Source organism: Ideonella benzenivorans, from assembly GCF_020387415.1.
Taxonomy (GTDB): domain Bacteria; phylum Pseudomonadota; class Gammaproteobacteria; order Burkholderiales; family Burkholderiaceae_C; genus Ideonella; species Ideonella benzenivorans.
On record NZ_JAGWCB010000012.1, the window covers coordinates 281,929 to 508,043 of the forward strand.

The window sequence follows — 226,115 nt, forward strand, 5'->3', positions numbered from 1 at the left end:
GCGCGCCGCCACCGCAACGTTGTTGAAGAAGCAAAAGCCCATCGACTGCGAGCGCGTGGCGTGGTGACCGGGCGGCCGGATGGCGCAGAAGGCGTTCTCGGCCCGGCCATCGATGACGGCATCGGTTGCGGCCACCGCCGCGCCGGCGGAGCGCAGGGCCGCCTGCCAGGTGTGCGGGCCGACCAGGGTGTCCGGGTCCAGGGCGCGGTGCTCGCCGGTGTCGATGGCCTGCTGGATGAACTCCTTCAGCTCGGTCAGATAGCCTTCGCTGTGCGCCAGCAGCAGGTCGCTGTGCGCGACCAGCGGCACATCGAACCGGGTCAGCGCCACATCGACCCCCGAGGACAGCAACTGGTCCTCGATCGCATCCAGGCGCTGAGGGCACTCCGGATGCCCGGCCCCCATCTCATGCAGTCGGCAATCCGGGTGGGTGAAATAGGCAGTGGTCATCGGGATCTAGGGCTGGTGCGATCGCACCCTCACAGCATGCCAGGAAAACCCGCATGGGTAGGCTATCGTAGACCCTCATGATCAGCGCAAGCCTCCAATCCCGACTGACGCAACTCAAGGGCCAGATCAACGGCGTGATCGCCGGCAAGGCGGCCCAGGTCGAGGACAGCCTGGCCTGCCTGCTGGCCGGCGGGCACCTGCTGATCGAAGACGTGCCCGGTGTCGGCAAGACCACGCTGGCCCAGACCCTGGCCGTGTCGCTGGGCCTGACGTTCTCGCGTGTCCAGTTCACCTCGGACCTGCTGCCCAGCGACCTGGTGGGGGTGACCGTGTTCGAGCGCCAGCGAGAGGACTTCGTGTTCCACCCCGGCCCGATCTTCACCCAGGTGCTGCTGGCCGACGAGATCAACCGCGCCGGCCCGCGCACCCAGAGCGCGCTGCTGGAGGCCATGGAAGAGCACCAGGTCAGCGTGGACGGCCAGACCCGCGCCCTGCCGCAGCCCTTCTTCGTCATCGCGACCCAGAACCCGGTCGAGCAGCTGGGCACCTACCCGCTGCCGGAAAGCCAGCTCGACCGCTTTCTGATGTGCATCAGCCTGGGCTACCCGGACCGGGCCGCCGAGCGGTCCCTGCTGGCCGGCGAGGACCGGCGTGCCGCCGTCGGCCGACTCACCCCGGTGATGCAGCCCGGCGAGCTGCTGGCCGTGATGGCCGCGGTGCGCGAGGTGCACGCCTCCGAGGCCTTGCTGGACTACCTGCAGGCGTTGATCGACGCCACCCGCAGCGGACGCTGGTTCATCCAGGGCCTGTCCCCGCGGGCGGGCATCGGCATCCTGCGGCTGGCCCGGGCCCGGGCCCTGCTGCAGGGGCGCGACCACGTCGTGCCCGACGACCTGCAGGCGCTGCTGCCCCAGGCGCTGGGCCACCGGCTGCTGCCGCTGGCCGGCGCGGGCCGCGGCGCCCGTGAGCAGGCGCGGGCCATGCTCGACGCCGTGCCTCTGCCCTGAGCCCGCCCACGGCATGGCCTTTTCGCTGCCCGCCTGGCCCGATCCGCTGGCCCCCGTGCGCCGCCGCTGGCGCCAGTGGTGGCTGGGCCGGCTGCGCGCCACGCCCCAGTGCACGCTGCAGCAGCGCAACCTCTACATCGTGCCCACCCGGGCCGGGCTGCTGTTCGGCCTCACGCTGATGGTGCTGCTGGTCGCCTCGATCAACTACCAGCTCAACCTGGGCTATGCCCTCACCTTCCTGCTGGCCGGCAGCGCGCTGGTTTCGATGCACCTGACCCATGCGACGCTGCGCGGGCTGCAGCTGCACCTGGGGCCGCTGCTGCCCGCGTTCGCCGGGCAGCCCGTGACCCTGGACCTGCGGGTGGACAACCCGGGGGACACCCGCCACGGCATCGGCCTGTCGGTGCAGCCCGACACCGGCGCGCCGCAGCCCGTCTGGTTCGACGCCGCGGCGCAGGGCCAGACCCCGGTGACCCTGGCCTGGCTGGCGCCGGGGCGCGGCCACTGGCCCGTGCCACTGCTGCGCATCGAGACCCGCTTTCCCTTCGGCCTGTTCCGGGCCTGGGGCCTGTGGCGCCCCGAAGCCCGTGTCTGGGTCTATCCAGCGCCCGAGCGCCCGGCGCCGCCCCTGCCCCCCAGCCAGTCGGAGCCCGGCCACGGCGGTCTGCCCAGCCCCAGCCCCGCGGCCGAGTTCGACGGCATTCGCCCCTGGCGGCGCGGTGACAGCCTGCACCAGGTCGTCTGGAAGAAGGTGGCGCACAGCGGTGAACTGGTGAGCCGGGAGGCGGCCGGCGCCGTGCGACCGCCGCACCTCTGGCTGGACTGGCAGCAGGCCGGCCCTGGCACCGCGGAACCACGCCTGGCCCGCCTGACGGCCTGGGTGCTGACCGCGGAGGCCCGGCAGCAGCCCTTCAGCCTGCGCCTGCCCGGTCAGACCTGCCCCTGGCGCGAGAGCCCCACCCACCGCGACACCGTGCTGCAACAGCTGGCGCTGTGGCCCGCGGCCGGAGCGGGCCGATGACGGCGGCCCGCCTGGGTGGCGGCGCCCTGCCACGCGAGGCGCGCGACACCTTTTTCCTGCTGGGCCTGATCGCCTGGACCGTTGCGCCACACCTGGCCCGGCTGCCGCTGGGCGTGGGTGGGCTGTGCCTGGGCCTGCTGGCCTGGCGCGGCTGGCTGGCCTGGCGCGACGGCCCCCTGCCCGGTCGCGGCCCCCTGCTGGCGGTGCTGCTGGCCGCGGCCGGGCTGACCTGGTGGGACCAGCACACGCTGGTGGGCAAGGAGGCTGGCATCACGCTGCTGGTGATGCTGATGGCGCTCAAGACCCTGGAGCTGCGCGCCCGGCGGGACGCAATGGTGGTCTTCTACCTGGGCTTCTTCCTGGTGCTGACCCAGTTCCTCTACTCGCAGTCGCTGCTGTCGGCGCTGGGCATGCTGCTGTCGGTCTGGGGCTGGCTGACGGCGCTCACCCTGGCTCACATGCCCGCCGGCCGGCCCCCGTTGCGGGAAGCCGCGGGCACGGCCGCCCGTGCGGCGTTGCTGGGCCTGCCGGTGATGCTGGCCCTGTTCCTGCTGTTTCCACGCATCCCGCCGCTGTGGGGCATGCCGGGCGACAGCGCCCGCACCGGCCTGTCGGACCAACTGCGACTGGGCGACGTGGCCGAGCTGGCCCAGGACGACAGCGTGGCGCTGCGCCTGCGCTTTGACGGCCCGCCGCCGCCGCTGGCCTCGCTCTACCTGCGCGGCCCGGTGCTGACCCGCTACGACGGCCGCACCTGGCTGGCGGACCCGTTGCCGCGCGGCAACCTGGCCGAGCTCCCGCCCCCCGCGCCGGCGGTGCCCCCGAGCGGCCGGCACTACGAACTCACGCTGGAGCCCCTGCGCATCGGCTGGTTGCCGCTGCTGGACTATGCCGTCATGCCCCCGCAGGCCGACCCACCGCTGGCCGGTCTGGTGGCGCCGCGCGACGACAGCCTGCAGTGGCGGCTGCGCAGCCCGCTGGGCGAACGGGCCCGCCTGAGCGCCTGGGCGGCAGACACCGCGCCGGCGGCCCACCTCGGCCGCTGGCAGCGGCTGCAACTGACCCAGCTGCCCGAGGGAGCGCACCCGCGCACCCGGGCCTGGGCCCGCGCACTGCGCCAGCAGCCCGGCCTGGCCCAGGCCGATGCCCGCACCCTGGCCGGCGCGGTGCTGCGCCACCTGCGTGAAGGCGGCTATGGCTACACCCTCAGCCCCGGCCGCTATGAAGGGGACGCGGTGGACGAATTCTGGCTGGACCGCAAGCTGGGGTTCTGCGAGCACTACGCCAGCGCATTCGTGGTCGTGCTGCGCAGCCTGGGGGTGCCGGCCCGCATCGTCACCGGCTACCAGGGCGCCGACCCGCAGCCCCAGGATGGCTACTGGGTGGTGCGCCAGAGCCACGCCCACGCCTGGGCCGAGTACTGGGAGGACGGCGCGGGCTGGGTGCGGGCCGACCCCACCGCCGCCGTCGCCCCCGACCGCATCTTCCGCAGCACCGCGCTGCAGGCCCCCCCTGGCCTGATGGCCGGCACACTGGACAACGTCAGCCCCGGGCTGCGCCAGCAGCTGCGCCGCTGGGTGGAGGCCTGGGACAACCGCTGGAACCAATGGGTGCTGGGCTACGGGCGTCAGCAGCAGTTCCGGCTGCTGCGGGACTGGGGCTGGCCCGACGTGGATGCCGCGGCGCTGGCGCGGCTGCTGGTGCTGTGTCTGGCCGGCCTGGGCCTGGCCGGTGCGGCCTGGGCCTGGTGGGACGGCCACCGGCTCGCCCCCTGGCCACGGTTGCAGCGTCGCCTGCGGTCCACCCTGGCCCGCTGGCAGGTGCGCGTCTCGGACCACGACAGCCCGGGCGCCCTGGCCCAGCGACTGCAGGCCGGCCACGGCAGCCCGGCCGCCCCGCTGGTTGAAGCCCTGCACGCCCTGCAGGCGCTGCGCTACGCCCCCCAGGCCACGCCGCCCGATCTGGGCCGCTGGTGGCGCCAGTTCCGAACCCGCGAGCGGGCCTGCTGGCGTCAACGACAGGCCTCGGCCGGCCGCTCATAATCGCCCCATGAACCTGCTGCCCTCTGCCTTTCGCCTCTGCCCGACCGCCGCGCTGCTGCTGGGCCTGACCGGTCTCTGCGGCTCGGCCGCGCTGGCGGCGCCCGCAACGTCGACCGCGGCGACCGACACCACGCCCGTGCTCAGCGACGACGCCCCGGACGTGGTGATCTATGGCCAGCGCAATGACGTGGTGGCCTTCGGCCGACAACTGGCCATCGACAACCAGCTCGACCCCGACTGGGTGGTGGCCCAGCTGGCCCAGGCCCGCTACCAGCCGCGCGTGGCCAAGCTGGTGATGCCGCCGCCCGCCGGCACCGCGAAGAACTGGGCCGCCTACCGCGCCCGCTTCGTCGAACCCCAGCGCATCGGCGCCGGTCTGCGCTGGTGGCAGGACAACGCCGCCGCCCTGGACCGGGCCCAGGCCCGCTATGGCGTGCCGCCAGAGATCGTCACCGCCATCGTCGGCGTCGAAACCTTCTACGGCCGCGTGACCGGCAACTTCAAGGTCATCGACGCGCTGGCCACCCTCTCCTTCGATTTCCCCAGCGGCCGCAGCGACCGCTCCACGTTCTACCGCGGTGAGCTGACGGCCTTCCTGCGCTGGTGCGCCGCCGAGAAGCGCGACCCGCAATCGGTGCTGGGCTCGTACGCCGGCGCCATCGGCCTGCCGCAGTTCATGCCCAGCAGCCTCCTAAAGTACGCGGTGGACTTCGACGGCGATGGCCGCATCGACCTGAACACCCACGGCGACGACGTGGTGGGCAGCGTGGCCCACTACCTGGCCGAATTCGGCTGGCAGCGCGATTTGGTGCCCACGGTCGCGGTCACGCCGCCACTCGAAGTGCGCGAGAAGGCGCTGATGCTGGTCAACGACATCACCCCCAGCTACACCGCCAGCCAGATGCGCGAGCGCGGCGCGATGCTGGAGCCCAGCGTGACCGATGCCCTGGGCCCGCTGGCCCTGATCGAATTGCAGAACGGCGACAACGCGCCCAGCTACGTGGCCGGCACGCGCAACTTCTACGTGCTCACCCGCTACAACTGGTCGGCCTACTACGCGATGGCGGTCGTGGATCTGGCGCGCGCCATCCGCACCATGCGGCCCGACGCCCCCAGCGCAGCCCCGTCTGCGCCGGCCCCCTGACGCCCATGCCTACAATGGCGGCTTCCCTGCTCGTTTACCGCACTGGCCCATGACCCGTCTGTCGGATCTTGCCGAGCGCATCGACCGCCTCGTGCTGCGGCATGAGGAACTTGCACGTACCAATGCCCTGCTGAATCAGCAGGTGCAGGCCCTGCAGGCCGAACGCGACAGCCTCAAGTCCCGCCTCGCCGCGGCCCGCACCCGGGTGGAAGCCCTGCTCGACCGCCTCCCGCCCGACCCCGCGTCCGATGAAGGGGAGACGGCATGAAGCAAATGGAAGTGACCATCCTGGGCCAGAGCTACCTGCTGGCCTGCCCCGAGGGTGGCGAAGAGCTGCTGCGCACCGCGGTGGCCCGGGTGGACCAGGAGATGAGCGCCATCCGCGATGCCGGCAAGGTCAAGGCCCGCGAACGCATGGCCGTGCTGGCGGCGCTGAACCTGGCCTACCAGCTGGCCGAGCAGCGCCCGAGCCAGGGTGCCGCCGCGCCGCGCGGCCCCGATCCCGAGGAAGAAGCGCTGATGGAGCGCCTGCTGGCCCGGCTGGATGCCACGCTGGGCGACGATGGCCGTTTGCTCTAGCACAAGGCTGCCCGGGTGGGTGGCCGGATTCCGCACGCCCACCGAGGCCTTTGCCGCCCCAGGACGGCGGCGCTGGCCCTAGAATGGCGTCGTCCGTCGCATCCGCGTGGGTTTTATATTTCCTTGAACCGATGCTCTCGCGAGCCCGGGCTTGGAACATTGCCGGGCGGGCGTGATCGTCTCGCGTCAGACGAACCCGAAGCCCTGCTGACCTCGCCCACCTGAATCCCCTGGGTTCAGGAATGCGGCCCACGGTTTGCGATGGACACCCTCTTCCCCCTGCACGCCCATGCCCCAGTACTGGCTGATGAAGATCGAGCCGTCGGAGTGTTCGATCGACGATCTGGCGCGCCGGCCGCACCAGACCGTGCCCTGGACCGGGGTGCGCAACCACCAGGCCCGCAACTTCATGCGTGACGCGATGCGGGTGGGGGACGGCGTGCTGTACTACCACTCGTCCTGCGCCGAACCGGGCGTGGCCGGTCTGGCTGAGGTGGCCAGCACCGCCTATCCGGATGCCACCCAGTTCGATCCGGCCAGCCCCTACCACGACCCCCGATCCTCACCGGACGCGCCGCGTTGGTTGAATGTGGATGTGCGCCTGGTGCGCAAGACCCGGCTGCTGCCACTGCGTGAGCTGCGCCGCCAACCGGCGCTGGCCGACATGCTGCTGCTGCGCCCCGGCAGCCGGCTGTCCATCACCCCCGTGACACCGGCCGAATGGCAGGCGGTGCAGGCGTTGCTGGAGACACCGGCCCCATGACCCCGGGACTGGTCCTCGAACTGCTGTGCCTGGGCACCTTTGGCGGCTTTCTGGCCGGCCTGCTGGGCATTGGCGGCGGCATGGTGCTGGTGCCCTTCATGACCATCATCCTGTCCCAGCGCGGTGTGAGCGGCGGCATGGCGGTCAAGATGGCGATTGCCACCTCGATGGCGACCATCCTGTTCACCTCGCTGTCGAGCATGCGGGCCCACCACAAGCGAGGCGCGGTGCGCTGGCAAGTGGTGGCCGGCATCGCGCCGGGCATCCTGATCGGTGGTCTGCTGGCCGGCGCCGGTGCGTTCTCGCTGCTCAAGGGACAGGCGCTGGCGACCATCTTCGCGCTGTTCGTCGGCTTTTCGGCCACCCAGATGCTGCGCAACCGCCAGCCCCGCCCGGGACGCGAGCTGCCCGGGCCCGTCGGCCAGGCGGCTGCCGGTACCGGCATCGGCTTCGTCTCGGGCCTGGTGGGCGCGGGCGGCGGCTTCATGAGCGTGCCCTTCATGACCTGGTGCAACGTGCCGATCCACAACGCGGTGGCCACCAGCGCCGCGCTGGGTTTTCCGATCGCGCTGTCCAGCACCCTGGGCTATCTGGTCGGCGGCTGGAACCTGCCGGCCGCCTTGCCCGGCGCAGTGGGCTACCTGTACCTCCCCGCCTTGGGGGTGATCGCACTGGCCAGTGTCAGCACCGCGCCGCTGGGTGCGCGGGCCGCCCACGCGATGAACGTGGCCCAACTCAAGCGGGTGTTCGCGCTGGTGCTGTACGGGCTGGCCGGCTACATGCTGTGGAAAGCCTTCCACACTTGACGCCGCGCCATTTTTGCATTTGCGCGGCAAGCAAGCTAGAATCTCCTGCTTTGCTAGCAACCAACCGCGTGTCGATCCGGTGGACGGGACTTCCGGAGCCAGCCTGCACCCAGGTGCCAGGCGACGTCCATGACGGACACCGAGCGCAACTCACCGAAGGATTCTTCGCTCATGACCACCATCCGAGTCAAGGAAAACGAGCCGTTCGACGTGGCCCTGCGCCGCTTCAAGCGCACCATTGAAAAGCTGGGGCTGCTGACCGAACTGCGCGCCCGCGAGTTCTACGAGAAGCCGACTGCCGAGCGCAAGCGCAAGAAGGCCGCCGCCGTGAAGCGCCACTACAAGCGTGTGCGCAGCATGCAGCTGCCCAAGAAGCTGTACTGATCGAACGACCGTCCTCGGACGTCGCACAAAAAGCCCGCGCGGGACGCCGCTGCGGGCTTTTTTGTTTGGGGCCCTCGCCCTCAGGCCTCGTCCCCCCCGGCCGGCAAGCGCTGGCGCAATGCGTCCACCGCCGCCTGCAGCGCCCGGGTGAAATCCTCCCGCAGCGGATGCGCCGCCCGCCATTGCGGCCGCACCAGGGCCAGGTGGAACGGAATGGCCGCCGTGAACGGCCGCACCAGCAGCTCGCCCTGCCCCGCCATCTCCAGCGCACTGAGCGGGTTGACGATGGCCACGCCCAGGCCCTGACGCACCAGGGCACAGACCGAGATCGCGCTGGGCGTCTCCAGCCGCAGCTGGCGCGTGACACCCGCCCGCGCGAACACCGCATCGACCTGCTGGCGGTAGGGATCGGTCGGCGCCAGGCTGATGAAGGCCTCGCCGGCCAGGTCCTGCGGTGACACCTGATGGCGCGCCGCCAGGGCATGGCCAGCCGGCAGCACACAGACTTCATCGGCCACCAGCAAGGTCTCCAGCAGGCACCCTGGCGGCGCCTCGCGTTGCTCGGTCAGGCCCAGGTCATGGCGCTGTTCCGTCAGGGCGGTCTCCAGCTGGGGCGATTCCAGCGGCACCAGGCTCACCGCCGCCTCCGGATGCCGCCGCAGATACCCCGCGACGGCCTGGGGCAGCAGCGCATGGGCCAGCGCGGGCAGGCAGGCCACCTGCAGGCGGCCCAGCCCGTCGCCGCGCAGGGCCTCGGCGGTGGCCGCCACCCGCTGCAACCCCTCGTAGGAACGCTCCACCTCCTCCATCAGCGCCTGCGCGCGCGCGGTGGGGCGCAGCCGGCCGCGCACCCGCTCGAACAGGGCATAGCCCAGCAGCTGCTCCAGCCGTGCCAGCTCCCGGCTGACGGTGGGCTGCGAGGTGTGCAGCCATTCGGCCGCCCGGGTGACATGCCCGGTGTGCATCACGGCCCGGAACACCTCGATCAGTCGATGGGTCAGTTCCATATCACCAGCAAATCAATCTGAGAAAAATAAGTATTTTCCAATATGGATTGTGGCGTGCATCATGCGCGGCATGAACCCGTTTGCCCCCGACCTGCTCCGCACTCTGGCCCAGACGCATGGCACCCCGCTGTGGGTCTATGACGCGGCCACCATCCGTCAGCGCATTGCCGAGCTGCGTGAATTCGACACCATCCGCTATGCGCAGAAGGCCAACTCCAACACCCATCTGCTGCGCCTGATGCGCGACGCCGGGGTGGTGGTGGATGCGGTGTCGCGCGGCGAGATCGAGCGCGCGCTGGCCGCCGGTTTCAGCCCGGAACCCGACGCGCAGGGCGCCGCCGGCCTGGTCTTCACCGCCGACGTGCTGGACCGCGCGACGCTGGACACGGTGGTGTGGCACGGCGTGCCGGTCAATGCCGGCTCGATCGACATGCTCGACCAGTTGGGGGCGGCCTCGCCGGGGCACCGGGTGTGGCTGCGCATCAACCCCGGCTTCGGCCATGGCCACAGCAACAAGACCAACACCGGCGGCGAGCACAGCAAGCACGGCATCTGGCATGCCGACCTGCCGCAGGCCCTGGCCACGGTGGCCCGCCACCGGCTGCACCTGGTCGGCCTGCACATGCACATCGGCTCGGGCGTGGACTACGACCACCTGCGCGAGGTCTGCTCGGCCATGGTGGACCTGGTCAAGCGCGCCGGCGTGTCGGTGGAGGCCATCTCGGCCGGCGGCGGCCTGTCCGTGCCCTATCGGGCCGGTGAACCGCGCCTGGACACCCGGCACTACTTCGCGCTGTGGGACGCCGCACGGCGCGAGATCGCCAGCCACCTGGGCCATGCGGTGCACCTGGAACTGGAGCCCGGCCGCTACCTGGTGGCCGAATCGGGCGTGCTGCTGGCCGAGGTGCGGGCCACCAAGTCGATGGGCCGCAACCACTTCACGCTGGTCGATGCCGGCTTCTCGGACCTGATGCGGCCGGCCATGTACGGCGCCTACCACGGCATGAGCCTGCTGCCCTCGGACGACACGCCGCGGGCCGAGCACGAGACGGTGGTCGCCGGCCCGCTGTGCGAATCGGGCGATGTGTTCACCCAGGCCGAAGGCGGCGTGGTGCTGACCCGCATGCTGCCGCAGGCCCGGGTGGGAGACCTGCTGGTGCTGCACGACGCCGGCGCCTACGGCGCCTCGATGTCGAGCAACTACAACACCCGGCCGCTGGCGCCCGAGGTGCTGGTCGAGGGTGACCACCACCGCCTGATCCGCCGCCGCCAGACGGTGGCGGAATTGCTCGCACTGGAAGCGGTCTGAGCACGGCGGGAGGAGAATGCACACTTTGCTTCGTTGCACACCCCCATGAGCACGCTGAAAGAACGCATCACCGAAGACATGAAGGCCGCCATGCGGGCCAAGGACATGGACCGCCTGGGCACCATCCGCCTGCTGCTGGCCGCCTGCAAGCAGAAGGAGGTGGATGAGCGCATCACGCTGGACGATGCGGCCGTGATCGCGCTGGTCGACAAGCTGATCAAGCAGCGCAAGGACTCGGTGAGCGCATACAGCCAGGCCGGTCGCACCGACCTGGCCGACAAGGAAAGCGCCGAGATCACCGTGCTGCAGGCCTACCTGCCGCAGCGCCTCTCGGAAGCCGAGATCGCCGATGCCGTGGCCGCCATCGTGGCTGAAGTGGGCGCCACCGGCCCGTCCGACATGGGCAAGGTCATGGGCGCGGTGAAGACCCGCCTGGCCGGCAAGGCCGACATGGGCCTGGTGTCCGCCGCGGTGAAGAAGGCCCTCAGCCACTGACTCTCCCACTGACTCTCCCCCTGCCCACAGGAGCCCTCATGCACACCGAGCTGCCCCTCCAGTCGATCGCCCCCGACGTCCACGTCGCCCCCCAGTTGACGCCCGAGGCGATGGCCGAGCTGGCCCGGCTGGGCTTCAAGGCGGTGATCAACAACCGGCCGGACTTCGAGGGCGGCCCGGAACAGCCGACCAGCGCGGCAGTGGAGGCGGCGGCCACGGCCGCCGGCCTGCTCTACCGCCATCTGCCGGTGCAGGGGGCCTACCAGTCACCCGAGCAGATCGCCGCCTTCGGCGCCCTGCTGGCCGAACTGCCGCGCCCGCTGCTGGCCTTCTGCCGCTCCGGCGCCCGCTCCACCAAGTTGTTCGTCGCCAGCACCACCCGCTGAGCCCCGCGCCGCACCGCCCCGGTGCGGCCACCTCCTAGGACTTTCCCGCAATTGGCCTCTGCCTTTGCTGCAGAGCGTCATGACGCCCGTACAGTGCGGCGTTCACCGGCCCTGGCCGGTGTTGCTTTACCTAGGAGACACCGTGTCCGCACTGTTAGCCCTCTCTCGATGGATCGACCGACTCAATGAATGGGTCGGCCGCAGCGCCGCCTGGCTGGTCCTGGCCGCGGTGCTGATCAGCGCCCTCAATGCCATCGCCCGCAAGGCCTTCGATGTCGGGTCCAACGCCTTTCTGGAGATCCAGTGGTACCTGTTCGCCGGCGTGTTCCTGCTGGCCTCGGGCTACACCCTGCTGCGCCAGGAGCATGTGAAGATCGACGTGGTGCTGAGCCGCTTCTCCAAGCGCACCCAGATCATCATCGAATCGGTCTGTATCGTCATCTTCCTGCTGCCCTTCTGCTTGGTGGTGATCGATCTGGTCATGCCCCTGGTCAGGCAGGCCTATGAGACGGGCGAGACCTCCAGCAATGCCGGCGGCCTGATCCGCTGGCCCGTCTATGCCCTGGTGCCCGTGGGCTTCAGCCTGCTGGCCCTGCAAGGTGTCTCCGAGCTGATCAAGCGCATCGCCTTCCTGATGGGCCTGATCGACGACCCGACCGAGAAGAAGCAGGAGAAGACTGCCGAGGAGGAACTGGCCGAAGCCATCCTGCGCGCCCGCAAGAGCCAGGAGGCCGCGCCATGACCGAGTTCCTGCACGCCAACATGGCCCCGGTGATGTTCGGGGGCCTGATCGTCTTTCTGCTGATCGGCTTCCCCGTCGCCTTCTCGCTGGCCGCGGCCGGCCTGATGTTCAGCTTCGTCGGCATCGAGTTCGGCATCCTGCCGTCCTCGCTGATGCAGGCGCTGCCGCTGCGCATCTTCGGCATCATGCAGAACGACACGCTGCTCGCGATCCCGTTCTTCACCTTCATGGGCCTGATCCTGGAGCGATCCGGGATGGCCGAGGACCTGCTCGACACCATCGGCCAGCTCTTCGGCCCGATCCGAGGTGGCCTGGCCTTCGCGGTGATCCTGGTGGGCGCCATGCTCGCCGCCACCACGGGCGTGGTGGCCGCGTCGGTGATCTCGATGGGCCTGATCTCGCTGCCCATCATGCTGCGCTACGGCTATGACCGCCGCATCGCCTCGGGCGTCATCGCCGCCTCCGGCACGCTCGCGCAGATCATCCCGCCCTCGCTGGTGCTGATCATCATGGCCGACCAACTCGGCCGCAGCGTGGGTGAGCTCTACAAGGGCGCGTTCATCCCGGGCTTTGTGCTGACGGCGATGTACACCGGCTTCATCATCCTGATCGCCATCTTCCGCAAGCACTGGGTGCCCGCCCTGCCGCCGGAAGCCCGCACCATCCGCGAAGACAACGGATCCTCCGGCCTGCCCTCGCTGGGCCTGCTGGCCCTGCTCTCGGTGGGTGCTGCCGTGGCCTTCGCCAAGAGCCGCCCGGCCGAGACCCCGACCGACGAGCTGATCGTGGTGTCGATGTGCGTGGGGGTGGGTGTGGCCTTCGTGCTGTCGGTGATCAACAAGGTGTTCAAGCTGGGCCTGCTCTCGCGCATGGCCGAGCGGGTCACCTTCGTGCTGATCCCGCCGCTGGGCCTGATCTTCCTGGTGCTGGGCACCATCTTCCTGGGGGTGGCCACGCCCACCGAGGGTGGCGCCATGGGCGCGGTGGGCGCACTGATCATGGCCTTGCTGCGCAAGCGCATCGACATGAAGCTGCTGCGCCAGGCCATGGACTCCACGATGAAGCTGTCCTGCTTCGTGCTGTTCATCCTGATGGGCTCGACGGTCTTCAGCCTGACCTTCCAGGGCGTGGACGGCCCGAAGTGGGTGGAGCACCTGCTGACCAGCCTGCCCGGCGGTCAGGTGGGCTTCCTCATCGTCGTGAACATCCTGGTCTTCGTGCTGGCCTTCTTCCTGGACTTCTTCGAGCTGTCCTTCATCATCGTGCCGCTGCTCGGCCCCGTGGCCGAGAAGCTGGGCATCGATCTGGTCTGGTTCGGTGTGCTGCTGGCAGTCAACATGCAGACCTCCTTCATGCACCCGCCTTTTGGCTTCGCGCTGTTCTTCCTGCGCAGCGTGGCCCCCAACAAGGAGTACAAGGACCGTGTGACCGGCAAGCCGATCGCACCGGTGACCACCGGCCAGATCTACTGGGGCTCGGTGCCCTTCGTGCTCATCCAGATCATCATGGTGGGTCTGATCATCGCCTTCCCGGGCCTGGTATCGGGCGGGCTGGGGCCGAAGGAGAAGATCGACCTCGACAAGGTCCAGATCCAGATCCAGCCCGAGAACGACTACGGTGGCGACAGCAACCAGGACATGAACGCCCTGTTCGGGTTGCCGCCTGCGGCCAGCGAGGCCGCCTCCGGCACGGCGCCCTGAGACGCCAGTCCGGTCCTCAAGCCCAGGCCTCCCTCGCGGAGGCCTTTTTTCTGGCCACGTGTGAGACCCGTGCAGACATGAAAAAGGCGCCCCGCGGGGCGCCTCGTCCTCTGCAGCAGCAGAGCGGGCTCAGAGCTTCTGGGCTTGCATGAAGTCGTCGAAGCTGGCTTCGGCGAAGCGGAACCACAGGTTCTCCTCGCGGCGGAAGTTGGCCATGTCGGTGTAGACCTTCTTCCAGCGCGGGTTCTTCGCGCTCAGTTCGCTGTAGAGCGCCATCGACTCCTTGAAGGCCAGTTCCATCACGTCCTTCGGGAAGCGGGCCAGCTTGGTGCCCGAGCCCACCAGCTGCTTGAGCGCCCCCGGGTTGCGGGCATCGTACTTGGCCTGCATGTCGATGTGCGCCACCGCGGCCGCAGCCTCGACCATGGCCTTGTACTCGGCCGACAGCCCGGCATAGGCCTTCTGGTTGATGAACAGGTCGATCTGCGGGCCGCCTTCCCACCAGCCGGGGTAGTAGTAGTGCGGCGCCACCTTGTTGAAGCCCAGCTTCAGGTCATCGTACGGGCCGATCCATTCGGCCGCGTCGATGGTGCCCTTCTCCAGCGCCTGGTAGATCTCGCCGCCCGGGATGTTCTGCGGCACCCCGCCCATGCGCTCGATCACCTTGCCGGCGAAGCCGCCCACGCGGAACTTCAGGCCCTTGATGTCGGCCGTGGACTTGATCTCCTTGCGGTACCAGCCGGCCATCTGCGCACCGGTGTTGCCGCACGGGAAGTTGATCATGTTGTAGCCGGCATAGAACTCGCGCATCAGCTTCAGACCATTGCCCTCGAACATCCAGGCGGTCATCTGGCGCGAATTCAGGCCAAAGGGCACGGCCGCGCCCAGCGCGAAGGTCTCGTCCTTGCCAAAGAAGTAGTAGGGCACAGTGTGGCAGGCCTCGACGGTGCCGTTTTGCACCCCATCGACCACGCCGAACGCAGGCATCAGTTCACCCGCCGCGTGCACGGTGACCTGGAACTTGCCACCGGACAGTTCGCCCACTTTCTTGGCGAAGACCTCGGCAGCCCCATAGATGGTGTCCAGCGACTTCGGAAAGCTGGACGCGATGCGCCAGCGCACAGCCGCCTGCGCATGCACGATGGCCGGTGCCGCACCAGCCGCCAGCACGCCGGCGAGGCCAGCGCTTCTCACAAACGAACGACGTTCCATCAGCGTTGTCTCCTGTTGAGTGTTGCCCATTGAGGCAGACCATTCTCAAGGAGACCTCTCGCATGCGGCAGCCGGGGTATTACCACCCTCGGGGCCGTCTCCGCGTCAGCCTGTCGTCAGCCTGGAATCAGCTGCCGGCCAGCTTCATGCGGTCGATCAGCATCGAGCCGACCGTCTTCGCGCCCAGCGTGTAGGCATCCGCCCCCACGGCCACGACCCCGCCCAGCATCTCGCGCAGGTGGCCGGCGATGGTGATCTCGTGCACAGGGAAGGCGATGCGGCCATCCTCCACCCAGTAGCCCGCCGCGCCGCGCGAGTAATCGCCGGTCACGTAATTGACGCCCTGCCCCATCAGCTCGGTGACGAACAGGCCGCGGTGCAGCTTGCGCAGCATCTCTTCCAGATGGTCGCCCGGCCGGGTCAGGCGGCTGGTCAGGCGCAGGTTCTGCGACCCCCCGGCGTGCCCGGTGGTCTGCATGCCCAGCTTGCGGGCCGAGTAGCTGGACAGGAAATAGCCCTGCACCACGCCCGCATCCACCACGCGGCGTGCCCGGGTGCGCACGCCCTCGTCATCGAAGGGCGCGCTGCCCTTGCCGCCGATGATGTGCGGATCCTCCAGCACGTCGATGTGCTCGGCCCAGACCGGCTGCCCCAGGCTGTCCTGCAGGAAGCTGGCCTTGCGGTAGAGCGCGCCGCCGCTGGTGCCCTGCACATAGGCGCCCAGCAGGCCGGCCGCCACGGAGGACTCGAACAACACCGGCACCTCGCAGGTGGGCACCTTGCGTGATTTCAGGCGCGACAGCGCGCGCTCGGCCGCATAGCGGCCCACCGCCTCGGGCGAGGCCAGGTCCATCGCATTGCGCATGGAGCTGTACCAGTAGTCACGCTGCATGTCGCGGCCCTTGCCGGCGATCGGCGACACGGACAGCGAATGGCGGGAACTGGCGTAGCCGCCCCGGAAGCCGCGGCTGTTGCCGGCCCAGAAGTGCGACTGCTGGGCCGATACCGAGCCGCCCTCGGAATTGGTGATGCGCTTGTCAACGGCGAACGCAGCGGCCTCGGCGCGCCGCGCCAGCTCGGCCGCCTCCTCGGCGGTCACGTCCCAGGGGTGGAAGAGATCCAGCGGCTGGGCCGCCTCCTCGGGCGTGGCCAGATCTTCGACCTCCGGCAGGCCGGCCGCCGGGTCCTCGGCGGTGAAGCGGGCGATGTCGAAGGCCGCGCGCACCGTCTGTTCCAGGGCCGTCGGAGAAAAGTCGGAGGTGCTGGCGTTGCCGCGGCGCTGCCCCAGGTAGACCGAGACGCCCACCGACTTGTCGCGGTTGCGCTCGACGTTCTCCACCTCGCCCTTGCGCACCGAGACGCTCAGGCCACTGCCTTCCGACACCTCGACCCCCGCATCGGAGGCCCCCAGGGTCTGGGCCATGGACAGCACGTCCTCGACGATCTGCTGGAACTGCTCACGGGAATGGCTGAAACCTTGGCTGGCGGATGAGGTCATGGAAGCATGGTTGGGGAGAGGATGCGGGACAATCATAGCGACCCCCCGATCTCCGCCGATTCAAGTCTCCTTCCATGCGCGCTGCACCGTCCCGTTCTGAACCCACCGAATCCGCCGACGCCTTTGACGCCGACGGCCGGCCCAGCAAGTCCGCCCTCAAGCGCCAGATGCATGAATTGCAGGCGTTGGGCTTGGCGCTGGCCGAGCTGCCGACCTCCCGCAGCGGCAAGCTCGACCTGCCCGAGGTGCTGCGCGATGCGCTGGCCGAATACCACCGCACCCGCTCGCACGAGGGCCGGCGGCGCCAGCTGCAGTACCTGGGCAAGCTGATGCGCCAGGTCGACCCAGAGCCCATCCGCGAGGCCGTGGCCGCGTTCAAGCTGGGCAGCGCGAGCGACACGCTGGCCCTGCACGAAGCCGAGCGCTGGCGCGAGGAGTTGCTGGCCAGCGACGATGCGGTGACCCGCTGGATGCAAGCCCACCCGGATACCGATGCCCAGCAGCTGCGCAGCTTGGTGCGCGCCGCCCGCAAGGACGCCGGCAAGGCCACGCCCGCCGATGGCCTGGGCCAGCGTCACGGCCGGGCCTACCGCGACCTGTTCCAGCTGGTGAAGTCGACGCTGACGCCGGGAGCGTCTTCGCCCGCCGACGCGGCGGATGCCGCGGAGGCTGACGATGTCTGAACCATTGGAGCCGGTGCGCATCGGCGTGGTGTCCATCAGCGACCGCGCCTCCAGTGGCGTCTACGAGGACAAGGGCATCCCGGCGCTGCAGGACTGGCTGGGGCGCGCGCTGCGCAACCCCATCACCTGGGAGACCCGGCTGATCCCCGACGAGCAGGACGGCATCAGCGCCACGCTGCGCGTGCTGGTGGACGAGGCGGGCTGCCATCTGGTGCTCACCACCGGTGGCACCGGCCCGGCGCGACGCGACGTGACCCCCGAGGCCACGTTGGCCGTGGCCGACAAGGTGATGCCGGGCTTTGGCGAGCAGATGCGCGCGATCAGCCTGAACTTCGTGCCCACCGCGATCCTGTCCCGCCAGGTGGCCGTGATCCGCGGCCAGGCGCTGATCATCAACCTGCCCGGCCAGCCCAAGTCGATTGCCGAAACCCTGCAGGGCTTGCCGCAGGCGACGCCGCCGGTGCACGGCATCTTTGCCGCCGTGCCTTACTGCATCGACCTGATCGGCGGGCCCTACCTGGAAACCGACCCGGCCCTGTGCCAGGCCTTCCGCCCCAAGTCGGCCCAGCGCCCGCCCCGAGGCTGAACCCACCATGCGCCTGTTCCTCCTGCCCGCCCTGCTCGCCGGCCTGATCCCCTCGCTGGCGATGGCCGCCTCCGAGCCGATGGTGTCCTACACCGTGCAAGCCGACGACACGCTGTGGCAGCTCAGCGGACAGTGGTTCCGCCGGCCGGCCAGCTGGCCCGAAGTGGCCCGGCTGAACCACCTGGCGAACCCGAACCGCCTCACCCCCGGCCAGACGCTGAAGCTGCCGCTGCGCCTGCTCAAGCCGGAGAACGTGCCGGCCACGCTGAGCCTGGTCGAAGGCCAGGTCCTGCTGGACGGCCAACCCGCCGTGGCCGGCACGCCCGTCCGTGCCGGGCAGAAGGTCCAGGCCGAAGCGAACAGCTCCGCCGTGGTCCGGCTGGGCGATGGCTCGCGTGCCAGCCTGCCCCCCGACAGCACGCTGGAGCTGGCCCAGCACCAGCGCTACCAGTTGCGCGCGGCCCAGCCGGCCGACGACGGGAACAGCCTCTACGCCGCCACGCTGCGCCTGCTGCGCGGCACGCTGGAGGTGCTGGCCACCAAGGTGCAGCGCGCCAAGCCGCTGGAGGTGACCACCCCCACCGCAGTGATCGGCGTGCGCGGCACGCGCTACCGCGTGCATGCGGATGCCACCCAGCCCCGCACCCAGACGGAAGTGCTGGAGGGCCGGGTGTGGGCCCAGACCCAGGCCCAACCGCCTGCACAGGCCGAGTTGGCCGCCGGCCAGGGGGCCGTGCTGCGCAACGGCAGCCCCGTCCAGCCCCGCCCGCTGGCACCTGCCCCCGATCTGTCCACGGTGCCGGCACGCTTCGAGCGGCCGCTGCTGCGGTTCACGGTGCCCGACACCGGCGCACCGCTGCGCGTGCAGATCGCCGCCGATGGCGACTTCCTGCGCATCGTGCGCGATGTCACGGTGCCGGCCGGCACCGAGGCCCGCATCGCCGGTCTGGACGATGGCGCCTGGTTCCTGCGTGCCCGCCAAGTGGCCGAAGACGGGCTGGAAGGCCTGGACGCCACCCACCCCTTCCAGCTGAAGGCCCGGCCGGAGCCGCCGCCCAGCACCACGCCGCGCCCGGCCGCCCGGCTGAGCGTGGGCACGGTCGCCCTGGCCTGGCTGCGCAACCCGGACGCCGCCCGCTACCACGTGCAGCTGGCCCGCGACAATGGCTTCACGCAGATCATGGCCCAGCAGGACACGCTGACCGACACCGGGCTGACGCTGGCCCTGGACACCCCGGGCCGCTACCACTGGCGCCTGGCCAGCGAGCGTGCCGATGGCGACCGCGGCCCCTGGGGCGATGCCCAGAGCTTCGAGCTGCGTCCACTGCCCGAACCGCCCAGCGTGCTCACCGGCGAGGACGGCCAGATCCACCTGAGCTGGAGCGCCCGCCCGGACGAGCGGCAAGAGGTGCAACTGGCGCGGGATGCGCAGTTCGGCTCGCTGGTCACCAGCGCCGAGCTGCAGGGGGGTGAATGGACGCTGCCGGCCCTGCCGGTGCCGGGCACCTACTACTTCCGCTACCGCTATGTGGACGACCAGGGCTTCGTTTCGCCCTGGACGGCCCCGCTGGGTGTGGACGTGCCGGTGGACTGGCACATGCTGCTGCTGGGCGTGCCGCTGCTGCTGACGCTCTGAGCAGTGCCCGGGGCCGGAAGGCGGCCCCGGCGCGGCCTCACTTCACCAGGCGGTTGAGACGCTCGGCGTCGAACTGCTCGGTGGTCCGGGCCTCCTGCGGCACGCAGGGGGCGGCAGGCAGCTCCCGCGACTGCACGGCCAGCTTCTCGATGGCCTGCCACAGCAGCGCGATCTGGTGCTCGTGCGAGGACGCGTTGTCGATCAGGCCCTTCATCGCCTGGGCCACCGGGTCGTCGCCACTGGTCAGGCCATAGGCCGAGAAGCCCATGCGCGCGGCCGCGGCCTCGCGCTTGGCATCCGCCTCGGCCTGGATGATGCGGGCGGGGTTGCCCACCGCCGTCGCACCGGCCGGCACCGGCTTGGTCACCACTGCGCCGGAACCGACGCGCGCCCCGGCCCCGACGGTGAAGCCGCCCAGCACCGCCGCGTTGGCGCCAACGATCACGCCCGCTTCCAGCGTCGGGTGGCGCTTGGCCCCCTTGACCAGCGAGGTGCCGCCCAGGGTCACGCCCTGGTAGATCGTGCAGTCGTCGCCGATCTCGGCCATCTCGCCGATCACGACGCCCATGCCGTGGTCAATGAAGACCCGGCGGCCGATGGTGGCGCCGGGGTGGATCTCAATGCCGGTCAGCCAGCGGGTGGTGTGCGAGATGAAGCGGCCGGCCCAGCGCAGGCCGTGGGTCCAGCACCAGTGGGCGCCGCGGTGCAGCGTCAAGGCGTGCAGGCCGGGGTAACAGGTCAGCACCTCCCAGCGGGTTCGCGCGGCCGGGTCGCGCTCCAATATGCAGGCAATGTCTTCGCGCAGGCGGGAGAACATGGCGGCTCCGTGGGTCGATGGATTCGGAAAACGAAAAAGCAAAGTCAGTGTAGCCGTCCGGCCCGGAACCCGACTCGGATCAGGGCTCTTTGCCCTGCTGCGAGGCGAGCTTCTGCATCGCCCGCGCGATGCCGCGCAGGATGTGCACCTCTTCCTGGGTCAGCAGCGCGCGGTTGGCCAATTGGTTCAAGCGCGGCACCAGCTTCTTGGGCGCGGCCGGGTCCAGAAAGCCCACGTCCACCAGCGCCTGCTGCCAGTGCGTCAGCAGACCCTGCACCGCCGCACCATCCGCCCAGTGCACGGGCGGTGTGCGTGGCTGCACGCCAAAGCCCCCCAGCGCCTGGCGCCAGTCGTAGGCCAGCACCTGCACCGCCTGGGCCAGGTTGAGCGAGCCGTAGGACGGATCGGTGGGAATGGACAGGCAGGCATGGCAGCGGTAGACATCCTCGTTGCCCAGGCCGAAGCGCTCGCTGCCGAACACGAAGGCCACGCGGTGCCCCTGCGGCGCCAGCTCGGCGAAGTGGGCCCGTGGCGCGAAGGTCGGCGGGCCGAAATCACGCGGGGTCATGGCCGTGGCACAGGCCCAGGTGATGCCATCCAGCGCCTCTGCCAGCGTCGGCACGATGCGGGCCTGCGCCAGCACATCGGTCGCCCCGCTGGCCAGCGCCAGCGTGTCCTCGTGCTGCAGCACGTCGGCGTAGCGTGGGGCCACCAGCACCAAGTCGGAGAAGCCCATCACCTTCATCGCCCGGGCAGTGGCCCCGACGTTGCCGGGATGGCTGGTGCGCACCAGCACGAAGCGGGTGCGATTGGCGCCGGGCGCCGGGGGCGTGTGAACTTGTGCCGGGGCGGCTTGAGAGACATCGGAGGTAGAGGACATTGCCAACACTGCGCTGCGCGCTAGAATTGCGGGTTTTCCGCAGTGGGCACCATTGTCGCTGCGTTGCTCTTTGTCCATCGCCAAGATCCTCCCTGCCCGCGCTGCTCTATCCTTGCAGATTGGCATGCCCTCGCCCCGACCCACGGTCGCGCAGGCTGCCCGCAGTCTCATCCCTTCACAGGTTGAACCATGACCCAGACCCTCCATCCCATGCTCAACATCGCCGTGAAGGCCGCCCGTGCCGCAGGGGCGATCATCAACCGGGGATCGATGGACCTGGATCTGCTGAAGATCAACACCAAGAGCCCCAACGACTTCGTCACCGAAGTCGACCAGCTGGCCGAAGAGGCCATCATCGACACCCTGCTGCAGGCCTACCCGAGCCATGGCATCCTGGCCGAGGAATCGGGCCGCGAGCGCGGCAACAAGAACAGTGACTTCGTCTGGATCATCGATCCGCTGGACGGCACGACCAACTTCATCCACGGCTTTCCGGTCTACTGCGTCTCGATCGCCCTGACCTTCCGGGGCAAGGTGGAACAGGCGGTGGTCTACGACCCCTGCCGCAACGACCTCTTCGTGGCCTCGCGCGGCCGCGGCGCCTACCTGAACGACAAGCGGCTGCGCGTCTCGCGCCGCACCCGCCTGCAGGACTGCCTGATCGGCACCGGCTTCCCCTTCCGCCGCGGCGACAACTTCCAGCGCTACATGAAGATGTTCGAGACGCTGATGCCGCTGTGCGCCGGCCTGCGCCGCCCTGGTTCGGCCGCGCTGGACCTGTGCTACGTGGCCGCCGGCTACTACGACGCCTTCTTCGAGACCGGCCTGAGCCCCTGGGACATCGCCGCGGGCTCGCTGATCATCACCGAGGCCGGTGGCCTGGTGGGCAACTTCACCGGTGAACCCGACTTCCTGAACCAGCGCGAGATCCTGGCCGGTTCACCCCGGATCTACGGCCAACTGGTGCCGCTGCTGAGCCCCTTCACCCGTGTGATCCAGGAAGAAACGGCCCCTGCCGAGACTGCGCCGGCCGACCCGGCGGCCGCTGACGCCACCGCCGAAGCTGCCCCCAAGGTCCGCAAGCCGCTGCGCCTGCGCAAGAAGGATGTCGAGGGTGACGGCGCCGCACCGGCGGCCGGCCCGGCCGAAGACGCCCCGTTCTGATCGGGCCTCAGCCCGCGGGCGTGTAGCGCACGGCCCGCGGTGGGCGGCACAGCCCCCACAGACACAGGCCGGCGGCCTGCGCGGCCCGCACCCCCAGCGCCGTCGGGGCCGACACCGTGGCCAATGCGGCCAGCCCGACCCGGGCGCACTTGGCCACCAGTTCGTGGCTGGCCCGGCTGGACATCAGCACCACGCCGGGCGCCCCCAGCTGGCCCTGCCGTGCCAGCACGCCAATGAGCTTGTCCAGCGCGTTGTGGCGCCCGACATCTTCACGCGCCCAGTGCAGCTGGCCCGCCAGGTCGGCCCAGGCGGCCACATGGAGGGCACCGGCCTGGGCATTGAGCGGCTGCGCCGAGCGCAATTGCGGCATCACCCGGGCCAGCAGCGCGGCATCCACCTGGCCCAGCCAGTCGGGGGCCGGCCGTGGAGCCGGCAGCAGTTCCAGGGCCTGCAGGCTCTCGATGCCGCAGACGCCACAGCCGGTGCGCCCGGCCAACGTGCGGCGGCGCTGCTTGAGCCCCTCCAGCCGGCGCGGTGAAATCTCCAGCTGCACCTCCCAGGCAGCCGGCGCGCCCGGCGCCTGACAGGCGGCGGGTCGCACCTCCAGGTCGCGCACCTCGTCGACCGAGGCCACGATGCCTTCGCTGAGGGCGAAGCCCAGCGCGAAGTCCTCCAGGTCCAGCGGCGAGGCCATCATCACGGCGTGCGAGATGCCGTTGAAGACCATGGCCACCGGCACCTCGTCGGCCAGCCAGTCCTCCACCGCCTCGGTGACGCCCGCCACCGCCCGCAGCACCGGCAGGCGCACCAGGCCGGCCGGCGCGTTGTCAGACGAGGAAGGGGCGAGAGCATCAGGCTGCCGGGGCATGGTGGCGGCCATTATCGGCGGCCCACCCGGCCCCTGCCGCCTCACATGAAATTGCGCGTGTGCAGCGCCGCCAGGCGCTCGGCCTGCTCGGCCGTGAACCCCAGCCGGACCAGCTTGGTGTAGCGGCCATCGGCCATGTCGCGCATGAGCTGCTGGACCTGCGCATACCCCTGGGCCACCTGGGCTGGTGCCAAGCCGCCGGCGGCGATCAGGATCAGCGCGTCGAACACCTCCTCGTTCAGCCCCGAGGTGCCGGCCAAGGCGTCAAAGCGCTGCTCGACGGCCGAGGCCAGCCGGTACCGGAAGTCTGGCTCCCGCTGCAAGCGGTACAGCAGATGCGACATGCCCAGCGCCACGTGCCGGGCCTCGTCCCGCGCCGCCAGCCGGGCGATCTGGCGCGTCAACGGGTCGGGCGCCTGGGTCTGCAGAAACTGCAGCAGGTTGACGAAGGTGCCTTCGCCCAGCACGGACAGCAGAAAGCTCGCGACCGAAAAATCCGGCTCGTCCAGCAGGCTTTTGAGGGAGGCCTGCCCGCCGGCGGTGGACAGGGCCGGCGCCGAGCCGCCGTGGCGGATGCGGCGGGTGAACACCTCGATGTGGCGGGCTTCGTCGCAGACCTGCATGGCCAGCGCGGCCTGCATCTCGCGGAAATGCGGATGCAGCTGCCCGAGAAAGCGCGCCGGCACCAGCAGGGCCGCGTTCTCGTTCTCGATCATGTAGGTCATGACCTGGACAATGGCCTGTTCGACCGGTGCGGGCAGGTCCACCGGCTGCGACCAGTCGATGGCCTGGTCCGGGTTCCACTGGGCCGCCACCGCCTGGGCATACAGGTCGGCCGCACTGTCGCTCCAGGCCTCGTCCTTGTGCGTCAACCGGAAGTGGTACACGGGCGCCCCCGCCTCCACCGTGGCGCCCCGCGCAGCCAGGCCCCAGTGCGGCCGGGCCTCCTCGGCCACCGCGCCCGTTTCGGCGGGGTCGATCGCGCCAGTGGACTCGGCGCCACGCCAGCGGCCGCTCTGCAAGCCCCCCCGCGTGACCCGCGCCTCACCGGAGGCATCCCCGGGCGCCTCAAAGCCGTGACCCTGGCTGCGGCACCAGTCCGCCAGCTGGATGGCCCAGGCCGGCGAGGCGCCCCGCACCCCGAGCACCCCGCCCACCGGCAGCGACGCCAGGGCGTGCTTGACCAGCAGATGCGCGCCGGCGTCGAAGCCCAGGGCCTCAATAGCGATATGCCGGCTCGGTGATGTGGCCTTGATCGTCATAGAAGTGCTCATCGCTCACCGCCCGTTCGAGCAGGGCGTAGCCGCTGGTGCGGCCCGGGTGCCAGGCCTTCAGACCTTCGAGCTCCAGCAGCGGCCGCACGGCCGGGTCGTTCCAGTCCATGCCCAGCAGGATCTCGCCGAAGCGCCGAGCGACGTCGGCCGGCACGCCCGGGCTGACGGTCATGTTGCAGTGGTCGAACAGCCCGGTGCTGGCCACGATGCGGCTGCCGCCGGCGGGCAGCGTCCCCTCGTGCGCAAAGGCCCGCTGGTTGCCCGCGATCATCCAGGCCGCGTCGATCTCGCCCTTCATCAGCGCCAGCGCCGCGTCGCGCTCGCCGCCGATGTGGTCGCCATGCTTGCCGCCCAGCACATCGAAGCGACGGGCGCTGTAATCGCGCCCGGCCACCAAGTCGGCCTGGTGGCGCAGGTGGTCCAGCGGGATCAGCGTGGCCTGGGGCGAGTCGATCGCGCCGAAGCCGATGGTCTTGCCGCGCAGATCGGCCAGGTCTTGCACCGGGCTTTCGCTGCGCACCACCAGCACGGAGGCCAGGTCCATGTCGCTGTCGCGCATGGCCAGGGCCTGCACCTGCTGGCCACGCGCGCGCGCCATGCGCTCGGCCCGCACCCAGGCCAGCGGCGAGTTCCAGGCAAAGGCGACGTCGCCCTTGAACTGGGCCTCGACCTGGGTCTCGTAGTTGGAATAGAGCAGGTAGTCGAAGGCGAAGCCGCGCTCGGCGAAGTAGGCCTTGAAGCCTTCCCAGATGGTGACCACCTTGGGCGCATAGGCCACGGCCCCCAGCATCCACGGTTGTGCTTGCGTCATGTCGGGTGTCCTCCGTTCAGGCCAGCGGCAGGCCACACAGGGCCCGACCGATGAAGTCGTAGAGCACGTCCGAGGTCGGCGCCATCACCGAGGCCGCGCGGGCATCCCGGAACAGGCGCTCGATCCCCACGTCCTTGCGGAAGGCGGCGCCGCCCCCGATGCGCATCGCGGTGTCGGTCACTTCCAGTGCGGCCTCGGCGGCCGAGGCCTTGACCTCCAGCACACGCAGCATCGCATCCGGCCGCCCCGCCGCCAGGGCCGCGACGGTGTCATCGCGCAGCAGCCGGGCCTGGTCCACGCGGATGCGTGCACGGGCCAGATAGGCGCGGATGGTGGGCAGATCGGCCAGCGAGCTGTTGCTCTCGGCAAAGCGGGTGCGCGTCAGATGGGTGGTCACACGCGCCAGCGCGCCCTCCATCAGGCCGATGGAGGCCGAGGCGATCAGGGTGGCAAACACCGGCAACTCCTCGCCATTCATGATGTCGGCACCGGCGCCGTCCGGCCCCAGCATGGCGTCCGCCGCGACCACCACGCCCTGCGCCGTCACCGGTGCCGAAGCATTGCCGCGCAGGCCCAGGCCGTCGTAACGGGCCGGGATGCTCAGGCCCTCGGCCCGGCTGCTGACCAGCCACAGCGTGCTGGCGCCTTCGGCGGCCGCCGGCTGCGAAGACCAGACATAGGAGTCGGCCTCACCCGCCGAGGTGACCATGCTCTTTTGTCCGTCAAGCTGGTAGCCATCGGCCAGGCGCTTGGCCATCCCCACCGGGGCCCAGAAATGGCTGCGCGAGCCCACTTCGGACCAGGCCAGCGTCGTCACGTGACGACCCGCCGCAATCTCACGGCGCACGGCTTGCGTGCCGTGCTTTTCGATCAGGACGGTGCCCGCATAGTGCATGCACACCACCATCGCGGTGGACGGACAGTCCTGCGCAATGCGCTCCACCACCGCTGCGGCTTCACGGAGACCACCGCCCAGGCCACCCACGGACCGGTCGCTGACCAGGCCCAGCAGCCCTGCCTGCCCCAGGGCCTGCAACGCGGCGCGGGGGAAGCGCCCCTCTCGGTCCGTCTCCAGCGCGGCGGGCGCAATGGTGTTCTGGACGATGGGTTCCAACAGGGCAAGGTGGCTCATGTGATGCGACTCCGGGGGTGGGCCGCCGGCGGGCCATGCATCGGCATGCCCTCTCCCGTGGCGTTGGGCCCAGGCCCTGAAGCGACGTCGGGTGCAGACCTGCAACACGCCCTGCCTGGCGGCAGATGAAGGGTCAAGACGACAAGGTCATGGCCCCATGCAAATCATTATTGCACCGGGTGTCGGTGAAGAACGCATGACGGCGCCAAGGGGGCGGAAGGCAGCCGGAGTCGAACCGACCAGGGAGCGGCTGACGCCCCCTACCGGGTTTGAAGCCCGGGCGCACCACCGGATGCGTTTGCCTTCCGAAAGCGCCCCTGTCACGGGGCCGGCGCGGATTGTAGGGGGGGCTCTTCCACCTGTTGGGGATGGGGCCAACCCGGCTCGGCCCGCAGCACATGGGCGTCCCGCACCCGCCGGGTGTAACCCACCCGGTCGAAGAACTCCAGCACCTGGATGGCCCGCTTGCGGCCCAGACCGGTGTGGTCGCGAAACTGCCGGGCCTCCACCTCGCCCCGCTCGGCGTGCGTGGACAACCATCCCAGCAGCCCGGACAGCAGCTGCACCTGCGATGCGGTGTAGAACAAGTCCTTGACCACCTGGAACAGCTGCCCCTGACGGGCCAGCTTGCGCATCAGCTGGCGCACCACCTCCTCGGGCGCGCCAGCCCGTCCGGCCAGGTCGCGCACCCAGGGTGGGTCGAAGCCGCCTTCCTCCACCCAAGGCAGCAGGCGTTCGGCCAGCGCGCGTTCGCTGTCGCTGAGGCTGACCTCGTGGTCCGGCAGGTGCAGCCAGGCGCCGCTGGCGGCGATGGCGCCGTCACGCAGCAGGACGTCCAGCAGCGCCCGCCACAGGGCATCGTGCTGCGGCTGGGCCTGGCCCGGCAGGGCCATGCGGCGCAGGCGGGCGGCATTGACGCCGGGCTCGTCGGGCGTGCGCTCGTGGAAGCGCGCCAGCGCCGCCAGCACCTGTTCGCGCCAGCGCTGCCAGACGGCCTCGGTCAGCAGCAGGGCATCGTCCGGCCCGCTGGGCAGTGGCACCAGCCCGGTATCGGCCAGCGCCAGTGCCTCGGGCGGCCGCCCCATCAGCAGGGCCAGGCGGCTGCGCAGCAGGCCGGTGGGCGACTGGGCCACCAGGTCGGCCAGCCGACCACCGGCCAGCGCCGCTTCCAGCGCGTCCAGATAGGCTTGGCGCTCCGGGCTGCGGCGCTTGCGTTCGGGCGCGAAGGGGTCGATCACTGCCCCGCCGCCGATGGTGCAACTGGCCTGGGCGTTGCGCAGGATGAAGCGGTCGCCCGGCAGCACGAAGACCGGCTGCGCGAAGACCAGTTGCACCCGGGCCTCGCGGCCGGGCGCCAGCGCCACGTCATCCAGCAGGGCCACATGGGCCGTCTGGTGGGTGGTGCCCGCATGCACATGCACCGGCGCCCACTGGGCCAGGGCCGGTGCGTCCGGCAGCAACTGCAGGCGCACATCCATGCGGGTGCTGGCCTGCAGGGCGCGGGGGTCGGCGATCCAGTCGCCGCGGCGGATGGCCTCGCGTTCGATGCCCACCAGGTTCAGCGCGCAACGCTGCCCGGCCACGCCGCGGGGCGCTGCCTGGTTCTGGGCATGGATGGAGCGCACCCGCACCCGCTGGCCGCTGGCGGAATGGGCCACGGTGTCGCCCACCGCCACCTGGCCGCCGAACACCGTGCCGGTGACCACCGTGCCCTGCCCGGCCAGCGTGAAGACGCGGTCCACCGCCAGGCGGAACAGGCCATCCTGGCGGCGCTGGGCATGGTGCTCGGCCAGAGCCCACAGATGGGCCCGCAGCGCCGCCACGCCAGGATCGCCTTCGGCCGTGGCGGCCGTTGCGAACACAGGGGCTTGGGCCAGCGGCGTGCCGGCCAGCAGCGCGGCCAGCTCGGCCCGCACCTCGGCCACCCGGGCCGCTTCGGTGCGGTCCACCTTGGTCAGGGCCACCGTGCCTTCGCGCACGCCCAGCAGGCCGAGGATGGCCAGGTGCTCGCGGGTCTGCGGCATCACGCCGTCATCGGCGGCCACCACCAGCAGGGCATGGTCCACCCCCACGGCCCCGGCGGCCATGGTGTGGACGAACTTCTCGTGGCCGGGCACGTCGATGAAGCCCAGCACCTCACCGCTGGCCAGCGGCGCATAGGCGTAGCCCAGCTCGATGGAGATGCCGCGGGCCTTCTCTTCCTTCAGGCGATCGGTGTCCACGCCGGTGAGCGCGCGCACCAGCGTGGTCTTGCCGTGGTCGATGTGGCCGGCGGTGCCGATGATCATCGCGCGCGGTCCTCCGCCAGCGCCTGCTGCAAGGCGCCGAACTGGGCCGCGAAAGCGGCTTCGTCGCGCTCGTCCAGGCAGCGCAGGTCCAGCCACAGCGCGTTGTCGCCGATGCGGCCGATCACCGGCCTCGCCAGGCCACGCCAGGCGGCTTCCAGCCGCGACAGGGCCCGGCCGGCCCGTTTCGCCTCGGTCGGCTCGATGCGCAGGCCCGCGCTGGGCAGGGTGTTGACCGGCAGCGCGCCGCTGCCGATCTGGCTGAACATGGGTGCCAGGGACACCTGGTAGGCGCTGCCCAGCGCGGCCTGCAGCGGCGCCAGCAGGCGCTGGGCCTGAGCCTGCATGGCCGCCTGCGGGCGGGTGAACAGGCGCAGCGCCGGCAGGCGCTCGGCCAGGAATTCCGGCGCCTGGTACAGACGCAGCACCGGCTCCAGCGCGGCCAGGGTGAGCTTGCCCACCCGCAGCGCGCGCTTGAGCGGGTTCTTCTTGATCTTGGCGATCAGGTCCTTGCGGCCGACGATCAAGCCGGCCTGCGGGCCGCCCAGCAGCTTGTCGCCGCTGAAGCTCACCACGTCGACCCCGGCGGTCACCACGTCGCGCACGGTGGGCTCGTGCGGCAGGCCCCAGTCGGCCAGGTCGATCAGGGTGCCGCTGCCCAGGTCCACCGCCAGCGGCAGGTCCTGGGCGTGGGCGATGCGGGCGACCTCGCTCTCGGCCACGCTGGCAGTGAAGCCGGTGACCGCGTAGTTGCTGCAGTGCACCTTCATCAGCAGCCCGGTCTTGGGCGTGATGGCGCCTTCGTAGTCGCGGGCATGGGTGCGGTTGGTGGTGCCCACCTCCACCAGCCGGGCGCCGGCGCGGGCCATGATGTCCGGGATGCGGAAGGCCCCGCCGATCTCCACCAGCTCGCCACGGGAGACGATGACCTCCTTGCGCGCGGCCAGGGCGTTGAGCATCAGCAGCACCGCCGCGGCGTTGTTGTTGACCACGGTGGCGGCTTCGGCCCCGGTCAGCTCGCACAGCAGGTCGCTGACCAGGTCGTCACGGTCCCCCCGGCCGCCGGTGGCCAGGTCGTATTCCAGGTTGGCCGGGCTCGTCAGGGCCTGGACCACGGCCTGCACCGCCTCGTCGGGCAGCAGGGCCCGGCCCAGGTTGGTGTGCAGCACGGTGCCGGTGAGGTTGAACACCGCCCGCAGACGAGGCGCCCGCTGGCGCTGCAGATCGGCCTCGACGGCCTGGGCCAGGGCGGCGGGCGAGCCGGCCTCGGTCGCCAGCACCTCGCCCGCGCGCAGGCGGCTGCGCAGCGCCTCCAGCTGCCGCCGCACGGCCGCGGTGACCAGGCTGAGCCCATGCTCCCTCAGTGCGGGCTGGAGTGCGGCACTGGCCAGCAGCTTGTCCACGGCCGGCAGCTGGGCCGGGGAGCTCAGCGCCGCAGCGGCGTCCAGGGAGGGGTTGCCGCTCATGCGTCCTGCATCTCCAGGTCTTGGTCCGAGGATTCACCGGAGGCCAGCGCCAGCAACGGGTTGCCGCTGGCCCGGCCGTAGGCGGTGTCCGCCATCAGCAGGTCCAGGGTCAGGCTGGCCAGGTCGTCGGCCAGCGGCTCCACCAACGGGTCCTTCTCCTGGTTCACCTGCTTGCGGTAGGTGTGGCAGACGTCGCAGGTTTCGGCCAGCACGGCCGGGTCGCCGCCCTCGATGCCCTGGTAACGCACGCCCTTCGTGGATTCGCAATGGCTGCACTTGACCCGCACCATGTGCCATTCGGTGGCGCACAGGCCGCAGTGCAGGTAGCGATGACCGCCCGCCTCGCCACCGATGCGCAGCACGCTGACCACCGGCGCGCTGCCGCACACCGGACAGATCGAGGCCGGGTCCACATAGGCGATGCGCTGGGTGTCCAGGCGGCTGGCGATGTCGGCATAGACGACCTGCAGCGCCGCCATCACCAGCGGCTGGGCCGCCAGCTCCGCGGGCGTGGCCTGCTCGGTCAGGAAGGCCTGGGCCAGCGCCTCCAGCGCGGCGTCGTCGCGCGCCGCCAGGCCGTGGGCGTTCTGGCGCAGGGCCTCAGGCAGGTCCTGCAGGGCGAGCACGCCGGCCAGCAGCTGCCGCAGCACGCCCAGCCAGGCCGGGTCGGGCCGCCACGGTGCAGGCAACACGGGCATGCCGTGGGCCAGGGACTGCTCGATGACCGCATCAGGCACCGGCTGCGTGGCCACGGTGGCCGCTGCACGGCCCTGCAGATCGACCAGATGCGCCAGGAAACGCAGGTAGTCGCCGATGGGATGACCCTCGGCCTTCTGGCGCAGGCGCGCCGCCCGCTCGGTGAACAGCGTGGCTGGCTGCGGCAGGCGCACCCGAGGGAACTCGATGCGGTCCAGCGATTCGATCTCGCCGGGTTGAAGAATGCGTTGCACGCCCAACTCCAATCAGAAAGAAACAGGCCGCCGGTGCTGGACAGCAACCGGCGGCCGGCACGGGAGAAAACCGGTCAGCTCTTGTCGCCGGTCATCTGGCGGTACCAGCCACGGTGGTGCTGCTTGGCCCAGGCGCGGGTGACCGTGCCGTAGAGCATGGCCCGGATGGTGCCACGGGTCCAGATGGCCGCGTAGACGTGCATGATGATCAGGCCGATCATCCACACCGCCCCGACCGCATGCAGCAGCGAGGCCAGGCGCACCGCCGTCACCGGCGGCGTCCACCAGGCGCGCCACATCAGCAGGCCGGAGACGAACAGGATGACCATGCCGATCACCAGGCCCCAGAACAGAACCTTCTGACCGCCGTTGTACTTGCCCTGCTCGGGCATGTCGTGGTCATTGCCGTCCACCATCTTGCGCACATTGCGCAGCCACTCCTTGTCGCGCGGCTCGATGACGTTGAGCTTCCAGAAGCGCCCGGCCATCACCACGAAGAACAGCATCATCACCACCCCGATGTAGGGGTGGAGGATGCGGGTCCAGGGGCCGCCACCGAAGAGCTGGGTGAGCGGGAAGAAGGCCGGGTGGAAGAAGGCCAGGCCCGACAGCGCCAGCAGGATGAAGCAGATGCCCACCACCCAGTGGTTGGCCCGTTCCGAGGCGTTGTAGCGCTGCAGGTCACGAGGATTGCGTCTCATCGCTGCGACTCCTTCTCCAGGGCTTCCTGGTCCTTGCGCTCCATTTCATCCTCCAGTTCCTTGGACACCTCGTTGGGGCCCTTGGTGATGAAGTGGAACAAACCGCCCAGTGCGGCCGCGCCCAGGGCCACCATCGCCAGCGGCTTGGTGATGCCCTTCCAGACGCTGACCATGGGGCTGATCTTGGGCTCGTCGGGCAGGCCGTGGTAGAGCGAAGGCGTGTCCGCGTGGTGCAGCACGTACATGACGTGCGTGCCACCCACACCAGCCGGGTCGTACAGACCCGCCTTCTCGAAGCCACGCTCCTTGAGGTCGGCGATGCGCTCCTCGGCCTGGTCCTTCATGGCCTGCTTGGTGCCGAACATGATGGCCCCGGTCGGGCAGGTCTTCACGCAGGCCGGCTCCTGACCCACCGCCACGCGGTCCGAGCAGAGCGTGCACTTGTACGCCTTCTTGTCCTTTTGCGAGATGCGCGGGACGTTGAAGGGGCAGCCGGTGACGCAGTAGCCGCAGCCGATGCAGTTTTCCTCGTGAAAGTCGACGATGCCGTTGGTGTACTGGATGATGGCGCCCGGCGAAGGGCAGGCCTTCAGACAGCCCGGATCGGCGCAATGCATGCAGCCATCCTTGCGGATCAGCCACTCGAAATTGCCGGTGCTCGGGTTGTCGTACTCGGTGAAGCGCATCACCGTCCAGGCGTTGGCGGTGAGGTCAGCGGGGTTGTCATAGACCCCCACGTTCTCACCCGGCTCCTGGCGCAGGTCGTTCCACTCCATGCAGGCGGTCTGGCAGGCCTTGCAGCCGATGCACTTGGACACGTCGATGAGCTTGGCGACCTCGCCCGAGGCCGGGGCGCGTGCACTGGGCGACGGCGTGGTCGTGGCCGAGCGCTGCTGGATGTCGAGAGATTGCAGTGACATGGCGCGCTACCTCAGACTTTCTCGACCTTGACCAGGAAGGTCTTGAACTCGGGGGTGTTGGTGTTGCCATCCCCCACGAACGGCGTCAGCGTGTTGGCCAGAAAGCCCGGCTTGGTCACGCCCTTGAAGCCCCAGTGGATGGGGATGCCGACGTGGTGCACCGGCTTGCCCTCGATGGTCATCGGCTTGATCCGCTTGGTCACCACCGCGCGGGCCTTGATGTAGCCCCGCTTGGACGAGACCTTCACCATGTCCCCGGCGGCAATGCCCAGGCTCTGCGCCAGCACCTCGCCGATCTCGACGAACTGCTCGGGCTGGGTGATCGCGTTGAGCAGTGCGTGCTTGGTCCAATAGTGGAAGTGCTCGGTCAGGCGGTAGGTCGTGCCCACGTGCGGGAACTCCTCGGCCTTGCCGAAGGTGTCCCAGATCGGCTTGAACACCCGCGCCGCCGGCGAGTTGGTCGCCTTCGGGTTCTTCGGGTGCATCGGGTTGTAGCCCAGCGGGGTGTCGAAGGGCTCGTAGTGCTCGGGGAACGGCCCTTCGGCCAAGCCCTTCTTGGAGAAGAAGCGGGCCACCCCCTCGGGGTTCATGATGAACGGCCCGGCCCCGGTCTCCGGCGCCAGCGTGGGCGCCATGTCGGGCACATCCGCGCCACCCCAGGCCGTGCCATTCCAGCCGATCAGCTTGCGCTGCGGATTGAAGGGCTTGCCGTTGACGTCGCAGGAGGCACGGTTGTAGAGCACGCGCCGGTTGGCCGGCCAGGCCCAGGCCCAGTTCAGCGTGTTGCCGATGCCCGTCGGGTCGGCATTGTCCCGCCGCGCCATCATGTTGCCCGCGGTGGTCCAGGCCCCGGCAAAGATCCAGCAGCCCCCCACGGTGGAGCCATCATCGCGCAGCTCACCGAAGCCTGCCAACTGCTCGCCCGCCTTGCGGATCACCTTGGTCGGGTCCTTGGGATCCATCAGGTCGGCCAGGGCGCGACCGTTGTACTCCTTGGCCACCTCTTCCGGCGTGGGCTCCTCGGCTTGCGCGTAGGGCCACCACAGCTTGGTGATCGGGTCGGGGAACTTGCCGCCGTCCTTGGCGTACATCTCGCGCAAGCGCAGGTGCAGGTCCGACATGATCCGGATGTCGGTGCGCGCCTCGCCCGGGGGCTCGGCGGCCTTCCAGTGCCACTGCAGCACACGCGAGGAACTCACCACCGAACCCTCTTCTTCGGCGAAGCAGGTGGTGGGCAGCCGGAACACCGTCGTCTGGATCTTGTCGGTCTCGACGTCGTTGTACTCGCCGTGGTTCTTCCAGAACTCCGAGGTCTCGGTCGCCAGCGGATCCATCACCACCAGGAACTTCAGCTTGGCCAGGCCGGCGCGCACGCGGTCCTTGTTGGACAGCGCGGCCAGCGGGTTGAAGCCCTGGGCGATGTAGCCGTTGACCTTGCCCTGGTTCATCAGCTCGAAGATCTGCAGCATGTCGTACTGCTTGTCGAACTTGGGCAGGAAGTCATAGGCCCAGTTGTTCTCGGCCGTGGCGGCCGGACCGTACCAGGCCTTCATCAGGCTGACGTGGAACTTCGGGTAGTTCTGCCAGTAGCTCATCTGGCCCGGGCGCAGCGGCTTCTGCGTGCGGGTGTCGATGTACTTCTGGTACTCCTGCTCGGCCTGGCTGGGCAGCGACAGGTAGCCCGGCAGGCTGGTGGACAGCAGCCCCAGGTCGGTCAGGCCCTGGATGTTGGAGTGACCGCGCAGCGCGTTCATGCCGCCACCGGCCACACCGATGTTGCCCAGCAGCAGCTGCACCATCGCCCCGGTGCGCAGGATCTGCGCGCCGATCGAGTGCTGCGTCCAGCCCAGCGCGTACATGATGGTCATGGCGCGGCCCGGCACCGCCGTGCTGGCCATCTTCTCGCACACATGCAGGAACTTGTCCTTGGGTGTGCCGCAGATGCTCTCGACCTTCTCGGGCGTGTAGCGGCTGTAGTGCTTCTTCAGCAGCTGGTAGACGCAGCGCGGGTGCTCCAGCGCCGGGTCGGTCTTGACGTAACCGTCCTCGCCCAGCTCGTAGTCCCAGCTGGTCTTGTCGTAGCTGCGCTTTTCCTCGTTGTAGCCCGAGTAGATGCCGTCTTCGAACGCGAAGTCCTCGCGCACGATGAAGCTCATGTCGGTGTAGTTGACGACGTACTCGCGGTGGATCTTGTCGTTCGTCAGCAGGTAGTTGATCACCCCGCCCAGGAAAGCGATGTCGCTGCCCGACCGGATGGGGGCATAGAAATCAGCGACCGAGGCCGAGCGGTTGAAGCGCGGATCGACCACCATGAAGTACGCCTTGTTGCGCGCCTTCGCCTCGGTGACCCACTTGAAACCGCAGGGGTGGGCTTCGGCGGCATTGCCGCCCATGACCAGGATGACGTCCGCATTCTTGATGTCGACCCAATGGTTCGTCATCGCTCCACGGCCAAACGTCGGGGCAAGACCTGCCACCGTCGGGCCGTGTCAGACACGGGCTTGGTTGTCGAATGCGAGCAGACCCCAGGAACGGGCCACTTTGTGGGTGATGTAGCCGGCCTCGTTGCTGGAGGCCGAGGCCGCCAGCATGCCGGTGGTGAGCCAGCGGTTGACCGTCAGCCCGTCGTCGGTCTTCTCGACGAAGTTGGCGTCGCGGTCTTCCTTCATGAGCTTGGCGATGCGGCTGGACGCCTCGTCCCAGGAGATGCGCTTCCACTCGTTGGAGCCCGCCTCACGGACTTCCGGGTACAGCAGCCGGTTCGGGCTGTTGACGATGTCCAGCAGGCTGGCGCCCTTGGGGCACAGCGTGCCGCGGTTCACCGGATGGTCCGGATCGCCTTCGACGTGGATGACCGAGCGCTTGGCGTTCTTCGCGCCATCGCCCAGCGAATACATGAGGATGCCGCAACCGACCGAGCAGTATGTGCAGGTCTGGCGGGTGACCGTGGTCGCGGCGAGTTTGTACTGGCGGACTTCGGCCAAGGCGGTGGTGGGCGAAAAGCCCATCAATGCCAGGCTGGAGCCGGCCAGGCTTGAGCCAGTCACTTTCATGAACTGGCGCCTGGAGAGTTGCACCATGGGGCCCTCGTGAGAAACATCAAGAATGGTGCGGTCGATTCTAGGATTCGGGTGGAGCCTGGGAAGGCACCGCCCCTACGTGGTAATACGTAGAACGTCACGATCCTGGCCGCGCGGGCCTGCCCGGTGGCCCCCTCTGCCTGCGCGAGCGCGTGTGCGAAGATGGCGGGCTGCCCTCGCGGAAGTGCCCGCTTCTCGTCATGACCCAGCCCCTCCCACCGTCCGACAGTCCCGAACTCGCCGCGGCGCTCGAAGGCCACACGCCCATGATGGCGCAGTACCTTCGGCTCAAGGCCGCCCATCCCGACACGTTGCTGTTCTACCGGATGGGGGATTTTTACGAGCTGTTCTACGACGATGCCCGCAAGGCCCACCGTCTGCTCGACATCACCCTGACCACCCGCGGCCAGAGTGCCGGCGAGCCGGTGGTGATGGCCGGCGTGCCGGTGCACGCGGTGGAGAACTACCTGGCCCGGCTGATCAAGCTGGGCGAATCGGTGGCGGTGGCCGAGCAGATCGGCGACCCGGCGACCGCCAAGGGGCCGGTGGAACGCAAGGTCGTTCGGGTCGTCACACCCGGCACCGTGACGGACAGCGAGCTGCTGAACGACCGTGCCGACACCCTGCTGCTGGCTGTGGCCCGCCAGCGCAGCACCTGGGGCCTGGCCTGGCTGGGTGTGGCCAGCGGACAGCTGGGTCTGGCCGAATGCAGCGAGAAAGAGCTGGGCAGTTGGCTGGCGCGTTTGAGCCCGGCCGAGCTGCTGCTGGACCGCGATGAACTGCCGGCCGCCCTGCTGCAGTGCCGCGCCGCCCGCACCAAGCGGCCGGCCTGGCAGTTCGACAGCGGCCTGGGGCTGCGCAAACTCTGCGAACAGCTCAAGGTGGCCACCCTGGCCGGCTACAGCGCCCAGGAGCTGACCACCGCCCACGCCGCCGCCGCCGCGCTGCTGACCTATGCCGAGCACACCCAGGGCCGCGCGCTGGCCCATGTGAACACCTTGACGGTGGAGCGCAGCAGCGAGCTGATCGAGCTGCCCCCCACCACCCACCGCAACCTGGAGCTGACCGAGACGCTGCGCGGTGAAACCTCGCCCACCCTGCTCTCGCTGCTCGACACCTGCCGCACCGGCATGGGCAGCCGCGCCCTGCGCCACTGGCTGACCCACCCGCTGCGCGACCGCGGCCAGGCCCTGGCCCGGCACGGCGCGATCGCCCAGATGCTGACCGACGGGGTCGAGCCGCTGCGCGAGCTGCTGCGCGGCGTCAGCGATGTGGAGCGCATCTCGGCCCGCATCGCGCTGCGCCAGGTGCGGCCGCGGGAGCTGTCCGGCCTGCGCCAGACGCTGGCCGAGCTGCCGCGGCTGCGCGCGGTGGCGCCGCGCGGCAGCGCCCTGCTGGACAGCCTGCACGCCGACCTCGTCCCGCCGCCCGCGGTGGGCGAGCTGCTGAGCCGCGCCATCGCCGCCGAGCCGGCCGTGCTGCTGCGCGACGGCGGCGTGATCGCCACCGGCTTCGACGCCGAACTGGATGAGCTGCGTGCCATCGGTCAGAACTGCGACGACTTCCTGCTGGCCCTGGAGGCCCGCGAGCGCGAGCGCACCGGCATCACCAACCTGCGGGTGCAGTTCAACAAGGTGCACGGCTTCTACATTGAGGTCACCAGCTCGGGCCGGGACAAGGTGCCCGCCGACTACCAGCGCCGCCAGACCCTGAAGAACGCCGAGCGCTTCATCACCCCCGAGCTGAAGGCCTTCGAGGACAAAGCCCTGTCGGCCCAGGACCGGGCCCTGGCCCGCGAAAAGTGGCTGTTCGAGCTGCTGCTCGACGAGCTGCAGGGGTTTCTGGGACCGCTGACCGCGCTGGGCCGGGCCCTCTCGGCCCTGGACGCCCTGGCCGCGCTGACCGAGCGCGCAGCCACACTGGACTGGTGCGCGCCCGAGTTCGTCAACCACCCCTGCATCGAGATCCAGGCCGGCCGCCACCCGGTGGTGCAGGCCCGCCTGGCCGAAACCGGCACGGGCGACTTCATCGCCAACGACTGCCGGCTGGATGCCCGCACCCGGCTGCAGATCATCACCGGCCCCAACATGGGCGGCAAGAGCACCTACATGCGCCAGGTGGCGCTGATCGTGCTGCTGGCCTCGATGGGGTCCTACGTGCCGGCGCGCTTCTGCCGCCTGGGGCCGATCGACGCCATCCACACCCGCATCGGCGCGGCCGACGACCTGGCCAACGCCCAGTCCACCTTCATGATGGAGATGACCGAGGCCGCTGCCATCCTGCACAGCGCCACCGAGCACTCGCTGGTGCTGATGGACGAGATCGGCCGCGGTACCTCCACCTTCGACGGCCTGGCCCTGGCCTCGGCCATCGCCGGCCAGCTGCACGACCGCAACAAGGCCTTCACCCTGTTCGCCACCCACTACTTCGAGCTGACCGAGTTCCCTCGCCGCCACGAGCGGGCGGTGAACCTGCACGTGAGCGCCGCCGAGAGCGGCGACGACATCGTGTTCCTGCACGCCATCGAGCCCGGCCCGGCCAGCCGCAGCTACGGTGTGCAGGTGGCCCGCCTGGCCGGCATGCCGCCAGCGCTGATCCGCCAAGCCCGCGCCACGCTGGAGGCGCTGGAAACCCAGGCCCAGGCCCGGGAAGCCCAGGTGGACCTGTTCGCCCCGCCGCCGGCCCCCACGGCCCCGGTGCCTTCGGAACTGGAAGAAGCCCTGGGCGCGATCGATCCGGACACATTGACCCCCCGCGAGGCCCTGGACGCGCTCTACCATCTCAAGAAACTGCAGAAAGCCCACCCATGACCTACTGCGTCGGCATCCGGCTCAATGCCGGTCTGGTGTTCCTGTCCGACTCCCGCACCAACGCGGGGGTGGATTCGATCAGCACCTTTCGCAAGATGATCGTCTACGAGAAGCCGGGCGACCGCTTCATGGTGCTGATGTCGGCGGGCAACCTGAGCATCTCGCAATCGGTGCGGGAGATCCTGCAGGTGGAGAAGCTGCCCAACGGCGACGACGAGCCCATCACCATCTGGAACGCCCAGAGCATGTTCGACGCCACCCGGGTGCTGGGCGCGGCCGTGCGGCGGGTCTATGAGCAGGATGGTCCCTCGCTGAAGGCCGCCGGCATCGACTTCAACTGCAGCATGATCTTCGGCGGCCAGATCGGGGGCGAGGCCATGCGCCTGTTCCTGGTCTACTCGGCCGGCAACTTCATTGAGGCCACCCGCGAAACCTGCTTCTTCCAGATCGGCGAGAGCAAGTACGGCAAGCCCATCCTGGACCGGGTGCTGACCCCCCACACCCCGCTGGACGAGGCCGCCAAGTGCGCGCTGGTGTCGATGGATTCCACGCTCAAGTCCAACCTGTCGGTGGGCCTGCCGCTGGACCTGCTGGTCTACGAGGCCGGCCAGCTCCGGAGCGACCGCATCGCGGTGCTGGACGAGCACAACCCTTATTTCCAGATGATCCACACCACCTGGGGCCAGCGCCTGCGCGAGGTGTTCGAGGGCATCGACGACCCGCAATGGGATGGCACCGACGCCACCCACCCGTTGCTGGCGGCCAGCGAGCGCTTCGAGCCGATGCGCAAGATCACCCACTCCGAAGAGAAGATCGTCTGAGGCGGACATGGACGGCACGCTGGTCTTCTCCCACGGCAACAGCTTTCCGGCCGGCACCTACCGGCAATTGTTCCGGGCCTGGGAAGCGGCCGGCTTGACGGTGCGGGCGGTGCCCATGTTCGGCCACGATGCGGCCTATCCTGTGGCCAGCAACTGGCGCGCGCTGCGGGACCAGCTGATCGACTTCATCGACGCCCTGGGGCAAGACAGGCCGGTCTGGCTGGTGGGGCATTCCATGGGCGGGCTGCTGAGCCTGATGGCGGCCTGCCGCCGGCCGGACCTGGCCCGCGGGCTGGTGATGCTCGATTCACCGCTGATCACCGGTTGGCGGGCCCAGAGCGTGGCAGTGTTCAAGCGCAGCGGCCTGATCCGAAAAGTCTCGCCCGGCAAGGTGTCCCAGCAGCGCCGCTACCAGTGGCCCGACCGCGACAGCGTCCACGCTCACTTCGCGGCCAAGCCGATCTTTGCCCGCTGGGCCCCGCAGGTGCTGGACGATTACGTGGAAGCCGGCTTCGTCGCGGCCCCCGAGGGCGGGCTGCAGCTGCGCTTTCACCGCGAGGTGGAGACCCGCATTTACAACACGCTGCCCGACCACCTGGGCCGGCTGGTCCGGCGCCACCCACCGCGCTGCCCGGTCGGCTTCATCGCCGGCACCCGATCGGTGGAGATGCGCCAGGGCGGCGTGGCCGGCGCCCGCACCCTGGCGCAGGAACGCTTCCGCTGGCTCGAGGGCACGCACCTCTACCCGATGGAGCGGCCGGACGACACCGCCCGCGAGGTGCTGGACCTGCTGTCCGACATGCGGTGAACCCCGCCCCTTCGGCCGCCCCGGGCGGGCCGATATAATGCCGATTTACCACCACAGCGCACATGCATGTCCGCCAGGGGGTCGGTTGAAGCAACCGGCAGTCCGGGCGGGGGTGAAGGCGTGCGCTGCACGACATGACCAAGTTCGTCTTCGTCACCGGCGGTGTGGTGTCCTCCCTCGGCAAGGGCATCGCGTCGGCCTCCCTCGCTGCGGTCCTGGAATCGCGCGGTCTCAAGGTCACCCTCATCAAGCTGGATCCCTACCTCAACGTGGATCCGGGCACGATGTCCCCGTTCCAGCACGGTGAGGTGTTCGTCACCGACGACGGCGCCGAGACCGACCTGGACCTGGGCCACTACGAACGCTTCATCACCACGCGGATGAAGAAGTCCAACAACTTCACCAGCGGCCAGATCTACAAGACGGTGCTGGAGAAGGAACGCCGCGGCGACTACCTGGGCAAGACGGTGCAGGTCATCCCGCACGTCACCAACGAGATCCAGGAACACATCCAGCGCGGGGCCGGCGTCGGCACCCCGGACGCCGTGGATGTGGCCATCGTCGAGATCGGCGGCACGGTGGGTGACATCGAGTCCCTGCCCTTCCTGGAGGCCGTTCGCCAGCTCAGCCTGAAGATGGGGCCGGCCCACACCGCCTTCGTCCACCTCACCTACGTGCCCTACATCAAGGCCGCCGGCGAGCTCAAGACCAAGCCGACCCAGCACACGGTGCAGAAGCTGCGCGAGATCGGCATCCAGCCCGACGTGCTGCTGTGCCGCGCCGACCGCGAGGTGCCGGCCGACGAGCGCGAGAAGATCTCGCTGTTCACCAACGTGCCGCTGCATGGCGTGATCTCCATGTGGGACGTGGACACCATCTACAAGGTGCCGCGCATGCTGCATGAGCAGGGCCTGGACGAGCAGATCTGCATGAAGCTGCAGCTGCTGACCAAGCCAGCCGACCTGAAGATCTGGGACGACCTGGTCCACGAGGTGGAGCATCCGCAGGGCGAGGTCACCATTGCCATGTGCGGCAAGTACACCGACCTGTCGGACTCGTACAAGTCGCTCAACGAGGCGCTGCGCCATGCCGGCATGAAGAACCATGTGCGGGTGAAGATCGAGTACGTCGACGCCGAGACGATCACGCCCGACAACGAAGTGCAGGTGCTGGGCGGCTATGACGCCGTGCTGGTGCCCGGCGGCTTCGGCAAGCGGGGCGTGGAAGGCAAGATCTGCGCGGCCCAGTTCGCCCGCGAGTCCAAGGTGCCCTACCTGGGCATCTGCCTGGGCATGCAGGTCGCCACGATCGAATACGCCCGCCACAAGGCTGGCCTGGAAGGCGCCAACTCCACCGAGTTCGAGCCCGAAGCGCCGAACAAGGTGATCGCGCTGATCGACGAATGGCAGGATGCCGACGGCACGATCCAGAAGCGCGACGCCAGCTCCGACCTGGGCGGCACGATGCGCCTGGGCGCGCAGAGCTCCGACGTCAAGCCGGGCACGCTGGCCTATGACATCTACGGCCCGGTCGTGACCGAGCGCCACCGCCACCGCTACGAAGCCAACGAACATTACCTGGACGCCCTGCAAAAGGCCGGCCTGGTGATCTCGGCCATCACCCAGCGCGAGAAGCTCACCGAGATCGTCGAGCTGCCGCGTGACGTGCACCCCTGGTTCGTCGGCGTGCAGTTCCACCCCGAGTTCAAGTCGACCCCGTGGGACGGACACCCGCTGTTCAACAGCTACATCAAGGCCGCGCTGGACCACCAGGCCGCGCGAGCCAAGGCCTGAAGGAGACCGGCATGCAGCTCTGCGGATTTGAGGTGGGCCTGGACAAGCCCTTCTTCCTGATCGCCGGCCCCTGCGTGATCGAAAGCGAGCAGTTGCAGATGGATGTGGCCGGTCAGCTCAAGGAAATCACCGCCACGCTGGGCATCCCGTTCATCTTCAAGAGCAGCTACGACAAGGCCAACCGCTCCTCGGGCAGCTCGCCGCGCGGGCCGGGCATGGAAAAGGGACTTAAGATCCTGGCCAAGGTCCGCAAGGAGCTGGGCGTGCCGGTGCTGACCGATGTGCACACCGAGGCCGAGGTGCCGGCCGTGGCCGCCGTGGTCGACGTGCTGCAGACACCGGCCTTCCTGTGCCGCCAAACCGATTTCATCCGCGCCGTCGCCCAGTGCGGCAAGCCGGTGAACATCAAGAAGGGCCAGTTCCTCGCGCCGCACGACATGAAGAACGTGATCCAGAAGGCCCGGGACGCGGCCCGCGAGGCCGGCCTGTCCGAGGACCGCTTCATGGCCTGCGAGCGTGGCGCCAGCTTCGGCTACAACAACCTCGTCTCCGACATGCGTAGCCTGGCGATCATGCGCGAGACGAACGCCCCGGTCGTTTTTGACGTGACCCACTCGGTGCAACTGCCCGGCGGTCAGGGCACCAGCTCGGGCGGCCAGCGCGAGTTCGTGCCGGTGCTGGCCCGCGCTGGCGTGGCGGTGGGCGTGGCCGGGCTGTTCATGGAGACCCACCCCGATCCTGCGCATGCCATGTCGGACGGCCCGAACGCCGTGCCCCTCAAGCACATGAAGGCTTTGCTGGAGCAGCTGGTGGCCCTGGACCGCGTGGTCAAGACCCAGCCCCTGCTCGAGAACGATTTCAGCTGCTGAGGCGCTTTGCGCCCCGGCAAGCACAGAACCCAGTTTCAACATCCTTGGAGTGAAGATGAGCGCCATCGTTGACATCGTCGGCCGCGAAGTGCTGGACAGCCGCGGCAACCCCACCGTCGAATGCGACGTGCTGCTGGAAAGCGGCACCATGGGCCGCGCGGCCGTGCCCTCGGGCGCGTCCACCGGCTCGCGTGAAGCGATCGAACTGCGTGACGGCGACAAGAGCCGCTACCTGGGCAAGGGCGTGCTGAAAGCCGTCAACAACATCAACACCGAGATCAGCGAAGCCGTGCTGGGTCTGGACGCCTCCGAGCAGGCCTTCCTGGACAAGACCCTGATCGACCTGGACGGCACCGAGAACAAGAGCCGCCTGGGCGCCAACGCCATGCTGGCCGTCTCGATGGCGGTGGCCCGCGCCGCCGCCGAGGAATCCGGCCTGCCCCTGTACCGCTACTTCGGCGGCATGGGCGGCGTGCAGCTGCCGGTGCCGATGATGAACGTCATCAACGGCGGCGCCCATGCCAACAACACCCTGGACATCCAGGAATTCATGATCATCCCGGTGGGCGCCCCCAGCTTCCGCGAAGCCATCCGCTACGGCGCCGAGGTGTTCCACGCCCTGAAGAAGCTGATCGACAGCAAGGGCATGAGCACCGCGGTGGGCGACGAGGGCGGCTTCGCCCCCAGCGTGGCCAGCCACGAGGCCGCCATCCAGCTGATCCTGGAAGCCATCGAGAACGCCGGCTACACCGCCGGCAGCCAGATCGCCATCGGCCTGGACTGCGCCTCCAGCGAGTTCTACAAGGACGGCAAGTACCAGCTGGCCGGTGAAGGCCTGACGCTGACCGCCGCCGAATGGACCGACATCCTGGCCACCTGGGTCGACAAGTACCCGATCATCTCGATCGAAGACGGCATGGCCGAAGGCGACTGGGAAGGCTGGAAGCACCTGACCGAGCGCCTGGGCCAGAAGGTGCAACTGGTGGGTGACGACCTGTTCGTGACCAACACCAAGATCCTGAAGGAAGGCATCGACAAGGGCATCGCCAACTCGATCCTCATCAAGATCAACCAGATCGGCACCCTGACCGAGACCTTCGCCGCCATCGAAATGGCCAAGCGCGCCGGCTACACCGCCGTGATCAGCCACCGCTCGGGCGAAACCGAGGACTCCACCATCGCCGACATCGCGGTGGGCTTGAACGCCGGCCAGATCAAGACCGGCTCGATGAGCCGCAGTGACCGCATGGCCAAGTACAACCAGCTGCTGCGCATCGAGGAAGACCTGGGCGACGTGGCGGTGTACCCGGGCCGCAGCGCCTTCTACAACCTGCGCTGACGGCCGCCTGCCGCAGCCTTGTCTCCTGTTGGCTGCGGCATACTCCCGCCATGCGCGCCCTGCCCATCATCCTGGCAGCCCTGCTGCTGATCGTGCAGGCCGAACTCTGGTTCGGCCGCGGCGGGGTTTCGCATGTGATGGAACTCCAGCGGGAGGTGGTGGCCCAGCGGTCCGCCAATGACCAGGCCCGGGCCCGCAACGACCGCCTGCAGGCGGAGGTCACCGACCTGCGCGAAGGCCTGGAAATGGTCGAGGAAAAGGCCCGGCTGGAGCTGGGCATGATCCGCCCCGACGAGATGCTGGTCGTGGTGTCCCCGGCCCCCTCGCACTGAACGCTCGCCCCCTGCCTGGGCCAGGCCCTTTCCCGATGGACGCACTGACCCACCTTGCCGGCCTGTGGCTGCTGCCCGCCTTCACGCTCTGGGGCAGCCCCATCACCTGGACCGAGGTGCTGGCCTGCGTCCTTTCGCTGTGGATGGTGGGTTGCAACATGCGGGTGCATCCGCTGGGCTGGCCGCTCGCCATCGTCAGCTCGCTGCTGTACGCCGCGCTCTTCCTACATTACCGGCTCTATGGCGAGGCCAGCCTGCAGCTGGTCTTCGTCGCCCTGGCGGGCTGGGGCTGGTGGGAGTGGTTGCGCGGCCATGGCGAGGACGGCGGGCGACTGACCGTGCACCGACTGACCCAGGCCCAGCGTCAACGCGCCCTGCTGCTCACCCTCTGCACCTGGCCGCTGCTCGGCTGGCTGCTGCACCGCGTGACGGACAGCGACGTGCCTTATCTGGACGCCCTGCCCACCGTGGGCAGCATCACCGGCCAGATCCTGCTCGGCCGCAAGCTGATTGAGAACTGGCCGGTCTGGATCGCCGTCAACGTGACCAGCGTCGGCCTGTTTGCATACAAGGGGCTTTGGCTCACCGTCCTGCTCTACGCCCTGTTTGCCGGCCTGGCCGCCTGGGGCTGGCAGCGCTGGCGCGCCCTGGAGGGCCGGGTGCATGGCTGACACCGGCCGCATCGTGGCCATCGTCGGTGCCGAAAGCACCGGCAAGAGCACCTTGGCCCAGGCGCTGGCCACCACCTTGCCTGGACTGACCGGCTGGCGCTGCGCCTGGGTCCCCGAGGTGCTGCGTGAGTGGTCCGAGGCGGCTGGCCGCACCCCCCGGGTGGAGGAGCAGGCCGAGATTGCCACCGAGCAGGCCCGCCGCATCGAGGCCGCCGCCCGGACCCACGACCTGGTGCTGGCCGACACCACCCCGTTGATGACGGCGGTCTACCACCACCAGGTCTTTGGTGAGACCTCGCTGGATGCAATGGCACTGGCCTGGCAGCGCCGCCACTGCGAGACCACGCTGCTGACCGCCCTGGACCTGCCCTGGCAGGCCGATGGGCTGCAACGCGACGGCCCGCAGGTGCGGGCCCCGGTGGATGCCCGCTTGCGGCAATTGCTGGTGTCGGCAGACCTGCCCTTCGCGGTCGTCAGTGGACAAGGCCAGCGCCGAACGGAAGCCGCCCTGGATGCCCTGACCCTGCTCTGGCGAGCCTCATTCGCCAAGCGCCAGCCCTGGTCCACAGGCTTGTTCAGCCGGCTGGCGGCGCGGGAGACCGAACAGCCGGCCTGGCGCGGGACCTGCACCGACTGCGACCAGCCGGACTGCGAGCACCGCGCCTTCCAGCGCCGCTGATGCGGCGCCTCAATGCACCGCGTCCGAACCCGGCGGCTGGTTCTGCCCGGGGGTGAAGAGCTCGCCCACATCCACCGCATCGAAGTGGTACTGCCGTCCGCAGAAGTCGCAGCCGACCTCCACGTCGCCGCGTTCGGCGAGGATGCTCTCCACCTCTTCCTGCCCCAGGCCCGCCAACATGTTGCGCACGCGCTCGCTGGAACAACTGCAGGCGAAGTGCGGGGCCAGCGGCTCGAAGCGCTGCAGCGGCTCCTCCCAGAACAGGCGGTGCAGGATGGTGTCCGCGTCCAGGGTCAGCAACTCGTCGGCGGTCAGCGTGCCCGCCAGATGGGCAATGCGGTTGAAGGCCTCGGACAGGCCGATCTCGTCCTCGTTGCGGCGACCGGCCAGGTTGCCCTCACCCTCCACCGGCAGGCGCTGGATCAGCAGGCCGGCCGCCACCTCGTCGTTGGCGGCCAGCACCAGCCGGGTGTCCAGCTGCTCGGACTGCAGCATGTAGTGCTCCAGCACCTGCGAGAGTTGCTGCAGCGGTTCACGCTGGTCACCGTGCAGCGGCACCACACCCTGGTAGGGCTGTTGACCAGGCAGGCGGTCCTGCGGGTCCAGGGTGATCGCGCAGCGGCCCTGTCCATGGACATTGAGCATCGCCTCCAGCTGGGCATCGACGGGCACCTCGCCCACCACCTTGGCGGTCGCGCGAAAGCCCAGGTCCGAGCGGGATTCGGCCACCGCCAGCTTCACCGGACCGTCGCCAAAGACCTGCAGGATCAGGGCGCCGTTGAACTTGATGTTGGCCTGCATCAGCGTGGAGGCTGCCGCCATCTCGCCCAGCAGCGCGCGCACGGGCGCCGGAAAGGCGCCAGCCTCCTCGCGCCGGGCCAGGACTTCGCGCCAACTGTCGGTCAGACGCACCAGCATGCCGCGCACCGGCAGGCCTTCGAACAGAAATTTGTGGAGTTCGCTCATGAAGCAGGAAATCGGGTGATCGATAATTTTACGAATGGAACTGCGCATGGAAGCGCTCAAGGTCTTGTGCGAACCGGACCCGACGCGCAAGGCTGAACAGGCACGCACCCTCTATCTGGCGCCGCCACCGGTGGATCCGCAACCGGAACTCCACCCGACGACAGCCCTGCCGGGCCGGCCGACCGCCCCCCGGCTGGTGCCAGCCGATCAGGTGCCGGGCCGTTCGCCCTTCACGCGGGAAGGCCGTGCGGCACTGCTGCATGCCATCTGCCACATCGAGTTCAACGCCATCAACCTGGCCCTGGATGCGATCTGGCGCTTCCCCGGCCTGCCCGAGTCCTTCTACCGCGACTGGCTGCAGGTCGCCGGCGAGGAAGCCCTGCATTTCACCCTGCTGCGCAGTCACCTGCGCACGCTGGGGCACGACTATGGCGACTACGAGGCCCACGATGGCCTCTGGCAGATGGCCGAACGCACCCGGGCCGATGTGCTGGCGCGGATGGCCCTGGTGCCCCGCACGCTGGAAGCCCGCGGCCTGGACGCCACGCCACCGATCCAGGCCAAGCTGCGCAAGGCGGGCGATCTGGACGCCGTGCGCATCCTCGACATCATCCTGCGCGACGAAATCGGTCATGTGGCCATCGGCAACCGCTGGTACCGCTGGCTGTGTGAACGCCAGGGCGAGGATCCCGTGGCACTCTACCCAGCGCTCGTCGCCCGCTATGAAGCGCCCCGCCTGCGCCGCCCCTTCAACCTGGCGGCGCGCCAGGCGGCTGGCTTCAGTGAGGCCGAATTGGCTTGGCTGGAGCAGGCCGACCTCCCCCTGATGGTGCAAAAAGCACCTTGACAGTGCGGGAACCTCCCACCCTGCCGTGGCGTGGAATTTGCACCCTTGCGCCGTACACTGCGCGGTATTTCACCGCTTCATCTGGTTTCAACCCGAGGAAATCCATGTCTCAACTGAGCACCCGTCAATTTCTGAAGCTGGCCGGCACCCTGGCCGCCGGCCTTGTCCTGGCCGCCTGCAGCAAGCAGGAACCCGCCGCTCCGGTCGAGGCCGCTTCCGCGCCCGCCTCCGAGCCCGCGCCGGTCAAGGTCTACACCGTGGGCACCGACGCCGCTTACGCGCCGTTTGAGTACCAGAACGAGAAGGGTGAAATCGTCGGCTTCTCGGTGGACCTGCTGAATGCGGTGGCCGAGAAGGGTGGCTTCCAGGTGAAGTTCATCAACACCCCGTGGGAAGGCATCTTCAACGCGCTGACCCAGGGCGACCGCGACCTGCTGATCTCGTCGATCACCATCACCGACGAGCGCAAGCAGACGATGGACTTCTCCGACCCGTACTTCGACGCCATCCAGCTGATCGCTGTGAAAGCCAATTCCAAGGTCGCCAAGTTCGACGACCTGAAGAAGCTGAAGGTCGGCGTCCAGACCGGCACCACCGGTGATGAAGTCGTGACCAAGCTGCAGGGCAAGACCTCGACGCTGATCAAGCGCTTCGAATCCACCCCGCTGGCCCTGAAGGAACTGGAAGCGGGCGGCGTGGATGCCGTGGTGGCCGACAACGGCGTGGTGATCCACTACGTGGCCAACAACCCGGATGCCAAGTTCAAGACCGTGGCCGACACCAAGTCCTTCGCGCCGGAGCAATACGGCATCGCCGTCAAGAAGGGCAACGCCGAGCTGCTGGCGCTGATCAACAAGGGTCTGGCCGCCGTGAAGGCCGATGGCAGCTACGCCGCCATCTACAAGAAGACCTTCGGCACCGAGCCGGAAGGCGCGGCTGCACCGGCTTCCGCCGCCTCGAACTGATCGGTCGCTGCACAGAGAGAACATCCCGTGGATTTGCGTTGGGACATCCTGGCGGGTTACGGCCCGCTGTTTCTGGACGGTCTGTGGACCACCATCGAGATCACCCTGGTGGCCATCAGCTGCGGCCTGGCCTTGGGGGTCTTGCTGGGATTGATCAACACATCACGGGATGCCCCTCAGCCCAAATCGCTGGGGCTGTGCTGGCTGATGAAGTTCGTGCGGGGCGCGGCCACGGCCTACATCACCTTCTTCCGCGGCACGCCGCTGTTCGTGCAGATCCTGCTGGTGCACTTCGCGGTGATGCCGGCCTTGATCCAGCCGGACCACGGCCTGCTGCTGTCGGGCGAGGCCGCACGCCAGTTCCGGCAGGATCACGGCGCCTTCTTCTCGGGCGCGGTGGCGCTGAGCCTGAATGCGGGCGCCTACATCTCGGAGATCTTCCGAGCCGGCATCCAGAGCATCCACCAGGGCCAAACCCAGGCTGCCTGGAGCCTGGGCCTGACCCACTCGCAGGCGATGCGCCATGTCATCCTGCCGCAGGCCTTTCGCCGCATGGTGCCGGCCCTGGTCAACGAAGGCATTGCGCTGATCAAGGACTCCTCCCTGGTGTCGGCCATCGGTCTGACCGAGCTGGCCTTGGCCGCCCGGACGGTGGCGGGCGCCTATTCCCGTTACTGGGAGCCGTACCTGGCCATCTCGGCCCTGTACCTGATGCTGACCTTGCTGCTGTCGGTCGCGGCCAAGAAACTGGAAGCACCCAGCTACCTGCGCGGTCGTTGACCGGGGTTTCCCACCTGGCAGAGAAACGCGCCCCAAGGGGCGCGTTTTGTTTTGGGGCCAGCCGGCCCCTCAAGACGGATCGAAGAAGTAGCGCTTCAAGCCCGCCAACACCATCTCGGTCGCGATCGCCGTCAACACCAACCCCATCAGCTTCTCGATCGCGTTCACCATCTGGGTGCCGATCCAGCGGCGGATGTGCTCGGCCAGCAGCATCACCGCACCGCACACCAGCATCGCCAGCGTCAGTGCGCCCACCCATTCCATGACCCGCTCCGGCTGTCGGGACGCCAACAGCAACACCGTGACCATGGCCGAAGGGCCGGCCAGCAAGGGGACGGCCAAGGGGAAGATCAAAGGCTCCTTGGCCTCATCTGATGCATAGATGTCGCCGCCGGTCGCGAAGATCATCCGAATGGCAATGATCATCAGGATCACCCCCCCCGCCACCTCCAGCGAGCGCTCGGACAGGTGCATCACGCGCAGAAACCCCTCCCCCATGAACATGAACGCCAGCAGCACCCCGAAGGCGATCAGGACCTCCCGGATCGCCACGCGCGTGCGACGCTCAGGGGCCACCCCCTTGAACACGGAGATGAAAATGGGCAAGCTGCCGAAGGGGTCGAGCACCAACAGCAGCAGCACGAACGCGGAAACAAAGGTGTGGTCCATGACGCCATTCTCGCCCGGCCGCCCGTCCCGCCTGTCACTCTGCTGCGCCGACGGCAAGTTGCGCCCACGCAACAAAAAGGACGCCCGCCAGGGCGAAAGCCTTTGGCGCATGGGGCAAACCCGCGGCCGGCGGCTAAACTTCATTTCACAGTGCTGTCATACGGCACTTCCGAGTTTCGGCGTCCTGCGCTGCGTAGCACAAGCACAGACGTGAGACTCCTTTGTTTCACTGACCAAGGGTCCTTCAACATGAAGAAATCTCTCGTCCTGACCGCGATCGCGGCCACCCTGGCGGCTCCGGCCTTTGCCCAAAGCTCCGTGACCATCTACGGTCGCCTGAACCTGTCGGTCGAAAGCACCAAGGTTGACGGCGCCGGCAAGCGCGACTGGCAAGAAGTCGACAACTCGTCGCGCATCGGCTTCGCCGGTGAAGAAGATCTGGGCGGCGGCAACAAGGCCATCTTCAAGATCGAACACGGCTTTGACGCTTCCACCGGCACCGCCGGCAGCCGTTTCTGGGGCCGTGAGTCGACCGTGGGTCTGGCCACCCGCTACGGTACCGTGAAGCTGGGCAACCTCGACAACAACGAGGCCTACCACGCCACCGCCGACTATGTGTCCTGGATCAACCACGACACCGGCACCACCTCCGACTTCCTGTATGGCGGCGGTCTGAACTCCAACCTGAACTACTGGAACAGCCTGCAGAACGCCGTGTCGTACAACACGCCGGACATCTACGGCTTCGTGGGTTGGGTGCAAACGGCTGAAGCCTACGGCGGCGAAAAGAGCAAGCCTCTGGCTGTGGCCGGTTACTACGACCGTGGTCCCCTGCACCTGGGCTTCGGCTTCGACAAGCATGGCGATGCCAAGTCGACCGCCATCCGTGCCAACTACGACCTGGGCGCCTTCGCCGTGGGTGGTTACTTCAACGTCGTGCGCGACGCCACCCTGTCTGACGGCACCGTCAGCGTGACCGGCGTGAAGTACAACACCTGGCGTCTGGTGGGTTCCTACACCCTGGGTGCCAACGAGTTCCACCTGAACTACGGTGGCACGAACGACGTCAAGGCTGACGCTGGCCTGTCTGCCAAGAAGGCTTGGCAAGTGACCGGTGGCTACAACTACAACCTGAGCAAGCGCACCAAGGTCTACGCCTTCGCCACCAAGATGAAGGACGAAGACGGCGTGTTCTCGCCCAAGGGTGGCACGTTCAACACCTTCGGCGCTGGTATCCGCCACAACTTCTGATGATCGGCCTTCGGGCCTTTCTCGAAGTACAAAACCGGCCTTCGGGCCGGTTTTTTTATGCCCGCGGATGATGACGTGCGTGCAAGGCCTTCAGGCGTTCGCGGGCCACGTGGGTGTAGATCGTCGTCGTCGAGATGTCGGCATGGCCGAGCAGCATCTGCACCACCCGCAGGTCGGCCCCATGGTTGAGCAGGTGGGTGGCAAAGGCGTGCCGCAGCGTGTGCGGTGAGAGCGGTACGTTCACCCCGGCCTGGGCCGCATAGCGTTTGACGAGCGTCCAGAACATCTGCCGGGTCATGCCGGCGCCGCGTGCCGTGACGAACAGCGTCGCGCTCTGCTGCGCTTTCAGGATCGCGCCGCGCGCGTCCGCCAGGTATCGCCGCAGCCAGCCTTCCGCCTCGGCCCCAAAGGGCACCAGCCGTTCCTTGCGGCCCTTGCCGGTCACCCGCAATACCCCTTCGGCCAGCCCCACCTCCACGGACGCCAGGTTGACCAGTTCGGACACCCGCAGCCCGCTGGCGTACATCAGCTCCAGCATGCAGCGGTCCCGCAGCCCCAGCGGCGTACCCACGTCGGGGGCGGCCAGTAGCGCCTCGACCTGGGCTTCGGTGAGCGTCTTGGGTAGCCGCATGGGCTGGCGGGCCGCCTGCAGCTGCAGGGTCGGGTCCGCCGCCAGATGGTGCTCCCGCACCGCCCAGCGGTAGAAGCGCCGGAACACCGCCAGCCGCCGATTGGCGGTGGTGCTGCGCGTGGCAGCATGCCGCTCGGCGGCGTAGGCCAGCAGATCCTCCAGCCCCACACCGGTCAGCCCCCCTCGACGGTGTTCAGCCAGCCAGCGGGCCAGGGCACTCAGGTCGCGCCGGTAGGCAGACAAGGTGTTGGCCGACAGGCCGTCCTCGATCCACAACGCTGAACAAAAGGTGTCGATCAGGGCCGCGTCGCCTGGGGCCAGGGATGGGGTCGATGAAGGGAGGGAGACGGAGAGCTTGGACGACATGCGGAAACCATAACGACGGGACGCGGGCACCTGCCGCCAGCACGGCCCTGCCCGCAGAGGACGGCAAGGCCATGGGCTTGCTGGCACACTCGGCATGCCATGAACCAAGTGTTGCTGTTGCTGCCCGACTTTCTCCTCATTCTGCTGGGTTGGGCGCTGTGCCGCTACACCGTGCTGGATCGCCCGGTCTGGGACGGCGTCGAGAAGCTGGTCTACCACCTGCTGTTTCCGGTGCTGCTGTTCGTGGCCATCCTGCGCCAGCCCTTGCAGCCCGGTGCGCTGATGACCCTGGCCGGCTGCGGGCTGACCGTGGTCGCCGTCGGCATCGCCCTCTCCTATGCCTTGGGCCATTGGCCCGGCGTGGACCCACGCACCCATGCCTCCGGGGCCCAGACAGCGTTCCGCTTCAACTCCTATGTGGCCCTGGCCCTGGCGGAACGGCTGGGCGGTGTGCAATCGGTGGCCTGGATCGCCCTGCTGATCGCGCTGTGCGTGCCGGTGTGCAACGTCGCGGCCGTCTGGCCGCTGGCCCGGCATGCCGGCCAGAACTTTCTGAAGGAGTTGGCCCGCAACCCGCTGATCGTCGGCACGGTGGCGGGCCTGCTGGCCAATCTGCTGGGCCTGCGGCTGCCCAGTCTGTTGGACATCACGCTGACCCGCATCGGGGGCGCCGCCCTGCCGCTCGGGTTGATGGCGGTGGGCGCCGGTCTGCGCATGGGTGCCCTGCGGGACGCGCCCGGCCTGGCCGCCGCGCTGCTGGGCATCCGGCATGTGGTGCTGCCGCTGGTCGCCATCGTGCTGGTGCAGGTCGTCGGCCTGCCGCCGGCGCAGCAGACGGTGGTGGTGGCCTTCGCCGCGCTGCCCACGGCCTCCAGCGCCTACGTGCTGGCGGTGCGCATGGGTGGCCACGGCAGCTATGTGGCCGGGCTGATCAGCGTGTCCACGGTGATCGGCATGGCCGGCTTGCCGCTGGCCCTCTCCGCGCTGGACGCGGTGCGCTGAGCGTCGCTCAGCCCTGGGCCAACGCCCAGTCGATGTGCTCGGCCACCAGGGGGGTGGCCGCAGCGCGGGCCTGGGTCAGCGCGCCCCGCAACGCAGGACTTTCGGCATCCCCTCGGGCCAGGGCATTGCCCGAGGCCACCGCCAGATTGCGCTGCCAGCGCTCGAAACCAATGCGCCGGATCGGACTGCCCTCGGTGCGGGACAGGAAGCCAGCCTCGTCCCAGGCCCACAGGGCCAGCAGCGACGGCGCCACCCAGTCTGAGCGCGGCACGAAATCCGGCAGGGGGCTGCGCCGGGCGAACTTGTTCCAGGGACAGGCCAGTTGGCAGTCGTCGCAGCCGTAGAGGCGGTTGCCGATCGCTGCCCGCAGTGGCTCGGGAATCGGCCCGGCATGCTCGATCGTCAGATAGGAGATGCAGCGCCGTGCGTCCAGCCGGTAAGGCGCGACGATGGCCCCGGTCGGACAGACGGTGATGCAGGCCTGGCAACGGCCGCAATGCCCCTCCACCGGCGGCGTGCAGGCCAGTGGGGCATCGACGTAGATCTCCCCCAGGAAGAACAGCGAACCACCTTCGCGCGACAGCGTCAGCGTGTGCTTGCCGCGCCAGCCCAGACCGCTGCGCTGGGCCAGTTCCACCTCCAGCACCGGCGCCGAATCACAGAACACCCGGTGGCCGAGCGGCCCCAGCAGCGCGGCCAGCTGGTCGGCCAGCCGTTGCAGGCGGGCCCGCAGCACCTTGTGATAGTCCCGCCCGCGGGCATACAGCGAGACCTGGCCTTGCATCGGCTGGGCCAGGCGCTGCCATTCCAGCGCCTGCCAGCCTTCGGGGGTTCCTCGCGGCAGATAGTCCATGCGGGCCGTGATGACCCGCACCGTGCCCGGCACCAGCTCCGCCGGACGGGCCCGTTTGAGGCCATGACGGGCCATGTAGTCCATCTGGCCATGGAACCCGGCCTGCAACCAGGCGATCAAACCCGCTTCGGCCGCTGACAGATCGACATCGGCCACGCCAATCTGGGAAAATCCCAATGCCTGTGCCATGTCCTGCAATGTCTGCGTGAGGTCGACCTCGCCTGTGACGCTTTGAGTCATCTGCCGATTCTAGAAACCCGCCGCCTGCACTGGCCCAATGAAGAGGCCTGTGGGGCTTTTGCGACCTCGCTGGCCGCACACCCGGGCATCGCCGACGCCTGCATCGAGCTGGACGGCCCGCTGGGCGCCGGCAAGACCACGCTGGTGCGGCACCTGCTGCGTGCGCTGGGGGTGCAGGGGCGCATCAAGAGCCCAACCTATGCCGTGGTCGAACCCTACGAGGTTCCGCACGGCGGCCAGCCGCTGGCGATCTCGCATTTCGATTTCTACCGCTTCAGCGATCCACGCGAGTGGGAAGATGCCGGCTTTCGCGACATCTTTGCCCGTCCGGGGCTGAAACTGTGCGAATGGGCCCAGAACGCGGGGCCCGAGCGTCCGAAGGCCGATCTGAGACTGGAGATCCTTCCCCAGCCCGACGACAGCCGGGAGGTGCTCGCTCATGCCATGAGCCCGCGCGGAAAGGAGTTGCTCGCATGAAACGACGTGATGTCCTGACCCATGCCCGCCGCCTCGGTCAAGCGGTGCTGTTGCTGGGGCCGGCCCAACTGGTCTGGGGCGCCAGCATCGTCTCAGTGCGGGTCTGGCCTTCGGCGGAATACACCCGGCTGACCATCGAGTCGGACCAGCCCCTGTCGGCCCACCACTTCGTCGCCGACGACCCACAGCGCTTGGTCGTGGACATCGACGGGCTGGAGCTGAGCCCGGCCTTGCGCGACCTGGTGGGCAAGGTCAAGCCGGACGACCCCTTCATCGCCGGCGTGCGGGTGGGCCAGAACCAGCCGCGGGTGGTGCGTCTGGTGATCGACCTGAAGCAGGCCGTGAAGCCCCAGCAATTTGCGCTGACGCCGGTGGCCGCCTACCAGAACCGGCTGGTCTTCGACCTCTACCCCACCCAGGCCCCCGACCCGCTGCTGTCCCTGGTCAACGACAAGCTGCAGGCCGAACGCCAGGCAGCCCGCAGCGTAGACGATGCCCTGGGCGAGTTCATGAACCGGGTGGATCGGCCGCTGGCCGCCACCGAGGCCACCCAGCCCAGCAAGGAGCCGCTGGTGGCCAAGCCCAAGCCCAAGCCGGGCCTCACCCCGGCGCCGGCCCCGGCCCCCAGGCCAACCCTGGCCCAGCGCGACCGCATCAACCGCCTGATCGTGGTGGCCATCGACCCGGGCCACGGCGGTGAGGATCCGGGCGCCATCGGCCCGTCGGGCCTGCGCGAGAAGGACGTGGTGCTGCAGATCGCCACCCAGCTGCGCGACCGGCTCAACGAGCGGCCCAACATGCGCGCCATGCTGACCCGCGATGCCGACTTCTTCGTGCCGCTGCAGGAGCGCGTGGCCAAGGCCCGCCGCGTGCAGGCCGATCTGTTCGTGTCGGTGCATGCCGACGCCTTCTTCACGCCCGAGGCACGTGGCGCCAGCGTGTTTGCACTGAGCGACCACGGCGCCAGCAGCGCCGCCGCCCGCTGGATGGCCCAGCGCGAGAACGCGGCCGACGTGGTGGGCGGCGTGAATGCCGCCACCAAGGATGCCCAGGTGCTGCGCGCGCTGCTGGACATGAGCACCACCGCCCAGATCAAGGACAGCCTGCGGGTGGGCAAGGAAGTGCTCTCGCGCATTGGCAACGTGGGCAAGCTGCACAAGGGCGAGGTGGAACAGGCCGGCTTCGCGGTGCTGAAGGCGCCCGACATCCCGTCCATCCTGGTCGAGACGGCCTTCATCTCGAACCCGGAAGAGGAGCGCAAGCTCAAGGACGCCGACTACCAGCTGCAGCTGGTGCAGGCGCTCTACACCGGCATCGACCGTTACTTCGCGAAGAACCCGCCGCTGGCGCGCAACCGTCAGGTCTGAGGTGGCAGCAACTGCGCGGCCAGCACGCCGCGCAGCGCATTGCAGACACGCCATTCGCGCACGGCGCCCAATTCATCGCGGTGGATGGAACGCTCCCGCAGCGCCCAGGCGGGATCGGCCAGCAATTGGGCGCGCATGACGCCCGGCAGCAGGCCATCGGCCACCGGCGGTGTGACCCAGCCGGCGTCCAGCCGCAGCAGGATGTTGCTGCGCCCGCCCTCCAGCAGCCAGCCGTCCGTGCTGAACAGCAACGCATCGAAGGCCCCCTGGGCCTCAGCCTCGGCCACCAGGCCGTCGTAGAGCGCCCGGTCGGTGGTCTTCAGGCCAGCCAGCGCCCGCCCCCGGGGCACCGTGGTCTGCCCCCAGGCCAGACGCACCGGCCCCGGCGGCAGCGGCGCCAAGGGTGCATGGCGAACGCGCAAGGTCCCATCGGCGGCCAGATCCAGCCGCACCCGGTGCGGCCCCGGGCCGGGCAGCTGCTGCGCCACGCGCTGCAGTGTCTCGACCGCCTGCGCGGGGGCGAACGGAAACCCCAACCGGGCGGCACTGCGGGCCAGACGGTCCAGATGGACCGCCAACAGCGGGTAGTCCCCCTGCTCCAGTCGCAGGGTCTCGAACAGCCCCAGCCCCGGATCCAGGGCGGTCAGAAAACGGGCCTTCAACGCGCACTCGGCCCGCTCCTGGGCCGCGTCGCTGTCCAGCACGATGCCGGCCCCCACCCCCAGCACCAGCGACCGGGTATCGACCTCGGCCGGCCCCAGCGTCAGGGTCCGGATCGCCACCGACAGGGTCGCCTGGCCCAGGCCCTCCCCGGCCTCGATCCAGCCGATGGCGCCACAGTACAGGCCGCGCGGCGAGGCCTCCAGGCGCTGGATGTGCTGCATCGTCCGGTACTTGGGCGCCCCGGTGATGGACCCGCAGGGAAAGGTGGCGCGCCACAGCGCGGGCCAGTCCACCTCCGGCCGCAGCCGGGCCTCGATGGTCGAGGTCATCTGCCACACCGTGGGGTAGGGCTCGACATCGAACAGGGCCGGCACGCGCACCGACCCGGTCTCGGCCAGCCGACCCAGGTCATTGCGCAGCAGGTCCACGATCATCAGGTTCTCGGCCCGGTTCTTCACGTCCTGGCGCAAGGCCTGGGCCTGGCGGGCATCCTCCTGCGGGTCGAGCGCCCGCGCGGCCGTGCCCTTCATCGGCCGCGCCGTGACCTGCCGGCCTGCCACCTGCAGGAACAGCTCGGGTGACAGCGACAGCACCCAGCGGTCCTCGGGCAGCGCCAGCAAGGCGCCGTAAGCCACCGGTTGGCGCGCCCGCAGCCGGCGGTACAGGGCCCAGGGCGAGCCATGCGCGCGCCCGTGCAATCGGTAGGTGTAATTGACCTGGTACGTCTCACCCGCGCGGATGGCGGCATGGATGGCGTCGATGGCGGCCGTGAATCGGGCCGCTTCGACCTCGGGAGCCAGGTCCAAGGGCCCAGCCACGCCCGGCGTGGCCTGCCCTTCCTGCGCCGCCAGCCAGGCCTGGACCTGCTCCGCATCCAACCGGTCCAGGCGTCGGAACATGCACACCCGCAAGCGCCCCGGCACCAGGGGCGCCAGGCCTTGCAAGGCCACACCCCATTCATAGTCCGCCAGCACCACCGCGTGCAGGCCGGCCTGCAAATCACGGGTCACCCGGGCCCAGCAAGCGGTCAGGTCGTCAGGGCCGGTGCTTTCGTGCACGGCCACCAGGTCGGTGCACAGCCGGCTGCGCCCCGGTCCGGACGACAAGGCATCGTCCAACAGCGCAAAGGGCTGCCCGGCCTCCACCTGCGGGCAGCGGGTGCCCGCCGCCATCAAGCCGTCGCCGTGCCGCGGCGCGCCCGCCAGGCGCCGACCACGGCCAGCGCCGAGGGCACGAGCACCAGCGCCCAGATGATCTTCTCGAGGTTGGCCTTGACCCAGGCGATGTTGCCGAACCAGTAGCCCGCCAGCATCACCCCCACCACCCACAAGGCACCGCCGGCCAGGTTGTAGGCGGTGAAGCGCACCCGAGACATCGCCGCCACCCCGGCCACGAAGGGGGCAAAGGTGCGGATGAACGGCATGAAGCGCGCCAGCACGATGGTCAGGCCGCCGTAGCGGTCGTAGAAGCCGTGCGCCTGCTCGAAGGCGGCCTTGTTGAAGAAGCGCGAGTTCTCCCACTGGAACACGCGCGGCCCCAGGCGCCGGCCGATGCTGTAGTTGAGCTGGTCCCCCAGCACCGCAGCGGCCAGCAGCACGCCCATCGACAGCGGCAGGTGCATCAGGTCCGCTCCGGCCAGCGCGCCGACCACGAACAACAGGGAGTCACCTGGCAGAAAGGGCATCACCACCAGGCCAGTCTCGACGAAGACGATCAGAAACAGCAGCGCATACACCCACACGCCGTACTGGGCGACGAACTGGGCCAGGTACTGGTCCACGTGCAGGATGAAATCGATCAGGGTCGCAATCAGGTCCATGGGACGTGATTATCGGCGCCGCGGGCGGCCGGGCTCCCTACAATCCCGGGATGAATTCGCCCGCCACCGAGCCGCTGCGCCGGCCCATCCGAGAACTGCCCGATGAACTGGTCAGCCAGATCGCGGCGGGCGAGGTGGTGGAACGCCCCGCCTCGGTGGTGCGCGAGCTGGTGGACAACGCGCTGGACGCCGGCGCCGACCAGGTGACCGTGCGGCTGGTGGCCGGCGGCATCCGCGCCATCGTGGTGGAAGACGACGGCTGCGGCATCCCGCCCGAGGAGCTGCCGCTGGCGCTCAAACGCCATGCCACCAGCAAGATCGGCTCGCTGGCCGAACTCGAAGGTGTGACCACGATGGGCTTTCGCGGCGAGGCCCTGGCCGCCATCGCTTCCGTCTCCGAGACGGCCATCGTCAGCCGCCCGGTCAGTGCCGCCCAGGCACGTCGGCTGGATGCCCGCAGCGGCGAACTGCAGCCCGCCGCCCGCGGCCAGGGCACCAGCATCGAGGTGCGCGAGCTGTTTTTCAGCACCCCGGCCCGGCGCAAGTTCCTGAAGTCCGAGGCGACCGAGCTGTCGCATGCGGTGGAGGCGGTGCGCCGCCACGCCTTGGCCCGGCCGGACGTGGGCTTTGCGGTCTGGCACGAAGGCAAGCTGGTGGAGCAATGGCGACGCGCCACCCATGAGCAGCGCATGGCCGATGTGCTGGGCGCGGATTTCGTCACACAGAGCCGGACGGTGGAGTTCCAGGCCGGGCCGATGCGCATCCTGGGCCGGGCCGGCCTGCCCGAAGCCGCCCGCAACCGCAGCGACCACCAGTACGTCTACGTCAACGGCCGCTTCGTGCGTGACAAGCTCATCACGCACGCCCTGCGCAGCGCCTACGAGGACGTGCTGCACGGCCAACGCCAGCCGGCCTATGTGCTGTTCATCGACATCGATCCGACCCGGGTGGATGTGAACGTGCACCCGACCAAGATCGAGGTGCGCTTTCGCGATTCCGGCGAGGTCTACAGTGCGGTGCGGCGGGCGGTGGAACGCACGCTGGCCCTGCCCGCCGGTGCCGCGCTGCCGCCGGTGGCGGGCGCTCTCACGCCCCCGCCGGCCGGCGACACGGCGCCGCCGCCTTCCAGTTCAGTTGCCCCGGCAACCCCACCTGCGACCGACAGCGCATCGGCCGCCTACCCGTCGGCGGGGCTGCCCTTCACGGCCCAGCAGCAGCGCCTGAGCCTGGCCGACCTCTCGCTGCTCTATGCCCGCGAGGAGCCCCGCACACCCTGGTCTCCAGCGGCCCCGGCCGCCCCGGTGGCGCCCCAGGCCAGCATGCCCCTGCCGGGGGATCCGCCGATGAACCGGGCCGCGGTGCTGGATGGCGACTGGCCCCTGGGCCGGGCCCTGGCCCAGGTCGCTGGCGTCTATGTGCTGGCGGAGAATGCCCACGGCCTGGTCGTGGTGGACATGCACGCCGCGCACGAGCGCATCGTCTACGAACGGCTCAAGAGCGAGGCCCGCGCCACCGGCATCGCCGCCCAGCCGCTGCTGATCCCGGCCAGCTTTGCCGCCACCGGGCTGGAGATCGCCACGGCCGAAGCGCGCCACGCCGACCTGCATGCGCTGGGCCTGGACCTGAGCCCGCTGGGCCCCAGCACGCTGGCCGTGCGCTCCCGCCCGGCCGCGCTGGCCGATGCCGATCCGGTCGAACTGGCCCGCTCGGTACTGAGCGAGCTGGCCGAACTGGCCGAAGCCGATGCGGGGCACCTGATCGAGCGGGCCCGTGACGACCTGCTGGCCACCATGGCCTGCCATGGCGCCGTGCGCGCCAACCGGCGCCTGACACTGGAAGAAATGAACGCCCTGCTGCGGCAGATGGAAGCCACCGAGCGTTCCGAACAATGCAACCACGGCCGCCCGACCTGGCGCCAGCTGACGATGAAGGAACTCGACGCCCTGTTCCTTCGGGGTCGCTGAGCACCGGCCGCCGGCCTCACCTCCTTTCGCCATGCGCTCCGACCGCAACATCCAACGCCCGCCCCGTCGCGCCACCCAGCCGCGCGACGCCGCCCCCACGCCAGCCCCGGCCCATCCCGGGGTGAAGATCAGCTACGCCGCGCCCTCCCAGGCGCCGACCGGACCGGCCTGGTCCGACCGGCCCCGCCGGGAAGAGCCGCCACGGCACGCCGACCGCCCCCCACGCCGTGACGAACCCCAGGGTGCCCGTGGCCACGGTGGCGCGCCGGCAGACCGGCCAGGCCAACGTCCGCCGCGCCCGGGCGAGCGCCCCCCACGCCCCGCCCCGCAGGGCCCGGCGGCCCGGCCTGCGCGGGGGTCCGCCCCCGCCGTGCGTCCCCCGGCGCCACCGCTGCCCGCGCCACCCCGCCCCCACACGCCCCCGCCCGCGCGCTTGGCCCCGGCCGATGCCGGCCTGCGCCTGTCCAAGCTGATGACCGAACGCGGCCTGGCCTCACGGCGAGAGGCCGACGAGTGGATCGAAGCCGGCTGGGTGAAGGTCAATGGTCAGATGGCCACGCTGGGCCAGCGGGTCACGCCGGAGGTGCAGATCGACATCGATCCGGCCGCCCACCAACAGCAGGCCCGGCGGGTGACCATCCTGCTGCACAAGCCCATCGGCTATGTCTCCGGCCAGGCCGAGGACGGCTACGAGCCGGCCAGCGTGCTGGTCACGCCAGAGCACCACTGGGCTGAAGACCCCTCGCGCAAGCCCTACCACCCGGGCCATGCCCGCGGTCTGGCGCCCGCCGGCCGGCTGGACATCGACTCCACCGGGCTGCTGGTGCTGACCCAGGACGGTCGCATCGCCAAGCACCTGATCGGCCACGAATCCGAGGTCGAGAAGGAATACCTGGTGCGGGTGCAGTACACCCGGCCCGGACAGCTGCCCGAAGCCGATCTCCAACTGCTGAACCACGGCCTGGAGCTCGATGGCGTGACGCTGCAGCCGGCCAAGGTCAGCTGGGCCAATGAAGACCAGCTGCGCTTCGTGCTGCGCGAAGGGCGCAAACGCCAGATCCGCCGCATGTGCGAACTGGTCGGCCTGAAGGTCGTGGGCCTGAAGCGGGTGCGCATCGGCAGCGTGGTGCTGGGCAAGCTGCCCGCCGGCCAGTGGCGCTACCTGCGCGACGATGAGCGCTTCTGAGGCCGCCTGGCCCCCCGGGGGGGTGCGCTGGCTGGGTCTGGCCGGGCCGACCGCCTCGGGCAAGACGGCTGCGGCGCTGGCCGTGGCTGCGCGCTGGCCGGTCGAGATCATCAGCGTCGACTCGGCCCTGGTCTACCGCGGCATGGACATCGGCACCGCCAAGCCCAGCGCCGAGGAGCAGGCCCGTGTGCCGCACCACCTGATCGACATCCTGGACCCGGCCGACCGCTATTCGGCCGCCCAGTTCGTGCGCGATGCCGAGCGGCTGATCGGCGAAATCCGGGCCCGCGGCCGCCTGCCGCTGCTGGTCGGCGGCACCATGCTGTACTTCAAGGCCCTGATCGAGGGGCTGGACACCTTGCCGCCGGCCGATCCCGCGCTGCGCGCCACCCTCGACGCCGAGGCGGCGGCGCGTGGCTGGCCCGCCCTGCACGCCGAACTGGCGGCGGTGGACCCGGGCACCGCCGCCCGGCTGGCGCCCCAGGACGCCCAGCGCATCCAGCGGGCCCTGGAGGTCTGGCGCCTGACGGGGCAGCCACTGTCCAGCTTCCACACCCGGCCCCGCAGCGAGGCCGCCGCCCCCTCGACCGCCCGGAGCGATCACGTGCTGCTGTCGCTGGAGCCGGTGGAGCGGCGCTGGCTGCATGAGCGCATCGCCCAGCGCTTTGCGCAGATGCTGGACCAGGGCCTGGTGGACGAGGTGCGCGCCCTGCGCGCGCGTGGCGACCTGCACCCGCAACTGCCTTCGATCCGCTGCGTGGGCTACCGCCAGGTCTGGGAGGCGCTGGACGCCGGCCTGTCCGGCCCGGCCCTGCACGCCCGGCTGATGGAGACCGGCGTGGCCGCCAGCCGGCAACTGGCCAAAAGGCAGATCACCTGGTTGCGCAGCATGGACCGCCAGGCCCTGCCCGCCGATGCCCCGGATGCCCTGTCCCGGGTGTTGCGTGCCCTCTCGGACCTGCTTGCGAATTAATCCAGATCAAGTCAAAGACCCTCATCGACTCTAGGATGGCGCATGCCTGTCACCCTCTATAACCAGCAAGGGCACGAGTGCCTGATGTTCACCGATCTGGCCGACGAACATGCCGGTGAGGCGGTTCAGTCCAACCAGTTCCTGATCATCGACGATGGGACGGGCGCCATCATCGACCCGGGTGGCAACCTGGCCTACAGCGAGCTGTATCTGACGATGACGCGGCACTTCTCGCCGCAGAAGCTCTCGGCCATCATCGCCTCGCACGCCGACCCGGACATCATCGCCTCGCTGGACCGCTGGACCACCACGGCCACCCAGGCCCAGATCTACGTGTCCAAGCTGTGGGAGCGCTTCATTCCCCACTTCTGCAAGCCGGGCAAGACGGCCGGCCGTGTGACCGGCATTCCCGACCCGGGCATGCGCATCCGCATCGGCCGCAACGACCTGATCGCCCTGCCGGCGCACTTCATGCACGCTGAGGGCAATTTCCAGTTCTACGACCCGGTCAGCAAGATCCTCTTCTCCGGCGATCTGGCGGTGTCGATGGTGGGCGGAGAGGTTGCCAAGACCCCGGTGCGCTCGCTGGCCACGGTGATGCCGGCGATGGAGGCCTTCCACCGCCGCTACATGGTCTCGAACAAGGTGCTGCGGCTGTGGGCCGACATGGTCAGCACGCTGGAGATCTCGATGATCGTGCCGCAACACGGTGCCCCGCTGGCCGGCCCGGCCGTGCAGGAATTCATCGCCTGGGTGCGGGACCTGAACTGCGGCATCGACCTGATCAGCGGCGCCAACTACCGGGTGCCGAACTGAAACGCTGAGACGCCCCGGTCAGCCCGGGGTGACCGACTTGGACGGGTCGCTTTGCCGAGGTTGGATCGGCGCGGCCCGCACGCAGTTGCGGCCCGCATCCTTGGCCGCGTGCAGGGCCGCTTCCACTTCCTGGATCAGCCCTTCCAGGGCCAGCTGGCCGGCGTGCACATGGGCCACCCCCACGCTGACCGTGACCACCAGATGGGCCTTGTCCCAGCGGAACGGCGTAGAGGCCACCTGCTGCCGGATGCGCTCGGCCGCATCCAGCGCCCCCAGCGGATCGGTGTGGGGCAGGAACACCGCCAGCACGGCACCGCCAAAGCGCGCCAGCACATCGGACTGGCGCAGCGTGGCGCTGACGCGCCGGGTCACTTCCAGCAGCACCGCATCACCGCAGCGCTGGCCCATCGTCTCGTTGATGCGGCGCAGGTAATCGATGTCAATCAACAGCATCGCACCGTCATCACCATAGCGGCGGCAGCGGGCCCAGTCGCGCTCGGCCAGACGCAGGAACTGGCGGCGGTTGCCCACCCCGGCCAGTTCGTCATCCAGGCTCAACAGCTCACGCTGCTCGCTGGACTGGGCCAGCGCCCGGGCCAGGTTCAGGGCGACATGCCCGGTCAGCAGAGCCGGCACGGCCGCCACCACCCCACCCAACACCGCCGCCGTCCAGGACACATGGTCCAGTGTCAGCAGCACGCCAGCCACAATGGCGCCGACCACCAAGGCCAAGCCCAGCTGGAAGCCCCGGGCCGAAGGCCAACCCAGGTGCTCCAGTGCCCGTGACAGACGAAGGGGCCAGTGGCCCGGGTGATTGCGCATACCCATCCGTGCGTTCTCGCAAGCCGAGACCTCATTCGACCACATTTCGTCACGTCCGTGGTCGCGCTGAAGGGCTGCCCGCGTGCTTAGTGCGCACCGCCGGCATCCACCGGCGTCGCGCCACCGTGCGGAGCCGGCCGCCGGGTCAGCCAGATGGCCCCCAACAGCGCGAGGAACATCAGCGATGACACCAGAAACACATCGTCCGCCGCCAGGGTGAAGGCCTGCTGGTCGATCAGCCGGTTGATCAGACCCAGCGCCTGGCCAGCGTCCGCCCCGGTCTGGCCCAGACCGACCTGGGCCCCCTGCAGCACCTGCGAGCCCACCGGCAGCTGCTCGGTCAGGCGGGCATGGTGCAGGGTGGCCCGGTTTTCCCACACCGTGGTGGCGATGGAGGTGCCCATCGCCCCGGCCGTGATCCGCACGAAATTGGACAGCCCCGCCGCCGCCGCGATGCGCTCGGGCTTCAACCCGGCCAGGGTGATCGTGGTCAGCGGGATGAAGAAGAACGCCATTGCAGCGCCCTGCAGCACCGTCGGCAACAGAATGTGGACGAAGTCCGTGTCGGTGGTGAAGTTCGAGCGCATCCACAGCACGGTCGCGAACACGATGAAGGCCCCGGTGGCCATGGCCCGCGGATCCCACTCCCCCACCTTGCGCCCGACCAGCGGCGTCAGCAGGATGGCCAGCACGCCCACCGGTGCCAGCGCCATGCCGGCATCCGTCGCGGTGTAGCCCATCCATTGCTGCAGCCACAACGGCATCAGCACCACGTTGCCAAAGAACAGGCCATAGGCCACCGACAGCGTGATGGTGCCGAAGGCGAAATTGCGCCCGCCAAACAGCTTCAGGTCCACCACCGGGTGCTCGTCGGTCAGCTCCCAGACCACGAAGGCCGCAAACGACACCACGGCCACCAGCGCCAGCGTGACGATGGTGCTGGACTGGAACCAGTCCAGTTCCTTGCCCTTGTCCAGCATCAGCTGCAGCGAGCCCACCCACAGCACCAGCAGCGCCAGCCCCACCGTGTCGATGGGCAGCTTGCGGGTGGCGGTCTCGCGGTGGCGGTAGATGCCCCAGGTGAGCGCGGCAGCCAGCAGGCCCACCGGCACGTTGATGTAGAAGATCCAGGGCCAGGACATGTTGTCGGTGATCCAGCCGCCCAGCAGCGGCCCGACCACCGGCGCCACCAGCGTCGTCATGCCCCACAGGGCCAGCGCCATGCCGGCTTTGGTCCGCGGGTAGCTGGCCAGCAGCAGGGTCTGCGACAGCGGAATCATCGGCCCGGCCACCAGGCCCTGCAGCACGCGGAAGGCGACCAGCGTCTCCAGCGACATCGCAAAACCGCACAGCCAGCTGCTGATCACGAACAGCAGCACGCTCCAGGTGAACAGCTTGACGGCCCCGAAGCGCTGGACCAGCCAGCCGGTGAGCGGCACCGAGATGGCGTTGGCCACACCGAAGCTGGTGATGACCCAGGTGCCCTGGTTGGGGCTCACGCCCAGATCCCCCGCGATGGCGGGAATGGACACGTTCGCGATGGACGAATCCAGCACGTTCATGAAGGTGGCCAGCGACAGCGAGATGGTGCCCAGCAGCAGGGGCATGCCATGCAGCGGGGCCGGCTCGTTGACCGCCGAAGTAGCCTGGCTCATGAAGAGAGTCTTCCTTGAAGAGGCCGGCGCGTCAGCGCACCGTCTTGGTCAGCAGCGCGGCAGGCTTGTCCACGCCGTGCCCCAGGTTGGCCGCGATCAGCTTCTTGACCAGTGCATCGGCGTCCCGGTCCTGGGCGTCGTAGACGCTGGTGGCGGCTGCGGGCCGGGTGGACGGTTGGTCGGACAGCAGCTTGCCGGACTGGTCGGTGGTGTCCACCGTCACGTTCATCGACAGGCCGACCCGCAGCGGGTGCGCCTTCAGATCCTGCGGGTCCAGTGCGATGCGCACCGGCACGCGCTGCACCACCTTGATCCAGTTGCCAGTGGCGTTCTGCGCCGGCAGCAGTGCGAAGGCTGCGCCGGTCCCGGCGCCCAGGCCCACCACCTTGCCGTGGTAGACGATCTTGCCGCCGTAGACATCGGCCTCCAGCTCAGCCGGCTGGCCGATGCGCAGGCCCTTCAGCTGGCTTTCCTTGAAGTTGGCATCGACCCACAGGTCGTTGAGCGCCACCAAGGTCATCAGCGGGGAACCCGCCTGCACACGCTGGCCCAGTTGCACGCTGCGCTTGGCCACCTGACCATCCGTCGGCGCCAGCAGCGACACCCGCTGCAGGGCCAGGTAGGACTCGCGCACCTTGGCAGCGGCACGCTGCACGGCCGGGTGTTCGGCCACGCTGGTGCCCTCGATCATGGCCTGGCTGGCATTCAGCTGTTCGCGGGCGGCGGCCACCGCAGCCTGGGCGGCCGACGCGGCGTTGCGCGCGGCCACCAGCTGGGCATTGGCGTGCTGGAACTCTTCCTTGCCCACGGCCCCGCTGCCAACCAGCGCACTGCGGCGGCCCACGTCATCCTGGGCCCGACCGAGCTCGGCCTGGGCGCGGGCGAAGTCAGCCTCGCGCAAGGCCAACTGGGCCTGCAGTGCCCCGCTGTTGGCGAACAGGCCGCGCGTTTCGCGCACGGTCTGCGCCAGCTGGGCCTCGGCCTGGTCCAGCGCGACCCGCGCATCGGCCGGATCGAGCTGGACCAGCGGCTGCCCCGCCTTGACGAAGTCGGTCTCGTTGGCCTGGATGGACACCACGGTGCCCCCCACCTGCGGCGTGATCTGCGCCACGTTGCCGGCCACGTAGGCGTTGTCGGTGTCCTCCAGGTGGCGGCCCAGCACCCAGTGCCAGGTGCCCCAGCCGGCACCGGCCAGCAGCACGGCCACAGCGATCAGGGTCAGGCCACGGCGCCGGGCCGTGGCATTGCTTGCGATGGAATCGTTCATGTTGTCAGGAAGTCGGTTGAGAGCTCAGAGGGCCTGCGGGGCCGAGGCGGCCGCGCTCGACGAGGACGGGGCCTGCCAGCCGCCGCCCAGCGCGGTGGACAAATCCACCACGGCGGTCGCCCGGCGGGCCTGCAAATCCACGCTGGTGCGGCGCTGCGCCAGCCACTGGCTCTCGGCATTCAGCACACTGAGGTAATTGGTCAGGCCGGCACGGTAGCGGTCCTGGGCGATGCGCCAGGCCTTCTCGGCGCTGGCCAGGGCGGCCGACTGCTCCGTCTGCTGCCGGGCCAGGGACTGCAGCGAACCGAGCGCATCGGCCGCCTCGCGCACCGCGCCCAGCACGGTGGCGTTGTACTGGGCCACGGCCGCGTCCCGTTCGGCCTCGCGGCTGCCCAGCTGGGCGCTCAGGCGCCCACCTTCGAAGATGGGCAGGTGCAACGCCGGACCGGCACTCCACTCGCGGCTGCCGGACTCGAACAGGTTGTTCAGGCCCAGGGCCGACAGGCCGACCAGGGCGCTGATCTCCACGTCGGGGTAGAACTCGGCCCGGGCGCTGCGCACCGCGGCGCCGGCGGCATCGACGCGCCAGCGCGCCGCTGCCACATCCGGCCGGCGGGCCAGCAGGTCGGCCCCCAGGCGATGCCCCGTGGGGCTCAGGCCGGCCTGCGGCAATGACGGGGTCAGGCTGTCCAGCGCCTGGATGGGCTGGGCGGTCAGCGCGGCCAGGGCGTGACGGGCCAGCATGACCTGCTCGTCCAGGGCCTCGATCTGCACGCGGGCATCCGGCAAGGCCCCTTCGCTCTGGGTCTGTTCCAGTGCCGTGTCCAGCCCGGCCACCACCCGCTGATGGGTGAGCTTCAGCAATTGCTCGCGCTGCGCCAGCGTGCGCTCGGCCACGCGCTTCTGTGCCAGCAGCCGGCCCAGTTGCAGGTAGACGCGGCTGACCTGCCCGGCCAGCGTCAACCGGGCGGCCGCGGCATCGGCCTCGGCGGCATGGGCCTGGTCCACCCGGGCGGCCCACTGGGCATCCAGGCGGCCAAAGAAGTCGGGCGACCAGCTCAGCACACCATCCAGGGCGCCGCTGTTGTAGGTGCCGCCACCATAAGGCGGCGGATACAGGCTGTTGGCGCTGAAGCGCTGACGGATCACGCTGGTGCTCAGCGTCACCTGCGGCGCGGTGGCCGAATGCGCCATGTCCGCCTGGGCGCGGGCCTGGGCCACGCGCGCCTCGGCCTGGGCCAGCGTCGGGTGGGCCGCCAGCGCCTGGCCGATCAGCCGGGCCAGCTGCGGGTCCTCGAAGGTCTGCCACCAGTCGCTGCCCAGGGCCATGCCATCCGCCGGGCCGGCCAGGCCCACGCGCTCGGCGCCGTACATCGGCGCCCCGGTGGATTCCGGCCCCGGCAGGGCGCAGGCGCCCAACAAGGCCAGCGTGGCCGCCCCGGCCAGCCCACCCAACCGGCGGCCGGCTTGGTTTTGTGTCACAAGATGCAAGAACCTGTTCATCGGAAAGCCCCGTCAGGGGATCAAGAAGAGGAAGCCGCCCCGCCCTCCGGCGCGGAGGGGTCCCGGGAGGCGGCGCTCAGCGCCGCGCTGTTGCTCAGGATGCGTTCGAGCATCTGGCGCAGCAGCAACCATTCGTCGGCCGTGAAGCCGCTCAGGTGCTGGTTGAGCACCTTGCACAGCACCTCCGGCACCTGGCGCGCGATGGCCTCGCCCGCCGGTGTCAGCACCAGATTCACCACCCGCCGATCGGTGGTGGAGCGCTCACGCCGCAACAAGCCCTTGCGCTCCAGCCGGTCCAGCAGCCGGGTGGTGGCGCCGGGGTCCAGTTGCATGTCGCGCGCCAGCCCCGCCACCGTGAACTGGCCGCAGGTGAACAGCTTGAACAGCGGCATCCACTGCGCATGCGTGACATCCCAGGCCGCCAGTTCCTGGTCGGCCGCCGTCAGGACGCTGCTGAGCACCCGCCGCATCAGGTAACCCACGCTGATCTCCGGCCGGAACTCGGACGGCCGGTAGAAGTCTGCTGGAGGGAGCGACGAATTCATGAGCTAGATGATATTTGCCCAAGCAAACAATTCCGCCGGCGAAGGCAAAGACCAGCAGCCGGACTGGGTCTTTGGGCTGTCCAAGTTCGCCTGACTGGCGTGAAATGGCGTTCCGCTCGTTCCTTGTCCACCCGTTTTCCAGGAGAAAACACATGAACACTCCCCTGACTTCGCTCGTCCGCACACCGGCCCTGCTGCGCGGCACCGGTGCCGCCCTGGCCGTGGCGCTGGCGTGCAGCGGCTGCGCCGACATGGGTCCACGTGAACGAGGCACGGCCCAAGGGGCCGCGATCGGTGCGGTCGGCGGCGCGGTGATCAGCGCCGCCACCGGCGGCAAGGCCGGCACCGGCGCGCTCATCGGCGGCGCCGTGGGAGCCGTGGCCGGCAACATCTGGTCCAAGCACATGGAAGACAAGCGCCGCCAGATGGAGGCTGCCACGAAAGGCACCGGCATCGAGGTGAACCGCACGGCCGACAACCGGCTGCAGGTCAACGTGCCCAGCGACATCAGCTTCGACGTCGGCCGCTCCGCGCTGCGGCCGGAACTGCACCCGGTGCTCGACAAGTTTGCCGCCGGCCTGGACGGCAACATGCGGGTGCTGGTCGTCGGCCACACCGACAGCACCGGCAACGACGCGATCAACAACCCGCTGTCGGTGGACCGCGCTGCCAGCGTGCGGGACTATCTGGTGATGCGCGGCGTCTCGCCCACCCGCATCTCCATTGACGGCAAGGGCTCCAAGCAGCCGATCGCCGACAACGCAACCACCGAGGGCCGCGCCCGCAACCGCCGGGTGGAGATCTTCCTGAGCGAGACCCAGCCGCAGGGCTGAGCGCGGGTGGGCGGTCGACGGCCTAAAATCGCGCCCTCTCCGGCGGGGCGCCCACGAACGCGCCCCGCCGCCGTTGCCCTCCCCCGCCTGCCCGCCCATGACCCGCCCGACTGACCTGCCCACTCCGCGCCCGGTGCGCCACCAGTACGAGGACTTCATGCGCCATGTCTTCGAGCATGGCGTGGCCAAGGGCGACCGCACCGGCACCGGCACGCGCAGCGTGTTCGGCCACCAGATGCGCTTCGACCTGAACGAAGGCTTCCCGCTGGTCACGACCAAGAAGGTCTTCCTGCGGGCCGTGATCGTCGAGCTGCTGTGGTTCCTGCGCGGCGACAGCAACGTGAAGTGGCTGCAGGAGCGCGGCTGCACCATCTGGGACGAATGGGCCCGCGACGATGGCGACCTGGGCCCGGTCTATGGCGTGCAGTGGCGCAACTGGCCCGCCCCCGATGGCCGTCACATCGACCAGATCAGCGAGGTGGTGCGCACCCTCCGGGCCAACCCGGACTCGCGCCGCATCATCGTCAGCGCCTGGAACGTGGCCGATCTGGACCAGATGGCGCTGATGCCCTGCCACGCCTTCTTCCAGTTCTACGTCTCGCCCGAGCTGGGCCCCAACGGCAGGCGCAAGCTGAGCTGCCAGCTCTACCAGCGCAGCGCGGACATCTTCCTGGGCGTGCCCTTCAACATCGCCAGCTACGCGCTGCTGACCCACATGCTGGCTCAGCAATGCGATCTGGACGTGGGCGAGTTCATCTGGACCGGCGGCGACTGCCACATCTACGACAACCACGTCGAGCAGGTGCAGACCCAGCTGGCCCGGACGCCCTACCCCTACCCGCGGCTGAACATCAGGCGCCAGCCCGCGTCCATCTTCGACTACGCCCCCGAGGACTTCGAGGTGCTGGACTACCAGCACCATCCGTTGATCAAGGCCCCGGTGGCCGTCTGAGGCGCACCCGATGATCCGCCCGACCGTGCTGGTTCTGATTGCCGCCGTGGCCCGCAACGGCGTGATCGGCCGCGACAACCAGCTGCTGTGGCAGCTGCCCGAGGACATGGCGCACTTCCGCGAAACCACCCGCGGCGCCCCGGTGCTGATGGGCCGCAAGACCTGGGAGTCGCTGCCGCCGCGCTTTCGCCCGCTGCCAGGCCGGCGCAATGTGGTGCTGAGCCGCCAACCTGGTTTCGTGGCCGAGGGGGCGGAGGTGGTGGCCTCGCTGGATGAAGCGCTGCTGCGGCTGCAGGCGGCACCGCAGGCCTTCGTGATCGGCGGCGAGCAGCTCTACCGCCAGGCCCTGCCACGCGCGGACCAGCTGGTGTTGACCGAGCTGGACCGCGACTACGACGGCGATGCCCATTTCCCGCATTGGGATCACGAGGCCTTCGTCGAAATCGAGCGCCGCCCCGCCCAGGCCGCCCCGGCGGGCGGGCCCGGCTATGCCTTTGTCACCTATGCACGCCGGCCGGTCCGGCCTTGATTCCCAACGCTCACCATGTCAGGCAACAGCTTTCACGTCCACGGCCCCCACGAACACGAACTGGAGCACGCGGCCCACGCCAACCCGAGCGGCATGGCCGGCCAGCTGGCGGTGGTGACCGCCGTGCTGGCCACGGTCGGCGCCCTGTTCTCCTACATGGGCGGCGCAGCCCAGGCCAATGCGGTGCTGGACAAGAACAGCGCCGCCATCAAGAAGACCGAGGCGAACGACCAGTGGAACTACTACCAGGCCAAGGGCAGCAAGCAGAATCTGGCCGAACTGGCGGTGGTGCTGGTGCCGGCCGACAAACGCGACGAGTACGCGCAACAGGTGCAGCGCTACAAGGCCGAGAAGGAAGAGATCAAGGCCAAGGCCGAAGCGCTGGAGAAGGAATCCCTGGCATGGGACCAGCGCTCTGAAGAGCAGCTGCACCTGCATCACCGCTGGGCCCAGGCCACCACGGTGCTGCAGGTGGCCATTGCCCTGGCGGCGATCGCCTTGCTGACCCGCAAACGCTGGCTGGAGTGGCTGACCATTGGTGGCGGTGTGCTGGGCCTGTTGATCGGCGTGGCGGCGGCCCTGCACCTCTGAGCCGCCCGCTGGCTCACGCCGGTGGGGCGCTCTCCCGGGCCTGCATCCAGCGCGCCAGCTCGGCGGCCGGCATGGGCCGGCCATACAGATAGCCCTGCAGCTCGTCGCAATGGGCCTCGCGCAACGCGCTCGCCTGGTCCTCCCGCTCGACCCCTTCGGCCACCACGCTCAGGCCCAGGGTGTGGCCCAGGCCGATCACCGCGTGGATCACCGCCAGGTGGGTGCTGTCTTCCAGCATGCCCAGCACGAAGGAGCGGTCGATCTTCAGCCGGTCGATCGGGAAGCGGTTGAGGTAGTTCAGGCTGGAATAGCCGGTGCCGAAGTCGTCGATGACGATGCCCACGCCCAGGGCCCGGATCTCGTGCAGCACGACCAGGTTGGCCTCGGCACCGTCCATCAGCATGGACTCGGTCAGCTCCAGCTCCAGCACGCCTGGCGGCACCTGGCAGCGCTGCAGGCAGGCCCGCAGGTGGTCCAGCAGGCCCGGGTGGCGCAGCTGCACGGCCGAGATGTTGACCGACACCTCGCGCGGCATCCGCCCCTCGGTCTGCCAGCACTGGATCTGCCGGCAGGCCTCCTCGATCACCCAGGCGCCGATCGGCACGATCAGGCCGGATTCCTCGGCCACCGGAATGAACTGCACCGGGGGCACCGACCCCAGTTCCGGATGCTGCCAGCGCAGCAGGCCCTCCACGCCGACCAGTGCGCCGCTGCCGGCGGCCACCCGCGGCTGCCAGTACAGCATCAGGCCCTCGCCATCGGCGGCTTCGCGCAGCGCGGCCTCCATGCTCAGGCGCTGCTGCGCGCGCTCGGTCATTTCCTGGCTGTAGAACTGCGCGCTGTCGCGGCCCTCGGCCTTGGCCTGGTACATCGCGGTGTCGGCATGCCGCATCAGCAGGTCCAGTTCGTCCGCGTCGTCCGGGTACATCGCGATGCCGACGCTGCAGGACACGTGCAGTTGCTGGCCATTGACCTCGTGCGGCGCGCGGATCAGCGGGATCAGCCGCTGTTCCACCACCTGGCTCACCTCCTCGGCACCATGCACGCCGCTGAGCACGATGATGAATTCGTCACCGCCCAGGCGGCTCACGGTATCGCCCCCGCGCACCGCGTCCGACAGCCGCTTGGCCACCGAGCGCAGCACCCCGTCGCCCACATGGTGGCCCAGCGTGTCGTTGATGTCCTTGAAGCGGTCCAGGTCCACGAACAGCAGGGCCACGTGCTCACCCGTGCGCTGCGCCTGCTGCAAGGCCATGCGCAGGCGCTCGATGCACAGCGTGCGGTTGGGCAGGCCGGTCAGGGTGTCGTGGTGGGCCAGGTACTGGATGCGCTCCTCGCTCTTCTTGCGGTCGCTGATGTCGATCGAGGTGAAGATGTAGTGCGACCAGGCACCCTGCGGCTCGCGCACACCACTCACCATCAGCCAGGCTGGAAAGTCGGTGCCATTGCGCCGCTTCAGCCGCAACTCGCCCTGCCAGGTGCCGCGCTTCTGCACCGTGGCCCACAGGGTCTCCAGCATGGCCGCCGGCACCTGGAACAGGGCCTCCGGGGCCGCCCCCACCACCTCGCCCAGGTCCCGCCCGGTCGAGCGGTAGAAGGCCTGGTTGGCAGACAGCACGCGCCGGTCGGCATCGGCGATCAGGATGCCTTCGGAAGAGGCCTCATAGACCTTGGCCCACAGCTCCAGCCGACGCTCCATCAGCTTCAGGTGGTTGATGGGCGTGAACAGCGTCAGCAGCGCGTCCTGGCCCTGGTATTCCACCCGGCGACCGGAGAGCACCGCCCAGGAGGTCTCGTTGCCGGCATGCCAGCGCACCTCGAACTCGTCCACCGCACCACGGTCGGCCAGCTGCTGGAAGAAGCGGATCCGCACCGCCGGCTCCAGGCCGGTGGCCCAGGGATCGCGCCGCCGCCCGGCCAGCCAGGTTTCGGCGGGGGCATTGGCATGCAGCACCTCGTGGCCCGGAATGGCGGTCACGACGATGGCGATCGGCGTGGCTTCCAGCAGAGCCTGCTGGGCATGGGCCGCCCGGGCGCGCGCGGTCAACTCCTGCTGTTCCTGGCGGGCACGGTCGAGCTCTTCCAGCATGCCGTTGAAACCCGTCACCAGCCGGCCGATCTCGTCGTGGCTGGTCCATTCGGCGCGCAGGCTGTGGTCGCCGGTGCGGCCCACGGTGTCCACCACATGGGAGAGGCGACGCAGCGGCAGGCGGATCTGCTGGGCCACCATGTAGACCATGCCCAGGATGCAGCTCAGCAGGAACAGCGCCGTGCCCAGGTGCATCCACATGCGGGTGTAGAGGCTGGAGACACGCTGCTCCAGCATCATGTTGAGGGCATCCCCCGCGCCACGCCAGGTCTCGCGCAGCTGCGTCAGCAGGGCCTGCTGGGCCGTGCTCAGGGCCACCTGGGCGGCCGGGTCGTCCGGAGCCTCCACCCAGCGGCGCGCCGCCCCCCGGAAACCTTCCAGCGTGCTGACCAGCGCCGCCTCCCGCACCCCCTGGATCTGCTGCAGCGCCGGCCGCGCCGCCACGGCCTCCGACCAATCCGACTGGATGCCGTGCAGCGTGGCGTCCAGCTGCCCTTCCAGCACCAGGTACTGCGTGGCCCGGGCCCCCCCCTGCCGATCGGCCAGATGCGAGGCGATGCGATGCTGCGTCTCCAGCAACTCCGGGTAGCGCAACAGGATCAGCGACATCATGTAGTAGCTGTCCAGGTCCGGGTCGAGGATCAGGTTGGATTGGTTGCCCAGGCGCGTCAGCAGGTCACGCCCCTCCCCGATGACCGCCGACGCGCTGGGGGCCGGCGCCAGCGCCGCCACCAGACGCTGGTTGAGGTCGGTGCTCTGCATGCCGGCGCCGTGTTCAGCCTCCTGCGCCTGCAGGCGCTGGATGTGCTGCGACCAGCTGAGCTCCGGCGGCGCATGGGCCCCGAGGCGGGCCCCGTCGATCAGGGTGTCGCGCAGCGTGCTGATGTAGACGTTGCCGGCAATCTCCTTGCGGGCAAAGTCGATGAAGATGAACTTCTCGTTGACGAGAATGCTGGTGACATAGATGACGGCGCACAGATCCAGCAGGTAGATCAGCAGCAGCTTGCGCCCCACGCTCAGCCTGGCGAGCAAGCGGGCAAAGGGGTTTCCTGGTGTAACAGACATAAGGCACAGGTTTAGCAAAGGGCATGCCGCTGTGCCCGGAGAAAAGAGGCATCTTTCGCTAGGATGCCGCCATGCAACTCGCCACCTGGAACGTGAATTCCCTGGCCGTGCGCCTGCCCCAGCTGCTGGACTGGCTCGCCGCCCACCCTGTCGACGCCCTGGTCCTGCAGGAGACCAAGCTCACCGACGACAAATTCCCCCATGCCGAGATCGAGGCGGCCGGCTACGCGGTGGCCTTCCATGGCCAGCGCACCTACAACGGCGTGGCCCTGCTGACCCGCCAGCCGGCCAGCGCGGTGGTCAAGAACATTCCCGGTTTTGCCGACGAGCAGGCCCGTGTGATCGCCGGCACCACCGCCGGCGGGCTGCGGGTGGTGGGCGCCTACTTTCCGAACGGCCAAGCCCCGGGCAGCGAGAAGTTCGCCTACAAGATGCAGTGGCTGGACGCGCTGCGCCAGTGGCTGGCCGAGGAACTGGCCCAGCATCCCCGGCTGGTGCTGATGGGCGACTTCAACATCGCGCCGGAAGACCGCGACGTCTACGACCCGGTGGCCTGGGCCGGGCAGATCCACTGCACGCCGGAAGAGCGGGCCCACTTCCAGCAGTTGCTGGCCCTGGGCCTGGCCGATGCCTTCCGGCTGTTCGAGCAACCGCCCAAGAGCTGGAGCTGGTGGGACTACCGCAACCTGGCCTTCCGCAAGAACCAGGGCCTGCGCATCGACCACATCCTGGTCAGCGCCGCCCTCCAGCCCGAGGTGACGGCCTGCGAGATCGACAAGGCCCCACGCAAGAACGAGCGCCCGAGCGACCACGCACCGGTGATCGTCACGCTGAAGGACTGAGGCCGCGCCTCAGTCGTCCAGCGACAGCTCCTGGATCTTGCGGGTGATGGTGTTGCGGCCGATACCCAGCTTCTGCGCCGCCTCGATGCGTCGCCCGCGCGTGATGTGCAGGGCGGTGCGGATCAGACGGGCCTCGAACTGACGGGTCAGCAGATCCCACACCTCGGGCGAGCCCGATTCCAGCAGGCGGCGGGCCTCGACTTCCAGATCACTCAGCCAGCGCGGATCGCCCGTTGCCGCGGCCGCCTCTCCGGTCGGGGCCGCCGCCAGCGCCACCGCGCCGCTCGGCGACGACTCGCTCGCCACGGCGGCCGGACTGGGCAAGGCCCCGCCGGCCGGAGCCGCTGTCGCCCCGTCCTGTGCCGCCATCACCGAGGGGGCGTTCAGGATTTCGGGCGGCAGGTCCTTGCTTTCAATGACCTGGGCGGGCGCCATCACCGTCAGCCAGTGGCAGACGTTCTCCAGCTGCCGCACGTTGCCCGGAAAGCTGAAGGTCTTGAGCCGCTCCAGCGCCTCATCGGTGATGCGCTTGGGCTCCACGCCCAGCTCCTTGGCGCTCTTCTGCAGGAAGAAGCGGGCCAGTGCCGGGACGTCCTCTGCCCGCTCGCGCAGCGGTGGCAGGCGCAGACGGATCACGTTCAGGCGGTGGAACAAGTCCTCGCGGAACACGCCATCGCGCACCCGCTGTTCCAGGTTCTGGTGGGTCGCCGCGATGACGCGCACATTCGCCTTGAGCGGCTGGTGCCCGCCGACGCGGTAGAACTGCCCGTCCGACAGGACCCGCAGCAGGCGGGTCTGCAGGTCGAAGGGCATGTCGCCGATTTCGTCCAGGAACAGCGTGCCGCCATCGGCCTGCTCGAAGCGGCCGCGGCGCATGGTCTGCGCACCGGTGAAAGCCCCCCGCTCGTGGCCGAACAGCTCGGACTCCAGCAGGTCCTTGGGGATCGCGGCCGTGTTGATCGCGATGAACGGGCCGTTGGTGCCCTGCTCGCCGCGCGGGCTGTGTCGGTGCAAGGCGCGGGCCACCAGTTCCTTGCCGGAGCCCGATTCACCGGTGATCAGCACCGTGACATTGCTCTGCGACAGCCGGCCGATGGCGCGAAAGACATCCTGCATCGCCGGCGCCTGGCCGAGGATCTCGGGCACCGGCAGGTTGCGCTCGTCATTGACCTCCTCGCGCAGGCTCTCCTCGACCGCGCGGCGGATCAGCTCCACCGCCTTGGTCAGGTCGAAGGGCTTGGGCAGGTACTCGAACGCCCCGCGCTGGAACGCCGACACCGCGCTGTCCAGGTCGGAGTAGGCGGTCATGATGATGACCGGCAGGTTGGGCAACTGCTCCTTGATCTTGCCCAGCAGGTCCAGGCCCGAGCCCCCCGGCATGCGGATGTCGCTCACCAGCACCTGGGGTTCGTCGTCGGCCAGCGCGGCCAGCACTTCGCGAGGGTTGGAGAAACTGCGCACCGGCAGCTGCTCGCGCGTCAGCGCCTTCTCCAGCACAAAGCGAATGGATTGATCGTCGTCGACGATCCAGATGGGTTTCATGGGCTCGATCTTTGCGTCAGGGCAGCGGAATCAGGATCTTGAAGACCGTGCGTCCCGGCTCACTGTCGCATTCGATCGTGCCCTGGTGTTGCTGGACGAACGTCTGCGCCAGCGTGAGCCCGAGTCCCGAGCCACCTTCACGCCCTGACACCAGGGGATAGAAGATGCGCTCCTTGAGACTGTCAGGGACGCCTGGTCCGTTGTCCTCGATATGCAATTCCAATGCCAGTCGATAGCGCTGCTTACCAATCGTCACCTGGCGCGCCACGCGCGTGCGCAGCACGATGCGGGCATCGCCCTGCTCAATGCGATCGCCCAGAGCCTGGCAGGCGTTGTGCACGATGTTGAGCAGCGCCTGGATCAGCTGTTCGCGGTCGCCGCGGAACTCCGGCAGCGAGGCGTCGTAGTCGCGTTCGACCTCCAGCCCCCGGGAATGCTCGGCCAGCACCAGCGCCCGCACCCGCTCGCAGACCTCGTGGATGTTCACGTCGCCGATCACATGCGGCTTGCGGTGCGGCGCCAGCAGGCGGTCCACCAGGGTCTGCAGCCGGTCGGCCTCGTGGATGATGACCTGGGTGTACTCCGTCAGCTCGGGCGAGGGCAGATCCATCGCCAGCAACTGGGCCGCGCCGCGGATGCCGCCCAGCGGGTTCTTGATCTCGTGGGCCAGGTTGCGGATCAGCTCCTTGGTGATCTGCGCCTGCCCCAGGGCCCGTTCCTCGCGGTCCTGCCGGGTCTGCTGCTCGATCTCGAGCATCTCGACCAGGATGTGCTGGTGCGAGGCCTCGGTCTGGCTGACGATCACATGGACCGGCAGGGGTTCGGTGTAACCCACCAGGCTGCGCCGCAGCGCGCCCTCGAAGCGGCGGGTGGCGAATTCGTTGCGCGAGACAGCCTGGATGGCCTCGTGCAGCGTGGCGGGCTCCCGGAACCAGTCGAGCAGAGAGCTTTTGACCAGCGAGCGGCGGGATTGACCGATCATGGTCTCCAGGCCCGCGTTGGCGTAGAGGCAGGTGCCGTCGGGTTGGACCACCGCCACCATCGTGGCCAGCAGGTCGAAGCTTTCCCAGGCCCGGGCCTCGGAGGATTCAAGCGAACGCAGCAATTTCACCTTCAGGATGCCGGCTTGCCCTGATCCGTCTTGCCCAACTCTCGCTTGATGGCGGCAATGTCCGCCTCCTTGCGGGTGATGGCGGCCTTCAATTCGGCCGTGCGGTCCAGGTATTTCTGATAGTTGCGCTCATCACCCCGGCGCTCGGGAGCGCCGTTGTTGTATTCCTTCTTGAGCGCCTCGAGTTCGCCCTCCGCCTTGCGCAGCTCGTCCTGCAGGATGCGCTTGGCATCGCTGTCACGCGCCTTCTGTTCGCTGCGGTCCACCTTGGCGTCGCTGGCGGCGGCGCCCCCCGAGGAGGCACTGGGCGTGCTGCGCGGACGGGGACCGGCAATGGTCGTCGGCTCACGCGCCTCCTTGGCCTTGCAGCCCTTCTGGGCCGCCTCCTTGGGCGAGAGCGTGTTCGTGAACACATTGCCCGGACAGATGTAGTAGACCGACCCGCTCTGGGCCCAGCCCGACGCGGCCGTCATCACCAGACAGGCTGCCGCCATCGTCCGGAACCGGGGGAGAGAGTGCACGAAACGCGGCTTCATGAGGGCATTGTCACCCGAAAAAAAAGGGGACGGCAACGCCGCCCCCTTCCGGTTGTTCATGTCTCACGCACCCATCACAGGGCGTAGTACATGTCGAACTCGATCGGGTGGGTGGTCATGCGGAAGCGGGTGACTTCCTGCATCTTCAGGTCGATGTAGGCATCGATGAAGGCGTCGGTGAACACGCCACCCTTGGTCAGGAACGCGCGGTCCTTGTCCAGGTAGTCCAGCGCCTGATCCAGGCTGTGGCACACGGTCGGGATCAGCTTGTCCTCTTCCGGCGGCAGGTGGTACAGGTCCTTCGTGGCGGCTTCGCCCGGATGGATCTTGTTTTCCACGCCGTCCAGACCGGCCATCAGCAGCGCGGCGAAGGCCAGGTACGGGTTGGCCGAGGGATCCGGGAAGCGCGCTTCGATGCGGCGGCCCTTCGGGTTGGCCACGTACGGGATGCGGATCGAGGCCGAGCGGTTCTTGGCCGAGTAGGCCAGCTTCACCGGGGCTTCGAAGCCAGGCACCAGACGCTTGTAGCTGTTGGTGCCGGGGTTGGTGATGGCGTTCAGGGCGCGGGCGTGCTTGATGATGCCGCCGATGTAGTACAGCGCGAACTCGCTCAGGCCGGCATAGCCGTCGCCAGCGAACAGGTTCTTGCCGTCCTTCCACACGGACTGGTGCACGTGCATGCCGGAACCGTTGTCACCGACGATCGGCTTGGGCATGAAGGTGGCGGTCTTGCCATAGGCATGGGCCACGTTCACGATGATGTACTTCTGCAGTTGCAGCCAGTCGGCGCGCTGGACCAGCGTGCTGAACTTGGTGCCGATTTCCATCTGGCCGGCGTTGGCCACTTCGTGGTGGTGCACCTCGACCGGAATGCCCAGCTGTTCCAGCAGCAGGCACATTTCCGAACGCATGTCCTGGCCACCATCGACCGGGGGCACCGGGAAGTAGCCGCCCTTGACGGTGGGACGGTAGCCGGTGTTGCCGTGCTCGTATTCCTTGCCGGAGTTCCAGGCGCCTTCTTCCGATTCGATCTTGACGAACGAGCCGGACATGTTGGCTTCCCAGCGGACGCTGTCGAACACGAAGAATTCGGGTTCCGGACCGAAGTAGGCGGCGTCGCCCAGGCCGGCGGCCTTCATGTAGGCTTCAGCGCGCTTGGCCAGCGAACGCGGATCGCGCTCGTAGGGCTTGCCATCGGTCGGGTCGATGACGTCGCAGGTCAGGATCAGGGTCGGCTCTTCGAAGAAGGGATCGATGTTGGCCGTGTTCGGATCCGGCATCAGCAGCATGTCGGAGGCTTCGATGCCCTTCCAGCCGGCGATCGACGAACCATCGAACGCGTGGCCCGAAGTGAACTTGTCTTCGTCAAAGGCGGACACAGGCACAGACACGTGCTGCTCCTTGCCACGGGTATCGGTGAAGCGGAAGTCAACGAACTTGACTTCGTTGTCCTTCACCAGCTTCATCACATCGGCGACGGTCTTGGCCATCAAAAAGGCTCCTGGCGGATGAGTTGTCAACAAATGCTCGGAGGATGTCGGACTGGAGCGCACGCCGATTCAACGGCGTCCAGGGCATCACGGCGGGGAAAAATGTAGCAGAAACCATGCCCACAAATGGTGATCCCGCTCAGCCCACTCGGTCGATCTGCGCCGCAGCGTTGCGAAATCCGGCGTCATGATGCACCGCCGCCGATCGGCGTGCGCCGGATGAGGGGTCGACAAATCCGATTTGGGGCGCAAACATCCCAACTTGGTGCAACGAAAGCGCACCAAATTGGACTTATTCGGCCGGCTGGGTCCGGACGCCGGGACGCCGCGCCAATTCGGCCTGCAGGTGGGCAAAGGCCGCGGCCACGGCTTCGGGCTCGCCCTTGACCCCCAGTTCGATGTGCAGCCCCCGCTCCGGATGATCGACGCTGGGCAGGCTGAACACCTTCACGCCCGCGTAAGTTGCCTCGATCGACTCCATCAAGGGCGTCAGCGAGGCCTCATTGACCCCGAAGACGTAGAGCGACACCTCCCGGTGGGCCTGCGGCTTCAGGTCCGCATAGCAGTGGTCCAGCACCCATTCGATCATCGGGTGGGCCATCACCGGAAAGCCGGGCACGAAGTGCACCCGCCCGAGCGAGAAGCCCGGGATCTTGTTGTAGGGGTTGGGGATCAGCGTGGCCCCGGCCGGGAACACCCCCATGTTGAGGCGATGCAGGTTGTCCGCCCGCTCCGGCTCATAGGCCACGCCCTGCTCGCGCGCCACGTCCTGCATGCGCTCCTGGATGAGGGCCTTGGCCCCCGGATGCAGCTGCAGTGACTGGCCACTGGCCAGCGCGGCGCACTGGCGGGTGTGGTCATCGGGCGTGGCGCCGATGCCGCCGCAGGAGAACACCACATCCCCGCTGGCCAGGGCCTCCTTCAAGGCCGTCGTGATCTGGCCACGGTCATCGCCGATGTAGCGCGCCCAGGACAGGCTCTGCCCCCGCGCGCCCAGCAGCTCGATGACGCGGGGCAAGTGCTTGTCCTGGCGGCGTCCGGACAGGATCTCGTCGCCGATGATGATGAGGCCGAAATGCATGAAGATCTCGCAGCAATGCGCCCCCAGGACGGGGGCATGGTTCAAGCGGCAGGCGCGCCGGGGTCCGCCGGCGGCAGCTCCTCCACCACCGCCACCGGGGCCGGCACCGGAGCAGCCGACTCCCGCAGACGGGACAGGGCCGCCAGCAGGTAGTGGACGAACCACAGGCAGGAGAAGGCGAACACCAGCGTGTACAGCCACACGGAGACCACCATCAGCAGCGGGGCCAGCACCAGCGCCATCGCGCTGACCGCCCAGATCAGCGACGGCGCCGCGCCGAGAAAACCGGACACCAGCCCGATCAGCAGCAGCGGCCAGTGGTGCTGCTCCGCCAGCTGCTTGAACTCCTCCGCGCTGGCGTGCTCGGCCAGCGCGTCGTAGGTCATCACCTTGGCGGTCAGCCAGCCCCAGATCAGCGGCGGAACCACCAGCGCCAGTGGCGGAATCAGCCACAGCGGCACCGTGAGCACCAGCGCCACCAGCGCCACCAGCGTGTAGAGCCCGGAACGGGCAGCGCTGCCCCACAGGGTGCCGCCGCGACGACGCTCCAGCCGGGGGAAGCGCCGCTCGGCCACCAGACTGACCAGCGCCGGCATCATCAGCAAGGCCACCAGCAACAGCGACAACACCACCGCCACCGGCACCGCCAAGGCGACGATGATCATCGGCGCCATCACCGCGCGGAAGCTGGGCCCGGTGTAGGTGTCCATCCAGCGCAACACGGCCTCGGTGAGGGCCCAGTGCTCCAGCTGAAGGCGCACCGTCGAGACAGCCGGCTCCCAGAAGAAATACCCCAGAGCCAGGAACAGCCCGCCCGCGATCAGCAGCGGCAGCAGCGTGAGGCCGATGACGCGCGGCCGCATCAGGTAGGCGGCCGCGCGCCAGAACGAATCCAACAGGAGCTTCATGTCGCGCAGCATACGTCGGGCGCCAGCGGCTTGCCGGCGCCCAGGGGCCTCACTCGTCGTCGCCGCCCAGCACCGAGCCCAGCAGACCACCAGCGCCGAAGCCGCCCAGCACCGAGCCTTCTTCGCGCGAGCCGCCCATCTGCGGCGCAGCCGCGAAGATGCGGCTGGCCAGGCGCGAGAACGGCAGGCTCTGCAGCCAGACCGTGCCCGGGCCGGTCAGCTTGGCGAAGAACAGGCCCTCACCGCCGAACAGCGCCGTCTTGACCTTGCCCACGTACTGGATCTCGAAATTCACATCGGGCGTGAAGGCCACCACGCAGCCCGTGTCCACCAGCAGGGTCTGGCCGGGCTGGAGTTCGCGGCGCACCACCGTGCCGCCCGCATGCACAAAGGCCAGGCCATCGCCTTCAAGCTTCTGCATGATGAAGCCCTCACCGCCGAAGAAACCGACCGACAGCTTCTGCTGGAAGTACACCCCCAGCGACACGCCGCGGGCCGCGCACAGGAAGGCATCCTTCTGGCAGATCAGCATGCCGCCCAGCTTCTGCAGGTCCATCGGCAGGATCTTGCCCGGGTACGGCGCGGCAAAGGCCACACGTTGTTTGCCACTGGCCTGGTTCGTGTAGACCGTCGTGAACAGCGACTCGCCGGTGATCAGCCGCTTGCCGGCGCCCAGCAGCTTGCCGAACAGCCCGCCGGTGGACTTGGCGCCGTCACCGAACACCGTGTCCATGCCGATGCCCGCGTCCATGAACATCAGGCTACCGGCTTCCCCCACCGCGGCTTCGCCCGGATCCAGTTCGACCTCGACGAACTGCATTTCCGAACCCTTGATTTCATAGTCGACCACGTCCATCGCCATCGCGATTCCCCTTGCTAGAAATGACACAGAAGCTGCGGATGGTAGCGAACGCCGATGAGGCCGCGATGAAGCCCGGCGGGATGCATGGATCCAGCGGGGCTTGCGTTCCATTTCAATATATTGGAATATTCATCCAATATGAGAGAGCCCTTGGTGGACCTGAACGCCCGCATTGCCGAACAGGTGCGCCGCCTGCGCGGCGAGCGCGGTCTGTCGCTGGACGCGCTGGCCAACCGCTCCGGCGTCAGCCGCTCGATGATCTCGCTGATCGAGCGCGGTGAAAACAACCCCACCGCCGTGCTGCTGGACCGACTGGCCCAGGCGCTGGACGTGCCGCTGGCCTCATTGTTCGACAACCCACCGCCCGCGGAGCCGATCGCCCGCCGAGCCGACCAGACCGTCTGGCGCGACCCGGCCTCCGGCTACCTGCGGCGCAGCGTCTCACCCACCGGGCCGGACATCCGCACCCAGATCGTCGAGGTCGAGTTCCCGCCGCAGGCCCGGGTGGCCTACGACAGCCTGCCCCGCCAGCATGCGGTGCAGCAGCAGATCTGGCTGCTCGAAGGGCAGTTGCAGCTCACCGTCGGCCCCACTGTCCACCGCCTCGGCCCGGGCGACTGTCTGGCCATGACACTGGACGCCCCCATCGTCTTCCACAACCCCGGCGACGCGCCCGCGCGCTACGTCGTCGTGCTGACCCGCGCTTGAGCGCGCCCCACTGTCTTCTTTGCCCACACCCCCATGACCGCCATCGAACTGCGCCCCTGCGTCGCCGCCGAACACGCGCCCGCCATCCTGGCCATCTTCAACGACGCCATTGCCCACAGCACCGCGCTGTACGAATACCAGCCCCGCACGTTGGAGACCATGGCCAATTGGTTCGCCACCAAGCAAGCCGGCGGGTATCCGGTCATCGGTGCCTTCGACGCGGCCGGCCAGTTGCTGGGTTTTGCCAGCTGGGGACCGTTCCGGGCCTACCCCGCGTTCAAGTACACGGTGGAACATTCGGTCTATGTCCACCAAGACCACCGGGGGCGCGGCATCGGCCGCCAGTTGCTGACCGAGCTGCTCCGTCAGGCCGAGGCCCGCGACGAAGTGCATGCCCTGATCGCCGCGATCGACATGCAGAACCCCGGCAGCATCGCCCTGCACGAGTCGCTGGGCTTCCAGCATGCGGGGACGCTGCCGCAGGTCGGCTTCAAGTTCGGCCGCTGGCTGGACCTGGGCTTCTGGCAGCGCACGCTGCCCACCCCGCACCAGCCGGTGGACGGCTGAGCCCCTCCCTCAGCCCGTGTGGGCGCCGGTGCGGATCAGCGTGCCAACATGCTCGCCGCGCAGCGCCGCGGTCAGCCGCCCCGGCACCAGGCCGTTGACCACCTGCACATGGGTGATGTGGCGGGCGTTGGCCATGGTCTCCAGCATCGCCCGGTCCACCGGCAGCGGGCCGTCCATCGCCAGCAACTCGGCCGCGCTGATGTCGCGCAGCAGCTCGGCGCTGCCGGCCTCCGGACCGTTCGGGTCCGTCGTGCAGATGCCGTCGACGTCTTCGACCACCGTCAGCCCGGCCGCCCCCAGCGCATCGGCCGCCAGGAAGGCGCCCGTGTCAGCCCGGTGCGGCGGGATGCGCGAGCCCGGAAACTCGTGGTGGTGGTACGGCGGAAAGGCGCTGCCCACCACCGCCGGCGAAGCCGCCAGGTGGATGGACAGCTGGTTGGCGATCGTTGGGTGCTCCACGTAGGAGACGCCTTCGGGCGCCAGCATGGCCGCCAGGATGTGGCCGTTCTGCCCGGCCTCGCTGGCCGCCAGCGGCGCCAGCGAACCCACCGGCAGGCCCAGGTCCAGGCCCACGCTGTAGACGTGCCGGGCCCGCAGGCCGGCCCCGGTCAGGATGAGCATCTTGTGCTCGAGCAGCAGCCGGCGGATCTCGTCGACCAGCGGCAGGATGGCCGTGGCGCCGCGGTCCAGCAGGCGCCCGCCGATCTTCACCACCTGCAGCCAGGGCAGCAGGCGGATGGGCTTCACCCCCGCCACGGGGCGGGTCAGTTCGTTGTTCTGCAAGGTCTGGCGCGCCAGCGCCGAGGCCACGTGCTTGATGCCAGTGGTGGTGTCCGTCATGGCGTGCTCCCTCAGTCCGCGGTGATGATCGTGCCGACGTGTTCGCCCGCCAGCGCCCGGGTCAGCAGACCCGGCTTCAGGCCATTGATGACCTGCACCTGCCGCACGTGCTGGGCCGCTTGCAGCAGGTCCAGCACCGGGAACTCCAGGATCGAATCCTGCAACCCCTTGGTCTTCATCTCCGAGACCGAGATCTTCGGGATGAAGGTGGCGTTCTTGTCCGTCTTGGGGTTGCCCGTGAACAGGCCGTCCTCGTCCTTCACGTAGATCATCTGGCGGCAGCCGAACTGCTCGGCCACCAGGTAGCAACCGGCATCGGTGCGGTATGGCGGGATGACGTTGTCCGCCCCCGGCCGCACCCACAGCTTGTAGGGGGGCATGCCGCTGAAGACCACCGCGTTCACCTCGGCCAGGTAGAGCGGCACCGCCGACAGGCCCGCCCCATCGACCGCCGAGATGCCGTGCTGGGCCAGCAACTGGCCCAGCATCGCGGCGTTCTGGTCGGCCACCGAGGCGCCCAGCTGGGCCAGCACCCCGGCCGGCAGGTTCAACCCGGCGGCGATGGAATAGAGGTGGCGCGCCCGGGTTCCGGCACCGGTGCCGATCAGCATCTTGTGCGCCTTGCGCGCCGCGACGATCTCGTCGACCAGCGGGTACACCGCCGCACGGCCGCGGTCGATGATGCTCTGGCCGCCGATCTTCAGCACAGCGGCGTCCGGCAGGATGCGGAAATCCGGCGCCTGGCTGGCCGCGCTCAGCAGCTCCGGGTCCGACAGCGTGCGCTGCATCAGCAACGCTTCCAGCGCCGCGGGGGTGGTGGTCATGGGTTCCTTCCCTCCTGGACACGGCGACGCAAATGCCGCCAACCGGTCAAGGATAGGTAGAAACGCTATGTAGATTCAAGCTCAACCCTCGCCGGCCACCCGCACCCGGCCCAGGGCCTCGCCCACCGTCTGGTGGAACTGCCGCAGCGCCGCCAGTTCCCCCTCGGGCGCGGCCAGCGCGGGCCAGAGCATCTCCACCAGGGCGGCAGCGGTGGCCTCCACGTCCAGCTTGTCCGCCCCGGCGGCCCCCTGGCCGATGACCTCCCACAGCAGGTGCTCCACCGGCCCCAGCACCAGCGCGCGCATCAGGCGCAGCGGCAGGTCCTGGCGGATCTCGCCGCGTTCGCGGCCGCGCGCCAGCAGGTCCATCAGCGGCGCGGTGTAGCGGCGCTGCAGCGGCAGAAAGGCCTCGGCGAAATCCTGCCCCTTGCTGCGCCCTTCGGACAGCACCAGCGCGCACAGGCCGGTGCCCTGGATCAGGAACAGCCGCAGGTGGGTGCGCACGAAGTAGGCCAGCTGCTCGCGCGCGGGCCGGTCGGGTGGCATGCCCCCCTCCATCGCCGCGATGATCTCGTCGTACCAGTCGGCGATGACGCGCACGCACAGCTCGCGCTTGCCGTGGAAATAGGTGAACACCGTGGCCTCGGAGACGCCCAGGCGCTGGGCGATCTCGGTGGTGGTGGCGCGCTCGTAGCCCTTTTCGGCGAAGACCTCGCGGCCCACGCGCAGGATGTCGCGCATGCGCTGCTCGCTGCGGGCACTGGTGCCGCCGCGGCGGACGGCGGGCAGCGCGGGCGTGTCGGTGGTGGGCATGGTTGTCATTTTTGAGTGTTACTCAATTTTGTCAGCGCAGCGCCTTTCTCTGCAAGACACCAAAGAGCAGCCCATCATTAGGGAAATCCTCTAGCCCGCGGCAGCCGGTTGTTGAGTGACACTCAAAACAACGATCCGCAGGAGACACCTCACCATGTTCGAATCCACCTTCACCTTCCCGCTGGGCGAGGACATCGCCGCGCTGCGGGAGGCCGTGCGCACCTTCGCCCAGGCCGAGATCGCCCCGCGCGCGGCCCAGGTCGACCGCGACAACCTCTTCCCCGCGGACCTCTGGCGCAAGCTGGGCGAGATGGGCGTGCACGGCCTGACCGTGCCGGAGGAGTACGGCGGCACCGCCATGGGCTATGTGGCCCACATGGTGGCGATGGAGGAGATCAGCCGGGCCAGCGCCTCCGTCGGCCTGTCCTACGGTGCGCACAGCAACCTGTGCATCAACCAGATCAAGCGCAACGGCAGCGCGGCCCAAAAGGCCAAGTACCTGCCCAAGCTGGTCAGCGGCGAGCATGTGGGCGCGCTGGCCATGAGCGAGCCAGGCGCCGGCTCGGACGTGGTGAGCATGACCCTGCGCGCCGAGAAGCAGGGCAACCGCTACGTGCTCAACGGCAGCAAGATGTGGATCACCAATGGCGGCGATGCCGACACCCTGGTGGTCTACGCGAAGACCGAGCCCACCAAGGCCGCCAAGGGCATGACGGCCTTCATCATCGAGAAGGGCTTCCAGGGCTTCAGCCACGGTCACCACCTGGACAAGCTGGGCATGCGCGGCTCCAACACCTTCCCCTTGTTCTTCGACCACTGTGAAGTGCCCGAAGAGAACGTGCTGGGCGGCGAAGGCAATGGCGCCAAGGTGCTGATGAGCGGCCTGGACTACGAGCGCGTGGTGCTGTCCGGCGGGCCGCTGGGCATCATGGCCGCCTGCATGGATGCGGTGGTGCCCTATGTGCACGAACGCAAGCAGTTCGGCCAGCCCATCGGCGAGTTCCAGCTGATGCAGGGCAAGCTGGCCGACATGTACAGCACCTTCCAGGCCTGCCGCGCCTATGCCTATGCGGTGGCCCAGGCCTGCGACCGTGGGGATCATTCCCGCACCCTGCGCAAGGACGCGGCCGGCGTCATCCTCTACACCGCCGAGAAGGCCACCTGGATGGCCGGCGAAGCCATCCAGACCCTGGGCGGCGTGGGCTACACCAAGGAGTTCCCGGTGGAGCGCTTGTGGCGCGATGCCAAGCTCTACGAGATCGGCGCGGGCACCAGCGAAATCCGCCGCATGCTGATCGGCCGCGAGCTGTTCGCCGAGACGATCTGATCCCCCAGCGCACGCCCCACAACCACGAGGCGAGGAGACATCCCATGAGCCAAGGGCCACTGAGCCACAGCCAGGACCACGGCACCACTGACGTGCCGCTGATCGAGGACACCATCGGCGCGCTGTTCGACGCCACCGTGGCCGCCCACCCGCACCGCGAGGCGCTGGTCAGCGTGCACCAGGGCCGGCGCCTGACCTACCAGCAGCTGCAAACCCAGGTGGACCAGCTGGCCAGCGCCCTGCTGCGCCAGGGCCTGCACAAGGGCGACCGCGTCGGCATCTGGTCGCACAACAACGCCGAATGGCTGCTGGTGCAGCTGGCCACGGCCAAGCTGGGCATCATCCTGGTCAACCTGAACCCGGCCTACCGGGTGGCCGAGGTGGAGTACGCGCTCAACAAGGTGGGCTGCAAGGCCATCGTCGCCATGCCGCGCTTCAAGAGCAGCGACTACCTGGGCATGCTGCACGAGCTTGCGCCCGAGCTGCCGCGCTGCGCGCCGGGCGAGCTGGCCTCGCTGCGCCTGCCCCACCTCAAGCTGGTGGTGTGGATCGACGTGGCCGGCCAGGGCGAGGACGTTCCCGGCACCCTGCGCTTCTCCGAGCTGATGGCCCGCGGCCAGGCCGACGACGCCCGCGTGGCCGAGATCGCCGCCACGCTCAAGGCCACCGAGCCGATCAACATCCAGTTCACCAGCGGCACCACCGGCTTCCCCAAGGGCGCCACCCTCACCCACCGCAACATTCTGAACAACGGCTTCTTCGTCGGCGAGGCGATGAAGCTCACCCCCGAGGACCGGCTGTGCGTGCCGGTGCCGCTGTACCACTGCTTCGGCATGGTGATGGGCAACCTGGCCTGCATCACCCACGGCGCGACCATCGTCTACCCGAACGACGGCTTCGACCCGCTGGCCGTGCTGCAGACCGTGCAGGCCGAGCGCTGCACCGCCCTGCACGGCGTGCCCACCATGTTCATCGCCCAGCTGGACCACCCGCGCTTCGCGGAGTTCGACCTGTCCTCGCTGCGCACCGGCATCATGGCCGGCTCGCCCTGCCCCATCGAGGTGATGAAGCGCGTGGTCAGCCTGATGCACATGGAGCAGGTCACCATCGCCTACGGCATGACCGAGACCAGCCCGGTGAGCTGCCAGAGCTCCACCGACACGCCGCTGGACAAGCGCGTGGGCTCGGTGGGCCAGGTGCAGCCGCACCTGGAGGTGAAGATGGTCAGCCCCGACACCGGCGCCGTCACGCCCATCGGCGTGCCCGGCGAGCTGTGCACCCGGGGCTATTCCGTGATGCACGGCTACTGGGACGACGAGGCCAAGACCGCCGAGGCCATCGACGCCGAAGGCTGGATGCACACCGGCGACCTGGCCACCATGGACGCCGAGGGCTACGTCAACATCGTCGGCCGCATCAAGGACATGGTGATCCGCGGCGGCGAGAACCTCTACCCGCGCGAGATCGAGGAATACCTCTACCGCCACCCCAAGGTGCAGGACGTGCAGGTGGTCGGCATCCCCGACAAGCGTTACGGCGAAGAGCTGTGCGCCTGGATCGTGGTCAAGCCCGGCCAGACGCTGACCGAGGACGAGATTCGCCTGTTCTGCCAGGGCCAGATCGCCCACCACAAGGTGCCGCGCTACATCCGCTTCGTCGAGGCCTTCCCGATGACGGTGACCGGCAAGATCCAGAAGTTCAAGATCCGCGAGGCCATGAAGGCCGAGCTGGGACTGCAGGAAGACAGGACCGCATGACCACGCTGAAGACGCAGCTCAACCCCCGCAGCGAAGAAGCCCGGGCCAACGCCCTGGCCATGCGCGCGCTGGTGGACGACCTCAACACCCGCCTGGCCCGCATCGCCCAGGGCGGCGGCGAGGCCGCCCGTGCCAAGCACCTGGCCCGCGGCAAGCTGCTGCCGCGCGAGCGGGTGGAGATGCTGCTGGACCCGGACACGCCCTTCCTGGAGATCGCGCCGATGGCCGCGCACGGCGTCTACCGCGAGGCGGACGCGACGGGCGAGATGGTGGACAGTGCCCCGGCCGCCGGCATGATCGCCGGCATCGGCCGGGTGGCGGGCGTGGAGTGCGTCATCGTCTGCAACGACGCCACCGTCAAGGGCGGCACCTACTACCCGCTGACCGTCAAGAAGCACCTGCGCGCGCAGGAGGTGGCCCGCGAGAACCGCCTGCCCTGCATCTACCTGGTCGATTCCGGCGGCGCCAACCTGCCCAACCAGGACGAGGTCTTCCCCGACCGCGACCACTTCGGCCGCATCTTCTACAACCAGGCCACGATGAGCGGCGAGGGCATCCCGCAGATCGCCGTGGTCATGGGCTCCTGCACCGCCGGCGGCGCCTACGTGCCGGCCATGAGCGACGAGACCATCATCGTCAAGAACCAGGGCACCATCTTCCTGGGCGGCCCGCCGCTGGTGAAGGCCGCCACCGGCGAGGTGGTGAGCGCCGAGGACCTGGGCGGCGGCGACGTGCACACCCGCCTGTCCGGCGTGGCCGACCACCTGGCCGAGAACGATCTGCACGCCCTGGCCCTGGCCCGCCAGGCGGTGAGCCACCTGAACTGGCAGAAGCCCGCGCCGCTGGCGGTGCGCCCGCCGCAGGCCCCGCTCTACCCGGCCGAGGAATTGCTGGCCGTCATCCCCACCGACACCCGCAAGCCCTTCGACGTGCGCGAGATCATCGCCCGCATCGTCGACGGCAGCGAATTCGACGAGTTCAAGGCCCGCTACGGCAGCACCCTGGTCTGCGGCTTCGCCCACATCGAGGGCATGCCGGTGGGCATCGTGGCCAACAACGGCATCCTGTTCGCCGAAAGCGCCAACAAGGGCGCCCACTTCATCGAGCTGTGCTGCCAGCGCAAAATCCCGCTGGTCTTCCTGCAGAACATCACCGGCTTCATGGTGGGCCGCAAGTACGAGAACGAGGGCATCGCCCGCGCCGGCGCCAAGATGGTGACCGCCGTGGCCTGCGCCAATGTGCCCAAGTTCACCGTCATCATCGGCGGCAGCTTCGGCGCCGGCAACTACGGCATGTGCGGCCGCGCCTACTCGCCGCGCTTCCTCTGGATGTGGCCCAACGCCCGCATCAGCGTGATGGGCGGCGAGCAGGCCGCCAGCGTGCTGGCCACGGTCAAGCGCGACGGCATCGAAGCCAAGGGCGGCCAATGGAGCGCCGAGCAGGAAGAGGCCTTCAAGGCCCCGATCCGCCAGCAGTACGAGGTGCAGGGCCACCCGTACTACGCCAGCGCCCGCCTGTGGGACGACGGCATCATCAACCCCGTCGACACCCGTCGCGTGCTGGCCCTGGGCCTGTCGGCCAGCCTCAACGCACCGATCCCGGACGCCAAGTTCGGCGTGTTCCGCATGTGAGGCCGGCGATGACCACCACGCTCGAACTCAAGCGCCCCTCGCCCTTCGTGGCCGAGGTCTGGCTCAACCGGCCGGACGTGCGCAACGCTTTCAACGACCAGGTCATCGCCGAGCTGACCGCCACCTTCCGCGCGCTGTCGCAGGAGAACACGCTGCGCGCCGTGGTGCTGGCCGGCCACGGCAAGGCCTTCTGCGCCGGCGCGGACCTGAACTGGATGCGCGCCATGGCCGACTACAGCTGGGAGCAGAACCGGGCCGACGCCCAGGCCCTGGCCGACATGCTGTGGACGATCCACCAGTGCCCGGTGCCCGTCATCGGCCGCGTGCAGGGCGACTGCTATGCGGGCGGCGTGGGCCTGGCCGCGCTGTGCGACGTGCTGGTGGCCGCCGATGGCGTGCACTTCTGCCTGAGCGAGGCCAAGCTGGGCCTGCTGCCGGCCACCATCGCGCCCTATGTGATCGCTGCCATCGGCCAGCGCGCCGCCCAGCGCTACTTCACCACCGCCGAGCGCTTCAGTGCCGCCGAGGCCCACCGCCTGGGCCTGGTGCACGAACTCTGCCCGGCCGATCAGCTGGACGTCCGCGTGCAGGCCCTGACGGAGGTCCTGGTGGCCAATGGCCCGGCCGCCGTGCGCGCCTGCAAGCGCCTGGTGCAGGACCTGGCCCAGCAGCCCCTGAGCAACGAACTGCGCACCGACACCGCCCGGCGCATCGCCGACATCCGCGGCAGCGCCGAAGGCAAGGAAGGCGTCTCGTCCTTTCTGCAGAAGCGCCCCCCCGCCTGGCTGGCCTGAGCGCCGCCCACCCCGATTGAGCCGAGGCACCATGTTCAAGAAAATCCTCATCGCCAACCGAGGCGAAATCGCCTGCCGTGTGGCCCAGACCGCGCGCCGCCTGGGCGTGCGCACCGTGGCCGTCTATTCCGAGGCCGACGCCCAGGCCGCCCATGTCGGCGCCTGCGACGAGGCCGTGCCCATCGGCGGCCTGGCCGCCAAGGACAGCTACCTGCAGTGGCAGCGCATCCTGGAGGCGGCCAAGGCCACCGGCGCCCAGGCCGTGCACCCGGGCTACGGCTTTCTGAGCGAGAACGAGGACTTCGCCCGCGCCTGCGCCGCCGCCGGCCTGGTCTTCATCGGCCCGCCGCCCGAGGCCATTGCCGCCATGGGCAGCAAGGCCGCCGCCAAGGCCCTGATGGCCGAGGCCGGCGTGCCGCTGGAGCCCGGCTACCACGGTGACAACAACGACCCGCAGTTCCTGCTGGGCCAGGCCGAGGCCATCGGCTTTCCGGTGCTGATCAAGGCCAGCGCCGGCGGCGGTGGCCGTGGCATGCGCCGGGTGGACCGCGCCGAGGACTTCGTCGCCGCCCTGGCCTCCTGCCAGCGTGAGGCCGCCGCCAGCTTTGGCAACGACCATGTGCTGGTGGAGCGCTACGTCACCCGCCCGCGCCACATCGAGATCCAGGTCTTCGCCGACACCCAGGGCCAGTGCGTCTACCTGTTCGAGCGGGACTGCTCGGTGCAGCGCCGCCACCAGAAGGTGCTGGAAGAGGCCCCCGCCCCCGGCCTGTCGGCCGAGCGCCGGGCCGAGATGGGCGCCGCCGCGGTGGCCGCGGCCCAGGCCGTGGGCTATGTGGGCGCGGGCACGGTGGAGTTCATCGCCGAGGAACGCGACGACGGCGACATCCGCTTCTATTTCATGGAGATGAACACCCGCCTGCAGGTGGAGCATCCCGTGACCGAGGCCATCACCGGCCTGGACCTGGTGGAATGGCAGTTGCGCGTGGCCGCCGGCCAGCCCCTGCCGCGCCGGCAGGACGAGCTGCGCATCCACGGCCACGCCGTCGAGGCCCGCATCTGCGCCGAGAACCCGGACGCCGGCTTCCTGCCCGCCACCGGCACGCTGCAGGTGCTGCGTTGGCCCGCCCACGTGGCCTTCCAGCGCGGGGGCGATGCGCTGACGCCCGCGCCGGTGCGGGTGGATGCCGGCGTGCGCGAGGGCGACGCCATCAGCCCGCACTACGACTCGATGGTGGCCAAGCTCATCGTCTGGGGCGAAGACCGCGCCCAGGCCCTGGCCCGGCTGGACGCCGCGCTGCGCGACACCCACATCGTCGGCCTGGTCACCAACGTGGCCTTCCTGCGCCGGGTGGTGGGCAGCCGCGCCTTCGCCACCGCCGACCTGGACACCGCGCTGATCGAGCGCGAGCGCCCCGCCCTGTTCGGCCACGCCGGCCTGCCGCTGGAGGTGGCTGCCGCGGGCGCGGTGGCCCACCAGTTGCACCGCGAGCAGGCGCTGGAGAGCACCAACCCCTGGAGCCGCCGCGACGGCTGGCGCCTGCACGGCGGCGCGCGCCGCCGCATCGACCTGGCCCTGGGCGGCGAGCATCATGGCTTCACGCTGGCTCGCCTGCACGACGGCGCGCTGCGCCTGGGCCTGGGCGACCAGCACTGGCCCCTGGGCTGGCGCGCCCTGGGCGAACAGCGCTACGAGTTGCTGCTGGCCGGCCAACGCCATGTGCTGGCCGTGCACGCCGCGGGCGAAACGCTGGCGGTGTTCGGCGAGCATGGCAGCCTGGAGCTGACCGAGTACGACCCGATCGCCCATGCGACCGACCAGGGCGGTGGCGGTGGCTCACTGACCGCGCCCATGCCCGGCAAGGTGGTGGCCCTGCTGGTACAGGCCGGCGCCACCGTCACGGCCGGCCAGCCGCTGGCGGTGATGGAGGCGATGAAGATGGAACACACCCTGCACGCCCCGCGCGACGGCGTGGTGGGCGAGCTGCTCTATGCCGTGGGCGACCAGGTGAGCGAAGGCGCCGCGCTGCTCACGCTGGCCGGAGAATGAGCCCCATGAGCACCGCCAACCTCCCCGCCCGCGTCACCCTGGTCGAGGTGGGCCCGCGCGACGGCCTGCAGAACGAGAAGCAGACCGTCCCGGCCGCCACCAAGATCGAGCTCGTCCACCGCCTGCAGGCCGCCGGCCTGCGCGAGATCGAGGTCACCAGCTTCGTCAGCCCCAAGTGGGTGCCGCAGATGGCCGACAACGCCGAGGTGATGGCCGGCGTGCAGCGCCAGCCCGGCGTGCGCTACTCGGTGCTGACGCCCAACCTGAAGGGATGGGAAGCGGCCGCTGCCACGCAGCCGGACGAGATCGTCGTCTTCGGCGCCGCCAGCGAAGCCTTCAGCCAGAAAAACATCAACTGCTCCATCGCCGAATCCATCGAGCGCTTCGCGCCGGTGGTGGCCGCCGCCCGCGCCGCGGGCGTCAAGGTGCGCGGCGCCATCTCCTGCGCGGTGGGCTGCCCCTACGAGGGCGCCATCGCCCCCGAGCGGGTCGAACTGGTGGCTCGGCTGATGGCCGAGATCGGCGTGCAGCACGTGGGCGTGGCCGACACCATCGGCGTGGGCACCCCAAGCCAGGTGCAGCGCGCGCTGGAGGCCGCGCTGCGCCACTTCCCGCTGGCGGAGGTGAGCGGGCATTTCCACGACACCTACGGCATGGCCCTGGCCAATGTCTACGCCAGCCTGGAGCTGGGCATCCACACCTTCGACGCCAGCGTCTCCGGCCTGGGCGGCTGCCCCTACGCCAAGGGCGCCACCGGCAACGTGGCCACCGAGGACGTGGTCTATCTGCTGCACGGCCTGGGCATCGACACCGGCATCGACCTGGACGCCCTGATCGACGCCGGCGCCTTCATCCGCGACGCGCTGGGCCAGGCCAATGGCTCGCGCACGGCACGGGCGCTGCTGGCCAAGCGCGGCGCCTGACAGACATACCACCGCGGCATTCCACAGCAATGGCCCGCTGACACCGAGATTGACTGACTGCCCGCTCGCCAGCGCAGCTCAGGAGCTGGCCTGGCGCTTCCGCTCCCGCAGCATGAACAAATAGAGCCCTTCGACCTTCTCGCGCGCCCACGGCGTCTTGCGCAGGAACTTCAGGCTCGACTTGACGCTGGGCTCGAAGGCGAAGCAGCGCAACGGAATGCGCGCGTCCAGACCCTCCCAGCCGTACTCCTCGCTGAGGGCCGTCACGATGGCTTCCAGCGTCAGGCCGTGCAAGGGGTTGCGCGGCTGTGCGGGCGGTGGCACGGGTGGTGATGCATCGTTCATGAGGCGATTGTCGTCGTCCGTGGGTTGGTCAACTCGGGACTGCGATTGGCCTGAAGCCGGCAGTTGCATCCGCCCTTGGCAGGCAGAAAGTGGTCGTTCACCAGCGGTTGCTTTGCAGCCGCTCAGTCCGCGATCTACGGGCGTCCAAGAAACCCCGGGACGATTTTCAACATCGTTGGCAACGCTACGCCTTCGGTGACCATCATCACGGCCGGCCATATTTAGCTCATCCAGTGAGCTACTCGGCATCAAGAATGAGCGAACCTCAACGGAAATTTGACAGAGGGAATCAGATGAGGCCCAACAACTCCCCGCTAGAGCACCTCGCCGCGTTCGCTATCGCGTTCACGATGGGCGTAGTCTCGACCGTCGCCATCTCGGTCTACGGAAAGCGCATGGCGCGCGCCGGTGCCGAGAACCAGAAGCCCACCCGTTCCTGAAGAAGCTGGTTTCCTAGGCGGTGTCGTCATTGGCGAACTGTTAAATAGTTGGCCTATCTCTAGGGAACATCTCGACCACGTGGTCGGAATTCGATTTGCACGGGCGCCAAGCTCTTACTATCAACCAAAATTCAAAAACTACGCACAGGGGAGAAGCCTTGCTTGCTGATTCTGACGCACCGATACGTCAGCGCTCCACCAAGAAGGCGCTGCATTCCAAGGAGCTCTACACGGAGCTGGCCTTGGAAATCAAGTTCATCCTCAGGACGTTGGAGGACCTGACCGACGACCCCGGAGCCAGCGGCGTCCGGGCGTCCGTCAGTGCCATCCTCGAACCGCTCCGGCGCGACACCGGCGGGCGTATCGCCGAACTCGACGAGCATGCCGAGTGGGGCACATTTACTATTGCCTTCTACGGGGAAACCAACGCAGGTAAGTCAACTCTAATCGAAACGCTTCGCATCCTCCTCGATGAGCCCAGTAAGCTCCACGAGCGGCGCCTGTTCGCCGAAGTGCAGCAGAAGCATGGTCTAAGCAGCGAGGACATCCGCGCTGCTGAGGCTGCGATAGCAGCAGCAGAGCAGCAACTTCAAGCAGGCGCTGCTCGCCAAGCCCAGGAGATAGATACTCTGGAAGCGAGGGTGGCCGAGGCAAGCCGACTGGCTGGAGAGGCTCAAGCCGCAGCGGCAACCTGGAAATCGTCTGTCAATCTCTGGAATCGCGTAATGGCGATCCTCAGGGGTAGCCCCGCTCAGCAAGCCGTGGAAGAAAAAAGCCGGCAGCTGCGCGATGCTGCTGCCGCGCGGACGCAGGCTGCGGATGAGCATGCTGCAGCCATGAGTGGGCTGCGGGCAACTCTTGCCGCCAAGCAAGCAGCGCTGGAGCGTATCCAGTCCCAAGTCGGGATGCTGGCAGAGCATGCGGACGGTCGCATCATCGGAACCGGTCGCTCTGACTTCACGCTGAAGTCCCAGATCTACAACTTCGAATGCAACGGCCAGAAGTTCGCTCTGATTGATGTTCCAGGTATTGAGGGCAGCGAGGCTAAGGTCGAGAGCGCGATTTGGGAAGCGGTTCAGAAGGCACATGCAGTCTTCTACGTGACGCCGAAGCCTGCCGCGCCGCAAATGGGCGACGAAGGCCATAACGGTACGCTCCAGAAAATCAAACTGCACCTCGGGAGCCAGACCGAGGTCTGGACCATCTACAACAAGGGCGCTACGAATCCTCTGGCGCTGTCCGGGGACAAGCTCCTTACCCTTGACGAGCAGCGCAGCCTCAAAGAGCTTGACCGAAAGCTGAGGGGCGAACTCGGGGACAGCTATGCGAAGACCATCTCGGTCAGTGCCAGGCCGGCATACCTTGCTGTGGCCGAGTGCCACGTCCCCGGAGGGTCAGATGCCAAGGCCAGGGACAAGTTCATGGCCAAGCTCCCAAAGAATGAGCTTCTGGCGCGATCGAACATAGGTGCGCTGGTCGAGCTCCTGTCCGGTAAGCTTGTGCTGGGACAGCAGGACAAGATTCTGAAGTCAAATCTGTCTAAGGCCCAGAAGTTGGTAAGCCACGCTCACGCAGAGGTGTCTGCCGTGTACGAGGAGAAGTTAAAGCCATACAAGGCTGAGCTCAATGGTCTCGTCAGGGACTCCTCGCGTCAGTTGGACCTCAGCGCTGACGCCTTGGTTGCAAGACTTGAAGTCAGCGTCGTTGGCGCAGTCGATTCGTTCGTCAGCGGGCTGCGCGCTTCGACCTACAAGTACATCGACGGCGACGTAGCAAACGATGATCTTCGTGTTTTCTTCAGGAAACAACGCGACAACCTAAGTGAAGTGCTTGGAACTGAGCTGAAGCGGGAGGTTGAAGCTGAGCTGGTCACGTTCCGTGAGGAAATCGCCAACTCGCTGGAACGCTTTCGGCAGTTCGCTGAAGACTTGCAGGTTTCGCTTGGCGACCTAACGGTTGCGGGCAAATCTGCTGGCCTCAAGCTCGAATTTCCGAGCGGCGTGGATTGGATCAGTGCCATTTCAGCCCTTGTCGGAGGTGCCTTGCTCTTCTGGAATCCGATTGGTTGGTATGGCATTGCCGCGGGTGCAGTCAGTCTGGTTATCTCCGCGGCGAAGGCACTGTACGGAGTCATTAGCAGTGACTACAAGAAGGCGCAGCAGCGCAAGGCGATCGACCAGCAGCTTGGGTCTATCCGCGACTCCGCCTTGGAGGCTATACGGGAGCAGGTGGAACGATGCACAACCAGCGTCCTGGAACAAGTGGACCTCATAAAGCAGTTGATGTCTCGCCCGCTGGTGCAGGCCGGCGAGGTCAACAAGGCCATCAAGAAGTCGATCGACAAACTACAGAAGCTAGCTGGCTCGCTGGAGCCTCAGGGAGTGGAATGATGAATACGACGCTGGAGAAATTCAAATTGCAGCAGGAGCAAGCCACCGCGCTTCTGAGCAAGGTCAAGGAGTTCCTCAAACAGGGGCAAAAGGTCGGTGTGCCGATAGATGATTCCCTGGTCGACAAGGTCGAGCGCGCCATCCGAGAGGCCGGGGGCGGTAGGCTCAAGATTGTTCTGGTTGGCGGCTTCTCCGAGGGAAAGACCTCGATCGCCGCGGCCTGGATCGGGCGGCTAGATCGCTCGACGATGAAGATCAGCCACGAAGAGTCTTCCGACGAGGTTGCAAGCTACGTGGTTGGCAACGACATCCTCATTCTCGACACGCCGGGCCTGTTCGGCTTTAAAGAGAAGACCGCTGCTGATAAAGCGACTGCAGAACGGTACAAGGACATCACGCGCAAGTACATCAGCGAGGCGCACCTCGTTCTCTACGTGATGGATCCGAAGAATCCCATCAAGCAGAGCCATGGCGAGGAGCTCAAATGGCTGTTCAGGTCGCTGAATTTGTTACCGAGAACCGTGTTCGTGCTCAGTCGCTTCGACCTTGTGGCCGATGTGGAGGACTTGGAGGATTTTCGGCGGAATCTTCAGGTGAAGCGCTCGATGGTCATCTCACGCCTTGGCGAGGAGATTCAGCTTTTGCCAGAGGAGCAAGAGGTCCTGTCGGTCGTTGCCGTAGCGGCGAACCCATTTGACCTCGGTGTCGAGCATTGGCTGGCCAACCCCGAGCAGTTCGGCGCGCTCTCCCACATCTCAGACCTCCAGCGTGCGACGAGCGTGAAGGTCGAACAAAGTGGCGGTCCCTTGGCGGTTGTTCAAGCGACGAAGCAATCCGTCATCCGGGATGTTCTGACCAAGCAGCTTCCCGTCGCCGTTAAAGTAGATGCCCAGATCCAGGCGGAGCTTGAGAAGCTCGATTCAGCGAATGGCCGTCTTCAGAAGCAGCTGACAACCGTCAAAGGTCGCATCTCCGATGTCCGGATTGGGCTAAGGAAGTTCGTGACGACCTACTTCACCGACCTCATCCTGCAGGCCAGGGGTCTGGACCAGAACACCTATGTTGACTTCTTCGAGCGGGAGATTGGCAACGAAGGCGTCGTCCTGGCCGCTAAGCTGCAGAGCGAATTCGAACGCCAACTGAATTCGGTCAAGCTGGAGTTGACAAATCTCAGTGTCAGCGTCGATGCCGAGGTCAACCACTTCAACGCCGCGGTCCGGTCCTACGGCAAGCAAGGGGTCGACTACCTGATTGGCGGAAAGCTCATCAACGGTCAGAGCGTGAAAGCTGCCAGAGACGGTATCGCGGCCACGGCGAAGGTAGTAGGTCTGGACTTGGGCAAGTACCTCAAGTTCAAGCCTTGGGGTGCGGTGAAGCTGGCAAAGACCCTCAACGGAGCTGTCGCCATTGTCGGGTTGGCCTTCGACCTGTGGGAGATGTGGGAGAGCAACCAGCGTGAGCGCGCCTTCCGAAAGTCCATCGAGAAGCTGATTGAGAACTTCGAGGCGCAGCGCATGGACCTGATGAGCCTCATCGACAGTCCCGACTTCGAGAGCAAGTTCTTTGCGGACTACGAGAACCTTTCAGGTCAAGCTCAGGAGCTGGCTTTCAGCCTTGAAGAACGGCAGGCCAAGCACAAGGAATTCCAAGCTTGGCGGGCCCAGGCTGAAGCGCTGGATGCTGAAGTGCGGACGCTCAGCTCGGCGAGCTAAGGACGACTGCGCTCTCAGCTCGCTACTACGTAGTGGTTCTTCGCCAGCTGTTCCAGCGCAGGTCCTCTGCCTTCGGTGAACTGCCCCCAAGAAGTTGGACGAACTTCAAGGGGTCAGTTCAATCCGGGGCGGTTCAACTCGCCACTCCCGGCTCAACTGAGCCTGACCTGCGCCCCCTTTTCCCGGCCCTCAGGGACAGCTGCCAATGACGTAGTAGTTCGTCCCGGTCTGCTTCAGCGTGGTGGTGACGAAGACGTTCCACAGGCCCATATTCTGGTTGGAGCCGTTGGCATAGGCGTAGCCGCCGCTCTGGTGGGCCCGGCCGGCCGTGGTGTGCGCGTAGTTGCTGGCGGTGAAGCAGGTGGCGGCCGCGCCAGTGGTTGTGGCGCTGACCGCGGCCGAGAGCGCGCCCTGCGCGCCGCCGCTGTCCAGGGCGGCCACGGTCCAGCTGTAGGTGGTGGCGGGCGACAGGCCGCTGTCCACGTAGCTGGTGGCGGTGACGGCCGTGCTGTCCACCTGCACGCCGTTGCGGAACACGTGGTAGCCCACCGCGCCGCTGACCGCGTTCCAACCGAGGGTCATGGTGGTGTCGGTGGCCCCTGAAGCCACCAGCCCGGTGGGCGCAGGCAGCGCGCCTCCGCCGCCGCCACCGCCCGAGCCGGAGGACACCTGGTCCACCATGGCCTTGATGGCCTGCGCCTGGGTGCCGGCCCGTTGGGCAAAGTTGCCGCCGTACCAGCCCACCCAATCCCAGCAGCCGTTGGGGTTGGCCAGCGAGCCGCTGGCGGCGGTGCTGCGGGCGGTGTTGTCCACCTTCGTCTGCGGGAAGAGCACGACGATGCTGTTGGTGTCGGCCCAGCGGGCGTAGCCGGTGTTCTTCAGGAACTTGTCGCCGATGGTGGCGACATTCTGCTGGCAGCCATGCAAGGCCACATGCAGGCGGCACACCGCCCCGCTGGCGCAGTTGGCCGGCACATAGAGCCAGCCGGTGGCGGCCATGCCGGGGTTGCCGGCGGTGTAGGGCGTCTGGTCGAACTCGATGTAATTGGCCGTGGCCGGTGCATCGTTGCGCGCATTGAGCGTGCCGTAGAACTGGCTCAGCACCGCCTTGGCACCGTCATAGCTGCAGTTGGCGATGTAGGGCGAGGCGCTGGTGCCGCAGCTGTTGTTGCCGGTGGTGGCAAAGTCGGTGGGGAACACATGCGCCGTGCCGCTGCGCTGCACATAGCTCAGGTTGGCGGCCGGCACGCCGTTGTTGGTGTACTGGGTCTGCACCGCGTTCATCGGCTTGGGGCCCACCGTGGTGTCGCTGGTGCCCACGAACATGAACACCTTTTGCCCGGCCACGTTGGCCAGGGGGTCGATGGCGGTGCCGCTCCAGTTGTTCAGGTCCGCCTGCAGGGTGCTGAGCATGCTGCTGGAGATGCTGGCGTTGTACATGCAGGCGGTGTAGTTGCTGTGGCCCGCGCACATGTACGGCCCGCCGGCAAACACCCCCACGCCCTTGAAGGTGCCCGAATACGCATAGCCCAGCTGATTGGCCATGAAGCCCCCCGAGGACAGGCCCGAGACGGTGATCTGGCCGGTGTCGATGTTCAGCTGTGGCAGGGCCACGGCGGCCGTGGCGGTGGTGGATGCAGAGGCAAGGGTCAGCGCGGCCAGCAGCACCGCCACGCCCTGCGCCCGAAGATGGGCAAAGCTTGTCATGGCTTGTCTCCCTGAGTGGATGAATCCGCACGCAACAGGTGACAGGCCGTGTTGTTCTGAAATGCTGAGGCCCGCACCTGGGAGGCGGCGGGTCATCGTAGGGGGCAGGCCGAGCGCGTGGGACAGGTCTTTTCCCTGACACCCGGGCAGGCACCAACCAGGCCCGGGGATGGGAATGCCGCGACCGCAGACCGGCCCTGCTGGAAACCTGTCAGATGAAGACTACAAAAAGCCCTCAACCGCGAGGACTGCCTGGTCGATAAGTGCGGGAGTATCCGCATGTCATCGCAAAGGACCACCATGCCCTTCTTCAAGAGAATGAGTCTCAGCCAGCGCCTCTATGCGGTTTCGCTTGCCCTCATCGTCGCGCTGCTGGCCGTCACGGCCAGCACCTGGCTTCAGTTGCGCGAAGTCCGCGAGCTGGCCCACCGTACCGGCGACATCAAGGTCCAGCAGCTGAGCTTGATCGGCAGCACCGAGTTGAAGATCGCGCAGGCACTCTCGGACATCCGGCAGGCCATGCTGGCGGGCACCCCGCAGGAGATGGAGCTTGCAGCCAAGGCCCTGCAGACACGACGCCAGGACATCACCAAGAACGACAACGAGTTCCTGGCGCAGATCAACGACCAGGCGAGCCGCGATGTGTTCAAGCGTGACTGGCTGGATCTGCAGGAGGCCTCCTGGCCTGTGGCGGAGAAGAACCTGGACCTGGTCCGGTCGGGACAGCACGAGGCCGCCCTGGCCATGCTGGCAGAGACCACCACGCCGCAGTTCGCCAAGATCCAGAAGTGGCTCAGCGAAGAGCGCAGCCGTCAGACCCAGGTGTTGGGAAAAGACGTGGCGACCATCGGCAGCAATGTCGATGAAATCCGCCTTCAGCTGACGGTGCTGGTTGCCGCAGTGGCGGCCGGTCTGGTCGCGCTCTCGTGGTTCATTGCGCGTTCGCTGCGGACACGGGTCGCCCAGGCACAGATCGTCGCCGACCGCGTCAAGCAGGGCGACTTCTCCACCACCGTCCAGGACACCGCGGTGGACGAGTTCAGCCCCTTGCTGGCCACGCTGGCCGCCATGCAGGCCTCACTGACCGAGGTCGTGGCCCAGGTGCGCGGCAGCGCTGAAAGCGTGGCCACGGCCAGTGCCGAGATCGCCCAGGGCAACCAGGACCTCAGCCAACGCACCGAGGAGCAGGCCGGCGCGCTGCAGCAAACCGCAGCCACCATGCATCAGCTGGGCTCCACGGTGCGCACCAATGCCGACAGTGCCCACCAGGCCAATCAACTGGCCCAGGGTGCGTCCAGCGTGGCCACCCAGGGCGGCGCCATCGTCGAGCAGGTGGTGGCCACGATGCAGGGCATCAGCGGCAGCAGCCGCAAGATCGGCGACATCATCGGGGTGATCGACGGGATCGCCTTCCAGACCAACATCCTGGCGCTGAATGCCGCGGTGGAAGCGGCGCGTGCCGGGGAACAAGGACGCGGCTTTGCCGTCGTCGCAGGCGAGGTGCGCACGCTGGCGCAACGCAGCGCCGAGGCGGCCCGGGAGATCAAGCGCCTGATCACCAGCAACGTCGAACAGGTGGATCAGGGCGCAGCCCTGGTCGACCAGGCCGGCAAGACGATGGACGAGATCGTGCGCTCCATCAAGCAGGTCAGCGACATCGTGGGTGAGATCAGCTCCGCCTCGACCGAACAGAGCGATGGCGTCGTGCAGGTGGTCAACGCCGTGGGCCAGATGGACCAGGTGACGCAGCAGAACGCCGCCCTGGTGGAACAGAGCGCTGCCGCGGCCGAGAGCATGAAGAACCAGGCTCAGCAGCTGGTGCAGGCCGTCTCGGTCTTCAAGTTGGCGGGCCCCCATCGGATGGCCTCGATGGCCTGAGCCTCTGACGGCTCCTCAGTGCACCGGTCGGCACTCAGCCCCGGTGGGCCATCACCTCGCCCAGGCGGATCGCACCGCCGGGCGCCCAGGCGGGGTTGAACTGCAGCGGCCCCTGCGGGAACAGCATCACCACGGTGGAGCCCAGCAGGAAGCGGCCCATCTCCTCGCCCTGGCGCAGCTGCACCGGCGCGGCGGTGTCGTCGTAACGCCATTCGCGCACGTGGCCGGGGCGCGGCGGGTTGACCACGCCGTGCCACACGGTGGCCATGCTGCCGACGATGGTGGCGCCCACCAGCACCAGCACGAAGGGACCGTGCGCCCCCTCGAACACACAGACCACCCGCTCGTTGCGGGCAAACAGCCCGGGCACGCCGCGGGCGGTGATGGGGTTGACGGAGAACAGCTCGCCCGGCACGTGGATCATGCGCGTGAGCCGGCCATCGCAGGGCATGTGGATGCGGTGGTAGTCGCGCGGGCTCAGGTACAGGCAGGCGAAGTGGCCGTGGTCAAAGCGCGCGGCCAAGGCGGTGTCCCCCCCCACCAGGGCGGTGCTGCTGTAGTGGTGGCCCTTGGCCTGCAGCAGCTGGTCGCGCTGCAACGGGCCAAACTGACTGATCGCACCATCCACCGGGCAGATCAGGTCGGCCCGCGCCAGCGGGCGGGCCTCGGGCTTCAAGGCCCGGGTGAAGAAGTCATTGAAGGTGGCGTAGGCGGCCGGGTCGGGCTGCACCGCCTCGTCCATGTTCACGCCGTAGCGGCGGATGAAGCGCCGGATGATGCCGGTGGTGATGATGCCCCAGCGTCCCCCGGCCACCCAGCCGGCAAAGGACGTGAGGGCCCGCTTGGGCAGCAGGTACTGGGGCAGGACGGCGAGGCGGTCGGACACGTTGGCGGCGGCAGGCTGAAGTGAGTGCCCGGGCACGCACGCCAGGGCAGGATGGCGCGCGATTGTAAGGACGCCGCTCAGCCCTTCTTGGGCGGGAAGAGCTGCCGCCAGCCATCCAGACCCAGGCGCTCCAGCGTCTCGATGTTGCGCTCGTAGATGGCCTCGGCCTCGGGGAAGGCCTCCACCGCGCGGTCGATGCTGGCCTCGCGGATCAGGTGCAGCGTGGGGTACGGGGCGCGGTTGGTGAAGTTGGACACATCGTCGATGTCCGTGCCGGCGAACTGGAACTGCGGGTGGAAGCTGGCAATCTGCAGCGTGCCCTCCAGGTTCAGCGCCTCCAGCGCGGCATCGGCCTCGTCCAGGAAGTCGTTGAAATCCAGGAAGTCCTGCAACGCCAGCGGGTGCACCAGCAGCGTGGTGTCGGTCACCTCCGGGTCCACCTCGGACAGGTGGCGCAGCTCAGCCACCAGTTCGTCGCGCAGGGCCTCGGGCGTGGTGGCCTCGCTCACCACGGTACGCACCTGGCCCTTCACCCGCACGCTCTTGGCAAAGGGGCACAGGTTCAGGCCGATGACGGCCTTGTCCAGCCAGTCCAGGGTGTCGGCCAGCACCTGCTGGCGGAAGGTCTCGTCCATGGGGGCTCCGAAGGTTCTGGCGCGCATTGTCCCCTGCCCCGCGCACCATGCCAGGGTGTGCCCGGAGCCGGCCAGACCTTGTTGCGATGCACAATCACGCCAGCGCCCGACAGGAGACGTGCTCATGCGATACGTGGTGTTCAATCAAAAAGGCGGTGTGGGCAAATCCACCATCGCCAGCAACCTGGCGGCCATCAGCGCCAGCCAGGGCCTGCGCACCCTGCTGGTGGACCTGGACCCCCAGGGCAATTCCACCCGCTACCTGCTGGGCGAGGCGGCCGACGAGGCCCCGGCCGGCGTGGCCGACTTCTTCGAGCAGCAGCTCAAGTTCAGCGTGCGCACGCCCACCCTGGACGAGTTCATCACCCAGACACCCTTCGAGGGCCTGGACCTGATGGCCTCCAGCCCGGCACTGGACGACATGCACGGCAAGCTGGAGTCACGCTACAAGATCTACAAGCTGCGCGACGCCCTGGCCGAGCTGCAGGCCACCGGCTACGACCAGGTGTGGATCGACACCCCACCGGCGCTGAACTTCTACACCCGCTCGGCACTGATCGCGGCGCAGGGCTGCCTGATCCCCTTCGACTGCGACGATTTCTCGCGCCGGGCGCTCTACACCCTGCTGGAGAACGTGCAGGAGATCCAGTCCGACCACAACGAGGAGCTGAAGGTCAGCGGCATCGTGGTCAACCAGTTCCAACCGCGCGCCAGCTTGCCCCAGCGCATCGTGCAGGAGCTGGTCGATGAGGGCTTGCCGGTGCTGCAACCCTATTTGGGCAGCAGCGTGAAGGTGAAGGAATCGCACGAGCGCAACCTGCCGCTGATCCACCTGGATGCACGGCACAAGCTGACCCAGGACTTCCTGGCCCTGCACGCGGCCATCGGCGCGGCCGCCTGATGATGACAGGGGCTCAGCCCACCCAGAGCACCGCCCCCGAGGCCAGCAGGCAATAGGCACCGAACAGGTGCAGCTCGGCGGCGCCTCGAACGGCGGCGAGCAGGGCCAACGTCAGAGTTGGCAGAACACCCATGGGACTGGCCGCGAGGGGCAAAGCGGCATTGCCCCGGGCACGGCACGCCCCAACCTGTCGGAAAGCTGAGGGGCCGGTGACCGATTCAGGCGAAGAACTCGCGCAGCTGGAAGACATTGCCCTCTGGGTCGCAGGCATTGCGCACCCGAAAACGCGGGCCGGCCCACTCCTCGTCGAAGACGATGCCGCCGAACTCGGCGGCGCGCTCGCGCGCCTCGGCCAGGCTGTCCACCGTGAAGAAGAGCTTGAGCGCCGTGTCCTCCCGCGGGACCGGAGGGGTGTGGAGTTGCACCCGCTCGGCGTAGGCCGGCGGCAGTGCATGCAGCACCATCTGGAAGTCGGGCGACTCGATCACCATCAGCTCCGGCGTCGCGTGCAGGGTGCGCATGCCCAGCAGCGCTTCGTAGAAGACAGCTAGGCGGTTCATGTCCTTGGCGTAGATCAGCGCGCCGGCGCGGGCGGGTCCTGACATCGGGCCTCCGGTCTCCAGGGGGTCTCAGGGTTGCGGCGCAGCCTGCCGCCGGGACCATTCACCGTGCAGCAGCCACAGCCGGGTGTCGAATTCCAGCTGATGGTAGTCGGGCGCCAGGTGGGTGCACAACGCATAGAAGGCCTTGTCGTGCTCGCGCTCCTTCAGGTGGGACAGCTCGTGCACGACGATCATGCGCAGGAAGTCGGCCGGCGCGTCGCGGAACAGGCTGGCCACGCGGATCTCGCGCTTGGCCTTGAGCTTGCCACCCTGCACCCGCGAGATGGCGGTGTGCGTGCCCAGGGCCTGGGTCAGCACCTTGAGCTTGGCGTCATAGGCCACCAGCGACAGCGGGCCGCTCTGGCGCATGTGGCGCTGCTTCAGCTCCATCACGTACTGGTAGAGCGCGCCATCGGTGCGCACGGTGTGCGCCTCCGGGTGGCGGCGGGCCAGCACCTCGCCCAGCTGGCCGGCTTCCAGCACGGGCGGCACCTGGGCCAGCAGTTCGGGCGCATAGCCGCCCAGGAAGCGGGCGATCAAGGGGGACAGGTTCGTGACCGGTGAAACAGACATGACCGAATTGTCGGTTCTGAGTGCCCCCAGCGCGGCGATACTTCCCGTTTCACAGTTCAACCCTCTCACGGAACCCACGATGTTCACCAAGCCCTGCCTCAGCCATGCCGACGTCACCGCCATCCTGGACGGCGCCCGCGCCGAAGCCCAGCGCAACCAATGGGCTGTGTCCATCGCCGTGGTGGACGACGGCGGCCACCTGCTGGGTCTGTATCGCCTGGATGGCGCGGCCCCGATCTCGGCCCACATCGCCCCGGCCAAGGCCCACAGCGCCGCGCTGGGCCGCCGTGAGACGGTGGGCTACGAGGAAATGATCAACAAGGGCCGCATCTCCTTCCTGAGCGCCCCGACCCTGGAAGGCATGCTCGAAGGCGGCGTGCCCGTGGTGGTGGACGGCCAGGTCATCGGCGCCGTGGGCGTCAGCGGCGTGAAGTCCAACGAGGACGCGCAGATCGCCAAGGCCGGCATCGCCGCCCTGGGCCTGGGCGCCTGAGTCAGAACCTCCTTGATTGGGCGGGCCGGCTGCCGATAACGGAAGCAACCGTCCTGCCCCCCACGCCGACATGACCGAGACCCCCGCGCCCGCACGTTCGCGTGCCCAGCAAGTCCGCCAGGAGCTGGATCAGGCCCACCGCAGCGGCCCGCTGCGGACCATCGTGATTCCGCCCTGCCCGGAACTGCTCACCCGCATGCGCGACGCGCTGGCCCAGGCCGAACCGGATCTCAACGAGGTGGCCCGCATCGCCGCCAGCGACGTGGCCATGTCGGCCATGTTGATCAAGGCGGCCAACAGCCCGGCCTTCTCCACCGGCCAGCCGGTGCAGACGGTGGGCCAGGCCATGACCCGCCTGGGCCTGCAGAAGACCGCCCAGGAGATGACCGCCTACCTGGTGCGCACCACGCTCAAGATCAACAGCCCGCAGCTGCAGCGCTTCTGGGAGCGTTCCACCAAACGGGCCGTGGCCATGGGCCACATCGCGCACCACCTGCCGGGCCTGTCGGTGGACGTGGCCCACACCTACGGGCTGTTCGCCCACGTGGGCATGCCGGTGATGATGCAAAGCCTGCGTGGCTACGCCGGGACGATGGCCGAGGCCGCGGCCCGCATCGACCGCCCCTACATCGCCACCGAGAACGCCAACCACCGCACCGACCATGCGGTGGTGGGGGCGCTGGTGGCGCGGGTCTGGCAGCTGGCCCCCGAGGTGATGGTGGCCATCCGCCGCCACCACGACCTGGAGATGCTGGGCGACGCGGAGACCGAGCCCGAAGCCCACACGCTGGTGGCCGCCGGTCTGGTGGCCGAGCACCTGATGCGCCGCCATGAGGGCCTGCCGCCCGATTCCGACTGGGACCAGCATTGCCAAGTGGCGCTGGACTGGCTGCACACCACGCCGGACGACCTGTCCCAGTGGGAAGAGGAGCTGCTGCCGCTGCTGGACGCCTGCTGAAGGCCCCACAGCGCGACAGCGGGCTGTGCAGGCGCGCTCAGCGCGCGTCTGGCAACTCGATCTTCACTTCCAGCACTTCCAGGTTGTCCTGGCGTTCAAGCTGGACCTTCAGGTCCTCCGGGTTGATCTTCACGTACTTGGAGATCACCGCCACCAGTTCGCGCTGCAGCGCAGGCAGATAGTCGGGCGTGGCAGCGCTGCGGCCGCTCCGCTCGTGCGCCAGGATGATCTGCAGCCGTTCCTTGGCCACCGTGGCGGTGGTCTTCTTCTCGCCGAGGAAAAAGGAGAGAAAGGACATGGGCTGTTACCTCCCACCAAAGATACGCTTGAAGAAGCCTGGCTTGACCGCATCGGTGAAGCGCAGGGGCTTCTCTTCACCCAGGAAGCGGGCCACCACGTCCTGATAGGCCTCGGACACATCGGTCTCCTTGAGGTGGATGGCCGGCACGCCCTGGTTGGAGGCCTCCAGCACGCTTTCCGACTCGGGGATCACGCCGATCAGCTCGATGCGCAGGATCTCCTGGATGTCTTCCAGCGACAGCATCTGGCCGCCCACCACCCGGTTCGGGTTGTAGCGGGTGATCAGCAGGTGCTCCTTGATCGGCTCGGCGCCGGAGATGGCGCGCTGCGTCTTGGAGGCCAGGATGCCCAGGATGCGGTCGGAGTCGCGCACCGAGGAGACCTCGGGGTTGGTCACCACCAGCGCCTCGTCGGCGAAGTGCATGGCCATCAGCGCGCCGGTCTCGATGCCGGCGGGCGAGTCACAGACGATGTAGTCGAAGCCCATCTCCTTGAGCTCACCCAGCACCCGTTCCACGCCTTCCTGGGTCAGCGCGTCCTTGTCGCGGGTTTGCGAGGCGGCCAGGATGAACAGGTTGTCGCACTGCTTGTCCTTGATCAGCGCCTGCTTGAGCGTGGCCTCGTTGTGGATCACGTTGATCAGGTCGTAGACCACGCGGCGTTCGCAGCCCATGATCAGGTCCAGATTGCGCAGACCGACATCGAAGTCGATCACGGCGGTCTTGTGGCCGCGCAGGGCCAGGCCGGAGGCAAAGCTGGCCGATGTGGTGGTCTTGCCGACGCCTCCCTTGCCGGAGGTCACCACGACGATCTTGGTCATCGGTTCAGGTCCTTTCGAGAATTTTTCGGAGTCAGAACTTCAAGGGTTCAAACAGCAGCTTGTCGCCCTCCAGCCGCACCTGGGCCGGCTTGCCGGACACCTCGGGCGGCAGGCCGGCTTCGGTGGTGCGCCAGGTGCCGGCGATGGAGACCAGCTGAGGCTCCATGCAGGCCGCGAAGATGCGGGCCTTGGTGTCGCCCTGCGCGCCAGCAATGGCGCGGCCACGCAGCGGCGCATAGACGTGGATGCTGCCGTCGGCGATCACCTCGGCGCCAAAGCTCACCACCGCCAGCACGATCAGGTCCGCCCCACGGGCATAGACCTGCTGGCCGGAGCGCAGCGGCTTGTCGATGATCACGGTGGCGGGGGCCGGTGCAGCCACTTCAGGCGCAGGCGCGGCGGCAGGAGCTTGGGCAGGCGCCACCGGCTCGGCGGGCGGTGCCACCGGGGCGGGTGCGGGCGCAGCAGCAGCCTCGGGCGCGGGCTCCGCACGGTGCGGGCCGGCTTCGGGCGCCTCGGCCAGACCGGCCTCCAGCGCTGCGGCCATCTGCTCGGGCGTGCCGCCGCGGGCGGCCATCGGGTTGAAGCCGAAACGGCGCAGCAGCGGCAGCAGCGCGGCGAAATCGGGCAGTTCGCCCTCCTCGCGCAGGTGGCTGAGGTCCACACACAGCGGCTCGTGCTCGAACAGGCCGGGCGTGGCGCCATAGCGGGCCTGCAGGGCCTCGCCCAGGGCGGTCAGATCAGGCGTCCGGAGTTGCAGCGCCAGAACGGTCAGCGCAGCGCTCTTGAGTTCGAACACCGAGGTCGCCGGGACCTTGGAAGACAGGGACATGGCGCGGGGGATGCGTTGGATCAAGGGCTCCGTCACACGGGAGCCATCCCGCAGTGTACCGGGCGACGGCCCCGTTCCGGCCTTCGCCCCCGGGGCCAGCCCCTTCCGGCCCCAGCAGCGCCAGCGCGATGCGCCGCCCGTCTGTCTCACCGCGCCAGGCCTGGTAGGCGGCCTCGGCCTCCGGGTGGCGACGGCGCAGCAGGTTGAGCCACTGCTTGAAGCGGCCGGCCTGGTGGCGGGGGATGATGCGCAGCCGCACCAGATCCCAGAACACCGCCAGCAGGGGCTGCAGGGCCGCCCAGTCCAGGCCGGCGGGCGTGGCCTCTCCCCGCCAGGCGGCACGCACCGCCAGCGCCAGGCCCGGGTCGCAGACCATGCCACGCCCCAGCATCAGGTCGGTGCAGCCACTTTCGGCCTGACAGCGGCGGGCGTCCTCGGCAGTCCAGATCTCGCCATTGGCCACCACCGGGATGGCGACCGCGGCGCGGATGGCGCCGATGCGGTCCCAGTAGGCCGGCGGCCGGTAGCCCTGGGCCTTGGTGCGGCCATGCACCACCAGCTCCTGCGCGCCACCTTCGGCCAGGGCCAGGGCGCACTCCACGGCCCGGGCGTCGTCCAGATTGCCCAGGCGCATCTTGGCCGAGACCGCCGTGCCCGGCGGCACGGTGCGGCTGACCTCGCGCAGGATGCGGTGCATCAGCGCCGGCTCGTCCAGCAGCGCGGCGCCCCCCCGATGCCGGTTAACCACCTTGGCCGGGCAGCCGAAGTTCAGGTCCACCCCGTGCGGGCTGAGGCTGGCCAGGCGCGCGGCGTTGTCGGCCAGGCAGACCGGGTCGGAGCCCAGCAACTGGCCCCGCACCGGCACGCCAGCGGGCGTGCAGCCCCCCTGGGCCAGCTCGGGCATCACACGCTGATAGACCCGCTCGGGCAGCAGGGTGTCGGTGACGCGGATGAACTCGCTCACGCAGCGCGTGATGCCCCCTGCCCGGGTCAGGACATCGCGCAGCGTGGCATCGAGCAGCCCCTCCATCGGGGCCAGCAACAGGTTCATCGCGGTTCGGGCAGACGGTGCAAACCCGAGACGATACCTGCTCCACGCGGCGCGCGCGGGGCCGCCTCAGTGCGTGGCCGGCAGCACGTGGGGGAAGGTGTATTCCCGACCGATCACGGCGCGGGCATACAGGTAGTGCTCGCGCGCACGCTCGCTCAGGCCGTCCAGGTCGACATGCCCCTGGGCGTCGCAGGGGAAGACCACACCGCGGCCGGCATGGAACAGCGAATCGAAGCGGAGCAGGTACTGCGTCAGCGGCAGGTCGGAAGCCGGCGCGACACAGCAGGTGTGAAGACGGACCATGGCATTTCTCCCCGGCACCCACCCCGGATGCCATGGACACCACTCTAGGCAGCGCCCCGGGCGCGGGACATCGGCGGGCGACTGTGCGTCCTGTCGGCGCACGCGCGCGGCAGAGTGTCGGAAAGCCGCCGACAAGGGTTGACCCGCATCGGTCTGGCGGACGGTACATTGCGGGACCGCCTTTTTCTCACGCCTGTTCCGCGTCCACCCATGCGCCTCACGACGTCCGTCCTGTGCCTGATCACCGCGCTGCTGGCCAGCGCCTGCAGCTCACTGCCCACCGCCGAGCCGGGCGTGCTGGCCCCCAACCCCAACCTGGTGGTGCAGGGCATTCCCCCGGTGCCGATGTCTCTGGTGAAAGCCGTCGGGCGGTACACCGAGTTCAGCGGCGACCGTTTCGTGGACTGGCACCCCAACCGGCGAGAGATGCTGATCAGCCACCGCGCCGAGGGAGCCAGCACGCCCCAGCTTTACCGCCTGAGCGGCCCCATGGCCGAGCCCGAAGCCCTGACCGACTTCGCCGACCCGGTGCGGGTGGGCCGCTATGACCCGCGCGATGGCCGCTACATCGTCTTTCAGCGCGCCAGCGGCGGCAACGAGGCCGACCAGCTATACCGCCTGGACCTGGACACCCGGGTGGTGACCCCGCTGGTGGACGCCGGCCAGCGCTATGAAATGAACGTCTGGCTGCACGGCAACGCCGCGCCGGGGGCGGAAGCCCCACCGGCCCAGCTGCTCTACACCGCCGTGCCGCTGGACCGCACCGCCCAGGGCGACCGCCGGGCCAGCGTGGACACCACGCTGTGGCTGGCCGACCCGCTGCACCCGGAGGGCCGCCGCAGTGTGGCCACCCTGCCCGGCACCGGCTGGGAGGCCACCGCCGTGTCGCCCGACGACCGCCAGGTGGCACTGCTGCGCTACCTGTCGGCCAACCGCACCGAAATCTGGCTGCTGGACCTGGTCAACGGTGAGCGGCGTCAGCTGCTGCCGCCGGTCGGCGACACCACGTCTGCCACCTGGTTCCCCCAGGCCTTCCAACCTGACGGCCGGGGCCTGCTGCTGAGCAGCGACGCGCGCGGCGAATTCCGCCAGCTGCTGCGCCTGGATCTGAAGAGCGGCCACTTGACGCCCGCCCGCCTGCCCATCCCCTGGGACCTGGACCTGGCCAGCAGCACGGAGGAAGGCGACCTGCTGGCCGTGCTGGCCAACGAAGATGGCCGCACGGTGCTGCACCTGGTGGACAGCCGCACGCTGAGTGAACTGCCCCAGCCCACGCTGCCCGAGGGCACGGTGGGCCAGGCCAGCTTCCACCCGGCCACGCGCGAGCTGGCCTTCTCGCTCAACAACAGCGCCGGCCCCAGCCAGCTCTACAGCCTCAACCCGGCCACCGGCCAGGTGCAGCAGTGGACCGAAGCCCAGGCCCCGGCGGGCCTGGACCCGCAGCAGTTCGCCCGGCAGGCGGTGGTGCGCTGGCCGAGCTTTGACGGCCTGACGATCTCGGGCCTGATCTCACGGGCTGACCCGCAGCGCTTTCCTGGCCGCCGGCCGGTGCTGATCGCGATCCACGGCGGCCCGGAAGGCCAGGCCCGTATCGGCTTCCTGGGCCAGGCCAACTACTACGTGCACGAACTGGGCGTGACCATTGTGCAGCCCAACGTGCGTGGCTCCAGCGGCTTCGGCAAGACCTTCCTGGCGGCCGACAACGGCCCGAAGCGCGAGGACTCGGTCCAGGACATCGGCGCCCTGCTCGACTGGATTGCCACCCAGCCCGACCTGGACCCGAGCCGCGTGCTGGTGATCGGCGGCAGCTATGGCGGCTACATGAGCCTGGCGGTGGCCGAGCACTACGCCGACCGCATCGCCGGCAACATCGACATCGTCGGCATCTCGCACTTCGTGACCTTCCTGAACAACACCGAGAGCTACCGGCGCGACCTGCGGCGGGTGGAGTACGGTGACGAGCGCGATCCCGCGATGCGCGCCTTCCTGGAGCGCATCTCACCGCTCACCAACGCCGAGAAGATCCAGAAGCCGATGTTCGTGGTGCAGGGCAAGAACGACCCGCGCGTGCCCTGGACCGAGGCCGAGCAGATCGTCGCCAAGGTGCGCGCCAACGGCGTGCCGGTCTGGTACCTGCGTGCCGAGAACGAGGGTCACGGCTTCCAGCGCAAGGAGAACGCCGACTTCCAGTTCTACGCCACGGTGCTGTTCCTGCAGCAGACGCTGCTGAAACCGCAAAACTGAGCGGTTCCGTCACGCGACGGTCACCATCGCCCGGAAACATGGCCCATCGCCCGCTACCGCGGGCCTTCCTGTTTCCGGAGTCACCCCATGATGGACCGTCGCCGCTTCCTGAAGCTGAGCAGCTTCTTTTCGATCTCCACCCTCTCGGCCGGCATGAGCGCCGGCCTCAGTGCCTGCAGCGGCGATGACCCGGTCACGCCCGAGGCCACCGGCTCGGCCTGGGCCTTCCCGCAGAGCGTGGCCTCGGCCGACCCGCGCGCGGACAGCATCGTGCTGTGGACCCGGGTCTCGCCCAGCGGCGTGGACGGCGCGGCCTCGCTGCAGGGCGGGCAGGACGTGAGCATCCGCCTGGTGGTGACCGCCACCGACAACAGCAGCCTGCTGGGCAGCAACGGCGCGCTGAGCGGCCCCGCACTGGCCGACCTGCGGCTGGCCGCCTATGCCGACTACGACGGCACCCTCCGCCACAAGCTGACCGGCCTGTCGCCGGCCACCACCTACTACTACCAGTTCACCGCCGGTGCAGTGCGCTCCAACGTGGGCCGTTTCAAGACGGCTGCCGCCAGCACCACCGCGCTCGATCAGTTGCGCTTTGCCTTCATCACCTGCCAGGACTGGAGCGTCAACCACTGGGCCGGCTACGAGCACCTGGTGGCCAACGAGACCGAGCTGGACTTCTTCCTGCACCTGGGCGACTACATCTACGAGACCGTGGGCGCCGACTTCCAGAACGGGCTGGTGGAGAGCCGCCACACCGCGCTGGCCCTGCCCGACGGTGCCAGCAAGGCCGACGGCAGCAGCGGCACCTACGCCAACGCGCTGGACGATTACCGCTACCTCTACAAGCGCTACCGCAGCGATGCGCGCATCCAGGCCCTGCACGAGCGCTTCGCGATGATCGCGATCTGGGACGACCACGAGTTCACCGACGACTGCTGGCAGGACGCCGAGACCTACGACCTGGGCACCTACGACGCCACCACCGGCGCGGCCGACAACACCCACCAGACGGCGCGCCGCCTGCATGCCAACCGCGCCTGGTTCGAGTTCATGCCGGCCGATGTGAGCTACGACGCCGACAGCAGCAGCATCGACGCGATCCAGATCTACCGCAGCTTCCAGTTCGGCACCCTGGCCCAGCTGGCGATGACCGACGAACGCCTCTACCGCGCCGACCACACCCTTCCCGAGGCGGCCGTGGGGTCGAGCATCGGCTCGCGCTACATGGTGCCGGCCAGCACGCTGGCCGCGGCCACCACCGCCAAGATCAGCGCCGCAACGGCCGCGGGCGCCGCCGACCCGATCGCCCCGGTGTCCATGCTGGGCACCACCCAACGCGCCTGGTGGCAGAACACGATGAAGTCGACCAGCGCCACCTGGAAGTTGTGGGGCAACGAGGTGTCGCTGCTGCGCATGGGCCTGAACGGCACGGATGCGATTGCCACCTTGGTGGCCTTGAACGCCATCAGCACACTGGCCACCCAGATCGGCTCGGCGGCCAGCAGCACCGGCAGCGTGCCGGTGGCCGCCGCCCTGGTGGCGGCCGTGACCGCCGGGGCCAGCCAGGCCACCGCCACCAGTGCCGCCGTGGCCATCGCCACGGCCGATGCGAGCAGCGCCAACCTGACCACCGCCGCCGTGGGCGCGGGCCTGAGCGCCACGCAAGCGGCCATCGCCGTGGCGGCCTACACGGCCGCCCAATCGGCCGCTGGCGCGGGCAGCAGCGCGCAGGCCAGCGCCGCCGCCCAGGTGATCGCCTTCGGCCTGATCAAGCCCGACATCCAGGCCCACGGGGTCAGCTCCAGCTTCATCGTCGCGGCCGGGCTGCAGACCAGCCTGGCGCCCTACTTCCAGAAGTTCCTGCTCAACTGTGACCAGTGGGATGGCTACAACGCCGAGCGCAAGGCCCTGATGGGCTTCCTGCGCGACAACGCCATCCAGAACGTGGTGGCGCTGACGGGCGACATCCACGCCTTCTTCGCTGGCACCGTGCGGGACGATTTCGACACGGGCTCGGGCCAGGACGTGATGGTGGACCTGGTCACCGCGGGCATGAGCTCGGACTCGTTCTTCTCCTACCTGAGCAGCGCGGTGGGCGAGCTGTCGGCCGAACTGGCCACGCTGGTGGTCTACACCCTGTCCATCCCGACGGCGGCCGGCACGCTCAGCGTGCCCTTCAACCTGCTGGACTACACGATGGGCAAGGCCGCGCCCACGCTGGACAGCCTGGCCGAACAGGCCCGCGTGCGGGTGCGCGGTGCGCTGGCCCAGGCCGGCGTGGCCGAGGCTGCGCTGGACACCACGACCGACACCGTGCTGGCCGCGCTGAAGGCCGACAGCGGCTTCAACACCACGCTGCTGGGGCTGGCGCAGCAGCTCGCCAGCCTGAACTCCAACCCCTGGCTGAAGCACGTCAACACCGATGCCCAGGGCTACTCGGTGGTGACCTTGACGGCCCAGCAGCTGCGCTGCGAGTTCCGCCAGGTGAACCGGCTGATCGGGACCAGCGCCCCGTCCACCTCGGTCATCGCCCGCACCACCACCGCGGTGGTGACGGCCGGCACCGCGGCCGTCACGGTGAGCTGAGCTGGGCGGGTGCGTCTCAGCCCCGCTTGATCCGCATCACCTCCCGCGTGGCCTTGCTGCGGGCCTTCCACTGTGCCTGCTGTTCCCGCCGTTGCAGGGCGTCCTGCTCCTGCCGGCGGGCTTCGCGCTGCAGCTTGTGCCAGCTCAGCAGCCGTGCGGGGGCTACCTGCCCACGCACCGCGCAACCAGGCTCGTCCTGGTGCTGGCAATCGCGGAAGCGGCACTGCGTGGCCAGTTGACCGATGTCGTCGAAAGCCCGGGCCAGCTCGGCTTCGTCGGCATCCAGCTGCAGGCCGCGCAGGCCCGGGGTGTCGATCACACAGGCGCCCGAGGGGCAGCGGTGCAGCGAGCGGGCGGTGGTGGTGTGGCGGCCCCGGCCGTCCTGCACGCGGGCCGCGCCGGTGCGCTGAACATCACCGTCCGTCGGCCCGACCAGGGTGTTCAGCAGCGTGCTCTTGCCCGCGCCGCTGGAGCCCAGCAGCACCAGCGTGCGGCCCGGCTGCAACCAGGGTGCCAGGGCCTGCGCCGCCTGCGGGCTGCGCCCGTCGAGCGCCAGCACCGGCACCGCGGCGCCTGCCGGCCCCAGATGCTGCCGAACCGCAGCCACCCGGGCCTGCGGCGCGGGATGACAGTCGGCCTGGGTCAGCACCACCACCGGGTCCACCTCGGCCAGGCGCACCAGCGCCAGATAGCGGTCCAGCCGTCGCAGGTTGAAGTCGTGACCGCAGGTCATCACCAGCAGCGCATGGTCCACATGGCTGACCAGGGCCTGGCGCTGGCCACTGGGGTCGCGCCGCACCAGCCGGTGGTCGGGCGGCAGCACGGCCACCACCCAGCCGGCCTCCGGCCGCTCGGGGCGCATCAGCACCCAGTCGCCCACGGTCAGGCTGTCGCCCTCGAGCTGCAGGCGCGCCTGCAAGGCCGGCCACAGCCGCGCTTCATGTTGCGCATGACCATCGTGCAGGGTGCAGCGGTCGCGCTGCACCTCGGTGACCCGCATCAGCCGGTCGGCGGGGTCGGAACTCAGGCTCAGGGCCTGGGAAACCAAAGATGAATGAAGTCCCAGACGACGCAGGGCGTCGAAGTCGTTCGTGTCGAACATGGATGTCGCTTCCGTGGGCCGACCTCGGCAGGTCGGCCCGGGTGCGCGCAAGGCGCACAGGGTCGAATGACGCGCCAGGCACAAGGGCACAGCACGTGACGGCGGCAGAGGCCGTGACCGGATGGAAGCGAGAGAGAAACCCCGGTGCGGGGCGGTGCGGGTGGATCACCCGCGCAGATTCAACCTGCGCTCAACGGGCCACGGCAGAGAGGGCAAGTTCCGAGCGTTGCATCATGGTCGTCCTCCTGTGGCTTGAGGGGTTGAAGAAAAACTGAGGTTTGCACTCTGGCGTGGCCGCCGCGAGTTGTCAAGCAAAATGCCCACCATGCAAGAGATCGAACTGCCGCTGCGCGGCGAGCACATTCCCCTGGACGCCCTGCTCAAGGCCACCGGCCTGGCCCCCAGCGGCGGCACCGCCAAGCAACTGATCGCCGCCGGCGAAGTGCGGGTGGATGGCCAGGTGGAACTGCGCAAGACCTGCAAGATCCGCGCGGGTCAGCGGGTCACGCTGGGCGAGCAGACCGTGGTCGTGGTGGCCGACCCCGAGGGTGGCGGGGACTAAGCCCTCAGCCGGTGCCCCGGGGCTGCGGGGCTCAGAGCTTCATTTCGAGCTGCAGCGCCCAGTTGATGTAGCTGCGCGACAGCGTCGTGGCCGTCTCGTCGCCCACGGCGCTGGCCGTCTGCACCCAGCGCGGGTCCAGGTTGCTGGCGCTCAGCCGCACCCGGGCATTGGGCGAGACCTGGTAGAGGCCATAGAGGTCGATGACCCGCTTCGGGCTTTGCACCGCCCACTGGTTCTCCGACAGGCGGGTGCGGTAGCCCGGCGTCCAGTTGACGTTGCCGCCCACCGTCACCGGCGTCTGCGGGATCTTGTAGTCGGCCCCCAGGTTCAGCGAGCCAGCGGCCTGCTGGCTCAGCCGGTTGTCCGGCCCGGGCACGCCATCCACGCGCGACTGGTAGAGGCTGACATTGCTGCGCACATCCACCGCCGGCGCCGTAGCCCACAGCGTGCTCAGACGGAACTTGGCCTCCAGCTCGATGCCCTGCGTGCGGGCATTGCCGATGTTGGCCGGGCTGGACACCCAGCGGGTGCTGCCATCGCCCTGCGGCACGGCCGTGGTCAGGGTGCGCATCAGGTTGCTGATGCGGCGGGCAAACAGGTTGGCGCTGAGCATGCCGCCATCGTCCAGGTAGACCTCGTAGGCCAGGTCCACGCCGGTGGCCAGCTCGGGCTTCAGGTCCGGGTTGCCCGCCTTGTCCGGGTTGGTCTCGGAGTTGGTGCCCTTGGCCAGCCAGGTCGTGCCGATCAGGTCGCTCAGGTCGGGCGAGCGGTAGCTGCGGGTCAGGCTGATGCGGATCTGGTCGCGGCGCTTGGGGTCGAACTTGTAGACCGCATGCAGCAGCGGCGTCCAGACGCTGCTGAGGTTGCTGTGGTTGATGCCGTCGCTGCCCTCGCTCTGGGTGCGGATGCCCTCCCAGCGCAGGCCGGCATAGGCCGCCCACTGCGGGCTGATGTTCCACTCGTCCTGCGCATAACCGGCCAGCCGCAGGCTGTTGGCCAGGTAGTCGTCGCCATCGTCGGCGGTGGCAGGCAGGCCGTTGGTCAGCTGGCGGTTGCTCTGGTTGCGGCGGGCGTATTCGCTCTCGAAGCCGGTGACCAGGCTGTGGTCGTTCTCCAGCAGCAGGCTGTACTTGGCGCTGGCGTTGCCGGTGCGCTCCACGCCCTGCGAGCGATCGTCCTCCCGCTGGGTGCCGCCCTGCTCGCTGTCGAACTCGGTCGTCCAGCTGTGGCTGAGGTTGCGCGACTGGCCCACACCGGCCCTGAGCTCCAGGCTGCCCTCGCCCGCGCGGCCACGCCACTGGCTGTTGACCCGCGCCAGCGAAAATTCACTGTCCGTCTTGCTGCTGCTGGCGCTGTAGGGCAAGGTGCCCAGCGCGCCGGGTTCGAAGCTCGAATCGCCATGGCTGTTGCCGCTGGCATAGACCAGCATCGGCATCAGCATCAGGGTGTCGCCGCCGTCGAACTTCCACTGCAGCTTGCTGCCCAGGTGGACACCGTTGCGTTCGCTGTTGGCGCGCTTGTCCTCGGTGCGGTCGTCGGTGTCGTTGACGGTGTGGACCTGACTGGCATCGGCCCGGTCGAAGCGGAAGGCCGAGAGCGTGACGTTGTAGTTCATCGCCCCGAAGGTGTCCTCACGCGACCAGGACGCGCGCGGCTGCACCCGGCCGTTCTCCAGGCCGACGCTGGCCCGCACATCGTTGCGCCGTTTGGTGAAGCCCTCGCGGGTGATGATGTTGATGGTGCCGGCGATGGCCCGGGCGCCGGTCTCGGCGGTGGGCGCGCGCAGGATCTCGATGCGCTCGATCTGGTCCGGGTCGATCGAATCGAGCGACAGGCCGCCCTGCACCCGCTCGCCATCGAGCAGGATCTGGGTGTAGCCACCGCCCAGGCCGCGCATGCGGATGTTGCCGCCACGGCCGGGCGTGCCCGACAACGTGACGCCCGGCAGGCGCTTGAGCAGATCGCCCACGGTGCTGTCGCCGAACTTCTCGATCTCGTCGCGGCCGACGATGATCTTGGCGGCCGTGGAGCGCCGCCGCGCCTCGACATCGGACAGCGCGCTGCCGTTGACCTCGATCCGCTGCACCCCCGGCGTCGCCGGAGCCGGGTTCTGGCCGGGCGCGGGGTCTGCCGTCGGCGGCGGGGCGCTCTGCGCCAGCAGGGCCGGCGATGCAGCCAGCAGGCCGATCGCCAGCAGGCAAGGGTTCAGACGAAACGGGTGCGCGGCCCGCCAGAGGGGCCGAAAGGTGTTGGACGACAAGGAAGCCTCGACGGGGAGTGGCCAGGGAGAAGGTGACGCGATCTGGCGGCGGCTGGGCTTCGGACGATGAAGCATTCGCGTCTGGATGAGAATTGTGCCGGCGACTTCAGTTCCCCGTTTGTCAAAACGGACACATCCTGATAGAATTTCTCGCTTGGAGCAAAAATGCTGACCGCCACGGGCTGTTCTCTCAATAGCCTTTCTGTGTGAGTTGGTCTTTTGCCGGAGCCATCCGGCCGCTCCTGCGGTAGCTAGCCGCCTTTCGCACATCCCCTTCGACCTTCCGGTTTCTTGCCTTGTGGGCCTCGGCCTGCCAGGTGGTTCATCAGAGCCGGGCTTCGCTGCAGTCTGCAGGTGGCCCAGCACGGTCGGTGGCGATGCCCTTGACTGCCCCACCGTGCCGTTCGCAGCCCTTTGCTTTGATCTGGGCTGCCCGGTGCTCTTTGAAGGTTGATATGAGTTTTGAATCCCTGGGTCTCGACGAGGCCCTGCTGAGCGCCGTGCGCACCGCCGGCTACGAGAACCCCACTGAAGTCCAGGCCCGTGCCATTCCGGCCGCGTTGGCCGGGCGCGATCTGCGCGTCTGCTCTGCCACGGGCAGCGGCAAGACCGCGTCCTTCGTGCTGCCCGCGCTGATGCGCGTGCTGGAGGCCCGCAAGGACCCCGCCAACAAGCCCAAGCGCGGTGAGGTCAAAGGCCCGCGCATCCTGGTGCTGGTGCCCACCCGTGAACTGTCGATGCAGGTGGCCAAGGCGGCCTCCGACTACGGCCGCCATGTCCAATGGCTGTCGGTGACCAGCGTGGTCGGCGGCGTGCCCTACCCCGCCCAGCTCAAGGCGCTGCGCAGCCCGCTGGACATCCTGATCGCCACCCCGGGCCGCCTGATCGACCACATCCAGAGCGGCAAGGCCGTGCTGGAGAACGTCGAGATGCTGGTGCTGGACGAAGCCGACCGCATGCTGGACATGGGCTTCATCGAGGACATCGAGCACATCGCTGCGCAGCTGCCCGCCAAGCGTCAGACGCTGATGGCCAGCGCCACCTTCGACGGTGAAGTAGGCCGCCTGGCCCAGCGCCTGCAGAAGGAAGATGTCGAACGCATCGAGGTGGACGGCCACACCGCCAAGCATGAAAACATCACCCAGCAGCTGATGTGGGCCGACAGCATCGACCACAAGCAGGCCCTGCTCGACAGCCTGCTGACCGACCGTGCCGTGGACCAGGCCGTGGTCTTCACCAGCACCCAGGTCGATGCCGACTTCCTGGCGGACCGCCTGGCCGACATGGGCCACAAGGTTGCTGCACTGCACGGTGGCATGCCGCAAGGCCGCCGCAACCGCGTGCTGCAAGGCCTGCGCAGCCGTCAGCTGCGCATCCTGGTGGCCACCGACGTGGCCGCCCGCGGCATCGACGTGCCCACCATCACCCACGTGATCAACTACGGTCTGCCGCTCAAGGCCGAGGACTATGTGCACCGCATCGGCCGTACCGGCCGTGCCGGCCGCGAGGGCCGTGCCGTGACGCTGGCCGAGCGCCGCGATGTGCCGATGATCCGCCGCATCCAGCAGTACACCACGCAGCCGATCCCGGTGATCACGGTGGAAGGTCTGGAACCCAGCCGGCCGGCACCGGAGATCTTCGGTGCGCGTCCGCCGCGGGGTGGCGCACCGCGCGGCCGTGGCAGCTTCGGCGGTGGGTTCGGGGGTGGCTTTGGCGGCAAGGGCGGCCAGCAGGACCGCCAGGGCTACGGTGCGCGCCCGCCGCGTGACCGTCGCCCCACCGATCGTCCGTTCGACCGTGCAGAGCGCCCGGCCTTCGGCCGCCAGGATGGTCCGTTCGAGCGCCGTGAAGGCGGCCAGCGCGATGGCGGCTACTTCGAACGTCGTGACGGTGGGCCTTCCGCCCGCCGCGAAACCGCGCCGTTCGAGCACCGCACGCCGCGCACCGACCGCCCGGTCTTCGACCGCCGTGACGGGGCCGAGCGTCCGCCGCGCGCGCCTTTTGAAGGCAACCGCGACAACCGCGGCCCGCGTCAGGGCGCTGGCAAGCCGGCCTCGGCCGGCAACAAGCCGCGCTTTGCCAACAGCGGCTCCAACGCCGGCAAGCGTCCCCGGAAGGACGTGTAAGCCGCGGTGGGGTCCACCGTGTCCCCCACCGCGTAGATGTGGCGCAGCAGCCGCTGCGCCACCCTTGGATCAAAGGGGTTGCCGGCCTCGACAAAGGCGTTGAAGGCGTCGGCATCCAGCACCTCGGCCCAGAGGTAGACGTAGTAGCCCGCGGCATAGCCCGCGCCGGCGAACAGATGCTGGAAATGCGGCAAGCGATGCCGCATGCCCACCGCGGCCGGCATGCCCAGCCGCTGCAGCGCGGCCTGCTCGAAGGCCACCACATCGCCCGGCCCCGCCGGGTCGCTCAGCGCGTGGACCTCCAGGTCCACCAGCGCACTGCCGGTGTAGCTCACCGTCTCATAGCCCTGCCCCCAGCGGCGCGCCGTCTCCAGGCGGTCGATCAGCCCCTGTGGGATCGGCTCGCCCGTCTGCCAGTGGCGGGCATGGCGACGCAGCACCTCGGGCTCGCCCAGCCAGTGCTCGAACAGCTGCGAGGGCAGCTCCACGAAGTCGCGCAGCACCTGCGTGCCGGCCAGCCGGTGGTAGGTGACGTTGGACAGCAGACCATGCAGGCCATGGCCGAACTCGTGGAACAGCGTGCGCGCGTCGTCGAAGGACAGCAGCGTGGGCTGGCCGGGCGCCGCCTTGGCGAAGTTGTTGTTGTTGACGATGATGGGCCGCTCCACCCCGCGGTTGCGCGACTGGTAGGCAAAGTCGCTCATCCAGGCGCCCGAGCGCTTGGTGGCACGGGCGAAGTTGTCCTGCAGGAACAGGCCGGCGCTGCGCCCGTCTGCGTCGAACATCTCGTAGACCTTCACATCCGGGTGGTAGGCCGACACCTCCGGCCGGGCCTCGAAGCGCACGCCGAACAGGCGCTGGGCGCAGTCGAACAAGGCCTCGACCATGCGCTCCAACGAGAAGTACGGCTTCACCTCGGCGTCGTCGATGTCGTAGCGGGCCTGCCGCACCTTCTCCGACCAGTAACGCCAGTCCCAGGCCTCGGGCTCGCCCTCCACACCGTGGCTGCGCATCATCGCGATCAGCGCCTGGCGCTCGCGCTCGGCCGCCGGCAGGGCCCGCTGCCAGACCTCGCCCAGCAGTTGCCGTACCGCCTGCTGGCCGCCGGCCATGCTGTCGGTCAGCACGTAGTCGGCGTAGTTGTCGAAGCCGTGTTCGCGCGCCTGGGCATTGCGCAGCACCAGGATGCGCTCAATCAAGGCACGGTTGTCCGTGTCGCCCGCCATCTCGCCACGGCGGCTCCAGGCGGCCCAGGCTTGCTCACGCAGGTCGCGCCGGTCGGAATAGGTCAGGAAGGGCTCGATCAGCGAGCGGTTCAGGGTGATGACATGAGCGGCCTCGTCCAGGTCACGCTCGGCTGCGGCCTGACGTGCGGCGGCGCGCACGAAGTCCGGCAGGCCGGCCAGGTCGGCATCGCCGCGCAGCACCAGCTGGTAGGCCGCCTCATCGGCCAGCACGTTCTGGGCGAACTGAGTGCACAGCGTGGCCAGTTCTTCCATGATGGCCGCATAGCGCACCTGGGCCGCCGGCCCCAGGCGGGCGCCGGCCCGCACGCAATCCAGGTGCAGGCGCTCCAGCAGACGCAAGGCCTCGGGCACCAAGCCCAGCGCATGGCGCTGCCCATGCAGTGCGTCCAGCCGCGCAAACACCCCCGGGTGCATCTTGACCCGGGTGTCGTGCGCCGCCATCGGGGCGGCCAGTTCGCGCTGCACCGCCTGCAGGGCCGGCGAGGTGGCCGAGGCGGTCAGGTTGGACAGCAGCGCATCCAACCGGTAGAGCCAGGCGCCGGAACGGTCCAGGGCCGCCACGGTGTTCTCGAAGTTCGGGGCTTCTGGGTTGCCCGCAATGGCGTCCAGCTCTTCGAGCTGCTCGGCCATCGCCGCCTGCATCGCCGGCCCGAAATGACCCGGCTGGATCTCCGCGAACGGGGGCAGGCCATAGGGCCCAGGCCACTTGGCCAGCAAAGGATTGTGGTGGGTGTTCATCGTGTGCTCTGGCCTCTTGTGGTGTTTCCCTGCGCTTCATGATGCCACCGCCCTGCGCGTGATCTCCACCCGCCCGCCCTGCCCTCGGCAGGGATTCCGCAGGCCATCGGCCCTACACTGGTGGGTTCCTTTCCTTGGCTCACCGTCCCATGGCCCTCAAGTCCACTGTCTACAAGGCCCAGCTGCAGATCGCCGACATGGATCGCTCGCTCTATGCCGACCATTCGCTCACGCTGGCCCGCCACCCGTCCGAGACCGATGAACGGTTGATGATGCGGCTGCTGGCCTTCGCGCTGGCCGTGCCACCCGACACCGACCGTGGGGCGCTGGAGTTCGCCGCCGGACTGTCGGACACCGATGAACCCGACCTCTGGCAGAAGGACCTGACCGGGGCCCTGGTGCAGTGGATCGAGGTGGGACAGCCCGACGACCGCCGCCTGGCCAAGGCCTGTGGCCGTGCCGAGAAGGTGCGCATCTGGACCTACGGCAGTTCCGCCCCCATCTGGTGGCAGGGCCTGGCCGGCAAGGTGGCCCGTCTGTCCAACCTGGAGGTCTGGCAGGTGCCCGTCGAAGCCAGCCGCGAGCTGGCCGGCCTGGCCGCCCGCGGCATGCAGCTGCAGGTGACGGTGCAGGAGGGACAGATCTGGGTGGGCAATGGCGAGCATTCGGTGGCTTTGGAGCCCATCGCCCTGCAACGCCCGACAGTGCGCAGCTGACCATCCCCAGAACAGGGAGCGCGGCCGCGCCTATCATCGCCAGCCTCGAACTTCCGTCCGTTGACCGGCCCGGCCGTGATCCGCCCCGGCTCCTCTTCTCTTCGGTGCCACCCGCGCCGCTGCCCGCATGACCTTGTTCACCCGCCGCCAGGCTCTTGCCCTGCTGGGCGCCACCAGCGCCCCTCTCACCATGGCCCAGACCGCCGCCCCCCGCCCCGAGACCGACGACCCCTTCCTGTGGCTGGAGGATGTCGAGGGTGAACGTGCCCTCCACTGGGTGCGCGAGCACAACGCGGCCAGCCGCAAGCTGCTGGAGGCGCGCCCCGGCTTTGCCGAGACCCGGCACAGCCTGCAGGCCATCCTGGATTCGAAGGAACGCATCCCGGCGGTGACCCGCCGCGGCGACTGGCTCTACAACTTCTGGCGCGACGAGCAAAACCCGCGCGGCCTGTGGCGCCGCACCACGCTGGCGCGTTTCCGCCAGGCCGACCCGCAGTGGGAACTGATCCTCGACCTGGATGCCCTGGCCCGTGCGGAGACGGAGAACTGGGTCTGGGGCGGGGCGCAGCTGCTGGGCGGCCGCTCGACCCGCTGCCTGGTGTCGCTGTCCCGCGGCGGCGCGGACGCCAAGGTCGTGCGTGAGTTCGACCTGGCCACCCGCCGCTTCGTCGAGGGAGGCTTCTTGCTGCCGGAGGCCAAATCCGAACTGGACTGGCTGGACGAGGACCATCTCTTCGTGGGCACCGACTTCGGGCCGGGCTCGCAAACCGATTCCGGCTACCCGCGCGTGATCCGGCTGTGGCAGCGTGGCACCCCGCTGAGCGCCGCTGTGAAGGTCTACGAGGGGCGCCAGACCGACGTCTCGGCCTTCGTCTCGGTGGACCCGACCCCGGGTTTTGAGCGGGTGCTGGTCGGCCGCGCGCCCGATTTCTTCACCAATGAAATCGCGCTGTGGCAGGACGGCCGGCTGGTGCCGGTCGACAAGCCGCTCGATGCCCAGTTGAGCTTCTGGCAGGCCCATGTGCTGATCAAGCTGCGCAGCGACTGGACCGTGGCAGGCCGCACTTGGCCCAGCGGCTCGCTGCTGCTGAGCGATGCCGCGGCCTACCTGAAGGGCGAGCGCCAGTTCACCGCCCTGTTCACCCCCACGACCACCCGCTCGCTGGACGCCTTCACCACCACCGGCAGCCAGGTGCTGCTCTCGGTGATGGACAACGTGGCCAACCGGGTGGTGGCCTGGCGCCGGACCCCGGGCGGCTGGGAGGAACGGGCGATCGACACCCCCTTCCCCGGCACGCTGCATGTGCAGGCCCTGCACGACCCGCAGGTGCCTCATGACCCCTTGGCCGAGCAGTTCCTGCTCTCCTACGTCGACTTCCTGACGCCGGACACGCTGTACCTGGGCGACGCCAGCAGCGACCGGCTGGTGAAGATCAAGGCCCGACCGGCCTTCTTCGACGCCACCGGCATGCGGGTGGAGCAGCAGTTCGCCACCTCGAAGGACGGCACCAAGGTGCCCTATTTCGTGATCTGGCCGCGCGGCGCCAAGGCGGATGGCCACAACCCGACCCTGCTCTACGGCTATGGCGGCTTCGAGGTGTCAATGCAGCCCTGGTACTCGGCCAGCTGGGGCCAGGCCTGGCTGAGCCGGGGCGGCGTGGCCGTGGTGGCCAACATCCGTGGCGGCGGCGAGTACGGCCCGGCCTGGCACCAGGCCGCCATCAAGGCGAACAAGCAGCGCAGCTACGACGACTTCATCGCGATCGCCGAGGACCTGGTGGCCCGCAAGATCACCCGCCCGCAGCAACTGGGCATCATGGGCGGCAGCAATGGCGGCCTGCTGATGGGCGCGGTGCTGGTCCAGCGCCCGGACCTGTTCAACGCCGTGGTCTGCCAGGTGCCGCTGCTGGACATGAAGCGCTTCAACAAACTGCTGGCCGGCGCCAGCTGGATGGCCGAGTACGGCAACCCGGACGTGCCGGCCGAGTGGGCGTCCATCTCGCGCTACAGCCCCTACCAGAACGTCAAGGCGGACGTGACCTACCCGAAGGTGTTCTTCGTCACCTCGACGCGCGATGACCGGGTTCACCCGGGGCACGCACGCAAGATGGCCGCGCGCATGATGGCCCAGGGCCATGACGTGCTCTATTACGAGAACATCGAAGGCGGCCACGGGAGCGCGGCCAACAACGCCCAGCTGGCCGACCGCCAGGCCCTGGAATTCGCCTTCCTGTGGAACCAGCTGGGTTCCACCCCGCAGCGCTGAGCATCGCCAGGAGCCTTCGATGAGCGACACGACCGAGCCGACCATCGTGCACAACGTGGCGGCCTCCCGCTTTGAGACCAAGGTCAGCAACCTGCTGTGCGTGGCCAGCTACCACCTGCACAACGGTGTGATGGACATGCTGCACACAGGCGTGCCCCCCGCGCTGGAAGGCCGCGGCATTGCCGCCAAGCTGGTGGCCGCCGCGCTGGCCCATGCCCGGGCCCAGGGGCTGAAGGTGCGGCCCAGCTGCAGCTATGTGGCGGTGTACATGCGCCGCCATCCGGAGACGGCCGACCTGCTGGCCCCCTGAGCGGCCCCTGAGCGACACCGCCCCCGGGCTCGCCCGGGTACGCTTGTTGCTGGTGGGGACAACACAATTCCGAACACCTTCAGGGATCCCCATGCCAGCCCCCGCCACCGCCCCTCCCGGCCCCCTGCCCTGCGTGATCGACATCGAGGCCTCCGGCTTCGGCCGCGGCAGCTACCCGATCGAGGTTGGCTTCGTGCTGCCCAATGGCGAGTCGGTTTGTACCCTGGTGCGCCCGCCCGCGCACTGGACGCACTGGGATGGCCGCGCCGAGCGCCTGCACGGCCTGACCCGCGAGCTGCTGGAGCAGCGCGGCAAGACACCGGAAGAAGTGGCCGAGCTGCTGAACACCCACCTGCGGGGCTGCACCGTCTACTGCGACGGCTGGGCCCACGACTACACCTGGCTGGCTCTGCTGTTCGAGGAAGCGGGCCTGCAACCGGCTTTCACCCTGCGCCACCTGCATGAGCTGATCGAGGAAGCCCACGCCGAGCACTGGGACCAGACCTGCGCCGAGGTCCGCAGCAGCCTGCAGCTGACGCGCCACCGCGCCAGCAGCGATGCCCGCGTGCTGCAACTGGCCCTGGGGCAGCTGCGCCAGGCCCCGGGCACAGCGCCGATGGCCGCCGCCTGAGCCGGCGGCAGCCCCCTCAGACCATCACCGGCTCCATCTCCAGCCGGATGCCGAAGCGGCCGTAGACGCTCTCCTGGATCGCCCGGGCCAGGGTCTGCACTTCGGAGCCGATCGCATCGCCGCGGTTGACCAGCACCAGGGCCTGCTTGTCGTAGACCCCGGCATGGCCGACGGTCTTGCCCTTCCAGCCACAGGCGTCAATCATCCAGCCGGCGGCCAGCTTGAAGCGGCCATCCTCCAGCGGGTAGTGCACCACGTGCGGATCGCGGGCGATGATGTCGCGGCACTGCTCCTCGGTGACGATGGGATTCTTGAAGAAGCTGCCCACGTTGCCGATCACGGCCGGATCGGGCAGCTTGGCGCGCCGCACCTCGCAAACCCACTGGAAGATGGTGCGCGCGTCGGGCTGGTGGTTGCCCGTCTCGTCCATCTTGCGCTCCAGGTCCAGGTAGCCCAGCACCGGCTGCCAGGGTTTGGGCAGGCGCAGGCGCACCCGCGTGATCACGCTCTTGCCCGCCAGCGCCCGCTTGAAGATGGAATCGCGGTAGCCAAACTGGCACTGGGCCGCGTTGAGCGTGACGGTGCGGCCGGTCAGCAGGTCCACCGTGTCGAGCGACTCGAAGCGGTCCTGCAGTTCCAGCCCGTAGGCGCCGATGTTCTGCACCGGGGCCGCGCCCACGGTGCCGGGGATCAGCGCCATGTTCTCCATGCCGCCCCAGCCCTGTTCCAGCGTCCAGGCCACGGCGTCGTGCCAGCGCTCGCCGGCACCGAACTCGACGATCACCGCCCGCTCGGTTTCCTCGACCAGGCGCTTGCCCAGAATCTCGACCTTGAGCACCAGCTCGGGCATGTCACGGGTCAGAATGACATTGCTGCCGCCCCCCAGCACGAACTTGGGCGCCAGGCCCAGTTCCGGGTGGTCCACCACCGCACGGACGTCGGCCTCTGAACGGATGCGCACCAACTGCCCCGCCACCGCTGGCAGGCCGAAGGTGTTGTAGGGTTTCAGGCTGACGCCCGGTTCGATTTGCATGGCAGAATTTTCCGCCATTTCTCAAACCGCTCCTTCTGAAGAAAGCACAACCATGCCCAGCTTTGACGCCGTCCTCGAACCCGACATGGTGGCCATCAAGAATTCGGTGAGCAACGCCCAGAAGGAGATCGCCACCCGCTTCGACTTCAAGGGCACCTCGGCCGCCGTGGAACTCAAGGAGAAGGAAAAGGAAATCCAGCTCGTGGGTGATGGCGACTTCCAGATCGAGCAGGTCAGCACCGTGCTGATCGGCAAGCTCACCAAGCAGGGCGTCACCGTCAACTACCTGGACATGAGCGGCAAGATCGAGAAGATCGGCGGCGACAAGGTGCGCCAGACCTACAAGATCAAGGCAGGCATCGAGGCCGAACTGGCCAAGAAGATCACCGGCGGGCTCAAGAACAGCAAGCTCAAGGTGCAGGCCAGCATCCAGGGCGATGAAGTGCGCGTGACCGGCAAGAACCGGGACGACCTGCAGCTGGCCATCGCCCTGCTGAAGAAGGAGTTCGCCGACCAGCCGCTGAAGTACCAGAACTTCCGCGACTGACCGGCACCGCGCCGGTCCCCCTCCTCAGTGCAGCAGGTGCTCGCCGCGGCCCGTCGGCACCGCATGCGGGCGCAGATGCGTCTTGACCCAGTCCAGCTCCAGGCCCAGCCGCTGCACCAGTTCCTCCTGCGCCGCCAGCGCGTCGGTCAGCGCGAGGCCGCCCTGCTCGCCGGCCTCGGCCATCACGCTGGCCAGGCGCAGCACGGCCCCCAGCCGGCAGAACGGCCGGCAGGCCAGCGGGTCGTCCGCCGCACTCAGCGCCAGCACCAGGGCGCCGGGGAACTGCCAGCGCCGCGCCAGCTCGGCAGTGACCTGCACATGGCTGCACTGCAGCAGACGGCGCTCATGGTCCAGCAGGCTGTCCGGCAGGCTGGCCTGCCGCTCAGCCTGGGCCATGGCCTCCGGGTCCTGCATCAGCATCAGCAGCTCGCCAGTGCGCATCACCATCCCGGCCAGATGGGCGGTGTCGGGGTCCAGATCGCATGCGCCCGCCAGCACGCGGGCATGGTCGGCCGTCGCCAGGCACTGGCGCCAGAAGCGCATGCGGTCAAAACCGTCGACCTGCGGGAACGCCCCGGCCGCGCAAGCGGCCAGCGCCAGGTCACGCAAGCCCTCCAGGCCGATGATGACGGCCGCGTCCTGCAGCGTGGCCACCGAATGGCTGGGGCTGTAGTGGGGGGAATTGGCCAGCCGCAGCACCTTGACCGACAGGCCCTGGTCTTGCGCGATCAGTTGGGAGAGTTCCCGCAGGCCCAGCGAGGCCTTGTCCAGGGACTGCATCAGGCTGTGCGCCACCTCCGGCATCGACGGCAGCGCCGCGGGGTTGGCGAAATACTTGTCCATCAACGGCATGGTGTCTCCATCAACAGGTGAGTCGAACGTCGGACCGCACGCTGGCGGTGTCCGCCCCGGTGATCGAACACCCGCCCGCCGGCCCGCGCATCAGCACCGACCCGGATACCGCTCAAAACACCGGACAATGGCGCGGTGAAAGTGACTCAAATCCTGTTCAGCCAGGGCTTCGGCACCCGGCGGGTGTGTGCCGGGCTGGTCGAGGCCGGTCTGGTCCGCCTGGGCGAGCGCGTGCTCGACGACCCCCATGAGGACCTGCCCACCGAGGGCCTGGTGCTGACCGTGGAGGGCAAGGACTGGCCTTACCACGCCCAGGCGCTGGTGATGCTGCACAAGCCTGCGGGCTATGAGTGCTCGCAAAAGCCCAAGCACCACCCCAGCGTGCTGACGCTGCTGCCACCGCCGCTGCGGGAACGCGGGGTGCAGCCCATCGGCCGGCTGGACGAGGACACCACCGGCCTGCTGCTGCTGACCGACGATGGCCGGCTGATCCACAAGCTCACCTCCCCCAAGCACCATGTGCCCAAGGTGTACGAGGTGAGCTGCAAGCACCCACTGGCCGCGGACGCGGTGCCCCGCCTGCTGGCCGGGGTGGTGCTGGACGACGACCCGGCCCCGGTGGCCGCCGCCGCCTGCGAGCTGGTCGACGAGACCCACCTGCGGCTCACGCTGACGGAGGGCAAGTACCACCAGGTCAAGCGCATGGTCGCCGCCATCGGCAACCGGGTCGAGGCCCTGCACCGCAGCCGCTTCGGCCCGCTGAGCCTGCCGGCCGACCTGGCGCCCGGCCAATGGTGCTGGATTCCCGGTTGGCCGGCGGGCTGATGACCCTGCACCGATAATCGATCCGTCATGCGAGTTTTCCGAGGCCACCACCCGTCCTTCGCCGCCGGTCCCGGCTGTGCGCTCACCATCGGCAACTTTGACGGCGTGCACCGTGGCCACCAAGCCATGCTGGCCCTGCTGAACAACGAAGCCCGGCTGCGTGGCCTGCGCAGCTGCGTGATGACCTTCGAGCCGCACCCACGCGACTGGTTTGCACAGAAGCTGGGCAAGCCCGAGGCGGCGCCGCTGCGCATCGCCACGCTGCGCGACAAGCTGCAGGAGTTGGAGCACTGCGGTGTGGATGACGTGGTGCTGATGCGCTTTGACGACCGTCTGGCCAGCCTCTCACCGGACGACTTCATCCGCCAGGTGCTGGTGAACCAGCTCAAGGCCCGCTACGTGCTGGTGGGCGATGATTTCCGCTTTGGCGCCAAGCGGGCGGGTGACTACGCGCTGCTGGATGCCGCTGGCAACGACCTGGGTTTCGACGTCGCCCGCATGATGAGCTATGAGGTGCACGGCCTGCGCGTCTCCAGCTCGGCCGTGCGCGAGGCCCTGGCCGCCGGCGACATGCGCCGCGCCGCCACCCTGCTGGGCCGGCCCTACTGCATCTCCGGCCATGTGGTGCATGGCCGCAAGCTGGGCCGTGACCTGGGCTTTCGCACGCTGAACCTGCGCTTTCCCTCGCACCGCCCCGCCGCCCAGGGCATCTTCGTCGTGCGGGTGCACGGCCTGGGCCCCAGCCCGCTGCCGGGCGTGGCCAGTCTGGGCGTGCGCCCGTCGGTGGAAGACGCCGGCCGGGTGCTGCTGGAGGTGCATTGCCTGGACTGGCCAGCCCACATCGCGCTGGAAGGCGGCTACGCCCGCCTGCTGCGGGTGGAGCTGATGCACAAGCTGCACGACGAACGCCGCTACCCCTCGCTGGAGGCCCTGCGGGCCGGCATTGCCCAGGACGTGGTGGATGCCACGGCCTGGTGGCGCGCCTACGGCGTCTGAACCGCCGCTGGCGGCCGGCCGCTAGAATCCAAGGATGCGCCCCGCTCCCCTCCTGGCCGGCTCCTGCTGCGAACACACCGCGGTGCGCCGGCAGACCACGCGCGACCGAATTCCGCTCGGCGCGGCCTGAACCGGGCCCCGCCAGCTCTGTCGCGCGGCGCCTGCGGCGCCGTTCCTCCCTTTTCGCCTGCCAGTGCGCGCCCCTTCCTGCGCCGCACGAGAAGCCATGACCGACAAGAAATCCGCCCCGAAGAACGACGCCAAGGACAGCAGCGCCTACCGCGCCACGCTGAACATGCCCGACACCCCCTTCCCGATGCGTGGCGACCTGCCCAAGCGCGAACCGGGCTGGGTGAAGGACTGGAACGAGAGCGGCCTGTACAAGCGCCTGCGCGACGCCCGCCACGGCGCCCCGCTGTTCGTGCTGCACGACGGCCCCCCGTACGCCAACGGCCAGATCCACATGGGCCACGCGGTCAACAAGGTGCTCAAGGACATGATCGTCAAGAGCCGCCAGCTGGCTGGCTTTGACGCCCAGTACATCCCCGGTTGGGACTGCCACGGCCTGCCGATCGAGAACGCGATCGAGAAGAAGTACGGCCGCAACCTGAGCCGGGACGACATGCAGGCCAAGAGCCGTGCCTACGCCACCGAGCAGATCAACCAGCAGCGCGAGGACTTCAAGCGCCTGGGCGTGCTGGGCGACTGGGAGCGCCCCTACCGCACGATGGACTTCGCCAACGAGGCCGGTGAGCTGCGCGCCTTCAAGCGGGTGATCGAACGCGGCTTCGTCTACCGTGGCCTGAAGCCGGTGTACTGGTGCTTCGACTGCGGCAGCTCGCTGGCCGAGTTCGAGATCGAATACGCCGACAAGAAGAGCGACACGCTGGACGTGGCCTTCGAGACCGATGACGCCGATGCGCTGGCCACCGCCTTCGGCCTGCCGGCCCTGCCCGCCGGCAAGAGCGGCTTCATCGTCATCTGGACCACCACCGCCTGGACCATCCCGGCCAACCAGGCGCTGAACGCCCACCCCGAGCTGAACTACGCCCTGGTCAACACGCCCATGGGCTGCCTGGTGCTGGCCGAGGACCTGGTCGAGACCGCCCTGGCACGCTTTGGCCTGGAAGGCCAGGTGCTGGCCACCGCCAAGGGTGAGAAGCTGGGCGGCCTGAACTTCCGCCACCCGCTCTACGACGTGGATGCTGGCTACCGCCGCCTGGCACCGGTCTACCTGGCCGACTACGTGTCGGCCACCGACGGCACCGGCATCGTGCACTCGGCCCCCGCCTATGGTCTGGACGACTTCAACTCCTGCGTCGCCCACGGCATGAGCTACGACCAGATCCTCAACCCGGTGCAGGGCAACGGCTGCTATGCGGCCGACTTCCCGCTCTTCGGCGGGCTGCACATCTGGAAGGCCGTGCCGGTCATCCTGGAAGCACTGAAGAACGCCGGCCGGCTGATGGCCACCCAGCCCATCACCCACAGCTACCCGCACTGCTGGCGCCACAAGACGCCGGTGATCTACCGCGCCGCCGCGCAGTGGTTCATCCGCATGGACGAGGAGACGCCCGACAGCCGCGGCGTGTTCGTCAAGGACCGCGCCGAGAAGACCCTGCGCCAGATGGCGCTGGAGGCGATCGAGCACACATCCTTCTACCCCGAGAACGGCCAGGCCCGGCTGCGCGACATGATCGCCAACCGGCCGGACTGGTGCATCTCCCGCCAGCGCAGCTGGGGCGTGCCGGTGCCTTTCTTCCTGCACAAGGACACGGGCGAACTGCATCCGCGCACGATGGAGATCCTCGACCAGGCCGCCGACATCGTCGAGCAGGGCGGCATCGAGGCCTGGAGCCGCGTGACCGCGGAGGAGATCCTGGGCGCCGCCGATGCCCCGCACTACACCAAGAGCACCGACATCCTGGAGGTGTGGTTCGACTCGGGCTCGACCTTCTGGCACGTGCTGCGCGGCAGCCACGCCAAGGCCTACCCGAACGGCGACTTCCACGCCGAAGGCCCCGAGGCCGACCTCTACCTGGAAGGCCATGACCAGCACCGCGGCTGGTTCCACAGCTCGTTGCTGCTGGGCTGTGCGCTGTTCGGCCGCGCGCCCTACAAGGGCCTGCTGACCCACGGCTTCACCGTGGACAGCCAGGGCCGCAAGATGAGCAAGAGCCTGGGCAACGGCATCGACCCGCAGGAGGTCAACAAGAAGCTTGGCGCCGAGATCATCCGCCTGTGGGTGGCCGCCAGCGACTACTCCGGCGACATCGCCGGCGACGACAAGATCCTGGCCCGGGTGATCGACGCCTACCGCCGCATCCGCAACACGCTGCGCTTCCTGCTGGCCAACACGTCCGACTTCGACCCGGCCACCGACGCCGTGCCCGACGCCGAGCTGCTGGAGATCGACCGCTACGCCCTGGCCCGTGCCGGCCAGCTGCAGGCCGAGATCCTGGCCCACTTCGACCGCTATGAGTTCCACCCGGTGGTGTCCAAGCTGCAGGTCTACTGCTCGGAAGACCTGGGCGCCTTCTACCTGGATGTGCTCAAGGACCGGCTCTACACCAGCGCCCCCAAGAGCCTGGCCCGCCGCTCGGCCCAGACCGCGCTGTGGCAGATCACGCACGCCATGCTGCGCTGGATGGCCCCCTTCCTCAGCTTCACCGCGGAAGAAGCCTGGCCGATCGTCGCCGGGGCCAAAACCCAGGGCTCGATCTTCTTCGAGACCTTCTGGAAGTTCACGACGCCGGACGAGGGTCTGCTGGCCAAGTGGGGCCGCATCCGCGCCATCCGCGAGCTGGCCAACAAGGAGATCGAAGCCGTGCGCACGGCCGGTGCCGTGGGCGCCTCGCTGCAGGCCACGCTGACGATCACCGCCGGCGCCGACGACGCGGCCCTGCTGCGCTCGCTGGGCGAGGACCTGAAGTTCGTCACCATCACCTCGGCGGTGACGGTGGTGGACGGCGCCGAGCTGGCCGTCACGGTCACGCCCAGCACCGCCGTCAAGTGCGAGCGCTGCTGGCACTACCGTGAGGACGTGGGCAGCGACGCCGCCCACCCGACGCTGTGCGGCCGCTGCAGCAGCAACCTCTACGGCGCGGGCGAAACCCGCACCGTGGCCTGAGCGGAGCGCGCATGGCACGCAGTCCACGCAAGTCCGCCAGCAACGGCGACAGCACCAACCTGTGGGTCTGGCTGGGCCTGGCCGTGGCGGTGATCCTGCTCGACCAGTTCAGCAAGACACTGATCCTCGGCTTCTTCCAGCTGGGCGACAGCCACACCGTCACCTCGTTCTTCAACGTCGTGCGGGTGCACAACACCGGGGCCGCGTTCTCGTTCCTGGCCGGCGCCTCGGGCTGGCAGCGCTGGTTCTTCATCGGACTGGGCGTGGCCGCCTCCGGCTTCATCGTCTGGATGCTGCGCCGCCATCCCGGCCAGACGCTGTTCTGCTTCGCCATCAGCATGATCCTGGGCGGCGCGCTGGGCAACGTGATCGACCGGGTGATCCACGGCTATGTGGTGGACTTCATCCAGGTCCACTACGCCGGGCGCTACTTTCCGTCCTTCAACCTGGCCGACAGCGCCATCACGCTGGGCGCGATCTGCCTGGTGCTCGACGAACTGCGTCGGGTGCGCAAAGGCTGAGCCGCCTCGACCGCGGGGCCCGACGGTAGACTGAGCCCATGCTGCTCGACACGATCGACACCGCCCGCGATTTCGGGCGGCTGAAGAACATCGCCGGCGTGCTGATCCGGCACGGGCTGGGCGACCTGGTGCGCCGCCTGGGCTTGGCCGACACGCTGGACCGTGCCGGCCACCGCCTGCACTGGGAAGGCGCCGCCGACCTGGCCCGCCTGCCGCCACCGGTGCAGCTGCGCAAGGCGCTGGAGGAGCTGGGGCCCACCTTCGTCAAGCTGGGCCAGATCCTGGCCGGCCGGGCCGACCTGTTGGATGCTGAGTGGATCCACGAGCTGGAGCAACTGCACAGCCAGGTGCCGGCGCTGCCGCTGGACCAACTGCGGCCCCAGCTGGTGCAGGACCTGGGCGGCGAACCCGAGGACGTCTTCGCCAGCTTCGATGTCGAGCCGCTGGCCGCCGCCTCGATCGCCCAGGTGCACCGCGCCACACTGAAGGACGGCACCGAGGTCATCGTCAAGATCCGCCGCCCCGGCATTGAGACCATCATCGAATCCGACCTGCGGCTGCTGGAGCGCTTTGCCGGCGTGGCCGAGAAGCAGATGCCGGCCCTCAAGCCGTATCGGCCGCAGAACCTGGTGCGGGAATTCGGCCGTTCGCTGCGCCGCGAGCTGGACCTGGCCGCCGAGTGCCACAACGCCGAGCGCATCGCCACCAACCTGCTGCCGCTGGGCTTTGTGGTGATCCCCACCGTGCACTGGGAATACACCAGCGCCCGGCTGAACGTGCAAAGCCGCATCCTGGGCGTGCCCGGCACCGATCTGGACCGGGTGGCCCGCGAGGGCATGGACAAGGTGCTGCTGGCCCGGCGCGGCGCCCAGGCGGTGCTGAAGATGATCGTCGAGGACGGCTTCTTCCACGCCGACCCCCACCCCGGCAACGTCTTCTACCTGCCCGAGAACCGGCTGGCCTTCATCGACTTCGGCATGGTGGGGCGGCTGTCGGCCCGCCGACGCGAGGAACTGCTGCAGCTGCTGCTGGGCCTGGTGCAGCGCCGCCCGCAGGCCGTGGCCGATGTGCTGATGGACTGGGCGGGCGCCGACGCCAACGTGCAACTGGTGCAGCTGGAAGCCGAGATCGAGGACTTCGTCGACCAGTACCACGGCACGCCACTGGCCCAGCTGAGCCTGGGCGGGATGCTGTCGGACGTGACGGCCATCCTGCGCGAACACAGCCTGGCCCTGCCCTCGGACTTGGCGCTGCTGATCAAGGCGTTCATTTCGCTGGAAGGCATGGGCCGGGCGCTGGACCCCGAGTTCCACATGGCCGAGGAAGCCCTGCCGCTGCTGCGCCAGGTGGTGCGCGCCCGCTACCAGCCCAAGGCGCTGGCCAGCCGGGGTCTGCAGTCCCTGCAGCGGGTGCTGCAGCTGGCGGAGCAACTGCCCCACGACATCTCGCGCCTGCTGCGGGCGGCCCGGCGCGGCCAGCTCAACATCAACATCGAGGTGCAGTCGCTGCAGCGCGTGGGCGATCAATTGGACCGGGCGGCCAGCCGGCTGTCGGTCGCACTGGTGATCGCCGCGCTGATCATCGGCTCCTCCATCGTCATGACGGTGAACGGCGGCCCGCACCTGCTGGGCCTGCCGGCCTTCGGGCTGATGGGCTTCGTCGGCTCGATCTTCGGCGCGCTCTGGCTGGTGCGCTCCATCATCCGCAGCCGACGCCACCTGGACGAGTGAGTCCGGCCGCCCACTGACGCGCCCGGCATCCGGGTTGGCGCGGACAGGGCTGCCCCCCTCCCCACGCCGTCCCGGCCGAGGTTAGGGTTCGGGATAAGGAGGGTTTGCCCATGTCCCAGGTGTCTCCCCATCCCAGCGCGGCCTACGACCGCCCGGCCATCGCCGCCCCCGCCGGCAGCGTGCCGGCCCTGCGCCCCCTGCCGCTGAGCGCGCCGTTTCGCTGGCTGCTGATGGGCTGGCGCGATTTCAACGAGTGCCCGGCCATCGGTCTGTTCTACGGCACGGCCTTCATGGCGATGGGCTGGCTGCTGCTGTCGGTGTTCCACCATGCGCCGGCCTACACGCTGGCCCTGTCGGCCGGCTTTCTGCTGCTGGGCCCCTGCCTCTGCCTGGGGCTGTACCAGGCCAGCCGGGCCCTGCATCAAGGGGAGACGCCGGACCTGGGCCGCTCACTGCTGGCCTGGGAGACCCGCACCGGACAGCTGGCCATCTTCGGCTTCGTGCTGCTGATCCTGGAGATGCTGTGGGGACGCGCCTCGCTGATCGTCTTCGCCGTCAGCTTCGATGGCATGCCGGACTTCAAGGGCTCGCTGCTGGCCCTGCTGGAGCGGGAAAACCTGGAGTTCGCGCTGACCTATTTGTCAGTGGCCGCGGTGTTCGGCGGGCTGATCTTCTCGGTCAGCGCGGTGTCGATCCCGATGCTGCTCGACCGCGACACCGACGCCGTCACCGCCGGCCTGACCAGCCTGCGCCTGGTGCTGAGCCAGCCGCTGGTCATGCTGCTGTGGGCGCTGCTGCTGATGGTGCTGGTCACGCTGGCCATGCTGCCCTGGTTCGCCGGCCTGTTGGTGGTGGCGCCGGTGCTGGGCCACGCCAGCTGGCATGCCTATCGCGAGGCGGTGCTGCCCGAGGCCGAAGACGACGGCTCGGCCGACCTCGATTGAGCGGAGTCCCCGCCCGCACAGGGCTTGCGGCAAGATGGCGGGATGGATCTGTCCCCCGATGCCCCCTGCCCCTGCGGCCGGCCCGACCGGCAACGCCGCGGTCCCCCCCTGGCCTATGGCGCCTGCTGCGGCCGCTGGCACCACGGCCCGCAGCAGCTGCAGGCCCCAGACGCCGAGAGCCTGATGCGCTCGCGCTACAGCGCCTTTGTGCTGGGTCTGCACGACTACCTGCTGGCCACCTGGCACCCCGACACCCGCCCCGCCACGCTGGACCCGGACGAGCCCGGCCTGCGCTGGCTGGGCCTGGAGGTGCGCCGGCATGTCGCCCAGGATGCGGACCACGCGATGGTGGAGTTCGTCGCCCGCTGCAAGCTGGGCGGGCGCGCCCAGCGCCTGCATGAATGCAGCCGCTTCGTGCGGGACGCCCAAGGCCACTGGCTGTACCTGGACGGCGAGTTCCGCGACTGAATGCCGCCGCCGTCTCCCGTCCCCATCCATCACCAGGACGAACACCTGCTGATCGTCCACAAGCCGGCCGGCCTGCTGGTACACCGCACGGCCCTGGACCGCCACGAGCACGACAGCCTGCTGGACCGCCTGCGCCAGTGGCTGCCGCCTGCGGACGCCGCCGGGCTGGCACCGGCCCACCGGTTGGACAAGGGCACCTCGGGCCTGCTGATCTTCACCCGCCATGCGGAAGCCGCGCGCCAGATGGGGCGGCTGTTCGAGCAGGGACGGGTGCACAAGCGCTATCTGGCCTTGGTGCGGGGCTGGCCAGGGCCCACCGGCGCCTGCGACCACCCCCTGGCGCGCGACCCGGAACGCCCCAGCCAAGGCCAACCGCAACTGCCCGCCCTCACCCACTATCGCCGACTCGCCCGGGTGGAATGGCCGCTGAGTGTCGACCCTCGTTTCCCCACGGCCCGCTACGCGCTGGTGGAAGCCGAGCCGCTGACCGGCCGACGCCACCAGATCCGGCGCCACTTCAAGCACCTGGCCCACCCACTGGTGGGCGACGCCACCCACGGCAAAGGCCCGCACAACCGGGCGGTGGCGGCCTGGACCGGCACGACGCGCCTCTGGCTGCTGGCCCACCACCTGAGCCTGCCGCACCCCATCCACGGGCAGCCGCTCTCGTACCACGCGCAACCCGAGCCCGAGTGGCCCGCGCTGCTGCAGCGCGGCCACTGGCTGGCGGATGACCCCGCCGGGCTGGTCCCGTTGCTCACGCCGGTCGACCACTGAGGCCCGGTCCTCGCCAGGGCGATCGGCCAGTGGGCACTGCTCCCATGGCCGGGCAGCGCGACAATGCGGGCCCGCTCTTCGCAACCGCCAGCGCCCTTGCGCGCACCCGTGCGGCACCCACCCCATTCATGCAAAACGGACTGCTTGCTGCCGCCCTGGCCTATGTCATCTGGGGCCTGTTTCCGCTCTACTTCCACCAGTTGACCCGGCTCGGCGCCTTTGAACTGGTGCTGCACCGCACCGTCTGGGCCCTGTGCTTCCTGTTGTGCGTGCTGGCCTGGCGGCGACAGTGGCGCTGGCTGGGCCAGGCGTTGCGCCAACCCCGGCTGCTGGGGCTGTACGCGGCCAGCGCCGCCCTGCTGTCGGTCAACTGGCTGATCTACGTCTGGGCCGTCAACAACGGCCATGTGCTGGAAGCCAGCCTGGGCTACTTCATCAACCCTCTGGTCAATGTGCTGCTGGGCGTGCTGGTGCTGCGCGAACGCCCACGCCCGCTGCAATGGCTGGCCCTGACTCTGGCCGCCAGCGGTGTGTTGTGGATGGCCTGGCGCACCGGTGCGCCACCCTGGGTGGCGCTGGCCCTGGCGCTGAGCTTCGGCCTCTACGGCCTCATCAAGAAGACGGCTCCACTGGAGGCCTTTGAGGGCCTCACCTTCGAAACCCTGCTGCTGGCCCTGGTGGCAGTGCCACTGCTGATCGGCTGGGACCTGACCGGGCACAGCAGCATGACGGGCGCCCCCGCCTCGCTGTGGGCCTGGCTGCTGCTGGCCGGCCCGCTGACGGCCATCCCCCTGCTGCTGTTCGGCCACGGCGCCCGCCGCATCCCGCTGGGCACCCTGGGCCTGCTGCAGTACATCAGCCCTTCGCTCCAGTTCCTGCTGGGCGTCTGGCTGTTTCATGAACCCCTTCAACCCGACCGCCTGGCCGGCTTCGCGCTGATCTGGCTGGCTCTGCTGCTCTACAGCGGCGAAACCCTCTGGCGCGCCCGCCTGGTCGCCCCGCGCCCTGCATGAGCCGGAGACACAGCCAACGAAACCGTGGTATAGTGATTGGCTTCTGGGGACGTAGCTCAGCTGGGAGAGCGTCGCGTTCGCAATGCGAAGGTCGGGAGTTCGATCCTCCTCGTCTCCACCAAGAACCGCACAGGGGTTGCACCGAAAGGCCGCAACCCCTTGTCGCTTCTAGGATTTGTGCTCTGACAAGCACTTAGGAACCGGTCCCGCTCTGCCCTCGCCCCGAGGACTGTGTAAGAGCACCGTGTAAGCTGGTCGCGTGAATGACTCTGACGTGACCCCTTTTCCTGGCGTGTACCTCCGCGAAGGCAGCACCGTCTACCAGTTCGGAATCCAGGTCCCCACGGACCTGCGAGAACACTTCAAGACCCAATGGGCCGTGCGCAAGTCGCTGGGCACCAAGGACCTCCGCGAGGCCAACGCAAAGGCGAAGGCCCTGCATGCGGAGTGGGAGGAGAAGTTCGGGGCCCTCCGCAGGAGGCAGAACCCGGAGCCCGTCCCCCTGACCCCTGCACTGGTCGCCACCTTCGCCCGTGAGGTGCGCCGCTGGGTGCTGGAGGCGGACGACAACATGCGAGCCTTCCCGAGTGCTGCCAGAGCCCTCCAGGTGGCGCAGCTGGGGAAGCTACGGGCCGAGCTGGAGAAGACCCCCGAGGGGGCCGCGCTGGCCCAAGCCGTGCGCCCCGACCTGTCCGCCTTGACCATCGGAGGACAGGCCGAGCCCTCACCCGCCCCTGATCCCCTGGCCGGTCTCTCTGCCCCCGAAGCCGAGGCCCTGGCACAGTGGAACGCTGCCGGTGTGGCTGCGGCTGCTGTGGACATGGCCCGCCAGAACCTGCGCTCTGTCCTGCCCCTGGCCGAGGGCATCGCCCTGGAGATGGGACTGCGGGTGAACTGGACCAGCCCCGAGGGCGTGCAGGCACTCCGGGAACTCCTCAAGGCGCACCGACAGGCCACAGAGGAGGCCCTGCTGCGAGACCGTGGGGAGGTGATCAACACCCCTGCCGCCGAGCCCTCCACCAGCGCCAGCAGCGGACACCCTCAGGAAGGCACCCAGCAGCCCGCAGGAGGGCCGAACGGGGCCAAGGCAGGACACACCCCCATGGATGCCTTTGAGGCTTGGCAAAGGCGCAAGCCTGGGCGACCGGTCAAGTCCGTGGCGAAGTACCGCGCCACAGCCGAGAAGCTCGCCAAGCTCGCCCGCGTGCCCATCCTGGAGCAGCTAACCCGGGAGGATGGGCGAGCCATCCAGGACAAGCTGATGGCCGAGGCCACCGAGCGTGGGGGCCGGGCGCAAAACACCGCCGCATCGGAGCTGGGCCGCATCAAAACTCTGTTCAATGAGGCCGTGGACCTGGGATGGATTGACCGCAGCCCGATGCCCGCACGAGGCATCGAGAGGATCAAGGCCGACCGCAGGGCCTGGACGAGGGCCGACCTGCCTCGCCTGTTCGATGACCCCCTCTTCACCGACTATGCCGTGCCCAGCGCCTCCATGGCGGGCCTGGACGCTGCCTACTGGCTTCCTCTGCTGGGCCTGTACACCGGGGCCCGGGTGTCCGAGTTGGCGCAACTGCGCACCTCCGACATTGAACACACCGAGGAGGCAGGCTGGGTGCTGCACATCCAGGAGGATCAGGAGGAGGGCCTGCGGGTCAAGAACGCCCACTCAGTGCGGGACGTGCCCATTCACCCCGAACTGGTGCGCCTGGGCTTCGTGGACTACTGGCGGGCCATCGCAGAGCACGGGGCGGGCCCCCTGTGGCCTGCACTGCGCCGCACGGAGTTGAACGGTGCCGGGGGCAAGTTCAGCCAGTGGTTCGGGAAGTACAAGGCCGCCAAGGGCTTCGGCCCTGATCTGGTCTTCCACTCGTTCAGGCACACCGTGGAGACCGAACTGCGGGCCCTGCGAACCCCTAAGTACCTCATCGACGCCATCACCGGCCACGCTGGAAAGACGGTCGCGGACGACTACGCGCACACCACCGTGGGCACCTTGAGGGAGGCTCTGGACCCGCTGGCCTACCCTGGCTTGGAGCTGCCCCGGGTGTTCACTGCGCCCGCCTGGAAGCCCTGAGGGGCCCCAAGGGGCGGCCGAATTTCTGGCCAAAATTTCCGAGGGGGTATCTGATGAGCCCGGGGCCGGAGTTCCCCCCCGTGGGGGTGCCCTTCCTGGTCAACAACGGACGCAAATCCGTGTGGAACGGATGGCTCATCCCTTGAGCTGAAGCTCCCTCGGTTGCAACAGTTGCAGATGGGGGAAGGTCGATGGCACAGGCGAGGATCAAAGGATATCAGGCCCAGCGGTAGACGCATCTCTGCTGATGCGCTGCCCCCTGTTCTGCGGGTGCAATGGGGGCTGTTCAACCCACAGGAAACACCCCTGATGACCACTGCAACCGCTGCCGCTTCCTCCGTGTCCTTCCGCCTCCTGGGTGCCCCCTTGCTGGCCCTGGCCGACCTCTCCGTCCGGGGCATCTGCCGGGCCCTGTCCAAGGTCTCCCGGGTCACCGATGGCGGGGTCTTCCGCTATCCGAACGGGCCCGCCTTCCTGGACTGCTGGCATGAGCGGTCCGAGCTCGGGGGCTCGGTGATCCTGCGCCTGGGACGGGTGGAGGTTTGCGCCGACTACCGGCACCCGGCCTGATAGCAGAGTCCCGCCAAGGCCCGCAGGAGCCTCCAGGCGGGCCTGCAGCAGCGCGGACAGGGCCAACCCACAGGGGCACGCTCTGAGGACCCACAGCTGCCGGACTGCCCCGCCTCGGGAACTGGTTCGATTCGGGTGTACCTCCAAGGACACGGCCCTCCCTGGTTCGATATAGCCAGATTGACAACTCAAAGCGAACCGACATAATACGAACCATCCAAACGGAACCAGTTCGCTATGCCATTCGTCCGCGCCTACCTCCGAGCCAGTACCGAAGACCAGGACGCCTCCCGCGCCCGCAGTGACCTGGAGACCTTCGCCCGTGAGCACCACCTCCAGGTCGCCTCCTGGTACATGGAGAACGAGTCCGGGGCCAAGCTGGAGCGCCCCGAGTTGTTCCGCCTGATCCGGGACGCGAGCCCTGGGGACGTGCTCCTGGTCGAACAGGTGGACCGGCTGTCCCGCCTGAGCACCCAGGATTGGGAGACGCTAAAGGCCAAGCTCCAGGAGAAGCGCTTGCGGGTGGTGGCTCTGGATCTGCCCACAAGCTGGATGGGCGCCAGCGCCAACATGGACGAGACCACCCAGGCGCTCCTGGACGCTGTGAACCGCATGCTCCTGGACATGCTGGCAGCCGTGGCCCGCAAGGACTACCAGGACCGCAGGCGCAGGCAAGCCCAGGGCATCGCCAAGGCCAAGGAGGCCGGGAGCTACAAGGGCCGCAAGGTGGACGCAGAGCGCCACGCCCTCATTGCCGAACTGCTGGATAAGGGGCTCTCCTGGTCCAAGGTGTGCGAGGCCACCAAGGCCAGCCGCTCCACCGTGCTGCGGGTGGTCAACGCCAGGAAGGAAGCCGCACAGGCCGCCTGACCGCCCACCAGCGAGGGCCCGCCAGCTGCCCCCTCCGCCCCTCTTCCAGCGCCTGCCGAGGACCATCCTGGGCAGGCGTTCTCATTTCAACGAAATCGCTTCGCTAAGTGCTTGATACACAAGCAACTCGACCAGCGCGTGCCCATTTATGCAGCAGAAACGCGGCCTAAACCCTGAGTATTGGGGAGAGCCTCCCTCCCCTCCCTCGTTCACACCCTATAGGTATACCTAGAGGACCCCTTGTAGTGGCCCTGTAGGTCCCCTGAAGTTGGCCCGCTGCTGGCTTTCCTGGGCATGACCGAGGACACCCATCCCATTGCAGTCACTGAAGGAGTGAAGCCCATGCACCAGCCCAAGGTGTACCGGCAGCTTGCCTTCCCTGTCCCGGTGTTCGACCGGATCAAGGAGGTCCAGCGCCAGCAGGCCGCACTGAGCGGCCAACACATGACCATCGCCCAGGTGGTCGGTCACATCGTCCAAGCCCACCAGCGCCAGGAATGTCAGGAACGTGTCACCCGTGCTGCCCTCCTACGCTGACCCCATGAGCCCAGACCTCGCACCGATGAGGCGCAAGCAAGCCTTGGCCCTCGGACTGAAGGAGTACACCAGCCCCTTCCGCTGCCTCAAGTGCCACAGCTACCTCCGCAGAACCCGCAGCAATGCCTGCGTGGGTTGCCAGCAGATCCAGCGGCGCAAACGCGAGCTCCTGATCCAGCGAGGCCGGCAAGAGGTGATGGACAAAGCAAGGGCCCAGATCCTGCGGGAAATGGCAGCAGCGGAACGCAGACAGGCCAAGGAGGCCGAGAAGGCACAGAAGGGGGCCGCTCGCCGGGAAGCCAAGGAGGCCGCAGCGCGGGAGCGCAGACGTGCCCAGCGTGAGGCCAGCCGCGCGGAGAAGCTCAGGAGAGCCGCAGAAGCCACCCCGGAGCCCGTGCCTATGGTGTCCCCTCTACCCCATACCCAGGAGGTCCCTGGGGGCCCGGAAGTGCCCCCGTGGGAGGTGGTCACAGCGCCAGCCAAGGAAGGTTGCTCAGTGGAGCAGGCTCCCGCAGCTGGAGCAGAGCCTGTAGACCTGGATGACCTCTGCCCCTGGGACTGAGGGACACCAGCCCGCACAGCAGACCCAGCTCTGCAGATTCACAGGCGGGGTGGTCGGTCAGCACCCAAGGTGCCCCGAGATTGCTTCAAGCGTCCGGGAGCACCTGTTTTCTTGCTGCAGTGCCCGCGCCGGTCTACCACTGCGGGCGGCCACAATTGACCACCCTCCGTAAGCGCAGCGCACCTCATGGCTTTCGCAGACCTACACCCGCGCATCGAGCAAATTCTCGGCAAGCCCATCCCGCCCGAGCATTCCCTCCCCAGCCTGGAGCGCCTTCCACCAGAGGTACTTCGCGATGCAGACTTGCTCCACAAGCATGCCGGAAGCCTTCTGGCGTTCGCCTACTTGTTCCACGTTACGGGGGCTGCGTTCGGCGACGTTAAGGGCTACTGCAACGCCCGAGGGTGGACGACTGGTATCGACGAATAGTCGATGGGCCATGAACGCTCTGACCAACTTCACCACCCCCTTCGCCACCGCCCTGCGTGTCCTGAACCGCGAGGGCCAGCCCTGGTTCATCGCCAAGGACGTCTGCGAGACCCTGGGACTGACAAACGTAACCCGCGCCACGGCCGGGCTCGGGCCCCACGAAAAGGGACTTCAAACTGTGAAGACCCTTGGAGGCCCCCAGATGCTCACTGTGGTCAACGAGTCAGGCTTCTACAAGCTGGTCCTCAAGTCCCGCAAGCCGGAAGCCCGCAAGTTCCAGGACTGGGTGACCGGCGTGGTCCTGCCTGCCATCCGCAAGGACGGGGGCTACATCCTGGGTGAGGAGAAGGTGGCGACCTCCGGCCGATGTATGTTGCCCCTAGCTCAGTGCGTATCTAGACTTGGGCGATGGACCTTCTCATCGGAATCCCCGCGTGGCTGATTGCTTCCGTTGTTGTGGGCGCAGTTGCCGCCTCTAGGGGGCGGAGTGGCTTCGGCTTCTTCCTCATTTCATTCCTGCTCTCCCCGCTTATCGGCTTGCTGGTCCTCCTGCTGGTTCGCAACTATGCAGAGGAGGACCGCCAGTGGAGGGCGAGGCGAGACGCAACGCGTGGGGCTTCGCCACTACAACCTCCGGCCGTGACTACCACCGCGACTGGTGGAGGCTCGACGGGGGCACCTTACGCCACAGGGATGGAACTTCGCATTTCGCAGCTAGAACGGCTTGCCGCTCTTCGTAGTGCCGGAGTACTCAGCGACACCGAGTTTGAGGAACAGAAGCGGCAGCTACTTGGTGGCGAAGCCACTTCAGACTCCCACTCCGAGGCAATGGATGCGGCCGCTTCGGCGCGAAAAACAACCCTCTTCGGACTCTGCCCGACATGCAGGTCCACTATTCAGATGGACGCCACAGTGTGCCCCCGCTGCGGGGCCTCTAAAGCCGCGCGGACGGATTGGGCACCCAGGCCCATATAGCGGCACTGAGCCCATGCCATGAACGTACTGACCACCTTCGCCCAGCCCCTCACCATGTCCAGCCGCGAGATTGCCGAGCTGACCGGGAAGCGCCACGACCACGTTCTCCGTGACATCGACAACCTGCTGGCCGAGTTGGGGGAGACATCTCCCCAACTTTGGGGCCATCTCCCGGACGCTTACGGCCGCCCCCAGCGTGTGGCGTTCCTCCCCAAGGACCTGACGCTGACCCTGGTGGCCGGCTACTCGGCCCCGCTGCGGCACCGCATCGTGTCCCGCTGGCTAGAACTGGAGGAGGCCGCGAAGGGCCCCGCGCTGCCGAACTTCAGCAACCCCGCCGAGGCCTCCCGTGCCTGGGCCCTGGAATTCGAGCGTGCCGAGGAGCAGGCCCGGCTGGTGGTCGAGCACGCCAAGAAGGTCGAGGCCCTGCCCTCACATGATCTGGAAGTAGACGACGTCCCCATCTTGGCCCGGAGTCACCTGGTTCCGATTTATGTCCCCTGAGACCTCCCCTCCGTTCGGATGAATCAGGGTCACCGCAGTGGCCTGCCGGATGAGATCCAGCCGCCCTCCATGCCATCGAACATCCCAGGGCTCAGGGTCCACGCTCAGGTGCCCATCGACTCCCATCAGAACCGGGGCTTCCTCCCTTGAGAGGTCGACCCATTGGTCCCCAAACTGCCACTCAGACCGCTCCCGGCCCATGCAATCGGAGACCACGACAACAGTTAGACGCTCGCTCAATTTCATCCCTTTCAGTTCGCAGGTTCAAGAACATCGCGTCAGCCATCTGAGCATCGGAAGAGCCCTACGGCTGCCGCGATTCGAGAGCCAAGACTACTCGCCTCCTGGCAGTACCCGTAGGGCTGCCCTCCCTGCAAATGACCTGAAGCTGAGGGTGTAACTGCGTGGCTTCCTCCCCTCGGACAGAGGGCCTAGGCCACGAGCCATACAAGGTGGGTGTGGGCCCTGATGAGCACCTCCATCTAGCTGCTGGGCGTCCTGTCGATGTTCCGGGGTGTCCAGTACGAAACAGGGCACCTAACCCCAGGAGACCCGCCTCGGCCAGGACGAACGTTCGCACCGCATCGATTGGACGCCACGCCCTCGGTGGCCCTGACTTGGGCGTCATCCTCTAGAAAACCTGGGCATGCACTAGAATCCGCGCCCGACGCATCAACTGTGTGCGCGACTGTGTAAGACGAAGCTCTGCAACGCACCGGTTCTCCTAGGTAAAGTGGTGAAATCGAGGCTTCCTCCTCGTCTCCACCAAAATACGAAGGGCTGCACCGCAAGGTTGCAGCCCTTTTTGTTGCTGCCTCCGGGCGACTTCGCCTCGTCCTCAGGCTTGGGGTTGCCAGATCCAGCTGGCCCTCTAGGGTTTGCCCATTCAACCTCACCGGACACAGGCATGAAGACAGGCGTGACAGTCCTGGCCCAGCAGGCCGCAATGCTCGTTCTGACGGTCGCGGCAGGCACCTGCTGGGCCCAGTACAAGTGCACAGGCACGGACGGCCGGGTGTCTTTTCAGCAACTGCCCTGCCCCGCCAGCGCGTCGACCCAGAAGCTGACCATCAAGCCCGCTGCGGGGGTGCCCGCCGACGCCGGGCCCGCGGCACCGCCCGCTTCCGGCACGTCGGAGATGCAATGGGTGCGCAGCATGGAGCGCGAGAGAAAGATCAAAGAGCAGCAACAGCGCATTGCCGAGACACAGGCCACCATCGACCGCCGCAACCGGCAGATGCAGCAAGAGATGGCAACCATCCGGGACCAGAAGGCAATGGCCAAGAACAACCTGGCCGGCGCCACCTGGGAGCAGAGTCTGAGCACGGAAATGCAGGCTGTGGCCGCCAAGTACCAGGCGCTCAATGAGGCGGACCAGGCCCGCATCAAGCAGATGCAGACCGAGCTTGAGCAGATGCAGCGCGCACCGTAGCCTGCCCAGGCACCGAGGGCCCTTCCCTCGCACGGCAGAACCGGCAACCTGAAACAGAAAAGCCCTGAGTGAAGGGTTCACTCAGGGCTTTGTCGTTTGCACACCGAAGTGTGCGGGTAAGTGGTGGGCCGGGGTCACTCGCACTCTCCTATGGAGCTGTTGCTTTCGTGAGACGAGTTACCCTCAAAGTTACCCTCATCAGTCACAGCAAGCAGCTCAGCCAATGAGGAAACGAAGAAGCCCGCTTAGCGGGCTTCTTCGACTTGATCAGGCCGGGTTAGGCTGCATGCCTGAGCGGAGGAGAAGCATCACTCGGCTGTTCGGCTTCGGCCTGCCGCTGGGTCTGCTCCTCGGCGGCGCCGATCAGCAGCAACTTCATTTCACCCTCAACAAAGCGCTGCAAAGCGTCACGCATTAGCGGCTGATAGCCAATGCCGTGCATCTTCGCCAACATCTTGTAGGCCTCGATTAGACCCTTCGGGAGCCGGATGGAGATGGCCTGCAGCCCGAGCGCTTCATCCACAGCGGCCTCAAGTTCGGCCGGTGCTGCCTTTGCGTTAGCCTGAGTCAGTCCAAGGGCGCCACTCTCCCACGCCTCGGTAGTCCCGCGAATCATGTGTCTATCTTCCATTGTGTTACCTCACAGCAATGACTCAGCGCCCATTGGCGTTGTAGATCGCGACCGCCTCAGGTTCGGGCGGATACGCGGACTTCAAGTGAACATTGCCATCTTTAAGAATGAAGATGATCTTCAGCTCCCTCTCTTGGTTGGTAGGAGCAATGAACCAGAGACTAGGTGGATCAGTCTGGTGGTCTTCTCTGTCATCGACGAGATACATGCCGCACTTGTTTTCAAAGCACTGCTCAACCTCGCGCTTGCTAACGCCATGTTTGCTCTGCAGCTTGGACAGAACATCGGCAGAGACGATCAAGTTCTTCAACGCGACCTCATTGTATATACAAACGTGTAAACAGGCATGCCGTTGATCCTCAGAAGTGCCTAACAACGTGGGGGGATTTCTCAAGCGAGGCGGCGTTGATAGCGCGGGACCCCTGCGCGGAAAGCCGTGCCTGCATTGCGTCAGCCACGGTGAACGATCGCCTCATTCAGTGCCTGCGTGACCTGCTCCAGGTAGTTGCGCTGATGCGTGGAAAGCGCCTTCGTCTCACCGCCTGACGTCCTGAGCATGATGTGAAACATGGTCTTCTGCCCATGCCACCAAGCGGCTGCGAGCGCCAGTAGGACCAGGGCGATGATGTAGTTCGCGCCGAGAAGAAAGACCGCGCCAAAAATGCCAACGAGAAGAGGGCCCACCCGACTGGGCCGCACCTCAACCGGCTTCACAGAGGTCACGTTCCCCATTGCAAAGGTCTGCCCGTCCACGACGAACCGCGCGTTCGTCACCTTGACGCCTTCGTACTCGAAGAAGGTCTTCTCCTCCATGCTCCCCCCAACGTGATCGCAAACTAGGTGTTGCTGAGCGTAAGTGGCATGGAAAGCGGTTCCGCGGCGGCCCGCCCCGTTCGTCATCAACCCGCAGGATGAACTTGTCCTGGATGGCGCACTCAACAGACATCTTCGACCGAATCCACCCGAAATCCCCGGATGAACCTCCTTGGCCCCGCCCTCCTCTGCCTGCCCTTCGCATTCCTGCCGGCCTTCTCTTTCGCCTGGGGTGCCCAACCAAGCCCACTGCGCAATCGCCACTGAGGCCTATGCCCAGCTCTCGCCCAAGGCCCGGGCCGACGTGGACACACTGCTGGAGCTGGAGCCTGACGCCACGCTGGCCAGCATCTCTACCTGGGCCGATGAGCACCGGTCGCCTGCTACGGCCCGGTGGCACTTCGTCAACATCGCCGCGGACGCTGACTGCCACTACGTCGCAGAGCGCGACTGCCCGGGCGGGGCTTGTGTGGTGGGTGCAATCAAGCGCCAGGCCGCGGTCTTCCGGTCTACAGCGTCAACACCGGAGCGCCTGAAGGCGTTGAAGTACCTCGTGCACCTTGTCGCCGACGTGCACCAGCCGCTGCACGCTGGCCGGGCTGCGGACAAGGGCGGCAACCTGTACCAGGTGCATGCCTTCGGCCGGGGCACGAACCTGCACGCGGTGTGGGACTCGGGGCTGGTTCTAGAAGCGCGCAAGCTGTCAGCGATACGAACGGCCCTCTTGAAATTAGAGACAGCGGCCTCAACTGGGGCTCACTGCGCGTGTGGCGAAATCGGTATACGCGCCAACTTGCCCAAGGGCCTTAGATCACGGGCCTTTGGGAAGTTGGTGGGGTGTGAGCCCCATAGGGGTTCGATTCCCCTCGCGCGCACCATTCCCCGTCACGCCCCCTTGCTTGGCGCCATCAGCACGGCGTCCCTTGACAACCCGCACGGGTAATCCGGGATTCTGAGGATCACTTTCGGCAGCCAACTCACGGGCTTGTTTCAGCCGAAGAAAGTCGGCTGGCTAGCCCGCGGTCATGGTCTCCGCTGTGGTCCGGTCCTGGGCGCGGCGCTTCCCGGGCTACCATTCCCATCATGAGCACCGAACAACTCCACGCCAAAGGCCCAAACGGCGAAAGCTGCATCATCGAACGTATCAGCGCCAGCATCGATACGAGCAATCTGAGCGGACGGTCCAGCCTCACCGGTCTTGCATCGTACCGGCTCGCCACGGGCGAACGACTCAACCCAACGGAAGACCCGAAGGTGTTCGCGTCGCTCGACGGGCAGCGCCGATACTCGTTGACCTGAGCCGACACTGGCCGGCCCCGCCTTGAATCGCCCCAAGGACTGACCAAGGCCACCGCCGTCGATAACACTTGAGGCTGCTTCAGCACAACCGAACCGACCATGCCCAGCCCGCCCAAGCCTGTTGCCACGCTCGACTGTCAGACCCTCGACGGCCGCACCATCTTCGTGACGGTCGCCAAGGAAGGACGCCTCTATCACCTATCCGCACCCGGCGAACGATCCCACATTTGCCATCCATCCGTCAGCAGCCTTGACGGTGTCAGGCGAGAGATCTTGCTGGTGTACCGCGCCCGCGTCGTCCCAACGATCTGACATACATGAAGCTCTTTGCTCGAGTCCTCTCGGCTCTCGCCGCGGTTGGTAGCCTGGTGTCGTCCGCACTCTGGCTGATATCAGCCAGCCAGCAGAAGAACGCGGCGTCACTAGCTAGCTCTGCTAGGGCCTGTTAACACAACCGAAGTCCATCGGCGACGAGGACGAAGCTGAGGAAGCCGAGGAACATGACGTCGAGCTTCTCGAAGCGAGAGAAGATTCGGCGGTAGCCTTTGAGCCTGCGGAACAGGCGCTCGACTTCGTTGCGGCGCTTGTACATCTCGCGGTCGTACTCCCAGGGGTCCAGCCGCGTCTTGGGCGGCGGTACAACTGGGATGTAGCCGAAGTCCAGCGCCAGTTGGATCGTTTCGTTGCCCGCGTAGGCGCTGTCCATCAACAGATGCAGCGGCCTGTTCGGCGCACCAAGGCTGGCCAACAGCTCGCGGCCCATCGGACCGTCGCCGGTCTGGCCTGGTGACAGCGCGAAGGTTATGGCTGTGCGAGCATCCGCGGCAACCATATGAACCTTGGTGTTCCATCCGCCGCGGGACTTGCCGATGGCTTGCGGTCCGTTTTTTTGAGCGCACCGGTGCCGTCCGGGTGGACCTTGATGCTCGTGGAGTCGAGTGAAACGGCCTCGATCTTGATGCGCACGACCTGCGCCTTCTGCAGTTCCTCGAACATCCGATCAAGCACGCCCGCCTTGGTCCAGCGATTCATGCGGGTGTAGATCGTGTGCCAGTTACCGAATCTCTTGGGCAATCCACGCCACTTACACCCGTGCTCGGCCACGTACAGGATGGCGTTGACCACCTGGAGATTGCTCAGGCTGACGTTGCCGCGCTGGGTCGGTAGGCAATGTTCGATCTTGGCGAACTGCTCGAGCGTGATTTCCATGCTGGCAGTTTGCCAACTCGAAGCTCATTTGCCAATAGTGTTAACACGCCCTAGTTCGCTAGTCGTGGCCGCGGCATCAGACACCATCAACTCCCAGCAACGCGACCTGCTGATCAACGCAGCCCATGGAGCCTCCACCGCTGCGAATGCACTCGGCATGATCTCAATCGACATGAACCTCTATGCCGCTATCTCTGCGTTCCTCACCGGCGTAGCCGTCCTCCTGATCGCTTTCAAAGATTGAACGCCGGGGGTCTGCCTAGTGGGCAAAATACCCGGAGAGCGGGCCTAGCCGGCTCTCCGGATCATCGAGAATGGGCGCGGCAGCTAGGCCCCCATCCGCAACCCAGAAGACAAGCCGCGTGGGTCTTTCCGGCTGCCGTGGCATCTTCTCCCGCAGAGGAGAAGTTCATGGACCGACGTTGTTTGAAGTGCGACCACCTGAACCGGGCCGCGGACGGTGGTGACCTGGAAGCCTGCCCGAAGTGCGGCGCCATCTACAGCCGGGTCGAGGCGACGGCTGCAGCCAAGGGCATCGAAGCAGTCAGGCGGCCGCGGCGCGAGCCAACCCTGGAGGCCCCAACAGATCCGGCGCCGATCTTCTCCGATCGGGTGGAGTTATCCAGCCCGCACGGCTCGGACCTACAGGCCTATGCAGCAGTCATGCGCGGTCAGTCGCTGTACCCGACCTTCCGCGGCCTGGTGCAGCTTGGGTACTGGGTGGGGATCGTCCTTGCGGTGCTCTGTGCCTTGGCCGGCTTCCTGTCCCCGGTCTTCGGGAGCGGTAGCGACCGGGTTCTGGGGGCCATCGGCGGCGTCTTCTTTGCCCTCTTCTTCCTGATCAGCGCGAAGGTCGCCAGGGAAATGAGCCTCATGCTCGCGGACCTCAGTGATGCTGCGGTGCGGCTGGCGGCCAGGGCGGACAGGTAAGGGGCGCGGCTACCCCTTGAGCGGACATTGTATTGCCGCGGGCTCCCCCTACTTCTTTGTGGACAAGAGAGCCGGTTACCAGCTGGTTAACAGCAGAAACGGGGCCACGACCCACCCTCGGTACGCACCCGGTACGCAGCCAAACCGTGGGTTTGAGCTGGGGCCCTACCGGGCGCTGTTCACGCCCGATTTCGGCCGGCGAACTGCCGGTAATCCATACTGGGACACCGCGCTTCCACGCCACCGTAGAAGCTAGGCAAGCTGAAGGCATGGCTGTAGTGGGCCGGGTCGATCAGCGCTGCCTTCAGCTCCTCGACATCCCTGGCCCCACTGACCTTCATCAGAAAACGAACGAAGGCGGATGCCGGCTTGTAGCTGCAGCACCAATGCAGCATCAGGAAGCGGTGGAGCCCATCGTCATCACCGATGAACGAGAGGTCGCCAAAGTAAAACACCGGTGCGCCCAGCTTTGCCTCCAGCTGCTGCGCAATCGGACGCATCGCTTCCCGCCACGCCAAATAGGGGTGATCATCGGAAGTCGTCCACTCCTCCTCCATTCTGTCGTTCCAGGGCGGGCCCGGCAGGTACTCGAACATGGCGTTGGGCGGTGGCAGCGCGGGCAAGCTCTCCAACGACCAGGGATCGGACCGATTGTCTGGATCGCTGAACATCGGGGTGCGTCTAGCCACCTCGGCCGATTGGTCAAGGAAGTCGAGCAGCGCAGGCGACACTGCGCCACCCTCGGCCGCTGAACCATGCGTTCGATCGTTCTCGGCTCGCAGCCAGGTGGTGAAGTCGGCCACAGGCAGACATTCAGGCGAGTCAGGGACCAAGTAATCGAAGAAGGTGACCCAGCGGCTGTCGTCGATGGCCGTTCGCATCCGGGCGCAAGCGCATTGGGCGCGTGTTTGCGCCACGTCCGCCGCCATGCCGTGATGACGGAGCAACAGCGACAAGGCTCGTTCCGGATCGAGGTAGGGCCGGCGCTGACCAGCTGGTGGCTCCAGCAGGTAGAGGCCCACTTCCCACTCGCGTTCCTGGGGGACGTCCACGATGCCGCTGAGCGACGCCACGTGGCCCGGCTCCACCGCCGAAACCGGCAGCGCGTGCATCAGGGCAGAGAGATCGACCATCGCAGGATTCTGCTGCACATCACGGCTCGTGCGGCCAGCGTGCATAGTCAAGTTGGGTACGGGCGCTGGAGGGTGTGTATTGCTGGGACTCCGGATCAAACCACAGCGCCACGCGGCCCTCCCACTCGCCGTTGCGCTGCTTGTCGCAGATCAGCATGGCGTCGGGCATCGTGTCGTCAATTCGCTTGCCGGTCTGGCGGTCCCGCTCCTTGGGCTTGTTGCGCCACACCAGCAGGAGGTTGTCCACCTGGTCGGTGATGGCACCGGAGCCCTTCACGTCACTCTTGTCGGGCGTATCCCCCTCTGACCCGAGCTTGCGTAGGTGGTGCACCAGGTGGACATGCATGCCGGAATCGCGCGCAATGGCTGTCAGCTCGTCCACGAAGTCCTTCTGGCCGTTGTAGTCGTCTTCGCCTCGCACGCACTTCATGAGCGAGTCCACGACGAAGTGCTGGCACCGGAGTTCGTAGGCCGCATACCGCATGACACCCAGGATCGTCTTCGTGGCCACGGTCCCCTGCTGGTCGTAGAGCCAGAGGCGCCCATCCGTGTAGGCCGCCAGTTGCTCGAAGACCTCACGGTAGGCGTCAAGCAACGCCGGATCGGAGAGGCTACCTTCGGGCAGTCGCGCACCCGAGAACTGCCGTGTCATCCGGTCCAGCGTGCGGCTGGGCTTCATCTCGAAGGAGGCGATGCACACCCGCTGCCCCTGGGCGACCAGCGACAGCGCGGACAACCCGGTCACCTGGCTCTTGCCGTGGCCGTTGACTCCCGCCCACAGGGTGACCTCACCCGGCCTGAACGCAAAGTGGGCGTGCGTCTTGTTCCAAGGCAAGAAGCTCCGGGCCTCCTGCCTGGGTTTGCCCAGGTGTTCGACCATATCGGCAAACCATTCGCGTGCGGGGCGGACCTTCTGACGGGCTTCGGTTTCGGCCATGTAGGCCGCAAAGTCGATCGTGTCCGAAGAAATCACTTGCGCCACGACATCACCCCCTTCGAGTCGATGATCTCGATCGAGTCGGTTTCGCCGCCCGGCCGCGGCACATACACGATACCGATCGCCCGCAATGCACCTGCCAGCGCCAAGGCCTCGACGACAGCATTCACTCGCTGCGGATCTATGCCTTCCACACGGGCCTCAAGACCATGCACCCACCGAAGATCCAGCAGCGCCAGCCGATCTTCCGGCTCGATATGCACATAGGCTTGAGGGGAATGAACGCCATACTCCGCATGAAGCTGTGGCCATTGCTCGGGCCAGCCACTGCCGCGAGCGTCGGTTTCGATCTCGACGCCGTAGAGCGGGACCAATCCCCTCAGACGCATCTGGATTAGCGCTTGATGTCCACGCATCAGAGCACCCCCTGCAGGTCGAGTTGCTGGTGGCTCGCCGTCACACCGGCTGGCTCATCCATCCACCGCCCTCCGTTCAGCCAAGTTGCTGCGTGGGGGACGAAACGCCCCGCCTCCTTTCGCCAGTCAGCGCCCTGGCTTTGCTCTCGGATGGCCTGAAGGATTGCGGCTTGCAGCTGCAGGTCAGGCTTCAGCTTGGTCCATGCCTTGAGCGCTTCCGTAACCGTCCGGCCAACCCACCTTGAATTGCCGCAGCCGGCCCTGGATGCTTGTGTCCACGAACAAATGCGTGGACACATGGACACTTCCCAACCCGATCCCGGTGTGGCGCGGCCACCCAAGCGGAGCTGGCGGCGGCACTGCGATGAGTTCAAGTCGCATGTCATCGCGATGGCCCGCCAAGGCCATGGCTCGGTCGCCGCAGTGGCGCTTGCCAACGGCCTGAACGCGAACATGCTGCGACGCTGGGTGCGCGAGTCGGAGATGGCCGACGATGCATCCGCGGCGACGCGCACCCAGGCCGCCATGAGCCCACCCGCATTCGTGCCGGTGACGCTGGCCGACTTCGGTGATCGAACACCTGCCGCGCCCGAGCCGAGCGCTGCCCCCTCGGCATCCGAACGCGTCACGGTGGAGATCCGCCGCGGCACCACCAGTGTCAGCGCCAGCCTGCCGATGGACGCGCGCAGCGCCGCCTGGCTGCGCGACGTACTGGCTTGAGACGCGCATGATCAAGGTCGATGCTGTGTGGCTGGCCGTACAGCCCCTGGACATGCGCCTGGGCACCGAGGCCGCACTCGCCCGCGTGGTCGGCGTCTTCGGCGCTGCGCACCCGAACCATGCCTACCTCTTCGCCAATCGGCGCGCCAACCGCATGAAGGTGCTGGTGCACGACGGCATCGGCGTGTGGCTGGCCGCTCGCAGGCTCAACGCCGGCAAGTTCGTCTGGCCCGCCGACGCCAGCGCCACGCTGCAGCTGACGCGGCCGCAGTTCGATGCCCTGGTGCTGGGCCTGCCCTGGCAGCGGCTGGGCGATGCGGGGATCATCCGTGTGATCTGAACCACCCTTGCAATTGCCGGATGTGCCGATGCGCAGGGCGCTTCGGCGCGGCAGGATCACGTCCATGATCAGCGCCGAGCAACTGGACACCCTGCAGCCGCAGATGCGCCAGGCCGTGCAGTCGCTGCTGGCGCAGATCCAGCAGCGCGACGCCGAGATCGCCTTCAAGCAGGCGTTCATCGACAAGCTCACGCACGAGATGGCCGTGCTCAAGCGGATGAAGTTCGCCGCCACCAGCGAACGCTTCGCTGCCAGCCTGGCACCCGAGCAAAGGAGTCTGCTGGAGGAGACGCTGGACGCCGACCTGGCCGAACTCGAACGGGAGATCGAACGCGAGCAGGGCCAGGCCGACGACAAGGCCAAGGACAAGACCGAGAAGAAGACGCCCAAGCGCACCCCGTTGCCAGCGCATCTGCCGCGCCGCGACGTGCTGCACGAGCCGGTGGACACCACCTGCAATTGCGGGCAGCCCCTGCAGCGCTTCGGCGAGGACGTGGCCGAGCGGCTGGACTACCAGCCCGGCGTGTTCAGCGTCGAGCGCCATGTGCGTGGCAAGTGGGCATGCCGCTGCTGCGAGCGGATTGTTCAGGCGCCGGTGCCGGCACACGTCATCGACAAGGGCATCCCGAGCGCCGGCCTGCTGGCGCACCTGCTGGTTGCCAAGTTCCTGGATCACCTGCCGCTGTACCGCCAGGAAGCCATCTTCGAGCGCGCCGGCCACCTGATCGCCCGCTCGACGCTGGCGCAGTGGGTCGGCGAGTGCGGGGCGCAATTGCAGCCGCTGGTCAACGCGCTGGCCGACGAGTTGCGCCGCCATGCGGTGCTGCACGCCGACGAGACGCCGGTGGCCATGCTCAAGCCCAAGCACCTGAGCGACGGCAAGACGCACAAGGCCTACATCTGGTCGTACTGCACCACGAGCTTGAACGCGACGAAGGCCGTGGTCTTCCAGTTCACCGAGGGCCGCAGCGGCGAGAACGTTCAGCAGTTCCTCAAGCTCGACACCCCGCGAGCCTGGCAGGGAACGCTGGTTACCGACGGCTTTGGCGGCTACACCGCCACGACGACCAAGGGCGTGACATCGGCGCAATGCATGGCGCACGCGCGCAGGAAATTCAACGACCTGTGGGCCAACCACGCCAGCGCGGTCGGCCACCAAGCGCTGCGCTACTTCCAGGTGCTGTTCAGGATCGAGCGCGAGATCGAGGAACTGCCTGGCGATGAGCGAAGGAAGATACGGCAGCGCAAGTCACGTCGGGTGCTAGCGGTCTTGCATCGCTGGTTGCTCAGACAGCGGCAGTTGGTGCCGCCGGGCTCGGCCACGATGAAGGCCATCGACTACAGCTTCAAGCGCTGGACGCAACTCACGCGCTTCGTGCAGGACGGCGATGTGCCGATCTCCAACAACTGGGTGGAGAACCAGATCCGGCCCATCGCCATCGGCCGCTCGAATTGGCTGTTCGCCGGCAGCCTGCGCGCAGGCCAGCGGGCGGCGGCCATCATGAGCCTGCTGCACTCGGCGCGCATCAACGGGCATGAGCCCTACGCCTACATCAAGAACGTGTTGGAGCGCCTGCCCACGCACCCGGCCAGCCGCATTGATGAGTTGCTGCCGCATCGCTGGAAGCTTGCGGCAGCCCCGTAGCAGCGCGCCAGATCAAAGGAATGCAAATCCGTCCAGGTGAGTTGGCCGGACGGATACGCGCTTCCTGCTTGGCTTTGCGATTCGGATAGATCGCCCAGAAAGACTCAAACCCTTCGGCGCGAGCCACCTGCGTGCCCCCCTCAGTCCTCGATGACGGGTGCCGTCTGCCTCCCGTTGACGGTTCTTGGCGGTTCATTGACGGTTCGGCTGACGTGTGAGTCAGGGGTGCCGCGACCTGGGCGTCAGGGGGTGACGTCCGACGCGTCAGGGTGACTCCGATGTCAGAGGATGCCCTCCGTGTCAGGGGTGACGTGTGTGCCAGGGCTGACGGCTGCGCCAGGGATGACCGCTGCGCCAGGGGTGACCTCTCGGTCAGGGATTCGAGGCAAATCCGATAGCGGTTGGTCCCTCGGGGCCCTTGGTTGAGATGAATTTCCAGCTCTCCGCTAGCCCGCACTGCCGCCAAGAGGCGGTTGGCATGGCGCGGGGTGGTACGGCAACGCGTGGCCAGATCGTTGACGCTCGGCCATGCCCAGCCCGCGGGGTCTGCCCGCTCGGCAATGGCCAGCATCAGTACCAGCTCGGCCCCGCTGTGGCTGGAGTGTGCCCACACGACGGATGACACTTCGACGCTCAAAGCATCCCCCTTCTGTTGGGCCACACGACAAGAAGGCCAGCATCTCGGTCGGCCCGCTCACATTCGCGGATCAGGCGGCACTGGGCTTCGGGCACGAAGTCATGCAGCGCAGCCCAGAAGGTGACGCCATGCGCCTCCCACACCACGGCAAAGAAGCCTGCCCCCTCGATGGCTGCAGAAGCACGCCAGTACCCTTGGATGTGTTCGTAGCCCAGCAGCTCACCACGCAGCCGCCTGAATCGACGCACGGGCCGCTGGGCATCTCCAGACGACCAGGTGCGATTGCATGGGGTTGTGCCGACCATGGCCTCACTCCCCTGCCCCGGCCGACTTGGCCCGTTTCGCGATGGCTGCCGCTGTCGCCTTCTGAGTGGTGGCGAACAGCCGGGCTGCACCGGCGGTGTCTTGCGCGCCCTGCTCGGCCAGTGCCGCCCAATAGGCACGCACGTCCGCCAAGCTCCACCGCGTGCAGCGGGGCCGGCGGATGACCGGCTGAGGCGCGCGACGGGCAGCGACCTCGGCGTGCCACCAGCTCAAGGACATGCTGCCTACTCTGGCAGCCGTGCGTGCATCAATCAGCGCGACGGACGTCAAGTCGTCGCCAATACCCCGCTTGCCTTCGTTTCCGGTCATTTGTGACCCCATTTGTTTCGATGGGGTCATCGTCCTCGCGACGTCCGAAATGGCCTAGGCCCGCACAGTGAGCGGCAATATACGCACAGTGTGTGTCTACAGATCGAGCAACTTTCGATACACCGTTCCAGCCGCCTGCTGGATGCTCTCAGCAATTTCTGAGGCAGCAGCCCTCTTGCTCATTCCGCGAGCCTGGCACGCTTGCCACAGGGCAGGAATCCTCTTGTCTCCCTCCCTGTAGTGCCGATTTTTGATTTCGTTCATGTGAACCGCCGCCGCCTTGTGCACATGCGAAGTACTGCCTTTTGACTCGCCTTCTGGTTGCTTTTCGAGCAATTGCCGCACCAGAGACTTTCGCAGTGCAGACGACGTGTAATCGTGCAGTGCTTCAGAGACGCAAAAGGGATCGCCGCGCTCGAAGCAGGCGGCGGCGGCAATGCCCCGTTCATCGCCTGCAACGGTCTTCATCATCAGCGCCACCGCACGAGACGCCTGCGCACGCTCGTCATAGGCTTGCATCAGCACATCCCGTGCCTCACGGCTCCAGTGCCCTAGGCGAAGGAGAGCACGTTCAGCGTTCGCTAGGGCGTCGGCGTCAGGGTCGCTGTCAAAAACTGCCTCGCCAACTAGGCTTCCCCAGCCCCCCAGCATCCATGCTGCCAGCTGCTTTGCCGTGAAAGGGAACGGTAATGCTGGAGAGCTAAAGGGATAGGGCGCACCTGGCCCTTCAAGGTCACATGCCGGCGCCCAGCTAAAGGGAGTTCCTGGCTCATCAGATATCAGCCATACACCTGTATCGCGGATGTCCAGGTAGCCCGCCCCCATGTCGCCGAGGTACGTCTTCGCGATGATCGAAAACAGCTCGCGTCCATAGAGAGGTTCCGCAGGCTCTCCCTTCTTGGCCATTCACGCCACCTCCTTGAACGGCAGCACCTTGGCTCCTTCGCGCAAGGCATCCAGGTAGTCCGCCCACTGGGTCATCAAGGCCCGCCGCTGCTCAAGATACTGGGTCCGGTTGTAGGCGCGGCCGAGGGCGTCGGGCACTGCGTGAGCCAGTTGCGCCTCAATCACCTCCGGGGCAATACCCAGGCGCTCCGCGGCCATGGTGCGCGCCATGGCACGAAAGCCATGAGCGGTCATGTCGTCATTGCCGTACCCCATGCGGCGCAGCGCACTGCGCACCGTGTTCTCGCTCATGCAACGGGTCTTTGGCGAGGTGACCGACGGAAAGACGAAGGGCGTGGCACCGGTCAGCGGCTGCAACTCGCGCAGGACGGCCACAGCCTGGGATGCCAGCGGCACAACGTGTGGTGGGCCGTTCTCCTTGTCAGCCTTCTTGCGCTTCATCACCTCCCCCGGCACGGTCAGGGTCGCGGTTTCCAGATCCACCCATGCCCACTCCATCTGCCGTAGCTCCCCCGGACGAAGCAGCAACAGGGCCGACAGCGCCAGCGCGGCCCGCGTGACCGGGTGGCCGTTGTAGTCGGCCACGTCGCGAAGGAGTTGGCCGGCCTGCCGGGGATCCACGATGGCGGCCAAGTGTTTGGTCTGGACGGGCGGCAGGGCGTCGCGTAAATCGGCAGCCGGGTTGCGCTGACAGTAGCCTGCCGCGATGCCGTAGCGGAAGACCTGCCCGCAGGCATCCTTGGCGCGGTGAGCCGTCTCGATGGCGCCGCGACCGGTGACTCGGCGCAACACCGCCAGCAGTTCCGGCGCTTCGATATCCGCCAGGGGGCGGGTGCCAAGCCAGGGGAAGATGTCTTGCTCGAAGCGCGTCTCGGTGCGGTTGGCATGGCTGGCGCTCACCTTGGCGCGATGCACCGTGCTCAGCCACTCGCGGGTCACCGCCTCGAACGTGCCAGGCACGGGCAACCCGGCCTCCACGATGCGCGTCACCTCCGCGGCTGCCGCCTTGGTGGACTTGTCGGCCTTGCGGACGTCGCTGGGATCGATCCCCGTCGCGATCTGCGCCTGGGCCTCATCACGTCGCTGGCGGGCCAGCGTCAGGGGCACTGCCGGATAGACGCCCAGGGAGAGCATGGACTGGCGACCACCGAAGCGGTAACGCAGACGCCACCACCCCACTCCCGACGCCTGAACATCCAAGCGGAGCCCTCCCCCATCCGCCAGTCGCTCGCCATTCCCGGTGTCGAGCGCACGCTTGCAGGCCGCACGGATGGCCTTGTCAGAGAGGAGGTTCAGGGCTGCCATGAGGGTAACTCTAGCAGCACCTACCCTCACATAGGGCCACTTACCCTCAAAGCTACCCTCACGGCCCCTGGATGAACTGGGACGAACCTGGTCCCATGCAGACAAGAAAAAGGCCCTAAGTCGTTGATTTACTTAGGGCCTTGATCGTTTTCACACCTAAGTGTGAGGGTAAGTGGTGGAGCCGGGGGGAATTGAACCCCCGTCCGCAAGCCATCGCCAGGTAGATCTACATGTTTAGCTGACTGATTTGGTTCTCATGCCCCCGGTCGCGCAGCAGCACGCTACCGGATGCACCAGCCACTTGATCTCGTTCCCTGGCCCATGGCCAACCGGGGAACCAGCCCATGTGAATGACTTCTCAGCGCTTGCCTTGCGGCTCACGCCCGGCCCATGGGCCAACCGTTGAGAAGCTCACCGGTGTTAAGCGGCGAGAGCGAAACGTTCGTCGTTCGCAGTTACTTTGTTCCAGTGTTTTTACGAGCGAACTGGTGCTCGACATGCCCTATCCCAACTCCGCACCCACGTCGAAACCAGGTCGGCCCCAGGATGAACCGTAGTTTAGGCCAGATTCAGCCACTTCAAGAGGGCATCTGGGGTTTCGATGATCAAATCGGCGCCCCAGTCGGTCACGCAAGCGTCACGGCCCAGGTAGCCCCAGGTGACCGCCACCGTCCGCATGCCGGCAGCCTGCCCGGCCTGCACGTCGCGCAGGTCATCACCCACGTAGACACACTGCGCCGCCGGCACCCCCAGCTGGGCCGCGGCGGCCAGCAACGGCGCCGGATGGGGTTTGGCATGCGGCGTGGTGTCCCCGCACACCAAGGTGCCGGCCCGGGTGCGCAGGCCCAGCCCGGCCACCACCGGCTCCGCATAGCGGGTGGCCTTGTTGGTGACGATGCCCCAAGGCATGTTCCGGGCTTCCAGCACCGACAGCAGCCGGTCCGACTGGGCGAACACCTGTGTCTCTCCCAGCAACTGCCCCTGGTATTCCGCCAGGAAGGCCTCCTTCAACGCCTCGAAGCCTTCGTCACCCGGGGTAAGTCCGAAACCGGCGCCCACCATGCCCCGGGCACCGCTGCCCACCAAGGGGCGCAACGCCTCATAAGGCAGTGGCGCCAGGCCTTCGCGTTGACGCAAACGGTTCAGCGCCGCCGCGAGATCGGGCGCACTGTCGATCAGTGTGCCGTCCAGGTCGAACAGCACCGCCGCACAGGTCTTCATGCCGGCCGGCGGCACGCCACCAGGTAATTGACGGACGTATCGGCCGACAGCCAGTAGCGCTTGGTCATGGGGTTGTACTCCATGCCCTTGAAGCCCTCGACCGACAGGCCCGCCGAGCGGATGTGGGCCGCCAGTTCACTCGGTTTGATGAAGCGCGCGTACTCGTGCGTGCCCTTGGGCAGGAGCTTGAGCACATGCTCCGCGCCAACGATGGCAAACAGAAAAGCCTTCGGGTTGCGGTTGATCGTGGAGAAGAACACCCAGCCGCCTGGGCGAACCAGGGTGGCACACGCCTTCACGACCGAGGCGGGATCCGGCACGTGCTCCAACATCTCCATGCAGGTGACCACATCAAAGCTGGCGGGACGTTCCGCCGCCAGATCCTCGACGGCCACCTCGCGGTAGTCCAGTGGGGCCACGCCGGCTTCCAGGGCATGCAGCCGGGCCACCTTCAGCGGCTTGGTGGACAGGTCGATGCCCAGCACCTTGGCCTTGCGGCGGGCCATGGATTCGGCCAGGATGCCACCGCCACAGCCCACATCCAGCACCTCGGACTCTTCCAGCTTGGCCTGCGAGGCAATCCAGTCCAACCGCAAGGGGTTGATCTGATGCAGCGGCGCAAATTCACCGTCGGCATCCCACCAGCGATGGGCCAGTTCGCCAAACTTGTCGAGTTCTTGAGGATCAGCGTTCACCATGATGGGATGTTATCTGCAGTCGCCATAAAAAAACCCCGCCGAAGCGGGGTTCTGTCAGCAAACAGCCGAAGCTGATTACTTGGTGGCGCGGGTACCGACCACTTCGATTTCCACGCGGCGGTTCTTGGCGCGGCCTTCGGCGGTCTTGTTCGAAGCCACGGGCTGCTTTTCGCCCTTGCCTTCGGTGTACACGCGGGTCTTTTCGATGCCCTTGCTCACCAGGTAAGCCTTGACGGACTCGGCGCGACGCACCGACAGCTTCTGGTTGTAGGCGTCGGAGCCCACGCTGTCGGTGTGGCCGACGGCGATGATGACTTCCAGGTTCATGCCGGTGGTCTTGGAGACCAGGTCATCCAGCTTTTCCTTGGCGGCCGGCTTCAGGGTCGACTTGTCGAAGTCGAAGAAGGTGTCGGCAGCGTAGGTGACCTTTTCGCTGGTCGGGGCAGCGGGCTTGGCGGCGGGAGCCGGAGCCGGGGCAGGAGCCGGAGCGGCGGCAGGAGCCGGAGCCGGAGCGGCCGGAGCAGGCACGCCATCACAACCTTGGACGCCGGTGGCCGGGGTCCAGTTGGAATCGCGCCAGCACAGTTCGTTCGTGCCGTTCTTCCAGACGGTACCGTCCGTGGCGCGCCAGTTGTCGACCGACTGGGCGAAGGCGCTCGACAGGGGAGCGGCAAGCGCAGCGGCAGCAAACAGCATCGCCACCTTGTTCAGTTTCTTCATGATTCTCCTCTCAAGGAAAGCCGCAGGTTGCCTGCGATATGTCCAAATCGGAAGCGAGATAAACAGCAGGCAGCCCCATGGAAGGACCGCTTGCCACTGACGACTGATTGTGCCATAGGGCGTCCGATTGGCCGTATTGTGTGCCAGGGCCTGTGCAATGGGGCGCTCCTTGTTGCTCAAGAGCCACAAGCGCCGCGGCTTAGAATCCAAGCTTCGCCCAAAAGCGTCACCGCTGCAGGCTTGCTCTCGTTCCCGGATCCCCCCTTCCATGACTTCTTTCGCCAAGGAAACCCTGCCCGTCAGCCTCGAAGAGGAGATGCGGCGTTCGTACCTGGATTACGCGATGAGCGTCATCGTGGGCCGGGCCCTGCCGGACGCCCGCGACGGCATGAAGCCCGTGCACCGGCGCGTGCTCTTCGCGATGCACGAGCTGAACAACGACTGGAACCGCGCCTATAAGAAGTCAGCGCGTATCGTCGGCGACGTGATCGGTAAGTACCACCCGCACGGCGATTCGGCGGTGTACGACACGATCGTGCGCATGGCGCAGGATTTTTCGCTGCGCCACATGCTGGTGGACGGTCAGGGCAACTTCGGCTCGGTGGACGGCGACAGCGCCGCGGCCATGCGGTACACCGAAATTCGCCTGTCCAAGATCGCCCATGAAATGCTGGCCGACATCGACAAGGAAACGGTCGATTTCGGTCCGAACTATGACGGTTCCGAGAAAGAACCCCTGGTTCTGCCGACCCGCCTGCCCAATTTGCTGGTCAATGGCTCGGCCGGTATCGCGGTGGGCATGGCCACCAATATTCCCCCACACAACCTCAACGAGGTGGTGGATGCCTGCCTGCACCTGCTGAAGGTGCCGGAAGCGACGCTGGAACAGCTGATGGAGATCATTCCGGCGCCGGACTTCCCGACGGCCGGCATCATCTATGGCATCAACGGCGTGCGCGAAGGCTACCGCACCGGGCGCGGCCGGGTGGTGATGCGCGCCAAGGTCCACTTCGAGGACATCGACCGCGGTCAGCGTCAGGCGATCATCGTTGACGAGATCCCCTACCAGGTCAACAAGAAGACGCTGCTGGAACGCATCGCCGAACTGGTGCACGAGAAGAAGATCGATGGCATCAGCCACATCCAGGACGAGTCCGACAAGTCCGGCATGCGGGTGGTGATTGAGCTCAAACGCGGCGAAGTGCCAGAGGTGGTGCTCAACAACCTCTACAAGCAGACCCAGCTGCAAGACACCTTCGGCATCAACATGGTGGCGCTGGTGGATGGCCAGCCCAGGCTGTGCAACCTCAAGCAGCTGCTGGAGATCTTCCTGGAGCACCGCCGCGAGGTGGTGACCCGCCGCACGGTGTATGAGCTGCGCAAGGCCCGCGAACGTGGCCACGTGCTGGAAGGCCTGGCCGTTGCGCTGGCCAACATCGACGAGTTCATCCGCATCATCAAGGAGTCGCCCACCCCGCCGGTGGCGAAGACGGCCCTGATGCAGCAAAGCTGGGATTCGTCGCTGGTGCGCGAGATGCTCTCGCGCGCCGAGGGCGAGAACCCCGGCGGTGCGGCCGCCTACCGTCCCGAAAACCTGCCGATGCAGTTCGGCATGCAGCCCGATGGCCTGTACCGCCTGTCCGAAGACCAGGCCGGCGAAATCCTGCAGATGCGCCTGCAACGCCTGACCGGTCTGGAGCAGGACAAGATCATCGGCGAGTACCGCGAGGTGATGACCCAGATCGCCGACCTGCTGGACATCCTGGCCAAGCCGGCCCGGGTGACGACCATCATCAGCGACGAACTGACGGCCCTGCGCCAGGAATTCGGCCAGACCAAGGTCGGCGCTCGCCGCTCGGTGGTCGAGCACAACGTCCAGGAGCTGGGTACCGAAGACCTGATCACGCCCACCGACATGGTGGTGACGCTCAGCCACACGGGCTACATCAAGAGCCAGCCGCTGGCCGAGTACCGCGCGCAACGCCGTGGCGGCCGTGGCAAGCAGGCCGCCGCCACCAAGGAAGACGACTGGATCGACCAGCTCTTCATCGCCAACACCCACGACTGGATCCTGTGCTTCAGCGACCTGGGCCGGGTGTACTGGCTGAAGGTGTGGGAGGTGCCGCAAGGGGGCCGGGCCAGCCGCGGCAAGCCCATCGTGAACATGTTCCCGCTGCAACCAGGCGAAAAGGTCACCGTGGTGCTGCCGCTGACTGGCGAGTTCCGCAGCTTCCCCGAGGACCACTACGTCTTCATGTCCACCAAGATGGGCACGGTCAAGAAGACGCCGCTGAACGACTTCAGCAACCCGCGCAAGGCCGGCATCATCGCCGTGGGCCTGGACGAGGGCGACTTCCTGATCGGCGCGGCACTGACCGATGGCAAGCACGACGTCATGCTGTTCAGCGACAGCGGCAAGGCAGTGCGTTTCGACGAGGACGATGTGCGCCCGATGGGCCGCAATGCCCGCGGCGTGCGCGGCATGGCCCTGGAAGAGGGTCAATCGCTGATCGCGATGCTGGTGGCCGAGGATGAGACACAGTCGGTGCTGACGGCCACCGAGAACGGCTTCGGCAAGCGCACGTCCATCGTCGAGTACACCCGCCACGGCCGTGGCACCAAGGGGATGATCGCCATCCAGCAGAGCGAGCGCAACGGCAAGGTCGTGGCCGCCACGCTGGTGCGGCCGGAAGACGAAATCATGCTGATCACCGACAAGGGCGTGCTGGTGCGCACCCGTGTCGCGGAAATCCGCGAGCTGGGCCGCGCCACCCAGGGGGTCACGCTGATCGCCCTGGACGACGGCTCCAAGCTGAGCGGCCTGCAACGCATCGTCGAGAACGATGCCGGCGCCGCCGAAGGCGACGCCAACGGTTCGACCGAGGACACAACCGAATGACTCCCAAGATGACCCGCTGGTCCGTCGCCCTGGCGGCCAGCCTGATGCTGGCCGGTCTGGCACAAGCCCAAACCAAGAAGGAACTGGTGGCCAAGGTCATCCAGCTCCAGCAACCGTCGGTGGACAACGTCGCGCGCACCATCGCCGGCCAGACGGCCCAGCAGATGCTGGAAGCCGCCGGTCCCGCTGTGGCCCAACTGCCCGCCGACAAGCGCGAAGCGGTCGGCAAGGACGTGCAGGCCGAGGTGAAGAAGTTCTACAACGACATCGAACCCCTGCTGCGCGACCGGGCGGCCAAGCTGGCCCCCACCGCGATGGGGCCGGTGCTGGAAGAGAAGTTCAGCGAGGACGAGCTCAAGCAGCTGATCGCCTGGCTGGAATCCCCCACGGCCAAGAAGTTCAATGAGGCGGCGCCCGTGCTGCTGTCCACCATGCAGCAGAAGCTGGTGGCCGACACCCGCCCCACGGTCGAGCCCAAGCTGAAGACGCTGGAGGCCACGCTGCGCAAGAAGCTGGGCCTGCCGGCCACGCCCGCGGCCTCGGCCACCAAGCCCGCCAAGAAGTAACCCCCCCCTGATCGCACTCCGCGCATGAGCCCGCTGCACCGCCCCTACAACTTCTCCGCCGGTCCGGCCGTCCTGCCGGAGGAAGTCCTGCGTCAGGCCGCCGAGGAGATGCTGGACTGGCACGGTTCGGGCATGAGCGTGATGGAGATGAGCCACCGCGGCAAGGAATTCATCTCCATCTACGAAGAGGCGGAGCGCACCGTGCGCACCCTGCTGCAGGTGCCGGCGAACTTCCGCATCCTGTTCATGCAGGGCGGCGGCCTGGGTGAGAACGCCATCGTGCCGATGAACCTCTCGCGGGGCGGCGCGGTGGACTTCGTCATCACCGGCTCGTGGAGCCAGAAGTCGCTGAAGGAAGCCGGCAAGTACGCCAATGTCCGCGCCGCCGCCAGCAACGAGGCCGATGGCCACCACAGCCTGCCGCCGGTGGCCAGCTGGCAGCTGCGTGACGAGGCGTCCTACGTCCACATTTGCTCAAACGAGACGATTCACGGCGTCGAGTATCCGGAACTGCCTGACCTGCAGGCGCTGGGCAGCCGAGCGCCCTTGGTGGCGGACGTCTCCTCGCACATCCTTTCGCGGACCATCGACTGGTCGCGCGTGGGTCTGGCCTTTGCTGGTGCCCAGAAGAACATCGGCCCAGCGGGCGTGACCCTGGTCTTCGTGCGCGAGGACCTGCTCGACCGCGCGCTGCCGATCTGCCCCTCGGCGTTCAGCTACCGTCTGGTGGCCGACAACCAGTCGATGTTCAACACGCCGCCGACCTACGGCATCTACATCGCCGGCCTGGTGTTCCAGTGGATCCAGCGCCAGGGCGGTGTGGAGGAGATGGAGCGCCGCGCCATCGCCCGTTCCCGGTTGGTCTACGACTACCTCGACCACAACGGCGGCTTCTACCGCAACCCGGTGGCGCCCACTGCCCGCTCCCGGATGAACATCCCGTTCTTCCTGGCGGATGAATCGCTCAACGAAGCCTTCCTCGCCGGAGCACGCGAGGCGGGCCTGCTGCAGCTCAAGGGCCACAAGTCCGTGGGCGGCATGCGCGCTTCGCTGTACAACGCCATGCCCCTCACCGGCGCCCAGGCGCTGGTGGATTACCTCCAGGACTTTGCCCGCCGCCATGGCTGATTCCCAAGCCAACCCGCCCGCCATCCCGGAAGAGCTGCTGGCCCTGCGCCAGCAGATCGACACACTGGACCGTGACCTGCTAGCCCTGCTGAACCAGCGCGCCGCCCTGGCCCTGGCGGTGGGCGAGATCAAGAAGAAGGAAGGCTCGGTCGTCTTCCGCCCGGAACGCGAAGCCCAGGTCATTGATGGCCTGAAGACGCTCAACCCCGGGCCGCTGAAGACCGAGAGCATTGCGCCAATCTGGCGCGAGGTGATGTCGGCCTGCCGTGCGCTGGAGACCCCCACCCGCGTGGCCTTCCTGGGCCCGGCCGGCACCTTCAGCGAGGAAGCTGCACTCGGTTTCTTCGGCGCCTCGATCGTGCGGGTGCCCTGCGCCAGCATCGACGACGTCTTCCGCACCACGGCCGCCGGCGCGGCCGACTTCGGCGTGGTACCGGTCGAGAACTCCACCGAGGGCGTGGTCGCCCGCTCGCTGGACATCTTCCTGACCACGCCGCTGTTCATCATCGGCGAGACCAGCCTTTTCGTGCGGCACAACCTGCTGCGCAAGGAAAACCACCTGGACGGCATTGAGGCCGTGGTGGCCCATCCGCAGGCGCTGGCCCAGTGCCACGGCTGGTTGTCGGCCCACCTGCCCCAGGTGGAGCGCCGCCCGGTCTCCAGCAATGCCGAAGGCGCCCGCTTGGCCGGCCTGGACCCGAAGCTGGCCGCCATCGCCAGCGCCCGTGCCGGCAGCGAGTACGGCCTGCATCTGGTCGCGCCGGCCATCCAGGACGACACCCACAACCGGACCCGCTTCGCGATCATCACCGATCCGCACCGCCATCCCACGCCGCGCGCCTCGGGCCATGACTGCACCAGCCTGGTGGTGTCGGTGACAAACCGTCCCGGGGCCGTGCACGACATGCTGGTGCCGCTCAAGCAGCATGGCGTGTCGATGACCCGCTTCGAATCCCGCCCGGCCCGCTCGGGCCAGTGGGAGTACTACTTCTACATCGACCTGCAAGGTCACCCGGACGATCCCCAGGTGGCCACCGCCCTGCGCGAGCTGCGCGGTGCCTGCGCCTACTTCAAGGTGCTGGGCACCTACCCGCTGGACGTGCACTGATGGCCATGTTCAAGCAACTGGGCCTGATCGGCTGCGGGCTGATGGGTGGCTCCTTCGCCCTGGCCATGAAGCAAGCCGGCCTGGTGGAGCGAGTGATCGGCTACAGCAAATCGCCCTCCACCACCGAGCGGGCCAAGCAGCTGGGCGTGATCGATCAGGCGGCCGAAAGCGCCCTGCTGGCCGTTTCGGGCGCCGACGTGGTGCTGATTGCCGTGCCGGTGGCGGCCACCGAAATGACCTTCAAGGCCATCCGGCACCTGGTCACCCCCAACACCCTGTTCATGGACGTCGGCAGCACCAAGCGCGATGTGGTGGATGCCGCCCGGCGCGCTCTGAAGGACCGCGTGGGCGCCTTCGTGCCGGCGCACCCGATCGCCGGCAAGGAGCTCTCCGGCGTGCAGCATGCCGATGCGCAGCTCTACCGCGAGCAGCAGGTCATCCTCACCCCTCTGCCACAGACCCGGCCGGAACTGGTCGAAAAGGCCCGGGCCCTCTGGGGCGCGCTGGGCTCGCGGGTGCGCGTGATGACCCCCGAAGCGCACGACGCGGCCTTCGCGGCGGTGAGCCACTTTCCGCACCTGCTGGCCTTCGCCTACTTCACCGGCATCCTGCAACAGGAACAGGCCGAGGACTTCCTGCGCCTGGCCGGCCCGGGCTTCCGGGACTTCACCCGCATTGCCGCCAGCGACCCGACCATGTGGCGCGACGTTCTGATTGCCAACCGCGAGGAAATCCTCAGGCAATCCGAGTTCTTCCGCGGTGCGCTGGGCGTGCTGGAAGAGACGCTGCGAAACTGCGAGGCAGATGCGCTGGAGGCCCTGGTGCGCGGCGTGTCCGAAGCGCGCAGCCATTGGCGCATGGGCTCCGGCCGCCCGCGCTGAAGCCCCTTTCTTCCGATTCTCCAGACCCCGGCGGTCTGTCATCCCTGTCGTTCGCCATGTACACGACCGAATTCCTCGACGTCCCGCCACTGGTTCGCGCCGGCGGCCGCGTGCGCCTGCCTGGCTCCAAGAGCATCTCCAACCGCGTGCTCTTGCTGGCCGGACTGGCCGCGGGCACCACCGAAGTCCACGACCTGCTGGACTCCGACGACACCCGGGTGATGCTGGATGCGCTGCGCCAGCTGGGCTGTGCGTTGGAACGCGACGGTGATGTGCTCAAAGTGACCGGCCTGGGTGGCCAGCTGGCCCAGCGGGAGGCCCCGCTGTTCCTGGGCAACGCCGGCACCGCCATGCGCCCGCTGACCGCCGCGCTGGCCGTGCTGGCCGCCACCCAGGGGGGGCGGTTCCAGCTGTCGGGCGTGGCCCGCATGCACGAGCGCCCCATCGGCGACCTGGTGCAGGCGCTGCGCCAGCTCGGCTGCCCGGTGACGGACCTGGGCGAGCCCGGCTTTCCGCCACTGCAGGTCGGCGACGGCACGCTGCACGCCCTGAACACCGCCACCCCCATCCGGGTGCGGGGCGATGTCTCCAGCCAGTTCCTGACCGCGCTGCTGCTGGCCCTGCCGCTGGTCACGGCCGACGGCCCGGTGACCATCGAGGTCGATGGTGAGCTGATCTCCAAGCCCTACATCGACATCACGCTGCGTCTGCTGGCGCGCTTTGGCATCACCGTCCAGCGCGAAGGCTACCAGCGCTTCGTGCTGCCGCAGGGTTCGGCCTACCGCACCCCGGGGCGCATCCACGTCGAGGGCGATGCTTCCTCCGCCTCCTACTTCATCGCGCTGGGCACCATCGCGGGCACCGAGGCACCGGTGCGCATCGACGGTGTCGGCCTGGATTCGATCCAGGGCGACATCCGTTTCGTCGAGGCAGCCCAGGCCATGGGCGCCCAGGTGACCGGCGGCCCCGGCTGGCTGGAGGTCCGCCGCGGCGCCTGGCCCCTGAAGGCCCTGACGCTGGACTGCAACCACATCCCCGACGCGGCCATGACGCTGGCCGTCATGGCGCTCTACGCCGATGGCCCCACGCGCCTGACCAACATCGCCAGCTGGCGCGTGAAGGAGACCGACCGCATCGCGGCCATGGCCACCGAGCTGCGCAAGCTGGGGGCCTCCATCGCCGAAGGCGAGGACTTCATCGAGGTCCGCCCACCGGCCGGTCCGTGGCAGGCCGCCAGCATCCACACCTACGACGACCACCGCATGGCCATGTGCCTGTCGCTGGCCGCCTTCAATCCGCTGATCGCCGGCGCACCCGGCGTGCCGGTGCGCATCCTGGATCCGAAGTGCGTGGGCAAGACCTTCCCCGACTACTTCGAGACCTTGTTCCACTGCGTCACCCCGGCCGCGGGCCAGGTCCCGGTGCTGACCGTGGACGGGCCCACCGCCTCTGGCAAGGGCACGCTGGCCAGCGAACTGGCCCGCCGCCTGGGCTACCACCTGCTGGATTCCGGCGCGCTCTACCGGGCCACCGCCCTGGCGGCCCAGGATGCCGGCGTCTCGCTGGACGATGAACCGGCCCTGGCCACACTGGCCGGCCGACTGGCCCTGCGCTTCGAAGGCCAGCGGGTCTTCCTGGCCGGGCGCGACATCACCGACCCGCTGCGCCTGGAGTCGACCGGCGGTATGGCCTCCCGGGTCTCGGTGCACCCCGCGGTGCGCCAGGCCCTGCACCAGCTACAGCTCTCCTTCCGCCGGGCCCCCGGCTTGGTGGCCGATGGCCGCGACATGGGCACCGTCGTCTTTCCGGACGCGACTCTCAAGGTCTTCCTGACCGCCAGCGTCGAACAACGCGCCGAGCGCCGCTATAAGCAGTTGATTTCCAAGGGCGTTTCTGCTAACCTCCCGCAGATTCAATCTGACTTGCGGCTGCGCGACGAACGGGATGCCACCCGGACGACCGCCCCCTGCAAGCCGGCTGAAGATGCGATGCTGCTGGACAACTCGGCGCTGTCGATCGAAGACTCGGTCGTGCAGTGCCTGGGCTGGTGGCAGCAACGCAGGCCGTTCTGAGCTGCTCACTCGGTTCGGCTGGGCCCACCGCCCTTCCCTCCTGGCGCGTCCTGTGCCGTCAAGGGCGGTGAATCCGTCAACCTAACCCCCGCGGCCTTGCAAACCGCACAGCTGTCGGCGGCGTCCGCCCGCTGACTCAGGAAATCCCATGTCTCAGACTCAAACCGCCGATTTCGGTGGAGACTCCTTCGCCGCTCTGTTCGAGGAATCGCTGCAGAAGAGCGAAATGCGCTCGGGCGAAGTCATCACCGCCGAGGTGGTGCGCATCGAGCACAGCTTCGTGGTCGTCAATGCCGGCCTGAAGTCCGAAGCCTATGTGCCCATCGACGAATTCAAGAACGACCAGGGCGAAGTTGAAGTCCAGGTCGGTGACTTCGTCTCGGTGGCCATCGACGCCGTCGAAAACGGCTACGGCGACACCATCCTGTCGCGCGACAAGGCCAAGCGCCTGGCCTCCTGGCTGTCGCTGGAAACCGCTCTGGAGTCTGGCGACTTCGTGACCGGCACCGTCTCCGGCAAGGTCAAGGGTGGCCTGACCGTCCTGGTCAACGGCATCCGCGCCTTCCTGCCCGGTTCGCTGCTGGACACCCGTCCGGTCAAGGACATGTCGCCGTTCGAAGGCAAGACCCTGGAATTCAAGGTCATCAAGCTGGACCGCAAGCGCAACAACGTCGTGCTGTCGCGCCGTGCCGTGGTCGAAGCCTCGATGGGTGAAGAGCGCGCCAAGCTGCTGGAGACGCTGCACGAAGGTGCCATCGTCAACGGCGTGGTCAAGAACATCACCGAGTACGGTGCGTTCGTGGACCTGGGCGGCATCGACGGCCTGCTGCACATCACCGACATGGCCTGGCGCCGTGTCCGTCACCCGAGCGAAGTGGTGACGGTGGGTCAAGAGCTGACCGCCAAGGTCCTGAAGTTCGACGCCGAGAAGAACCGCGTCTCGCTGGGTCTGAAGCAACTGGGCGACGACCCGTGGCTGGGCGTGGCCCGCCGCTACCCGGCCGGCACCCGTCTGTTCGGCAAGGTCACGAACATCGCCGACTACGGTGCCTTCGTCGAGATCGAACCGGGCATCGAAGGCCTGGTGCACGTCTCCGAGATGGACTGGACCAACAAGAACGTCGCTCCCTCCAAGGTGGTCACCCTGGGCGAGGAAGTCGAAGTCATGGTCCTGGAAATCGACGAAGACAAGCGTCGCATCTCCCTGGGCATGAAGCAGTGCAAGGCCAACCCCTGGGAAGAGTTCTCGGCCACGGTCAAGCGCGGCGACAAGGTCAAGGGCCCGATCAAGTCGATCACCGACTTCGGCGTGTTCGTCGGCTTGGCCGCTGGCATCGACGGCCTGGTGCACCTGTCGGACCTGTCCTGGCACGAGCCGGGCGAGGCCGCCGTGCGCAACTACAAGAAGGGCCAGGAAGTCGAAGCCGTGGTGCTGGGCATCGACGTCGAGCGCGAACGCATCTCCCTGGGCATCAAGCAGCTGGACGGCGACCCGTTCGCGACCTTCACCTCGGTCAATGACCGTGGCTCGATCGTGACCGGTACCGTGAAGACCGTCGATCCGCGCGGCGCCGAAGTGCAGCTGGCCGATGACGTCACTGGCTACCTGCGTGCCTCTGAAATCAGCCGCGACCGCGTCGAAGACGCCCGCAACGTGCTGAAGGAAGGCGACGAAGTCTCGGTGATGATCGTCAACGTGGACCGCAAGACCCGCAACATCCAGCTGTCGATCAAGGCCAAGGACCAGGCCGACCAGCAGGAAGTCATGCAGCGTCTGTCCGCCGAGAACACCGGCAACGCCGGCACCACCAGCCTGGGCGCCCTGCTGCGCGCCAAGCTGGACCAAGGCGGCAACTGATCGTTGCCCACCGACGTCCGTCTCCACCTGTCCCGAACCCCATCCTGAGCCATGACCCGTTCCGATCTCGTCGCCAAGCTGGCTGAGCGTTTCGCCCAACTGACGCAGCGCGATACCGAGTTCGCGGTCAAGACCACGCTCGACGCGATGTCCGACGCCCTGGCGCGCGGGCACCGCATCGAGATCCGGGGCTTCGGGAGCTTCTCGATCAGCCGCCGCCCGCCGCGCACGGGGCGCAACCCCCGGTCCGGCGAGAAGGTGACAATTCCCGAGAAGCTGGTGCCCCACTTCAAGCCGGGCAAAGCCCTGCGCGAAGGCGTGGATGCCAGCCTGCCGGTGGACAATACGGACGCCCGGTAAGCGCCCGCCCGCGTGGCGGGCGCCCCTTCGGTACCAACTCCTCAACGCTCGGGCCCTCCCGGGCGTTTTTCATCATGGCCCACATTGACGAGATTCTGCAGACCCTCGGTGACAGCGACTGGCAGGATGGTCAGCCCGGCGCGTTGACCCATGCGGTGGAGTCTTCGCTCGAGACCGGACATGTGCTGGTCTTGCCCCAGCTCCGGTTCGTGCTGCGCACGGCCGAGCAACGTTTTCTCGACCCGCGGTACGCCGACCCGGCCACCAAGAACATCAGCCTGCGCGGTGAAGCCGCGCTGATGCGCGGTGCCGTGGGCAACGCACAGGATCTCGGCGAACTGCGGGCCATGCTGATCCGCTTTCGCGACCAGGCCACTGCGCTGGCCCAGCGCCTGTTTCCTCACTACGACGGACACCTGAAGGTCGCCAACACCTCCTTCCGCCCCATCGCGGTCGAAGGCCGTGCCACCAGCTGGCGCAAGGACGACACCCGTCTGCATGTAGACGCCTTCCCGTCCAACCCGACCCAGGGAGCCCGGCTGCTGCGCATCTTCACCAACGTGCATCCCGGCCAGCAGCCGCGCGTCTGGCGCGTTGGCGAGGACTTCCAGGACTTCGCCCGCCAGTTCCTGCCCCGCATCCCGCGGCCCCTGCCTGGCGCCGGCTGGCTGCTGGAAGCCCTGCACATCACCAAACAACGCCGCACGGAATTCGACCACCTGATGCTGGGCCTGCACGACGGCGCCAAGGCCGACCTGGCCTGGCAGCGCAGCTGCCCGCAACGGGAAGTGGCCTTCGCCCCCGGCACCACCTGGGTCGTCTTCAGTGACCAGGTGCTGCACGCCGTGATGTCCGGCCAGTTCATGATGGAGCAGACCTTCTGGCTCGACCCGGCCGACCAGCAGCAGCCCGAGGCCGCGCCGCTGCGGGTGCTGGAACAGATGACCGGCCGCCGACTGGGAATGATGTGAATACATTGGCCGAACGGGCCACGGCCCTTTGCCCCCGCCGCATCCTGATCGTGCGGCTGAGTGCCCTCGGTGACGTGGTGCTGAGCTCGGGTCTGATTCCGGCGCTCAAGCAGCGTTGGCCCGAGGCCCAGCTGAGTTGGCTGGTGGCCTCCCCTGCCGCGCCCCTGCTGACCCACAACGCACAGCTCGATGAGCTGCTGGTGTTGCCGCTGGACCGTTGGAAACAGCTCTGGCGCACCGGCCAGCGCTGGCAGGCCTGGCACGAGTTCCGTGCCTGGCAGCGCGACCTGAGGGCCCGTCGGTTCGACCTGGTGGTGGATCCCCAAGGCCTGTTCAAGAGCGGTGTGCTGGCCTGGCTCACCCGGGCACCGCTGCGCGTGAGCCTGTGGCCGCGCGAGGGCAACCAGCTCTTCATGCACGGCTGCGTTCGCCCCGCCATCCCGGCCGCCGCAGACCGCATCATCTCGTTCGAATATCGGGCCCTGGCCGAGGCCCTGGGGGCACCGGGCTTCGCGCTGGACCTGGCGGTCGGCGAAGGCCCGCGCCAGCGCGCCGCGCAGGTGTTCGCGCAAGCCGACGTCGGCCCCGGCCCGATCGCCCTGCTGGCGCCGTTCACCACCCGCCCGCAGAAGCACTGGGTGGAGGCGCGCTGGGCGCCCCTGGCCCAGGCCCTGCGCGCGCAAGGACTGCAACCGGTGCTGCTGGGCGGGCCGGGCGATGTGCCCGCCGCCGAGCGCATCGCCCCCGCGGGCTCCGGGATCGTCAACCTGGCCGGCCGTTTGAAGCTGGACGAGACCGTGGCCGCCGTCGCGCGTGGCCAGCTGCTGATCGGGGTGGACACCGGCCTGACCCACATGGGCATCGCGCTGGGCGTTCCGACGGTGGGCCTGTTCGGCTCCACCGCGCCCTACCTCCAGGGTGGCACACCACAGGTCCAGATCCTTTACAAAGGTTTGCCCTGCTCGCCCTGCCACCGCAACCCGAGCTGCCAGGGACGGTTTGACTGCATGCGCCAGCTGACGCTGCCCGAGGTGCTGCAGGCGGCTCAGACCGTACGCCAGGCTGCCACCCCCTGACCCCACCCCATGCCGTCCCCCACGCCGACCACCGACACCCGCCCCCGCACCGTCGTGCTGCACCAGTTTCCCGGCATGGGGGACCTGGTCTGGCATGTGCCCTACATCCGGGCCATCGCAGCCCAGAGCCGGGGCGGGCAGGTGGCGGTCATCTCGGCCCCCTCGACCTTCGCGCGTGACCTGCTGGCCCATGAGGACTGCATCAGCGAGGTGATCGACTTCGAGCGCCACCCCCGTGGCGGCCGGCGTGGCCGCCATGCCGGCCTGCGGGGCGTGTTCCGCATGGGCCGGGAGCTGCGCCCCCACCGCTTCGACCGGATCGTGATCTTCTCCGACCATGCGAACCGGGCGCTGATGGCCAGGGTGGCCGGCATCCCTGAACGCCTGGGCTTTGGCGCCTCGTGGCTGGAGCGCCAGCTGCTCAGCCACGGCCCCTTCATCCGCCCCTACGATGGCCCGGCGGTGTCCGTCTCGAAGAACGCCGCGGCGCTCGCCATGGCCCACGGCTTCTGCACCCAGCCGCTGCGCCCCACCGTGCGCCTGGCGCCCACGGACGTGGCGGCCCAGGCCCCGCTGCTGGCGACCCTGCCGCACCCGCTCTACACCTTCGCCATCGGCGCATCCGAGCCCCACAAGCAGTGGGGGGCCACCCGCTTTGCCGCGCTGGCCAATGCGCTGGCACAGCGCGGCTGCGGCGTGGTGCTGCTCGGCGGCCCGGCCGAAGCCGCGCTGGCCGAGGCCATCCAGCGCGACATCCTGCCAGCCCACCGGCCGCAGATCCTCAGTGCCACCGGCAACACCATGCGGCAGAGCGCGGCCACCCTGGCCTTGGCCGATGCCAACATCGGCAACGACACCGGCATCACCAACCTGGCCGCGGCACTGGACCGGCCGAGCTTTGTCCTGCTGGGCAACCGGCCCCTGCTGGACCACGACCCGCTGATGCGGATGCTGCTGCCGCCCACGCCCGACCTTCCCGTCCGTCGCGGCGCCCGCCCCCCGGTCCGGCTGGAGGACATCTCCGTGGCCGATGTGCTGGCCCGACTGGAACAGGACGAGGCCCCAGGCTTCGGCCCTGCTCATCCGCAGCCCAGCGGCCTGCCCACCTGCGTGGACCTGGGTTCGCTTGAGCTGGCCGAGCAGGTCGCCGTCATCTGGTGGGCCCAACACCGCCATCGCCTGACCGGCGAGACCTTCACCGTTCGGCCCGCCCCGGTCGACGGCCTGGACCTGAGTGCTTGGTTCCCCAACACCTTCCCACGGCGCGCCACGCAGGCCCCGGATCCGCTGGCGGTCTGGCACCCCGGCCCGGTGTGGCTGACCGCCGCCAACGCCTTTGCGTGCCACCCGGTGGCTGGGGCGATTGAGCAACTGCCTGAACCGCTGCGCCGGCAGGCGGATGCCTTGCGTGCCTCGGCGGCGGGCCAGCGGCGCGTGCTCGTCCACCTGGCAGACCCCCGCACACGCCAGGCCGTGTTGAACGCCCTCGGCCGCCAGGGTGTGCTGGCCGTGGACGTGCTGGCGCAGCATCCCGGCCCGGACCTGCCGGAAACACTGCTGGTTGAGATGCTCGCCGCAGACGCCTGGGTGGGCGGCTGCGCTGGACGCGATCATCTGTGGGCCTTGCTGCGCCCACAGACACCCCAACTGGCCCTGTGGCCCGGGGCCACACAGGAACAGGCCGCCTGGGCCATAGTGCAGCGCGGCCTGGGGCTGTCCGCCCCCTGGAGCCGCTGGCCGCTGAATCCGGGCCTGCTGAAGGTCCTGACTGCGGCCGAGACCCCCTCCCAACACGAACAAGAGGCCGTGCTGGCGCAGCTGAGCACGCTGTTGGTTTAACGCCTCAGATCCTGCAGAGGCGTCGTCTCCAGCCCCCCGCTACCGTGGGCCTCCATCCTGAATGGATTCGGCACGTCCGCCACGCGGACACAGCGTCACCCTTCGGGGCCGGAACGGGGCGAGGAGCTCCGTAGAATGCACTCATTCGTGGAGTTCCAATGCGCGTCCTCGTCTGGCTCTGGCGAGCCTTCCTTTTCTTCGCACTGTTCGCCTTCGCGCTGAACAACCAGCAGGTCGTGACGGTGCACTGGTTCTTCGGCTATGTGTGGAACACGCCGTTGGTGATTGTCGTGCTGGCCGCCTTTGCGGCGGGCGCTGCCGTGGGCGTGCTGGCCATGACGCCCAGCTGGTGGCGTCAGTGGCGACGGGCCAAGCAGGCCCGGCAAGAGGCCGCCTCGCTGGCCCCTTCCCCGGCGCCAGCCACTGCGCCTTCGCCCGACACCCCTGCGGACATCCCCGATGGAATTTGATCTTCAGTGGCTGCTGGTTGGCCTGCCGGTTGCCTTTGCCCTGGGCTGGCTGGCCTCCCGCCTGGATCTGCGCCAGGTCCGGCGGGAACAGCACGACGCGCCCAAGGCCTACTTCAAAGGTCTGAACCTGCTGCTCAACGAACAGCAGGACAAGGCCATCGACGCCTTCATCGAGGCCGTCCAGAACGACCCGGACACCACCGAACTCCACTTCGCGCTGGGCAACCTGTTCCGCCGCCGAGGCGAGTTCGAGCGTGCGGTGCGCGTGCATGAGCACCTGCTCAACCGGGCCGACCTGAGCCCCACCGAACACGACCGGGCGCTCTACGCACTGGCACAGGACTTCATGAAGGCCGGCCTGTTCGACCGCGCCGAGGAGGCCTACCGCAACCTGCTGGGCTCACCGTTCGACACCGAGGCCCGGCTGGCGCTGCTCAATCTCTACGAACGTTCACGCGACTGGCGCGCCGCCGCCGAAACCGGCGCCGCGCTGGAACGCAGTGGCACGGGCTCGTTTGGCCTGCGCATTGCGCACCACTGGTGCGAGCTGGCCCTGGAAGCCGATGCCCACGGCCGCCCGGAAGAGGCCGACACGGCGCTGCAGACAGCCCGTGAAGCCGCCCCGGATGCCGCCCGTCCGCTGGTGATCGCCGGTCAGCGGCTGGCCAAGCAGGGCCGGCATGCCGAGGCCCTGACGACCTGGAGCGAACTGGCGCTGCGGCATGTCGACGCCTTCACCCTGATCGCCTCCGATTTTGCGGCGAGCGGCTTGGCCTGTGGCCAGGTGGCGCAAGCCCAGCAGGTGCTGCAGGAGGCCTACCACCGCCTGCCCGGTCTGGACCTGCTGCGCGCGCTGGCCAAGCTGGCTCAGCGCGATCTGGGCAGCGAACCACAGCTGCTGGAACTGCTGCAACGCCAACCCACGCTGGGCGCGGCGCTGGCCGTTCTCAGCCAGCCGCCGCAACGTTGGGATGAGACCCACCTGCAGGCGGTGCGAACGGCGGTCGGCCGCGCGGCCAACCCACTGCAACGCTACCGCTGTGCGGCCTGTGGCTTCGAAGCCCAGCATTATTTCTGGCAGTGCCCAGGCTGCCTGACCTGGGACAGTTTCCCGCCCCGCCGCATCGAAGAGCTCTGACCATGGCCGACTCCCTGTTCTCCCGCAACCTGGCCGAGCACCAGGCCTTGTTCCAGCAACTGTTGGCGCTCGACGAGCAGATCGCCGAGGCGGGCCGCCGACTGGCGCACTCGATCGCCAGTGGCGGCAAGCTGCTGCTGTGCGGCAATGGCGGCTCGGCCGCCGATGCGCAGCACCTCGCGGCCGAATTGACGGGCCGCTTCATCCAGGATCGGCGCCCGCTGCCCGGCCTTGCACTGACCACCGACTCGTCCGCCCTGACCTGCATCGGCAACGACTACAGCTTCGACGAGGTGTTCGTGCGCCAACTGCAGGCCCTGGGCCGCGCCGGCGACGCGCTGCTGGCCATCTCCACCTCGGGCAATTCCGGCAACGTGCTGAAGGCGGTCGAGGCCGCCCGTGCCCTGGGCATCCATGTGATCGGCCTGCTGGGGCGTGACGGCGGCCGCATCGCCCCACTGTGCGACGTGGCGATCATCGTGCCCTCCGGCACAACCGCCCGCATCCAGGAAGCCCACATCCTGATCGGTCACACACTGTGCGGCCTGATCGAACACGAACTGGGCCTGGCATGAGTCAACGCGCGCCTCTGCCCTCCGCCGAGCGTCTGGCCGGCAGCCGCGTGCTGGTGGTCGGCGATGTGATGCTGGACCGCTACTGGTACGGTGCCGTCGACCGCATCTCGCCCGAAGCCCCCGTGCCGGTGGTGCGCATCACCGGTGAAGAAGACCGCCTGGGCGGCGCCGCCAACGTGGCCGTCAACGTGCAGTCGCTCGGCGCTCTGGCCACGCTGCTCACCGTGGTCGGCGACGACGCGCCCGCCACCCAGCTGGAAGCCCTGCTCCACGAGCGCGGCATTCAAACCGTGCTGCGGCGCGATCCGGGGCTGAAGACCATCGTCAAGCTGCGCGTCATCGGACGTTCACAGCAGCTGTTGCGCATCGATTTCGAGAACACCCCCGACCACGAGGTGCTGCATCAGATGTCCACCAGCTTCGAGTCGCTGGTGCGAGCCCACGATGTGGTGGTCTTCTCCGATTACGGCAAGGGCGGCCTGGCCCACATTCCGCAGATGATCGCCGCGGCCCGGCAAGCCGGCCGCCCCGTGCTGGTGGATCCCAAGGGCAGCGATTACGCCCGCTATGCCGGCGCCAGCGTGCTCACCCCCAACCGGGCCGAGCTGGCCCTGGTCACCGGCCCGTGGCGGGGCGAGGCGCAGCTGGCCTCGCTGGCTCAGGACCTGCGCCAGCGCCTGCACCTCGCAGCCTTGCTGCTCACCCGTTCGGAAGAAGGCATGACGCTTTTCGACGCCGCCGGCAGCCAGCATGTGCCGGCCGAGGCCAAGGAGGTCTTCGACGTCACTGGCGCGGGCGACACCGTGATCGCCACGCTGGCCGCCCTGGTGGGCGCCGGCATGCCGCTGGCCCAGGCCGTGCCCTGGGCCAACCATGCGGCCAGCCTGGTGGTGGGCAAGTTCGGCACCGCCAGCGTGAGCGCCCAGGAGCTGGCCGCATGATGCCGCCCCTGCGGCGGGCCGCCTTCCTCGACCGGGATGGCGTCATCAACATCGACAGCGCCTACCTGAGCCGCTGGGAGGACTTCCAGTTCGTCCCGGGGTCGGTGGAGGCGATGCGCCGCCTGCAGCAGGCCGGCTATGCCCTGGTGGTGGTCACCAACCAGTCGGGCATCGCCCGGGGCTACTACAGCGAAGAGGACTACCAGCTGCTGACGCGCCAAATGCGGGCCGCGCTGCAGGCCCAGGGGGTCACGCTGGCAGGGGTCTACCACTGCCCCCACCATCCCTCCGGGAAGGTCCCGGCATTGGCTGTCGACTGCGAATGCCGCAAGCCAGCCCCTGGGATGATCTTGCGTGCAGCACAGGAGCTCCACCTGGACCTGCCGCATTCCTTCCTGGTCGGCGACAAGGAGTCCGACCTTCAGGCAGCCCATGCCGCCGGCGTTGGTCGGGCATACCTGGTCCACAGTGGGCATCCGCTCACTGGAGAAAGCCGGCACCAAGCCGATCAGGTCTTTGACGACTTGCGGGCCTGTGCGGCGTTCCTGCTCAGTGGTGGTGCCCAAGGACTTGCGTGATCAAACGCAACCCCAGCTGAGATCAAGACCTCTGCTGCCCCCTGACAGCACCAGCCATCACGCACTGCGCCGCCGGCGCCAACCTCAGGTTAGAAATTCCGCTTCCCAAGCGATTTTCGGATGGACGTCTTCACCTTTTTGAACCACCTAGAGGCCACGCCCTTCCTCTTTTGAACTGTTGACTTTGAATTCTCATTCAAAGTAACCACCAACGGCGGAAGAGCCACAAATGCGTTGATTTCAGGATAAACCAGATTCATCTGGTTATCTATCCCAGTATTTGTGAACGACCGCCCCATCAAGGGAACATCAATCAGATGCCTTTTGAGTGGCAAGCATCTGTCCAACAGCGTTTTAGCCCCTTTCGGAGACAAGGTGTAAGCAGGTATTCCAAGCGCCATACTCAGTCTAAAGGCGTTTGCCTTTTCGACAGAAGAGACAAAGAAATCCAACCCCTTCCTCATTTGATCTTGGTCGAACTTCATGAATGCAGGCGATACATTCCTCATGAATTCCAATCCCAGAATGGTATCAAAATTCCAACCCCACAGGACCATATCCCAGTCCGGGGGCAGAGAGGCGATGAATCTCTTCGCCTCGCTCTCGAAGTCAGCCCTGAAAACGGCATCATCCTCCGCAATCGTCAACGCCTCTTGAGACGCGGAACAACGCTCCCACAGCTTGATATGAGACAGGGCACATCCATACGCCCCCTTGGAGTAACCCAAATCTCTGGCAAAGTATCTTCCATCCTCTTTCTCATCATCACTCAACGCGGCGCCGTCCACCGCGTCAAAGAATTCATATTCGAGGCGCTGATTTGCCTCTGAGAAAGAATTTCTACGCCCCTCAGAGCGCCTCAGGCTGATGACTTTTATCTTCATGTAGAACCATGGAATTGAGCAGGATCACCATCTTCAGCAGAACGAGACTTCTCGCCCATCGCGCACAGACGAGAGGAAATCCGAGGTAGCCTCATCCCAGTGATACCGAGGCTTCTTCATGATCTGATTCTCTTTGGATCGCACGGCCTCTGGATTTGCCAGATAGCTTTCTATCTTCGCTCGAATCTGGCTCTTTTCCCGAGGGTCGAAGTAATCGGCAAGATCCCCCGCCACCTCCGGAATGGAGGTCGCGTTTGATGCCACACACAGTTTCCCTGCGCCCAACGACTCTGCCACGGGCAAGCCATAGCCCTCCGCCCGAGACGGGAAGACAGTGAAATAGCATGCGCGGTAAAGCAAGGCCAACTGCACATCGGACACATTCTCCAGCACAAGATAGGCCCCTGCGCCCGGGGCGCACCTCGCCATCTGTTTCTTGAAATCGGTATAGCGCCGATTCAACGTGCCGACAAAGACCAGTTTCTTCCCGGAATGGCGCCCCTCGCCCACCAAGTCAAGCCAAACCTCCAGGAGAAGCGCCTGATTCTTGGAGAAATCAATCCGCCCCACACACAGAATATATTCACCTGGCCGCAGTCCCTCGGGAAGATCCCCCCCCTCGACGGGATGGGCATCAACATTCGACCCAAACCTGATCTTCGTGATGGGCTTGCTGACGCCGCCCAACTGGTGCATGTACCGCGAGATCTCCCGCACGTTGAAATCCGAGCTCGTCAAGAAGCCTTCAAAAACATCGAAACATCCTTTGACATAGTTCGCAAATCTCATGTTCTTCTGCCTCTTGAGCTCGGACTCCATGGGCAGAACATCATGCAGAAGAACCATGGGCACCACGCCATTCGCCTCTTTGAGCCGGCGCACGCCGTTCAAATACCCTCCCACCGTCCACCCGCGTCCGACGCTGAGCAGAATATCCCCCGGCTGGAACGCCGGCGGGTGCCCCTTTCTTTCGAAGAGAAGCGCCCGCCCCCAAGACAGCAGACCACTCAGCACCGAGAGTCCCCATCCCAACCACGGTCGATTCGAGTACTTGTCGCCATAGTCCTTCCACACCCCCAGCCGGGCATTGGGGCACATGGCATAAATGGCCTCGGGGGCCACCCTCCCACCCGAAAGCGCCTGCCCAATGTAGGTGATGAGTTCGGCGCTGATCAATTCGACCTTCTCGCACCGACGGCCGTGGAAAAGCACGAACTTCACCCCATGGGTCAGGGCACATAAGGCATAACTCATGTGCACGCGCTGGATTCCCGTGACCTTGGTGTTCTGACGGACCCACAGGATCAAGTCAGTCACATCCAGATAGATGTCTCGCTGCTGGCGATCGGCCACGTCATCTCCTCAACGGGTCGCCCGGATGCGCCGCACCAACTCGGTCGTCGAATACCCCTCGACAAACGGAATGGCCACCGAACGCCCCCCCCAGCTGCGCACCAGTGCCGTCTCGGCCAGAGTTTCCATGTCGTAGTCACCGCCCTTGACGTACCAGTCGGGACGGATGCGGGCGATCAGGTCGACCGGCGTGCCCTCGTCGAAGAAGGTGACCAGGTCCACGCTGGCCAGCGCGGCCAGCACGCAGGCGCGGTCCTGCTCACGGTTGAGGGGGCGGTCCGGCCCCTTGCCCAGGCTGCGCGCGGAGCGGTCGGTGTTGAGCCCCACGATCAGCGAGGCCCCCAACTGCCGGGCCGCCTGCAGGTAGCACACATGGCCCCGGTGCAGCACATCGAACACGCCGTTGGTGAACACCCAGGGCCGCGGCAGCGCCTGCAGCGCTGTCGGCAGGTTCTCGGGCCGAACGATCTTGTCTTCCAGCAGACACGGCGCGAGCGACATGGATCCCTCCGATGAGGGGCAGGCTGCGTGGGAATCGGCGCAAGGAGACGGATGTGTCACGGGCGTGGCGATGGAATCATCGGCAGGTTCAGAGCTCGCCATTATCGGCGCCGTCCCACCCCGATGTCCCCCTGAAAGGAGGCCCCGATGTCCACCACGACACCCCGCACCCCAGGCCGGCGTCGCCCTGCCCTGGCCCGCCTGCTGGCCGCTGCGGCGCTGGGCTGGCACCTGATCGGCAGCCTGGCCGCCGGGCAGGCGCTCGAGTGGCAGGACACCGAGGTCAACACGGCCAATCAGGCCGAGTTGGAGCGGGTCAAGGGCGTGGGGCCGCAGCTATCGGCCCGCATCCTGGCGGAGCGGGCCCTGGCACCGTTTCGGGATTGGGCGGACCTCCAGGCCCGGCTGCAGGGCATTGGGCCAGTGAAGGCGCGGCGCCTGTCGGATGCCGGTCTGACGGTCCACGGGCAGCGCTGGCCGGCGCCGCCGGCCGCCTCAGCCAGCCACTGAGTCGGCCGTCTCGGCAGGCCGCAGGAAGTGCAGCACGGCCTCCCGCTGGGCCAGCGTGTCGGCCTCGCCCAACCGGATCAGCTCCTGCGTGAAGTCGGCCTCGAACAGCAGGTAGCTGGCCAGGGCGGCCCCCCGGGCCGAAGAGCCTTCACCCTCCACCCCGACCCCGCCCAGCAGGGCCCGCACCGACAGCGGCAGGGCCGACAGATGGCGGGCCGCGATGTCATCCAATCGCTGGCTGGGCGCGATGACCAGCAACTCGACCGGCCGCAGCGGCGTGTGGCGACGGGACTCGGCGGGCAGCAGGCCCAGCGTGTGGTTGATGCGGCGCAGCCGCTCCACATCCACCGACAGCGCGTCCAGGAAGATGCTGGACATCACATGGCCGCCGATCTGGGCCACGCTGGGGTAGTCGTCCGGCACCGGCCGCTGCAGGGACGTCGGCTCGTGCATGCGCCCGGCGCCGATCACCAGGACGCGCTCAGCGCCCAGGTGCACGGCGGGTGAGACGGGCGCGGTCTGGCGCATCGAACCGTCGCCAAACCATTCCAGCCGATCCTGCAAAGCCAGCGCCTGGGCGGGAAACACGAACGGGATGGCCGCCGATGCCAGCAGGTGCTCATGCTGGAACTGGCACGGCAGGGCCATGCGCTGGGAGCGGACCCAGGGCTGTTGCGGGCTGTCCGCCGCCACCTGGTAGAAGGTGGCGTGCACCCCCGAGCTGTAACTGGACGCGGTGACGGCCAGGGCGCGCAAGTGCCCCTCGGCCAGCAAGTCCTCCAGCCGCTCCAAGGCGACCATGCGGCGCAACAAGTCGCCCAAGGGCTGGTTGTCCAGCAGCGAGCGGGGACGCTGCCGCACCCAGCGGGCGATCACCCAGCCGATCGACATCATCGTCAGCCAACGCGCACCGGTGCGGATCATGCCCAGCGCGTCGGAACGGTAGACCTGGTCCACATGGAGGCCGGACCAGATCTCCGCCAGGGACTGGATCGCCCGGTCGACATCGTCGGCGCTACAAGCCAGGGCGGCGGCATTGATGCCGCCGGCCGAGGTCCCGGTGATCACCTGAAAAGGATTGCCCGGTGCCAGCTGCGCCTCGTGGCGAAGCCGGTTCAGCGCCTGGAGAACACCGACCTGGTAGGCGGCTCGGGCGCCGCCGCCGGTGAGCACCAGGCCACGCACGGGAGTGGATGGCATGGCCCCAGTCTAGTGCGGGGCCCGGCCACCGCCCAGGTCGGCACCGTGATCAGTCGCGTCCGTACCACCGTCCGCGGTCATGGTCACCACGGTCGTGATCGTGCCCCCGATGGCGGTCGTCATCCCAGCCACGTCGCTCGCCAGGGCCATAGTAGCCAGGCGCTGGCACATAGACCGGGGCCGGCGCGTAGGCCACGGGCGGCGGAGCCTGGCGCACCACCGGCACCACATGGGCCCGGTACCAGTCGTCCCGCACGAAATACACCGGCGCGCCGCAGGCGCCGTACTGGCCGCAATAGCGCGCCCAATGAGCCCGGTGCTGGGGCGGCGCCCACAGATAGACCGGCCGCGGCGGCGCCACCCAGACGGGCTCGGGTGCCACGATGACCGGCTGGGCCGCGATCAACGCCGGCTGATAGAAGCGGCCGATGTCGATGCGGCCCTGCAGGCCTGGCTGACCGATGGAGATCGACACCCCCACATCGGCGGCGTGGGACAGCGGCGCCCAGGCGGACAGAGCGGCGGTCAGCGCCAGCGCGCTCCAACGGTGGCGATTCAGCATGGCATCGGGCGACTCCACCGACGGTGGAGAGGCGGTTTCGTTGAACACGCTTCTACAACGCCGCGCCACGGGGGCCAGGATGACGCTGGAAACGCCTGCTTACCAGCTTCAGGCGTCGTAAACGATGCGCGCCTGACCCTCACGGGCCAGGGCCTTCCAGGCGGCCAGCGCCTCGTTGGTGGGCCAGAAGCGCCCCTGTTCGCCCAGGTCCACCTCGGCCACGGCCTGGGCTCGCTCGATGCGCACGCGCACCGGCAACCCCCGCACCAGGTTCTCGCCCTCGTCGGTGGTCTCCAACTGGGCCGGATGCTCGCGCAGCACCCCGGCCAGCGTGGCTGCCGGGCCTTGCAGGGCCACGCTCAGGTAGCGGCCGAAGCGCGCCCGCGCCGCGGCCAGGCTCCAGACCTGCTGCACGTTCAGACGCAGGCCGCCGGAGAAACGGTCCGGCTGGGCCTTGCCCTGCACGATGATCAGTTCGTCGTCGCGCAGCAGCTCCTTGTTCGCGTCCAGCAGTTCTTCATTGGCTACCGCCTCGATCGGCTCGCTCTTGTCGTCGAGCTGGAAGATGCCGACCCGCCCGCGCTGGCCGTTGATGATGCGCAGCCCGCCGACGATACCCGCCAGCAACTGCGGCTCGCGGCTGTCGATCAGGTCGGCGATGCGGCGCTTGCAGAACAGCCGCACCTCGGCCTCGTCCTCGTCGAACAGGTGACCCGACAGGTAAAAGCCCAGCGCGGTCTTCTCCTGGGCCAGGCGCTCGCGCACGCCCCAGGGCTCCACGGCCACCAGCGCGGGTTCCTGGCTCAGCGAACCGTGGTCGTCCTCACCACCGAAGTCGAACAGCCCGCCCTGCAGCGCATTGGCCGCCTGGGTCTCGGCCCAGTCGAAGGCCAGGCCGATGCTGGCCAGTGCGGCGGCCCGGTCCGGGTGCAGTTCATCGAAGGCGCCGGCCTTGATCAGGGCCTCGACCACCCGCTTGTTGACCTTGCCCTTGTCGACCCGGCTGCAGAAATTGAACAGGCTGGTGAACGGGCCCTCGGCCTCGCGGGCGGCCACGATGGCCTCGATCGCCCCCTGGCCCGTGCCCTTGATGGCCCCCAGGCCGTAACGGATGCCCTTGCGTCCCGCGTCCCCCGGCAGGGGCTCGAAGCGGTAGACGCCGCGGTTGACGCTGGGCGGCTCGCAACGCACGCCGAAGTTCTTGACCGCGTCGGTCAGCAGCACCTTGAGCTTGTCGGTGTCGCTGATTTCGATCGTCATGTTGGCCGCGAAGAACTCGGCCACGTAATGCACCTTGAGCCAGCCGGTGTGGTAGGCCAGCAGCGAGTAGGCGGCCGCGTGCGACTTGTTGAAGCCGTAGCCCGCGAACTTCTCCATCAGGTCGAACACCTCGTCGGCGTTCTCCTGGGTGATGCCCTTCTTGGCCGCCCCCTCGCGGAAGATCTGCCGGTGCTTGGCCATCTCCTCGAGCTTCTTCTTGCCCATGGCCCGGCGCAGCAGGTCGGCGCCGCCCAGGCTGTAGCCGCCCAGCACCTGGGCGCTCTGCATCACCTGCTCCTGGTAGACCATGATCCCGTAGGTCTCGGAGAGCACCTTCTCCAGCAGCGGGTGCGGGTAGATCACCTCTTCCCGCCCGTGCTTGCGGGCGATGAAGCTGGGGATCAGGTCCATCGGGCCCGGCCGGTAGAGCGCGTTCAGGGCGATCAGGTCCTCCAGCCGGCTGGGCTGGGCGTCGCGCAGCATGCTCTGCATCCCGCGCGATTCGAACTGGAACACCGCCTCGGTCAGGCCGTCGGTGAAGAGCTTGTAGACGGCCCGGTCGTCGAGCGGGATCTTCTCGAAGGCGAAGTCCTTCTGGTCCGGGTAGCGGGTGGTGATGAATTCCTTGGCCAGCTCCAGGATGGTCAGCGTGGCCAGGCCCAAGAAGTCGAACTTCACCAGGCCGATCTGCTCGACGTCGTCCTTGTCGAACTGGCTGACCGCCGATTCGCTGCCCGGCTGCTGGTAGAGCGGGCAGAAGTCGGTGATCTTGCCCGGCGCGATCAGCACGCCCCCGGCGTGCATGCCGATGTTGCGCACCATGCCTTCGACCCGCTCGGCCAGGCTCAGCAGCGCCGCCACCTCTTCCTCGGCCGCCTCGCGCTGTTCCAGCTCGGGCGCCTCCAGGCGGGCGTAGACCAGCTTGGGGTTGGGCTTCTCGGGCACCTTGGCCAGGGTCACATGCTTGCCCGGCGGCGCAGGGATCAGCTTGGCGATCGAATCGACATGGCCGAAGCCCATGCCCAGCACCCGGCCCACGTCGCGCAGCGCGGCCTTGGCGGCCATGGTGCCGAAGGTGGCGATCTGGCTCACCGCCTCGCGGCCGTAGCGCTCCTTGACGTACTCGATCACCCGGTCGCGGTTGCTCTGGCAGAAGTCCACGTCGAAGTCAGGCATGGACACCCGCTCCGGGTTCAGGAAGCGCTCGAACAGCAGGTTGTACTTCAGCGGATCCAGGTCCGTGATGTAGAGCGCATAGGCCACCAGCGAGCCCGCACCGGAGCCCCGGCCCGGCCCCACCGGACAGCCATTGGCCTTGGCCCACTTGATGAAGTCCGACACGATGAGGAAGTAGCCCGGGAACCCCATCTGCAGGATGGTGTTGAGCTCGAACTCCAACCGCTCGACATAGTGCGGCCGCTGGGCCTCGCGCTCGGCCGGGTCGGGGAACAGCAGCGCCAGCCGCTTTTCCAGGCCTTCGTAGGACTCCTGCCGCAGGAATTCGTCGATCGGCATGCGCGTGCCGTCCGACTGCACCGGCGTCGGGAAGTCCGGCAGGTAGTGCTTGCCCAGCACCAACGTCAGGTTGCAGCGCATCGCAATGCGCAGCGAATTGCTCAGGGCCGAAGGGATGTCGGCGAACAGGGCCGCCATTTCGGCCTGGCTCTTGAAGTACTGGTCCGGACAGAAGCGCTTGACGCGCCGCGGGTTGGCCAGCGTCTCGCCTTCGGCCACGCAGACCCGCGCCTCGTGGGCCTCGAAATCGTCCCGGGTCTGGAACTGCACCGGGTGCGTGGCCACCACCGGCAGTTGCAGCTCCGCGGCCAGCGGCACCGAGGCCCGCACCAGCGCCTCGTGGTGCGGCAGCCCGCCGCGCTGCAGCTCAATGTAGAAGCGGTCCGGGAAGAGTTCGGCCAGGGTCTTGGCCGCCAGACGGGCCCGGGCCGTGTCTCCGGCCAGCAGCGCCTGCCCCACCGGGCCAAATTCGGCCCCGGACAGCACGATCAGCCCCTCGCCCAGTTCCTGCAGCCAGTCCCAGCGGATCAGGGCCTGGTTGCGCTGGACGTTGCGCGTCCACGCCCGGGCCAGCAGCTCGGACAGGTTGTGGTAGCCGGCCACGTCCTGCACCAGCAACAGCAGGCGCCCCGGCGGGGCGTCGGGCGCGCAGGCCATGGGTTCGACCCAGGCGTCGCAACCGATGACCGGCTTGATGCCCTTGCCGCGGCAGGCCTTGTAGTGCTTGACCGCCCCGAACAGGTTGCTCAGGTCGGCGATGCCCAGCGCCAACTGGCCGTCCTCCTTGGCCGCCGCTGCCACATCGTCGATCCGCAAGGTCCCATCGACGACGGAGTATTCGGTGTGCAGGCGCAGGTGGACAAAGCTCATTGACGGGATTGTACGAAGCGGTCCGAACCCCACGAGCTAGGGGGGGCGGTGTCACGGCGAGGTCATGGGGGCTGGAAAGACTGGCCGCGCATTCCCAATCGACCCGATCCCCGAGGAGTTCCCATGTTTGTCCGTACCCTGGGTGCGGTGGCGCTGGCCTGCGCCGCCGCCCTGGCCCCTGCCCACGCCACCGTCACGCTGATCGCCCGCGGCACGCTCGACCTGCCGCAAGACCTGAGCGGCCTGACCAACACGCTGGAGAACGGCCAGTCGGCCAACCTGTTCGGCGGCATCGGCTCGGGCCTGGCCTGGGCAGGCGGCACCACCTTCCTGGCGCTGGGCGACCGTGGCCCGAACGCCGTGGCCTGGAACAGCGCCGTGGACGACACGACCAGCTGGATCCCGCGCTTTCACACGCTGGACCTGAGCCTGCAACCGGCCGTGGGCGGCTCCCTGCCCTACACGCTGCAAGCCACGCTGAAGGCCACCACGCTGCTGTGGAGCGACAGCGCCCTGAGCTATGGCCCGGCCACGCCGCTGGGGCCGGTGAGCACCCGGCACTACTTCTCGGGCCGCTCCGACAACTTCGCGGCCGGCACGAACTCGCTGGACCCCAGCTTCGCCCGCCTGGACCCGGAAGGTATCCGCGTCTCGCGCAACGGCAAGAACGTCTTCATCACCGATGAATACGGCCCCTACGTCTACGAGTTCAACCGCAAGTCAGGCCAGCGCACCCAGGTCTACAGCCTGCCGGCCGCCACTTTCGCGGTCAGCCAGCTGTCCTCGTCGGGCAGCGCCGAGATCAGCGGCAACACCAGCGGCCGCGTGGCCAACAAGGGCATGGAAGGCCTGGCCATCACGCCCGAAGGCAAGCACCTGGTGGGCTTCGTGCAAAGCCCGCTGATCCAGGACGGCGGTGACGGTGGCCGGGCCAACCGCCTCGTCTGGATCGATGTGTCCAGCGGCAAGGTCAAGCAGTACGCCTACGACAACTACATCCCGGCCAAGAGCAAGGCCTACAACAGCAGCGAGATCCTGGCCCTGAACAGCAAGGCCTTCCTGGTGCTGGAACGTGACGGCAAGGGCCTGGGCGATGGCAGCAGCGCCTCGGTCAAGCAGCTGTGGAAGGTGGACCTGACCAACGCCCAGGACGTCAGCACCTTGTCGGGTCAGGACGCCCTGCTGGCCAAGGCCCCGGCCAAGTCGCTGTTCCTGGACATCCGCGCCACGTTGAATGCCGCCGGCGTCACCGACGACCAAATCCCCGCCAAACTGGAGGGCATCGCCTTCGGCCAGGACGTGGTTGTCGACGGCAAGACCAAGCACACGCTGTACGTGGCCAACGACAACGATTTCCTGCCGACGGTCAACGGCCTGGCCAACCCGAACCAGTTCTTCGTCTTCGCCTTCGACGCGGATGATCTGGGCGGCACCGCCTTCGTGCCCCAGCACTTCGGGCCGCTCAAGCCCTGAGCATCAGCTGCAGCATCAGCTCCACCCTCGCCTTGGCGGGGGTGAGCACACCGGCCGACGGCAGGGCCCCTTCGGGCTGGCCCACCACGCCGCCGGCCCAGCAGCGGCTGGCGCGCCATACGGCCACGCCCTGCGCCTGGGCCACGCGCAGGGCCACTTCCAAGGCCGCGTGCAGGGTGCCGTTGCCGGTGCCTTCGGCCACCAGGCCGCGGCTGCCCAGCGCCACCAGCGCCGGCACCAGCGCCCCGTCGCAACCGGCATGGCTGGTCACGATGTCCACCCGGGGCCATTGCGCCACCGGCCGCTGCATGGCCACTTGCAAGGCGGCGGCCTCGCCCGGGTCGGCCTGCGGCCAGGCGCGCAGCGCCCGCACCTGCCCCTCCTGCACCAGGGCGACCGGGCCGGCCTCGTCGGCGGCGAAGGCATCGACGCGGTAGCCGTGCACCTTGCGCACGTCCTCCGGCCCCAGCACGCGCCCGGCCAGCACGCACAGCACGCCGCGGGTGCCTGGCGTGGCGGCCACGGTCACCGCGTCCAGCAGGTTCTGCGGGCCGTCGGGCATCAGGGCCGAGGCCGGCCGCATCGCCGCCGTCAGCACCACCGGCTTGGTCGCTGCCAGCACCCGGTGCAGGAACCAGGCGGTCTCCTCCAGCGTGTCGGTGCCGTGCGTGACCACCACGGCCTGCACGTCCTCACGCGCCAGTTCCTCGGCCACCGCAGCAGCCAGCTGCTGCCACAGCGCATGGCTCATGTCCTTGCTGTCCACCTGGGCCAGCTGACGGGCTTCCAGCGCATGGGCCGCCAGCGCCGGCACCGCGGCCACCAACTGGGCCACACCCAGTTGCCCAGCCTGGTAGCCCACGTTGTCGGCAGCGGCCGCCGCGGTGCCGGCAATGGTGCCGCCCGTGCCCAGGATCACGATGTGGCCAGAGGAATTGCTTGGCATTTCGAAAAGGTCTGGATAAAAATACAGATACTGGATACAACCTCAGCCCTGCTGCCCGTGGGGCCACCACCCATGATGGAAAGCCCCAAGCTCACCGCCCGCCAGCAGCAGATCCTGGATCTGGTGCAGAGCACGATCGAGCGCACCGGCGCACCCCCCACCCGGGCCGAGATCGCCGCCGAGTTGGGCTTCAAGTCGCCCAACGCGGCCGAGGAGCACCTGCAGGCCCTGGCCCGCAAGGGGGTCATCGAACTGGTGGGCGGCACCTCGCGCGGCATCCGGCTGCAGACGCAGACTTTACGCGCCCTCAACGAAGCCCGGGGCAAGCAGTACGCCCTGCCCTTGCCCAGCCTGTCGCAGCTGACACTGCCGCTGGTGGGCCGGGTGGCCGCCGGGCACCCGATCCTGGCGCAGGAGCACATCGACCAGACCTATGTGCTGGAGGCCAGCCTGTTTCCGCGCCGCCCGGACTACCTGCTCAAGGTGAAGGGCATGAGCATGCGCGACGCCGGCATCGTCGATGGCGATCTGCTGGCCGTGCAGAAGACACCCGAGGCCCGCAATGGCCAGATCGTCGTCGCGCGGCTGCACGACGAGGTCACCGTCAAGCGCTTCCAGCGCACCCGGGGTGGCATTGAGCTGCTGCCGGAGAACCCCGACTTCCAGCCCATCCATGTCGGCCCCGGGGAAGACGACTTCCACATTGAGGGCGTGGCTGTCGGGCTGGTGCGGCAGAACATGCTGATCTGAGCGGCCCACGGGGCGCGCTTCAGGCCGGGGTCAGCCGATCCCGCCGGGCCAGCGCGGGGAACCCGCGCCACCACAAGGCCACCACCAGCAGTGTCCCCACGCCGCCCAGCACCACGGCCGGCACCGGGCCCAGCCACGCCGCCACCGCCCCGGACTCGAATTCGCCCAGCTGGTTGCTGGCGCCGATGAACACCGAGTTGACCGCCGAGACCCGACCCCGCATGGCGTCGGGCGTCTCCAACTGCACCAGGGTCTGCCGGATCACCACGCTGACCATGTCGGCGGCCCCGGTCACCGCCAGGGCCAGAAAGGCCGGCCACAGGCTGCGCGAGAAGCCAAAGGCGATGGTGGCCAGGCCGAACACGGCCACCGACCCCAGCAGCCAGACGCCCGCCCGGTGCTGCAGCGGTCGACGGGCCAGCCACACCCCCACCACCACCGCGCCCAGCGCCGGGGCCGAACGCAGCAGACCCAGCGCCTCGGGGCCGCTGTGCAGGATGTCGCGCGCATAGATCGGCAGCAAGGCGGTGGCGCCCCCCAGCAGCACGGCGAACAGATCCAGCGAGATGGCGCCCAGCACCACCGGCTGGGCGCGAATGTAGCGGATGCCGGCCGTCAGTTCACGCCAGCCCGGCGATGGCGGGCGAGCGGCCATCGGTCGGGGCCGGATGCCCAGCACCGCCAGGATGGCCACCCCCAACAGCAGCCAGGAGGTGGCATACACCGCCGCCGCGCCCCAGAACTCGGCCGCCAACGGCCACCGAACCAGCGCCCGCCCCAGGGCCGGCCCGCTGCCGTACAGCACGCCCCCCAGCGCCGGCGCCAGCACCACCGCCGCCTGCATCGCCGAGCTGTTGGTGGCCACGGCCCGGGCCAGCAAGGGCGGCGGCACCAGCGTGGGCGTGAGCGCCTGCAGCGCCGGCATCTGGACCGCACGGGCCATGCCCAGCAGCACCGACAGCACCAGGATCAGCCCGGCGCTGACCGCCGCCCCCAGACTGGCCAGCGCCAGGATCACCGCAACCCCGCTCTGCAGCGACAGGCTCAGGGCCAGCAGGCGGCGCCGATCGTGGCGATCCACCAGATGCCCCGCCGGCAGGGTGAACAGCAGCGCCGGCAGGAACTGCACCAGCCCCACCAAGCCCAGTTGCCAGGCGCTGCGGGTCAGGTCGTACATCTGCCAGCCCAGCGCCACCATCAGCATCTGGTTGGCCGACGTGCCGGCGATGCGGGCGGTCAGGAGATGAAGGTAATCGGCCTGGTCGCGCAGACGCGGGCCGGCGGCGCCTTCCGCCAAGGCCAGAGAGGGTTCAGGGGACATCCGCTGCAGCTTAGCGCAGCAGGCCCTGGCCCCGCCGCCGCGGGGTCATGCCGCGGCAGGCGCGGCAGAGTTGCCCGGCAGCGATGCCGAGGTGGCCGCTGTGGGCCCTTCAGGCAGCTTGATGGGCTCGCTGCCCGTGGCCGCGGCGATTTCCGCCCGCAGCGCGTCGGCCAGGTCCTGGCTGGTCAGGCCCAGCACCCGCACATAGCGTTGGGCCGCCTGTTTCAGGGCCAACTGGGCCCTTGCCGGCGGCAGGCTGGCCGCGTCGATCAGCTCGTTGGCACAACTGGCGGCGTAGCGCAGCACATCCCCGTCGCCTTCGGCGGCCCGGTGGCCTTCGGCCGCGGCCACGCGGTGGATCATGCGCTGCACACTGGCGTCCAGTCCCCAGTGGCGGGCCACCGCCAAGCCCAGCTCGTCGGTGTCGACGCCCAGCACAGCATAGGACGCAGCTTCCGACGTGAGCCCCGGCTGGGCCGGCGTGCCGTCCTTGCCCGCGTCGATGTACTGCATCAGGCGCTGGATCTGGTGCGCCTGCTCCGGGAAGTGGTACTGCACCACCAGCCGGCCCAGGTTCTGCAACAGAGCGATCAGGTAGACCACCTCGCTGTCGTAGCCGGCGGGGGCCAGCCGCACGGCCAGCCGGCCGGCGCGGTGCACCCGGGCGATCAACGCCTCCATCTCGGCCGCGGCGGATTCGTTCATCGGCCCCGGCCAGCGCCGCAGGTTGAGCGCGGCACGCCGCACCCCGTCCAGGCCCAGCATCGCGATGGCACGCCGCAGCATCAACACCGGCCCGTCCCCACTGACCTGGGCGCTGTTCACCAGGCGCAACAACTCGAAGGTCAGCGCCATGTCCTGCAGGACGACATCGGCCAGCTCGCTGGTGCGGCTGTTGTCCATCAGCGCCAGATGGGCCACCCGTTCGGTGGCCCCGGGCTGCGCCGGCAGCACACCCGCGGCCTGGATGCGGTCCATCAGCAGGGCCAGCGGGCCGCCATCCTGTTCCGACTGGGTCCGCAGCCAGCCCTCCAGCGCGTTCTGCAGCGTGCGCGCATTGCGGTAGCGGTGGCGTGGCTGCCGATCCGTCGCCCGGTTCACGATGGCGCGCAGCGGGTCGGGAATCGGACGGGCCAGGGCCCAGGGCATGCGCACGATCTCGTTGCCGACCGGGGGCATGCGGCTCACCACGCGGGTGAGGTCCGGCTCGTCCAGTGGCGGTTGGCCCGCCAGGGCATGGTGCATGACCAGCCCCAGGGCCAGCACGTCGCGTTCAGCGGACTCCCGCACGGCGCGCAGCTCCTGCATGGCCCCCTCGCGGGCTGCGATCACTTCACGGCCAGCCACTTCCAGCCCCATCAACACCGGGTGGCCCGCCTCGCTCAGGCCCAGCATCCAGGGCTCGATGTCGCCATGGATCACCCCCGCCTCATGGGCATAGGCCAGCCCCTGGGCGATGCCGGCCGCCCAGGCGGCCACCTCCAGCGGCGGCAGGCCCTCGCGGGTGAAACGCTCGCTCCAGGTGACCACCTCGGTGTGGTCGTACATCGCATAGGGCCAGCGCTCGTGTTCGCCGATCTCCAGCACCAGGGCCAGGTGGGGGTGCTCCAGCCGTCCGGCTCGGTGCACAGCCTGTTGCCAGGCCGCCGCGGCCGCCCCTTCCGGCTGCTTGCGCGGGATGGCCAACATGCATTCCCGCTGGTTGCGGGTGTCGCTGGCCGCCCACATCATGGTCCGCTCGCTCTTGCCCAGCAAACGCAGCAACTGGAAGCGCCCGAACATGCGCGCGCCCCCCGCCGAACCGGGCTTGGCGGCCGAAGCGTTGTCTGGCGAAGAGGAGGCAGCGCTGGGAGACATGATGCAGAAACGTCGATCTGGCCTCGATTGGACCTCCAAACCCTGCGCGACGAGGCGCGGATCTGGCAGGAAAATCGACGCCAGTTTGGCATGCGGGCGCCACGCTCGACAAACCCCGCCACCGCCAACGCGACTTTGACCTTTGTGTCAGAATTCCCCCGACCCGGCCTTCCGGTCCCGGTCTCTGTGGTCTTTTCTGCAGAGAGGCCGCCGGTGGCCCGCCGCGGCCACCCCTTAGGAAAACTTCCATGAGCAGCGAACTGATCAAGCACATCACCGACGCTTCGTTCGAAGCCGACGTTCTGAAATCGGGCAAACCCGTCCTGGTGGATTACTGGGCAGAATGGTGCGGCCCCTGCAAGATGATTGCCCCCATCCTGGACGAAACCGCCAAGGAATATGGCGAGCGTCTGCAGATCGCCAAGATGAATGTCGACGAGAACCGCGAAGTGCCGGCCAAATTCGGCATCCGCGGCATCCCCACCCTGATGCTGTTCAAGGACGGTCAGCTGGCCGCCACCAAGGTGGGCGCACTTTCCAAGGCCCAACTGGCCCAATTCCTCGACAGCCATCTATAATCTGGCCTGTCGCACTGGGGTTGGCTCTGTTTTTCAGGCCACCCCGTTGCTGCAAACAGGCTTGAGGCCGGCCACGTCCGGAGCCCACCGGCTCCACAACACGTGAGTTTCACGGCCCCCGTCCCCACCAACCGTTTCCACGCGCAGCGCGTGCCGTCCAGGCCGCGACCGGGCGTTCGCACCAGCGAACCTTGGCCGTGATCTGTGGCGGCGCTCAGCCCCTGCGACCGTGGCGCACCACCCCAAGGGTGACCCGATGCATCTTTCCGAACTGAAGGCGCTTCACGTCTCCGCGCTCATCACGATGGGCGAGGAACTGGAGATCGAAAACGTCGCCCGCCTGCGCAAGCAGGAGTTGATGTTCGCGATCATGAAGAAGCGCGCCAAGGCCGGCGAACAGGTGTTCGGCGATGGCGTGCTGGAAGTGCTGCCCGACGGCTTCGGCTTCCTGCGTTCGATCGACACCAGCTACATGGCGTCGACCGACGACATCTACCTGAGCCCAAGCCAGGTCCGACGCTTCAACCTCCACACCGGTGACCTGGTCGAAGGCGAGGTGCGCGTACCCAAGGATGGCGAGCGCTACTTCGCCCTGGTCAAGGTCGACCGCGTGAACGGCCTGAGCCCGGAGGAGAACAAGCACAAGATCATGTTCGAGAACCTGACGCCGCTCTTCCCGAAAGAGGCGTTCAAGCTCGAGCGTGACGGACTCAAGGCCGAGGAGAACATCACCGGCCGCATCATCGACCTGATCGCCCCGATCGGCAAAGGCCAGCGCGCGCTGCTGGTGGCCCAGCCCAAGACCGGCAAGACGGTGATGATGAAGCACATCGCCCATGCGCTGGTGGCCAACCACCCCGAGATCCACCTGATCGTGCTGCTCGTCGACGAGCGACCCGAAGAAGTGACCGAGATGATCCGCACCGTGCGCGGCGAGGTGATCAGCTCCACCTTCGATGAGCCGGCAGCCCGCCACGTGCAGGTGGCCGAGATGGTGATCGAGCGCGCCAAGCGCCTGGTGGAACTGGGCAAGGACGTGGTGATCCTGCTGGACTCGATCACCCGCTTGGCCCGTGCCTACAACAACGTGCTGCCCAGCTCCGGCAAGGTGCTGACCGGCGGTGTGGACGCCAATGCGCTGCAGCGCCCCAAGCGCTTCTTCGGCGCGGCCCGCAACGTGGAAGAAGGCGGCTCGCTGACCATCATCGGCACGGCCCTGATCGACACCGGCTCCAAGATGGACGAGGTGATCTACGAGGAGTTCAAGGGCACCGGCAACTGCGAAATCCACCTGGATCGCCGCATGGCCGAAAAGCGCGTCTACCCCTCGATCCTGATCAACAAGTCGGGCACCCGCCGCGAGGAGCTGCTGCTGAAGCCGGAGATCCTGCAGAAGACCTGGATCCTGCGCAAGCTGCTCTACAACATGGACGAGATCGAGGCGATGGAATTCGTCCTCGACAAGATGAAGGCCTCCAAGAACAACCTCGACTTCTTCGACATGATGCGTCGAGGGGGTTGATCGGAGGTCCCGCGGCTGGCGGCTTGCACCGCTGGCCACCAGCGCAGTCTCTGCGCTATAATCTGAAGTTTTCCGCTGTCGGAAAGTGCGTGGGGCATGGGGCCTTGCGTGGCTCCCGGCCGACCAGCGATGAAGGAAGGCGGCAACGCCTGTAGAGCGCCATGAAAGAAGGCATCCACCCGAACTACCGCGAAGTCTGCTTCGTGGATCTGTCCAACGGTTTCAAGTTCGTGACGCGCTCGTGCGCGCCGACCAAGGAAACGGTCAAGATGGACGACGGCCGCGAGCTGCCGCTGTTCAAGCTGGAAACCTCCAGCGAATCGCACGCTTTCTATACCGGTCAGCAAAAGAGCGTGGACACGCTGGGCGGTCGCGTCGAGAAGTTCCGCAACAAGTTTGCCCACGTCGGCCTCAAGAAGTGAGTCCACGGGTTCCGCTTCTGGCGGAACCTGCTTTGCGCAAGCAAGGAACAAGAGGCAGCCTCCGGGCTGCCTTTTTTTCGCCTGTACCTCGGCGCACGGCATGTTGCTGCAGCATGTCACCCTGTCGCCGGGCAGGCCCTCGCGTCCTGCCTGATGGGCTGTTTGGCATCATTCATCTGTGAACCACCCCACCCCTGCCGTCGTCCCGCAGCGCGCCGTCGAGCGACTGCCCCGCCTCGCCCTGCTGCTGTTCTGCGCCGCCTATCTGTTGCCCGGCCTGTTCGGGCGCGATCCCTGGCGCAACGCCGACCTCACCGCCTATGGCTATATGTGGGGTCTGGCCCGGGGTCGCATGGACTGGTGGGCGCCTGCGCTGGGGGGGCTGCCGCCTGAAACCGCCCTGCTGCCCCACTGGCTGGGGGCTTGGTCCGTCCAGTGGCTGGGGGGTTGGATCGACCCTGCCCTCGCCGCCCGCCTGCCGTTCATCGCCCTGCTGGCCATCACCCTGGCCCTGATCTGGTACGCCACCTACCACCTGGCCCGCACCGACGCGGCCCAGCCGGTGCCTTTCGCCTTTGGCGGAGAGGCCGCGCCGGTGGCCTACGCCCGCACGCTGGCCGATGGGGCCCTGCTGGCCACCATTGCCACACTGGGTCTGCTGCAACTGGGCCACGAGACCACACCGGAACTGATGCAACTGAGCCTGGTGGCGCTGTTCATCTGGGCCCTGGCGGCCGCTCCCACCAGCCGCTGGCGGGCTCCGCTGGCCGTGCTGCTGGCCCTGCCCGCTCTGGCCTTGTCTGGCGCCCCAAGCATGGCGGTCGCCCACGGCGTCATCGCCTGGCTCATCAGCCCCCGCTCGCGCTACGCCGGCATGCGGCGCATGGCGCCCTGGCTGGCCGGCGGCATCGCCACGGCGGCCCTGCTGGCCACCTGGACCCACGCCTGGCACTGGCGCGTCGACCTGCCCGGCCTGCCGGCGAGCACCGCGGGCTTTCTGCGCTTGCTGCTGTGGTTCACCTGGCCCGTGCTGCCGATGGCCGTGTGGACGGTCTGGCGCTGGCGCGGTCACTGGACCGAGCGGCACATCGCGATCCCGCTCGGCACGGTGCTGGTCAGCCTGCTGAGCGCCGCGGCGATGGGCGGCTCCGACCGCGCGCTGCTGCTGGGGGTGCCGGGGCTCGCCATTCTGGCGGCCTTCGCCCTGCCCACCCTCAAGCGGAGGGCCAGCGCGGCCATTGACTGGTTCTCGGTCTTCTTCTTCAGCCTCACGGCCCTGGCGGTCTGGGTGATCTACAGCTCGATGCAGCTGAACCTGCCGCCCAAGCCCCTGCAGCACCTCCAGCGTCTGGCCCCCGGCTTCGAACCTTCGTTCTCGGCCCCGTCACTGGCCTTTGCACTGGCAGGCACCGCCGCCTGGATCTGGCTGGTGCGCTGGCGCACCTCGCGCCACCGCCACCCCCTGTGGAAGAGCCTGGTCCTGCCGGCCAGCGGCGTGGCCTTGATCTGGCTGCTGACGATGACGCTGCTGCTGCCGGTCGTCAACTACGCCCGCAGCACCCGCCCGCTGGTGCAACAGATCGCCCAATGGGTGCCGGCAGACGATTGCATCCAGGCCCCCGGGCTGAGCCCCACACACGTGGCCGGCCTGGAAGTGTTCGGTGGTTATGCCGTCGAGGCGACGGAGCCGTCCCCGCGCCGCTGCGGCCACCTGCTGGTGATGACCCGCATGCCCAATCTGGCCCCGGCACCAGCGGGCTGGGAAGAGGTGACCCGGATGCGCCGCCCGGTGGACGCGCACGAGTACTTCACGCTTTACCGCCGAGTGCGCTGATCAGGAAGCCACCGGTTCGGCCGGCTGCTGCACGGTCTTGGCCTGCACCCGGCTGGCCGGGATCACCAGGGTGAAGCAGGAGCCGCGCCCCAGTTCGCTGGTGATGCGCAGCTCGCCGCCGTGGCGCTGCGCCACATGCTTGACGATGGACAGGCCCAGACCGGTGCCACCGGTCTCGCGGGAGCGGCTGCCGTCCACCCGGTAGAAGCGCTCCGCCAGACGCGGCAGGTGCTCCGGCGCGATCCCCGGGCCCGAATCCTGCACCCGCACCTCCAGCGCACCATCGGTCCGCGTGCCCGCGGTGACGCTGATGCGCCCCCCTTCGGGTGTGTAGCGGATCGCGTTGTTCACCAGATTGCCGATGCCGCTTTGCAACTCCGCCTCGCTGCCCGCGAGCTGCCAGTCCCCCCAGTCGAAGCTGAACTGGTGACGGCCCGCTGACAGGCCCCGCGCTTCCGACTCCACCGAGGCGCCGATGCGGGCCAGCGGATGCCACTGGTCAGCCGGTGGCCGGGGGCTGTCCTCCAGCCGGGCCAAGGCCAGCAAATCCCCCACCAGGGACTGCATGCGCTTGGTCTGCTGCGCCATCAAGCCCAGCACCCGCTGGCGTTCCACCTCGGTCAAGGGCAGCGAGGACATGGTTTCGACAAAACCGGCCAGCACGGTCAAGGGGGTGCGGATCTCATGCGACACATTGGCCACGAAGTCCCGGCGCATCTTGTCGGCCCGCTCGCGGGCCGTCACGTCCTGGGTCAACAGCAGGCGCTGCCCGTCGCCATAGGGGCGGACCACGATGGCAATCAGGCCACGGCCATCGGGCGCCGGAATGTGCACCGGCTGTTCGTGGTTACGCGCATGCAGGTGGGCCACGAACGCGGGCGAACGCACGAGATTGGTGATGCGTTGGCGCAGGTCGCGCTCGGCATCCAGGCCCAGGTGCTCGGCCGCCATCTGGTTGCACCATTCGATTTGCTCGCCGGCGTCGAGCATCAGCACGCCGTTGGGCGAGGCCTCGATGCCCTCCAGGAATTGGCGCAGCTGCTCGCGCTCGCGCTCGGTTTCCCGCTCGCGTCGTCGGATGGCCCGCTCAACCCGGGTGGTCAGCTCGCCCCAGAAGGCGCGCAGGTGGGGTGCGTCGGTGTCCTGCAGGCCACTGAGCCAACGCAGCAGCTGAGCGCCGCGCCAGCTGTCCAGCAAACACGCCAGGGCGACGGACACCCCCGCCCCGCTGGCGGCCCCCCACAGGGGCCAGCCGACCAAGCCGACCAGTTGCCCGCAGGCCAAGGTGCCGCCAACAACGACCAAAACGGCCAGGAGAACCCTGGGGGCCAGCCAGAACATTGCGTCTCCGAAAAGGCGGGGCCGGCTCTCAGGCCGACGGCGCCGCGACCTGCTGGGTCAGGCGATAGCCTGCCCCGCGCACGGTTTCGATCATCTGGGCGCAGCGCGCCGGCGTCAACGCCTCGCGCAGGCGCTTCACATGCACGTCGACCGTGCGCTCCTCGATGAACACATGGTCGCCCCAGACCCGGTCCAGCAACTGGGCACGGCTGTGCACCCGCTCCGGATGGGTCATCAGGAAATGCAGCAACCGGAACTCGGTGGGCCCCAGCTTCAGATCCGTGCCGTCGCGGCTGACACGGCGTGTGGAGGGATCCAGTCGCAGGCCGCCCACCTCGACCGCGGAATCAAGCGCTTCCGGCACACGCCGGCGCAGCACGGCCCGGATGCGGGCCAGCAGTTCCTGGGTCGAGAAGGGCTTGGTCAGGTAGTCATCGGCACCGGCATCCAGGCCCGCCACCTTGTCGCTCTCATCGGCCCGGGCCGTCAGCATGATGATGGGCAGTTCCTTGGTCCGCACCTCGCCGCGCCAGCGCCGGGCCAGGGCCACGCCGGATTGCCCCGGCAGCATCCAGTCCAGCAGCACCAGGTCCGGCAGCACCGCATCCACCGCCATCTGCGCCTGGTCGGCATTCTCGGCCAGCGTGACCTCGAAACCGGCGTGGCGCAGGTTGATGGCAATGAGTTCGGCAATCGCCGATTCGTCTTCAACCACCAGCACGGAAGGCATCTCGTGACCCCCTGGCTCAGTTGCGGGTGAGGGCCACGGTTTCGACAGCCTCCACCGGGTTGTGGCGCACGTCGGTGCCCTTGACGATGTAGATGATCTGCTCGGCCAGGTTCTTGGCATGGTCCCCCACGCGCTCAATGGCCTTGGCGACGAACACCAGGTCGATGCTGGCGGAGATGGTGCGCGGATCCTCCATCATGTAGGTGATCAGCTTGCGCATCATGCCGTCGAATTCCTGGTCGATTTGGTCGTCGTTCTTGATGACTTCCAGCGCCTGCACGGTGTCCAGGCGCGCGAACGCATCCAGGGCCTTGCGCAGCGAGGCGGTGGCCAGATTGGCCTCGAACGACACGTCCGACACCGGCAGGCGCAGGCGGCTGAACACCCCGGTGTTGAGCAGGCGCTGCACCGTGCGGGCGATGCGGGCCGCTTCGTCACCCACGCGCTCCAGGTTGCCGATGGTCTTCGAGATGGCGATCAGCAGGCGCAGGTCGCGCGCCGTCGGCTGGCGACGGGCGATGATGGCCGACAGATCGGCGTCGATCTCGACCTCCTGCTGGTTGACCCGTTCTTCCATCGCCAGCACCTGGCTGGCGGTCTCGCCGCTGTAGTTGGTCAGGGCGTAGATGGCCTGCGCCACCTGGGCCTCCACCAGGCCCCCCATTTCCAGCACGCGGGTGGATACCGCGCTCAGTTCTGCGTCGAACTGCGTGGAGAGATGCTTGTCCGTCATGGTCGTGATCCCCTGTCTTCCTGTTCCGCTCGATCAGCCGAAACGGCCGGTGATGTAGTCTTCCGTGTCCTTCTTCTTGGGCTTCATGAAGAGTTCACGGGTGGGGCCAAATTCGACCAGATCGCCCAGGTACATGTAGGCGGTGTAGTCGGACACGCGAGCGGCCTGCTGCATGTTGTGGGTCACGATGACCACGGTGTAGTCGTTCTTGAGCTCGGTGATGAGCTCCTCGACCTTGCCGGTGGAAATCGGGTCCAGTGCCGAGCAGGGTTCGTCCAGCAGCAGCACCTCCGGCTTGATGGCAATGCCACGTGCGATGCACAGACGCTGCTGCTGGCCGCCGGACAGGCCCGAACCGCTCTGACCCAGCTTGTCCTTGACCTCGTTCCACAGCGCCGCCTTCTTCAGCGCCCATTCAACCCGCTCGTCCATCTCGACGCGCGAGAGGTTTTCGAACAGCTTCACCCCAAAGGCGATGTTGTCGTAGATCGACATCGGGAACGGGGTGGGCTTCTGAAAGACCATGCCGACCTTGGCACGAATCAGCGAGACGTCCAGCTTGGTGTCGAGCACGTTTTCGCCATCGACCAGGATCTCGCCCTCGGCCCGCTGCTCGGGGTAGAGCTCGAACATGCGGTTGAAGGTGCGCAGCAGGGTGGACTTGCCGCAGCCCGACGGTCCGATGAAAGCCGTGGCCTTCTTCTCGGGGATCTCGAGATTGATGTGCTTGAGCGCGTGGAAGCTGCCGTAGTAGAAGTTCAGGTCCCGCACCGAGATCTTGGCTTTCTCGGTCACGCTGGTATCGACTTTTGCGTCCATGACGGTTTACCGGTGAAGGTTCACTGTTGCTTGCGGAAGAAGACCCGCGCGAAGATGTTGAGCGCCAACACGCCCATCGTGATCAGGAAGACGCCGGCCCAGGCCAGCTTCTGCCAGTTCTCGTAGGGGCTCATGGCGAACTTGAAGATCGTCACCGGCAGGCTGGCCATCGGCTGGCTCAGGTCGGACGACCAGAACTGGTTGGACAGGGCGGTGAACAGCAGCGGCGCGGTCTCGCCCGAGACACGGGCCAGCGCCAGCAGCACCCCGGTCACCACACCGGAGCGGGCCGAGCGCAGCGTCACCGACAGGATCACCTTCCACTTGGGCGTGCCCAGCGCATAAGCCGATTCGCGCAGGGCGTTGGGCACCAGGCTCAGCATGTTCTCGGTGGTGCGGATGACCACCGGGATCACGATCAGGGCCAGCGCCAGCACCCCGGCCCAACCTGAGAAGCTCCTCAGCGGAGCGACGACCACCGAGTAGATGAACAGGCCGATCACGATCGACGGGGCCGACAGCAGGATGTCGTTGATGAACTGGGTCACCCGGCCCAGCCAGCTGCGCTGACCGTACTCGGCCAGGTAGATGCCGGCCATCATGCCCACCGGTGTGCCGATGGCCGTGGCCAGGGCCACCATCATCAGCGAGCCGTAGATCGCGTTGGCCAGCCCCCCCACCTCGTCCTGAGGCGGCGGCGTCATCTCGGTGAATACCGACAGCGCCAGCCCGCCCATGCCCAGGCGGACGGTCTCCCACAAAATCCACAACAGCCAGAACACGCCGAAGGCCATGGCGCCCAGCGAAAGGGCCAGGGCCACCGCGTTCACGCGCTTGCGGCGGCTGTGCAGGGCCATGCGCCCCGCGTCCAGATTGGCCAGGCTCACGAGCGGCTCCCTTCATTCTTCTTCAGGCGCACCAGCAGCAGCTTGGACATCGCCAACACCACGAACGTGATGAAGAACAGCACCAGACCCAGGTAGATCAGGGCGGCCTGGTGCAGGCCCTCGCCGGCCTCGGCGAATTCGTTGGCCAGGGCCGAGGTGATGCTGTTACCTGGCTCGAACAGCGACAGCGTGGTCAACTGATTCATGTTGCCGATCACGAAGGTGACCGCCATGGTCTCCCCCAGCGCCCGGCCCAGGCCCAGCATGATGCCCCCGATCACACCGCTCTTGGTGTAAGGCAGCACCACGCGCGAAACCACCTCCCAGGTGGTCGAGCCCAGTCCGTAGGCGGACTCCTTGAGCATCGGCGGGGTCACTTCGAACACGTCCCGCATCACCGAGGCGATGAACGGGATGATCATGATTGCCAGGATGATGCCGGCCGACAGCATGCCCAGGCCGACCGGCGGACCGGAGAACAAGGTGCCCACGACCGGCACGCCACCAAAGGCGTTTTGCAGCGGTTGCTGCACATAGGTGGCCAGCAGCGGCCCGAAGACCAGCAGACCCCACATGCCATAAACGATGGAAGGCACGGCCGCCAGCAGTTCGATGGCCACGCCCAGGGGACGCTTGAGCCACTGCGGCGACAGTTCCGTCAGGAAAACGGCGATGCCGAAACTCACTGGCACCGCGATCAGCAGCGCGATGAACGAGGTCATCAGCGTGCCGTAAATCATCACCAGGCCGCCATATTGGTCCTCAACAGGATCCCACTCGCTGCGCCACAGGAAGGACAGCCCGTATTCACGGATGGCTGGCATCGCGCCCGCCACCAGCGAGCCCAGGATGCCCAGCAACAGGGCCAATGTCAGCCAGGCTGCACCATGGGCGGCCAACGAAAACAGACGGTCTGCCCAGGGGATGCGCACACGGCGCGGCGCCGGCCGTCCGGCGGGAGAAGTTCTAGCCATCGCTCCATCAGTTGGTATGGGGGTGGCAGGCATCGTAGCAGTCACGTTCGCAGCTCCGTGGGTGCGCGCAGAGACCGGCTGCCCCCGAAGGAGCAGCCGGCACCTTGCCGCAAGGCAGTCTGGTCTGAAGACCGATTACTTGGAGGACACAACCTTGCCCGAGCCGTCCTTGATTTCAGTCCAGGACTTGCGGATCAAGCCCTTGACCGAATCCGGCATCGGCACGTAGTCCAGATCGGCGGCCATCTTGTCGCCGTTGGCGTACGACCAGTCGAAGAACTTCAGGGCGGCGGTCGCCTGTTGCGGCTTGGCCTGCACCTTGTGCATCAGGATGAAGGTGGCACCGCTGATCGGCCAGGCTTCCTTGCCCGATTGCTCGGTCAGGACCTGGTAGAACGACTTCTCCCACGAAGCACCGGCCGCAGCGGCCTTGAAGCTGCTGTCGTCGGGCTGAACGAAGTTGCCGTCCTTGTTCTTCAGCGAGACGTGCTGCATCTTGTTCTGCTTGGCATAGGCGTACTCGACATAGCCGATCGAGTTCTGCAGACGCATCACATAGGACGACACGCCTTCGTTGCCCTTGCCGCCCACGCCGGCCGGCCAGTTGACAGCGGTGCCTTCACCGACCTTGGCCTTCCAATCCGCGCTGACCTTCGACAGGTAGTTGGTGAACAGGAAGCTGGTGCCCGAACCGTCGGCACGGTGGACCACGGCGATCTGGGTGTCCGGCAGCTTCACGCCCGCGTTCAGAGCCTTGATGGCGCCGTCATTCCAGCGGGTGACCTTGCCCAGGAAGATGTCGGCCAGCACCGGGCCGGTCAGCTTCAGTTGGCCGGGCTTCAGGCCCGCGATGTTGACCACCGGCACCACGCCGCCCATCACGGTCGGGAACTGCAGCAGGCCGTCCTTGGCCAGGTCCTCGTCCTTCAGCGGCATGTCCGACGCGCCGAAGTCGACGGTCTTGGCCTTGATCTGCTTGATGCCAGCGCCCGAGCCGACCGACTGGTAGTTGATGCGGACGCCCGTGGCCTTGTGATAGGCATCGGCCCACTTGGCATACACCGGAGCGGGGAAGGAAGCGCCAGCGCCAGTCACGTCCTCGGCCGAAGCAGCCGTGGCCACCACGAGGGCGGCACCCGCCAGGGCGAAGCGAACGAAAGAAGAAACCATGAGACAGACCTTTCGTCAGTGAAGCCGGACTCACCGGCACATGCAGCCACTGTAGAAAGGCTTTGTGACATGCTCATGACACATGACAGTAACCCCCAAAGGCGCCATCAAGTTGTCACATGGCTGTCATAAATGGCCTCGAATCCATATGGATCAATGACTTAGTCGTCACCGCGCACCGCGGCAGCCAACTGTTCGGCCGCCTGGCGAGCCCGCGCGGCGTCACGGGCCTCGACCATCACACGCAGCACCGGTTCGGTGCCGGACGGGCGAATCAGCACCCGCCCCGCCCGGCCCAGGCCGGCAGAGATCTCGGCCGACAGGCTGGCCAGGCGAGCGTTCTGCCGCCAGTCCTCGCCCTCCTTCAGCCGGACATTGATCATCGTCTGGGGGTAAAGCGTGACGGCCGACAGCAACTCGGGCAGGCTTCGCCCACTGTGCTGAACCGCCTGCAGCACCTGCAACGCGCTGACGATGCCGTCGCCGGTGCTGTGGCGATCCAGGGCCAGCAAATGCCCCGAGCCCTCGCCGCCCAGCAGCCAACGGCGGGCGGCCAGCTCCTCCAACACGTAGCGGTCACCCACCTTGGCCCGCACCAGCTCAATGCCCTGCTCCGCCAGGGCCACCTCGACCGCCATGTTGGTCATCAGGGTGCCCACCACGCCGGGCACGGCTTCGCCCTTGGCCTGGCGGTCCATGGCCATCACGTAAAGCAGCTCATCGCCGTTGTAGAGCCGCCCATTCCGGTCCACCAGCTGCAGCCGGTCCGCGTCCCCATCCAGCGCGATGCCGAAGTCGGCGCCCTGTTCCTTCACCGCCGCCACCAGTGCGGCCGGCGAGGTGGCCCCCACGCCCGCGTTGATGTTCATCCCGTTGGGGGCGCAGCCGATCGAACTCACCTCGCCGCCCAGTTCGTGAAACACGGCCGGAGCCACCTGGTAGGCGGCCCCATTGGCCGCATCCACCACGAACTTCAGACCCTTGAGGTTCAATTCGCCGCTGACCGTGCTTTTGCAGAACTCGATGTAGCGGCCCTGCGCATCATCCAGCCGGCGGGCGCGCCCCAGACGGGCCGAATCCACCCAGGCCGGCGCCTCTGCCAGTGCCTGCTCCACGGCCTCCTCCCAGGCGTCGGGCAGCTTCTCCCCCTTGGCCGAAAAGAACTTGATGCCGTTGTCCGGGAAGGCGTTGTGCGAGGCACTGATCACCACCCCCAGGTCCAGCCGCAACGCACGGGTGAGGTAGGCCACGCCCGGCGTCGGCAGCGGCCCCGTCAGCAGCACGTTGACCCCCGCCGAGGCGAACCCCGCCTCCAGGGCCGACTCCAGCATGTAGCCGGAAATGCGCGTGTCCTTGCCGATCAGCACCGTGAGGCGCCGCCCCTGGGCCTCGCGCAGCAGCACCTGGCCCACCGCGTGCCCCAGGCGCAACGCGAAGTCGGGGGTGATGGGGAACTGGCCCACGGTGCCGCGGATGCCATCGGTGCCGAAATACTGTCGTGCCATGTCGTCTCGAAACGAAAAGAAGGGAAAGAAGGCTCAGACGATGGTGTCGGCCCCGACGCAGCCCGGCATGCCAGCCGCCCGCCAGACCTTCAGCGCATCCACGGTGGCCGCCACATCGTGCACCCGCACCACCTGCGCCCCGTTCACCACGGAGGCGAGGGCTGCCGCCACGCTGGCAGCCAGCCGCTGGTCCACCGCTCGCCCGGTGAGGTTGCCCAGCGTGCGCTTGCGCGACCAGCCCACCAGCAGCGGCCGCCCCAGCACCAGCAGCTGCGCCTGATGCCGCAGCAGGGTCAGGTTGTGCACATCGGTCTTGCCAAAGCCATAGCCAGGGTCCAGGGCGATGCGATCCGCGGCCACGCCGGCGGCCACCAACGTCGCGAGGCGCCGAGCCAGATCCGCCGCAACATCGGCCACCACGTCGTCATAGTGCGGGGCGGCCTGCATCGTGGCAGGCTCGCCCTGGCGGTGCATCAGGCAGACCCCGGCCTGCCCAGCCTCGGCCACCACCGCCAGTGCGCCCGGCCGGTCCAGGGACCGCACATCGTTGATGATGTCCGCCCCAGCCGCCAGCACCTCGGCCATCACCTCAGGCTGACTCGTGTCCACCGACACCGGCACCCCCAGCGTCACCGCATGCCGCACCACCGGCAGCACACGGGCCACCTCGTCGCGCCAATGGGGCGACACCGAGCCCGGGCGGGTCGACTCCCCACCAATGTCCAGGATGTCCACCCCTTCGGTCAGCAACGCGTCGCAACGGGCACAGGCATCTTCCGGGCGGAAGAACTGTCCCCCATCGGAAAAAGAATCCGGGGTTGCGTTGACGATACCCATCACGCGCGGCTGGCGCAGATCGATCAGAAAGCGGGCGGTCTGCCAGAACATCAGAAGGCTCGGGAAAAGAAACCTTGGGAACAGAAACAGGCAACGGGGCCCAAGGGCCCCGTTGTCGCATCAGCACAGCGGACGGTCAGGCAGCAGCCGGTGCGCCATCGGTGTTGACTGGCGGGGTCGGGCCGCTGCCAGTCTTGTTGCTGTTGGGTGTCCAGTCCTTGGGCGGCCGCGGCGGCTTGCCACCCATGATGTCCTCGATCTGGTCGCTGTCGATGGTTTCCCACTCCAACAAGGCCTTGGCCATCGCGTGCATCTTGTCCTGGTTGTCCTCGATCAGCTGACGCGCCGCAGCGTACTGCTCGTCGATGATCTTGCGGATCTCCTGATCCACCTTGCGCATCGTCTCTTCGGACATCGTGGTGGTCTTGGTCACCGAACGGCCAAGGAACACCTCGCCCTCGTTCTCGGCATAGACCATCGGCCCCAGCTCATCGGTCATGCCATAGCGGGTGACCATGTCCCGGGCGATCTGCGTGGCCCGCTCGAAGTCGTTGCTGGCGCCGGTGGTCATCTGGTGCATGAACACCTCTTCGGCGATGCGGCCACCGAAGAGCACCGAGATGGTCGAGAGCATGCGCTCCTTGTCCATGCTGTAGCGGTCGCCTTCGGGCAGCTGCATCGTCACGCCCAGCGCCCGGCCGCGCGGAATGACCGTGACCTTGTGCACCGGGTCGGTCTTGGGCAGCAGCCGTGCCACCAGGGCATGGCCCGCCTCGTGGTAGGCGGTGTTGCGTCGCTCGTCCTCGGGCATGACCATGGACTTGCGTTCCGGGCCCATCATGATCTTGTCCTTGGCCCGCTCGAAGTCGATCATCTCGACCACGCGGCCGTTGCGCCGGGCGGCAAACAAAGCCGCCTCATTGACCAGATTGGCCAGATCCGCGCCGGAGAACCCCGGCGTGCCACGGGCCAGGATGTCGGCCCGGATGTCCTGACCGACCGGCACCTTGCGCATGTGCACATTCAGGATCTGCTCGCGGCCCCGCACATCGGGCAGGGTCACGTAGACCTGGCGGTCGAAGCGCCCCGGGCGCAGCAGGGCCGGATCCAGGATGTCAGGCCGGTTGGTGGCCGCCATCACGATCACGCCCAGGTTGGTTTCGAAGCCGTCCATCTCGACCAGCATCTGGTTGAGGGTCTGCTCGCGCTCGTCGTTGCCGCCGCCCAGACCGGCACCACGGTGGCGACCGACGGCGTCGATTTCGTCGACGAAGATGATGCACGGCGCGCTCTTCTTGGCCTGCTCGAACATGTCGCGCACGCGGGCCGCGCCCACGCCGACGAACATTTCCACGAAGTCAGAGCCCGAGATGCTGAAGAACGGCACCTTGGCTTCGCCAGCGATGGCCTTGGCCAGCAGCGTCTTGCCGGTGCCCGGAGGGCCGACCAGCAGCACGCCACGCGGGATGCGGCCGCCCAGCTTCTGGAACTTCTGCGGGTCCTTCAGAAAATCGACCAGTTCCTTAACCTCTTCCTTGGCCTCGTCGCAGCCGGCGACGTCAGCGAAGGTGGTCGAGTTGTTGGCCTCGTCCAGCATGCGGGCCTTGGACTTGCCAAAGCTGAAGGCCCCGCCCTTGCCGCCCCCCTGCATCTGACGCATGAAGTAGATCCAGACGCCGATCAGCAGCAGCATCGGCCCCCAGGAGACCAGCAGGCTGGTCAACAGCGAGGGCTCCTCACGGGGGCGCACGTCGAACTTGACGCCGTTGTTGATCAGGTCACCGGTCAGGCCCCGGTCCAGCAACGTGCCGGTGGTGCGGATCTTGTTGCCATCGGTGGTGACGGCCGTGATGTCGATGCTGCCCATCCCATCCTGGATGGTCACGCTCTTGATGTGCTTGTCGCGGACTTCCTGCAGGAACTCCGAGTAGCCGACCTGCTGTCCCTGGACGGAGACCCGGTCGAACTGCTTGAACACGGTGAAAAGCACCAGGGCGATCACCAACCAAACGGCGATCTTGGAAATCCATTGATTGTTCACCGCGGCTCCTTCAGAAGATCCATTGCGCGCTGCCGCCCGTCATGTCGTTTGGCACGGTTGTCACACCGTTGTAGATGAGGCCGATTCTAGTCCGTTCAAGAGGCGCGGCCTCTTGACCTGAGCACAATCCCGTGCTTGACCAGGAACATCGACCCGGACTCAGCGTTTCTTGAGTCCCATGCCGACCAGAAAGGTTTCCGAGGATTTGTCCCGGGACGACTTGGGCTTGTGCACCTTGACCACACGGAACGTCTCCCGGAAACGCTGCACCAGTGGATCGTACCCCGCGCCATGAAACACCTTGGCCACCAGGGCCCCTTCCGGACGCAGGTGCTGAGCTGAGAAATCGATCGCCAGTTCCACCAGATGTTCGATGCGGGCGGCATCCGCGCTGGAGATGCCCGACAGGTTCGGTGCCATGTCCGACACCACCACGTCCACCGGACGTCCGTCCAGCATCGCCTCAAGCTGCCGCAGCACCTCCTCCTCCCGGAAATCGCCCTGGATGAAGGCCACTCCTTCGATCGGCTCGAAATCCAGCAGATCCAGTGCGATGATGGTGCCGTCCAGCTCGCCCACCGCCGCGCCCCCGGCGCCGGCCTGCTTGGGGGCGAAACGGCGGCGCAGATACTGGCTCCACGCGCCCGGCGCCGCCCCCAGATCAACCACCACCTGCCCGGGCCGGATGAGATGGAAGGCCTCGTCCAGTTCCTTGAGCTTGTAGGCCGCACGGGCCCGGTAGCCCTCTTTCTGGGCCATCCGGACGTAGGGATCCGTGACGTGGTCATGCAACCACGCCTTGTTGACCTTCTTGCTCTTGGTCTGTGTCTTCATGTTGAAGGGATAATACGGCGATGCCTGCGATTCAATTGACGCCAGCGATCCGCAAGGAAAAACGCGGCGAAGCCCACCACCTCGACCCGGTCGTGATGATCGGTGCCGACGGCCTGACTCCGGCCATCGTGAAGGAAACCGATGCCGCCCTCAAAGCCCATGGGCTGATCAAGGTGCGGGTGTTCTCGGATGACCGGTCCGCCCGCGAAGCCATGCTGGAAAAGCTGGCTGACGAGCTGAATGCCGCCCCTGTGCAGCACATCGGCAAGCTGCTGGTGCTGTGGCGCCCTCTGCCGCCCAAGGCCTCTGCCGAGCGCGACGACCGGATGCCCGGCCCCCGTACGGTGAAGTTGGTCAAATTCTCCAGCAACGGCACGGGGCGCCCGACGATCAAGAAAGTCCAGGTGTTCGGCAACCAGCGGGTCACCGCCGGCGGCTCGATCAAGCGGGCCAAGAAGCGCAACGTCAGCGCCAAGAAGCGCGCCCAGAGCCAGGACTGAACGGAACGCGCGCGTTTCTCGCACTCACCCCTGGCGCGCAGCGCGCCAGGCCAGTGCGGCCACCAGCAGCATCTTCAGGCCGAACAGGCCAAAGCTGATGCCGTGCAACTGGCCGAAGCTGAGCGTGCCCTGCCCCTGGCGGGCTGCCGCCATCAGCGGCTGCAGCGCGTAGTACCCCACCACCGTACAGGCCAAGGTGCCCAGCGCCAGCAGCATGTCGGCGCTGAAACGCGAGCCAACGCCTTGCTCGGCCCCCTGCGCCGCCACCTGCCGTGCGGCCAACAGCAGCAGGATGCCGGCCAGCAGGCTGAGCGGCGCCTCCCGCGCGAAGATGTAAGCCACCACATGGCCCGCAGTGGCCCGGTCCAGCACCGCAAACGGTGCTGGCGTGGCCAAACCCGCGATGCACAGCAGCACCCCCAGCCACAGTGCCGGAAGCAGCCTCAGGCTACGGGACACCAGCGGGTTCACAGGTAACGCACGCCGACGATTTCGTAGTGGCGCAATCCACCGGGCGCGTTCACCTCGGCCACGTCGCCCACCTCCTTGCCGATCAGGGCCCGTGCGATGGGGGAGCTGATCGAGATCAGGCCGTGCTTGAGGTCGGCCTCGTCGTCGCCGACGATCTGGTAGGTCACCGACGCACCGCTGTCCTCGTCCTCGAGGTCGACCGTCGAGCCGAACACGACCCGGCCGCCAGCGTCCAGCGACGACGGGTCGATCACCTGGGCTGCGGCCAGCTTGCCTTCGATCTCAAGGATGCGGCCTTCGATGAAGCCCTGCTTGTCCTTCGCGGCCTCGTACTCGGCATTTTCGGACAGATCGCCTTGCGCACGCGCTTCGGCGATCGCCTGGATCACGGCCTGACGCTCGACGGTCTTGAGCCGTTGCAGCTCTTCCTTGAGCTTTTCCGCACCACGCTTGGTCAGGGGAATGGTAGCCATCCTGGCACTCCTTGGCAGACAAAACGAATCCGCCGCGGCGCGGGCCAAAACGGCAACGCGCGAGCGGCGGATAGGGTGGATGAATTCTAGAACACAACCCGCCCGCGAACGGGCGGGTTTGCCTGAAGGGATCAGGCCAGCGAGGCGTGCAGCTCCTGCAGCGCCAGCACCTGCAGGTCGCTGCCGTGCTTGATGGCCTCGGTAGCGGCCTCACAGCCGGCCATCGTGGTGTAGTAGGTCACCCGGTTGGCCAAGGCCGCGGTGCGGATGTAGCGGGAATCCGCGATCGCCGTGCGGGTTTCATCCACCGTCGTGAACACCAGCTGGATTTCGCCCGCCTTGATCATGTCGGCGATGTGCGGCCGGCCATCCTTGACCTTGTTGACCACCTTGACCGGGATGCCCGCTGCTGCGATGGCCGCGGCCGTGCCCTTGGTGGCCACCACGTTGAAGCCCAGGTTGACCAGTTCGCTGGCGATCTTCACCGCGCGGTCCTTTTCCTTGTTCTTCACCGAGATCACCACCGTGCCCTTGCTGGGCAGGCGGCTGCCCGCGCCCAGCTGGCTCTTGAGCATCGCCTCGCCGAAGCTGCGGGCCACGCCCATCACCTCGCCGGTCGAGCGCATTTCCGGGCCCAGGATCGGGTCCACGCCGGGGAACTTGTTGAACGGGAAGACGGCTTCCTTGACGCTGAAGTAGGCCGGCACCACCTCGCGCGGCGGCTGACCGTGCAGGCCCTTCTGGTCCGGCAGCTTCTGGCCGGCCATGCAACGGGCCGCGATCTTGGCCAGTTGCTGGCCCGTGGCCTTGGAGACGAAGGGCACCGTGCGCGAAGCGCGCGGGTTCACTTCCAGCACGTAGACGACGGCTTCGTCACCCTCGCCCTGGATCGCGAACTGCACGTTCATCAGGCCGATGACCTTCAGTGCCTTGGCCATCGCCGCGGTCTGGCGGCGCAGCTCGTCCTGCAGGGCCGCCGGCAGCGAGTACGGCGGCAGCGAGCAGGCCGAGTCGCCCGAGTGGACGCCCGCCTGTTCGATGTGCTCCATGATGCCGCCGATCATCACCGACTCACCGTCGGAGATGCAGTCCACGTCGACCTCGATCGCGTCGTCCAGGAAGCGGTCCAGCAGCACGGGCGACTTCTCGGACACCCGCACGGCCTCGCGCATATAGCGCTCCAGGTCCTTGTCTCCGTGCACGATTTCCATCGCCCGGCCGCCCAGCACATAGGACGGACGCACCACCAGCGGGTAGCCGATTTCCTTGGCCAGCACCAGCGCCGCCTCTTCGGTGCGCGCGGTGCGGTTGGGCGGCTGCTTCAGGCCCAGGTTCTGCAGCAGATGCTGGAAGCGCTCGCGGTCTTCGGCGATGTCGATGCTGTCCGGCGAGGTGCCGATGATGGGCACGCCGGCCCGCTCCAGATCCAGCGCCAGCTTCAGCGGGGTCTGGCCGCCGTACTGGACGATCACACCGGTGGGCTGTTCCTTGTCGACGATCTCCAGCACATCTTCCAGCGTCACCGGCTCGAAGTACAGGCGGTCGGAGGTGTCGTAGTCGGTCGAGACGGTTTCCGGGTTGCAGTTGACCATGATGGTCTCGTACCCGTCCTCGCGCATCGCCAGCGCCGCGTGCACGCAGCAGTAGTCGAACTCGATGCCCTGGCCGATCCGGTTCGGGCCGCCGCCCAGCACCATGATCTTCTTCTTGCTGGACGGGGCGGCCTCGCACTCCTCGTCATAGGTGGAGTACATGTAGGCCGTCTGTGTGGCGAACTCACCCGCGCAGGTGTCCACCCGCTTGTAGACCGGGCGCACGCCCAGCGCATGGCGCTTGGCCCGCACGGCGTACTGGTCGGTGGCCAGCAGCTTGGCCAGGCGCTTGTCGGAGAAGCCCTTCTGCTTCAAGAAGAACATCTCGTCGCGGTTCAGGCTGTCCAGCACGCGGCCGTCCAGGGCCTGCTCGGTCTGGATGATCTGCTCGAGCTGGGCCAGGAACCAGGGGTCGATCGCCGTTTCCTCGTGGATCTCATCGAGCGTCATGCCCAGACGGAAGGCGTCGGCCACGAACAGGATGCGCTCCGGCCCCGGCTCGCCGATCTCTTCGATGATTTCCTCACGGTCGGTCGAACGCTCGGACAGGCCGTCGATGCCGGTTTCCAGACCGCGCAAGGCCTTCTGGAACGACTCCTGGAAGGTCCGGCCGATCGCCATCACCTCGCCCACCGACTTCATCTGGGTGGTCAGGTGCGGATCGGCGGCCGGGAACTTCTCGAACGCGAAGCGCGGGATCTTGGTGACGACGTAGTCGATCGAGGGCTCGAACGAGGCCGGGGTCACGCCGCCGGTGATGTCGTTCTTCAGCTCATCGAGCGTGTAGCCCACGGCCAGCTTGGCGGCGATCTTGGCGATCGGGAAGCCGGTGGCCTTGGAGGCCAGCGCCGAGGAACGCGACACGCGCGGGTTCATCTCGATCACGATCAGGCGGCCGGTCTCGGGGTTGACCGAGAACTGCACGTTCGAGCCGCCGGTGTCGACGCCAATCTCCCGCAGGATCGCGATCGAGGCATCGCGCATCACCTGGTATTCCTTGTCGGTCAGCGTCTGGGCCGGCGCAACGGTGATGGAGTCGCCAGTGTGCACGCCCATCGGGTCCAGGTTCTCGATGGAGCAGACGATGATGCAGTTGTCCGCCTTGTCGCGGACGACCTCCATCTCGTATTCCTTCCAGCCGATCAGCGACTCCTCGATCAGCAGCTCGTTGGTCGGCGAGAGGTCCAGACCGCGCTTGCAGATCTCCTCGAACTCTTCGGGGTTGTAGGCGATGCCACCGCCGGTGCCCCCCAGCGTGAAGCTGGGACGGATCACCATCGGGAAGCCACTGCCGCCGATCTCGGCCTGGATGCGCTTCTGCACCGCCCAGGCCTCTTCCATCGTGTGCGCGATGCCGGACTTGGCCGAGCCCAGCCCGATCTTGGTCATCGCGTCCTTGAACTTCAGGCGGTCTTCGGCCTTCTCGATTGCATGCTCGTTGGCACCGATCATCTCCACGCCGTACTTGGCCAGCACGCCATGCTTGTGCAGGTCCAGCGCGCAGTTCAGCGCGGTCTGCCCCCCCATGGTCGGCAGGATGGCGCTGGGCCGCTCCTTGGCGATGATCTTCTCGACCACCTGCCAGGTGATCGGCTCAATGTAGGTGACGTCGGCCGTGGCCGGGTCGGTCATGATGGTCGCCGGGTTGGAGTTGACCAGGATGACCTTGTAGCCCTCCTCACGCAGGGCCTTGCAGGCCTGGGCGCCCGAGTAGTCGAACTCGCAGGCCTGGCCGATGATGATCGGGCCGGCGCCGATGATGAGAATGCTCTTGAGATCTGTACGTTTTGGCATGGCTTGTCAGGTCGGGTCTGGCCTCAACCGAGGCTGGCGGTGGCGAGCTTGGCGCCAAAGCCGAGGAACAGGGTCCCCACGCTGCCGCGGGTCACGCTGGCGACACGGCGGTGGGAGCGGAAGGCGGCCGCCAGGCGGGCACCGACCAGGATCAGCGCCGTCAGATAGAGGACGCTGAAGAATTGCAGGATCGCCCCCAGCACCAGGAAGGTCAGCGCATGGCGCGGGTAAGTGGGATCGGCGAACTGGAGGAAGAAGGACAGGTAGAACAGGATGGCCTTGGGGTTGAGCAGGCTGATCACCAGGGCCCGACGGAACGGGTGCCCCGCCTCGGCCACCGGTTCGCAGGCCTCCCCACTGGGACGCCAGGCGGAGCGCAGCAACTGCAACCCCATCCAGCACAGGTAGGCCGCGCCAACCGACTTGATCACCAGGAACAGAGCCGGCGCGGACTTCAGCAGCGAGGCGGCGCCGGCGATCGTCAACCCCATCAGCACCCAGTCCCCCAGGAAGACCCCCGCCGCCCCGGCGAAGCCTGCGCGCAGGCCCTGGCGGGTGGCGACGGACAGCACGTAGAGCGAGTTGGGCCCCGGCAGCAGGATGATGAAGATCACGCCCAGCACGTAGGTCAGGGGATCGGTGATGCCGAACATGGTGTCGTCTGTCCTTCAGTCTCCTCAGGCGGTCTTCTGCTCTATCAAGGCGATGAAGCGGTCGAACAGGTAGCCGATGTCATGCGGCCCTGGCGAGGCTTCCGGATGGCCCTGGAAGCAGAACGCCGGCTTGTCCGTGCGGGCCAGGCCCTGCAGCGTGCCGTCGAACAGGCTCACGTGTGTGGCCCGCAGGTTGGCCGGCAGCGTCTCGGCGTCCACCGCAAAACCATGGTTCTGGCTGGTGATCGACACGCGGCCGCTGTCCAGATCCTTGACTGGGTGGTTGGCGCCATGGTGACCGAACTTCATCTTGAAGGTCTTGGCCCCGGAGGCCAGCGCCATGATCTGGTGCCCCAGACAAATGCCGAAGGTCGGCACACCGGTCTCGATCAGTTCGCGGGCCGCGGCAATCGCATAGTCGCAAGGCTGCGGGTCGCCGGGGCCATTGGACAGGAAGACCCCATCGGGCTGATGCTGCAGCACCTCGGCTGCCGGCGTCTGGGCCGGCACCACCGTCACACGGCAGCCGCGCTCAGCCAGCATGCGCAGGATGTTGCGCTTCACGCCGAAGTCATAGGCCACCACATGGAAGCGGGGCTGGGTCTGCGTACCGTAACCGGGCTGACCATCTTCGCCAGCCAGGCGCCATTCGGTCTCGGTCCAGGCATAGGACTGGGCCGTGGTCACCACCCGGGCCAGATCCTGGCCGGCCATGCTGGGGGCGGCCTGGGCCTGGGCAATGGCCGCCTTGATGTCGGCCGGCGTCACCTGATAGCCTGCCTCGAAGGTCATGATGCAGCCGTTCTGGGCACCGGTCGTGCGCAGCACCCGGGTCAGGCGTCGGGTGTCGATGCCGGCGATCGCCACCGTCCCTTCGGCCGCCAGGTAGTCGGGCAGCGAGCGGGTGGCCCGGAAGTTGGAGAGACGGACAGGCAGGTCCTTGATGATCAGACCAGCGGCATGGACTCGGGACGCCTCGACATCCTCATCGTTGACGCCGTAGTTGCCGATGTGCGGATACGTGAGGGTCACGATCTGCCGGCTGTAGCTCGGGTCGGTGAGGATTTCTTGGTAGCCGGTGAGCGCGGTGTTGAACACCACTTCACCGACCGTCAGACCGGCTGCGCCGATCGAGGTGCCGGAAAAGACCGTGCCGTCTGCAAGTGCAAGGATTGCGGGGGGCAGGACGGGCAGCAAGGGGAACTCCGGTATTCGCGCACCCAGCCCGTGACCCGAACCGCGCCAGGAAGACGCCTGAGGGCGCCATGGCTGCTTCGGACTCGGCAAGGACAGGTCGGAAACGGAGTTTCGCTGGGCGGCTTTGTTTTGGGGTAAACCTGCTTATTGTAGCCCAAGCCTGACATCGGAGGCACCCCCTGCCTTGCGACCGCGTCACGCCCGGCAAAAAAAAGGGCGCTGGCCCAGAAGGCAGCGCCCATGCACCGAACGATTCCACGCCGTGGCGCGGAATCGTGGGCATCACCAGCCGATGTCCTGCAGCAGCGGCAGGGTCAAATCCTTCGGCGGCGTCACACGGTAGACCGGCAGGTCGCTGTTGATCGCCGGCTCCATCAGCAGATTGCGCGTCGCGATCGTGTCCCAATGCGACACGGACGAACCCGATTGGTACGGATTGGGCGTGTACAGCAGCGCGCGGCCTGCCAGATCGGCACCGGCGTATTGGTCCTTGTTGACGTGCAGGATGGCCTTCACGTTGTCGCTGGTGCGCATGTCACCGGTCAGCACGGCCTTGAGCGCCGCCCCATCAGCCTGCGTGATGCGCACCGACGGGATGGTGATGGTCTCATCCGCGCCGCCCAGCGAAGCCGGCGGGCCACCCGCGGTGTTGTCCGCCACGATCACCCCCACGGCACCGGCATCCTGGGCATTCTTCACCTTGATCGTGAAGGAGCAAGTGCCACGGTCCACCAGCGCGATGCGACCACTCACCAACGCGGCATTGGCCGCATTCAGCGGGTCGCAGGCCAGACCGGTGACACCGTCCGCTTGGTCGATCACCCGACCCACCGGCGCCTTGACGCGCGTGGACAGGGACGGACCAAAGCTGGCGGGCCCGACGACGTAGGTGCCGACGATCGCCGGGTTTTCGGTGGACTTGATCAGCAGCTCGGGTGTGCCCTTGTTGAGCACCGTCGGCACGGCCGCCGAGACGTTCGCGCCCGTCCAGACCAGGTTGCGTGGGTTGATCGCCGAGGCCTTGCGCTCCAGGGCGGACATCTCGAACCAGGTCTTGCCGGCCGTGTTGTCATACATCATCCGTTCCCACTGGGACGGATAGGCATTGGTGCCATCGCTGATGCGAGCCCCGTTGCTGCCGTTGGTCAGCGCCTGGAAGCCCAGGCCATGACCCACCTCGTGCATCAGCACGACGGCGAAGTTCACGGTGTTGGCCGGCGCATTGCCATCCAGGCCGAGGTAGAACGGGGTCCCATCCAGGCAGCCCGGCTGGCCCAGGTTGACGTTGAAGTGCGAACTGATCTCAGGCGCAGTGCCCTCGTCCAGATCGGCTCCGGCCAGCGTGTTTGCCAGCGCCGCCGAATACCAGGTGGTGGGATACGGGGCATTCGGGAAATCACGCCACACGCTGTATGCACCGGCCGACCCCAGGGTCGCGCTCGTCGAGGTGCAGCTCAACGCCGGCCAATCGGCCTGGATCTGGATGTCCGGGCCGCCCTCGGGCAGATGCTTGGACCACTTCTTGGCGACATTCAGGTAGACGTTCATGCGCTGCTGACCCAGCGTCGTGCCGTCGTTGCCGCCCACCGGCACCACCGGGGTCGGATCGTTGAAACCGACGCCCGGCCCGTCGATGTTGAGGATCTTGATCTTGGCCGCCTGCGCGCCCAGCGCACACCCCAACCCCAAGCCGAGCAGGGCCAGCGCCCGCATGTTGAACCGCTTATTCAATTTCCGCTCCCCCTTGCTGACCGGCCGACACGGCGGCAGGCGCCGCCAGCGTGGCGTCATCGCCCTCGACACATTCCTCGACCAGTTGCCCTTGCGCATCACGCGCCACGCGCACATTGGACAGGTGCTCGGCCCCCAGGGTCACACCGCGCGCGGCGGGCGACTTCTTGGAACGCAGCAACTTGCCACCCGTCGTGGCCCGCAGACTGGCCTGGCCAGCCGCAGCGGCCTCCAGGGCCTTGGCCTCGTCGGCCGTCGGCGCCCGCAGTTGACCCGTGACCGGATCCTTCACCACCCGCAGCCCTTCTGCATCGGGCTGCGCCACGGCCCCGGCCGCAAACGCCAGCAGACAGGTGCCCAGCGCCCCCTGCCACATGGAAGCTCGTTGAATCCGCATCAAGACTCCTCTGTGTGTCATGTCATTGAAAGCGACCCAGTCTAGGAGGTGAAGAAATGGGACTCAATGCATTCCATGCCTCTGAGGCGCTTTGATTTAGGGGGACGGTTCAGGGATATCCCGCGGCCCCCACCTCCGGCCCGCCTGAGATTCAGGGAACTAGAATCGGTTGGCAAAGTCATATGCAGACACGGTCGTGTTGATCGTGTCCAACCCATTTCACTGGAGATTCCATGAACGAAAGCCTGCAAACCTATACCGGCTATGCTGGCACGGGCTCGCTGGCGTCGCAGCGCCAGCGGGTCCTGCGCAATACCTATTGGCTGCTGGCCCTGTCCCTGCTGCCCACGGTCGCGGGGGCGTGGCTCGGTGTGGCCACGGGCGTGGTCACTGCCATGTCGCCAGTGATGAGCCTGGTGCTGTTCCTGGCGGGCAGCTTCGGTCTGATGTTCGCCATCGAGAAGACGAAGAACAGTGCCGCTGGCGTGGGCTTCCTGCTCGCCTTCACGTTCTTCATGGGCCTGATGCTGTCGCGCCTGCTGGCCTTCGTGCTGGGCTTCTCGAACGGCGCCTCGCTGATCATGACCGCCTTTGGCGGCACGGCCGTGGTGTTCCTGGGCATGGCCACGCTGGCTTCGACGATCAAGCGCGATCTGTCGGGCATGGGCAAGTTCCTGATGGTCGGTGCGCTGATCATCCTGGCCGCCGGGATCATCAATGTCTTCATGCAATCCAGCGCGTTGATGCTGACCCTCTCGGTGCTGTGCATCGCCGTCTTCTCGGCCTTCATGGTCTTCGACATCAAGC

The 226,115-nt window shown here is 67.8% G+C and carries 210 protein-coding genes, 3 tRNA genes, 2 other RNA genes and 1 pseudogene (2 of these 216 only partly in view); 119 read left to right on the forward strand and 97 right to left on the reverse strand.

From position 1 onward, the window contains the following. Positions 1-450, reverse strand: partial view of a histone deacetylase family protein gene (locus KGA65_RS14040; RefSeq protein ID WP_225863743.1) — the 5' end (the start) only. It extends 486 nt beyond the left edge of the window; the window shows 450 of its 936 coding nt (coding positions 1-450); its start codon is at positions 448-450; its stop codon lies off the left edge, out of view. Between the two features lie 77 nt (positions 451-527). Here KGA65_RS14040 and KGA65_RS14045 point away from each other — a divergent pair, with 77 nt between their 5' ends. The 10 genes from KGA65_RS14045 (at position 528) to rpsU (ending at position 8,196) form a co-directional block, all read left to right on the forward strand. Next, on the forward strand, positions 528-1,457 hold the full coding sequence (locus tag KGA65_RS14045) for an AAA family ATPase (protein ID WP_225863744.1): 930 nt from the start codon (positions 528-530) through the stop codon (positions 1,455-1,457). Between the two features lie 13 nt (positions 1,458-1,470). Then, entirely contained in the window at positions 1,471-2,478 is a 1,008-nt protein-coding gene (locus KGA65_RS14050) for a DUF58 domain-containing protein (protein WP_225863745.1), read from the forward strand. After that, positions 2,475-4,520, forward strand: coding sequence for a transglutaminase TgpA family protein (locus KGA65_RS14055; protein WP_225863746.1), 2,046 nt, complete (start codon positions 2,475-2,477; stop codon positions 4,518-4,520). Before KGA65_RS14050 ends, KGA65_RS14055 begins: the two co-directional genes overlap by 4 nt. A gap of 7 nt (positions 4,521-4,527) precedes the next feature. Beyond that, complete coding sequence (mltB, locus tag KGA65_RS14060; RefSeq protein ID WP_225863747.1) at positions 4,528-5,664, forward strand: lytic murein transglycosylase B; 1,137 nt, start codon at positions 4,528-4,530, stop codon at positions 5,662-5,664. Between the two features lie 49 nt (positions 5,665-5,713). Continuing rightward, complete coding sequence (locus KGA65_RS14065; protein ID WP_225863748.1) at positions 5,714-5,932, forward strand: DUF904 domain-containing protein; 219 nt, start codon at positions 5,714-5,716, stop codon at positions 5,930-5,932. Beyond that, a complete protein-coding gene (locus tag KGA65_RS14070; RefSeq protein WP_225863749.1) occupies positions 5,929-6,243 on the forward strand; it encodes a cell division protein ZapA in 315 nt (104 codons plus the stop codon). Before KGA65_RS14065 ends, KGA65_RS14070 begins: the two co-directional genes overlap by 4 nt. A gap of 87 nt (positions 6,244-6,330) precedes the next feature. Next, positions 6,331-6,515: non-coding RNA, 6S RNA (ssrS, locus tag KGA65_RS14075), on the forward strand. 17 nt (positions 6,516-6,532) lie between these two features. Further along, on the forward strand, positions 6,533-7,006 hold the full coding sequence (locus tag KGA65_RS14080) for an EVE domain-containing protein (RefSeq protein WP_225863750.1): 474 nt from the start codon (positions 6,533-6,535) through the stop codon (positions 7,004-7,006). Then, positions 7,003-7,812, forward strand: coding sequence for a sulfite exporter TauE/SafE family protein (locus KGA65_RS14085; RefSeq protein WP_225863751.1), 810 nt, complete (start codon positions 7,003-7,005; stop codon positions 7,810-7,812). The genes KGA65_RS14080 and KGA65_RS14085 overlap by 4 nt, the downstream gene beginning before the upstream one ends. Positions 7,813-7,983: 171 nt before the next feature. Next, complete coding sequence (rpsU, locus tag KGA65_RS14090; RefSeq protein ID WP_012346814.1) at positions 7,984-8,196, forward strand: 30S ribosomal protein S21; 213 nt, start codon at positions 7,984-7,986, stop codon at positions 8,194-8,196. An 80-nt stretch (positions 8,197-8,276) separates the two neighbouring features. Here the strand turns inward: rpsU and KGA65_RS14095 are convergent, their stop codons facing one another. Then, positions 8,277-9,203, reverse strand: coding sequence for a LysR family transcriptional regulator (locus KGA65_RS14095; protein WP_225863752.1), 927 nt, complete (start codon positions 9,201-9,203; stop codon positions 8,277-8,279). A 70-nt stretch (positions 9,204-9,273) separates the two neighbouring features. Here KGA65_RS14095 and lysA point away from each other — a divergent pair, with 70 nt between their 5' ends. From lysA to KGA65_RS14120, 5 genes are all read left to right on the forward strand, one after another. Further along, a complete protein-coding gene (gene lysA / locus KGA65_RS14100; protein ID WP_225863753.1) occupies positions 9,274-10,512 on the forward strand; it encodes a diaminopimelate decarboxylase in 1,239 nt (412 codons plus the stop codon). A 45-nt stretch (positions 10,513-10,557) separates the two neighbouring features. After that, a complete protein-coding gene (locus KGA65_RS14105; protein ID WP_225863754.1) occupies positions 10,558-11,007 on the forward strand; it encodes a GatB/YqeY domain-containing protein in 450 nt (149 codons plus the stop codon). Positions 11,008-11,045: 38 nt separating this feature from the next. After that, the gene (locus KGA65_RS14110) at positions 11,046-11,393 is read left to right on the forward strand and encodes a protein tyrosine phosphatase family protein (protein WP_225863755.1); all 348 of its coding nucleotides are present in this window, start codon (positions 11,046-11,048) and stop codon (positions 11,391-11,393) included. 142 nt (positions 11,394-11,535) lie between these two features. After that, the gene (locus KGA65_RS14115) at positions 11,536-12,135 is read left to right on the forward strand and encodes a TRAP transporter small permease subunit (protein ID WP_225863756.1); all 600 of its coding nucleotides are present in this window, start codon (positions 11,536-11,538) and stop codon (positions 12,133-12,135) included. Continuing rightward, complete coding sequence (locus tag KGA65_RS14120; RefSeq protein WP_225863757.1) at positions 12,132-13,835, forward strand: TRAP transporter large permease; 1,704 nt, start codon at positions 12,132-12,134, stop codon at positions 13,833-13,835. The genes KGA65_RS14115 and KGA65_RS14120 overlap by 4 nt, the downstream gene beginning before the upstream one ends. Positions 13,836-13,964: 129 nt before the next feature. Here the strand turns inward: KGA65_RS14120 and KGA65_RS14125 are convergent, their stop codons facing one another. Next, entirely contained in the window at positions 13,965-15,047 is a 1,083-nt protein-coding gene (locus KGA65_RS14125; protein ID WP_225863758.1) for a TRAP transporter substrate-binding protein, read from the reverse strand. A 127-nt stretch (positions 15,048-15,174) separates the two neighbouring features. Next, positions 15,175-16,545: a metalloprotease PmbA gene (gene pmbA / locus KGA65_RS14130; RefSeq protein ID WP_225863759.1), complete on the reverse strand. Its 1,371-nt coding sequence runs from the start codon at positions 16,543-16,545 to the stop codon at positions 15,175-15,177. A gap of 74 nt (positions 16,546-16,619) precedes the next feature. On the opposite strand from pmbA, the gene yjgA reads away from it, so the two are divergent. From yjgA to KGA65_RS14145, 3 genes are read left to right on the forward strand one after another with little or no spacing between them, the layout of a single operon-like run. After that, on the forward strand, positions 16,620-17,228 hold the full coding sequence (gene yjgA, locus KGA65_RS14135; protein WP_225863760.1) for a ribosome biogenesis factor YjgA: 609 nt from the start codon (positions 16,620-16,622) through the stop codon (positions 17,226-17,228). Continuing rightward, on the forward strand, positions 17,221-17,814 hold the full coding sequence (gene mog / locus KGA65_RS14140) for a molybdopterin adenylyltransferase (protein ID WP_225863761.1): 594 nt from the start codon (positions 17,221-17,223) through the stop codon (positions 17,812-17,814). Before yjgA ends, mog begins: the two co-directional genes overlap by 8 nt. A gap of 7 nt (positions 17,815-17,821) precedes the next feature. Then, a complete protein-coding gene (locus tag KGA65_RS14145) occupies positions 17,822-19,450 on the forward strand; it encodes a FecR family protein (protein ID WP_225863762.1) in 1,629 nt (542 codons plus the stop codon). A gap of 37 nt (positions 19,451-19,487) precedes the next feature. Here KGA65_RS14145 and cysE read toward each other — a convergent pair whose 3' ends face one another. Then, complete coding sequence (gene cysE / locus KGA65_RS14150; RefSeq protein ID WP_225863763.1) at positions 19,488-20,267, reverse strand: serine O-acetyltransferase; 780 nt, start codon at positions 20,265-20,267, stop codon at positions 19,488-19,490. 79 nt (positions 20,268-20,346) lie between these two features. Next, the gene (locus tag KGA65_RS14155; RefSeq protein WP_225863764.1) at positions 20,347-21,147 is read right to left on the reverse strand and encodes an RNA methyltransferase; all 801 of its coding nucleotides are present in this window, start codon (positions 21,145-21,147) and stop codon (positions 20,347-20,349) included. 189 nt (positions 21,148-21,336) lie between these two features. Between KGA65_RS14155 and KGA65_RS14160 the strand changes: the two genes are divergently transcribed. Then, positions 21,337-22,311 (forward strand): inositol monophosphatase family protein, encoded by a 975-nt coding sequence (locus tag KGA65_RS14160; protein WP_225863765.1) that lies wholly within the window; start codon positions 21,337-21,339, stop codon positions 22,309-22,311. Positions 22,312-22,318: 7 nt separating this feature from the next. Here the strand turns inward: KGA65_RS14160 and fdhD are convergent, their stop codons facing one another. From fdhD to fdnG, 11 genes are all read right to left on the reverse strand, one after another. After that, positions 22,319-23,179 carry a formate dehydrogenase accessory sulfurtransferase FdhD gene (gene fdhD / locus KGA65_RS14165; RefSeq protein ID WP_225863766.1) on the reverse strand — a complete coding sequence of 287 codons (861 nt, stop codon included), beginning with the start codon at positions 23,177-23,179 and terminating at the stop codon, positions 22,319-22,321. 41 nt (positions 23,180-23,220) lie between these two features. Further along, on the reverse strand, positions 23,221-24,441 hold the full coding sequence (locus KGA65_RS14170) for a ferritin-like domain-containing protein (RefSeq protein ID WP_225863767.1): 1,221 nt from the start codon (positions 24,439-24,441) through the stop codon (positions 23,221-23,223). Continuing rightward, positions 24,398-25,264: a phosphate/phosphite/phosphonate ABC transporter substrate-binding protein gene (locus tag KGA65_RS14175; protein WP_225863768.1), complete on the reverse strand. Its 867-nt coding sequence runs from the start codon at positions 25,262-25,264 to the stop codon at positions 24,398-24,400. Before KGA65_RS14175 ends, KGA65_RS14170 begins: the two co-directional genes overlap by 44 nt. 16 nt (positions 25,265-25,280) lie before the next feature. Then, positions 25,281-26,396, reverse strand: coding sequence for an acyl-CoA dehydrogenase family protein (locus tag KGA65_RS14180; protein ID WP_225863769.1), 1,116 nt, complete (start codon positions 26,394-26,396; stop codon positions 25,281-25,283). A 214-nt stretch (positions 26,397-26,610) separates the two neighbouring features. After that, positions 26,611-26,703: transfer RNA gene (locus tag KGA65_RS14185), tRNA-Sec, on the reverse strand. A gap of 13 nt (positions 26,704-26,716) precedes the next feature. Beyond that, positions 26,717-28,684 carry a selenocysteine-specific translation elongation factor gene (gene selB, locus KGA65_RS14190; RefSeq protein ID WP_225863770.1) on the reverse strand — a complete coding sequence of 656 codons (1,968 nt, stop codon included), beginning with the start codon at positions 28,682-28,684 and terminating at the stop codon, positions 26,717-26,719. Next, positions 28,681-30,147: an L-seryl-tRNA(Sec) selenium transferase gene (gene selA / locus KGA65_RS14195; protein WP_225863771.1), complete on the reverse strand. Its 1,467-nt coding sequence runs from the start codon at positions 30,145-30,147 to the stop codon at positions 28,681-28,683. The genes selB and selA overlap by 4 nt, the downstream gene beginning before the upstream one ends. Then, positions 30,144-31,097, reverse strand: coding sequence for a formate dehydrogenase accessory protein FdhE (gene fdhE, locus KGA65_RS14200; RefSeq protein WP_225863772.1), 954 nt, complete (start codon positions 31,095-31,097; stop codon positions 30,144-30,146). Before fdhE ends, selA begins: the two co-directional genes overlap by 4 nt. Before the next feature lie 74 nt (positions 31,098-31,171). Then, a complete protein-coding gene (locus tag KGA65_RS14205; RefSeq protein WP_225863773.1) occupies positions 31,172-31,798 on the reverse strand; it encodes a formate dehydrogenase subunit gamma in 627 nt (208 codons plus the stop codon). Then, on the reverse strand, positions 31,795-32,718 hold the full coding sequence (fdxH, locus tag KGA65_RS14210) for a formate dehydrogenase subunit beta (protein ID WP_225863774.1): 924 nt from the start codon (positions 32,716-32,718) through the stop codon (positions 31,795-31,797). Before fdxH ends, KGA65_RS14205 begins: the two co-directional genes overlap by 4 nt. An 11-nt stretch (positions 32,719-32,729) precedes the next feature. Then, entirely contained in the window at positions 32,730-35,798 is a 3,069-nt protein-coding gene (gene fdnG, locus KGA65_RS14215) for a formate dehydrogenase-N subunit alpha (RefSeq protein ID WP_225863775.1), read from the reverse strand. Positions 35,799-35,998: 200 nt separating this feature from the next. On the opposite strand from fdnG, the gene mutS reads away from it, so the two are divergent. The 9 genes from mutS to KGA65_RS14260 all read left to right on the forward strand — a co-directional run bounded on the left by mutS (position 35,999) and on the right by KGA65_RS14260 (position 45,920). Continuing rightward, positions 35,999-38,608: a DNA mismatch repair protein MutS gene (gene mutS / locus KGA65_RS14220; protein WP_225863776.1), complete on the forward strand. Its 2,610-nt coding sequence runs from the start codon at positions 35,999-36,001 to the stop codon at positions 38,606-38,608. Further along, positions 38,605-39,429 carry a proteasome-type protease gene (locus KGA65_RS14225; protein ID WP_225863777.1) on the forward strand — a complete coding sequence of 275 codons (825 nt, stop codon included), beginning with the start codon at positions 38,605-38,607 and terminating at the stop codon, positions 39,427-39,429. The genes mutS and KGA65_RS14225 overlap by 4 nt, the downstream gene beginning before the upstream one ends. 7 nt (positions 39,430-39,436) lie before the next feature. Beyond that, the gene (locus KGA65_RS14230) at positions 39,437-40,237 is read left to right on the forward strand and encodes an alpha/beta fold hydrolase (RefSeq protein ID WP_225863778.1); all 801 of its coding nucleotides are present in this window, start codon (positions 39,437-39,439) and stop codon (positions 40,235-40,237) included. Positions 40,238-40,371: 134 nt separating this feature from the next. Then, positions 40,372-42,030, forward strand: coding sequence for a CTP synthase (gene pyrG / locus KGA65_RS14235; RefSeq protein ID WP_225863779.1), 1,659 nt, complete (start codon positions 40,372-40,374; stop codon positions 42,028-42,030). An 11-nt stretch (positions 42,031-42,041) separates the two neighbouring features. Beyond that, complete coding sequence (kdsA, locus tag KGA65_RS14240) at positions 42,042-42,899, forward strand: 3-deoxy-8-phosphooctulonate synthase (protein ID WP_225863780.1); 858 nt, start codon at positions 42,042-42,044, stop codon at positions 42,897-42,899. Between the two features lie 55 nt (positions 42,900-42,954). Continuing rightward, positions 42,955-44,238 (forward strand): phosphopyruvate hydratase, encoded by a 1,284-nt coding sequence (eno, locus tag KGA65_RS14245; protein WP_225863781.1) that lies wholly within the window; start codon positions 42,955-42,957, stop codon positions 44,236-44,238. 50 nt (positions 44,239-44,288) lie between these two features. After that, a complete protein-coding gene (gene ftsB / locus KGA65_RS14250) occupies positions 44,289-44,570 on the forward strand; it encodes a cell division protein FtsB (protein ID WP_225863782.1) in 282 nt (93 codons plus the stop codon). Between the two features lie 35 nt (positions 44,571-44,605). Beyond that, positions 44,606-45,241 carry a nicotinamide riboside transporter PnuC gene (gene pnuC / locus KGA65_RS14255; protein ID WP_225863783.1) on the forward strand — a complete coding sequence of 212 codons (636 nt, stop codon included), beginning with the start codon at positions 44,606-44,608 and terminating at the stop codon, positions 45,239-45,241. Beyond that, positions 45,234-45,920 (forward strand): AAA family ATPase, encoded by a 687-nt coding sequence (locus KGA65_RS14260; protein WP_225863784.1) that lies wholly within the window; start codon positions 45,234-45,236, stop codon positions 45,918-45,920. Before pnuC ends, KGA65_RS14260 begins: the two co-directional genes overlap by 8 nt. Positions 45,921-45,929: 9 nt before the next feature. On the opposite strand, the gene hslO is transcribed toward KGA65_RS14260, so the two are convergent. Further along, positions 45,930-46,886, reverse strand: coding sequence for an Hsp33 family molecular chaperone HslO (hslO, locus tag KGA65_RS14265; RefSeq protein WP_225863785.1), 957 nt, complete (start codon positions 46,884-46,886; stop codon positions 45,930-45,932). Positions 46,887-46,920: 34 nt separating this feature from the next. Here hslO and KGA65_RS14270 point away from each other — a divergent pair, with 34 nt between their 5' ends. The 3 genes from KGA65_RS14270 (at position 46,921) to KGA65_RS14280 (ending at position 49,478) form a co-directional block, all read left to right on the forward strand. Further along, on the forward strand, positions 46,921-47,733 hold the full coding sequence (locus tag KGA65_RS14270) for a ferritin-like domain-containing protein (protein WP_225863786.1): 813 nt from the start codon (positions 46,921-46,923) through the stop codon (positions 47,731-47,733). A gap of 104 nt (positions 47,734-47,837) precedes the next feature. After that, a complete protein-coding gene (locus tag KGA65_RS14275; protein WP_225863787.1) occupies positions 47,838-48,698 on the forward strand; it encodes a basic amino acid ABC transporter substrate-binding protein in 861 nt (286 codons plus the stop codon). 27 nt (positions 48,699-48,725) lie between these two features. Next, positions 48,726-49,478 (forward strand): amino acid ABC transporter permease, encoded by a 753-nt coding sequence (locus KGA65_RS14280; protein WP_225863788.1) that lies wholly within the window; start codon positions 48,726-48,728, stop codon positions 49,476-49,478. Between the two features lie 69 nt (positions 49,479-49,547). Here KGA65_RS14280 and KGA65_RS14285 read toward each other — a convergent pair whose 3' ends face one another. Then, positions 49,548-50,147 (reverse strand): MarC family protein, encoded by a 600-nt coding sequence (locus tag KGA65_RS14285; RefSeq protein WP_225863789.1) that lies wholly within the window; start codon positions 50,145-50,147, stop codon positions 49,548-49,550. A 249-nt stretch (positions 50,148-50,396) separates the two neighbouring features. Between KGA65_RS14285 and KGA65_RS14290 the strand changes: the two genes are divergently transcribed. Next, positions 50,397-51,398: a porin gene (locus tag KGA65_RS14290; protein ID WP_225863790.1), complete on the forward strand. Its 1,002-nt coding sequence runs from the start codon at positions 50,397-50,399 to the stop codon at positions 51,396-51,398. Positions 51,399-51,453: 55 nt separating this feature from the next. On the opposite strand, the gene xerD is transcribed toward KGA65_RS14290, so the two are convergent. After that, positions 51,454-52,395, reverse strand: a complete 942-nt coding sequence (gene xerD / locus KGA65_RS14295) for a site-specific tyrosine recombinase XerD (RefSeq protein WP_225863791.1) — start codon at positions 52,393-52,395, stop codon at positions 51,454-51,456. 99 nt (positions 52,396-52,494) lie between these two features. Between xerD and KGA65_RS14300 the strand changes: the two genes are divergently transcribed. Further along, positions 52,495-53,397: an AEC family transporter gene (locus KGA65_RS14300; RefSeq protein ID WP_225863792.1), complete on the forward strand. Its 903-nt coding sequence runs from the start codon at positions 52,495-52,497 to the stop codon at positions 53,395-53,397. A gap of 7 nt (positions 53,398-53,404) precedes the next feature. Here KGA65_RS14300 and queG read toward each other — a convergent pair whose 3' ends face one another. Then, on the reverse strand, positions 53,405-54,490 hold the full coding sequence (gene queG / locus KGA65_RS14305) for a tRNA epoxyqueuosine(34) reductase QueG (protein WP_225863793.1): 1,086 nt from the start codon (positions 54,488-54,490) through the stop codon (positions 53,405-53,407). Between queG and tsaE the strand changes: the two genes are divergently transcribed. Together tsaE and KGA65_RS14315 are read left to right on the forward strand one after the other, a co-directional pair. Further along, the gene (gene tsaE, locus KGA65_RS14310; protein WP_225864112.1) at positions 54,491-54,967 is read left to right on the forward strand and encodes a tRNA (adenosine(37)-N6)-threonylcarbamoyltransferase complex ATPase subunit type 1 TsaE; all 477 of its coding nucleotides are present in this window, start codon (positions 54,491-54,493) and stop codon (positions 54,965-54,967) included. Further along, complete coding sequence (locus KGA65_RS14315) at positions 54,964-56,334, forward strand: N-acetylmuramoyl-L-alanine amidase (protein WP_225863794.1); 1,371 nt, start codon at positions 54,964-54,966, stop codon at positions 56,332-56,334. The genes tsaE and KGA65_RS14315 overlap by 4 nt, the downstream gene beginning before the upstream one ends. Here KGA65_RS14315 and pabB read toward each other — a convergent pair. After that, on the reverse strand, positions 56,325-58,169 hold the full coding sequence (gene pabB / locus KGA65_RS14320) for an aminodeoxychorismate synthase component I (RefSeq protein WP_225863795.1): 1,845 nt from the start codon (positions 58,167-58,169) through the stop codon (positions 56,325-56,327). The two genes, KGA65_RS14315 and pabB, sit on opposite strands and share 10 nt — an antisense overlap. Next, complete coding sequence (locus KGA65_RS14325) at positions 58,169-58,816, reverse strand: DedA family protein (protein WP_225863796.1); 648 nt, start codon at positions 58,814-58,816, stop codon at positions 58,169-58,171. The genes pabB and KGA65_RS14325 overlap by 1 nt, the downstream gene beginning before the upstream one ends. Before the next feature lie 50 nt (positions 58,817-58,866). Here KGA65_RS14325 and mutL point away from each other — a divergent pair, with 50 nt between their 5' ends. From mutL to KGA65_RS14345, 4 genes are read left to right on the forward strand one after another with little or no spacing between them, the layout of a single operon-like run. Continuing rightward, on the forward strand, positions 58,867-60,780 hold the full coding sequence (mutL, locus tag KGA65_RS14330; protein WP_225863797.1) for a DNA mismatch repair endonuclease MutL: 1,914 nt from the start codon (positions 58,867-58,869) through the stop codon (positions 60,778-60,780). Positions 60,781-60,811: 31 nt separating this feature from the next. Further along, positions 60,812-61,966: a pseudouridine synthase gene (locus KGA65_RS21180; RefSeq protein WP_375142641.1), complete on the forward strand. Its 1,155-nt coding sequence runs from the start codon at positions 60,812-60,814 to the stop codon at positions 61,964-61,966. Beyond that, entirely contained in the window at positions 61,953-62,939 is a 987-nt protein-coding gene (miaA, locus tag KGA65_RS14340; RefSeq protein WP_225863798.1) for a tRNA (adenosine(37)-N6)-dimethylallyltransferase MiaA, read from the forward strand. Before KGA65_RS21180 ends, miaA begins: the two co-directional genes overlap by 14 nt. A 42-nt stretch (positions 62,940-62,981) precedes the next feature. After that, positions 62,982-63,755 (forward strand): oxygen-binding di-iron domain-containing protein, encoded by a 774-nt coding sequence (locus KGA65_RS14345; RefSeq protein WP_225863799.1) that lies wholly within the window; start codon positions 62,982-62,984, stop codon positions 63,753-63,755. A gap of 18 nt (positions 63,756-63,773) precedes the next feature. Here the strand turns inward: KGA65_RS14345 and KGA65_RS14350 are convergent, their stop codons facing one another. From KGA65_RS14350 to KGA65_RS14370, 5 genes are all read right to left on the reverse strand, one after another. Then, positions 63,774-64,583 carry a GGDEF domain-containing protein gene (locus KGA65_RS14350; RefSeq protein ID WP_225863800.1) on the reverse strand — a complete coding sequence of 270 codons (810 nt, stop codon included), beginning with the start codon at positions 64,581-64,583 and terminating at the stop codon, positions 63,774-63,776. A gap of 80 nt (positions 64,584-64,663) precedes the next feature. Next, positions 64,664-66,232 carry a DHA2 family efflux MFS transporter permease subunit gene (locus tag KGA65_RS14355; protein WP_310740969.1) on the reverse strand — a complete coding sequence of 523 codons (1,569 nt, stop codon included), beginning with the start codon at positions 66,230-66,232 and terminating at the stop codon, positions 64,664-64,666. 31 nt (positions 66,233-66,263) lie between these two features. Next, positions 66,264-67,499: an HlyD family secretion protein gene (locus KGA65_RS14360; RefSeq protein ID WP_225863801.1), complete on the reverse strand. Its 1,236-nt coding sequence runs from the start codon at positions 67,497-67,499 to the stop codon at positions 66,264-66,266. A gap of 24 nt (positions 67,500-67,523) precedes the next feature. Beyond that, the gene (locus KGA65_RS14365) at positions 67,524-68,981 is read right to left on the reverse strand and encodes an efflux transporter outer membrane subunit (protein WP_225863802.1); all 1,458 of its coding nucleotides are present in this window, start codon (positions 68,979-68,981) and stop codon (positions 67,524-67,526) included. 41 nt (positions 68,982-69,022) lie between these two features. Then, complete coding sequence (locus KGA65_RS14370; RefSeq protein WP_225863803.1) at positions 69,023-69,547, reverse strand: MarR family winged helix-turn-helix transcriptional regulator; 525 nt, start codon at positions 69,545-69,547, stop codon at positions 69,023-69,025. Between the two features lie 152 nt (positions 69,548-69,699). On the opposite strand from KGA65_RS14370, the gene KGA65_RS14375 reads away from it, so the two are divergent. From KGA65_RS14375 to KGA65_RS14390, 4 genes are all read left to right on the forward strand, one after another. Continuing rightward, positions 69,700-70,380, forward strand: coding sequence for a YiaD family glycine zipper/OmpA-like lipoprotein (locus KGA65_RS14375; protein WP_225863804.1), 681 nt, complete (start codon positions 69,700-69,702; stop codon positions 70,378-70,380). Positions 70,381-70,477: 97 nt separating this feature from the next. Continuing rightward, a complete protein-coding gene (locus KGA65_RS14380) occupies positions 70,478-71,332 on the forward strand; it encodes a thymidylate synthase (protein ID WP_225863805.1) in 855 nt (284 codons plus the stop codon). Positions 71,333-71,342: 10 nt separating this feature from the next. After that, positions 71,343-71,861: a dihydrofolate reductase gene (locus tag KGA65_RS14385; RefSeq protein WP_255650553.1), complete on the forward strand. Its 519-nt coding sequence runs from the start codon at positions 71,343-71,345 to the stop codon at positions 71,859-71,861. A 15-nt stretch (positions 71,862-71,876) separates the two neighbouring features. Continuing rightward, positions 71,877-72,452 carry a DUF4337 domain-containing protein gene (locus tag KGA65_RS14390; protein ID WP_225863806.1) on the forward strand — a complete coding sequence of 192 codons (576 nt, stop codon included), beginning with the start codon at positions 71,877-71,879 and terminating at the stop codon, positions 72,450-72,452. Between the two features lie 13 nt (positions 72,453-72,465). Here the strand turns inward: KGA65_RS14390 and KGA65_RS14395 are convergent, their stop codons facing one another. After that, positions 72,466-75,573, reverse strand: a complete 3,108-nt coding sequence (locus KGA65_RS14395; protein ID WP_310740970.1) for an EAL domain-containing protein — start codon at positions 75,571-75,573, stop codon at positions 72,466-72,468. Positions 75,574-75,677: 104 nt separating this feature from the next. Between KGA65_RS14395 and KGA65_RS14400 the strand changes: the two genes are divergently transcribed. Beyond that, positions 75,678-76,448, forward strand: a complete 771-nt coding sequence (locus KGA65_RS14400; RefSeq protein WP_225863808.1) for an exodeoxyribonuclease III — start codon at positions 75,678-75,680, stop codon at positions 76,446-76,448. A 9-nt stretch (positions 76,449-76,457) separates the two neighbouring features. On the opposite strand, the gene ntrC is transcribed toward KGA65_RS14400, so the two are convergent. From ntrC to KGA65_RS14435, 7 genes are all read right to left on the reverse strand, one after another. After that, on the reverse strand, positions 76,458-77,990 hold the full coding sequence (gene ntrC, locus KGA65_RS14405; protein WP_255650554.1) for a nitrogen regulation protein NR(I): 1,533 nt from the start codon (positions 77,988-77,990) through the stop codon (positions 76,458-76,460). Positions 77,991-78,006: 16 nt separating this feature from the next. Continuing rightward, positions 78,007-79,032: a nitrogen regulation protein NR(II) gene (gene glnL / locus KGA65_RS14410; protein WP_225864116.1), complete on the reverse strand. Its 1,026-nt coding sequence runs from the start codon at positions 79,030-79,032 to the stop codon at positions 78,007-78,009. A gap of 71 nt (positions 79,033-79,103) precedes the next feature. Further along, the gene (locus tag KGA65_RS14415) at positions 79,104-79,637 is read right to left on the reverse strand and encodes a hypothetical protein (protein WP_225863809.1); all 534 of its coding nucleotides are present in this window, start codon (positions 79,635-79,637) and stop codon (positions 79,104-79,106) included. A gap of 74 nt (positions 79,638-79,711) precedes the next feature. Beyond that, entirely contained in the window at positions 79,712-81,127 is a 1,416-nt protein-coding gene (glnA, locus tag KGA65_RS14420) for a type I glutamate--ammonia ligase (RefSeq protein WP_225863810.1), read from the reverse strand. 292 nt (positions 81,128-81,419) lie between these two features. Next, positions 81,420-82,208, reverse strand: a complete 789-nt coding sequence (locus KGA65_RS14425) for a competence/damage-inducible protein A (RefSeq protein ID WP_225863811.1) — start codon at positions 82,206-82,208, stop codon at positions 81,420-81,422. A gap of 41 nt (positions 82,209-82,249) precedes the next feature. Next, a complete protein-coding gene (locus KGA65_RS14430; protein ID WP_225863812.1) occupies positions 82,250-83,116 on the reverse strand; it encodes an EI24 domain-containing protein in 867 nt (288 codons plus the stop codon). A gap of 49 nt (positions 83,117-83,165) precedes the next feature. Beyond that, positions 83,166-83,978, reverse strand: coding sequence for a TIGR00266 family protein (locus KGA65_RS14435; RefSeq protein WP_225863813.1), 813 nt, complete (start codon positions 83,976-83,978; stop codon positions 83,166-83,168). Between the two features lie 138 nt (positions 83,979-84,116). Here KGA65_RS14435 and KGA65_RS14440 point away from each other — a divergent pair, with 138 nt between their 5' ends. Together KGA65_RS14440 and KGA65_RS14445 are read left to right on the forward strand one after the other, a co-directional pair. Then, positions 84,117-84,686 (forward strand): helix-turn-helix domain-containing protein, encoded by a 570-nt coding sequence (locus KGA65_RS14440; protein ID WP_225863814.1) that lies wholly within the window; start codon positions 84,117-84,119, stop codon positions 84,684-84,686. Positions 84,687-84,719: 33 nt separating this feature from the next. Further along, complete coding sequence (locus KGA65_RS14445) at positions 84,720-85,253, forward strand: GNAT family N-acetyltransferase (protein ID WP_225863815.1); 534 nt, start codon at positions 84,720-84,722, stop codon at positions 85,251-85,253. Positions 85,254-85,262: 9 nt separating this feature from the next. Here KGA65_RS14445 and KGA65_RS14450 read toward each other — a convergent pair whose 3' ends face one another. The 3 genes from KGA65_RS14450 to KGA65_RS14460 form a co-directional block, all read right to left on the reverse strand. Continuing rightward, positions 85,263-86,093, reverse strand: a complete 831-nt coding sequence (locus KGA65_RS14450; RefSeq protein ID WP_225863816.1) for an amino acid kinase family protein — start codon at positions 86,091-86,093, stop codon at positions 85,263-85,265. A gap of 11 nt (positions 86,094-86,104) precedes the next feature. Beyond that, complete coding sequence (locus tag KGA65_RS14455; RefSeq protein ID WP_225863817.1) at positions 86,105-86,917, reverse strand: amino acid kinase family protein; 813 nt, start codon at positions 86,915-86,917, stop codon at positions 86,105-86,107. 81 nt (positions 86,918-86,998) lie between these two features. Next, positions 86,999-87,730, reverse strand: coding sequence for a TetR/AcrR family transcriptional regulator (locus KGA65_RS14460; RefSeq protein ID WP_225863818.1), 732 nt, complete (start codon positions 87,728-87,730; stop codon positions 86,999-87,001). A 154-nt stretch (positions 87,731-87,884) separates the two neighbouring features. Here KGA65_RS14460 and KGA65_RS14465 point away from each other — a divergent pair, with 154 nt between their 5' ends. From KGA65_RS14465 to KGA65_RS14490, 6 genes are read left to right on the forward strand one after another with little or no spacing between them, the layout of a single operon-like run. Next, a complete protein-coding gene (locus KGA65_RS14465; protein WP_225863819.1) occupies positions 87,885-89,057 on the forward strand; it encodes an isovaleryl-CoA dehydrogenase in 1,173 nt (390 codons plus the stop codon). A gap of 44 nt (positions 89,058-89,101) precedes the next feature. Beyond that, on the forward strand, positions 89,102-90,814 hold the full coding sequence (locus tag KGA65_RS14470) for an AMP-binding protein (RefSeq protein WP_225863820.1): 1,713 nt from the start codon (positions 89,102-89,104) through the stop codon (positions 90,812-90,814). Continuing rightward, positions 90,811-92,445, forward strand: a complete 1,635-nt coding sequence (locus KGA65_RS14475) for a carboxyl transferase domain-containing protein (RefSeq protein ID WP_225863821.1) — start codon at positions 90,811-90,813, stop codon at positions 92,443-92,445. Before KGA65_RS14470 ends, KGA65_RS14475 begins: the two co-directional genes overlap by 4 nt. A gap of 8 nt (positions 92,446-92,453) precedes the next feature. Then, complete coding sequence (locus KGA65_RS14480) at positions 92,454-93,239, forward strand: enoyl-CoA hydratase/isomerase family protein (RefSeq protein ID WP_225863822.1); 786 nt, start codon at positions 92,454-92,456, stop codon at positions 93,237-93,239. 31 nt (positions 93,240-93,270) lie between these two features. Continuing rightward, positions 93,271-95,289: an acetyl/propionyl/methylcrotonyl-CoA carboxylase subunit alpha gene (locus KGA65_RS14485; RefSeq protein ID WP_225863823.1), complete on the forward strand. Its 2,019-nt coding sequence runs from the start codon at positions 93,271-93,273 to the stop codon at positions 95,287-95,289. 5 nt (positions 95,290-95,294) lie between these two features. Further along, positions 95,295-96,212: a hydroxymethylglutaryl-CoA lyase gene (locus KGA65_RS14490; RefSeq protein WP_375142642.1), complete on the forward strand. Its 918-nt coding sequence runs from the start codon at positions 95,295-95,297 to the stop codon at positions 96,210-96,212. 78 nt (positions 96,213-96,290) lie between these two features. On the opposite strand, the gene KGA65_RS14495 is transcribed toward KGA65_RS14490, so the two are convergent. Continuing rightward, entirely contained in the window at positions 96,291-96,557 is a 267-nt protein-coding gene (locus KGA65_RS14495; RefSeq protein ID WP_225863825.1) for a VF530 family protein, read from the reverse strand. A 598-nt stretch (positions 96,558-97,155) separates the two neighbouring features. Here KGA65_RS14495 and KGA65_RS14500 point away from each other — a divergent pair. Both KGA65_RS14500 and KGA65_RS14505 read left to right on the forward strand, forming a co-directional pair. Beyond that, entirely contained in the window at positions 97,156-99,387 is a 2,232-nt protein-coding gene (locus KGA65_RS14500; RefSeq protein WP_225863826.1) for a hypothetical protein, read from the forward strand. Continuing rightward, positions 99,387-101,099 carry a LeoA/HP0731 family dynamin-like GTPase gene (locus KGA65_RS14505; protein WP_225863827.1) on the forward strand — a complete coding sequence of 571 codons (1,713 nt, stop codon included), beginning with the start codon at positions 99,387-99,389 and terminating at the stop codon, positions 101,097-101,099. The genes KGA65_RS14500 and KGA65_RS14505 overlap by 1 nt, the downstream gene beginning before the upstream one ends. Positions 101,100-101,288: 189 nt before the next feature. Here the strand turns inward: KGA65_RS14505 and KGA65_RS14510 are convergent, their stop codons facing one another. Continuing rightward, positions 101,289-102,806 (reverse strand): extracellular catalytic domain type 2 short-chain-length polyhydroxyalkanoate depolymerase, encoded by a 1,518-nt coding sequence (locus KGA65_RS14510; protein ID WP_225863828.1) that lies wholly within the window; start codon positions 102,804-102,806, stop codon positions 101,289-101,291. Positions 102,807-103,106: 300 nt separating this feature from the next. On the opposite strand from KGA65_RS14510, the gene KGA65_RS14515 reads away from it, so the two are divergent. Then, complete coding sequence (locus KGA65_RS14515; RefSeq protein ID WP_225863829.1) at positions 103,107-104,684, forward strand: methyl-accepting chemotaxis protein; 1,578 nt, start codon at positions 103,107-103,109, stop codon at positions 104,682-104,684. A 34-nt stretch (positions 104,685-104,718) separates the two neighbouring features. Here the strand turns inward: KGA65_RS14515 and asd are convergent, their stop codons facing one another. Together asd and KGA65_RS14525 are read right to left on the reverse strand one after the other, a co-directional pair. Beyond that, positions 104,719-105,570 carry an archaetidylserine decarboxylase gene (asd, locus tag KGA65_RS14520; RefSeq protein WP_225863830.1) on the reverse strand — a complete coding sequence of 284 codons (852 nt, stop codon included), beginning with the start codon at positions 105,568-105,570 and terminating at the stop codon, positions 104,719-104,721. A gap of 77 nt (positions 105,571-105,647) precedes the next feature. Beyond that, positions 105,648-106,205, reverse strand: coding sequence for a DUF1415 domain-containing protein (locus tag KGA65_RS14525; RefSeq protein WP_225863831.1), 558 nt, complete (start codon positions 106,203-106,205; stop codon positions 105,648-105,650). Between the two features lie 124 nt (positions 106,206-106,329). On the opposite strand from KGA65_RS14525, the gene KGA65_RS14530 reads away from it, so the two are divergent. Beyond that, positions 106,330-107,106, forward strand: coding sequence for a ParA family protein (locus KGA65_RS14530; RefSeq protein ID WP_225863832.1), 777 nt, complete (start codon positions 106,330-106,332; stop codon positions 107,104-107,106). 218 nt (positions 107,107-107,324) lie between these two features. Here the strand turns inward: KGA65_RS14530 and KGA65_RS14535 are convergent, their stop codons facing one another. Both KGA65_RS14535 and KGA65_RS14540 read right to left on the reverse strand, forming a co-directional pair. Beyond that, positions 107,325-107,711, reverse strand: coding sequence for a VOC family protein (locus tag KGA65_RS14535; RefSeq protein WP_225863833.1), 387 nt, complete (start codon positions 107,709-107,711; stop codon positions 107,325-107,327). Between the two features lie 24 nt (positions 107,712-107,735). Then, positions 107,736-108,281: a YgjP-like metallopeptidase domain-containing protein gene (locus tag KGA65_RS14540; RefSeq protein ID WP_225863834.1), complete on the reverse strand. Its 546-nt coding sequence runs from the start codon at positions 108,279-108,281 to the stop codon at positions 107,736-107,738. Positions 108,282-108,360: 79 nt separating this feature from the next. Between KGA65_RS14540 and KGA65_RS14545 the strand changes: the two genes are divergently transcribed. Both KGA65_RS14545 and KGA65_RS14550 read left to right on the forward strand, forming a co-directional pair. Next, positions 108,361-108,774: a GlcG/HbpS family heme-binding protein gene (locus tag KGA65_RS14545; protein ID WP_225863835.1), complete on the forward strand. Its 414-nt coding sequence runs from the start codon at positions 108,361-108,363 to the stop codon at positions 108,772-108,774. A 70-nt stretch (positions 108,775-108,844) separates the two neighbouring features. Further along, positions 108,845-109,732 carry an HDOD domain-containing protein gene (locus KGA65_RS14550; RefSeq protein WP_225863836.1) on the forward strand — a complete coding sequence of 296 codons (888 nt, stop codon included), beginning with the start codon at positions 108,845-108,847 and terminating at the stop codon, positions 109,730-109,732. Between the two features lie 37 nt (positions 109,733-109,769). On the opposite strand, the gene minE is transcribed toward KGA65_RS14550, so the two are convergent. The 5 genes from minE to KGA65_RS14575 form a co-directional block, all read right to left on the reverse strand. Beyond that, positions 109,770-110,030: a cell division topological specificity factor MinE gene (gene minE / locus KGA65_RS14555; protein ID WP_225863837.1), complete on the reverse strand. Its 261-nt coding sequence runs from the start codon at positions 110,028-110,030 to the stop codon at positions 109,770-109,772. Between the two features lie 6 nt (positions 110,031-110,036). Beyond that, the gene (gene minD / locus KGA65_RS14560) at positions 110,037-110,852 is read right to left on the reverse strand and encodes a septum site-determining protein MinD (RefSeq protein WP_225863838.1); all 816 of its coding nucleotides are present in this window, start codon (positions 110,850-110,852) and stop codon (positions 110,037-110,039) included. 31 nt (positions 110,853-110,883) lie between these two features. Beyond that, the gene (gene minC / locus KGA65_RS14565) at positions 110,884-111,684 is read right to left on the reverse strand and encodes a septum site-determining protein MinC (RefSeq protein WP_225863839.1); all 801 of its coding nucleotides are present in this window, start codon (positions 111,682-111,684) and stop codon (positions 110,884-110,886) included. Beyond that, positions 111,593-112,735 (reverse strand): tRNA dihydrouridine synthase, encoded by a 1,143-nt coding sequence (locus tag KGA65_RS14570; RefSeq protein ID WP_310740972.1) that lies wholly within the window; start codon positions 112,733-112,735, stop codon positions 111,593-111,595. Before KGA65_RS14570 ends, minC begins: the two co-directional genes overlap by 92 nt. Positions 112,736-112,801: 66 nt before the next feature. Further along, positions 112,802-113,038, reverse strand: a complete 237-nt coding sequence (locus tag KGA65_RS14575) for a hypothetical protein (RefSeq protein WP_225863840.1) — start codon at positions 113,036-113,038, stop codon at positions 112,802-112,804. A gap of 210 nt (positions 113,039-113,248) precedes the next feature. Here KGA65_RS14575 and KGA65_RS14580 point away from each other — a divergent pair, with 210 nt between their 5' ends. Both KGA65_RS14580 and KGA65_RS14585 read left to right on the forward strand, forming a co-directional pair. Next, complete coding sequence (locus tag KGA65_RS14580; protein WP_225863841.1) at positions 113,249-115,282, forward strand: S9 family peptidase; 2,034 nt, start codon at positions 113,249-113,251, stop codon at positions 115,280-115,282. Positions 115,283-115,369: 87 nt separating this feature from the next. After that, positions 115,370-117,868, forward strand: coding sequence for an alkaline phosphatase D family protein (locus KGA65_RS14585; protein ID WP_310740973.1), 2,499 nt, complete (start codon positions 115,370-115,372; stop codon positions 117,866-117,868). A 16-nt stretch (positions 117,869-117,884) separates the two neighbouring features. On the opposite strand, the gene rsgA is transcribed toward KGA65_RS14585, so the two are convergent. Beyond that, complete coding sequence (rsgA, locus tag KGA65_RS14590) at positions 117,885-118,970, reverse strand: ribosome small subunit-dependent GTPase A (RefSeq protein ID WP_225863842.1); 1,086 nt, start codon at positions 118,968-118,970, stop codon at positions 117,885-117,887. A 325-nt stretch (positions 118,971-119,295) separates the two neighbouring features. On the opposite strand from rsgA, the gene KGA65_RS14595 reads away from it, so the two are divergent. Continuing rightward, the gene (locus tag KGA65_RS14595) at positions 119,296-119,532 is read left to right on the forward strand and encodes an RNA-binding S4 domain-containing protein (RefSeq protein WP_225863843.1); all 237 of its coding nucleotides are present in this window, start codon (positions 119,296-119,298) and stop codon (positions 119,530-119,532) included. A gap of 31 nt (positions 119,533-119,563) precedes the next feature. On the opposite strand, the gene KGA65_RS14600 is transcribed toward KGA65_RS14595, so the two are convergent. Further along, positions 119,564-121,792: a TonB-dependent receptor plug domain-containing protein gene (locus KGA65_RS14600; RefSeq protein WP_225863844.1), complete on the reverse strand. Its 2,229-nt coding sequence runs from the start codon at positions 121,790-121,792 to the stop codon at positions 119,564-119,566. Positions 121,793-122,247: 455 nt separating this feature from the next. Between KGA65_RS14600 and KGA65_RS14605 the strand changes: the two genes are divergently transcribed. Then, positions 122,248-123,918, forward strand: a complete 1,671-nt coding sequence (locus KGA65_RS14605; RefSeq protein ID WP_225863845.1) for a DEAD/DEAH box helicase — start codon at positions 122,248-122,250, stop codon at positions 123,916-123,918. Here the strand turns inward: KGA65_RS14605 and KGA65_RS14610 are convergent. Beyond that, the gene (locus tag KGA65_RS14610; protein WP_225863846.1) at positions 123,825-125,903 is read right to left on the reverse strand and encodes a M3 family metallopeptidase; all 2,079 of its coding nucleotides are present in this window, start codon (positions 125,901-125,903) and stop codon (positions 123,825-123,827) included. The two genes, KGA65_RS14605 and KGA65_RS14610, sit on opposite strands and share 94 nt — an antisense overlap. 149 nt (positions 125,904-126,052) lie before the next feature. Between KGA65_RS14610 and KGA65_RS14615 the strand changes: the two genes are divergently transcribed. From KGA65_RS14615 to KGA65_RS14630, 4 genes are all read left to right on the forward strand, one after another. Beyond that, entirely contained in the window at positions 126,053-126,619 is a 567-nt protein-coding gene (locus KGA65_RS14615; protein WP_225863847.1) for a YaeQ family protein, read from the forward strand. A 127-nt stretch (positions 126,620-126,746) separates the two neighbouring features. Next, complete coding sequence (locus tag KGA65_RS14620; RefSeq protein WP_310740974.1) at positions 126,747-128,885, forward strand: prolyl oligopeptidase family serine peptidase; 2,139 nt, start codon at positions 126,747-126,749, stop codon at positions 128,883-128,885. A gap of 19 nt (positions 128,886-128,904) precedes the next feature. Beyond that, positions 128,905-129,195 (forward strand): GNAT family N-acetyltransferase, encoded by a 291-nt coding sequence (locus KGA65_RS14625; protein ID WP_225863848.1) that lies wholly within the window; start codon positions 128,905-128,907, stop codon positions 129,193-129,195. A gap of 91 nt (positions 129,196-129,286) precedes the next feature. Beyond that, the gene (locus tag KGA65_RS14630) at positions 129,287-129,826 is read left to right on the forward strand and encodes a 3'-5' exonuclease (RefSeq protein ID WP_225863849.1); all 540 of its coding nucleotides are present in this window, start codon (positions 129,287-129,289) and stop codon (positions 129,824-129,826) included. A gap of 16 nt (positions 129,827-129,842) precedes the next feature. Here KGA65_RS14630 and murB read toward each other — a convergent pair whose 3' ends face one another. Next, complete coding sequence (gene murB / locus KGA65_RS14635; RefSeq protein WP_225863850.1) at positions 129,843-130,859, reverse strand: UDP-N-acetylmuramate dehydrogenase; 1,017 nt, start codon at positions 130,857-130,859, stop codon at positions 129,843-129,845. A 52-nt stretch (positions 130,860-130,911) separates the two neighbouring features. Between murB and KGA65_RS14640 the strand changes: the two genes are divergently transcribed. After that, entirely contained in the window at positions 130,912-131,406 is a 495-nt protein-coding gene (locus tag KGA65_RS14640; protein ID WP_225863851.1) for a YajQ family cyclic di-GMP-binding protein, read from the forward strand. Between the two features lie 24 nt (positions 131,407-131,430). On the opposite strand, the gene KGA65_RS14645 is transcribed toward KGA65_RS14640, so the two are convergent. Then, entirely contained in the window at positions 131,431-132,258 is an 828-nt protein-coding gene (locus KGA65_RS14645) for an HDOD domain-containing protein (RefSeq protein WP_225863852.1), read from the reverse strand. Positions 132,259-132,393: 135 nt separating this feature from the next. Between KGA65_RS14645 and KGA65_RS14650 the strand changes: the two genes are divergently transcribed. From KGA65_RS14650 to KGA65_RS14735, 18 genes are all read left to right on the forward strand, one after another. Further along, entirely contained in the window at positions 132,394-133,083 is a 690-nt protein-coding gene (locus tag KGA65_RS14650; RefSeq protein ID WP_225863853.1) for a 16S rRNA pseudouridine(516) synthase, read from the forward strand. A gap of 27 nt (positions 133,084-133,110) precedes the next feature. Continuing rightward, the gene (locus tag KGA65_RS14655) at positions 133,111-134,079 is read left to right on the forward strand and encodes a bifunctional riboflavin kinase/FAD synthetase (protein WP_225863854.1); all 969 of its coding nucleotides are present in this window, start codon (positions 133,111-133,113) and stop codon (positions 134,077-134,079) included. Positions 134,080-134,305: 226 nt separating this feature from the next. Further along, the gene (gene ileS / locus KGA65_RS14660) at positions 134,306-137,209 is read left to right on the forward strand and encodes an isoleucine--tRNA ligase (protein ID WP_225863855.1); all 2,904 of its coding nucleotides are present in this window, start codon (positions 134,306-134,308) and stop codon (positions 137,207-137,209) included. An 11-nt stretch (positions 137,210-137,220) separates the two neighbouring features. Then, the gene (gene lspA / locus KGA65_RS14665) at positions 137,221-137,730 is read left to right on the forward strand and encodes a signal peptidase II (RefSeq protein WP_225863856.1); all 510 of its coding nucleotides are present in this window, start codon (positions 137,221-137,223) and stop codon (positions 137,728-137,730) included. A 38-nt stretch (positions 137,731-137,768) separates the two neighbouring features. Then, positions 137,769-139,460 carry an ABC1 kinase family protein gene (locus KGA65_RS14670; protein ID WP_225863857.1) on the forward strand — a complete coding sequence of 564 codons (1,692 nt, stop codon included), beginning with the start codon at positions 137,769-137,771 and terminating at the stop codon, positions 139,458-139,460. Positions 139,461-139,570: 110 nt separating this feature from the next. Further along, positions 139,571-140,404, forward strand: coding sequence for a DUF2189 domain-containing protein (locus KGA65_RS14675; protein ID WP_225863858.1), 834 nt, complete (start codon positions 139,571-139,573; stop codon positions 140,402-140,404). 42 nt (positions 140,405-140,446) lie between these two features. Then, positions 140,447-140,872: a YchJ family protein gene (locus KGA65_RS14680; protein ID WP_225863859.1), complete on the forward strand. Its 426-nt coding sequence runs from the start codon at positions 140,447-140,449 to the stop codon at positions 140,870-140,872. After that, positions 140,873-141,649, forward strand: a complete 777-nt coding sequence (locus KGA65_RS14685; protein ID WP_225863860.1) for a pseudouridine synthase — start codon at positions 140,873-140,875, stop codon at positions 141,647-141,649. It abuts the gene before it with no gap. Positions 141,650-141,777: 128 nt separating this feature from the next. Then, a complete protein-coding gene (gene rarD, locus KGA65_RS14690; protein ID WP_225863861.1) occupies positions 141,778-142,662 on the forward strand; it encodes an EamA family transporter RarD in 885 nt (294 codons plus the stop codon). A gap of 45 nt (positions 142,663-142,707) precedes the next feature. Continuing rightward, positions 142,708-142,783 (forward strand) — tRNA-Ala (locus KGA65_RS14695). Between the two features lie 153 nt (positions 142,784-142,936). Continuing rightward, the gene (locus tag KGA65_RS21080; protein ID WP_225863862.1) at positions 142,937-144,739 is read left to right on the forward strand and encodes a site-specific integrase; all 1,803 of its coding nucleotides are present in this window, start codon (positions 142,937-142,939) and stop codon (positions 144,737-144,739) included. Positions 144,740-145,048: 309 nt separating this feature from the next. Beyond that, entirely contained in the window at positions 145,049-145,309 is a 261-nt protein-coding gene (locus KGA65_RS14705) for a hypothetical protein (protein ID WP_225863863.1), read from the forward strand. 237 nt (positions 145,310-145,546) lie between these two features. Further along, positions 145,547-146,179, forward strand: coding sequence for a recombinase family protein (locus tag KGA65_RS14710; RefSeq protein ID WP_225863864.1), 633 nt, complete (start codon positions 145,547-145,549; stop codon positions 146,177-146,179). Between the two features lie 342 nt (positions 146,180-146,521). Continuing rightward, complete coding sequence (locus tag KGA65_RS14715) at positions 146,522-146,716, forward strand: hypothetical protein (RefSeq protein ID WP_225863865.1); 195 nt, start codon at positions 146,522-146,524, stop codon at positions 146,714-146,716. Between the two features lie 1,001 nt (positions 146,717-147,717). Beyond that, positions 147,718-148,149: a BRO-N domain-containing protein gene (locus KGA65_RS14720; RefSeq protein WP_225863866.1), complete on the forward strand. Its 432-nt coding sequence runs from the start codon at positions 147,718-147,720 to the stop codon at positions 148,147-148,149. Between the two features lie 251 nt (positions 148,150-148,400). Then, the gene (locus KGA65_RS21185) at positions 148,401-148,682 is read left to right on the forward strand and encodes an SHOCT domain-containing protein (RefSeq protein WP_225864119.1); all 282 of its coding nucleotides are present in this window, start codon (positions 148,401-148,403) and stop codon (positions 148,680-148,682) included. Between the two features lie 18 nt (positions 148,683-148,700). Then, entirely contained in the window at positions 148,701-149,186 is a 486-nt protein-coding gene (locus KGA65_RS14730) for a Rha family transcriptional regulator (RefSeq protein ID WP_225863867.1), read from the forward strand. Between the two features lie 907 nt (positions 149,187-150,093). Further along, positions 150,094-150,618, forward strand: coding sequence for a DUF4124 domain-containing protein (locus KGA65_RS14735; RefSeq protein ID WP_225863868.1), 525 nt, complete (start codon positions 150,094-150,096; stop codon positions 150,616-150,618). A 277-nt stretch (positions 150,619-150,895) separates the two neighbouring features. Here KGA65_RS14735 and KGA65_RS14740 read toward each other — a convergent pair whose 3' ends face one another. The 3 genes from KGA65_RS14740 to KGA65_RS14750 all read right to left on the reverse strand — a co-directional run bounded on the left by KGA65_RS14740 (position 150,896) and on the right by KGA65_RS14750 (position 152,062). Continuing rightward, a complete protein-coding gene (locus KGA65_RS14740) occupies positions 150,896-151,249 on the reverse strand; it encodes a CopG family antitoxin (protein WP_225863869.1) in 354 nt (117 codons plus the stop codon). A 22-nt stretch (positions 151,250-151,271) separates the two neighbouring features. Beyond that, entirely contained in the window at positions 151,272-151,559 is a 288-nt protein-coding gene (locus tag KGA65_RS14745) for a BrnT family toxin (RefSeq protein ID WP_225863870.1), read from the reverse strand. Positions 151,560-151,699: 140 nt separating this feature from the next. Next, the gene (locus KGA65_RS14750) at positions 151,700-152,062 is read right to left on the reverse strand and encodes a DUF6232 family protein (RefSeq protein ID WP_225863871.1); all 363 of its coding nucleotides are present in this window, start codon (positions 152,060-152,062) and stop codon (positions 151,700-151,702) included. A 232-nt stretch (positions 152,063-152,294) separates the two neighbouring features. Here KGA65_RS14750 and KGA65_RS21190 point away from each other — a divergent pair. The 4 genes and pseudogenes from KGA65_RS21190 to KGA65_RS14770 all read left to right on the forward strand — a co-directional run. Continuing rightward, positions 152,295-152,753 (forward strand): annotated as a pseudogene (locus tag KGA65_RS21190) (S1/P1 nuclease); the annotation flags it as partial. A gap of 70 nt (positions 152,754-152,823) precedes the next feature. Further along, positions 152,824-152,940 (forward strand) — tRNA-OTHER (locus tag KGA65_RS14760). A 205-nt stretch (positions 152,941-153,145) separates the two neighbouring features. Continuing rightward, a complete protein-coding gene (locus KGA65_RS14765) occupies positions 153,146-153,361 on the forward strand; it encodes a hypothetical protein (RefSeq protein ID WP_225863872.1) in 216 nt (71 codons plus the stop codon). Positions 153,362-153,460: 99 nt separating this feature from the next. Continuing rightward, positions 153,461-153,673 (forward strand): hypothetical protein, encoded by a 213-nt coding sequence (locus tag KGA65_RS14770; protein ID WP_225863873.1) that lies wholly within the window; start codon positions 153,461-153,463, stop codon positions 153,671-153,673. Between the two features lie 133 nt (positions 153,674-153,806). Here the strand turns inward: KGA65_RS14770 and KGA65_RS14775 are convergent. Further along, positions 153,807-154,570, reverse strand: a protein-coding gene (locus KGA65_RS14775) for an IS5 family transposase (RefSeq protein ID WP_225863874.1) whose coding sequence is annotated in 2 segments (ribosomal slippage) — positions 153,807-154,252 and positions 154,252-154,570 — 765 coding nt in all. Because the reading frame shifts where the segments join, the coding sequence is not laid out codon by codon here. Here KGA65_RS14775 and KGA65_RS14780 point away from each other — a divergent pair. Continuing rightward, complete coding sequence (locus tag KGA65_RS14780) at positions 154,560-154,814, forward strand: hypothetical protein (RefSeq protein WP_225863875.1); 255 nt, start codon at positions 154,560-154,562, stop codon at positions 154,812-154,814. The two genes, KGA65_RS14775 and KGA65_RS14780, sit on opposite strands and share 11 nt — an antisense overlap. A 167-nt stretch (positions 154,815-154,981) precedes the next feature. After that, a complete protein-coding gene (locus tag KGA65_RS14785) occupies positions 154,982-155,500 on the forward strand; it encodes a DUF4282 domain-containing protein (protein WP_225863876.1) in 519 nt (172 codons plus the stop codon). 179 nt (positions 155,501-155,679) lie between these two features. Here KGA65_RS14785 and KGA65_RS14790 read toward each other — a convergent pair whose 3' ends face one another. The 3 genes from KGA65_RS14790 to KGA65_RS14800 are packed head-to-tail and all read right to left on the reverse strand — an operon-like array spanning position 155,680 to position 157,986. After that, a complete protein-coding gene (locus tag KGA65_RS14790) occupies positions 155,680-156,633 on the reverse strand; it encodes a hypothetical protein (protein ID WP_225863877.1) in 954 nt (317 codons plus the stop codon). A 19-nt stretch (positions 156,634-156,652) separates the two neighbouring features. Continuing rightward, complete coding sequence (locus KGA65_RS14795; protein WP_225863878.1) at positions 156,653-157,615, reverse strand: DnaB-like helicase C-terminal domain-containing protein; 963 nt, start codon at positions 157,613-157,615, stop codon at positions 156,653-156,655. Then, positions 157,603-157,986 (reverse strand): hypothetical protein, encoded by a 384-nt coding sequence (locus KGA65_RS14800; protein ID WP_225863879.1) that lies wholly within the window; start codon positions 157,984-157,986, stop codon positions 157,603-157,605. Before KGA65_RS14800 ends, KGA65_RS14795 begins: the two co-directional genes overlap by 13 nt. Positions 157,987-158,283: 297 nt before the next feature. On the opposite strand from KGA65_RS14800, the gene KGA65_RS14805 reads away from it, so the two are divergent. The 3 genes from KGA65_RS14805 (at position 158,284) to tnpC (ending at position 160,691) form a co-directional block, all read left to right on the forward strand. Continuing rightward, positions 158,284-158,706, forward strand: a complete 423-nt coding sequence (locus KGA65_RS14805) for a transposase (protein ID WP_041025200.1) — start codon at positions 158,284-158,286, stop codon at positions 158,704-158,706. 7 nt (positions 158,707-158,713) lie between these two features. After that, a complete protein-coding gene (gene tnpB, locus KGA65_RS14810; RefSeq protein ID WP_024100067.1) occupies positions 158,714-159,046 on the forward strand; it encodes an IS66 family insertion sequence element accessory protein TnpB in 333 nt (110 codons plus the stop codon). 64 nt (positions 159,047-159,110) lie between these two features. Further along, positions 159,111-160,691, forward strand: coding sequence for an IS66 family transposase (gene tnpC, locus KGA65_RS14815; RefSeq protein WP_024100066.1), 1,581 nt, complete (start codon positions 159,111-159,113; stop codon positions 160,689-160,691). A gap of 633 nt (positions 160,692-161,324) precedes the next feature. On the opposite strand, the gene KGA65_RS14820 is transcribed toward tnpC, so the two are convergent. The 8 genes from KGA65_RS14820 to ompA form a co-directional block, all read right to left on the reverse strand. Continuing rightward, positions 161,325-161,633, reverse strand: a complete 309-nt coding sequence (locus tag KGA65_RS14820) for a hypothetical protein (protein WP_225863880.1) — start codon at positions 161,631-161,633, stop codon at positions 161,325-161,327. A 4-nt stretch (positions 161,634-161,637) separates the two neighbouring features. Next, positions 161,638-161,961 carry a hypothetical protein gene (locus KGA65_RS14825; RefSeq protein WP_225863881.1) on the reverse strand — a complete coding sequence of 108 codons (324 nt, stop codon included), beginning with the start codon at positions 161,959-161,961 and terminating at the stop codon, positions 161,638-161,640. Positions 161,962-162,057: 96 nt separating this feature from the next. Further along, positions 162,058-162,867, reverse strand: coding sequence for a hypothetical protein (locus tag KGA65_RS14830; RefSeq protein ID WP_225863882.1), 810 nt, complete (start codon positions 162,865-162,867; stop codon positions 162,058-162,060). Then, positions 162,868-164,172, reverse strand: coding sequence for a tyrosine-type recombinase/integrase (locus tag KGA65_RS14835; RefSeq protein ID WP_225863883.1), 1,305 nt, complete (start codon positions 164,170-164,172; stop codon positions 162,868-162,870). It abuts the gene before it with no gap. A gap of 173 nt (positions 164,173-164,345) precedes the next feature. Further along, positions 164,346-164,715: a transfer-messenger RNA gene (ssrA, locus tag KGA65_RS14840) on the reverse strand. Between the two features lie 15 nt (positions 164,716-164,730). Beyond that, on the reverse strand, positions 164,731-165,393 hold the full coding sequence (locus KGA65_RS14845; RefSeq protein ID WP_225863884.1) for an HAD family hydrolase: 663 nt from the start codon (positions 165,391-165,393) through the stop codon (positions 164,731-164,733). After that, complete coding sequence (gene ubiG, locus KGA65_RS14850; protein WP_225863885.1) at positions 165,390-166,091, reverse strand: bifunctional 2-polyprenyl-6-hydroxyphenol methylase/3-demethylubiquinol 3-O-methyltransferase UbiG; 702 nt, start codon at positions 166,089-166,091, stop codon at positions 165,390-165,392. The genes KGA65_RS14845 and ubiG overlap by 4 nt, the downstream gene beginning before the upstream one ends. A gap of 75 nt (positions 166,092-166,166) precedes the next feature. Further along, entirely contained in the window at positions 166,167-166,811 is a 645-nt protein-coding gene (gene ompA, locus KGA65_RS14855; protein ID WP_310740975.1) for an outer membrane protein OmpA, read from the reverse strand. A 268-nt stretch (positions 166,812-167,079) separates the two neighbouring features. Here ompA and gyrA point away from each other — a divergent pair, with 268 nt between their 5' ends. The 16 genes from gyrA to gmhB all read left to right on the forward strand — a co-directional run bounded on the left by gyrA (position 167,080) and on the right by gmhB (position 185,271). Next, positions 167,080-169,710: a DNA gyrase subunit A gene (gyrA, locus tag KGA65_RS14860; protein ID WP_225863886.1), complete on the forward strand. Its 2,631-nt coding sequence runs from the start codon at positions 167,080-167,082 to the stop codon at positions 169,708-169,710. Beyond that, positions 169,707-170,276 carry a DUF2059 domain-containing protein gene (locus KGA65_RS14865; RefSeq protein WP_225863887.1) on the forward strand — a complete coding sequence of 190 codons (570 nt, stop codon included), beginning with the start codon at positions 169,707-169,709 and terminating at the stop codon, positions 170,274-170,276. The genes gyrA and KGA65_RS14865 overlap by 4 nt, the downstream gene beginning before the upstream one ends. Before the next feature lie 33 nt (positions 170,277-170,309). Next, positions 170,310-171,404 (forward strand): 3-phosphoserine/phosphohydroxythreonine transaminase, encoded by a 1,095-nt coding sequence (gene serC, locus KGA65_RS14870; RefSeq protein ID WP_225864121.1) that lies wholly within the window; start codon positions 170,310-170,312, stop codon positions 171,402-171,404. After that, the gene (gene pheA, locus KGA65_RS14875; protein WP_225863888.1) at positions 171,397-172,512 is read left to right on the forward strand and encodes a prephenate dehydratase; all 1,116 of its coding nucleotides are present in this window, start codon (positions 171,397-171,399) and stop codon (positions 172,510-172,512) included. Before serC ends, pheA begins: the two co-directional genes overlap by 8 nt. Positions 172,513-172,517: 5 nt before the next feature. Continuing rightward, a complete protein-coding gene (locus KGA65_RS14880; protein ID WP_225864122.1) occupies positions 172,518-173,393 on the forward strand; it encodes a prephenate dehydrogenase in 876 nt (291 codons plus the stop codon). 56 nt (positions 173,394-173,449) lie between these two features. Continuing rightward, a complete protein-coding gene (locus KGA65_RS14885) occupies positions 173,450-175,465 on the forward strand; it encodes a bifunctional 3-phosphoshikimate 1-carboxyvinyltransferase/cytidylate kinase (RefSeq protein WP_225863889.1) in 2,016 nt (671 codons plus the stop codon). A gap of 148 nt (positions 175,466-175,613) precedes the next feature. Beyond that, positions 175,614-177,323 carry a 30S ribosomal protein S1 gene (rpsA, locus tag KGA65_RS14890; RefSeq protein WP_225863890.1) on the forward strand — a complete coding sequence of 570 codons (1,710 nt, stop codon included), beginning with the start codon at positions 175,614-175,616 and terminating at the stop codon, positions 177,321-177,323. A gap of 51 nt (positions 177,324-177,374) precedes the next feature. Then, entirely contained in the window at positions 177,375-177,683 is a 309-nt protein-coding gene (locus KGA65_RS14895; RefSeq protein ID WP_225863891.1) for an integration host factor subunit beta, read from the forward strand. A gap of 74 nt (positions 177,684-177,757) precedes the next feature. Further along, entirely contained in the window at positions 177,758-178,654 is an 897-nt protein-coding gene (gene kdoO, locus KGA65_RS14900; RefSeq protein WP_225863892.1) for a Kdo hydroxylase KdoO, read from the forward strand. After that, a complete protein-coding gene (locus KGA65_RS14905) occupies positions 178,651-179,730 on the forward strand; it encodes a glycosyltransferase family 9 protein (RefSeq protein WP_225863893.1) in 1,080 nt (359 codons plus the stop codon). The genes kdoO and KGA65_RS14905 overlap by 4 nt, the downstream gene beginning before the upstream one ends. 9 nt (positions 179,731-179,739) lie before the next feature. Continuing rightward, the gene (locus KGA65_RS14910) at positions 179,740-181,569 is read left to right on the forward strand and encodes a glycosyltransferase family 9 protein (RefSeq protein ID WP_225863894.1); all 1,830 of its coding nucleotides are present in this window, start codon (positions 179,740-179,742) and stop codon (positions 181,567-181,569) included. Positions 181,570-181,727: 158 nt separating this feature from the next. Then, complete coding sequence (locus KGA65_RS14915; RefSeq protein WP_225863895.1) at positions 181,728-182,039, forward strand: lipopolysaccharide assembly protein LapA domain-containing protein; 312 nt, start codon at positions 181,728-181,730, stop codon at positions 182,037-182,039. Further along, positions 182,029-183,177 carry a lipopolysaccharide assembly protein LapB gene (gene lapB / locus KGA65_RS14920; protein WP_225863896.1) on the forward strand — a complete coding sequence of 383 codons (1,149 nt, stop codon included), beginning with the start codon at positions 182,029-182,031 and terminating at the stop codon, positions 183,175-183,177. Before KGA65_RS14915 ends, lapB begins: the two co-directional genes overlap by 11 nt. Positions 183,178-183,179: 2 nt before the next feature. Beyond that, complete coding sequence (locus tag KGA65_RS14925; RefSeq protein ID WP_225863897.1) at positions 183,180-183,752, forward strand: D-sedoheptulose-7-phosphate isomerase; 573 nt, start codon at positions 183,180-183,182, stop codon at positions 183,750-183,752. After that, positions 183,749-184,693: a D-glycero-beta-D-manno-heptose-7-phosphate kinase gene (gene rfaE1, locus KGA65_RS14930; protein ID WP_225863898.1), complete on the forward strand. Its 945-nt coding sequence runs from the start codon at positions 183,749-183,751 to the stop codon at positions 184,691-184,693. Before KGA65_RS14925 ends, rfaE1 begins: the two co-directional genes overlap by 4 nt. Further along, positions 184,690-185,271: a D-glycero-beta-D-manno-heptose 1,7-bisphosphate 7-phosphatase gene (gene gmhB / locus KGA65_RS14935; RefSeq protein ID WP_225863899.1), complete on the forward strand. Its 582-nt coding sequence runs from the start codon at positions 184,690-184,692 to the stop codon at positions 185,269-185,271. Before rfaE1 ends, gmhB begins: the two co-directional genes overlap by 4 nt. Before the next feature lie 89 nt (positions 185,272-185,360). Here gmhB and KGA65_RS14940 read toward each other — a convergent pair whose 3' ends face one another. The 3 genes from KGA65_RS14940 to rfaE2 are packed head-to-tail and all read right to left on the reverse strand — an operon-like array spanning position 185,361 to position 188,009. After that, complete coding sequence (locus KGA65_RS14940; protein ID WP_225863900.1) at positions 185,361-186,155, reverse strand: glycosyltransferase family 25 protein; 795 nt, start codon at positions 186,153-186,155, stop codon at positions 185,361-185,363. Positions 186,156-186,188: 33 nt separating this feature from the next. Continuing rightward, complete coding sequence (locus tag KGA65_RS21085) at positions 186,189-187,508, reverse strand: glycosyltransferase (protein WP_225863901.1); 1,320 nt, start codon at positions 187,506-187,508, stop codon at positions 186,189-186,191. Between the two features lie 9 nt (positions 187,509-187,517). Next, positions 187,518-188,009, reverse strand: coding sequence for a D-glycero-beta-D-manno-heptose 1-phosphate adenylyltransferase (gene rfaE2 / locus KGA65_RS14950; protein WP_225863902.1), 492 nt, complete (start codon positions 188,007-188,009; stop codon positions 187,518-187,520). A gap of 147 nt (positions 188,010-188,156) precedes the next feature. Here rfaE2 and KGA65_RS14955 point away from each other — a divergent pair, with 147 nt between their 5' ends. Continuing rightward, positions 188,157-188,519, forward strand: coding sequence for a ComEA family DNA-binding protein (locus tag KGA65_RS14955; protein ID WP_225863903.1), 363 nt, complete (start codon positions 188,157-188,159; stop codon positions 188,517-188,519). Here KGA65_RS14955 and KGA65_RS14960 read toward each other — a convergent pair. From KGA65_RS14960 to dnaE, 3 genes are all read right to left on the reverse strand, one after another. Further along, on the reverse strand, positions 188,505-189,719 hold the full coding sequence (locus KGA65_RS14960; RefSeq protein ID WP_225863904.1) for a patatin-like phospholipase family protein: 1,215 nt from the start codon (positions 189,717-189,719) through the stop codon (positions 188,505-188,507). The two genes, KGA65_RS14955 and KGA65_RS14960, sit on opposite strands and share 15 nt — an antisense overlap. A 49-nt stretch (positions 189,720-189,768) precedes the next feature. Beyond that, a complete protein-coding gene (locus KGA65_RS14965) occupies positions 189,769-190,281 on the reverse strand; it encodes a hypothetical protein (protein ID WP_225863905.1) in 513 nt (170 codons plus the stop codon). Between the two features lie 108 nt (positions 190,282-190,389). After that, positions 190,390-193,926, reverse strand: coding sequence for a DNA polymerase III subunit alpha (dnaE, locus tag KGA65_RS14970; RefSeq protein WP_225863906.1), 3,537 nt, complete (start codon positions 193,924-193,926; stop codon positions 190,390-190,392). Positions 193,927-194,049: 123 nt separating this feature from the next. On the opposite strand from dnaE, the gene KGA65_RS14975 reads away from it, so the two are divergent. Then, positions 194,050-195,399, forward strand: coding sequence for an esterase-like activity of phytase family protein (locus KGA65_RS14975; RefSeq protein ID WP_225863907.1), 1,350 nt, complete (start codon positions 194,050-194,052; stop codon positions 195,397-195,399). Here the strand turns inward: KGA65_RS14975 and KGA65_RS14980 are convergent. Beyond that, a complete protein-coding gene (locus KGA65_RS14980; protein WP_225863908.1) occupies positions 195,389-196,345 on the reverse strand; it encodes an asparaginase in 957 nt (318 codons plus the stop codon). The two genes, KGA65_RS14975 and KGA65_RS14980, sit on opposite strands and share 11 nt — an antisense overlap. A gap of 72 nt (positions 196,346-196,417) precedes the next feature. On the opposite strand from KGA65_RS14980, the gene lexA reads away from it, so the two are divergent. Then, entirely contained in the window at positions 196,418-197,095 is a 678-nt protein-coding gene (gene lexA / locus KGA65_RS14985; protein ID WP_225863909.1) for a transcriptional repressor LexA, read from the forward strand. A 19-nt stretch (positions 197,096-197,114) separates the two neighbouring features. Here lexA and KGA65_RS14990 read toward each other — a convergent pair whose 3' ends face one another. Further along, positions 197,115-198,416, reverse strand: a complete 1,302-nt coding sequence (locus KGA65_RS14990; RefSeq protein WP_225863910.1) for an MFS transporter — start codon at positions 198,414-198,416, stop codon at positions 197,115-197,117. 45 nt (positions 198,417-198,461) lie between these two features. Then, the gene (locus KGA65_RS14995) at positions 198,462-200,273 is read right to left on the reverse strand and encodes an HDOD domain-containing protein (protein ID WP_225863911.1); all 1,812 of its coding nucleotides are present in this window, start codon (positions 200,271-200,273) and stop codon (positions 198,462-198,464) included. A 248-nt stretch (positions 200,274-200,521) separates the two neighbouring features. Between KGA65_RS14995 and trxA the strand changes: the two genes are divergently transcribed. From trxA to KGA65_RS15015, 4 genes are all read left to right on the forward strand, one after another. Then, entirely contained in the window at positions 200,522-200,851 is a 330-nt protein-coding gene (gene trxA / locus KGA65_RS15000) for a thioredoxin TrxA (RefSeq protein WP_225863912.1), read from the forward strand. A gap of 256 nt (positions 200,852-201,107) precedes the next feature. Next, positions 201,108-202,373 carry a transcription termination factor Rho gene (gene rho, locus KGA65_RS15005; protein WP_225863913.1) on the forward strand — a complete coding sequence of 422 codons (1,266 nt, stop codon included), beginning with the start codon at positions 201,108-201,110 and terminating at the stop codon, positions 202,371-202,373. Between the two features lie 161 nt (positions 202,374-202,534). Further along, a complete protein-coding gene (locus KGA65_RS15010; protein WP_225863914.1) occupies positions 202,535-202,795 on the forward strand; it encodes a type B 50S ribosomal protein L31 in 261 nt (86 codons plus the stop codon). 178 nt (positions 202,796-202,973) lie between these two features. Further along, the gene (locus KGA65_RS15015) at positions 202,974-204,629 is read left to right on the forward strand and encodes a glycosyltransferase family protein (RefSeq protein WP_225863915.1); all 1,656 of its coding nucleotides are present in this window, start codon (positions 202,974-202,976) and stop codon (positions 204,627-204,629) included. Here the strand turns inward: KGA65_RS15015 and phoR are convergent, their stop codons facing one another. The 11 genes from phoR to KGA65_RS15070 form a co-directional block, all read right to left on the reverse strand. Beyond that, positions 204,630-205,970, reverse strand: coding sequence for a phosphate regulon sensor histidine kinase PhoR (gene phoR, locus KGA65_RS15020; protein ID WP_225863916.1), 1,341 nt, complete (start codon positions 205,968-205,970; stop codon positions 204,630-204,632). A 28-nt stretch (positions 205,971-205,998) separates the two neighbouring features. Next, entirely contained in the window at positions 205,999-206,700 is a 702-nt protein-coding gene (phoB, locus tag KGA65_RS15025) for a phosphate regulon transcriptional regulator PhoB (RefSeq protein ID WP_225863917.1), read from the reverse strand. Between the two features lie 16 nt (positions 206,701-206,716). Next, a complete protein-coding gene (gene phoU, locus KGA65_RS15030) occupies positions 206,717-207,433 on the reverse strand; it encodes a phosphate signaling complex protein PhoU (RefSeq protein WP_225863918.1) in 717 nt (238 codons plus the stop codon). A gap of 33 nt (positions 207,434-207,466) precedes the next feature. Then, positions 207,467-208,252 carry a phosphate ABC transporter ATP-binding protein PstB gene (gene pstB / locus KGA65_RS15035; protein ID WP_225863919.1) on the reverse strand — a complete coding sequence of 262 codons (786 nt, stop codon included), beginning with the start codon at positions 208,250-208,252 and terminating at the stop codon, positions 207,467-207,469. A gap of 20 nt (positions 208,253-208,272) precedes the next feature. Beyond that, the gene (pstA, locus tag KGA65_RS15040; RefSeq protein WP_225863920.1) at positions 208,273-209,139 is read right to left on the reverse strand and encodes a phosphate ABC transporter permease PstA; all 867 of its coding nucleotides are present in this window, start codon (positions 209,137-209,139) and stop codon (positions 208,273-208,275) included. Further along, positions 209,136-210,113, reverse strand: coding sequence for a phosphate ABC transporter permease PstC (pstC, locus tag KGA65_RS15045; RefSeq protein WP_225863921.1), 978 nt, complete (start codon positions 210,111-210,113; stop codon positions 209,136-209,138). The genes pstA and pstC overlap by 4 nt, the downstream gene beginning before the upstream one ends. A gap of 135 nt (positions 210,114-210,248) precedes the next feature. Beyond that, positions 210,249-211,283 carry a phosphate ABC transporter substrate-binding protein PstS gene (gene pstS / locus KGA65_RS15050; protein WP_225863922.1) on the reverse strand — a complete coding sequence of 345 codons (1,035 nt, stop codon included), beginning with the start codon at positions 211,281-211,283 and terminating at the stop codon, positions 210,249-210,251. A 161-nt stretch (positions 211,284-211,444) separates the two neighbouring features. After that, positions 211,445-212,788, reverse strand: coding sequence for a phosphoglucosamine mutase (gene glmM, locus KGA65_RS15055; protein ID WP_225863923.1), 1,344 nt, complete (start codon positions 212,786-212,788; stop codon positions 211,445-211,447). A gap of 33 nt (positions 212,789-212,821) precedes the next feature. Beyond that, a complete protein-coding gene (folP, locus tag KGA65_RS15060) occupies positions 212,822-213,676 on the reverse strand; it encodes a dihydropteroate synthase (protein WP_225863924.1) in 855 nt (284 codons plus the stop codon). 85 nt (positions 213,677-213,761) lie between these two features. Continuing rightward, positions 213,762-215,666, reverse strand: coding sequence for an ATP-dependent zinc metalloprotease FtsH (ftsH, locus tag KGA65_RS15065; protein ID WP_225863925.1), 1,905 nt, complete (start codon positions 215,664-215,666; stop codon positions 213,762-213,764). A gap of 159 nt (positions 215,667-215,825) precedes the next feature. Then, entirely contained in the window at positions 215,826-216,500 is a 675-nt protein-coding gene (locus KGA65_RS15070; protein WP_225863926.1) for an RlmE family RNA methyltransferase, read from the reverse strand. A 20-nt stretch (positions 216,501-216,520) separates the two neighbouring features. Here KGA65_RS15070 and KGA65_RS15075 point away from each other — a divergent pair, with 20 nt between their 5' ends. Then, positions 216,521-217,000, forward strand: a complete 480-nt coding sequence (locus tag KGA65_RS15075; RefSeq protein WP_225863927.1) for a YhbY family RNA-binding protein — start codon at positions 216,521-216,523, stop codon at positions 216,998-217,000. 24 nt (positions 217,001-217,024) lie between these two features. On the opposite strand, the gene KGA65_RS15080 is transcribed toward KGA65_RS15075, so the two are convergent. The 7 genes from KGA65_RS15080 to KGA65_RS15110 form a co-directional block, all read right to left on the reverse strand. After that, positions 217,025-217,459, reverse strand: a complete 435-nt coding sequence (locus KGA65_RS15080; RefSeq protein WP_225863928.1) for a DUF4149 domain-containing protein — start codon at positions 217,457-217,459, stop codon at positions 217,025-217,027. An 8-nt stretch (positions 217,460-217,467) separates the two neighbouring features. Beyond that, positions 217,468-217,944 (reverse strand): transcription elongation factor GreA, encoded by a 477-nt coding sequence (gene greA / locus KGA65_RS15085; protein ID WP_225863929.1) that lies wholly within the window; start codon positions 217,942-217,944, stop codon positions 217,468-217,470. 131 nt (positions 217,945-218,075) lie between these two features. Beyond that, a complete protein-coding gene (gene carB, locus KGA65_RS15090) occupies positions 218,076-221,330 on the reverse strand; it encodes a carbamoyl-phosphate synthase large subunit (protein ID WP_225863930.1) in 3,255 nt (1,084 codons plus the stop codon). Positions 221,331-221,353: 23 nt separating this feature from the next. Next, entirely contained in the window at positions 221,354-221,983 is a 630-nt protein-coding gene (gene leuE, locus KGA65_RS15095; protein WP_225863931.1) for a leucine efflux protein LeuE, read from the reverse strand. A 24-nt stretch (positions 221,984-222,007) separates the two neighbouring features. Continuing rightward, entirely contained in the window at positions 222,008-223,180 is a 1,173-nt protein-coding gene (carA, locus tag KGA65_RS15100; protein ID WP_225863932.1) for a glutamine-hydrolyzing carbamoyl-phosphate synthase small subunit, read from the reverse strand. Positions 223,181-223,462: 282 nt separating this feature from the next. Continuing rightward, positions 223,463-224,911, reverse strand: a complete 1,449-nt coding sequence (locus KGA65_RS15105; RefSeq protein WP_225863933.1) for a PA domain-containing protein — start codon at positions 224,909-224,911, stop codon at positions 223,463-223,465. Beyond that, entirely contained in the window at positions 224,904-225,308 is a 405-nt protein-coding gene (locus KGA65_RS15110; protein WP_225863934.1) for a post-PEP-CTERM-1 domain-containing protein, read from the reverse strand. The genes KGA65_RS15105 and KGA65_RS15110 overlap by 8 nt, the downstream gene beginning before the upstream one ends. 233 nt (positions 225,309-225,541) lie before the next feature. Between KGA65_RS15110 and KGA65_RS15115 the strand changes: the two genes are divergently transcribed. Beyond that, positions 225,542-226,115 carry the 5' portion of a Bax inhibitor-1/YccA family protein gene (locus KGA65_RS15115; RefSeq protein WP_225863935.1) on the forward strand. It continues 122 nt past the right edge of the window, so only the first 574 of its 696 coding nucleotides appear in the window; its start codon is at positions 225,542-225,544; its stop codon lies off the right edge, out of view.

Bases quoted from the DNA above. Each gene is read 5' to 3' on its own strand.
- ftsB (WP_225863782.1), top strand. From the start codon at position 44,289: ATGCGCGCCCTGCCCATCATCCTGGCAGCCCTGCTGCTGATCGTGCAG.
- leuE (WP_225863931.1), bottom strand. From the start codon at position 221,983: ATGTTCGGCATCACCGATCCCCTGACCTACGTGCTGGGCGTGATCTTC.
- KGA65_RS14965 (WP_225863905.1), bottom strand. From the start codon at position 190,281: ATGCTGAATCGCCACCGTTGGAGCGCGCTGGCGCTGACCGCCGCTCTG.
- KGA65_RS14300 (WP_225863792.1), top strand. From the start codon at position 52,495: ATGAACCAAGTGTTGCTGTTGCTGCCCGACTTTCTCCTCATTCTGCTG.
- glnL (WP_225864116.1), bottom strand. From the start codon at position 79,032: ATGGTGGCGGTGGTCCAACCCGACGGCACCTGCCTCTACGCCAACGCG.
- eno (WP_225863781.1), top strand. From the start codon at position 42,955: ATGAGCGCCATCGTTGACATCGTCGGCCGCGAAGTGCTGGACAGCCGC.
- KGA65_RS15010 (WP_225863914.1), top strand. From the start codon at position 202,535: ATGAAAGAAGGCATCCACCCGAACTACCGCGAAGTCTGCTTCGTGGAT.
- KGA65_RS14670 (WP_225863857.1), top strand. From the start codon at position 137,769: ATGCTGCTCGACACGATCGACACCGCCCGCGATTTCGGGCGGCTGAAG.
- KGA65_RS14160 (WP_225863765.1), top strand. From the start codon at position 21,337: ATGACCCAGACCCTCCATCCCATGCTCAACATCGCCGTGAAGGCCGCC.
- folP (WP_225863924.1), bottom strand. From the start codon at position 213,676: ATGTTCTGGCAGACCGCCCGCTTTCTGATCGATCTGCGCCAGCCGCGC.
- KGA65_RS15075 (WP_225863927.1), top strand. From the start codon at position 216,521: ATGCCTGCGATTCAATTGACGCCAGCGATCCGCAAGGAAAAACGCGGC.
- KGA65_RS14805 (WP_041025200.1), top strand. From the start codon at position 158,284: ATGGACACTTCCCAACCCGATCCCGGTGTGGCGCGGCCACCCAAGCGG.
- KGA65_RS14325 (WP_225863796.1), bottom strand. From the start codon at position 58,816: ATGGACCTGATTGCGACCCTGATCGATTTCATCCTGCACGTGGACCAG.
- KGA65_RS14175 (WP_225863768.1), bottom strand. From the start codon at position 25,264: ATGACGCAAGCACAACCGTGGATGCTGGGGGCCGTGGCCTATGCGCCC.
- KGA65_RS14925 (WP_225863897.1), top strand. From the start codon at position 183,180: ATGGCCGACTCCCTGTTCTCCCGCAACCTGGCCGAGCACCAGGCCTTG.
- KGA65_RS14990 (WP_225863910.1), bottom strand. From the start codon at position 198,416: ATGTCCCCTGAACCCTCTCTGGCCTTGGCGGAAGGCGCCGCCGGCCCG.
- dnaE (WP_225863906.1), bottom strand. From the start codon at position 193,926: ATGAGCTTTGTCCACCTGCGCCTGCACACCGAATACTCCGTCGTCGAT.
- kdoO (WP_225863892.1), top strand. From the start codon at position 177,758: ATGGCCCACATTGACGAGATTCTGCAGACCCTCGGTGACAGCGACTGG.
- KGA65_RS14495 (WP_225863825.1), bottom strand. From the start codon at position 96,557: ATGAACGATGCATCACCACCCGTGCCACCGCCCGCACAGCCGCGCAAC.
- KGA65_RS14980 (WP_225863908.1), bottom strand. From the start codon at position 196,345: ATGCCAAGCAATTCCTCTGGCCACATCGTGATCCTGGGCACGGGCGGC.
- KGA65_RS14915 (WP_225863895.1), top strand. From the start codon at position 181,728: ATGCGCGTCCTCGTCTGGCTCTGGCGAGCCTTCCTTTTCTTCGCACTG.
- pheA (WP_225863888.1), top strand. From the start codon at position 171,397: ATGGCTGATTCCCAAGCCAACCCGCCCGCCATCCCGGAAGAGCTGCTG.
- KGA65_RS14610 (WP_225863846.1), bottom strand. From the start codon at position 125,903: ATGAACACCCACCACAATCCTTTGCTGGCCAAGTGGCCTGGGCCCTAT.
- KGA65_RS14530 (WP_225863832.1), top strand. From the start codon at position 106,330: ATGCGATACGTGGTGTTCAATCAAAAAGGCGGTGTGGGCAAATCCACC.
- KGA65_RS14375 (WP_225863804.1), top strand. From the start codon at position 69,700: ATGAACACTCCCCTGACTTCGCTCGTCCGCACACCGGCCCTGCTGCGC.
- KGA65_RS14680 (WP_225863859.1), top strand. From the start codon at position 140,447: ATGGATCTGTCCCCCGATGCCCCCTGCCCCTGCGGCCGGCCCGACCGG.
- KGA65_RS14470 (WP_225863820.1), top strand. From the start codon at position 89,102: ATGAGCCAAGGGCCACTGAGCCACAGCCAGGACCACGGCACCACTGAC.
- rarD (WP_225863861.1), top strand. From the start codon at position 141,778: ATGCAAAACGGACTGCTTGCTGCCGCCCTGGCCTATGTCATCTGGGGC.
- xerD (WP_225863791.1), bottom strand. From the start codon at position 52,395: ATGTCGTCCAAGCTCTCCGTCTCCCTCCCTTCATCGACCCCATCCCTG.
- KGA65_RS14800 (WP_225863879.1), bottom strand. From the start codon at position 157,986: ATGCGTGGACATCAAGCGCTAATCCAGATGCGTCTGAGGGGATTGGTC.
- KGA65_RS14620 (WP_310740974.1), top strand. From the start codon at position 126,747: ATGACCTTGTTCACCCGCCGCCAGGCTCTTGCCCTGCTGGGCGCCACC.
- KGA65_RS14585 (WP_310740973.1), top strand. From the start codon at position 115,370: ATGATGGACCGTCGCCGCTTCCTGAAGCTGAGCAGCTTCTTTTCGATC.
- gmhB (WP_225863899.1), top strand. From the start codon at position 184,690: ATGATGCCGCCCCTGCGGCGGGCCGCCTTCCTCGACCGGGATGGCGTC.
- KGA65_RS14105 (WP_225863754.1), top strand. From the start codon at position 10,558: ATGAGCACGCTGAAAGAACGCATCACCGAAGACATGAAGGCCGCCATG.
- KGA65_RS14425 (WP_225863811.1), bottom strand. From the start codon at position 82,208: ATGCATTTCGGCCTCATCATCATCGGCGACGAGATCCTGTCCGGACGC.
- pyrG (WP_225863779.1), top strand. From the start codon at position 40,372: ATGACCAAGTTCGTCTTCGTCACCGGCGGTGTGGTGTCCTCCCTCGGC.
- KGA65_RS14910 (WP_225863894.1), top strand. From the start codon at position 179,740: ATGCCGTCCCCCACGCCGACCACCGACACCCGCCCCCGCACCGTCGTG.
- KGA65_RS14230 (WP_225863778.1), top strand. From the start codon at position 39,437: ATGGACGGCACGCTGGTCTTCTCCCACGGCAACAGCTTTCCGGCCGGC.
- KGA65_RS14835 (WP_225863883.1), bottom strand. From the start codon at position 164,172: ATGGCAGCCCTGAACCTCCTCTCTGACAAGGCCATCCGTGCGGCCTGC.
- carB (WP_225863930.1), bottom strand. From the start codon at position 221,330: ATGCCAAAACGTACAGATCTCAAGAGCATTCTCATCATCGGCGCCGGC.
- trxA (WP_225863912.1), top strand. From the start codon at position 200,522: ATGAGCAGCGAACTGATCAAGCACATCACCGACGCTTCGTTCGAAGCC.
- KGA65_RS14955 (WP_225863903.1), top strand. From the start codon at position 188,157: ATGTCCACCACGACACCCCGCACCCCAGGCCGGCGTCGCCCTGCCCTG.
- tnpC (WP_024100066.1), top strand. From the start codon at position 159,111: ATGATCAGCGCCGAGCAACTGGACACCCTGCAGCCGCAGATGCGCCAG.
- KGA65_RS14385 (WP_255650553.1), top strand. From the start codon at position 71,343: ATGATCCGCCCGACCGTGCTGGTTCTGATTGCCGCCGTGGCCCGCAAC.
- KGA65_RS14880 (WP_225864122.1), top strand. From the start codon at position 172,518: ATGTTCAAGCAACTGGGCCTGATCGGCTGCGGGCTGATGGGTGGCTCC.
- KGA65_RS14110 (WP_225863755.1), top strand. From the start codon at position 11,046: ATGCACACCGAGCTGCCCCTCCAGTCGATCGCCCCCGACGTCCACGTC.
- KGA65_RS14510 (WP_225863828.1), bottom strand. From the start codon at position 102,806: ATGACAAGCTTTGCCCATCTTCGGGCGCAGGGCGTGGCGGTGCTGCTG.
- KGA65_RS14465 (WP_225863819.1), top strand. From the start codon at position 87,885: ATGTTCGAATCCACCTTCACCTTCCCGCTGGGCGAGGACATCGCCGCG.
- KGA65_RS14720 (WP_225863866.1), top strand. From the start codon at position 147,718: ATGAACGCTCTGACCAACTTCACCACCCCCTTCGCCACCGCCCTGCGT.
- KGA65_RS14735 (WP_225863868.1), top strand. From the start codon at position 150,094: ATGAAGACAGGCGTGACAGTCCTGGCCCAGCAGGCCGCAATGCTCGTT.
- KGA65_RS14580 (WP_225863841.1), top strand. From the start codon at position 113,249: ATGCGCCTCACGACGTCCGTCCTGTGCCTGATCACCGCGCTGCTGGCC.
- KGA65_RS14765 (WP_225863872.1), top strand. From the start codon at position 153,146: ATGAGCACCGAACAACTCCACGCCAAAGGCCCAAACGGCGAAAGCTGC.
- KGA65_RS14550 (WP_225863836.1), top strand. From the start codon at position 108,845: ATGACCGAGACCCCCGCGCCCGCACGTTCGCGTGCCCAGCAAGTCCGC.
- KGA65_RS14390 (WP_225863806.1), top strand. From the start codon at position 71,877: ATGTCAGGCAACAGCTTTCACGTCCACGGCCCCCACGAACACGAACTG.
- mutS (WP_225863776.1), top strand. From the start codon at position 35,999: ATGACCCAGCCCCTCCCACCGTCCGACAGTCCCGAACTCGCCGCGGCG.
- KGA65_RS14370 (WP_225863803.1), bottom strand. From the start codon at position 69,547: ATGAATTCGTCGCTCCCTCCAGCAGACTTCTACCGGCCGTCCGAGTTC.
- rfaE2 (WP_225863902.1), bottom strand. From the start codon at position 188,009: ATGTCGCTCGCGCCGTGTCTGCTGGAAGACAAGATCGTTCGGCCCGAG.
- KGA65_RS15110 (WP_225863934.1), bottom strand. From the start codon at position 225,308: ATGCGGATTCAACGAGCTTCCATGTGGCAGGGGGCGCTGGGCACCTGT.
- KGA65_RS14505 (WP_225863827.1), top strand. From the start codon at position 99,387: ATGAATACGACGCTGGAGAAATTCAAATTGCAGCAGGAGCAAGCCACC.
- KGA65_RS14655 (WP_225863854.1), top strand. From the start codon at position 133,111: ATGCGAGTTTTCCGAGGCCACCACCCGTCCTTCGCCGCCGGTCCCGGC.
- KGA65_RS14595 (WP_225863843.1), top strand. From the start codon at position 119,296: ATGCAAGAGATCGAACTGCCGCTGCGCGGCGAGCACATTCCCCTGGAC.
- phoR (WP_225863916.1), bottom strand. From the start codon at position 205,970: ATGTTCTGGCTGGCCCCCAGGGTTCTCCTGGCCGTTTTGGTCGTTGTT.
- KGA65_RS14455 (WP_225863817.1), bottom strand. From the start codon at position 86,917: ATGACCACCACCCCCGCGGCGCTGGAAGCGTTGCTGATGCAGCGCACG.
- KGA65_RS14740 (WP_225863869.1), bottom strand. From the start codon at position 151,249: ATGGAAGATAGACACATGATTCGCGGGACTACCGAGGCGTGGGAGAGT.
- KGA65_RS14710 (WP_225863864.1), top strand. From the start codon at position 145,547: ATGCCATTCGTCCGCGCCTACCTCCGAGCCAGTACCGAAGACCAGGAC.
- phoU (WP_225863918.1), bottom strand. From the start codon at position 207,433: ATGACGGACAAGCATCTCTCCACGCAGTTCGACGCAGAACTGAGCGCG.
- pstS (WP_225863922.1), bottom strand. From the start codon at position 211,283: ATGGTTTCTTCTTTCGTTCGCTTCGCCCTGGCGGGTGCCGCCCTCGTG.
- KGA65_RS14145 (WP_225863762.1), top strand. From the start codon at position 17,822: ATGCGCCTGTTCCTCCTGCCCGCCCTGCTCGCCGGCCTGATCCCCTCG.
- KGA65_RS14045 (WP_225863744.1), top strand. From the start codon at position 528: ATGATCAGCGCAAGCCTCCAATCCCGACTGACGCAACTCAAGGGCCAG.
- KGA65_RS14730 (WP_225863867.1), top strand. From the start codon at position 148,701: ATGAACGTACTGACCACCTTCGCCCAGCCCCTCACCATGTCCAGCCGC.
- KGA65_RS14460 (WP_225863818.1), bottom strand. From the start codon at position 87,730: ATGCCCACCACCGACACGCCCGCGCTGCCCGCCGTCCGCCGCGGCGGC.
- KGA65_RS14480 (WP_225863822.1), top strand. From the start codon at position 92,454: ATGACCACCACGCTCGAACTCAAGCGCCCCTCGCCCTTCGTGGCCGAG.
- KGA65_RS14065 (WP_225863748.1), top strand. From the start codon at position 5,714: ATGACCCGTCTGTCGGATCTTGCCGAGCGCATCGACCGCCTCGTGCTG.
- KGA65_RS14785 (WP_225863876.1), top strand. From the start codon at position 154,982: ATGGACCGACGTTGTTTGAAGTGCGACCACCTGAACCGGGCCGCGGAC.
- KGA65_RS14535 (WP_225863833.1), bottom strand. From the start codon at position 107,711: ATGTCAGGACCCGCCCGCGCCGGCGCGCTGATCTACGCCAAGGACATG.
- miaA (WP_225863798.1), top strand. From the start codon at position 61,953: ATGAGCGCTTCTGAGGCCGCCTGGCCCCCCGGGGGGGTGCGCTGGCTG.
- murB (WP_225863850.1), bottom strand. From the start codon at position 130,859: ATGCAAATCGAACCGGGCGTCAGCCTGAAACCCTACAACACCTTCGGC.
- gyrA (WP_225863886.1), top strand. From the start codon at position 167,080: ATGACTTCTTTCGCCAAGGAAACCCTGCCCGTCAGCCTCGAAGAGGAG.
- rfaE1 (WP_225863898.1), top strand. From the start codon at position 183,749: ATGAGTCAACGCGCGCCTCTGCCCTCCGCCGAGCGTCTGGCCGGCAGC.
- phoB (WP_225863917.1), bottom strand. From the start codon at position 206,700: ATGCCTTCCGTGCTGGTGGTTGAAGACGAATCGGCGATTGCCGAACTC.
- tnpB (WP_024100067.1), top strand. From the start codon at position 158,714: ATGATCAAGGTCGATGCTGTGTGGCTGGCCGTACAGCCCCTGGACATG.
- selA (WP_225863771.1), bottom strand. From the start codon at position 30,147: ATGAGCGGCAACCCCTCCCTGGACGCCGCTGCGGCGCTGAGCTCCCCG.
- KGA65_RS14485 (WP_225863823.1), top strand. From the start codon at position 93,271: ATGTTCAAGAAAATCCTCATCGCCAACCGAGGCGAAATCGCCTGCCGT.
- KGA65_RS14685 (WP_225863860.1), top strand. From the start codon at position 140,873: ATGCCGCCGCCGTCTCCCGTCCCCATCCATCACCAGGACGAACACCTG.
- glnA (WP_225863810.1), bottom strand. From the start codon at position 81,127: ATGGCCAAGACCGTCGCCGATGTGATGAAGCTGGTGAAGGACAACGAA.
- mog (WP_225863761.1), top strand. From the start codon at position 17,221: ATGTCTGAACCATTGGAGCCGGTGCGCATCGGCGTGGTGTCCATCAGC.
- KGA65_RS14715 (WP_225863865.1), top strand. From the start codon at position 146,522: ATGCACCAGCCCAAGGTGTACCGGCAGCTTGCCTTCCCTGTCCCGGTG.
- hslO (WP_225863785.1), bottom strand. From the start codon at position 46,886: ATGAGCGAACTCCACAAATTTCTGTTCGAAGGCCTGCCGGTGCGCGGC.
- KGA65_RS14445 (WP_225863815.1), top strand. From the start codon at position 84,720: ATGACCGCCATCGAACTGCGCCCCTGCGTCGCCGCCGAACACGCGCCC.
- KGA65_RS14830 (WP_225863882.1), bottom strand. From the start codon at position 162,867: ATGGCCAAGAAGGGAGAGCCTGCGGAACCTCTCTATGGACGCGAGCTG.
- KGA65_RS14820 (WP_225863880.1), bottom strand. From the start codon at position 161,633: ATGGTCGGCACAACCCCATGCAATCGCACCTGGTCGTCTGGAGATGCC.
- mutL (WP_225863797.1), top strand. From the start codon at position 58,867: ATGAATTCGCCCGCCACCGAGCCGCTGCGCCGGCCCATCCGAGAACTG.
- KGA65_RS15070 (WP_225863926.1), bottom strand. From the start codon at position 216,500: ATGAAGACACAGACCAAGAGCAAGAAGGTCAACAAGGCGTGGTTGCAT.
- KGA65_RS14705 (WP_225863863.1), top strand. From the start codon at position 145,049: ATGACCACTGCAACCGCTGCCGCTTCCTCCGTGTCCTTCCGCCTCCTG.
- queG (WP_225863793.1), bottom strand. From the start codon at position 54,490: ATGACTCAAAGCGTCACAGGCGAGGTCGACCTCACGCAGACATTGCAG.
- KGA65_RS14940 (WP_225863900.1), bottom strand. From the start codon at position 186,155: ATGAAGATAAAAGTCATCAGCCTGAGGCGCTCTGAGGGGCGTAGAAAT.
- cysE (WP_225863763.1), bottom strand. From the start codon at position 20,267: ATGTTCTCCCGCCTGCGCGAAGACATTGCCTGCATATTGGAGCGCGAC.
- KGA65_RS14975 (WP_225863907.1), top strand. From the start codon at position 194,050: ATGTTTGTCCGTACCCTGGGTGCGGTGGCGCTGGCCTGCGCCGCCGCC.
- KGA65_RS14475 (WP_225863821.1), top strand. From the start codon at position 90,811: ATGACCACGCTGAAGACGCAGCTCAACCCCCGCAGCGAAGAAGCCCGG.
- KGA65_RS14790 (WP_225863877.1), bottom strand. From the start codon at position 156,633: ATGGTCGATCTCTCTGCCCTGATGCACGCGCTGCCGGTTTCGGCGGTG.
- fdxH (WP_225863774.1), bottom strand. From the start codon at position 32,718: ATGTCACTGCAATCTCTCGACATCCAGCAGCGCTCGGCCACGACCACG.
- KGA65_RS14675 (WP_225863858.1), top strand. From the start codon at position 139,571: ATGTCCCAGGTGTCTCCCCATCCCAGCGCGGCCTACGACCGCCCGGCC.
- KGA65_RS14080 (WP_225863750.1), top strand. From the start codon at position 6,533: ATGCCCCAGTACTGGCTGATGAAGATCGAGCCGTCGGAGTGTTCGATC.
- KGA65_RS14050 (WP_225863745.1), top strand. From the start codon at position 1,471: ATGGCCTTTTCGCTGCCCGCCTGGCCCGATCCGCTGGCCCCCGTGCGC.
- KGA65_RS14825 (WP_225863881.1), bottom strand. From the start codon at position 161,961: ATGACCGGAAACGAAGGCAAGCGGGGTATTGGCGACGACTTGACGTCC.
- KGA65_RS14865 (WP_225863887.1), top strand. From the start codon at position 169,707: ATGACTCCCAAGATGACCCGCTGGTCCGTCGCCCTGGCGGCCAGCCTG.
- ileS (WP_225863855.1), top strand. From the start codon at position 134,306: ATGACCGACAAGAAATCCGCCCCGAAGAACGACGCCAAGGACAGCAGC.
- KGA65_RS14570 (WP_310740972.1), bottom strand. From the start codon at position 112,735: ATGAACCTGTTGCTGGCCCCGATGGAGGGGCTGCTCGATGCCACGCTG.
- KGA65_RS14285 (WP_225863789.1), bottom strand. From the start codon at position 50,147: ATGGACCACACCTTTGTTTCCGCGTTCGTGCTGCTGCTGTTGGTGCTC.
- KGA65_RS14575 (WP_225863840.1), bottom strand. From the start codon at position 113,038: ATGGTCCGTCTTCACACCTGCTGTGTCGCGCCGGCTTCCGACCTGCCG.
- KGA65_RS14995 (WP_225863911.1), bottom strand. From the start codon at position 200,273: ATGTCTCCCAGCGCTGCCTCCTCTTCGCCAGACAACGCTTCGGCCGCC.
- greA (WP_225863929.1), bottom strand. From the start codon at position 217,944: ATGGCTACCATTCCCCTGACCAAGCGTGGTGCGGAAAAGCTCAAGGAA.
- KGA65_RS14155 (WP_225863764.1), bottom strand. From the start codon at position 21,147: ATGTCCTCTACCTCCGATGTCTCTCAAGCCGCCCCGGCACAAGTTCAC.
- lysA (WP_225863753.1), top strand. From the start codon at position 9,274: ATGAACCCGTTTGCCCCCGACCTGCTCCGCACTCTGGCCCAGACGCAT.
- KGA65_RS21180 (WP_375142641.1), top strand. From the start codon at position 60,812: ATGCGCTCCGACCGCAACATCCAACGCCCGCCCCGTCGCGCCACCCAG.
- KGA65_RS14380 (WP_225863805.1), top strand. From the start codon at position 70,478: ATGACCCGCCCGACTGACCTGCCCACTCCGCGCCCGGTGCGCCACCAG.
- KGA65_RS14895 (WP_225863891.1), top strand. From the start codon at position 177,375: ATGACCCGTTCCGATCTCGTCGCCAAGCTGGCTGAGCGTTTCGCCCAA.
- KGA65_RS14315 (WP_225863794.1), top strand. From the start codon at position 54,964: ATGAAACGACGTGATGTCCTGACCCATGCCCGCCGCCTCGGTCAAGCG.
- KGA65_RS14270 (WP_225863786.1), top strand. From the start codon at position 46,921: ATGGAACTGCGCATGGAAGCGCTCAAGGTCTTGTGCGAACCGGACCCG.
- pnuC (WP_225863783.1), top strand. From the start codon at position 44,606: ATGGACGCACTGACCCACCTTGCCGGCCTGTGGCTGCTGCCCGCCTTC.
- KGA65_RS14275 (WP_225863787.1), top strand. From the start codon at position 47,838: ATGTCTCAACTGAGCACCCGTCAATTTCTGAAGCTGGCCGGCACCCTG.
- KGA65_RS14885 (WP_225863889.1), top strand. From the start codon at position 173,450: ATGTACACGACCGAATTCCTCGACGTCCCGCCACTGGTTCGCGCCGGC.
- KGA65_RS14490 (WP_375142642.1), top strand. From the start codon at position 95,295: ATGAGCACCGCCAACCTCCCCGCCCGCGTCACCCTGGTCGAGGTGGGC.
- KGA65_RS14400 (WP_225863808.1), top strand. From the start codon at position 75,678: ATGCAACTCGCCACCTGGAACGTGAATTCCCTGGCCGTGCGCCTGCCC.
- KGA65_RS14605 (WP_225863845.1), top strand. From the start codon at position 122,248: ATGAGTTTTGAATCCCTGGGTCTCGACGAGGCCCTGCTGAGCGCCGTG.
- lapB (WP_225863896.1), top strand. From the start codon at position 182,029: ATGGAATTTGATCTTCAGTGGCTGCTGGTTGGCCTGCCGGTTGCCTTT.
- KGA65_RS14070 (WP_225863749.1), top strand. From the start codon at position 5,929: ATGAAGCAAATGGAAGTGACCATCCTGGGCCAGAGCTACCTGCTGGCC.
- KGA65_RS14845 (WP_225863884.1), bottom strand. From the start codon at position 165,393: ATGAAGACCTGTGCGGCGGTGCTGTTCGACCTGGACGGCACACTGATC.
- KGA65_RS14750 (WP_225863871.1), bottom strand. From the start codon at position 152,062: ATGGAGGAGAAGACCTTCTTCGAGTACGAAGGCGTCAAGGTGACGAAC.
- minE (WP_225863837.1), bottom strand. From the start codon at position 110,030: ATGTCCTTTCTCTCCTTTTTCCTCGGCGAGAAGAAGACCACCGCCACG.
- KGA65_RS14450 (WP_225863816.1), bottom strand. From the start codon at position 86,093: ATGACGGACACCACCACTGGCATCAAGCACGTGGCCTCGGCGCTGGCG.
- lexA (WP_225863909.1), top strand. From the start codon at position 196,418: ATGATGGAAAGCCCCAAGCTCACCGCCCGCCAGCAGCAGATCCTGGAT.
- pabB (WP_225863795.1), bottom strand. From the start codon at position 58,169: ATGGCGGCGGGCACCCGCTGCCCGCAGGTGGAGGCCGGGCAGCCCTTT.
- KGA65_RS14770 (WP_225863873.1), top strand. From the start codon at position 153,461: ATGCCCAGCCCGCCCAAGCCTGTTGCCACGCTCGACTGTCAGACCCTC.
- KGA65_RS14430 (WP_225863812.1), bottom strand. From the start codon at position 83,116: ATGAAGCTCCTGTTGGATTCGTTCTGGCGCGCGGCCGCCTACCTGATG.
- pmbA (WP_225863759.1), bottom strand. From the start codon at position 16,545: ATGACCTCATCCGCCAGCCAAGGTTTCAGCCATTCCCGTGAGCAGTTC.
- selB (WP_225863770.1), bottom strand. From the start codon at position 28,684: ATGATCATCGGCACCGCCGGCCACATCGACCACGGCAAGACCACGCTG.
- KGA65_RS14205 (WP_225863773.1), bottom strand. From the start codon at position 31,798: ATGAGACGCAATCCTCGTGACCTGCAGCGCTACAACGCCTCGGAACGG.
- KGA65_RS14290 (WP_225863790.1), top strand. From the start codon at position 50,397: ATGAAGAAATCTCTCGTCCTGACCGCGATCGCGGCCACCCTGGCGGCT.
- KGA65_RS14225 (WP_225863777.1), top strand. From the start codon at position 38,605: ATGACCTACTGCGTCGGCATCCGGCTCAATGCCGGTCTGGTGTTCCTG.
- KGA65_RS14095 (WP_225863752.1), bottom strand. From the start codon at position 9,203: ATGGAACTGACCCATCGACTGATCGAGGTGTTCCGGGCCGTGATGCAC.
- KGA65_RS14345 (WP_225863799.1), top strand. From the start codon at position 62,982: ATGCCTGTCACCCTCTATAACCAGCAAGGGCACGAGTGCCTGATGTTC.
- ntrC (WP_255650554.1), bottom strand. From the start codon at position 77,990: ATGAAACCCATCTGGATCGTCGACGACGATCAATCCATTCGCTTTGTG.
- KGA65_RS14525 (WP_225863831.1), bottom strand. From the start codon at position 106,205: ATGGACGAGACCTTCCGCCAGCAGGTGCTGGCCGACACCCTGGACTGG.
- KGA65_RS14085 (WP_225863751.1), top strand. From the start codon at position 7,003: ATGACCCCGGGACTGGTCCTCGAACTGCTGTGCCTGGGCACCTTTGGC.
- KGA65_RS14615 (WP_225863847.1), top strand. From the start codon at position 126,053: ATGGCCCTCAAGTCCACTGTCTACAAGGCCCAGCTGCAGATCGCCGAC.
- KGA65_RS14630 (WP_225863849.1), top strand. From the start codon at position 129,287: ATGCCAGCCCCCGCCACCGCCCCTCCCGGCCCCCTGCCCTGCGTGATC.
- minD (WP_225863838.1), bottom strand. From the start codon at position 110,852: ATGACCAAGATCGTCGTGGTGACCTCCGGCAAGGGAGGCGTCGGCAAG.
- KGA65_RS14640 (WP_225863851.1), top strand. From the start codon at position 130,912: ATGCCCAGCTTTGACGCCGTCCTCGAACCCGACATGGTGGCCATCAAG.
- KGA65_RS14350 (WP_225863800.1), bottom strand. From the start codon at position 64,583: ATGGGTATGCGCAATCACCCGGGCCACTGGCCCCTTCGTCTGTCACGG.
- KGA65_RS14645 (WP_225863852.1), bottom strand. From the start codon at position 132,258: ATGCCGTTGATGGACAAGTATTTCGCCAACCCCGCGGCGCTGCCGTCG.
- rpsU (WP_012346814.1), top strand. From the start codon at position 7,984: ATGACCACCATCCGAGTCAAGGAAAACGAGCCGTTCGACGTGGCCCTG.
- KGA65_RS14055 (WP_225863746.1), top strand. From the start codon at position 2,475: ATGACGGCGGCCCGCCTGGGTGGCGGCGCCCTGCCACGCGAGGCGCGC.
- KGA65_RS14260 (WP_225863784.1), top strand. From the start codon at position 45,234: ATGGCTGACACCGGCCGCATCGTGGCCATCGTCGGTGCCGAAAGCACC.
- ompA (WP_310740975.1), bottom strand. From the start codon at position 166,811: ATGAAGAAACTGAACAAGGTGGCGATGCTGTTTGCTGCCGCTGCGCTT.
- KGA65_RS14545 (WP_225863835.1), top strand. From the start codon at position 108,361: ATGTTCACCAAGCCCTGCCTCAGCCATGCCGACGTCACCGCCATCCTG.
- kdsA (WP_225863780.1), top strand. From the start codon at position 42,042: ATGCAGCTCTGCGGATTTGAGGTGGGCCTGGACAAGCCCTTCTTCCTG.
- KGA65_RS14360 (WP_225863801.1), bottom strand. From the start codon at position 67,499: ATGAACGATTCCATCGCAAGCAATGCCACGGCCCGGCGCCGTGGCCTG.
- rpsA (WP_225863890.1), top strand. From the start codon at position 175,614: ATGTCTCAGACTCAAACCGCCGATTTCGGTGGAGACTCCTTCGCCGCT.
- KGA65_RS14355 (WP_310740969.1), bottom strand. From the start codon at position 66,232: ATGAGCCAGGCTACTTCGGCGGTCAACGAGCCGGCCCCGCTGCATGGC.
- KGA65_RS14435 (WP_225863813.1), bottom strand. From the start codon at position 83,978: ATGGCGATGGACGTGGTCGACTATGAAATCAAGGGTTCGGAAATGCAG.
- KGA65_RS14960 (WP_225863904.1), bottom strand. From the start codon at position 189,719: ATGCCATCCACTCCCGTGCGTGGCCTGGTGCTCACCGGCGGCGGCGCC.
- KGA65_RS14170 (WP_225863767.1), bottom strand. From the start codon at position 24,441: ATGACGATCAAGGCCACATCACCGAGCCGGCATATCGCTATTGAGGCC.
- minC (WP_225863839.1), bottom strand. From the start codon at position 111,684: ATGTCCCTGTCTTCCAAGGTCCCGGCGACCTCGGTGTTCGAACTCAAG.
- KGA65_RS14125 (WP_225863758.1), bottom strand. From the start codon at position 15,047: ATGGAACGTCGTTCGTTTGTGAGAAGCGCTGGCCTCGCCGGCGTGCTG.
- KGA65_RS21185 (WP_225864119.1), top strand. From the start codon at position 148,401: ATGGAACTTCGCATTTCGCAGCTAGAACGGCTTGCCGCTCTTCGTAGT.
- KGA65_RS14515 (WP_225863829.1), top strand. From the start codon at position 103,107: ATGCCCTTCTTCAAGAGAATGAGTCTCAGCCAGCGCCTCTATGCGGTT.
- ubiG (WP_225863885.1), bottom strand. From the start codon at position 166,091: ATGGTGAACGCTGATCCTCAAGAACTCGACAAGTTTGGCGAACTGGCC.
- KGA65_RS14540 (WP_225863834.1), bottom strand. From the start codon at position 108,281: ATGTCTGTTTCACCGGTCACGAACCTGTCCCCCTTGATCGCCCGCTTC.
- rsgA (WP_225863842.1), bottom strand. From the start codon at position 118,970: ATGTTCGACACGAACGACTTCGACGCCCTGCGTCGTCTGGGACTTCAT.
- glmM (WP_225863923.1), bottom strand. From the start codon at position 212,788: ATGGCACGACAGTATTTCGGCACCGATGGCATCCGCGGCACCGTGGGC.
- KGA65_RS14415 (WP_225863809.1), bottom strand. From the start codon at position 79,637: ATGAAGCCGCGTTTCGTGCACTCTCTCCCCCGGTTCCGGACGATGGCG.
- yjgA (WP_225863760.1), top strand. From the start codon at position 16,620: ATGCGCGCTGCACCGTCCCGTTCTGAACCCACCGAATCCGCCGACGCC.
- KGA65_RS14120 (WP_225863757.1), top strand. From the start codon at position 12,132: ATGACCGAGTTCCTGCACGCCAACATGGCCCCGGTGATGTTCGGGGGC.
- pstC (WP_225863921.1), bottom strand. From the start codon at position 210,113: ATGGCTAGAACTTCTCCCGCCGGACGGCCGGCGCCGCGCCGTGTGCGC.
- KGA65_RS14625 (WP_225863848.1), top strand. From the start codon at position 128,905: ATGAGCGACACGACCGAGCCGACCATCGTGCACAACGTGGCGGCCTCC.
- pstB (WP_225863919.1), bottom strand. From the start codon at position 208,252: ATGGACGCAAAAGTCGATACCAGCGTGACCGAGAAAGCCAAGATCTCG.
- lspA (WP_225863856.1), top strand. From the start codon at position 137,221: ATGGCACGCAGTCCACGCAAGTCCGCCAGCAACGGCGACAGCACCAAC.
- KGA65_RS14440 (WP_225863814.1), top strand. From the start codon at position 84,117: ATGAGAGAGCCCTTGGTGGACCTGAACGCCCGCATTGCCGAACAGGTG.
- rho (WP_225863913.1), top strand. From the start codon at position 201,108: ATGCATCTTTCCGAACTGAAGGCGCTTCACGTCTCCGCGCTCATCACG.
- fdhD (WP_225863766.1), bottom strand. From the start codon at position 23,179: ATGCCCCGGCAGCCTGATGCTCTCGCCCCTTCCTCGTCTGACAACGCG.
- mltB (WP_225863747.1), top strand. From the start codon at position 4,528: ATGAACCTGCTGCCCTCTGCCTTTCGCCTCTGCCCGACCGCCGCGCTG.
- KGA65_RS14180 (WP_225863769.1), bottom strand. From the start codon at position 26,396: ATGAGCCACCTTGCCCTGTTGGAACCCATCGTCCAGAACACCATTGCG.